Genomic DNA, 221,954 nt, shown 5'->3' with positions numbered 1-221,954 from the left:
GCACCGGCACCCGCGTCGCCTTCTCCGGCACGCCACTGCGGATCCCGGTCGGGACCGGATGGCTGGGACGGGTCTGCAACGGGCGGGGCGAAGCGGCCGACGGCGGGCCACCGGTGCTGGGCGGGTCGTACGCGGAGGTAGGCGGCGCACCGATCAACCCGGTACGCCGGGAACCGCCCACCGAGGCGGTACTCACCGGTGTGGGCGCCGTGGACGTGCTCACCACGCTGGTGCGGGGCCAGAAGCTGCCGGTGTTCTCGGCGGCCGGGCTGCCGCACCTGGAACTGGCCGTGCAGATCGCGGCCCAGGCGACGTGCGGAGGTGAGCCGTTCGCCGTTGTGTTCGCCGGCATGGGACTCACCCATGCCGACACGGCGTTCGTCCGCGAAGGACTGGCGGCCCGCTCGGCGGCGAGGGAACTGGCCCTGCTCCTCAACACCGCCGACGACCCGGTGATCGAACGGCTGCTCACCCCGCGACTCGCCCTGACCGTCGCCGAGCACCTGGCGTTCACGCGGGGCCGTCACGTCCTGGTGGTCATGACGGACATGACGGCCTACGCGGAGGCGCTGCGGGAGGTGTCCGCCGCGCGTGGCGAGATTCCGGCCCGCCGGGCCTACCCCGGATACCTCTACAGCGACCTCGCGTCCCTCTACGAACGCTGTGGCCGCATCAGAGGGCGGCCGGGGTCGGTGACCATCCTTCCCGTTCTCACCATGCCCGCGGGCGACATCACCCACCCCGTCCCGGACCTCACCGGCTACATCACGGAAGGCCAGATCGTGCTGTCCACCGAGGCGCAGGCGGCAGGTACGTATCCGCCCGTGGATCCGCTGGCCTCGCTGTCGCGGCTGATGCGCAAGGGAACCGGAGCTGGACGCACCCGCGCGGACCATCCCGCCGTCGCGGCGCAGTTGATCACCGCGCTGGCCCGGTCCCGGCAGGTGCGAGAGCTCGCCGACCTGATCGGACGCTCGGCACTCAGCCCGACCGATCTGCGTCATCTGGACCTGGAGGACGCTTTCCGGCACCGGTTCCTGGCGCAGAGCACCGACGAGAACCGATCGCTGGACCACGCCCTGGACCGGGCCTGGGAAGTGTTGCTGACCCTGCCGCGCAGCCAGCTCGGCATGCTTCCGGCCGACCTGCTCGACGCGCACGCTCCGCCGCAGGACCAGGAGGCAGGATGAGTCCGCGGGCGCGCCGGGTACCGGCCGGACGCGCCGGGCGCCTGCGGCTGCGTCGCAGCCTCGCCACGGCGGTTCGCGGAGCGGACCTCCTGGAACGCAAGCTCCGGCTCCTGCTGGACCGGGAGCGCACGGCACGACAAGCGGCTGAGGACGCGGGCCGGGTATGGCGACGGAAGCTGGCCGAGGCGGAAACCTGGCTGGTGCGAGGAGTGCTGCTCGGCGGCGAACGCGCGCTGGCCGAGGCAGCGCCGACGGAGCGGGCGCGTGTGGACGTCCAGTGGGACGCGCTGATGGGCGTGCGCCACCCGGCAGCGGTCGCCTGGACGGACCCCGTCCGCTCCCCGTGGGAACAGACACCGTCCAACACCGCCCTCGCGCACGCCGGGACGGCCTACCGTGCCGCGGCCCGTGCCGCGGCGGAACTCGCCGGCCACCATGCAGCCGCCGAGTTGCTAGCCGCCGAGGCCGTACGTACGCGGCAGCGGGTCCGCGCCCTGCGCCGGCACTGGATCCCTCGGCTGCAAGACGAACTGGCCGTGGCGGAGCTGGCGTTGGAGGAGGCGGAGCACGAGGAAGCAGTGCGGCGCCGCTGGGCCGCCGGTCACGGTGGGCCCTGAGGCCGAACAGCCCACGACTCGGGACCTGAGGTCCCTTTCGTCCTGAGCGGTCGCGGTCAGACTGGGAACCAGGGAACCAAGACACTCGGCGGCGATCACCATGTCCGACGTCACCACCACCGACCTCTATGAAGTGACCATGGCCATGTCCTACCTCCGGGAGGACATGCGGGCTCCGGCCACCTTCAGCCTCCTCGTCCGCGACCTCCCACCCGGCCGGGGCTTCCTGGTCGCCGCGGGCCTGGAGTCCGCCCTGGACTTCCTGGCGCGCTACCGCGTGGAGCGGGACGACATCGAGGGGTTCGCGGACGCGCTGCACCGTCCTGTCCAGGATGTCGAACCTCTCCTCGGTCTTTCCTTCGAGGGCGAAGTGCGCGCCGTGCCGGAGGGCCATGCGGTGTTCGCCGGTGAGCCGCTCCTTGAGGTGACCGCCCCGCTTCCACAGGCTCAGCTCGTCGAGACGTACCTGCTGAACCAGTTGTGCCACCAGACGGTGGTCGCGTCGAAGGCGGCGCGCTGTGTCCTGGCTGCGGCCGGACGGCCGGTCGTGGACTTCTCTCTGCGTCGCACGCACGGCCCGTGGGCGGGCCTGCAGGCCGCCCGCCTGGGTGCCCTGGTGGGGTTCGCGGGTACGAGCAACGTGGCCGCGGCTGCGGCCCTCGGCATCCCGGCCTCGGGCACCATGGCGCATTCCTACATCGAGGCGTTCCCCGGCGAGGAGGAGGCGTTCCGTGCGTTCGCGGACGCCCACCCCGGCCCCGTCACCTTCCTCGTCGACACCTACGACACCGAGGAAGGCGTGCGCGTCGCCGCTCGGGTTCTGGCCGAGCTCCGGCGCGGACCTGGCTGCTCGATCCGCCTGGACAGTGGTGACCTCGACGCGCTCTCGCGCCGGTCACGCGCCATTCTGGACGCTGCCGGACTGGCCGACGTACGGATCGTGGCCAGCGGCGGGCTCGACGAGTACGGCGTGGACCATCTGGTAGGCGCCGGCGCACCGATCGATGTGTACGCGGTGGGCACGAAGGTGGGTGTGGCCGCGGACGCCCCTTACCTGGACGCCGCATACAAGCTCGTCGAGTACGACGGCCGCCCCGTGATGAAACTGTCCTCGGCGAAGGTCACGGCCCCGGGCCGCAAGCAGGTCTTCCGCCGCGCCGGACGGCCCGACGTGATTGCCCTCGCCGGGGAAGGTCCTCCGGATTCTGCTCAGCCACTGTTGCGCACGGTCATGCGCGGTGGGCGGCGGACAGGGCCGCCGGACCACTGGCAGGACGCCCGCAAGCGATTCCGCGAGGACCTCGCCGCTCTCCCCGGCCCGGCACTGCGGATCAAAGACCCCGAGCCGGTCCCGCCGATATGGTCCGAGGCTCTTGCGCGGCTCACCGCCTCGGTGCGCGCCGGCATCGAAGCGCGACTGCGCCCGGAGCAGCGCGTCGCCCCCTCGGACACGCCGGTTTCCCGCTCCGTACCGCTCTCGGCGCACACACACTGACCGTCCCCGCGCAAGCGGAGGGTCGACAGGGCCGCCACGGGGACCAATGGCCCCTGGCAGGCCGGCAGCCCCGAAGACTTCCATGGAATCGGCGGCGGCATTCCCTCCACGCCACAGCAGGGAGGAGGCGAGGGCGATGTCCGCTCCCGCACCACTGAAGAAGAACGACCAGGCCGTACCGACTACGGGCATCGAGGCGACAGGCGCCTCGGTGCGCACCCGCGTCGGCGAGGGGATCGTCGTACGGGGGACCACGGCCGGAGTCATCGCACCTGACGGCGAGATCGTCGGCCTCCAGCACCCGGACGGCAGCCCGCCCTGCGACGTGCGCTGGACCGACAGCGGACGGGTGACCCTGTACTTCCCAGGACCTGACGCCTGCATCTGCCATCTGCTGACGGGAGACGGCCATGTCCGGGCCCGTTGACCGCCGGCCGATCGTGGTGGGGCTCGATCCTGATCCCGGCCATCGGATGGCGCAGGCCTGGGCGGCCGACGAGGCCGCCCGCCGGCGGTTGCCGTTGCGCCTGGTCCATGTCGAGGGCATGCCCACCGGGGGCTACCGCGGGCGGGAAGTCCCACCGTCGTGGGAGGAGTGGAACGAGGCGCTGCACAAAGCCGGCCGGCAGGCGCTGGAGGAGGCCGCGAGCTTCGTCGCGGCCCGGCACCCCCAGCTCGGGGTGGACGTTCTGCTCGCGGAGGGCGAACCGGTGTGGGTCCTGCGCGAGCAGAGTCGCGGCGCCGCCGCAGTCGTGCTGGGATCACGGCACCTGAGCCGCAGGCAGGAGGTGTTCGGCTCGCACTCGGTGGCCCTGCCGGTCATGGCCCATGCGCACTGTCCCGTGGTGGTCGTTCCCGAGCCGGAACACATCACCCAGGAGCCGGCCTACTTCGTCGTCGGCGTCGACGGCAGCGAACACTCCGCTGCCGCGGTCGACGTGGCGTTCGAGGAGGCGGCCCTGCGCGGCGCCGAGCTGCGGGCCCTGCTCGTCCGGGAGCCCGGACCGCTCCGGATCTTCGACGAGTACGAGCCGCAGCAGGAGTGCCGTCGCTTGCTCTCCGAGATCGCGGCAGGCCGCCATGCCCGCTTCCCCGAGGTCGACCTGCGTCACGAAGTGGTCCTCGGGCATCCCGTCAAAGTTCTCACCGATGCCTCGGCGCATGCACTGGGTCTCGTGGTGGGAACCCGGGGCCGTGGAGGTTTCACCGGCATGTTGCTGGGCTCGGTCAGCCAAGGCGTGTTGCACCACGCCGCCTGCCCTGTCATCGCCGTCCCGACACCGGGGTGAAACCCAGGTCCGGCACGAAGGGAAGCCGCCATGACTGCAGAACCCCTCGACGTGAACACCGTCACCGCACTCGTGGCGGACGCCGCCGCAGCCCCCTCCCTGCACAACGCACAGCCCTGGACCTTCCGCTACCTGCGGGACATCGGCGTGCTCCGCCTGTACGCCGACCTGGAACGCAGCATGCCGCGGACCGACCCCGAGAATCGGGGCCTGCACATCGGTTGCGGCGCCGCGCTGCTGAACCTGCGCGTGGCCGCCGCGGCGGCGGGCCTGGCGCCGCTGGTCCGCCTGCTGCCCGACTCGGCCTACCCGGACTTCCTCGCCGAAGTACATCTGTGCGGCACCGGACCGCCCGACGGAGCGCTCGCCCGGCTGAGCCCTGCGATCCGGCGCCGCCACTCCAGTCGGCTGCCTTTCCGGGACGAGGAGATCCCCGGCGATGTGCGGGAGGGGCTGTCCGGAGCGGCCCGCGACGAGGGGGCCCAGCTGTTGTTCCCCGGCGCATGGCATGCGCAGTCGATCCTGGAACTGGTGCGGGACGGAGAGGGCAGAGAGGCGCTCGCGCCGGACGTGCGCGAGGAAACAGCGCGCTGGACGCACACAGAACTGCCCCATGCCGCTGGGGTGGCCGACGGCATCCCGGGCGAGGCGTTCGGTCCTCGGCAGCGCGGCACCTCGGCTCCTGTGCGTGACTTCGCCGTCGGCCGTCCGATGCCCGGCCGTGGCTGGGCACCCTTCGAGAAGAACCCGACCATCGCCCTGCTGGGCACGGCCCGCGACGGGCCCGTGGACTGGCTCGTGGCCGGTCAGGCACTGGAGCGGGTGCTGCTTCGGGTCACCGCGGACGGCCTCGTCGCCTCGGTCACCTCGCAGCCCCTGGAATGGCCTGAGATCCGGTGGGCCGTCCGCGACCCCGTCTCGTCCATGGCACACGTCCAGATGGTGATCAGGCTCGGCTACGGCCCCGAAGGCCCCGCGAGCCCACGTCGGCCGGTGGCCGATCTGCTCGACATTCTCTGAACAGCCCCATCGGACAGCATCGGGCACCGAGGAGTGGTCGCATGAAGGTTTCCGGGGCGATGACCGCTCCTCCGGTATGCGTCGAACCCCATGTGTCCCTGGTCGAGGTGACCCGACGGATGGTCGAGTGCGCCGTCGGGTCCGTCCTCGTGGTCGAGGACGGAGTGCTGCGCGGCATAGTCACCGACCGCGACCTCGCCGTACGCGGCATGGGCAGGGGCCTGGATCCGAAGGCCTCGGTGAACGCGGTCATGTCGCCACGTGTCGTCACGGTGGAAGCCACCGCCGACCTGGAGGTGGCCTACCGGACGTTCCGCCGCACGGGGGTCCGCCGGCTGCCGGTTCTCGACGCAGGCCGGGTGGTGGGCGTCCTGGCGATCGACGACCTGTTCCTCGACCTCTTCCGGCGATTCGCCGACCTGCTGGGACCGGTCACCTGGAGCATTCTGCAGGAGCCGCCCGGCCCGCCTTCGGAGACCGGAGCCCCGCATGAGCCCTGACCCGGCTCGGCAGGCGACGGCCGCCCTGCGCGAGGGCGGACCGCCGACCTACGTGACGACGACGGCGCCACCGGATCGGCGAAACACCCCCACCTCGTCCCTCTCCGCAGTGCCCGTCCCCGACGTCCTCGCCGCCCTGGGGAGTTCCCCGCTCGGTCTCACGTCGGCCGAGGCAGCCACGCGCCGGGACCGTTACGGCCGCAACGAACTGCCCGGCGTGGGCCGAGGCCATGTGTGGCGTCGGCTCGTCGCATAGTTCACCGACCTCTTCGCGGTGGTGCTGCTCGTCTCCTCGGCCATCACGTTCCTCGCGTACTTGCTGGGGCAAGCCCCGGGATCCGGCCACCCTCCAACTGGCCCTGGCGATCCTCGGCGTGGTGCTGCTGAACGCCGGCATCGGTTTCGCGCAGGAGTACTCCGCAGAGCTCACCGCGGAGTCCCTCCAGGCAATGCTGCCGCGCACCTGCCGGGTGCTGCGCGCCGGAGAGCGGCAGGAGCTGTCCGCGCGGAGTCTGGTGCCGGGCGATGTGGTGATCCTTGAGGCCGGGGACGCGGTGCCTGCCGACTGCCGCTTGATCGAGGCGCAGGAAGCCGCTGTCAACAACGCCGCGCTCACCGGCGAGAGCGATCCCGTCACCCGCGTTGCCGAACCCGTACCGTCGGGGCCGCCGCTGCAGGCTCGTAACTGCGTGTTCATGGGCACCGACCTGGTCACAGGCACCTGCTCCCCGCCCACGGTGTCCTGGCCGAGCCCGGTGACCTGGTCACCTTCAGCGTCGCCGCGACGGCTCTCGCCCGGCTGAGCGGCTTCCTCGACAAGGAGCTCGGAACGTGAAGGTCCTGATCGCGGGCGCGGGCCGGCTCGGCACCCAGATCGCCCAGGTGCTGTCCGCCGCCCGAAACGACGTCACCCTCGTCGAGTACGACGACGACCGGCTGGCAGAACTCGGCGACCTGCCGCACGTGCGCGTCGTAGCGGGAGACGCCTGCGAGCCGGCACTCCTCGAGCATGCGGGGCCCTCACCTGCGACCTCGTCATCGCCGCCACCGGCCGCGACGAGGACAACCTCGTCATCAGCCTGCTGGCCAAGCGGCAGTTCGGAGTGGGACGAGTGGCCGCGCGTGTCAACGGGGAGGAGAACGCGTGGCTCTTCGACCAGCGGTGGGGCGTGGACGTGGCCGTGCCCGGGGCCACACCGCTGATCTCCCTGATCGAGGAGGCCACCGGCGCCACGGACACGGTGGCGCTCCTGCGGCTGAGCAAGGCGGGCGTCGAGGTCATCGAGACCGCGATCAGCGAGGAGTCCCGGGCAGCGGGGCACAAGCTGGGTGAGATCGAGCTGCCCGCCGGTACCGTGGTCGCCACCCTCGTACGCGAGGGCCGGCCCACGGTCCCGCGCCCCGAGGTGCTGCTGCTCCCCGGCGACGAACTCCTGCTCATGTCCCACGAGGCGACCGAGCAGGAGATTCACGCGGCGTTCCAGTGAACCGGCCCCACAGTCCCTGGCCTCGGGTCACCGCTTCTGTGAGCGCACGATCACGACCGGGCAGCTCGCATGCTGGGACACGTGCTGGCTGACGGAGCCGAGCAGGGCACGCGCGAACCCGCCCCTGCCGCGGCTGCCCACCACCAGGGCCTGGGCTCCTTCGGCGGCCCGCAGCAGGACATCGGCGGGGTTGCCGTGCACCACACGGGTCCGGACAGAGCCCACGGCCTCCTCGCCCAGCACGTCGGTCAGCTCCTGGCTCATCTTCTGCCGGGTCTCCTCCTCGTCGACGTCCATGTCCACCGCGGGCCCCGACCAGCCGTGCAGGCCCGGCAGCTCCCAAACGGCGACCGCTTCCACGGTGCCGCCGACCAGCCCGGCATAGCGTACGGCCCAGCGCAGGGCCTCGTACGAGGACTGCGACCCGTCGACACCGACCACGACCCGTGGCTCCGAGACATCCGTGTCCATGCGTCCCACCTCTGCTCAGGTGTCCGTGCCCACCGGCCGGTCCGCCCCTGTTCTCCACACTGCGGGACCCGTCGCCACACCGCCAGCGATGGGCATCCGGCCGCATGGCGGACAGCAGGGGCGAGGGTGCTGTCAGCGCTCGCAGCATGCCTGGGAGCGCCTCACTGCCGTCCGGGTACGACCGCGACAGGGCACTGCGCGTGGTGGAGGAGGGCATGGCTCACGCGGCCGAGCTGGAATCCGAGGTGCCCCGTTCTGCGCCGTGCTCCGACGATCACGAGATCCGCAGCGGCCGACCGGTCGACGAGGATCTTGCCGGCCGGTCCCTCCAGGGCCGCCGGGCGCGTCCGGACATGCGGATGCTCAGCGCTCGCCGCCTTGAGAAGAGCATCGATCACGGCGGAGGCGCTCTCCTCGGACGTGTCCGCCGGTCCGCCGGGCTCCAACCGGTCGCCGCTCCTGTCATAGGCACGCCTGCGCCAGGCCCGCACGACATCGAGGACGCACCCTCGCACCTCGGCCTCGCGGAAGGCGAAACGCACGGCCTCCGCGCTTGTGTCCGTTTCGCCCAGACCGAGCAGGAGCCGCTCGTGCGCACCCTGCAGGCCCACGCGATCACCCCGGACCACGACCACCGGACAGTGCGCCCGGGCGGACACCCCGAGACCGACCGACCCCAGCAGCAGACCCGTGAGCTCACCACGACCGCGCGAACCCGTCACCAGAGCGAACGCCTCGCCGCCCGCGCGCACGAGAGCGTCCACCGCGTCCTCCGGCACGATGGCGGTGGTGACCATCACATCCGGGTTGCGCCGTTCGGCCCGATCGGCCGCCGAGGCCACGATGTGCTCGGCCAGCACCTGCTCGGACGGCCGCCTCGGGCCCATCGAGGGAAGGCCCCCCTCGTAACGCGCCCACAAGGAGGCGTACACCAGCCTGAGCGGAACACCATGACGGGCGGCTTCGTCCACGGCCCAGTCGACCGCCAGCAGGCACGAGTCCGATCCGTCGACGCCCACCACCAGAGGAAGTGTCATTGTCCTCACCGCCTTTCACGGGGCCGCGCATGCGTGCGGCGTTGAGGTGGACCTAGTCCTCGTGGTTCGGTCCGTAGGCCTGCCGAACGGAAGCGGCGACCCGGTCGATCAGTTCGGGGAGCGCCGACCGCACCGCTTCGCTCAGGGGCGCGCCGAGTTCGACGTCCGCCACCTCCATGGCGTGCACCACGAGCATCTGCGGCAGCTGCCCGAGTACCTCCGCCAGGGCAAGGCACTCGCCCAGACCGAGCGCATGGGTGCTCGCCGTAGCTGCTGTCCGGGAGGCCGCGTCCGCCGCTGTCAGAGTGTGCAGCTCCCCCGGCCGGGCGGGCCGTGCCCGGAGGGCTTCCACCACGACCACCGTGTCCGCGCCGCGCCACAGGTCGAGCATCCGTGCGGGTTCGCCGTCGCTGACCGTCAGGACGGTTCCGTCCGGGACACGGTCCCGCAAGGCCTCCACTGTCGCCGGGCCGACCCCGTCGTCTCCGCGCAGGGTGTTGCCCACGCCGATCACCACGACCCGGCTGTTCATCGACGTTCCACGGTCAGGTCGAGGAAGTGGGCGGCGCAGGAGATGCAGGGGTCGTGGTTGCGGATGGCCCGTTCGCACAGATGGGTGAGCTCTTCGTCGTCGGCGGCGGGCCCGGCCGCTTCCAGTCGCGTTTGGACCGCCTTGCGCACGTCCTCCTCGATGGCCGTCTGGTTCTGGGCCGTGGGTGGGATGATGCGGGCCTCGGTGAGCGTGCCGTCCTCGGCGAGGGCGTAGCGGTGGTACAGCAGGCCCCGGGGCGCCTCGGTGGCTCCGGAGCCGACGCCCTGGCGCGGTGGTACCTCGACGGCCGGCAGGGGAGGTCGTTCGTATCCGTCGATGATCCGCAGGGCTTCCTCGATGGCCTGTACCACTTCCACGGCGCGTACGACGATGCTTCGGAAGGGGTTGTCGCAGACGGCGCCGGTCAGCGGGTCGCCCAGTCCGGCGTCTCGCGCCGCCTCGGCGGCCACGGGGTGCAGCCACCGGCCGTTGACCGCGTAGCGGGCCAGCGGACCTGTGAGGTAGCGGCGGCCGTCGAGAGTGGCCGTCAGGGCGGTGGAGTGGGGTACCTGCTCTTCCCGGACGTGCTGTTCGAACGCGGACAGGGGGAACTCGCCCGGCGCCCCGCCGTGGCCGTCGGCGGCCATGACCGCCGGTGTTCCGGAGTCGATGGCGTAGCGGCCGGGATCGCGCAGTGCGAACAGGTCGTGGTCACACACGGCGTCCGGAAAGTCGAACGCCGCCACCCAGCGGACGGTCTCCAGCGCGTCCTCCCGGGCTTGCCGCAGCCGTTCCGCCAGTGGACGGAGTTCATCCGGTGCCGGCGTCCGGTAGAAACCGCCGATCCGAACGTTCACGGGGTGGATGGGGCGTCCGCCCAGCTGTTCGAGGATCGCGTTGCCGGTCTGTTTGATCCGCAGGCCTCGTTCGACGGCGGCACGCTGGTCGCGGGCGAGTTCCACGACATCCGCACGCCCGACGAAGTCCGGGGCATGCAACAGGTAGATGTGCAGGGTGTGGCTCTCGATCCACTCGCCGCAGTACAGCAGACGCCGCAGTTCCGCGAGCGGGCCGTCCACCGTGACACCACACGCGTTCTCGATCGCCCGGCAAGCGCTCATCTGGTAGGCGACCGGGCAGATGCCGCAGATGCGAGCGGTGACGTCGGGAGGCTCGGTGTGGCCCCGACCGGTCAGGAAGGCCTCGAAGAAGCGCGGCGGTTCGTAGATGCGCAGCCGTGTCTCGGCGACTGCGTTCCCATCGACACGCAGGTGGAGGGAGGCCTCGCCTTCCACCCTGGCCAGCGCGTCCAGGCGCAGGACGCGGGTTTCGCGATGGTTCATGCGAGCCTTTCCGGGTGAGGGTCCGTCAGGCCGGCGGGCTCTGCTGCTCCTCGGCGGCGAGGTCGGGTACGGGGGCATATTCCGGCGACGCGGCGTTGAAGGTGCGGAAGACACGCTGGATGTCCCGCTCGCTCATCCCGTCGCGGCGCAACTGCGCGATCATGGAGCGCAGGTTGGGTTTGCCCGACGGTCCGAAGCAGCCGTAGCAGCCGCGTCCGTAAGCGGGGCAGATGGCGCCGCAGCCGGCATGCGTGACCGGGCCCAGACAGGGGGTGCCGTGGGCGACGGTGATGCAGGTGGTGCCGCGTCTCTTGCACTCGAAGCAGACGCTGTGGCTGGAGATCTGGGGCCTGCGTCCGGCCAGGAAGGCGGTGATGACTTCGAGGAGCTGGTGGCGGTCGATGGGGCAGCCGCGCAGTTCGAAGTCCACCGGCACGTGGGCCGAGATCGGTGTCGAGGTCTCCAGGGTGGCGATGTACTCCGGCTGAGCGTAGACGGCGGCGAGGAAGTCGTCGACGTCGGCGAAGTTGCGGAGAGCCTGTACGCCGCCCGCGGTGGCGCAGGCCCCGATGGTCACCAGATAGCGGGAAATGCGGCGGACGTGCTGGATCCGCTCGGCGTCCTCGGCGGTGGTGATCGACCCCTCGACCAGGGAGAGGTCGTACGGCCCGCGGCCCTCCAGCCGTGCACGTGCCCGGTCGGCGCCCTCGGCCGGGGTCATCTCCAGGAAGTGGTCGATCCGTACCCGCTCGGTGAGGCCGAGGAGTTCGTCCTCGCAGTCGAGCAGGGTCAGCTGGCAGCCGTCGCAGGAGGCGAACTTCCACACAGCGAGCGTCGGCCGTGTGCGGATGACCGGGCCGAGGTCGGTGACCATGTCACAGCTCCCTCACGAGGAGCAGGTCTGCCACGCGGTCGTAGCCGACGACCGGCCCGTCCCGGCACAGCAGGAGCGGACCGAGCTGGCAGTGGCCGCAGTGGCCGGTGGCGCAGTGCATGTTGCGTTCCAAGGACACCTGGATGCGGTGCGGGGCCAGGCCCCGTGCCACGAGGTCGCGTGCGGTGTGACGCATCATCACCTCGGGTCCGCACACCAGCGCGCAGGTCCGTTCGGGGCGCAGATCGAGGCGGTCCAGGAGCGTGGTGACCACGCCCACCGCACCCTGCCAGCCCGGGCCGGGCCGGTCGACGGTCACCTCCACCTGGACCCGACTGCGCCAGCACTCGGTCTCGTCCCGGTAGACCAGATCGGCGGGCGTACGAGCGCCGACGAGGACCGCGAGGCGACCGCGCGCGGCCGGTCGGCCCGAGAGCTCGTGTACGACCGGTCGCAGCGGAGCCAGCCCGATGCCTCCGGCGACCAGCAGCACATCCTGGCCCGCTGCCGCTTCGAGGTCCCAGCCGGTGCCGTACGGCCCGCTGAGCCCGACCGTGTCCCCCGGGCGCAGCCGGTACAGCGCGGTCGAGACAGCGCCCACCGCGCGGACGGTGTGCACGAGACCCCCGTGGCGGCCCCGCAGCGCGCTGGCGGAGACAGGCACCTCACCGATCCCGAAGGCATAGATCATCGCGAACTGCCCGGGCGAGAAGGGCGCGAGTTCTTCCCCGGCCGGTACCAGCTCGATCGACCGGGTGTCGCCGGTCTCGTCCCGGGTATCGGCGACCCGGTACGGCAGCGGGGGCGTCACGGTGCTCATGGTGGCTCCGGCACGGATGCCGGCCCCCCGGACCGCGTCCAGTCGTGCAGGGCGGCCGCTTCCTCGGTGATGTCGATACCGACCGGACACCACACGATGCAGCGTCCGCAGCCCACACAACCGGACGACCCGAACTGGTCGTACCAGGTGCCGAGTTTGTGGGTCATCCACTGCCGGTAGCGGCTGCGCGAGGAGGCGCGGACCGGACCGCCGTGCAGCTGGGAGAAGTCCAGGTCGAAGCAGGAGTCCCACAGCCGCCACCGCTCCGCGTGGTCCCCGGTGAGGTCGGTGACGTCCTCGGTGGTGGTGCAGAAGCAGGTGGGGCACACCATGGTGCAGTTGCCGCAGGTCAGGCACCGCCCTGCCACGTCGTCCCAGCGGGGGGCGTCGAGGGTTCCGGCCATCAGCTCCCGCAGGTCTGCCTCGGGCATGGTCCGGCCCATGTGGTCCGCGGCGGCCGTGACGCCTGCGCGAGCCGTCTCCCGGGTTTCCGGGTCGGCCGGGCGGCCGGGCAGTTCGGCCAGGATCTCCGCGCCTTCCCGGCTGCCGCCGCGGACCCAGAAGCGGTGACCGTCCTCGTCGACCACTTCCGTCATCACCAGGTCGTAGCCGGGACCGGCAGCGGGTCCGGTGCCCATCGAGACGCAGAAGCAGGTGGCGCCGGGCTCCGTGCACTCGACCACGATCAGCAGGGCCCCGGAGCGCCGCCCCTCGTAGCCGTGGTCGCGGTACGCCCCACCGGTCAGTACCCGGTCCTGGACGGCGATGGCCCGCAGATCGCAGGGGCGCACCCCCAAGAAGGCATACCGAGGCGGCGCGGCCTGGTCGGCCGTGAAAACCAGCTCGCCGTCCTCGCGGTCGGCGCTCCACTGACGCACCCGCGCCGGGTGCAGGAAGGACTTCCACGACTGGGGGCCCGCCGCATTCGCGAAGGCCGCTCCGTCCGACCGCTCCCGCAGCCGGTACCGACCCGCCTCCAGCTCGACTCCCCACCCGTACGGCAACTCGTCGGCCGACCGCAGCTCCGCCAGCACGACGGCGCCGTCCCGCGCGGTGGGTCCGACCACGGTGAAGCCGCGCCGGATCAGCACGTCCACGAGCGCGGCCATGCCGTCCTTGCCCATGACGAGCCCGTCGGACGCGGGCGGCCGGGAGGCGTTCACATCGGCGTCGGCACTCATGACCGGTCTCCTTCGGCACAGCGGACGGCACGTGGAGCCTCGCCGTCCCCTCAAGTCCAACGATCGCAGCATTGCCCGTGCGGCGCCGCGCCGACAGAGCCACGTGGGCAGCTGCGGGGGTCCATTGGTCCCGTTGACCCGGCAGCACCGGCGACGATCTTGCGGAGGCGGACGAGCTCGAGCTTCACCTGGTCCAGCCGGAGACCATGTGGACTCCGGCGAACGCGACGACCAGGCCCGCGCCGACCGACAGCGCGAGCAGGGACCAGCGGCCGGCGCGTCGCGGGGCGGTGATCCCGTGACGTGCGGGACGGCGGCGCAGGTCGCCGGCACCGGGTCCGGCACCGAGGGCCGCCAGGTCCTGCTTGTCCGGTCAGCACGCTAAAGGCTGCCTGCACGACGGGCCGCACGCTGCGTAACGTCAGTGCCGGTGAGAAGTTCATGGGGGTTACTCCTCAGTCTCGGAAACCTGGCGGCGGCAGTTTCGGGCATAAACATGCCATGGTCGGTTGAGCGCGGGACACGAGCGTGCACCAGCCATCCGAAGCTCTGGGTTCTCTCTGAAGTCCGCGGCCCTGCCTGACCACGGCTCATGCCGACGGAACCGAGCGCAGTCGACCAGACCGCCGTTCGGCCATGCAGGAGGGACGAACGTCCCCTGCCGCACGCCCTGGGCACCGCGATGTCATGAGGAAGGACCGATCCGGGAGCCATCGCGACGGCCGGACCGAGGTATGTCATGAACGACCGGCCCACCCTCACAGCACGGCTGTGCCGCCAGATGACGGCGTTCGTGTCCTCGCGGTTCGAACCCGCCTTCCTCACCGTCACCGCGGCGGCCCTGACCGCCGGCGGCACCGCCTGGCTCATCGGTGCCGGCCCGCTCGCCGACCTGTTCTGGACGCTGGGCACGCTGTCGGCCGTCGTCCCGGCGGTGGCATGGGTGCTCGTCTCATTGCGGCACGGGCACGCGGGCGTCGATCTGATCGCTGTCCTCGCGCTCGGCGGCACGCTGGCCGTTCACGAGTACCTGGCCGGTGCCCTGATCGCGCTGATGCTGGCCACTGGCCGCACTCTGGAGGCCGCGGCCCAGCGCCGCGCCTCCCATGACCTGCACGCCCTGCTGGAACATGCCCCGCGGTTCGCGCGCCGCCGCGCCCTCGGCGCGGTGACCACGGTGCCGCTGGCCGAGGTCGCTGTCGACGACCTGCTCGTCGTCGGCCCGGGCGAGGTGGTCCCCGTCGACGGGCGGGTGGAAAGCGTTGCCGCCGCCCTTGACGAGTCGGTGCTCACGGGCGAGCCCCTCCAGGTCGAGCGGCCCCAGGGCGACACGGTGCGCAGTGGTGCGGTCAACGCCGGCGGCGCCTTCGAGCTGCGTGCCACCGCCACCGAGCAGGACAGCACCTACGCCGGAATCGTGCGGCTGGCCCGGCAGGCCGGTGCCGAGTCCGCGCCGGTCGTGCGGCTGGCCGACCGCTACGCCGCCTGGTTCCTCCCGCTGAGCCTGGGGGTGGCGGGACTGGCGTGGCTGGCCGGCGGCTCCGAGGTGCGCGCGGTCGCCGTCCTGGTGGTCGCCACCCCGTGTCCTCTGCTGCTGGCCGCTCCCGTGGCCATCGTCTCGGGTCTCTCTCGCGCCTCTCGCCTCGGCGTCGTCATCCGTGACGGCGGCGCACTCGAAAACCTCGGCCGCGCCCGCACGCTGCTGCTCGACAAGACCGGGACCCTCACCAGCGGCCGCCCCCGCGTCCTGGACGTGACCGCCGCCCCCGAAGCCAGACCCGCGGACGTGCTTCGCCTGGCAGCCTCCCTCGACCAGTACTCGCCGCACGTTCTCGCCCAGGCCATCGTCGACGCCGCCAGGGAACGAAAGCTGGCACTGTCGGCCCCGGCGGACGTCACCGAGGAGCCCGGCCGGGGCGCCACGGGCACTGTGGACGGGCACCGGGTCTCCATCGGCCGTATCGGCACTGCGGGCGCACGGCCGGCCTGGGCCGGAGCGGTCGACGACCGTGCCCTCCTCGACGGCGCGGCCGTCGCCTGGCTCACCGTCGACGGACACCTGACCGGCGCCATCCTGCTGCGCGACCCATTGCGCCAGGACGCGCCGCGCACCCTGCGGCACCTGCGGGCGGCGGGCATGGAACGGCTCCTGATGCTCACCGGTGACCGCGCCGCGCCCGCCCGTGAAGTCGGCGCCGTGCTCGGACTGGACGACGTACGCGCCGAATTGAGCCCCGCCGACAAGGTCGCCGCTGTCCGCGCCGAGCGCCGACACGCCGTCACCGTGATGGTCGGGGACGGCGTCAACGACGCCCCCGCCCTCGCCGCCGCCGACATCGGCGTCGCCATGGGCGCGCGGGGATCCACCGCCTCCTCCGAGACCGCCGACATCGTCCTGACCACCGACCGTGTCGGCCGCCTCGCCGACGCCGTCACCATCGCCCAACGCTCCCGGCGCATCGCCGTCCAAAGCGCCCTCGGCGGCATGCTGATGTCCCTGGCCGCCATGGCCGCGGCCGCCGTCGGTCTGCTCCCACCCACCGCCGGCGCCCTGCTCCAGGAGGGAATCGACGTGGTCGTCATCCTCAACGCCCTGCGCGCCCTGCACACCGACCAGGCAGCCCGACCGGCCCTCACCCAGGAAGCCGAAGCCCTCATCCACCGCTTCGCCGCCGAACACGACGACCTCCAGGGCGTGCTCGAATCCGTACGTGACTCCGCCGACCGCCTCTCCGACTCCCCGGGCCCCCAGGCCCTGGAAGCAGTCGAGGAGACCCACCGGCTGCTCGTCGAACGGCTCCTCCCGCACGAGTACGCCGAGGAGAACGAGCTGTACCCAGCCCTCGCGCCGACGCTCGGCGGTCCCGAGGCCACCGCCACCATGAGCCGTGCCCACACCGAAATAGAACGTCTCTCCCGCCGCATCGCGACCCACCTGCAACTTGCCCAAGCAAGCGGGGGCCTCTCCCCCGAGCAACTCGACGACCTGCGCTCCTGTCTGTACGGCCTCAACACGGTCCTGCGCCTGCACTTCACCCAGGAGGAGGAGAACTACTTCTCCCTCGCTCCGTGAGCGACGGCAGCATCGGTCCCCTCATTCCGAGCCGGTTGCCGAGAAGGACGCGTGAGCGGCGTTGCGGGCGCCGAGGACGACGCGGATCTGAGCCGTCCGGCCGCGGACGGGGGCCTTCTTCCGCGCTCACTCCCGGCGCAGCACGACTTTGAGGGCGCCTGTGCTGGTGCCGTGCGCGAACGCCGCGTAGGCGTCTTCCATCCGGTCGAGGCCGATGGAGTGAGTGACCAAGGGGGAGACGGGCAGATGGCCGAACCTCAAAAGCTCCAGAAGCCACGGCGTGGAGGACGTGTCGACCTGGCCCGTGCTGATCGTCACGTTCTTGCGCCAGAGGGACTCCAGATGCAGGGGCACCGGTTTGCCGTGCGTGCCGATGTTGGCGATGTGTCCTCCCGTGCGGACGGCACGCGTGCAGAGCACGAAACCGTCCGGGTCGCCGGACGCCTCGATGACCACGTCGGCCCCCGGCCCCTCGGACAGCTCGGCGATCATGGTCCCTGGCGATTCGGCGGCGTCCGCCCCCACACGCTTGGCGTTCTCCAGCCGGGCGCCGGCCAGGTCGACGACGATGATCCTGCGGGGCGAGTAGAGCCTGGCAAGGACCACCGTGGCGAGACCGACGGGGCCGGCGCCGACCACGACGACCGTGTCTCCCGGGCCGACATGTCCGTTGCGGACCCCGATCTCGTAGGCGGCGGGGAGGAGTTCGGCGAGCAGTACCGCGTCCGCGAGCGGGAGATCCGGGGGCCGTCGGGTGGTGGAGTGATCTGCGAACGGCACACGCACCAGTTCGGCCTGGGTGCCGTTGATCAGACTCCCCAGGAGCCATCCGCCACCCCCACGGCACTGTCCGTACCTGCCGTCGCGGCACTCCGCGCAATCACCGCAGGCCGAGACGGACGACACGATCACCTGATCGCCGGGGCGCAGGTGGTGGACCTGCTCACCGACGTCGGTGATCTCGCCGACGGCCTCGTGGCCGAGGACCGTCCCCGGCTTCACCTCGGGGAAGTCGCCCCGCCGGATGTGCAGATCAGTGCCGCAGACGGTGGTGGCATCGATCCGCACGATCGCGTCGGTCGCCTCCTCGATCACCGGATCGGGGACGGCGTCCCAGGAGGTGTGTGCCGGGCCGTGGTAGACGAGCGCGCGCACCGCTTTCACTCCCTCCCTCCCCCACCTCCACGGTCACCCCCGCGCTGCACCCGGGCAACATGGCCATTCACAACACCTCGGTCCGGCTCCCCGTACGGGCCGCGGAAGACCGGTGTCTGACCGCTGCCCCACGGGCGTACGGCCGCCAGCGCCTGGCTGATCGCAAACTCCAGCGCGCCACCGGTGTCGACCGGGACTGCTTCGGCTGCGGCCGATGACGGCGAGGACGGGAAGGTCCCTGGCCGCAGCGGTATGGAAGGCGAAGTCGAGTAGGTCGTCAGACGATCCGTGCAGTTCAGGGCCACAACGACACGGCTCGCGGCCGTGACGGGTCTCTGCTCTTCCCGGGGTTCGGCGCGCACCAGCACCACGGGCCGCTCGGCACGTGCCACGACGGGCATGCTGACGTCCCCGAGGAAGTAGCTCTCGACGGGTTCCAGTGCACGGGAGCCCAGGACGACCATCTCCGACTCGGAGGCCGCTTGCAGCAGGGCGTGCTGGGCGTCGTCGGCGACCAGGCTCTTGTCGATGGCCAGGCCCGGGTGGCGGGTCCGGAGTTCCGCCTGCGCTGTGTCGACGAGGCGCTTCGCCCAGTAGTTCTGATCGACTTCCGCGGGGAGACGAGCCGGTTCCGGGGCAAGCGTCGGCCACGCGTGCAACAGCCGGAGAGCGAGCTTTCGCCTCCCGGCCTCTTCGGCGGCCCAGCGGGCGGCGGCCAGACTCTCGGGCGAGCCGTCGAGGCCCACGGTGACGACTGGTGGCATGGCGGCGGTCTCCGTCTCGTAAGAGGCTGGAGGGAACGGCGAACGAGTCCGATCGCGTGGACGGTCCGGACCACGCCTGCGTGCCGGGAGCGGCGAGATTGTCCTCTTCGAGGATCTCCTCGCCACGGCGCATGTGGATCCCCGGGGCGGGCGCGCAAGCGTGGCGTGCGGCAGGAGAGGAGACGGACGCGGTGACGATTCCCCTCGTGGTGGGCGTCGACGGATCCGAGGCGAGTCTTGAGGCCGTCGCCTGGGCCGCCGACGAGGCGGCCCGGCACGGGATCCCGCTCCATCTGCTGCATGCGGCGGCCGGTGAGCGGGAGGCGTCCGCCGTGATCAGCGCTGCCTCGGCGCGCGCCGGGGAGGGCGCTCCGGCGGTTCGGTTGTCGAGCGAGGTGTCGCACGCGGACGCGGCTTCCGCCCTGGTCGACAAGGGGCGTAATGCCTTCGCGCTGGTACTGGGGTACAGGGGGCTCGGAGACCTTTCCGGCATGCTCCTCGGCTCGGTCAGCCTCGCCGTGGCCGCACGCGCCGATTGCCCGGTGGTCGTGGTGCGCGGCGGTTCGGAGCACCGCGCCGCCCGGTTCGGAAGCGTCGTCGTGGGTGTCGAGGACGGGGAGGGCAGCCGCACGGCCGTGGACTTCGCGGTGCGCGAGGCCCAGGTGCGGCGCTGCCGACTCGAGGCCGTGCACGCCTGGAGCGCGCCGTCCGGTACATGCACGACACCACAGGCGCCCTCATGGCAGTTGGAGGCCCACCGGCGTCCCCCGGGGCAGGTGCTCGACGACGCTCTGCGCCGGCCCGCGGAAAGGTACGGCGACGCCATGGTGAGCCGGCGCTTGATCGAGCAACCGGCGCGACAGGCGCTGTTGGAGGCCGCGTCGACCGCGGATCTGCTGGTCGTGGGCGCTCGGCGACGACTTGGGCATCCGGGGCTGCAACTCGGCCTGGTCAACCACGCACTGCTGCATCACGCACCGTGTCCCGTGGCCGTCGTGCCCCAGATGTGACCGCCGCGGGGCCGGCTTCCAGGGCCGGTCGCCACTACCCCGGGGACCTTCGGCCCCGTGATCCAGGACGACTGTCGTCGGATCGTGGAGACGCGGAGGCAAGGAGAGAACGATGTCGCACACAGGACAGTGGAAGGTACGCCTCGACCTCTTCGAGGACGACGACGGGACGACGAAGGCCCATCTGGTGCTGGACACCGGCACCACGGCGCTCACCGGTCACGGAAGCGCGCGGTGTCACCCGGCGGACACGAACGTGCCGGAGATCGGCGACGAACTGGCGGCAGGCAGGGCCCTGGTGGATCTCGCCCATCAGCTGCTGGAGACCGCCGAACGCGACGTCCAGGGCATGGCCGCCACACGGCCCGGCACCCGGCGGACCGCCGGACGACCTCTGTGAATCCGGGCCGCTTCACAGGGCCTCGTCAGGCGTGTCCCGTGGGTCGTCCGTCCGGAAGCCGAGCTGCGCGCTGACCGAGACCACACCGTCGACGCCCCGGCACAACTGCTCGATGACGGGGATCAGACTCCTGTGCTCCACAGTGCCCGCAAGGATGACCCGCCCATCGCGCACCTCCGCGGTCACGTCCCGGGGATCGAGCCTCAACGTGCGCCGCAGAAGGTCTCCGGTGATCTCCTCGCGGATGGCCTCGTCACGGCGGAGGAAGACCCGCAGCAGATCACCACGGCTGACGATGCCCAGCAGCCGATCGGCTTCGTCGACCACGGGCAGGCGTTTGACATTCTGGGTTTCCATGAGGCGGGCGGCCTCGACCACCGTCCATTCGGGCCGTGCGCACACGGCGGGAGCGGACATCAGTTCCTCGGCGCGGGATCCCTCGGCCTTGGCGCGTTCCCAGGCCTCGAGATGCGGGATGGGGGTCCTGCCGGACGGGTCGGTCTGGTCGGCACTCTTGCGCAGCAGGTCGGCCTCGGACACCACGCCCATCGGGCGGCCGAGCTCGTCCACCACCGGTACGGCGGTGACCCCGTTCTCCTCCAGCAGCCTGACGAGCTCCTTGAACGGAGTGTCGGGCCGTGCCCGGACGACGGCCCGGGACATCAGCTCCTCGACTGTTCGATGATGCATGCTGCCTCCCGGGTGCGGGACGCGCACCTCGCGGACACGGGGCCGCCGCCCCGTGCGGCGGTGTGGCCCGCGTGGCAGGTTGGATACAGCACCATTCTGAGGAGAGGGCGGCGATGATGCGAGCTCACCTCGGCGACCAACTCGTCATCGAGAGCCCCGCGACCGGCGGCGCCAGGCGCGATGGCGAGATCGTCGGACTCCACCACGACGACGGAACACCCCCCTACGACGTGCGCTGGTCGGACACGGACGAAGTGACGCTCGTGTTTCCCGGGCCGGACGCCCACGTACGCCATCTCGAGCACGAGCAGCCCCCGGGGGCGGGCGTGGCGCCGCTGACGACCGGCGAGGCGGCGGCGTCCACGGTGACCAGGCCGACCGGGACGGACAATCCCGGCGACATCGGCCGGCGGGTGGCCGTCGAACGCCGAAGGCGTGGGCTCAGCCGAGAGGAGACGGCCGGCCGCGCGCGCATGTCACCCTACTATTTGGCCTACTTGGAGGAACAGCCCGCCGATCCGACCTTGGCGACGCTCATCAGGCTGGCCGACGCGCTGGGCACCTCGGTCGCCGCGCTACGTGGCGGAGGCATCGATCTCCCACCCGGTCAGGGCCACGCACTGCTTCATCCCCGGCTTCGGGACCTCGGCCCGCAGGAGTGCCGCACCCTGCTCTCCACGCACGGGGTGGGGCGCGTCGCGGTGTCGACGTCCGAAGGCCGCCCGGCGGTCGTCCCGGTCAACTACGAATTCGTCGACGACGCCATCGTCTTCCGGACCGCGCCCGACTCCGTGACGGCGGCGGCAGCGGAGACCGAGGTCGCCTTCGAGGTCGACCACGTGGACGACGCCCTGAGCCAGGGCTGGAGCGTGCTCGCCGTCGGACCGGCACGTGTGGTGACGGACCCGGAGGCGGTACGCGGGCTCGCCCAACGCGCGCACACCACGCCGTGGGCGGGCGGCGAGCGCGAGATGTGGGTGTCGATCGAGCCCACAATCCTCACGGGCCGCCGGATCACCCCTGCCGATCGGTAGACGGTCATGGCTCGGACGCAGGGCTGTCCGGTCCACGACCCTCGCCGCTCAGCCGGGATTCGACGCCCACCACTCCCTCCAAGGCGCTCACGAGGCGCTCGGCGACCCAGATGAGCGAGGTGTCGTGGACGGGCCCGCGGAGCCTGACGACGCCGTCCCGCACGGACACGTGGATGGCGTGGGCGTGCAGGGGGAACAGGTAGGACACCACCGTACGGCGGACCTCCTCCTCGATGTCCTCGTCCGACCGCAGGAAGACCTTCAGCAAGTCGCCACGGCTGACGATGCCGCGCAATCCGTACTCGGCATCGACGACGGGGAGCCGTTTGACGTGGCGCACGGCCATGAGGCGCGCTGCCCGGGCCAGGGTGTCGTCCTGGCGGACGGTGACAGCGGGCGCGCTCATCACCTCCTCAGCGGTCACGCCTACCGCCTTGGCCAGGTCCGACCGCAGTCGCTTGCGCTCGGAGCGGGTGGGCCGGCGCTCTCTGAACTCCTCCTTGGGCAGGAGGTCTGCCTCGGACACCACGCCGACGACCCGCCCTTCGCCGCTCACGACCGGCACGGCACTCACGTGCCGCTCGTCCATGACCCGCACGATCTCCTTGAACGGCGCGTCGCACCCGACGGCGACCGCGGGCGTGGTCATCACATCGCTGACGATGTGCGGAACGGTGACGGGCATGTCTCGGTCCTCAGGGGGCAGCCGGGGACCCGGCTCGGCCGATGCCTCAAGCATCACCATGACCTGACAGGTCGCAAACCGGCCGGAGAGCCACCCTGCTCCTGCCCGTGGGCGTGTCGCGGCGCCGGGCAGGCGGTGCGACGGTATTCACAGGAGAATCTCGGCTGCCGGACGAGAAGGCGGTGGACGGCTATGGAACCCCCACTCGTCGTGGGCGTCGACGGATCGGACTCCAGTCTGGCAGCGGTCGACTGGGCCGTGGACGAGGCGGCACGGCACGGTCTGCCCCTCGATCTCATCCATGCCTCCCTCTGGGAGCTGTACGAGGGAGCCTTACCGTCCTTCAGCACCGACCGTCCGGCCGAGGAGGTCATGGCCGAGCACATCGTCGCGTCGTGCGTGGAACGGGCCCGGCGACGCAATCCCGAGGTCAAGGTGGCAGGCAAGGCACTGCCGGAGGACGCCGTGTCCGCGCTGCTTCGGACGGCGCCCGAGGCGTTCGCGCTGGTCACGGGGTCACGTGGGCGCGGCGGGATCGCCGGGATGCTGCTGGGATCCGTCAGTCTCGCGGTCGCGGCCCGCGCCGTCTGCCCGGTCGTCGTGGTCCGGGGCGCGGAAGCCAACCGCCGGGGAGCCTACGGCCGCGTGGTGGTGGGGGTCGGTGACCCGTCCGCTGGCGCGGCGGCCGCACGGTTCGCCGTCAGAGAAACCGAGGTGCGCGGCTGTGCCCTGACAGCCGTACGGGCCTGGCGCGATCCGGCACAAGAACCCGTGGACCACATGCTGATCGCTGACGACGCCGCCCGGGTGCGCGAGGAACAGGCGGCGGCCGGCCTCGAAGATGCCCTGCGCCAGGCGGTACGAGAGCATCCTCAGGTCGATGTCCGTCGCAAGGCTGTCGAGGGCACCACCCACCGGATCCTCATGCAGGAAGCTGCCGAGGCCGACCTGATCGTTGTCGGCGCTCAGCGCCGGCCCGGCCACTTCGGTCTGCAGCTCGGCCGGGTCGGCCACACCCTCCTGCACCACTCGGACTGCCCGGTCGCCGTCGTCCCCCAGCCGGTCTGAGGCCCGCCGCAGGTCCCGGCCGGCACAGCCCCCGCAGGAGAGGGAAAGATGGCGGATGTCGGAGTGGACATGGGAGTGGACGGGTTACGACCCCGCCGCCGAGCAGCTGCGTGAGTCCCTCTGCACCTTGGGCAACGGCTACTTCGCCACACGCGGCGCGCTGCCGGAACGCCGGGCAGGCTTGGTGCACTACCCGGGCACCTACGCAGCGGGGTGCTACAACCGCCTGGAGTCGACCGTGGCGGGCCGGCAGGTCGTGAACGAAGACGTGGTCAACCTTCCCAACTGGCTCCTTCTCCGGTTCCGGGCCCGCCGCACGGACGGAACGTGGTGCGCGTGGTTCTCCCCCGGCACGCACACCCTCCTGGACCACCGGCACACACTGGATCTGCGCCGAGGCACACTCGCCCGGTCCTCCCGCCACCGGAACGACGAACTGGGTGTGCTCAGCGTCGAGCAGACCCGCCTGGTGCACATGGAGGACCCGCACCTGGCCGCACTGCGGACCGTACTCACGGCCGAGGACTGGTCCGGGCAGATCGAGATCGAAAGCTCTCTGGACGGCGATGTCATCAACGGCAATGTGCACCGCTATCGCGCCCTCGACCGCCACCACCTGAACCACGTGCGAACCGGTGCCCACGAGCCCCACACCATGTGGCTGAGCTGCCGCACCAGCACGTCGGACATCGCCGTCGCCCTGGCCGCCCGGACCACGGTCCGTGCGGACGAAGCTCCGAGGTCATCAGTGCTTCAGCCTGCCCGCCACCGCGCCGTCCACCGTCTGGTCGTCCCGATCACCCCCGGTAGGCCTGTCATCGTGGACAAGACGGTGGCAGTGCACACCTCACGGGACACAGCGATCAGCGATCCCCTCGGCGAAGCCGTCGACCGGGTGTCCGTGGCGGCGGACTTTCCGGTCTTGCTCGACTCCCATGCCGCAGCCTGGGAGCGGCTGTGGCGACGCACGGACGTACAGGTGCCCGGAGAGGCCGGCCGCATCCTGCGCTTCCATCTCTTCCACGTCCTGCAGACGCTGTCACCGCACACGGCGGAGCTGGATGTGGGCGTGCCTGCCCGGGGTCTGCACGGCGAGGCCTACCGGGGTCATGTGTTCTGGGACGAGCTCTTCGTCCTCCCTTATCTGAACCTGCACCTTCCGGAGGTGTCCCGGGCGCTGCTGAACTACCGCCACCGACGCCTCCCCCGGGCCTGCGCGGCGGCGAGCGCGGCAGGCCGGTCCGGGGCGATGTACCCGTGGCAGAGCGGCAGCAACGGGCGTGAGGAGTCCCAGGAGTGGCATCTCAACCCTGCCTCGGGCCGCTGGCTGCCGGACCACTCGCGCCTCCAGCACCACGTGGGTTCGGCGATCGCCTACAACGTCTGGCAGTACTGCGAGGCCACCGGTGACACGGAGTACCTGCACACGAAAGGCGCGGAGATGCTGCTGCAGATCGCCCGCTTCTGGGCGGACCTGGCAGTCTTCGACCATGACACGCGCCGCTACCGGATCCGCGGTGTCGTCGGCCCCGACGAGTACCACGACAGCTATCCCGGCGCGACGCGGCCCGGGCTGGACGACAACGCGTACACCAACGTCACGGCCGCCTGGGTCCTCACCCGCGCTCTGGAGCTCGTGCGGCGCCTTCCCGCATGGCGGCGCGAGGAACTGTTCCAACGGATCCGGCTGAGCACCGACGCGCTGCCGGAGTGGGAGGAGGTCTCCAGACGCCTGCGGGTGCCTTTCCACCAAGGCGTCATCAGCCAGTTCGAGGGCTACGACGACCTCACCGAACTCGACTGGGACGCCTACCGCGCCCGCTACGGCACCATCCGGCGGCTGGACCGCGTTCTTGAGGCCGAGGGCGACACGGTCAACCGGTACAAGGCGTCCAAGCAGGCCGATGTCCTCATGCTCGGTTACCTGTTCTCGCCCACGGAACTGCACGCTCTGTTCCGGCGTCTCGGATACCACCTGGACGACGAGATCTGGAGCAGGACCGTCGACTACTACCTCCAGCGCACCAGCCACGGCTCGACCCTCAGCGAACTCGTCCACGGCCTGGTCCTCGCCAGGGCCAGACGGGCCGACGCATGGCAGTACGTCCATGAAGCCCTGGAGGCGGACATCGCCGACATCCAGGGTGGCACCACGGGCGAGGGCATCCACCTCGGTGCCATGGCCGGAACCCTCGACCTGATCCAGCGCGGTCTGACGGGACTGGAGACACGCGAGGACGCCCTCTGGCTGGACCCGGTGCCTCTCCCGGCGCTGTCCGAGTACCGGTTCTCGCTCCGGTATCGCAATCACTGGGGTGTCGGCGTGCGCCGCCGAAGCGGGCAACTGGAGATCGCCGTACCCGACTCGGAAGAGTCGGCGATCCGCGTAGTGCTGGCCGACCGAGCAGTGACCATCGCCCCGGGGGAGACGTGCACACTCCTTCTGCCGCAGGACTGACACGGCGGTCGCCGGCATGCCGGCCGCCGGAGTTCGCCTGGAACTTGCCGGGCCGGGCGGGACGGAGACGACACTCACCGTGGACCACGTGCTCGCCGCCACCGGCTATCGCCTCGACCTGGACGCGGTCCCGTTCCTGTCGCCCGCGGTGCGCGCCACCCTGACCTGCGTCCGTGACTCGAAGGCACCCCAGCTAATCCGCATCGCTCGAGTCGTCGGTGCCGGGCCTGTACTTCACCGGTTCGCTCGCCGCCCCGACGTTCGACCCGATGATGCGGTTCGTGGCAGGGAAGGAGTTCGTCGCCAGGCGCATCGCCCGGCACGCGTCCCGGCTCTCTGTCCCCCGCTGAGCCGACGGTGCCGAGAGCGAGGCACACCCTACCGTCGGGCCGGCGAAGGGCGGGACCCCTCGTACAGTGTGCATGAGCCGGGCGTCACGACGCCTGTCGTACCGTGAGGCGCCGGCGTACCCCGTAGGCCGCCGCTCCGAGGGCGAGCACCGCCGCTCCCCACGCCACCGACGTAGCGGGCAGGGTGAAGGCCAGGACCAGGCAGCCGGCCAGCCCGAGCGCGGGGATGGTGCGCGGTGGTCGGTTCTCCTCCTGGGTCAGGGTCCAGGCGGAGGCGTTCGCCACGGCGTAGTAGGCGAGTACGCCGAAGGACGAGAAGCCGATCGCGCCGCGCACGTCCGTGGTGGCGGCAAGGATCACCACCACGGCGCCCACCACCAACTCCGCTCGATGGGGCACCTTGAACCGTGGATGCACGGCGGACAGGGCATGAGGCAGGTGATGGTCCCGGGACATGGCCAGAGTGGTCCGAGAGACGCCCAGGATCAGCGCGAGCAACGACCCGAGGGCCGCCACAGCCGCCCCGGCCCGGACCACCGGGACCAGCCCCGGCACCCCGGCCTGCCGTACTGCCTCGGCCAGCGGCGCACTCTCCCGTGCCAACCCGTCCGGGCCGAGGACGGCCAACACGGACACGGCGGCCGCCGCGTACACGACGAGCGTGATTGCCAGGGCCAGTGGAATAGCCCGAGGGATCGTCCGGGCCGGGTCCTTCACCTCTTCGCCCAGGGTGGCGATACGCGCGTACCCGGCGAAGGCGAAGAACAGAAGGCCGGCCGCCTGCAACACCCCGGTGACGGAGGCGTCCGGCCCGATGTCCAGCCGCACGGTCTGCGCTGCAGTGGACGTCAGGCAGGCCACCACCACGGCCGCCAGCACGGCCAGGACCACGGCGACGACCGCCCGAGTCAGCCACGCGGCCTTCTGCACACCCACGTAGTTGACGGCGGTCAGCGCCACCACGGCAGCCACCGCGACGGCGTGCGCCTGCTCCGGCCACACGTACGAGCCCACGGTGAGCGCCATCGCCGCGCACGAGGCGGTCTTGCCCACCACAAAGCCCCATCCGGCGAGATAGCCCCAGAACTCGCCGAGCCTCTCACGGCCGTACACGTACGTCCCACCGGACTGCGGATAGCGTGCTGCCAGCCGGGCCGAGGAGGTGGCGTTGCAGTAGGCCACGACAGCGGCGACGGCCAGCCCCACGAGCAGTCCCGAGCCCGCCGCCCGCGCGGCCGGCGCCAGGGCGGCGAAGACCCCCGCACCGATCATCGAGCCCAGCCCGATGACCACGGCATCGAAAACGCCCAGCCTCCGCTCCAGCACGGCGGCTCCACCGCCCTGCGACGCCTGACTCACCGTCCACCACCATCTGTCGACATCCGGAAGCGCGAGACGATACCTGTCGGAGATGAACAGCAGGTCGCACACGTCGTGGTCCTCGATTCCCGAAGTCCCGGTCGGAGTTGCCCTCGTCGCTCCCGGAGAATGTGGGACCCGAGTTTGTGACCGGGATGCCTGAGTTGCGGCGTGGATCGGGTCCCGGCAGTCTGTTGCTGGCGCTCGACCTCGATGACGTGAAGAGGTGATCGGGTTGCAGCACCATGCGCGCCCGGTCAGCCTTCCGAAACATTGGCGTGGGTGATGTGTGCCGCCTTATGAGCCGGTGCTTCTGCAACCGGCTGCGCGATCCCCCTCCCGCTCCGGAGCCGATGTGCGGAGTGTTTCTTTGTGACATGGGCTGCGCACTCACCGTTCGATCCGTGGTGTCCGCCGGCCATGTGGTCGGCCGTGACCCGGATGGGTGACGTGTACGGCAACGGTCGCCACGACCCGCCACCGACGACAAGGAGCCGCAGAGCATGGGTGGAAAGCAGAAGACACTCGTCATACTGGCCGGAATTGCGCTGGCGGCCGGACTCACCAGCCCCGCCTTCGGGGTCGGCGCCGCTCACTCGCCGGCCCTGCCCACCGCGGCGACGGGGACGGGCACGTCGGTCGTGGAATGGAACCGCGAGCTCATCGCCATCCTCAGTGATCCCGAGGCGCAGCCGGCCGGCGTCCAGCCCACCCGCAGCTTCGCGCTCCTCCAGGCCGCCCAGTACGACGCGGTGGTATCGATCACCCGGGCCGGCCCCGCCTACAAGTTCTCGGTGTCGGCGCCGCGAGGCGCTCGTGCCGATGCCGCGGCGGACCAGGCAGCCCACGATGTGCTGGTCGCCCTGTACCCGGCCGAACGCGCGAGCGTGGACCAGCGGCTGAGCAGCCAGTTGTCCGCGATTCCGGACGGCCCGGACAAACAGGCGGGCACGACGGTCGGAGCCGCGGTCGCCCGGCGGCTGATCAGCCTTCGGTCGAACGACGGATCATCGACGAAGCCGCCGCTGTTCCGCTCCGGCGACAAGGCCGGTGACTACCGGCGCACCCCTCCCGACTTCCCGGCACCGGTGTTCACCGACTGGGGCTCGGTCAAACCCTTCGTGCTGACCGGCAAAGACCAGTTCCGCCCGGCGGCACCGCCAGCCGTGAGCAGCGCCGCGTACGCCACCGCCTTGAACGAGGTCAAGAGCCTGGGGAGCAAGACCAGTACCACCCGCACCCCCGATCAGACCGCGTCCGCGAAGTTCTGGGCGGCGGCGCCCGTCTGGAACGTCTGGAACCAGATCGCCCAGAACCTGGTCACCTCCACGAACGCGAACCTGGAGACCGCGGCCAAGGTCTTCGCCCGCCTCGACCTGTCCCTCGCCGACACCACCATCGCCCTGTACGACGCCAAGTACGCCTATCGCATATGGCGGCCCGTCACCGCCATCCGACTCGGCGGCACACACTACAACCCCCGCATCGTCGGCGATCACCACTGGACCTCCCTGTTGACGACCGCCCCGGACCCCTCGTATCCCAGCGCTCACGCCGCCCTCAGCCAGGCGGCGGCAACGACGCTCACCGGGTTCTACGGCGCGCGGCACCATCTCGCGGTGACATCGAAGGGCGCCACCCGAACCTATGCCGGCTTCCAGGAGGCGGCCACCGAAGCGTGGCTCAGCCGCATCTGGGCCGGCCAGCACACTTCGATCGACAACGACGCGGGCCGACAACTCGGCACCCGGGTAGCCGACTTCGTGGCAGGTCACCTCTGACCGTCCGCACCGAGCGATATTCATGCGCAACACAGCGGCGGCCAGAAGCCAGTGGCAGCGGGAGCATCGGCACCACTGGCACGGCCACGCTGCAGAAAGGAACGCCTGGCCGGTCCGAATCAGTCGGGGCGGGACGCGGAGAAGGGAGCGCAACAGTGGCCAAAGGCAGTGGTCGCGCACTCCGGAGAGAACGGCGCGGCCCGCTCGCCGGCCGGTCCAGAACCCGACCTGCGAACCCCGGCGATGGTATCGACTGCGGCGCAGACCACGACGCGCGGCAGGGGCACGTGGGGACCGGTCCGGGCAGCGGAGCGCACGACAACCCGGCTGGCATCAGCAAGGTGTCGCCGGGCAGGAAGAAGTCGAAGTCCCCGCTCCGGCCGCCGTTCCAGCTCGCATGGCCCTGCCGCCCGTCGGACCGGGACAGCGACTTCCCGCTGAATCCGGCGACGATCGGGAACCCTCCACGGCAGACCCCTACCGCCGGTATGGGCTACTCACCGAGTGACGTCCAGTTCGGTGTACATCCCGGCCGTGTAGTGACCCGGGATGTTGCAGAGCAGCTCATAGCGGCCGGGCCGCAGCGTCACCGTGGTCCAGGCCGCCGCACCGGAGGCGATGCCCTCTCCGGCCCCACTGCCACAGGTGCGGGACGCCTCACCGAGACTGCCCGCCTCCGGTACCCGGCCGTCGGAACCGATGGCACGGTCTCCGGCTGCCTGGCCCGCCGCCAGCGGCAACACGATCACCTTGTGCGTGAGGCTTCCGGCGTTGACCACCCGCACTGTCACCCTTCCCGCCGGAACCGTCCTGGGGTGCGCCACCAGACGCATCATGCCCATGCCGTACCAACCGGGGTGGCCGTTGTCCGGCGCGGGCCGGTTCGGGCCTCTCATCATGCGTCCCGTGTCCCAAACGGTCACGTCGACCGCGCTGCCTTTCGCGGCCGGTGCAGTGCAGCGTGTGCTCTGCGCGCGCCAGGGCGTCGGCCCCGTCCTGTGGAAGGCGCCGGACGCGGCCATCAGACCCGTCGTGGCGACGCCCAACACCAAGGCTGCGGCGGCAACGGCGACCGCCGACCAGACTCTTCGGCGACGATGCGGGTTCATCGGTGCTCCCGAAGCACCGCGAGCCGACGTTTGTACTCGTCCTCGTCGATTTCTCCGCGCGCGTACCGCTCGGCGAGCAGGCTCTCGGCCCGTCGGTCCTGCCACCCGCCCTCGCCGGGCGGTGGTGCCGAGCCGGGCTGCTGATGGTGACGGGCACCGGCGAGGTAGCGCACGAGTGCGATGACCCCGACGATCAGGACGGCCCAGAGCAGCACCATGAACACCGTCATGACGATCCAGCCGCCCCAGCCCCATCCACCGTCGTACCACATCATGCCGATCACTTCCCTGGGCTGATTGCTCCAGCGCTACCAGCATGGATCGGTGAGACCTCAGTCGATCTGGGCCACAGTTCCCGGACGCAGGGCCGGAGGACCCAACGCCCCGTCCGGCTCCGCCGTCCCCGGTTGCGCGGAGGACCTTGCGGAGCACGACGTGCCGCCCAGGCGGTTCGAGCCGGGGCTTCGTCGTCGACGTCACCCACTCCACAGCCGCCGTCGCCGGCGGCTGGCTCTTTGGACCGGTGCTGACGTCGAAGGCCTGACGAACGGGTGGCGCCGGTCACTCCTTGCCCCGGACCACCGCGACGGAGCAGTGCGCGTGATGCAGCAGGGCCTGGCTGACCGAGCCGAGCAGCAGGCCGGTGAAACCGCCGCGTCCGCGCGCGCCCGCCACGACCAGCTGTGCGTCGTGACTCGCTTCGATCAGCGCCGGGCGGATCCGGGAGCGCACCAGGCGCCGCTCCACCGTGACCTGGGGGTAGCGCGTCTGCCACGGAGACAGCGTGTCGTCCAGCAGCCGTTGTTCCTTTCCCCGGAGCCGGTCGACGTCGACCACCATGTTCAGCGGGTCGCCCGGTCCCTCGCAGGCCCGTTCGCTCCAGGTGTGCCACACGTGCAGGGCCAGCAGGTCCGCACCGCGCATCGACGCTTCGGCAAAGGCGAACTCGACGGCTCGCTCACCTGCCGGGGAACCGTCCACCGCCAGCAGTACGGGTCCGGTCGATTTCGGACTACCCCGTACCACCAGCACCGGGCAATGGCCGTATGCGGCCAGATGCACGGCGGTGGAACCGAGGAGCAGGCTGCCGAACGCGCCCAGCCCGCGGCTGCCCACCACGACGAGCGAGGCGGTGCGCGACTCGATCTCCAGCACCATCAGTGGCTCGCCGACGGCGACCTCTCGTGTGATGTCCACACGCGGCGCGATCGCGCGTGCCCGCTGCTCGGCCTCGGCCAGCGTGCCGTCCACCAGCTCGCGCACGCCCGCCCTGGCAGGATCCCAGGGCGGGCCACCAGGCAGTGGATGGATCGAGGGCCACCCGAAGGCGTGCACCAGCCGCAGGCCGACCCCACTCAGTACCGCCTCGTGTGCCGCCGTCTCGACCGCGTCCAGGCTGGCCGGTGAGCCGTCGACTCCCACTACGACCGGTTTCGCCATGTCGCGCCTCCTCGCCAGGCCGGCTCTGCAGCGGCTTGCCCGGCCCTCGTTCATCCTCCGCCACTGTGCCGCGCAGTGCATGGGACCCGATGGGCCGTCCGGCAATTCATGTGTGAGGTCCCGCCAGTCGCCGACGGGTATGTCCCAGTGGGCCAGTCGCTGGCGTCGGCGCGCAAAGTCGATCCGAATCTCCCCTGTTCGATTTCGCGCGCGATCGCCTCCGCTGCCTCCTGGAACTGAGCCCACGCCGCGTCGGGGCAGCGGCCCCGCAGCTGCGCGAGAGACGACCGCACGACGCTTGGGGGCATATCCAGGATGTGCGGTGCGCGCCCGAACGATGCCGACGTAGGACTACGAGTGGAAGCCTCGTGTGACCAGCGCCGGGATGCCGAGGACGGCGAGCAAGTCGGTGACCATGCGGCTCAGGATGTCCTAATTGGCGTTGAAAGGGCGGTACGGAGCTCTGATGGGGCCATTGGCCCTCGAGCCTCGTGACCGAGACAGGGGGCGGCGTACAGGACCAGACGTAGCCGCTCCTCCGTGCTGTCCAGGTACAGGAGGCCGGATGTTGGCGCGGGCCAGGTAAGTGTGGATGTGCCGGCAGTTGCCTTGGCAGTCACATGCCGCCGAGCACCCGTCGGGTCTCGGCGGCGATCTGCTGCGTCTCGCCGGTTGCGACCACGAGGACCGGGACACCTCTCACCACCTGATCGATGCGCCTGTGGCCTTCCCGCATCAAATCTTGCAGTTCGGGAACGAGCAGCCCGCCTCGTACACCGAGAACAGTCAGGGCCGAGCAGATCTCCTCGCGTACCTCGGGTTGGTCTGTGCCGATCTCCCCGGTGAAGACCAGGGCGTCCAGCCGATCCAGCGAGGCGGCCATCGAAGCGACGCCCCTGCGGCAGCTGAGTGTGAACGTCGCCAGCGCCAACGCGGCCGCGGCATCACCCTCCGCGCGGGCGCGCACCAGGTCCCGGGTGTCTCCCGAGGTACCGGAGAGGCCGAGCAGACCGGAATGCCGGTGGAGTGTGTCATCCAATTCGTCCGTGCTCAGACCGTGCCGCCGCTGCAGCCACAGCAGCGCGCCGGGGTCGAGGCTGCCGCTGCGCCGACTCATCACCAGGCCTTCCAGCGGAGTGAGGCCCATGGTGGTGTCCACGCTGCGTCCGTTCCGGACGGCGCAGGCCGAGCAGCCGCCGCCCATGTGCACGAGCACGACCTGGAGGTTGTCGACGGGTCGGCCCAGGGCCTGCGCCGTCCTCTGCAGTGCCCACGAGTAGGAAAGCCCGTGGAAGCCGTACCGGCGCAGCCCGTATTCGGCTCGCCATCGCTCCGGCACGGCGTACGTGCGCGCCTGTGCCGGCAAATCCTTGTGAAAGACAGTGTCGAAGCAGGCGATATGAGGAACGTCGGGCAGGAGTTCTCGTGCGGCATCGACTACATGCAAGGCAGGGGTCACGTGCAACGGCGCGAGATCGGCGACGTCCGCCAGCAGAGCCCGTACGCGTGCGTCGATCAGCGTATGTCCAGTCAGGTGCGGGCCGCTGTGGACGATGCGGTGACCAACCGCCGCGGGAGCGGGCACCTCGCTGAGGAAGTTCCGCAGTTCCGCCGCCGCAGCAGGCCCCGGGGGCTCCGAGGCGTCTCGATCCGCCACCCGTTCACCGTCCGCCGCGAACAGAGCGATGTGAAGGCTCGAAGAGCCAGCATCGAGGACCAGTACGTGACCCTCACGGCTCTCGCGGGAGCGATCAGCACTCATCACACACCTCCAGTGCACTCGCGTCCTCCGGCACGGTGCGCCCGCCACGGAGTGCGACCCCGCGCTCAGGGTCGGCCTCGGTGCGGACCGGGTCGTGCTCCGCCCGCCTCGGCAAGTCGGTGAGGAAGACACTGACGTCCCAGTCGCCGTCCTCCAGGCGGGTGCCGACGTTCCGGCCACGTGGGACACGTCGACCTTCTCGTTCGCCGCCAGGGGCGCGGTCGGTGTCCGTCTGCCAGCGGATGCCCCTGGCGGTGCGATGGTGCGGTTCTCCCGGAGGCCGGAGGCGAGGTCCCGGGCCGGATCGGAGGGCAGACCCCGGGCCGGCGCCAGGACGGGCCGCAGGTTCCTGCCGTTCGTGTCGGGCTGCCTCATAACCCTTGTCCTGCCGCCTGGTAGGCCTCGGTGATGTCGCGCCTCGCCGCTTCCCCCAGGCTGCCACCACAGGGAGGGATCCGCTCGTCCGCCCGTTCGGCAGCACGCCGCGCCTGCGGGACAGGGCACCCCTAGCGTGCTGAATGTGCGACCCATTCTCCCGAAGATCGAGGGCGGCCGGGTACAGGGCCTCCTACAGCTCATGGAGGACGGCATCCACCTCGTCGTCGCTGCGCTCCTCGTACTGCTCGCGGGGGATGCTGACCGTCGGGGTCGTCCATGACGTCATCCGGTCGGTCCAGGGGCCGTACCGCGAGGAAACGCTCGTTCTCTCCGCCCTGGACGGCAGCTTGGTGCTGTTCATCGTGGCCGAGCTGCTCCACACCGTCCGCCTCACCATAAGGAACCAGACCCTCGACGCGGAGCCCTTCCTCGCCGTCGGCCTGATTGCCGGCATCCGCAGGGTGCTCATCGTGACGGCCGAGGCGGAGAAGTCCTTCCGGTGGAACGTCGAGGGGATCGAACTGCTCATCCTGGCGGGGCTGATCCTCGTGATGGCGACAGCGGTGTACGTGTGGCGGCGCTCGACGCGGCCGGGAGACCACTTCCCGCTCCAGGAAGCGGGGCGCTCCCCGTCGCCGACTTCGTCACCCACTCCGGTGCGCGGCTCCTGATCCGTCGCCCTCCGCCGCCGCGGCCGCCCGCACTCGCTGCTCCTCGCGAGCAGAGCCGACGTCCCGTTCCAGGGGTGTGCGGCTCACGGCCGTCGCGAGGTCCTCCAAGGCTTGCTTCTGCAGTTCCGCCTCGCGCCGCACGATCGGGCTCCCATCGCCGGCGGCGCCCTCCCACGCGTGGAGCGCCTCCTCCACGCGCCCCCAGTCGGGATTCCTGTGCTCGCGCACGTCGGCTGCCGCCTGCGCGGTGTCCGCCTCCAGGGCGTCGGCGAACCGCTCCGCCTCGGGGACGACACGGCTGTCGGCCCGCGGGACGTGGCTCTCCATGAGCATCGCCGCGCGGCCGAACCCCTTGAGCGCCTCCTGCGCCTCCTGCGCCTCGCGCGACGTCAGCCCCCTGGGGCGGACCGGTTCTTGCCTTGCCCGGTCGTATGCCTCCTGCCAGGCGGCACGTGCCTCCCTGCTCGCCAGCAGTGCCCTGCGCATGTCGGCGTGATGCTCCCGGGTCGGTTCGGCGTAGTCGCGGAGCACCGCGGCCGCATAGCGGCCGTTGGCTGCGAGCCAGTCCGCAAGCCGCCCCCGCAGCCGTGGTGTCTCCCATGCGGGGAACACCACGTACGCCAGCATCGCCAGGGCCCCGCCGAGCAGGGTGAGCACCACCCGCTCCGGGACCGTCTGCTCCCACGCCTGGCCGCCCATGCCGAGCAGGAAGACGACGTACGCGGCGGTGAAGCACTGGGAGTAGGCGTAGCCGGTACGGATCAGCGTGTACGACAGGCCCGCCGAGACCACCGCCAGCGCGCCGGACACATGGGCATCCGGGCCCAGGGCCCGCACCATGCCGGTGGCGAGCGCGACCCCCGCCAGGGTCCCGGCGAGACGGGCCACCGCACGCGCGTACGTCCGGTGGAAGTCCGGCCGCATCACCATCACCGAGGCGATGGGCGCCCAGTAGCCGTGGCCCAGGGGGAGCCGGGCGGCGATCAGATAGCCGAGCGTGGCCACCGCCGCCAGGCGGACGGCGTGCCGGAACACGGGCGAGTCCCGGCGGAGCTCACGGCGGACCGCCCGGAGGACGACCGGGACCAGCCGGAACATCGTCGGGCGCACCAGGAACTGGGCGCCCGCGGGGCCGGGCAGCGTGGGCGTCCTCCCGCGCGCGCCACCACTCCCGGCGATCTCCAACGCCTCGCCGAGCAGTTCCACGAGCCGCTCGGCGGCCTGCCTCGCGGGGCCCTCCAGTACCTCGTGCTCCTCGTCGACGCGCAGGACGTCCGTGCTCCCGGGCCGCACCTCGGCGGGAGTGCCGCGGCGGATCGAACGGGCGGCCGCATCCAGGACGTCGGCGGCCGCGTCGAGCAACTCCCGCGCGCGGTCCCGCCCGGGGCCCTCCGCCGGGGCGCCCACGTCCGGGTCGGCGAGCGCCGCGACCACCGGCCGGATGCGCTCGGCGAGTCCCCGGGGGCCGTGCAGGACGGGGGGACGGGTGCGGGCCTGTGACGGCGTCACGGCAGCCGCGTCCCGGGCCGTCATCAACGGCTCCGGGTCGAACGGGGCGGTCGGGTCGTGCCGCAACCGGCGGGCGTAGTCCGCCACGGCGGCCAGGGCGTCGGCAAGCGCGTCACGATGCGCTCCCCAACGCCGGATCGGGAACAGCAGGATCAGCACGGCCTGGGTCACGCCCCCGAGTGCGATGACCCCGGCGTGCTCCAGGGCTCGCCCGATGCTCGTGGGCAGGGTGATGGTCACCAGCATGCTGCCCACGGTCGTCGCTGCGACGATCCCAGCAGTCGATCCGACGGCCCACGCCATTCCCGCGGCAAAGGCCCATACGGCCAGCAGCGGCAGGAACGTCACGAAGCGCCCCGCCGCCAGGTAGCCCACGAAGGTGCTGAGCGCCAGACCCGCGCCCGCGCCGAGCGCGACCACCTTGCGTGGACGCCAGCTGCGCTGGAAGGTGGCCCCACCCGCGGAATAGGCACCGAGGGCGGCGGACGCGGCATACGCAGGGGAGACCAGCCACAGTGTCGGCCCGATGACGATCGCCACCCCAGCGGCCGCACGCAGCGCGAGCAGGGGCTCCAGCCGCGTCTCCTCGATCGTGAGCCCGGATCGCACGACCTCCCCGAAGGCCCGCAGCCACGTCACGGGTGTTCGCCTGGCCGGAATGCCCCGCCGGGTCGCGTCGGCCTGCTTGAGGTGCGGCAGCCGTCGGGCAAGGAAGCCTCCCACAGGGCCCGCTAACTGGCTGGCGGCCGCAGCGGCTGGACTGGGTGCTGCCCCTGCGGACACTGCCGAGCGTCCGCCGTCCGTCCTCCAGGCCGGAGCGCAGTCAATCGTCGTTGGTCCAGGTCCGGCCGGAGCGCGGCGATTGCCCCCAGCCCCGTCCGGCGGACGGGCAGATCGCCACCCGTCCCCCGGACCGGTCCAGGGGAAACAGGGGGCACGGCGGCCTTCGGGTTTCCTTACCGCTTGTGGCCGTTCCCGTGTCCGTTGGGATGCAGGACGACCTTGGTCCAGCCCTCGTCACGGGCGTCGAAGTGCTCGTAGGCGGTGGGGGCCTCGTCCAGGCTGAGCTCGTGGGAGACGACGAAGCTCGGCTTCGCCTTCCCGCCGGCGATCAGGTCCCGCAGCGCCCGGTTGTACTTTTTCACCGGAGCCTGCCCGGTCCCCATGCGCTGGCCCTTGAACCACATCATGCCGAAGTCGATCGGGACCTTGCCCTGAGCTTCCAGCTCGCCCTGGGCCTCCGCGCCGCCGGGGTCCTGTGGCAGGAAAACGCCCACCACGCCGATGTCGCCCGTGAACCTGACCGAGTCGATCAGTCCGTTGAGCGTGAGGCTGGCGTCCTCGTGTCCCTGGGGATCGTGTGCCTGGTAGCCGACACATTCGCAGCCGTTGTCGGCGCCCAGACCGAGGGTGGCCTCCTTGACGACCTCCGCCGCGTTCTGCTCGGCGGTGTTGATCGGGATGGCCCCGATCTCCTCCGCCTTGCGCAGCCGGTCGGGCTGGTGGTCGGCCGTCCAGACGCGGCCGGCGCCCTTGAGGAGGGCGGAATAGGTAGCCATCAGCCCGACGGGACCGGCCCCGAAGACGATGGTCTGGTCGCCCGGCTTGACGTGGGCCATCTCGGTGGCGTGATAGCCGGTGGGGAAGATGTCGGCGAGCATCACGTAGTCGGTCTGCCGCTCGTCGGCGTCCTCGCCCAGACGCAGCGCGTTGAAGTCGCCGTAGGGCACGCGCAGCAGCTCCGCCTGGCCGCCCTGGTAGGGGCCCATGTCGGCGAATCCGTAGGCGGCTCCGGCGAGGGCCGGTTCCGGCTGCATGGTCAGGCAGTAGTTGGTCAGACCCTGCTCGCACTGCTTGCAGAAGCCGCAGGCGATGTTGAAGGGCAGGACCACATACTCGCCCACCTGCACCTTGCGGACGGCCGAGCCGACCTCCACGACCTGGCCCATGTTCTCGTGTCCCAGGGTGCGGCCGGTCTCGAACGACGTGCGGCCCTCGTACATGTGCAGGTCCGAACCGCAGATGTTGGTGGTGGTGATCTTGACGATGATGTCGCAGGGGTGTTCGATCTTCGCGTCCGGCACGTCCTTCACTGTGACCGTTCGCGGTCCTTCGTATACCGCTGCCTTCATGATGGCTTCCCTTGATGTCGCGGCATGGCGGTGATGGAGAGGGCGCAAAGAGCCTGACTCTCGGAAGTACCGACGGGGTCCGTGGCTCCGCCCGCCTCTGCGGGCCGTTCACCTGGATCAGATGGAACGGTCATTTGCCGCCGGCCCCCGGGCGGAGCTTCGGCGCTCCGACAGCGTGCCGTGCGGGTCCCCGTCGACCCCCCGGACGAAACAACCACGCACCGGCCGATCAGCGAAATCTCCGGACCCGGACGACCACCAACCGACGGCACACCTCCGACTGAGGTCACCCGCTAGTCACCGCGGTCGTCCTGCAGCACGCTGCGACGCTCCTGTTCGCGCTTGGAGTAGGCGGCTGCCCGGATCGCCTCATCGCTCTCCAGGCCCGATCCCAGCGCGCCGCCCACCGTGGCGACCGAAGCGACGAACCAGGACAGCGTCCAGTACTCCGTGGCGTGCAGCGGCGTCCGTGTCGTGGAAGCGAACAGCCGGTCGTTGAGGATGAACAGCGCCCACACCAGGTTGATGACCACCAAACCCGCGTAGCAGACGATCACCCCGATACCCACGGTCACGACCGTCGAGGCGTTGTAGAGAGCCGCCCTCTTCCTCGCCTCCGGCGAGACCTCATCTGTTCGATGCCACAGGTTCGCGTCCACGATCAGCCAGCCTGTCATGAGAGCGACAGACCCGACCATGGCGATCACCAGACGTGGCGTGCTCAGGGAGGTGGCCAGGTTCCAGATGGTGGAGTTCACGGTGGCGACCGCTCCCGTGGCGAGTGCGGCCGCCAGGGCTTTCGACAAGCCCGGCACCAAGCGCCACGGCCGGTTGGCGCGGACCATACCACCGAGCACCCTCAGGTATCCGCGCGGCCCACTGACGACGTACCTCAGATCGGCGATCTCCTCCTCACCGATCTGGCCTGGATGGACGGTCGCGAGACGACCGATGAAGGGCCCCCACAGCGGCTGACTTCCCAAAGGCCCCTCAGGCCCAGCCTGCAGGCCCGCCAAGCTGAGCACGGCTTCTTCCACGGCCTGCCGGGCCTTGGTCTGCAGCCGGAAGCCCCCCAGCGTGGGAAGAGACAGCAGCGCCAAGCCGTGTTCGTGACTCAGATCCACCACGAGCTCGCGCCCATGTGAGTGCAGCGGAAGATCGGTGAGGGCCACGACGATGTCCCAGTTCCCCTCACTTCCGCGGTCCATGATCCGGCGCGTCAACGTGGACAGGTCCTCGGTCCCTGTGGTGAAGGGCTCACTGACCACCTCGACGTCGAACCGTCGTCCCTCGCCCGACCTGTCGGCGAGCCGAGCAGGCAGCAGCTGGGCCATGCGCTGCGCGATCTCCGTCGGCGTATCCGGATCCGCCAGAAGAGCAACGACCGTAGTGTCCTGCGATGACTCCCGCATGACCGGACCCTTCCAGTCGGCTGACCCGGCGCTCACCAGTGCCCAGGATGTCCTCCATGTAACGCCGACACCGCCTGACACGCTGGCCCCTGCCAATACCATCGGGCCTTACCTGGGAGCGGGGCCCGGTGACGGTGCCTATCGCGCGGTTCGCGGCGCGATCAGGTAATCAGGAACGGTGAACAAGGACGCGACCGACCCCTTCGTGCATGTCCGGGGCGCCGCTGAGAACAACCTGCGGAACATCGGTGTCGACGTTCCGCGGGACGCGATGGTCGCCTTCACCGGCGTCTCCGGCTCGTGGCAAGTCCTCGCTCGCGTTCGGCACGCTCTACTCGGAGGCCCAGCGGCGCTACTTCGAGTCCGTGGCACCGTACGCCCGAAGACTGTTGCAACAGGTCGGCGCACCGCACGTGCAGGAGATCACCGGACTGCCACCGGCCGTGGCCCTGCAGCAGCGACGCGGGTCGCCCAGCTCGCGCTCGACGGTCGGCACCATCACCACACTGTCCAATCTGCTGCGCATGCTGTACTCCCGCGCCGGCACCTATCCGCCCGGCGCCGCACGGCTGGAAGCCGAGTCGTTCTCACTCAACACCGCGGCCGGCGCCTGCCCGGAGTGCCACGGACTGGGCGTCGTGCACGACGTCGCCGAGCACCTGCTCGTCCCGGACCCCTCGCTGAGCATCCGCGAGGGGGCGATCGCCGCTTGGCCGGGTGCCTGGCAGGGCGCCAACCTGCGCAGTGTCGTGAGCGGCCTGGGGATCGACATCGACCGGCCGTGGCGCAGGCTCAGGAAGAAGGGCCGGGACTGGCTGCTGTACGGACGAACAGCCCTCCGTGTACATCGAGCCGGAGGAGGATCCCGTCGACAACGGCTACCAGGGCAAATTCTGGAGCGCCCGCAAGCACGTCATGCACGTCCTCGCCGACTCCAAGAGCGAGAAGATGCGCGAACGGGCGCTCCGGTTCGTCAGGAGTGTGCCCTGCCCCGCCTGTCACGGCAGCGGACTGCGGCCCGAGGCGCTCGCCGTGACCTTCGCCGGACGTTCCATCGCCGAGATCAACGCGATGCCGCTCACCGAGGTCGTGGCGCTGCTGCGGCCCGTCGCGGCGCGCTCCGAGGCCGACGCCACCACGTCGACCGCCCGATCCGGGGAGACGACCGAGGTCGCGGTCCGGATCTGCGGCGATGTGGTCGCGCGGGTCGACGTACTGCTCGACCTGGGCCTCGGATATCTCAGCCTCGGGCGCCGCTCGACGACCCTGTCGCCCGGCGAGGCGCAGCGCCTGCGGATCGCCACCCAGCTGCGCTCGGGGCTGTTCGGCGTCGTCTACGTCCTCGACGAGCCCTCCGCGGGCCTGCACCCGGCTGATGCGGAACCGCTCCTTGACGTGCTGGACCGCCTCAAGGGGGCGGGCAACTCGCTGTTCATCGTGGAGCACGACATGGACGTCGTACGGCGGGCGGACTGGGTGGTCGGCACGGCTTCGGAAATCCCTTGGTCAGCCCACTCCTTGACGCGTCGACGGATCGTTCGGTCGGAGCACCCAGGGGTGGAGATCCGCTCGTAGCCCGAGCCGTGGACCAAGGCGAGCACCATATGTTCGAAGACGGTCCGGTCGGGCACCCGGCGGCGGTGGCAGCCAAGGGGGTGGTTCGTGGCGAACTCTTCCCGGACGGGCAGGAGCGCGGCGAACTGGTCCCAGACGGGGTCGAGCAGGCAAGATGGCAGCGCGGGCACGGTTGTCCTTCGCGGTCGCAGAGCGTCGAGAACTCCATGATTACGTAGATCCGTGCCCGTTCTGCTGCCCGCCCAACTCTCCGGTTCCCATTACCGGTTGGTCTTGATAGGCGATTCACAGGAAGGCGAAACGGGCGGCCCCAGTCACAGGAAAAGCACGAGTCGTGCTACGCCCGTGGCCTTGGCACATGCGTCGCCAGGGCCGCGGACGTCACTATTGCGGCTGCGCCGGCCACCCAGAGAAGCGGCAGCCAGACCTGGATCGAGGCGATGGTCAGGTGCAGCCGGTAGACGGCCAGCATGACCAGTGCCAGTGGCATGGTGGTGCCCAGGACGTTGATGCGGGCGTACCCGAACCGGATCAGCAGCGGGAACTGGATCGCGATGTTGACGGCGAACAGGGCCCAGGACAGGGTCAGCATCGTCACCAGGGTGCGACCGCCGAACTGTACGCCCTCGGCCCGCGCGAGGAGAACGGTAAGCGCCGTACCTGCGGTAACGGTCGCGATAAAACTTGCCAGCGCCCAGGCGTAGTGCCCGAGCAGCACCGTGCGGCGGGGCAGGGGCAGGACGGCGTACAGCGTCTCCAGGCCTGCCTTGTCGGCGACCACGAAGGGGTGGACGGCGATCAACGGGGCGAGCAGCAGCGCGAGTGCCGGTACGAGACCGACGGGGCTGCGGGCGAGCACCAGGACCATCAGGCCGAACACCAGCAGGCCCTGGGTCCGGTACGGCGCGACGGTACGCAGGTGCAGCACGGCCATACGGGCGACGGCGCTCATGCAGTCGCCCCGCTTCGGCCGTTCCACGTTGCTGCCGGCTTCATCGGCGGCGATCCGATGTGGATGGCGATCTCCTCCAGGGTGGGCGCCTCGACGAGGACGCCCCTGCCGAGAAGGTCGGCTTCCTCGGTGCGAACGAGCGCTTCCGCCCCGGTTGGCGTCCGCCTGACGCCGATCAGCTCGACGCCGACGAGGTCGCTCAGATCGTCAGGGCCGCCCCGCACCACCCGATATGCCTCCAGGATCTCGTCCTTGGGGCCGGTCCGGACGATGCGGCCGCCATGGATGAGCGTCACGTAGTCGCCGATGCGGTCCAGGTCGGAGGTGATGTGTGTGGAGAACAGGACGCTGTGCCCCTCGTCGAGCAGGAAGTCCCCGATGATGCCGACGAGTTCGTCCCGGGCGACGGGGTCCAGGCCACTGGTCGGCTCGTCGAAGACGAGCAGCCGCGCCCGGTGCGACAGCGCAACGGCGATCATGAGCTTCATCGCCATGCCGCGGGACAGGTCCTTGACCTTCGCCCGCAGATCCAGGCCGAACTCCTCGAGCAACTGCCGATAACGCATGCCGTCCCAACGGTCGTAGAAGGGGCGCAGCGTCCGTTCGACCTCAGCCAGCCGCCAGTCACCCACGAGGTAGGTGTGGTCGAGCACCACCCCGACGTCCTGGCGCAGCTCGACCGGGCCGGGTACCCGGTGGCCGAGCAGCTCGATCTCGCCGGTCTCGATCCCGCGCATGCCCAGCAGGCAGCGGATCGTCGTCGTCTTGCCAGCGCCGTTCGCGCCGATGAGGCCCATGACGTAGCCGGTCGGCAGCTCGAAGCTCACATCGCGCAACGCGAAGCCGTTGCCCACCACGGAACTCACGCCCCGCAGGGCGAATGCGAGATCACTGTGCACTGACGGATCCTCCTGATCTCAGGCGTGCTCGTGCTCGGCCTGCATCAGCCCGTCCAGGATCTCGATGAGATCCTCGCGGTCGAGGCCGGCCCGCCGGGCGGCGTCCAGGGCGGTCTGCATGCCTTCCTCCACCTGGCGCAGCAGTTGCTCGCGCACAAGCGCCGAGTCCAGCGGCAGGACGTAGGCACCCTTGCCCGGGACCGTGGCGATGAACCCCTCGGCGGCCAGCTCGGCGTAGGCACGGGTGATGGTGATGATGCTGATCCGCAGATCACGAGCGAGGGCCCGGACGGAAGGCAGGGCGCTGTCCTCGGCGAGTTCCCCCGACAGGATGGCCGCGCCGATCTGCTCTTTGATCTGCTGATAGAGCGGCACACCGCTGCTGTTGGACAACACCACCCGCACGACGACCCTCCATTCCTCCCCGAGTGTACATAGGCATTATATACAGTCGGAACGGTAGTTACGCAATTGGGCCGCTAGGTGTTCCACCCCTGGGTGCTCCGACCGAACGATCCGTCGACGCGTCATGGAGTGGGCTGAACAAGGGATTTCCGAAGCCGTGCATGCCCTCGCACTTCAGACATACGACCGCGTGATCGGCCTGGAACTCTCCGAGATATCCGTGGACGGCTGTATCACCAAGGCCCCGTGCGGCGGCGAGCACGCAGGCCGGTCCCCGGTGGACCGCGGGAAGCAGGGGCTGAAGCGCTCGATCGCCGCCGACATCCACGGCGTCCCGCTCGGCCTGGTCGCGGCCGGGGCCAACGGCCACGACTCGCCCCTGCTCGGCCCGACCCTCCAGGCCGCCATGGGACAGGTCGGCCCCCTGCCCAACGACGTGAACGTCAACCTCGACCGGGGCGCTGGCCGCGGGCATGAGAACAGGGCCTCTTGGTAGCTCGGGGTTGCGAAGCCAACCGAGATCCGGGAGACCCTGTTGCCGCAGTCGTGCGTGCTCGCGCCGGTGGAGTTCAACTCGGCTGCACCGACGTGTGATTGTGTCGCTCACCGGTTCGGGAACGCGGCCGATCATCCGGAACGTGTTCGGCGGTATCCCTCGGACATGACGGACGCGGAGTGGGCCGTGGCCCGGCCGCTGCTGCCGGTGCCGGGCTGGCTGCGTGGCCGGGGCGGCCAGCCGGAGGCGTACGGCCACCGGGCAATACTCGATGCGATCCGGTATCTCGTGGACAACGGGATCAAGTGGCGGGCGATGCCCGCCGACTTCCCGCCGTGGGACCGGGTCTATGCGTTCTTCCGCCGCTGGCGTGACCATGGCCTGGTCAGGGAGTTCCACGACCGGCTGCGCGGACAGGTCCGCGAGAAGCTGGGCCGTGATGCGGAGCCGACGGCCGCGGTGATCGACTCGCAGTCCATCAAGGCGGATGCCGTCGTTGGATCGGGCAGCCGTGGCTTCGACGGCGGCAAACTCATCAACGGGCGCAAGCGGCATGTCGTGGTCGACACGCTCGGCCTTCTGCCGGGCGTGATGGTCACCGCCGCGGACACCGGCGACCGCATCGCCGCCCAGGTGCTGCTCGGGCAGGTCGCCGACATGCACCACCGGCTGGAGCTGGTCTGGGCCGACGGCGGCTACACCGACAGCCTCGTCGAGCACTGCCTGGCCGCGTTCGCGCTGGTTCTGGCGATCGTGAAACGCAGCGACGACATATGCGGCTTCGTGGTGCTGCCCAAGCGGTGGATCGTCGAGCGTCTCTTCGCCCACCTGATGCGAAGCCGCCGCCTGGTCCGCGACTTCGAGCGCCGCACCACCAGCGCCGAAGCGGTGATCTACTGGTCGATGACCGGGCTCATGACCCGCCGCCTGGCCCCGCCACACCGCGGGCGAGAGTGAACCGGCCCGGCGCCGGCTCGGCCAGCCACGCGCGACCAGGCGTTTCGCCTTCGACCGCAGCGCCTCCACCCGAGCCGGCACCACGTCCATGCCGAACCCGGCTGCCATCTCCTGGCAGGTCAGCGGCCCTTGGCCGAGCCGCCCCCGGTCCGCGAGCGCCTTCAGGATGCGCTGGTAGTCCGCCGACAGCACCGACCAGGCAAGCCCCTGTCGCCACACCGGCACCTGCGTCTTCGGCTTCGCCGCATCCCGGACCGTCGACGGCGCGACATCATTCTGCGGATCCGCGTTGTCCTCGGCCTCAGCGGTATCGGCGTCGTCCTAAGCCAGCACCGTATCGACCCGCCTGCGGGCGATCATCCACTCCTGCCACTCCTGCTCGGCCGTGGCCAGCTCGGCCTGGACACGGTCGACCTCCTCCCGCAGCTCGTCCACGCGTCGGCGAGCAGCAAGCTCATGCTGTTCCAGCAGTCCAACGACCGACGGCATCCGCGACCTCCCGGAGAGCGGCGACACGACGGGCCACAGCTCCCACGGAATCACCGGCCCTATGCCTGACCAGCTAAAACGCCGCCTTCAGGTTCGGAACGACAACGGCTTCTTAGGACGCGAGCGGTTGGAACACCCGGCGGGGCCTGTCCGCATCCCATTTTCCGGACCGGACGTGCAAGGCCCGAAGGTGCCCCGAGTGCATGGCTGCGCGCGGTCAGTAAAAGCTGCCGTCCGTCCAGCCGTCGTCGCGGGCGCCGAAATACTGGCGTCCGTGTATCCGTCCGCTGCCTTGTTGAGTACGAGTTCGTGGGAGATGATCCGGGGCGGCTCGACCTTCCCGGCCTGAGGCGAGCCGGCGCCATGCACCGGGGCGCGACTACAGCAGCCGGTCGAACACCGCTGTAACGCCCTCCCAGTGACTGGTCTGCGGGTTCTTGACATCCGGATACATGATTTTGAACGTCTCGGCGAGAGCGACGCTGAGACCGCCGATGATCTCGGGGTAGCGCTCTTCGGCCTCCTGGGTGGGTGTCCTGTCGAGGGGAGGGTGTGCGGCCAGCTGTTCCAGGATCGGCTTCAGCTCGACCTCCTCGTCGAGTCGCCGGAACCGGTGGATGCTCTCCTGGAGGCCCTTGGTGATCGGTAGATCCCACGGTTCGACGGTGTCCCTGCCGTTGGCCTTGGCCGACGCCTGGCCGACGACCAGGAGGTCGTAGAGCTTGGCGTCGACGAAATCGCCGTACCGCTTCAGGTCGTTCCTGTCCACGTCGAGGTTTGCGGCGGCGCGGAAGAACCTCTCGAACTTCGACACACCCATCACGGTCATGCCCCTCGCCTCCTCACCGGGAACGGACGGCGCCGTTCGCTCCCGCCCGCGCCGCTATCGGCTGTTACCCGGTCGAGATTCGCAGAGCCCCCTGCTGAGCGCCTCCGCACTCCAGGCCGAAAAAGGGCGCCCCCTCTTCCCCTGGCAGAGCAGCATGAAGTGCGCAGGCATCCCTCGGCCGGCCGTACGGCCGGCTAGGTGCAAAGGTCGGGCTGAAGAGCGGGCAGCGGCGGCCGTTCTTCTCCGGACTGGGAGGCGTCTCGTGAGATACCGGCGACTGAGCTGCCCCTCTGGTCCGCCAAGCCATGGACGTGTTTCCGGCGAAACGCTCTGCGCGAAGCTGGGCGAACCGCTCCCCGCATGAGCGGGCAAGGTAGGGCACGGCCTCTTGGGTGCCCTGCGAACGTGAGCGTGCGGACCTGGTGCGCCCGGGACCCAGGGCGCACAGGGCGCCACGCGCTCATGTCCGCGGAGGCCGAGGCCCTCTGCAATGCCGAATACGAGCAGGTCAGCGACGAATGCGTCAATCATCGTAACGGCTATCGCCCGCTCGAGTGGGACACGTGGGCCAGGACGATCGGGCTGGCCGTCCACAAGCCGCGCCAGAGCAGTTGCTTCCCGCACTGGCTGCTGGAGAGGCGTTGCGGGGGGGGCGGGTCACCCTGGCAACCCCTTCAAAGCATCTCCAGGGGCGTGGGCCCGTTGGGCGGCGCGAACGCCTCGTCGAGGGCGCCGAGCGCCTCGGTGGGAAGGTGGAGGTCCAGCGCGCCGCGGTTCTCCCGAACGTGGTCGGGTGATCCGGAACGCGGGATCGCGGCCACCCCCTGTTCCAGCACCCAGGCCAGTGCCACTTGGGCCGGCGTGGCTCCGAGGGCCCGGGCCACGGCACCCAAAGCGTCGCCCTTCAGTAGCCGCCCCTGCTCGATCGGGGAGTAGGCCATGACCGTCACCCCGGCAACTCCAGGTCCACGGTCTCCGGGGTGCACAGCACCAGCGCCGGGCACACGGCCATGGCGAAGCGTGAAGATCGCCTGGGCGGTGATCAGGGTGCGGGAAGCCACTCGGCGGCGGCTCCGGCGACCAGGGGCCCTGAGGCCAGGCCGCCGAGGTGTGGGGGGACCTGCCGGGGCTGATAGCGGGCAGGATCCTGAACGGCGTCGGACTGGGGCTGATGGCCTCGACCGCGACGACGTACCTGCACGACCTCCACCACGAGGCACGTCCGGAACGGACGGGTTCGGTGCTGCCCGGCATCGTGGCCACCGCCGCAAACGGGGCAGCCTGCCCAACTGCTCCTGACACCGCTCGCGCAAAAGCTCCAGTGAGGCATCAGCCGGGTCCGCCCAGCACGATCTTCCACACTCGGGTCGCCACCTGGAGGTTCAGCCGGTCCTCGACGTTCGCGAGGTCGTGGCCGCTGATGTCGCGGATGCGCTGGAGCCGATAGCGCAGCGTGCTGCGGTGGATCGCGAGGGAGTCGGCGGTCTCGTCGTAGTTGCCGCCGCAGTCGAAGTACCGGGACAGGGTCTCCACCATGGTCGCGTGATGCCGGGAGTCGTAGTCGATGAGTTGCCCGAGCCACTCCTGCACGAACGTCTCCAGTTCCCGGTGACCGCTGCCGGGTCCCAGGATGCGGTAGAGACCGAGCTCGTCGAAGAACGACGTGCCGTAGCGCTCGCGGGAGTGGCGGCGCACGTCGAGGGCGCGCTGCGCCTCCTGGTAGTGGTGGGGGATGTCGTCCACGGAGTCGCAAGGGGCGCTCACCCCGATCGTCCCGGACCGTGTCCCGTTCTCTCGGGCGAGCACCTCGTACAACGCGCGAGCGTGCGGCCGGTCGCCACTGATGAGAACGACGTGGTCGGAGCGGCGGGTCAGCAGCGAGCGCATGCCCACCGCAGCGGCCGCCCGACCCACGGTCTGCGCGAAGGAATCGTCCGCCGTCCGGTTCGACCACTGCACCACGACGATGTAGTGGCTGCCGTGAAGGTCGTGTCCGAGTGCCTCGGACCGGGCGTAGGCGCTCGGCTCGTCCGTCCCTGCCAGGAGGTCGTCGGCCAGCTCGCGGTGCAGCCTCAGCTCCACTTCGGCCAGATTGCGCAGGTGCGTCAGCTCCAGGGCGAGCGACGTGGCGGCGTGTCCAAGCGCGAGGACGGTGTGCTCGTCGGCCTCGTCCCGGGTGTCGACCAGCGCCAGCACGCCCAGGATCTCGCCGTGCGAGCGGACGAGCGTGAGCAGCCGGTCCCTTATCCGCACCGGCCCGGCCTCTTTGGCGACGGCGTGCAGCATGTCTTCCTGGCGCACGGGGTCCGGTTCGGGATAGGGGACGGGGCGGCCGGGGCCCGTCCAGGACCTCAGCCGACCGAAGCGGTCCTCGACCAGCGCGGGAAGTCCTGTGAGCCCGTTCAGTGCGCGGGTGACAGCTTCCTCGCCGCCACCCGAGGCAGCGACGTCGGCCATGAGAGCGTGAACGGCTCGCTCGTAGCCCAGCTCAGCCACCACAGAGATCAGCTTCCGCTGGAGGGCTGTGCGTTCCTCCCTCAGCCGGTGCAGCTCCAGCGCGTCCTGGCGTTGGCGGCGGTGTGCGCAGGCGACCGACAGTGCAGCAGCGGTGTGCCGGACGAGCATGGAGAGCAGGGATTGCTCGGCCTTGGTTGGCCGGGAGCGGGACGTGACCACGAGGTAGCCGTGCAGGACCCCAGGTCCGCGTAGTCCCAGGGCCCGGCCCCAGGGCCTGCCGGCTACGGTCACGCTGCCGTCCTGCCCGGCCAGCTCCCGCACCCTCCGGCCCACGGCCAAGGCATGCGCTCGCCCGTTCCACGGGCTGGGGATCAGGGCGCCGCCCACCTTGAGGTATCCGGCCTCGGCGCTGTACGGCCCCGCGGCGACTATGCGATCCATAGCAAGGCGCAGGATCTCGTCCTCGTCCGGAGCGTCGAACTGGGCGCGGGAGAGCGCGACCAGTTCGTGGAGGGCATGGGCGGCCGGGGTGCGAGCGGGCAGGCGGGGTCGCCTGGGCGCGGCCGTGGGGCGTCGCCGAGCGCTGCCCCGCGGAAGGCTTCCCTTCCGGTTGGAGCAGCGGTACAGGCTGTACGCCCGACTGCCGACCATGGGAGATCACTCCGTCCTTCGGAGGTGCGCGGCTTTCGCGTACCCGGTCCTGGGCCGGCTACCCGACACGTGTGGGTTCTTTCTCTCGTACTCGTGGGGCGACCGGACCCGTGCATTCCTGACTCGCCAGGCGCAGGCGTGGAGCCACCCGGTTCGTCACCCTGGGGAGTGCTCGAGACCCTCCGTGCGCACCGGTGGGAAACCGGCGGAGTCCCACCTCTGTCCGAACGAACGTGATCCGGAGAGTCGACGCAGGCGCTGCACCGGGAGGAGTTCCTCATGGCCAAGGCAGTGGGCATCGACCTGGGCACCACCAACTCGGTGATCGCCGTGTGGGAGGGCGGCGAGCCGTCCGTCGTGCCCAACAGCGAGGGCAACCGCACGACACCGTCCGTGGTGGCCTTCACCGACACCGGGGAACGTCTGGTGGGCCAGCTGGCCCGGCGCCAGGCGATCCTCAACCCCAAGGGCACCATCTACTCGGCCAAGCGGTTCATCGGCCGGCACTTCGACGAGATCTCCAACGAGGCCAGGGCGGTGGCCTACGACGTCGTCGAGGGCGACGGCGGGGCGGCCCGCTTCAAGGTGCGCGACAAGCTGTACGCGCCTGAGGAGATCAGCGCACAGGTGCTGCGCAAACTCGCCGACGACGCGTCCAAGCAGCTGGGGGAGCGGGTCACGGAGGCGGTCATCACGGTTCCCGCCTACTTCAACGACGCCCAGCGTACCGCCACCAAGGACGCCGGACGGATCGCCGGACTGGAGGTGCTGCGGATCATCAACGAGCCGACGGCGGCCGCCCTCGCGTACGGCATGGACAAGAAGGAGCACGAGACCGTCCTCGTCTTCGACCTGGGCGGCGGCACCTTCGACGTGAGCATCCTCGACGTCGGCGACGGCGTGGTGGAGGTGCGCTCCACCGCCGGTGACAGCCACCTGGGCGGCGACGACTTCGACCGGCGTCTGGTGGACTACCTCGCGGACGACTTCCAGAAGGAGAACGGCATCGACCTGCGCAAGGACCCGCAGGCGCTGCAACGACTGTTCGAGGCGGCGGAGAAGGCCAAGACCGAGCTCAGTTCGGTGACGCAGACGCAGGTCAGCCTGCCCTTCATCACCGCCGACGCCTCGGGCCCCAAGCACCTCACCGACTCGATCATGCGGTCCACTTTCGAGCAGATCACCGGCGACCTGGTGGAGCGTTGTCTGGGACCGGTGCAGCAGGCGATGGCCGACGCGAAGGTCGGCGAGAGCGACATCGACGAGGTCATCCTCGTCGGCGGTTCCACCCGCATTCCCGCCGTCCAGACTCTGGTCCGCCGGCTGACCGGCGGCAAGGAACCCAACATGAGCGTCAACCCCGACGAGGTCGTGGCCCTTGGCGCCGCGATCCAGGCCGGGGTGCTCAAGGGCGAGGTCAAGGACGTGCTGCTGCTCGACGTCACACCCTTGTCGCTGGGCGTGGAGACACGCGGCGGAGTGATGACGAAGATCATCGAGCGAAACACCACCATCCCGGTGCGCCGCAGCGAGACTTTCTCCACCGCCGAGGACAACCAGCCGGCCGTCGATGTGGTGGTCCTCCAGGGCGAGCGCGAGCGGGCGGCCGACAACCGGGTGCTGGGTCGGTTCCAGCTCACCGACATCCGGCCGGCGCCGCGGGGCGAACCACAGATCGAGGTCACCTTCGACATCGACGCCAACGGCATCCTCAACGTCAAGGCCCGCGACCGGGACACCGGCAAGGAACAGGGCATCACCATCAGCGAGAGCTCCAACCTGGACCGCAGTGAGGTCGAACGCATGGTCCAGGAGGCCGAGCGCAACCGGGGCCAGGACCAGACACTCCGCGAGGCCGTCGACGCCCGCAACGAACTCGACGCCGTCGCGTACCAGGTCGAGAAGCGCCTCGCCGAGCTGGGCGACGCAGCGCCCGCGCACGAGAAGGCACGCGCCGAGATGCTCGTGTCCGACGCCCGGGCGGCGGTCAAGGAAGAGGCGGGCGTGGAGCGCGTGCGGCCTCTGACCTCCGAACTCCAGCAGGTGCTCGCCGGGCTGACGGCACATCAGGGCGCCGCCACAGGCGGCGGTCCCGGCCAGGACGCCGCCACCGGCGGTCCCACGGGTGGCGGTGACGATGATGTCATCGACGCCGAGTTCGACAAGGGCTGAGGCGCGCCATGCCCACCCACCCCCAGGAACCCGGCCGGGCCGCGTCGGATCCGGGCGTACGGGTCCCGGAAGGCGCCGGACGCCCTCCTCGCGGGGATCTGCCCCAACCGGGCCCGCCCCGGCCCGAAGCGGCGAACGGCGAACCGGGACCCGATGCCGCTGGCCCCGCGCCTGCCGAGGACGAGTACACGACCGCGATCAAGGAACTGGAGGACCGCTGGCGGCGCGCGCTCGCCGACCTCGACAACCTTCGCAAGCGTCACGCCAGGGAACTGGAGCGCGAACGGGCGGCAGAGCGGTCCCGCACGGCGGCCGCCTTCCTGCCTGTCCTCGACAACCTCGAACTCGCCCTGACCCACGCCGGCGCCGATCCGGGCGCGATCGTGGAGGGCATCCGAGCCGTACGCGATCAGGCGGTGAACGTCCTCGAACTGCTCGGCTACCCCCGGCATGCGGAGACCGGCGTCGCCTTCGACCCGGCCCGGCACGAGGTGGTCGGTGTCGTCCAGGACCCCGACGCCCCACCGGGCACCGTCGTCGAGGTGCTGCGTCCCGGCTACGGGGACGGCGAACGGCAGCTCAGGCCCGCCGCCGTGACGGTCGCGAAGCGGGAGTGACCGGTCATGGCACGGGACTTCTACGAGGTGCTGGGCGTGTCGCGGACCGCGAGCCAGGACGAGATCCAGCAGGCATATCGCAAACTCGCCCGCAGGTACCACCCGGACGTCAACAAGGACCCCGGGGCGGAGGAGCGTTTCAAGGACCTCAACGAGGCATACAGCGTCCTGTCCGATCCCAAGACCCGAGCCCGATACGACCGCTTCGGCGAGGATTTCCGTAAGATCCCGGAGGACTTCGACGAACGGGTCGCGGCCGGAGCGGGCGGCGGCTTCCGCGCTCGGAGGACCGCGGGCGCGGGCGGCCCTCGCGTCCGCTCCACCACCGGCTTCGGTGACGACTTCGGCGCGGCGGGCATCGACATCGAGGACCTGCTCGGCTCCATGTTCGGAGCCGGCGCCGCCCGAGGCGGCGTCCCCGGAGCGGACCAGGAGGCCGAACTGCCGCTCACCGTCGAGGAGGCGTACCGAGGCGGCCGTCGCACCGTCACACTCGCCGGCCCCAGCGGGCAGCCGCGGCGGTACGAGGTCGATGTGCCGCCGGGCGTCACCGACGGGCAGCGCATCCGGCTGGCGGGTGAGGGTGGCCGGGGCAGTGGTGACGCGGCCGCGGGCGACCTATACCTGCGGGTGCGTATCCAGCCCCACCCCCGGTTCCGGCTGGACGGCCGTGACGTGCACGTCCAGGTCCCGGTCGCCCCGTGGGAGGCGGCCCTGGGTGCGACCGTGCCGGTGCCCACGCCCGGCGGCGGCACGGCGAAGGTCACGGTGCCCGCGGGCTCGTCCAGCGGCCGGCGGCTGCGACTGCGCGGCGAGGGCATGCCGAACCCGCGGGGCGCGAACGGCGACCTGTACGCCGAACTTCGCGTCATGGTGCCTCCCGCCCTCGGCGACCGGGAGCGCGAACTGTTCGAGGAGCTCGCCGCCACTTCCTCGTTCGACCCCAGGAGGACGCGATGAACGACCGACCGGCGGGAGCGGGAGGCATCGGCCGGGCCGGCGTGGGCGCCCGTCCGGTACGAACGGGCGCCGACATCAGCGCCTCGACGGCTGTCCGGTACGCGCTCGTGCCCGTCCCCAGGCTCTCCCTGGCCGCCGTGGCCCTCCGCTCGGGCCTCCACCCCGATCTGATCCGCCGGTTCGTCGCCCTCGGCCTGGTCGACGCGGAACGCGACTCCGCGGGGCGACTGATGTTCGACCCCACGGCTCCGGCGGTTCTCGCCCGTATCCAGCGGCTGCGCACCGGACTCTGCCTCAACTATGCATCCATCGGCCTGGTGCTCGACCTGCTCGACCGCATCAGCCTGCTCGAAGCCGCCCTGCGCGGCCGCGGCACGAGGAGTGAAACACCCCCATGGACATGAACCGTCTCACCCAGAAGTCCCAGGAAGCCCTGCAGGAGGCCCAGAGCGCGGCCGTCGGCATGGGGCACACCGAGGTCGACGGGGAACACCTGCTGCTCGCGCTTCTCGATCAGGAGGACGGTCTGATCCCACGGTTGCTGCAACAGGCCGGCACCGAGCCGAAGGAGCTGCGCGCGGCCGTGCGCGAGGAACTCTCCCGCCGCCCGAAGGTCACCGGTCCGGGCGCGGCACCCGGCCAGGTCTTCGTCACTCAGCGCCTGTCCCGCCTGCTCGATGCCGCCGAGCGGGAGGCCAAACGCCTCAAGGACGAGTATGTGTCCGTGGAGCACCTCCTGCTCGCCCTGGCCGAGGAGGGCTCGGCGACCGCCGCCGGACGGCTGCTCAAGGAGCATGGCGTGACCCGGGATTCGTTCCTGAGCGCGCTCACCCAGGTCCGCGGCAACCAGCGCGTCACCTCCGCCAACCCTGAAGTGGCCTATGAGGCTCTGGAGAAGTACGGCCGCGATCTCGTCCTCGAGGCTCGGTCCGGGCGGCTGGACCCGGTCATCGGCCGTGATGCGGAGATCCGCCGCGTCACCCAGATCCTCAGCCGCAAGTCCAAGAACAACCCCGTCCTCATCGGCGATCCCGGCGTCGGCAAGACCGCCATCGTCGAGGGCCTGGCCCAGCGCATCGTTCGCGGCGACGTTCCCGAGGGCCTGCGCGACAAGACGGTGTTCGCTCTCGACATGGGCTCCCTGGTCGCCGGCGCCAAGTACCGCGGCGAGTTCGAGGAACGACTCAAGGCTGTGCTGTCCGAGGTGAAGGCCGCCCAGGGACGCATCCTGCTCTTCGTCGACGAACTGCATACCGTCGTCGGCGCGGGCGCCGCCGAAGGGGCCATGGACGCGGGCAACATGCTCAAGCCGATGCTCGCCCGCGGTGAACTCCACATGATCGGCGCCACCACCCTCGACGAGTACCGCAAGCACATCGAGAAGGACGCCGCCCTCGAACGCCGCTTCCAGCAGGTGCTGGTCGACGAGCCGAGCGTGGAGGACACCATCTCCATCCTGCGCGGACTGCGCGAACGCCTCGAGGTCTTCCACGGCGTGAAGATCCAGGACACCGCGCTGGTCTCCGCGGCCACCCTCAGCCACCGCTACATCACCGACCGGTTCCTGCCCGACAAGGCCATCGACCTCGTGGACGAGGCGTGCGCCCGGCTGCGTACCGAGATCGACTCGATGCCCGCCGAACTCGACGAGATCACCCGCCGCGTCACCCGCCTGGAGATCGAGGAGGCGGCCCTGTCCAAGGAGACCGACGCCGCCAGCAAATCTCGCCTGGAGGAACTGCGCAAGGAACTGGCCGACCTGCGCGGCGAGGCCGACGCCAAACACGCCCAGTGGGAGGCCGAACGGCAGGCCATCCGCCGCGTGCAGGAACTACGCCAGGAACTGGAGCAGGTCCGCCACGAGGCGGAGGAGGCCGAACGCGCCTACGACCTCAACCGCGCCGCCGAACTGCGCTACGGGCGCCTCCAGGACCTGGAGCGCCGGCTGAAGGCCGAGGAGGAGCAACTGGCCGCCAAACAAGGGCAGAACCGGCTGCTGCGCGAGGTCGTCACCGAGGAGGAGATCGCCGAGATCGTCGCAGCCTGGACCGGTATCCCCGTCGCCCGTCTCCAGGAGGGCGAACGCGAGAAGCTGCTGCGCCTCGACGAGATCCTGCGCGAGCGCGTCATCGGCCAGGACGAGGCCGTCAAACTCGTCGCCGACGCCATCATCCGCGCCCGCTCCGGCATCCGCGACCCGCGCCGCCCCATCGGCTCGTTCATCTTCCTCGGCCCCACCGGCGTCGGGAAGACCGAGCTGGCCAAGACCCTCGCGGCGGCCCTGTTCGACTCCGAGGAGAACATGGTCCGCCTCGACATGAGTGAATACCAGGAGCGGCACACCGTCAGCCGGCTCATGGGCGCACCACCCGGATACGTCGGCTACGAGGAAGGCGGCCAGCTCACCGAGGCCGTACGCCGCAAGCCGTACTCGGTCGTGCTGTTCGACGAGATCGAGAAGGCGCACACCGATGTCTTCAACACCCTGCTGCAGGTCCTCGACGACGGCCGCATCACCGACTCCCAGGGCCGCACCGTCGACTTCCGCAACACCGTGATCATCATGACGTCGAACATCGGCTCGGAGCACCTCCTCGACGGCGCCACCGCCGAGGGCGAGATCAAGCCGGACGCCCGCGCCCTGGTGATGGGCGAGCTGCGCGGGCACTTCCGCCCGGAGTTCCTCAACCGCGTCGACGACATCGTGCTGTTCAAGCCGCTCGGCGAGCGGCAGATCGAGCGGATCGTGGAGCTGCAGTTCGACGAGCTGCGCCGCCGCCTCGCCGAACGCCGCATCACTGTCGAACTCACCGAAGCAGCCCGGGAGTTGATCGCCCACCAGGGCTACGACCCGGTGTACGGGGCCCGGCCGCTGCGCCGCTACATCTCCCACGAGGTCGAGACGATGGTCGGGCGCGCCTTGCTGCGCGGTGACGTCCAGGACGGCGCGACGGTCCGCGTCGACGCCGAACATGGAGAGCTGGTGGTCACCTACGGCCAGCCCGAGGACGTGAAGGGAGCGCGGGCGGCATGAACACGATGCAGGCGACGACCGTCAGTTGTCCCCACTGCGGGCGCACCAACCGGGTGCCCGTGGCCGCGGAGGGCCGCCCCAAGTGCGGCCACTGCAAGCAGCCCCTACCGTGGATGGTGGACGCGGGCGACGACGACTTCACGGAGGTCGCCGAGCGGGCCGACGTCCCCGTCGTGGTCGACCTGTGGGCCACCTGGTGCGGCCCCTGCCGCATGGTCAGCCCCGCACTGGAGAAGGTCGCCACCGATCTCGCCGGCCGAATCAAACTCGTCAAGGTCGACGTCGACAAGAACCCGCGGCTGTCGCAGCGTTTCGAGGTCCAGGCCGTACCGACACTGCTGATCCTCAACCAGGGCGAGACGGTCGCCCGGCAGGCGGGGGCGGCGCCCGCCCCCGCTCTGCGCCAGTGGGTGGAACAGTCGATCACCGCCCGGAAAGGGTGATCCGGATGACCCTGCACGCAGACCCCCACCTCGCGCTCGTCCGGCCGGTCCAGCCGCTGACCCCAGAAGGGTGTCAGGAGTGTCTGATGCTCGGCTCCCCGTGGGTCCACCTGAGGCTCTGCCTGACCTGCGGACACGTCGGCTGCTGCGACTCCTCGCCGAACAAGCACGCGCGCAGGCACGCAGCTGCCGACGCTCATCCGATCGTGCAATCGTTCCAGCCCGGCGAGGAATGGCGCTGGTGCTACGTTCACGAGGCGTTCGTCTGATGTCCGGCGACCAGTCGCTGCCGGGCGCAGAACCGGTTCCCCAGAAAGCGGACGAGGCCGCCTTCTGGGAGACCCCGGACATCTACGGTGCGTATCCGCGCCTCACGGACGACCAGATAGCACGTCTGGCGGAGCACGGGCAACGCCGGACCATGGCTCCGAACGACGTGCTGATCCGGGAGGGCGAGCGCTGCGAGACGTTCTTCGTCGTCCTCAGCGGTACCGTCGCCGTCGTCGAGGACTACGGCACTCCCGAGGAGCACGTGCTGCGTGTGCACGGTCCCGGTCGCTTCATCGGCGAACTCGGCCTGCTGTACGGACAAGTGGCCTTCTACACCGCTGTTGCCAGGGAGCCGGGCGAGGTCCTCGTCGTCTCCTTGGACCAGTTGCGCCACCTGGTGTCCCAGGACTCCACCATCGGGGACATCGTGCTGCGCGCCTGTCTGGGCCGTCGCGCGCTGCTCGTCGGACAGGGCGCCGGCTTCCGCATCATCGGCTCCCGCTACTCGCCCGACACCAGACGGCTGCGCGAGTTCGCTGTCCGCAACCGGCTGCCGCACCGCTGGATCGACCTGGAGACCGACGAGGAGGCCGAGGAACTCCTGCGCCGCTTCGGCGTCGGCCCGGCGGAGACACCACTCGTCATCTGGCGGGACACCACCCTGTTGCGCAACCCCAGCAACGCGGAACTGGCCCGGCTCATCGGCCTGCCGTCACTACCCGCCGGAAACCGTCACGGCGACGTCCTCATCGTAGGCTCCGGACCCGCCGGCCTCGCTGCCGCGGTGTACGCCGCCTCCGAGGGCCTGAGCACCACGGTGGTGGAGGCGATGGCCACAGGCGGCCAGGCCGGCACGTCGTCCCGCATCGAGAACCTGCTCGGCTTCCCCTCCGGCATCTCCGGCGCCGAACTCACCGAACGCGCTGTGCTCCAGGCCGACAAGTTCGGCGCCAGGATCAGCCTTCCACTGGAGGCGACCGGTCTGCATCCCAAGGACGAGGACCACTACGTGGTGGCGTTCGCCGACGGCAGCGAGATCGCCGCCCGCGCCGTCGTCCTGGCCATGGGTGCCCGCTACCGCCGGCTCCAGGTGCCCGGCATCGAACGCCTGGAGGGAACGGGCGTGCACTACTCGGCGACCGTCTACGAGGCCCAGCAGTGCCGCACCGACCCGGTGGCCGTCGTCGGCGGAGGCAACTCGGCGGGCCAGGCGGTGCTGTTCCTCGCCGGGTACGCGCCGAAGGTGCACCTGCTGGTCCGAGGAGCCAGCCTTGAGGCCAACATGTCCCGCTACCTGGTTGACCAGGTCGAGCGCCATCCGCGGGTGGAGGTCATGCTGCACACCGAGGTCACCGAGGTCATCGGCCAGGAGGTGCTGGAGGAGCTCGACGTGGTCGACAACCGCACGGGCGGGCACCGCCGGCTCGCGGTACGGAGCCTGTTCGTCTTCACCGGCGCCGAACCTCACACCGAGTGGCTCGCAGGCATCATCGCCCTCGACTCCCGCGGCTTCGTCCTCACCGGGCCGGAGGCCCAGGAAGCCTGCGCCTCCCCCGAGGTGTGGCGCGGCCGCGGGCGCTCGTGCATGACCCTGGAGGCCAGCCTGCCCGGGGTCTTCGCGGTAGGGGACGTGCGTAGCGGCTCGGTGAAGCGGGTGGCCTCCGCGGCCGGTGAGGGCGCGATGGCCATCCACTTCGTGCACCGGCACCTGGGGCACTCGGCCGTACCCGGCACCACGGGCACGTCAGCTGTCGCCGGCCACTCGGACGTCCCCCCACGCATACGTCACAAGGAGTCCGCATGGCTCGCATGACGCATGGCGGACGAGGAGCTCACGAGAAGGAAGAAGGAGGCGATGGCGATGGCCATGCCCGTCCGGCGCCACCGCGGTGGCGGCCTGCAGGAACGGCCCGTCTGGGCACCCACCCCTGTCAATCCCCTGGTCGAGTTCGACGAACTGCTCAACCAGATGAGCGGCCTGTTGGAGTCGACGGTGGGCGCGGCACCCGCGGTTGCGTGGACGCCTCTCGCGGACGTGTCGGAGTCCGAGGACGCGTTCCACATGGAGATCGAACTCCCCGGAGTGAAGAGCAAGGACATTGACGTAGAGGCCAATGGTCCCGAACTCGTGGTCACCGGAGAGATCAAGGAGCGGGAGCGCAAGGGTGTCCTGCGCCGCAGCACCCGCCGCGTCGGAGCCTTCGAGTACCGTTTGCGGCTGCCCGGAGAACTGGACACCCACAAGATCAAGGCTGAGATGCAGGACGGAGTGCTCAGCATCACCGTCCCCAAGACCGACGTCGCAAAGCCGCGACACGTCGAGATCACCGAGACGAGTGGAAGCACCGAGAGAAGCGGCTGAGACGCGAGCGCTGCGGTTGCGGGCACCCATCCGGCACCGCAGCCGGGCCGGCGAGGCTCGACACCCCTCACGGAGGCGGAGAAACGCGCTACGTGGCTTCACACCGCTGGCGGTTCTTCCTGCTCTCGCTGACCTTCTTCGTGGCCTACGCGGGAGCGAACTGTGCCTGTCTGACGGTGAGCGAGGTCCTGAAGAGCGCCGACCGCACCGCCCGCCGCCGGGAGTAGGAGCCCGCCGTTATCGCCCGGGCACCGGACCGGGCAGCACCCCGAACTCGCCGAGGATGGCCGGCACCGAGGGCACGGCAGGTCGTACGTCCGCCATGGCCGGACAACGCCTCGACGACGAGATCGAACAGATTGCCCACGCGCTCCAAGAAGCCGGCCCGACGAGCGGCGACCGACTCGAACAGGCGGTGGGCGGCCGTTCCTGGGGCCTCCGGCGCTTCCGCCGTGCCCTGCGTGAGTCTCGGGCCAAGGGCCTTGCGCACGGCAGCTGCGCGCCGGCGGACGGACCCGGTCGGCCCGACGGAGCACCTGGCGACCCTCATGACCAGCGGTGGCCAAGGCAGAAGGAAGTCAGCTATGAAATACGACGGATTCCTCGCCCGCGTGCGCGAGCGAGGCGAATACAACGACCAGGACGAAGCCGCGGACGTCACCAACGCCGTGCTGGAAGTACTGGCCCAACGGATCAGCCCGGGAGAGGTCAAGGACCTCGCATCCCAGCTGCCCGGCCCGCTGGGACAAGTCCTGGACCATGCCGCGCCGCAGCAGGCGCGAAGCTTCGGGATCGAAGAGTTCTACCGCCGGGTCGCCGAGCGCACCCATGCCCGGCCGCGTACGGCGCAGTGGGACGCCAGCGCGGTCCTGACCACCGTCGCCGACGCTGTCACCGGCGGAGAGCTGAATCAGATCATCAGCCAGCTCCCCTCCAGCTACGCGGTCCTGTTCGGCAAGGCCGACCTCGCGGACTGAGCCCATGAGGCACGGTGGTTGCCGAGCATGATGATCGTGATTCTGCTGCCCGAGTGTGCGACGGTCCCAAACGCTCCGTCTGGATCTTCCAGAAGGGTGCCCGTGGATGCCGTGCCGGAGCGACTCGGCACCCCGAGGCCGACCGTGATCGCCGTGATCAGGTTGTAAGGCCCGCTTTGTGACCCCGGGGAGCGCAAGGCGGGGTGAGACGGACCTTGTGTCGGTGCCGCACAGAGAGAAAGGCATGGACGGGACAGCTCTGCCCGAGCGGCGGCCGACCGTGTCGCCAGGTTCGCCTGCGTCGCCCCCGCCGCACGCACTCGGGCAAGATCAGCGGCAGCCTGCACCGGTCCAAGCGCTACAGCCGACGCCTCCAACGGGTCTTCCACACTTCCGCGTTGATCAGCATCCGTTGCTGCGACGAGTCCCGCCGTTTCTACGATCGTGAGCGAGCCGGCTCTCCTGCCTGACGGACGGTGCTACAACCCCACACCGTCCGTCACACTCGCCGCTGGACATCTCCATCAGGAATCGGGTTCCCCTTCGCTGCCTGAAACGTCCCGGTCCAGGTTGGCGCCGCACTGGCAGTAGGACTGCTTGATCAGCCCACCACCCTCGGACACCGCCATGCCCCGGCTGAACGACGGAGTGACCGGCGTGATCCGCCAGGCGCCCCGCGAACTGCGGGAGGCACTGGAGGCTGTGGGGGTTCTCAACCCGGCGCAAGGTACCGGCGCCACGGCTGCGCTTTCCGGCTCTTGCGGTTACGTATCAGGGGGCTGCCACTCGAACATCAAGATCGTGGCGTCGTCGCTGAGTTTGTTGTGCCGATGCTCGAGGATGGCGTGGATGAGCAGGCGCAGCACTTCCGGGGCGCTCTGCCCCGCTGCGGTCGACCGGATGATGTAGTCGGTGAAGCGCTCCAGGCCGAACTCTTCGCCTGCCTCGTCGCGTGACTCTACGACGCCGTCTGAGTAGAGCAGTATTCGGTCACCGGGTTCGAGGCTGACGTCGTGCACCTGACGGGCGGTCCCGGCGAGACTGGCGGGCAGACCCAAAGGAGGCTCAGGTGGCCGCTCCAAGGCGTTGTGGAGCAGGCGGTGGCGACGGATGAGCAATGGGGGCGGGTGGCCGCAGTTGCACCAGCGCAGCACACCGGTGGGCGTGTGCAACTGGGTGAAGACACCCGTGCAGAACTGCTCCGGAAGCCACTTCGCCAGCGCCTCGTCCACGGTGCCCGCGAGTTCGTTCAGGTCTGCCCCGCTGCGCCGGGCGTTACGGCAGCCTGCCATGGCGACAGAGGTGGCAAGTCCGGACGCCAGGTCGTGCCCCATGCCGTCAAGGATTGTGGCGTGCAGAACGTCCTCGGTGAACGCATGGTCGAAAGCATCGCCGCCCAGTTCGTACGCAGGCTCCAGAACCGCCGTCGAAACGACCCGCCCGGTGCCGATCGACCGGGGAGGGAGAAAGGCCCTCACCATCTCTGTGGGCAGGTGCATCGGCCTGGTGCGCATGCGCTGTGCGATGGTGTCGCTGTAGGTGCGCTTGGATGTGATGATCAGTGCGAGGAGCAGCGCCGTCGTTCGACAGCGCCGTAGCTTGAGCCCGTCCAGGGTGCTCATGTTCAGCTCTACGACACCCAGCCGCTCCGCTCCGTCGGCCAGGGGCAGCCATACGTTCAGCCCGCCGGAGGGGCCTTCTTCCACTCGGAGAGAGTCGGTGCGGTAGGCCCATCCGGCCAGCGAAGTGTCGAGCTCCAGTTCCGGCTCGCTTTCGACAAGCGACACCAGCAGTCTTTGCTGGATGTCGACCAGATAGATAACGGCCCTGCCCAGGCCCATGGCCTCGGCATACCGGTTCAGGACCACGGGCAGTTCCGCAGGTGATGCCAGCTGGGCTGCTCTGACCAGTTCCTCCAGCAGCCGCTCCCCGGATCCGACGGACATGTTCCTGTCCATGCCTTCGATGATCCCTGCGAGGTCGAGCCGCCACAATCTGAGCACTCCGACACCCAGGATGTGGCAGATCAGCCTGGGGTGCTGGGGCTCGCCCTTGCGGATTGGTCGGACTTCGGGATCGGCTTACGGCACCAGCTGGTCGGGAATCGTGCGGATCCCCGCAAGCCGCACGTCACCGCCGGGCAGCGGCACGACAGCCTGCAGTTCCTGCCGGTCCTGGCGGGGTGCGCTCCCACAGCCACTGTCCGGGGCGCACGAGGTCCCCCACTTGCCGGATGGCGGTCAGTGTGCCGCCGGCGCGACTCACGGCATCGGTCTCGTGCCCGTAGCCGATGGTGCCCTTCACGTCCATGCCGGTCGACAGGGACATGCGCTCGACGACCGCGGTCGCCTCGGGCTTGGCGGGGCCTTCGGCCCTGCCTCCATCCCGGCCGCCCAGCCAGCCCTGCTGCTGCGCGGCGAACACCATGGCGGTCACGGCCACGACAGTGACCACCGCGCCGGTGACACGCCGGGTGCGGCGCTTGCGGCGCCGGCCGTCACGACGACGGCCGGCGGCAGGCGCGTCTTCGGACTCGGTCTGTCGCACAGCCGGTCCAGCGGACCGGCCTCGGGAGTCATGCTCACTGGCCGTTCCCCCCGGGTTGACCACGCCCATGCCACCGGACATCTCCGGGGGGACGTCGGGCGTCTTCATCTGCGGAGCGCCGTTGACGACGGCTGGGTCGGCCATGTCGGGGATCCCGTTCTTGCGGGCGCAGGCGGCGAACTTCCGGGCGTCCTGCACGGCCCTTTCGTTGCGCTGGGCTTGCAGTTGCTGCATGCCGGGAACCTTCTTGTTGCACACCTGCACGGCCTTGTCGATGACCTGCGCGTCGCTCTGCCCGTCGGAGCCCTCACCGTGTTGTCTCCGGCGACGGCGTCCGGTCGCGTGCGGTGGCGCCGACAGGCCCGCGGACCCGGATCCTTTTCAGCACGGGGATGAACTGCGGGCTGTCGGCGGCCTGGCCCGCGGTCAGGAGGAGCGCCAGTGGGCGGATCTTGCCCACGCCCGCTAACCCGGCGCCAGCGTCCTGGTGAACGTGAGCAGCCGATCGACCTCGATGAAGTCGGAAGCCGCGTACGTGCGCAGGGCGGCGACCGGGTCCCGTTCCGGGTCGGCGGGGAGTTCGTCCAGGTAGACGATCGCCTCACGGGCGCCCAGGCCGGTGAGAACGTCCAGCGCGTTGCCGAGCAGGCCCAGACCCAGGCCCTGGCCGCGGGCGTACGGGGCGACGGTGACGCTGCGGATCAAGCCGACCCCGTCGATGGGACGCTCCAGGGAGGCCTGGGCCAGGACGCGACCGCGGCGACGGACCTCCAGGTGCTTGCCCGGCGGTGCGGCGGTGTCGTTCATCTGGACGCCGACGAGGTGGGGCAGCCCTGCGACGGGCAGCTCGGCACGCAGGTAACGGCACCGGCCCCAGCTCGTGAAACCCGCCGCTCGAAGAGCTTCCCCGGTGACCCGACGGTGGCGCTCCGGCAGACCGACCAGACCTCGGGTCACGGCACACGCCAGCGTGAAGGCATGCATCGGCCCGGCAGCACAGCACTGAAGCGCCTGGGCGATCAAAGCCTGCGCCGTGGAGAAGTCCTCACGACAGTGCAACCACAGCAACAACGGCGGGCCGTCGCTGGGGCGCCCGGCGCAGCAGACGACGCCCGCGATACCGCCGCCGGGCGCACACAGCACCGTGGTGACGACCGGCCCCTCCAACACGGCCCGCCCGGCGGGGTCAGCAGCCGAGCGGCCGGCCACGGCGTCGGCAAGCATCCCCGTAGAACACGCCGGCTGGCCCGGCAGCCGGTCCGTCGCGAGCAACTCCAGCACCCCCGCCTCGTCCGCCGACTCAAACGGGCGCAGCTGCGGGAATTCAGCCCCGCCCAGGAGGATCGTCATGCCGGCACCTCCCAGGCATGTGCGGCTTTTCACTCCCCCAGCCTCCTCCCTCCAGGCCGGGGATGCCAGCCCCGCCCACCGGAGCATTACCGCCCATCACCAGACCCAAAGACGCAACAACACCACGCCTATGGCATGGACCGATCAGACAGCCGCCTATGCCCGCCGACAGCCAAGAGTGGTCAAGGCCCGGGGATGCGGCTGGACGGTCATCCCTCTAGGGTCAATCGAGTCGTGATCAATCTCTGGGTTTGCCCTCGCTCTGAAGCCTGATCCGGTAGACCGTGTGGCGTGACGCGAGTGCAACTGACAGACGAAGTGTGGGAGTTCATCGGGCCGTACCTGCCGATCGGCGAGTACGGACCGCTCCCCAAGCGCCTGCGGGAGCAGTTCGAGGGCGCGATCTGGCGGTTCAAGACCGGCGGGTAGTGGCGGGAAATGCCGCAGGACTTCGGCGCCTGGTCGACCGTATCCAACCGCTTCCGCCAGTGGCGTGACGCCGACGTCTTGGAGGCCCTGCTGGAGGGCCTGATCGCGGAAGGCGCGAAGCGGGGTGCGGCAGACCTGTCTCCGGTCAGCCTCGACTCCACCACCGCGCGCGCTCACCACGGCGCTGCCGGGATGCACCCGAGCGAGGACGTGCTCACAGCCCTGGAGAACGCTGCCGCCGAGGAGGAGGAGGCATGATGTCCGGGGCGGCGGGGCTTCCTGCGCGGCTCGTCAGGGCGGCAAGCACGTTCCAGTCCTTGGTGCCGAGCTGGTGGGCGATCAGTTCGAGTGCGAGGCTGTGCGGGATCTCGATCCCCGCTGCAGCAAGGTCCTCGCGCAGGAGTCTGGCGAGTTTCTTGGCGTGGTCAGTGATAGGGGACGTCATCGCGTCGGCTTTCCACGCGACCCGTCCTGCCGATGCTCGCGTTGTCGGCCGGTGCCGCGTTCAGTGAGCCGAGGCGAGGCGAGGCGACCCACGGTGCATTCACCCAGCCTTGATAGGCGCGAGCGGCCGGCCGGTGATCACCGGTGGCCGCACCTGTTCCCTGGCCAGCCCCGACCAGCAAGATCGCGATCTACAGCTGGAGTACTAAGCTGCAGTTCAGAGCCCGTACTCCATCGCACCTCGGCGACTTCGCACCGCGAAGCTGCACATTACACCCAGTGCCAACTATCCCGCTTTTGTGCCAACTAAAAAGCTTCGTCACACACACCTAGCGCCGCACCCTCGGCATCCCCAGCCCGATCCAGGAGATGATCTCGCGCTGGATCTCGTTGTTGCCGCCACCGAAGGTGAAGATGACCGCCGAGCGGTAGCCGCGCTCCAGGTCGCCGTGCAGGACCGCGCCCGCCGAGCCGTCCTTGAGCGGTCCGGCCGCGCCGACGATCTCCATGAGCCACGCGTAGGCGTCCCGGCGGGCCTCCGAGCCGTAGACCTTCACGGCGGAGGCGTCCTGCGGGGTGAGCGTCCCCTCCTCGACGGCCGTGACCATCTGCCAGTTCATGAGCTTCATCGCGTCGAGCCGGGCGTGGGTGCGGGCGAGCAGCCGGCGCACCCAGCCCAGGTCGGCGACCCGGCGGCCGTCGGCGAGCTTGGTCCCCCTCGCCCAGCGCTGGACGTCGTACAGGGCCCGGATGGCCATCGTGCCGTGGGCGGCGAGGGTGACGCGTTCGTGGTTGAGCTGGTTGGTGATCAGCCGCCAGCCCTGGTTCTCCTCGCCCACCCGGCGGGAGACGGGGACGCGGACGTTCTCGTAGTAGCTCGCGGTGGTGTCGTGCGAGGCGAGGGTGTTGATGAGGGTGCAGGAGTAGCCGGGGTCGGAGGTCGGCACGAGCAGCATGGTGATGCCCTTGTGCGGCGGGGCGGCGGGGTCGGTGCGGGTGGCCAGCCAGACCCAGTCCGCGGTGTCGCCGTTCGTCGTCCAGATCTTCTGCCCGTTGACGACGTAGGTGTCGCCGTCCCGTACGGCCCTGGTCCTCAGGGCGGCGAGGTCGGTGCCGGCGTCGGGTTCGCTGTAGCCGATCGCGAAGTCGATCTCGCCGGACAGGACGCGCGGGAGGAAGTACGCCTTCTGTTCGTCGGTGCCGAAGCGCATCAGCGTGGGGCCGACGGTGTTCAGCGCCATCAGCGGCAGCGGTACGCCGGCCTGCGCGGCCTCGTCGAAGAAGATGAACTGCTCCATCGCCGTCATGCCACGCCCGCCGTACTCCTTCGGCCAGCCCACGCCGAGCCAGCCGTCGGCACCGAGCCGGCGGATGGTGTCGCGGTAGAACCGCTTCTGCGCGGCCGGGTCGGCGTGGCGCGCGTAGGCGCCCGCCGGGACCAGCTCGGCGAAGTAGGCGCGCAGCTCGGCGCGCAGTCGCTGCTGCTCGGGCGTGTGGTCGAGGTGCACGGCGCCTCCAGGCTCCCCAAGGGCGGTCCTGACGGCGCACACCGTAGAACGTGTTTCAGAAATTGGGAATGACCGCGTCCTGGGTGAATTCGCCGGAGGCCGCGCCGCGCGGCCCGGTCGGGGCACACCCGGCCCTGGTCGCACACATTGTCCGGTTCATCCGCTTATGGGATGGGTATCCCTGTCCTATGGATACCGCATCGACGCAGCTGGCCGCGGCGAGCGGCCTGATGGTCCTCGTGCTGTTCGTCGTGATCGGCCTGGGCCTCGTGGTGATGCTCGCCGGCGGCTTCTGGTTGAACTCCCGGGTCAAGTACCGCGAGTCCCCCCGGCCGAGGCCGGAGGAGCAGCCCACGCTGCCGGCCGAGGGGCCGGTGCGCGAGGTCCGGGAGAACAGAGAGTCCCAGGAGGTTCCCCAGACACCCAAGGGCGGCCGCCCGCTCACCCCGTACGAGCTGAGCAACATGGATTCAAGGCCGAGCGCGTCGAAGGAGCGTCCGCGCTGGAGCAAGGGGTCCAGCGGCTCGTTCGGCGGCGGTGGACTCGGCGCTCACTGACCCCCGGCCGCGCACTTCCCCTTCCGGCACTCAGCCACTCACACCCACCCCCCGATCCCCCTCTAGCAGCCCGGCCCGCGCCGAGCCGCCGTACACCCGCCCTAGGAGTCCGTCCGGGCGGCGTCCAGGCGGCCGACGCGGGCCACGTTCCGCCGGTCCTCGGCGTCCTGGCTGGGCTCGGCGGCGAACCAGGAGTCCAGGATCTCCCGCAGCACCGGTGCGGAGGTCAGGCGCAGGCTGAGGGCGAGGACGTTGGCGTCGTTCCAGCGCCGGGCGCCGTCCGCCGTCACGGCGTCCGTGCACAGAGCGGCTCGGACACCGGGCACCTTGTTGGCCGCGATGGACGCGCCGGTGCCCGTCCAGCAGCACACCACCGCCTGGTCGGCGATGCCCTCGGCCACGTCCCGGGCGGCCGCTTCGGAGCACGCCGCCCACTGCGGGTCGGCCCCGGGCCGCAGCGCGCCGTGCGCCCGCACCTCGTGGCCGCGCTTCGCCAGCTCGGCGAGGAGGAGCCGGGCGACGGGTTCGTCCATGTCGGAGGAGACGGAGATCTTCATGCGCGGCTCTCTCCCGCCCGGGTCAGGGAGCCTCGAAGGCTCGGTGACATCCTTTACGGACATCCGGTCCGTCAGCCCTCGGCAGTGCCCGGCCCTGTCCGGCGCCTCACACTGTGCCCGGAGGCCAGCGGTGAGTATAGACCGGCATCGCCGAGTCGGGACGGCTGCGCCCGGGGGCGCGCCAAGGCGACACGGGGCCGACTCACGAACCTGTGTGCGCCGCGATTCACCCGGTCTGCCCCGCTCCGCCGCGTTCACCCCGAGTGAAAGCGGGAGGCGACCCCGTTCGGGCGGGTAGGCCCTTGCTGGACGTCGCGACGACACGGAGGTGGGTGTTGGTCATCGGCACGGCCCGGCGGGTCCGGGTGGCACGGGCGGGGATCGCGTACGAGGAGGCGGGCAGCGGTGAGGCCGTCGTGTTCGTGCACGCGGGCTGCGCGGACCGGCGCATGTGGGACGCGCAGTTCACGGCCCTTGCCGGCCGGTACCGGGTGTTCCGGCACGACTGGCGGGGCCGGGGAGCCTCCGGGGACGCGGAGGGGGAGTTCGGCCACCATCTCGACCTGCTCGCCCTGCTGGACGAGTGGGGCGTCGAGCGGGCCGCGGTCGTCGGGGCGTCCGACGGCGGCCGGATCGCGCTGGACGCCGCGCTGACGGCGCCGGACCGGTTCCGGGCGTTGGCGCTCATCGCCTCGGGCCTCTCGGGACACCGATGGCCGCGGACGATGGTGCAGCGGGGCCGGCAGCACCTGCTCGCCGCGGTCCCGGCGGAGCGGCTGCGGCGCTACGAGGCGGGGGCCGCCGAGCGGATCGAGCCCGCCGACCTGGACGCCGCCGCGGTGGCGGACGTGGACTTCCTGGTGGCGGGCGAGGGCCGGGACCGTACGGCGCTGTGTCCGCAGGTGTGGCTGCGCGCGGTGGAGATGGACCGGCTGGCCCGGCAGCGGATCTGGAGCGGGCCGCCCACCAGGGAGCTGACGGCGCGGCCCGCGGCGCGGGAGCGGCTCGCCGAGGTGTCCGTCCCGACCCTGGTGATCAGCGGGCGGTGTGACGTGCCGGAGATCCTGGAGGTGTCCGCGCTGCTCGCCGGGGAGATCCCCGGCGCCCGGCACATCGAGCTGCCCGACACCGGTCATCTGCCGCCGCTGGAGCGTCCGGCGGAGGTCACGGCCGCCCTGGAGGACTTCTTCGCCTCGGTGGGTCTCGCAGCGGCCCCGGTTCCGGACTGACCTCGGCTCCCCGCCGGCCGGACGTACGACAGCGGACCCCGGGAGCCGCCGGCGCCGGGCCCCATGACACCCGGGCTCGGCCCGCCAAGACCACCGTCCGCCCGGCATCCCGCCCTCGACAAGGCCCGTCGGCCCCGGCCACGAGGCACATGGCAGGCGCATGGCAGCCGGGCTCAGCTCCGACCGGCCGCGGGGTCGCAGGCGCGTCGCGCGCGGTGTGCCCGGGCGGCGGCGCTGGCGCGGGCCCGCCGCAGCGCCTGCGGCGCGTCCGGTGCGCAGCCGACGCCCCAGACCGTCCGCGCCGCGGCCGGGCCCGCGACAGCGCACTCGGCGTAGACGACGACCTCGGGGCTGCCGTCGGGCGCCGACCGGGACTGCTCGACGTGCGAGAGGACGCGGACGTCCGCCGCGGACCGGACCGCCGGCCCCGGCCCGTCCTCCCCCTTTGGCCCCTCCTCCGCCCGGGACCGCTCCCCCGCACCGTCCGCCACCCGCAGGTACTCGGCCCGGAACAGTTCGCCCAGGCGGTCCGCGGTGATCTCGCCGCCGGCCGTGTCCGTGTGCCGCTGTACGGCGCGGGCGAATTCGATCTGGAGCCGGCGGGGGAGGTCGAAGCCGTGTTCGTGGAGCATCAGATAGGCGACGCCGCCCTTGCCGGACTGGCTGTTGACCCGGATGACGGCCTCGTAGGTGCGGCCGACGTCCGCCGGGTCGATCGGGAGGTACGGGACGTCCCAGTGGGTCCGCCGCAGCGGGACGCCCTCGGCCGCCGCCCGCTGTTCCAGTGCCTCGAAGCCTTTCTTGATGGCGTCCTGGTGGGAGCCCGAGAAGGAGGTGTAGACGAGGTCGCCGGCGTAGGGGTGGCGGGGGTGGACGGGCAGGCCGGTGCACTCCTCGACGGTGCGGCGGACCGCGTCGATGTCGGAGAAGTCGATGCCGGGGTCGATGCCCTGGGCGTGCAGGTTGAGGCCGAGGGTGACCAGGCAGACGTTGCCGGTGCGTTCGCCGCCGCCGAACAGACAGCCCTCGATGCGGTCGGCGCCGGCGAGAACGGCCAGTTCGGCGGCGGCAACGGCCGTACCGCGGTCGTTGTGGGGGTGGACGGACAGGGCGACGTGCTCGCGGCGGGTGAGGCCGCGGCTCATGCGTTCGATCTGGTCGGCGTAGACGTTGGGCGTGCTGCGCTCGACGGTCGCGGGCAGGTTGAGGACGATCTCCCGGTCGTGGCCCGGCTGCCAGACGTCCATGACGGCCTCGCAGACCTCCAGCGCGAAGTCGCCCTCGGTCTCGCTGAACAGCTCGGGTGAGTACTCGAAGCCCAGGTCGCAGTCGGCGAGGTGCTGCTCCGCGTATTTCACGACGTGCTCGGTGCCGCGCACGGCGAGGCTCTTGCACTCCTCGCGGCCGACGCCGAACACCACCCGGCGGAACAGCGGCGAGGTGGCGTTGTAGAGGTGGACGGTGGCGGCGCGGGCGCCGGCCAGGCTGCGCACGGTCTGTTCGATCAGCTCGTCCCGGGCCTGGGTGAGGACGGAGATACGGACGTCGTCGGGGACGCGGTCCTCGGTGATGAGCCGTCGTACGAACGCGTGGTCGGCGCGGCTCGCGGCGGGGAACCCGACCTCGATCTCGCGGTAGCCCATGGCGACCAGCGTCTCGAACATCCGCAGTTTGCGCCCGGGGCTCATCGGTTCGATCAGCGCCTGGTTGCCGTCCCTGAGGTCCGTGGAGAGCCAGCGGGGCGCCGCGGTGAGGGTCCGGCCCGGCCAGGTGCGGTCGGGCAGGTCGGCGGGCCGGGGCCGGGTGTAGCGGTGGGAGGGCATGGCACCGGGGCGTCCCCCCGCGAACCGGGTGTCCTTGGGCGGTCTCATGGCTGGGTGCTCCTTCCGGACGTCGCGGTCTCGGTGGCGGACGGCCCGGCCGGCCGGGCGGGGGCGGCGTCCTCGCGCCGGACCGTCAGGCAGGCGATGGCGCCGAGCACGATGACCCCGATGGGCAGCGCCATCGACGTACGCATCGCGGAGACACCGTCGCCGCCGCCCGCGGTCTGGGTCTGCACCAGGGCGCCCACCGCGGAGCTGCCGACCACCGAGCCCAGCTGCCGTACGGTGTTGAGCACACCGGAGGCCGCGCCGGCGACCGCGGGTTCGACGCCGCGCATGGCGACGGCCGCCATGGGGGCGATCAGGCAGCCGTTGCCCATGCCGACCACGACCATCGGCGCTACGAAGGCGGCCCAGGCGGTGTGCGAGCCCATGACCAGCGCGTTCCACAGCATGCCGACGGCGGTCAGCACCATGCCGGTGAGCAGCACGTACTTGCCGTCGATCCGGTCGGTGAGCCGCCCGGCGAACGGCGCGAGGACCATGGACACGACGGAGGCTGGGGCGAGCGCGAGGCCCGCCCTGAGGGCGCTGAAGTGCAGCACGTTCTGGAAGTACAGGGAGAGCAGCAGCATCAGGCCGAGCACGCCGACGGAGATCGCGGCGGAGACGACGTTCATCGCGGTGTAGTTGCGGCTGCGGAACAGCGCGAACGGGACCAGGGGTTCGCGGTCCTGGCGGCGCCGCTGCTGGGCGACGAAGGCCCCGAAGAGGACGGCGGCGGCGGCGAGCAGCGTCCAGACGACGGCGTTCCAGTGGTAGCGCTGGCCCTCGGTCAGGGCGAAGGTCAGGCAGAACACGGCGGCCGCCGACACCACGACACCGGTGACGTCGAGGCGGTGCGTGGCGCCCTGGCGGATGTCGGGCACGACGACGAAGAGGACGGCGAGCACGAGGACGCCGACGGGGACGTTGACGAAGAAGATCCAGCGCCAGCCGGGGCCGCTGACCAGCAGGCCGCCGAGGGCGGGGCCGGCCACGGCGGCGACGCCGGCGACCGCGCCCCACACGCCGAGCGCCGCGCCGCGCCGCTCGGCGGGGAACGCGCCCACGATCAGGGTCATGGTCTGCGGGACGAGCAGCGCGGCGCCCAGGCCCTGCACCACGCGGGCCGCGATGAGCTGGGCGGGGCTGTCCACCAGGGCGCAGGCGAGTGAGGCGAGCGTGAACAGTGCCACCCCGACGGCGAAGAGCTGGCGCGGGCCGCGCAGATCACCGAGGCGGCCGGCGGTGATGAGCAGCGCGGCGAGCACCAGGATGTAGCCGTTCATGGACCACAGCACCTCGTCGAAGGAGGCGTGCAGGCTGTGGATCATGCTCGGGATGGCGATGTTGACGATCGTCAGGTCCAGCAGCGTCATGAAGAAGCCGAGGGACAGGACGACCAGGATCGCCCAGGGGTTACCGCGTACCTTGCTCATGCGGGGCTTGTGCTCCTGCTCTGTGCCTCGGCGCCTGCGGCGCCGTCGTGCTGGTCGTCGCTCCGGTCGTCGTCCTGCCACAGCATCGCCGGGACCTTGTTGGTCCGTTCGATCCGGGCCAGCCGGTCCACCCGCCGGGCCTGTAGCGCGCCGGGGTACTGCCGGGCCACCGCCGCCAGGTGGTAGAACTCGCCGGTCAGCCGGGCGGAGACGGCGTCGGGGTCGGCGGTGCCGGTGAAGTCGAGGGTGAGGGCGCTGGCCGCGCGCGCCGAGTCGGTGCTCCGGGTGAGCCGCAACTGGGCCTCGACGACGCCGGGTTCACGGCGTACGACGTCGATCAGCTCGCTCACCTTGAAGAGTGCGCTGCGCAGGGTGAGGGAGTCGTCGGCGCGGCCGAGGACCGTGAGGGCGTCGGGGCGGCCGCAGCGGCAGTCGGCCGGGGCCACCCGGTCGCCGAGCCGGTAGCGGACGACGGGGATGGTCCAGCCGTCGCCGACCCGGCTCAGCAGGGCGCCGTCCTCGTCCGGTTCCATGAGCTGGCCGGGCAGCAGATGGAGCACCGTCTCGTCGCAGCCGGGCTGGTTGGCGGCCATCACCCAGGTCTCCACCGAGCCGTAGTTGCCCCACAGTCCGGCGTCGGGGAAGGCCTCGCGGACCGTCTCGCGCTTGTTGCCGGTCCAGGGCTCGGCCATCCAGATGATGGTGCGCACGGGGAGCTGCCCGCCGGCGTCGAGGACACCGCGGGCGAAGTCGGCGAGCCCGGTGGGGGTGCCCGCGAGGGCGTTGACGCCGACCTCGGTGAACATGGGCAGCCAGCGGCCGACCTCGTCGGGTTCGTAGGGGCCGGAGGGGACGACGGTGCAGCGGGACTTCTCGGCGAGGGTCTGCATGTAGTAGTGGGAGCCCCACATGCGGCCCGCGTTGAAGAGGTTGAGCAGGGTGTCGCCCGGTCGCAGGGGGCGCCAGAAGGCCAGCAGCCGCTCCAGGCCCATGCCGTGCGGCACATGAGTGAGCTTGGGGGTGCCGGTGGTGCCGCCGCTGGACATCAGGACACTGCCGGCGCCCTGGGCGGCCAGCCGGGTCTGGGCGTAGATCTCGGCGGGCCCGCTGACGGCGAGGTCGGTCAGCCCCCGCGCGGTGTCGGGGACGGCGAGACCGCCGGCGTCGGCCAGTTTCCTGGCGTGCGCGAGCAGGTCGTCGGCCGGTATGTGTCCGATCATCGTACGCTCTCCTCCCGGTCGGCCGCGTGTCCGCTGTCGCGCAGGAACTCCCGGTGCGCGGCGTGGTAGGCGTCGAAGCGGGCCGCGATGATCTGCCGCTGCTCGCGGGCGGCCTGCTTTGAGCCGGGGAAGCCGACGGCGCCGTCGGGCTCCACCTCGGACAGCCAGAACCGTGTCCCGTCGTGCAGGAAGTCGACGGCGATGTACGGCATGGGCATACGGGAGGCGACGTAGTCGACGGTGTCGGCGAGTTCGGGCGGCAGCGGTACGTGCTCCATCGAGCCGCCCGAGGAGAGGTTCGCGGTCAGCGAGGCGCCCTTGGGCATGCGGCGCAGCACCGTGTGGACCTTGCCGTCGATGACGTACACCCGGAAGTCGTTGATGCCCTCGCCGAGGTACGGCTGGCAGACCAGCGCGGTCTCCGCTCCGGCGGCGAGACCCACCACGCCCTTGAGTTCCTCGGCGCTGCGCACCAGGCACACGCCCTGGCCCATGCCCCAGTACGCGGGCTTGACGATGAGCGGGTAGCTCAGCCCGCCCAGGGCCGCCTCGTAGGCGCGGGTCGGCGAGTCCCGGCCGACACCGATCCGCACGGTCGGCACCTGGGGCAGGGGGCTGCCCGCGAGGTGCAGCATGGTCGCGGTCTTGTCGTTGGCGAGGAAGGACAGCCGGGGCGGGATGGGCAGGTAGAAGCCCGCCGCCTCCAGGATGGTGTAGAGGTAGAGCTGGTTGCAGACGTCCGTGGTGTGGTGGGCCAGGGACCACAGCGAGGTCACGAACACCGTGTCGGCGGGGGTGACTTCGGTGCCGTCCAGGTAGACCCGGGGGGCGCCGGCGCCGGTGGCGTCCACGGACACCTCTTCCGGCTTGTGCAGGGACATCTCCCAGCCGCGTTCCCGGGCCACCTCCTCGTAGATGCCCCAGACGTGCGTCCACTCCTTGGTGCGCATCCGGTCGGTGCCGCGGTCCGGGTAGATCCAGCACAGCCGGCGGCCGGGGGCCTGCTCAGCGGGTGCCGTGGTCATCAACGCTCCCCTCGTCGTGCCGTGAACGCGCGGATCGCGCGGTGGAACCGGTCGGGCTCCTCCAGGAACGGCAGGTGTCCACTGTGCTCGAACAACTCCAGCCGGGCGCCGGGCACGGTGTCGGCCAGCCAGGCGCCGACGGCGCTGGGGTAGACCTGGCTCAGTGCGCCGTGCAGGAACAGCACCGGCACCCCGAGCGAGGCCAGCCGTCCGCGCCAGTCCTGTCCGAGCACGTCCTGCCACAACTGCCGTGTGGCGTCGCTGCGGCAGCCGGCCGCGGCCTCGGTGAGTTCGTCGGCCAGCGCCTGCGCGGGGGTGGTGCCGCGGGCGAAGAAGCTGCGGACCAGCTGGGCGGTGACGGCGGGGTCGGCCGCGCCGAGCATCCGGTCGACGTCATCGGCGCCCGCGCTGTCCAGCGCGCCGAAGGCCGCGTGCTCCCAGCCGTCCTCGGTGAGCAGGTACGGGGTCTGCTCCACGGAGACCAGGCCGGTGACCCGGGCGGCGCCGTACCGCTCCAGGTAGCGGTAGGCGACGGTGGCGCCGAGGGACCAGCCGAGCAGGGTCAGTCCGCGTACGTCCAGCTTCTCGGTCAGGGCGTGCAGGTCGGCCGCGCAGCGGTCCACGGTGACCGGCTCGGTGCCCTGGGGGGTGGCGCCGTGGCCGCGCAGGTCCAGGGTGAGGACGCGGTGGTCGCGGGCCAGTTCGGCGGCGGTCCCGGCGAAGAAGGCCGAGGGTGCGCCGAGGCCGTGGACGAGGAGCAGCGGCGGGCCCTCGCCGCTGTCGTCGTAGTGGACGAACTGTCCGTCGTCCAGGGTGAGTTCAGGCATGCGGGGACTCCATGGCGGTCTCGGCCACCCAGCGCTCGCGCAGGCGCGGCTTGTCCGGCTTGCCGACCGGGGTGTGCGGGATGTCGTCGGTCAGGCGGACCGTGCCGGCCAGCCCGTGGCCGCGCAGGACGGCCTCGACGGACTTGCGGACCTCGCTCTCGGGCCGGGCCGGGTCGGGGTGCACGGCGAGCAGGACCTCGGCGCTGTAGGTGCCGGGACGGGCGGGCAGTGCCACCGACTCCAGGACGGGGCACTGGGCGGCGATCTCCTCGTCGAGGACCGGCGCGGGCAGCGGTCCGCCGGCGGCGGCGAGGATCTCGGTGACCCGGCCGAGGATGCGCAGGGATCCGTTCGCCTGCCGTTCGGCCACGTCGCCGGTCCAGAATTCCGTGCCGCGGAAGGTGCGGGCGTTCGCCTCGTCGCTGCCGACGTAGCCCTCGCTGGTGCAGTCGGACACCAGCACCAGTTCGCCGAGGTCGGGCCGGTCCGGGGCGAGCGGTTCGAGCCGGGTGTCCACACCGTGCACGGGGAACATGCCCGCGCCGGCCTGGAGCACGTCGGCCATGTTGCCGAGGGCGAGGCCGAATTCGGTCGAACCGTAGATCTGCCGGATGTGGATGCCGAGGACGTCGGCGGCGTCGCGTAGCTGGGCCGCGCTGAGGTAGGCGCCGCCGCACAGCGGCCGGCGCAGCCGGGACAGGTCCGGGCGCGGGCCGTCGGCCGCCGCCCGCACGTACTCCTCGTAGTGGCGGGGCAGCGCGCTCATGGCGGTGGTGCCGTGGTCCGCGATCTGCCGCAGCAGGGCGCCGGGTGCCGCGTGCGGGTCGGCCAGGACCAGTTCGGCGCCCGACAGCAGGGCGGCGAAGACATGCAGGTCGGTGGCGTGGGCCACGTCCAGGGTGTGGCGGCAGAAGAACACGTCGTCGGCGGTGATGCCGGTGTCCGCCAGCCAGCGCCGGCGCTCGCGCAGGAACTTGTCCTGCCGCCACACCATCTGCTTGGGAAATCCCGTCGACCCGGACGTCCACAGCGCGCGGAAGATCCCGGTGTGCTGCTCGCCGGGGGTGCGGGGCGCGGGCGGGGTGCGGCTGAGGTCGTCGAGCCGGACCCGGGGCGGGGCGTCGGCGGGCAGCGGGCGGTCCTGGTCGGCGACGATCAGGCGGGGCCGGGTCAGCCGCAGGGCCGTCGCGGTGTCGGCCGCGTCGAAGTTGCTCATCAGCGGCACATAGCGGGCGCCGGTGCGGGCGACGGCCAGGATGAGGGCCACGTAGCCGACGCTGTTGCGCAGGGCGCAGGCGACGGTGTCGCCGGCGCCGATGCCGTGGCCGGCCAGGCCGGCTGCCGTGCGGTCGACGAGGTCGACCAGCTCCGGGTAGCTGACCGACGTGCCGTCGGTGGTGGTGACGGCACGCCGGCCGGGTTGCCGCGCCGCTGTGTCACACAGGGCTTGGTAGAGCACGCTTCACCTCGGGGTGGGGGCCGGCCGCCGGCTCCCGGCCGGGCGGGACCGGCGCGGAAGCGGACGGGACGCGTACGTTTTCTGCCTCGTGCGGGGTGTCCTGGTTGTTGCCGTGGTTCTTGCGCGCGGCGTCACGCCTCGTTCCAGCCCGCGTACGTGGCGAACCGCCAGTCCTTGGCCAGGCAGTCGACGGTGCTGAAGCCGGCTTCGCGCAGCCAGCGCAGCTGGGTGTCGACGTCGATGGGGATGTCGTGCTTCATGCGCTCGCGGCCTGCGGCCCATTCCTCGGCGGGAGTTCCGGAGGCGTGCACATGGGCCTCGTGCTGCTGGTCGTACATCTTCTCCAGCGCGGTCGTCGGTGCGAGGAGTTGCTCGACATTGACGAAAATGCCGCCGGGGACAAGGACCTTGCGGATACGGCCGAACAGGTCCTGCTTCTGTTCGTGCGTCAGGTGGTGGATGGAAAGCGCCGACACCACGGCGTCGAACGGGCCGGCGGGCAGTTCGTCGAGGTGGTCGGCGACCCGCACGGAGACCTGGTCGTCCGCGGCGAACCGCTGCCGGGCCTGGCCGAGCATCGCTTCCGAGCGGTCCTGGAGCACCAGGTCGGCCCCGGGGAGGCGGTCCCTCAGCGCGGCGCTGAGCAGGCCGGTGCCCGCGCCGAGGTCCAGGACGCGGGGCGCCGGGCCCACCGTCATGGCCACCGCGGCGACCGCGCTGTCGTAGAGAAGGTCGAAGGAGGGTATGAGCTGGCGGCGCAGCGCGTCATAGGTCTTGGGATTCCACAGCTCGGTGTGCGTGGATTCCCCGGTGGCCGTTGTCTGCGGCATGGGTGAACCTTCCCCCTGATTTTTTTCCCGTTTTTTGCGGCGGGTAGTGCAGGGCAATTCCAGCGGGTTTGCGGAATTGCCGTGCCGCGCCGTTCCGTGAACCGTCACGAGGCTAACGGGGGGTCACACGACTGGCAAACTTCTGTTCGTTATCGGCCCGATCAACGAAAGTTTTCACCCTCGGCGCGACGCTCCGCGCGCCGGCACCTCCCTCAAGACGGTCGTTTTTCGGCCAGTCTCGGTTAATCCCGGGCCGGGGACCGTGACCTCATTCATGCGCTCGGCACGCCCGGTGTCTGTAGTCTGCACCAGTCCGAAAGCTGTCGCCCCACCGACAGGAATAAGGAAAACGTCGGCAAAGAAATTCCCATATGTGCGGGAAGTGGTGCAGCGAAGGCCGGTCGTACACGAAAGGGGAACCGGTGTATCGCAACCTGGACGTCGGTCAGCTCCGCACGCTCGTCACCATCATGCGCACCGGGGGCTTCCGGCGGGCGGCCCGGGCGCTGTCCCTCACCCAGCCCGCGGTCAGCCAGCACATACGACGTCTGGAGGCGGTGCTGGGCGGACCCGTTTTCGCCAGCACCGGACGCCGTCTTGAACTCACGGACGCGGGAAGGGAGTTGTACCACTACGCCTGCCGCATCGTCGCGCTCAACGACGAGGCCGCCGCCCGGATCACCGCGGGCGAGCACCCGACCGGCGTCGCCATCGGCGTGTCCCCGTACCTCGAAGGCGCCCTGCCGGAGTTCCTCACCGCCCTGGTGGGCCTCGCGCCGTGGATCCGCCCGACCGTGCACACCGGGCTGAGCGAGCCGCTGGCGGCCCGGGTGGCGGCGGGCGAACTCGACCTCGCGCTGGTGCTGCGCCCGCCGCGCGGCGCCGGCTCCCGGGCCGTGGGCGCGGTGCCACTCGCCTGGTACGGCAGCCTCCCCTCCCCCGCGCCGGGTTCCCTGCCGATCGCCCTGTGCGGCGAGCCGTGCGGTCTGCGCCGGCACGTCCTCGCCGCGCTCGGCGCCCAGGACCTCCCGTGGCACATCGCCTACGAGGGCCCCGACGTGCCCGGGCTGCGCGCCGCGGTCGCCGCCGGCCTCGGCCTGACCTGTCTGCCCGCGCACAGTCCGGACAGTGGAACCGTGCCGCGGCTGCCCACCGGGGCGCTGCCGGCGCTGCCCGCCCCGGACCCCCTGCCGCTCTCCCTCGCGCTCGCCCCGGCCACGCACACATCGCTGGCGGAGGCCGCCCTCTACGCGGCCCGGCAGGCGCTGCGCCCCTACCTCAGCGCCGACTCCCTGCGCGCCCCGGCCCGCCGGGCCGTGCCGGCGGGCCTGTGACGAGCACGGCGACGAACACGGCCGTACACCGGGTCCGGCAGGACGGAGGCGGGCCCGCCGGGGCCGAGTCCGGCGCCGGCGGAGCGGAACGCGCCCGGCTCCGCCGTGCTGCTCGGACCGGCGACCGCACCGGACGGCGGAGGCCCGGCCCGCCCGGCTGTCGCCACCGCCGTCACCCGGGGCGGCCCTGGAACGACCCTTCCCCGCTCCTCGCCGGACCGGTCACCGAGCCCGCCGCCCGCCATGCCGCCCGGCCGGCCGGCGCCGGCCCGCACGGCCGTCAGCCGGGGCCGGTCAGCGTCCGGTGCAGGTGCTCCAGCGCGTCCAGAAGGACCGAGCGTTGGTACCAGCTCAGCCAGGCCGCCGTGTCGGACGCCAGCAGGGCGAGCCGCCGGCTCTGCTCCGGGGTGGGGCGGCGCCCCGCGTCGGGCCAGTGCAGGGTGATCACGGCGACGCAGGTCCCGGACGCCGACAGCACGGGGACGCTCTCGACGGCCTGGGTGCCCGTGTCCAGCAGGACCCGCCGGGACTCCTCGGGCAGCAGCGTGTCGGCGGCCACGTCGGGCACGCTCACCCGGCGACCGCGCAGCCGCGCGACCGCGTCCGCCGTACCGTCGTCCCCGCCGCGCACCAGATGGTCGACAAACGTCTCCGCGCAGCCGTGGTGGGCCTCCAGCACCAGCTCGTGCACGGCCGGGTCGACGCAGCGTACGTATCCGGCGCAGGCGCGCCCGACGGCCAGCGCCTCGTGCAGCACGGCGTCGGTCATCCGGCGCCGGTAGCGGGGGTCCAGGCCGTCGCGGGCCAGGAGGCGCAACGGCGGTACGGGCAGGGGCCGGCGGCCGGGGAACCAGACCGGGCCGTCCGGTGGCCGGGCCGCCACCACCGCCGAGACGAGGACCCTCAGCGGCACGTTGAACCGCTGCGAGACCTCGCGCAGCGCCTGGAAGGCGCCGGCCGGGTCCGGCACGCCGTAGCGGACCATGACCACACCCTGCGCCATGCCGATGACCGGGGCGGAGCGCACCCGGGCGCGCAGGGCGCGGACCTCGGTGCGCAGGTCCTCGTAGCTGGGCCGCAGCGGGTCGGCCATCTGTGACCGCCAGCCGGGCAGATCCGCGGTGCGGGTGGCGGCCCGGGCCAGCTCGCGCAGCGCCTCGTCGAGGGTGGCGTAGAGCCGGACGCCGTCGAGGCGCGCGAGCCGCACCGCCTCGCGCACCCCGGGCCGGGCCCGGACGACGACGAGGTCCGGGCGGCCGGGGCGGGCCCGGGTCGTCTCGCTGAGCGCGCGCAGGACGGCGGCGCCGCCGAGCTGCACATGGCCCATGTCGAGGACGGGCCGCAGTCCGGCGCGGTCGGCCTGCTCCAGGTGGCCGCGCAGCTCCGCCGACCAGGCCTGGGCGCCCTCGGCGTCGAGGCTGCCGGACATGCGCAGCAGCAGTGCCGGTTCGTCGGGCAGCCCCTCGACGACGGACGACGCGATGACGAGCGGGGCCGGTGTGCCGGACGGGTCCGGCGGCCGGGGAGGGGGATTCATGGCCCCGCCCGTCGTCGCGTCGCCCGAGCGTGCCCGCCGCCTACCGGGCCTCGGGGGACCCCGGAATCCGGGGCGGTTCCCGCGGAGTCGGTCGCGGTCCCGACCGCGTTCCGCCCCGCCTGCCCGCCGCCTCGCCGCGCCTGCCCCGCGTCCGGTGCTGCCTCGATCGCGTTCAGGGCGGAGGCCATCGTGGCGTGGACGCGGATGCCCGGCAGTCCCGCGGCGCGCAGCGCGTCGCGGACGTGCGGGCGGGGCTGTACGACCGGCAGGGCGCGGCCGGAGAAGGCGAGGGCACCGGTCGCCCGGTCCAGGGAGCGCACGGCGGCGGCGCAGGCGAGGTACATCTCGGTCATGTCCAGCAGGGGGTGCTCTCCGGACTCGTCGGCGTGCGCGATGTGCTCGGCGAGGGCCTCGGAGAACTCCATGGCGTTGGAGGCGTCGACCGAGCCCCGGGCCTTCAGGACGCTGATCCCGCCGACCTCGGGGCGCTGCTCGTGCAGGGTCTGCACGAGCAGCGGGGCCGGGCCGCGGGGGCGGGCGGGGGCAGGGGACGGCTGACCGTTTTCCATGGGATCGGGCTTCCTGGGTGGGGAAGGATCAGCCAGCCGCGTCTTGACCGGGGCTTCACTGTGCTCCGCGCGTGCGCCTGATGCAACGATTTTCCCCGTGCGTGTCGCACGGTGCGCTGCCCGTCCCACTACGCAGCGTGAGATCCGGCGATCGCGGATGACCTTCGGTTCCGCAAGGCCGATACTGCCCATAGTCGAGTCAGCAGTTGAGTCAGCGACAGACCCGCCACCGTCCGCCGTCGACCTCGAGGAACCGCACCGAACCGCACCGGACCGCCGACGCTACGCTCACCAGGAGACTCCCCCATGAAAATGCTGATCAACGTGCCCGAGACCGTCGTGGCGGACGCGCTGCGCGGGATGGCGGCCGCGTATCCCGAGCTGACCGTGGACGTGGAGAACCGGGTGATCGTCCGCCGGGACGCTCCGGTGGCCGGGCAGGTCGCGCTGGTGTCGGGCGGCGGTTCCGGGCACGAGCCGCTGCACGGCGGGTTCGTGGGCCCCGGCATGCTGTCCGCCGCCTGTCCCGGAGAGGTGTTCACCTCGCCCGTGCCGGACCAGATGGCGCGTGCCGCGGCCGCCGTGGACAGCGGCGCCGGGGTGCTGTTCGTCGTGAAGAACTACACCGGCGACGTGCTGAACTTCGACATGGCGGCCGAACTGGCCGAGGACGAGGGCATCCAGGTCGCCAAGGTGCTCGTGAACGACGACGTGGCGGTCACCGACAGCCTCTACACCGCCGGCCGGCGCGGCACCGGCGCGACGCTGTTCGTGGAGAAGATCGCCGGCGCCGCCGCGGCCGAGGGACAGCCGCTGGAGCGCGTGGAGTCGATCGGCCGGCAGGTGAACGAGAACTCCCGCAGCTTCGGCGTGGCCCTCAGCGCCTGCACGACCCCGGCGAAGGGCACCCCGACCTTCGAACTCCCGGAGGGTGAGCTGGAGTTGGGTATCGGCATCCACGGTGAGCCGGGCCGGGAGCGGCGGGCGATGATGACCTCCGGGGAGATCGCCGACTTCGCGGTGAACGCGATCCTGGAAGACATGCCCCCGCGCGACCCCGTGCTGGTGCTGGTCAACGGCATGGGCGCCACCCCGCTGCTGGAGCTGTACGGCTTCAACGCCGAGGTGCAGCGGGTGCTGCGCGAGCGCGGGGTGGCCGTGGCCCGTACGCTCGTCGGCAACTACGTCACCTCCCTGGACATGGCGGGTGCCTCGGTGACGCTGTGCCAGATCGACGAGGAGTTGCTGCGGCTGTGGGACGCGCCGGTGAAGACCCCGGCGCTGCGCTGGGGCATGTGACACGGCGCCGCGGCGGTCGGCCTGGCCCGCCGCCCGCACGACGCCCCGCCGACCAAGGCACTCACCACGCAAGGAGATCCAGTGCTCGACGCCGACTTCTTCCGCCGCTGGATGGCGGTGACCGCCGCGTCCGTCGACCGTGAGGCGCAGCGGCTCACCGACCTCGACTCGGAGATCGGGGACGCGGACCACGGCATCAACATGCAGCGCGGCTTCGCGGCCGTGACGGCCGCTCTGGAGGAGGAGGCGCCCGCGACACCGGGCGCCGTCCTGACGCTCGTGGGACGCCGGCTCATCTCGACGGTCGGCGGCGCGTCCGGGCCGCTGTACGGCACGCTGCTGCGCCGGGCCGGCAAGGCGCTCGGCGAGGCCGCCGAGGTCAGCGAGGAACAGTTGGCGGCGGCGCTGCGGGACGGGGTGGAGGGGGTGAAGAAGCTCGGCGGTGCGGTGGCCGGTGACAAGACCATGATCGACGCGCTGGAGCCGGCCGTGGCCGCGCTCGGGGACGGCTTCGCCGCCGCTCGGGCTGCCGCCGAGGAGGGCGCCGAGGCCACCGTCCCGCTCCAGGCCCGCAAGGGCCGGGCGAGCTATCTGGGCGAGCGCAGCATCGGGCACCAGGATCCCGGGGCGACCTCGTCGGCCCTGCTGATCGCCGCGCTCGAACAAGCGGCGGCGACGGCGGAGGGCTGACGTGAGCGGGGAGAAACTGGTCGGGATCGTGCTGGTGTCGCACAGCGCGGCGGTGGCCGCGGCGGTCGCCGAACTGGCCAAGGGGCTCGCGGGCGGAGCCGAGGCGGTGCCCGTGGCCCCGGCGGGCGGCACCGAGGGCGGCGGGGTCGGCACCAGCGCCGCGCTGATCTGCGCCGCGGCGGACTCGGTCGACCGGGGCGCCGGCGTCGCGGTCATCCCCGACCTCGGCAGCGCCGTACTGACCGTGAAGGCCCTGCTCGCCGAGGGTGACGAACTGCCGGACGGCACCCGGCTCCTGGACGCGCCGTTCCTGGAGGGCGCGGTGGCCGCGGTGGTCACCGCCGCCACCGGAGCGGACCTGGACGCGGTGGAAGCCGCGGCCACGGAGGCGTACCGCTACCGCAAGGAGTGACGGCGGGCGGCGGGTATCGTCACACCCCTCGTACACCCCCCGCGCACCCTTCGTACCGAGGTGCCCGCAGGCGTGCCGGGCGAGGCCCCGCGGCAGCCTGGCCGCGCAGCCGTCGCACGCCCGCCCGAAGGCCGCGAACGGCGGCGCCGGCGAGCCCGGTCAGCGGTCGGCGGCGAGCAGGCGGGCCAGCCGTTCGCCCGTCGCCACCGTCGCCGCGCGGTCCTCGATGCGGTCCACGCCGGAGTTGCGGAAGACGATGTAGGTGACGCCGGAGGGCGCCCCGCCGGTGCGCGGGTCGGCGCTGATGCCGAGGGCGCGGGCGGTGGCGTAGGAGGCCTCGCCGATGATGTCGCGCGGGCCGATGTCGCCGACCACCGCGTACTGCACCCGGCCGCGGTAGACGACGGCGGCGATGGAGCCGCCCCGCACTCCGAAGGCGCGGTGGTCCCAGATCCGGCTCGGCGCGGGGATCACGACGTAGGGCAGCGTCTCGGCGTTCAGGTAGCGGCCGTCGGAGCGCGGGAAGGCGGTGGCGGGGGCGAACGCGGGGTCGGTGCGGCGGTTGCAGCGGGCGGTTCTCTGGCCGTCGCAGTCGATGTCCATGTCGGCCTTCCAGAACACGGCGTCCCGGGTGCCGCACACGGGTACGGTCGCCGGTCGGCCGGCGCCGGTGCGGTACCGGCCCCGGGAGATCTGGTGGCACCCGCCGAGCCGGGCCAGCAGGTCGGCGGCGGCGACGGCGGCCGCACCGCGGACCACGGGTCGTTCGTGCGGCGGGAGGGCGGTGGCCGGGGCGGGCAGCGCGGCCGGGGCGAGCAGGGCCGCGCAGGCCGCGGCCGGTGTCAGCGACGGGACACGCACGATGAGGGACCTCTCGTCGGGGACGGGCGGACACCCGGGCCACTGTGCGGTGGGTCCGCGCCCGGAGCCGTCCGGGCCGCTCCCGAAGGGGCCGTATGGAGCACGCTTCTGACGCCCCGTGAGGGACAGCGGACGTGACGGGGACGACAGGGGCCGGGGGATCCGGGACGAAGCGAGTCCCGGATCCCCCGGCCGCCCGCGTCGGCGCGGCTTCGGCGACGACAGCGTGTCCGCGCCATCGGCGTGAACTTCCCTGCTCTCTCGGGGAGTTCGGCCGTAGGGAGCCTCAGCATACGTAACTCCCCCGGTGGGTCACCAACGCGGGGGCGCCACCGGTCACCGCGTGCGGCCCCCTTGCCGTCCCCGCACCCGCCGGGCCATATTGGTCCGGACCTTTGCGGATGCCGATGTGCTGCCGATGCCGTATGCCGTGTGTCGTGTGCCGTCCCGGGGAGGCAGAGCCGTGCGACGTGTACCCCTGTGGCTCGTCATGGTCTGCGGAGCCCTGCTGCTGGTCGCGTCCTGCGGCCGGGGCGGGTCCGGCGAAGGGGACGACGGCCGCGCCCCCGGTGCGCCGACCGGTGTCACCGCGCAGGCGGGCAGCGCCACGAGCGTGCACGTGATGTGGAACGCGGTGACCGACAGTCCCGGCATCCGCGCTTACGAGGTGTATCGCGGCACCACGAAGGCGGCCGAAGTGCCTGGTTCGCAAACCATGGTGGACGTCGTCAGGCTCAGGCCGTCCACCTTGTACTCCTTCACCGTGCGGGCGCGGGACAGCCAGGGCCGTCTCGGGCCGCCGAGCCGGGCCGTGCGGGCGCGGACGCCGGCGCGGGCGGCGGCGGACCGCTCGGCACCGACCCGGCCGTCGTCACCCGCCGGGCGGGTCGTCGGCAGCCGCGCGGTCCAGCTGTCCTGGGGCGCGTCCAGAGACGACCACGGGGTGGTGTCGTACGACGTATGCCAGGGCGGTGTGCCGATCCACACCGTCGGCGGCGGCCGGACGGCGGCGGTGGTCACCGGGCTGCGCCCGGGCACCGCGTACGTCTTCACGGTCCGGGCCCGGGACGCGGCCGACAACCTCTCCGCCGCGAGCGCCCCGGTCCGCCTCACCACCCCGGGCTCGGACGACGGCCGCGGCACCGGCCCCACCGGTTTCACGGCCGCGGCCCACCGCTCCGACGGGGCCTTCTTCATCGACCTGTCCTGGGATCCGCCGCCCACGGACGGGATGATCACCGAGTACCGCATCCAGCTCGACGGCACGGCGACCACCTCGCTGGTGTGGGGCGGTACGCCACCGACCGGCCGGGCGAGCTACAGCTTCTACGCCGGCACCGCTCACGGCGAGGAGCACCGGGTACGGCTCCGGGCGCGGCTGCCGGACGGCACGTGGGGCGGCTGGTCGGCGGAGCGCACGGTGACCCTGTCACAGCGGTGACGGCGGACGAGCGGGCGGCTCTGCGCCGCCCGGAGGAATGCGTCACCTGACCGGCCGCCTCCCGCATGCCGGCACCCGCGCGGGCGCGTTTGCTGCTGACCAGGCGCACGGACGTACCCGATCCTCGGCGGCGCACGGGACGTACCGCCGACCGTGCGGCCGGAGGCCGGCCCATGCACATCTCGCGACTCCTCCTGCGCTCCGGCCTGACGCTGGCGTCCGCCGCCGCGCTCCCGGCCGCCCTCGCCGGTCCGTCCGCCGCGGCCTCGGGCATCTCCGTCAGCACCGCCGGCTCCACCGTCTCGGTGGTCACCAGCGCGTGTGCGCAGATCAACGGCAGCTGGGGCAGCGCGGCCCTGCTGACCAGCCGGCAGACGAACTTCTCGCAGGGGCGGCAGACGGCCCTGGCGGGCACGTCCGTCAGTCAGTCCGCGGCCTGGACGGGGGTGAGCCCCGGGACGTACACGGTGGTCGTGGTCTGCTCCAGCGGCACCACGGCGGGCACCCGGTCGGTGATCGTCTCGCCGTCCTCGGCGCCGACGGTCTCGGCGGCGCCGTCGCGGGCTGTGGTGGGCGGCCTCGGTGGCGCCGCGCGGGACTACGGCCCGCTGACGCTCGGCATCGGCGGGGCCCTGGTGGGCACCGGGGTCATCGCCACGGGCTGGTCCGTGCGCCGCCGCTCGAAGCCGCACGGGTTCTGAGCGGCGGTCAGCGGCTCAGCCGGCGTCGGGCAGGTCGGCGAACTCCGCCAGGGCGCGGGTGAGCCACTGGGTCCAGAAGGTCTCCAGGTCGATGCCGGCGCGCAGCACGAGATGGCGCAGGCGGTCCTCGGGGGCGTCCCGCTCGGGCGGGAAGTCGCGCCGCTCGATCTCCCGGTACTCCGCCAACTGCCGCCGGTGCAGCTCCAGATGGCGGCGCAGGTCCGCCTCCAGGCCCGCCGTGCCGACCACCGCCGCGGCGCGCAGCCGCAGCAGGAGCACGTCCCGCTGCGGCTTGGGGTCCTGCGCGGCGGCGGTCCAGCGGGCCAGTTCGGCGCGGCCCGCGGACAGGACCTCGTAGCTCTTCTTCTGCCCGCGGGCCGGCGCCTGGGCCGGCAGGGCGCGGATGAGCCCGTCGGCCTCCAGCCTCCCCAGCTCGCGATAGATCTGCTGGTGCGTGGCGGACCAGAAGTAGCCGATCGACTTGTCGAACCGGCGGGTCAGTTCCAGTCCCGACGACGGCTTTTCCAGCAGGGCGGTGAGGATCGCGTGCGGGAGTGACATGGGCTCATCCTAGGGAGGCGCGGCCGGCGCCCTACAGCGTCGCCGCAAGCTCGGTGCCCTGCTTGACGGCCCGTTTGGCGTCCAGCTCGGCCGCGACGTCCGCGCCGCCGATCAGGTGGACGCTGCGCCCGGCGGCGGCCAGCTCCTCGTAGAGGGCGCGGCGCGGCTCCTGGCCGGTGCACAGCACGACCGTGTCGACCTCCAGCACGGTGCTCTCCTCGCCGACGGTGATGTGCAGGCCGGCGTCGTCGATCCGGTCGTAGCGCACGCCCGGGACCATGGTCACGCCCCGGTGCTTCAGCTCGGTGCGGTGGATCCAGCCGGTGGTCTTGCCGAGCCCGGCGCCGACCTTGGTGGTCTTGCGCTGGAGCAGGTGGACCTGGCGGGGCGGGGCGGGGCGCTCGGGCGCGGCGAGGCCGCCGGGCGCGCGGTAGTCCATGTCGACGCCCCAGGCGCGGAAGTACGTCTCGGGGTCCTCGCTCGCCTTGTCGCCGCCGTCGGTGAGGTACTCGGCGACGTCGAAGCCGATGCCGCCCGCGCCGAGGATCGCGACGCGGTCGCCGACCGGGGCGCCGTCGCGCAGCACGTCCAGGTAGCCGAGGACGCGGGGGTGGTCGACGCCGGGGATGTCGGGGGTGCGCGGGGTGACGCCGGTGGCGACGACGACCTCGTCGTAGCCGGCGACGGTCTCGGCGGTGACCCAGGTGTCGAGGCGTACGTCCACGCCGTGCGCGTCGAGCTGGTGGCGGAAGTAGCGCAGCGTCTCGTCGAACTCCTGCTTGCCGGGGACCTTGCGGGCGACGTTGAGCTGGCCGCCGATCTCGCTCGCGGCGTCGAAGAGCGTGACCTCGTGGCCGCGTTCGGCGGCGCTCACCGCGCAGGCCAGGCCCGCGGGGCCGGCGCCGACGACGGCGACGCGCTTCTTCAGCCGGGTCGGGGAGAGCACCAGCTCGGTCTCGTGGCAGGCGCGCGGGTTGACCAGGCAGGAGGTGATCTTGCCGCTGAAGGTGTGGTCGAGGCAGGCCTGGTTGCACCCGATGCAGGTGTTGATGGCCTCCGGCGTGCCGGCGGCGGCCTTGGCGACGAAGTCGGGGTCGGCGAGCATCGGCCGGGCCATCGACACCATGTCGGCGACGCCGTCGGCCAGCAACTGCTCGGCGAGTTCGGGGGTGTTGATGCGGTTGGTGGTCACCAGTGGCACGGACACCGCGCCCATGAGCCTGCGGGTGACCCAGGTGTAGGCGCCGCGCGGCACGGACGTGGCGATGGTGGGGATGCGGGCCTCGTGCCAGCCGATGCCGGTGTTGATGATCGTCGCGCCGGCGGCCTCGATCTCCTTGGCGAGGGTGACGACCTCCTCCAGCGAGGAGCCGCCCGGCACCAGGTCCAGCATGGAGAGTCGGTAGATGACGATGAAGTCCTCGCCGACGGCCTCGCGCACCCGCTTGACGATCTCGACGGGAAAGCGCGTCCGGTTCTCGTACGAGCCGCCCCAGCGGTCGGTGCGCCGGTTGGTCTGCAGGGCGATGAACTCGTTGATGAGATAGCCCTCGGAGCCCATGATCTCCACGCCGTCGTAACCGGCCTGCCGGGCGAGGCGGGCGGCGCGGGCGTAGTCGTCGACGGTCCGCTCGATGTCGGCGTCGGTCATCTCGCGCGGCACGAAGGGGCTGATGGGCGCCTGCAGCGGGCTCGGCGCGACCAGGTCCCGGTGGTAGGCGTAGCGCCCGAAGTGCAGGATCTGCATCGCGATACGGCCGCCCGCGCCGTGCACGGCGTCGGTGACCACTTTGTGCCGCTCGGCCTCCGCCTCGGTGGTGAGCTTGGCGCCGCCCTCGTACGGCCGGCCCTCGTCGTTGGGCGCGATGCCGCCGGTGACGATGAGGCCCACTCCGCCGCGGGCGCGGGCCGCGTAGAAGGCCGCCATCCGCTCGAAGCCGTGCTCGGCCTCCTCCAGGCCGACGTGCATGGAGCCCATGAGCACGCGGTTGGGCAGCGTGGTGAAGCCCAGGTCGAGCGGGGTCAGCAGATGCGGGTAACGGCTCATCGGGCCCTCCGTGCGCGGTGTCGTCGCTCCTTGTTGTAGAGGACACCCGCCCCTTTGTGCAACTAGTTGCATAACTGCGGAGGGGTCACCGGCCACCCTGTACCTACCAGTATGTACACACGACGCGGAACACACCGTCGACCGGAACACGCCGCCGAAAGGACCTCCCGCCATGCCCTTCGTCCGCATCGACACGCTCGGCACCGATCCCGCCCGGCTGGACGCGCTCGGCCGGGCCGTCCAGGACGCCCTGGTGGAGACGCCGGGCGTCCCGCCCGACGACGGCTTCCAGGTCCTGACCGGCCACCACGGCCTGAGCAGCACCCTGCGCTACGACGACTACCTCGGCGTGCCCAAGGACGACTCGGCGGTGTCCGTCGCGATCACCCTGCGCGCCGGGCGCGGCGCGGAGCGCAAGCGGGCGCTGTACCTGCGGATCGCCGAGCTGGTGCACGAGCGCACCGGCACCGACCCGGGCCACGTGCTCGTCACCCTCACCGAGAACACGGCCGTCGACTGGTCCTTCGGGTACGGGGTGGCGCAGTACGCCCCGGGCGGCGAGGAGCCGTCCGGGGCGTCGGCGTAGCCCTGCGCGGCCGGTGTCAGGCGCTTTCCAGGCGCAGGTGCAGGTCCCGCTCCTGGTCGCCGGAGGCCGTGCAGGTCTCCTGGACGGTGAAGATCGAGTCCAGGGTGCGCCGGAACCGGTTCACGGCCCAGTAGCCGCCCTGGACGTCCGCCTGGACGGCCGCGCCGAGGTGGACCGGCCGGCAGTGCGGCTCGTGCTCGTCCGTGACGTCGTACGTGCCGAGCCACACCATCGGCCGCACCTCGTGGAACTGCTGCGGCACCTCCTCCGCGCCCCGGTCGGACGCGAAGCAGGACCGCAGGGCGTCGAAGACGATGCGGGCGTCCTCCTTGGAGCCGCTGATCTCCACCGTGACGGTTTCCGGATGCGACCGCTCCGTGTGTGCCATTGATCGCTCCTTTCGTGGCCGTGCCGCGGTGGAGGGGGGTACCCCGCCCAGCCGCTTCCACCCCCAGGAAAGCACCACCGGCCGCCGCGCACACCCGGAGCGGCCGGGCTCAGCCGCGGGTGAACGTGTAGGTCTTGCTGTCGGTGAGGACGCAGAAGCCCGGCGACATCACGATCACGCGCAGGATGCCCGTGCGCCGGTCGTAGTCGATGCCCTCCACCTCGAAGTTGCCCGAGCAGGCGCTGCGCAGCGGCAGCTGGCGCAGCGCGGTGACATGGCCGGTGACGTCCGAGGAGCCGTTCGGCGTGGCCGACAGGTCGATCCGGAGCAGCGGTTTGGTCATGCCGAACAGGCTGCCGTCGGGGTCGTCCGAGGAGCACAGCAGGGTGGTGGGACCGGAGAAGTCGCAGCCCTGCACGTCACGGACGGGGTGGTCGAGGTTCACCTTCGAGGCCAGCGGGAGGTTCGCCGAGGGCGAGGTGCTCGCGTTGACGCCGGGGGTCGGGAAGACCAGCAGGCGGTTCATGGTGCCCCACTCGCCGGAGAGCATCCACTGGCCGTCGGGCGAGATCGCGTCCCAGGAGTTGTTCAGGGCCTCGCCGGGGCTGAGCGTGTGCACGTACTCCGACCAGGTGCCGTCGGGCGCCTGCACGCGGTACATCTTCGCGTTGCCGGAGTCCTCCTGGTAGGGCTCGACGTAGTAGCCGCTGTACGAGGCGTCGGGGTCGCCGACGTGGTTCCAGCCCCGGACGGAGACGCTGAGCGGGATGGTGCCGATGCCGGTGTACCGGTTGGGGCTGTTCGCGGGGACCTCCACCGAGGTCAGGCCCTGGCTCTCGGTCAGGGGGTCGGCGCGGTCCGAGCCGGTCTCGGTCCAGGTGCCGGCCGCGGAGGCGGGCGCGGGTGCGGCGAAGGACACGACGGCGGCGGTGGCCAGGGTGACGAGTCCGGCGAGGACTACGTGACAACGTTGCCGGGCGGACACGGGCATGGCCGACTCCTCGGACGGGGGCGGGGGTACTCGCACGGCGGACAGTCTGGCGTGGCCTCGTGGGCATGTACAGACCAACAAGGCGACATCAGTGTGAACTCTCCCGCCCGGCGCTCGGTGCGGGCACGATGTCCGGGACGGGAGCCGGCGCGCGGGCGGGCGCCGGGTCGGGCGGTTCGGGCGGACGTGCGCCGCCGTGGTGAGGGATGGTGGAGGTAGACGGCGAAGGCGGCGGAGAGACGGGTGTGAGCGCGGTAGGACCAGGGGAGTCGGCACGGGGGACGGCATGCCGTGCGAACGGGCGAAGGCGGTGCGTGGCATGAGTGCAGCCGAGGCTCCGGCGCCGGAGGGCGGTGAGCCGGTGCGCGGGCCCGTGCCCCCGGGCGGCCTGCTGGACGTCCTGGGCGTGGCGTCGGTCGTGCTGGACACCCAGGGCCGCATCGTGCTGTGGAGCCCGCAGGCCGAGGAGCTGTTCGGCTACTCCGCGCAGGAGGCCCTCGGCCAGTACGCGGCCCGGCTCATGGTCCACGAGCGGCACATCGAGCTGGTCGGCAGGCTCTTCGCCGACGTGATGCGCACCGGGCGGAGCTGGGCGGGCGGCTTCCCCGTCAGGCACAAGGACGGCAGCACCCGCCTGGTGGAGTTCCGCAACATGCGGCTGCTGGACGACCGGGGCGACGTGTACGCGCTCGGACTCGCCGCCGACCAGTCGACCGTGCGACGGCTGGAGCAGGACGTGGCACTGTCCGAGCGGATGGTGAAGCAGTCCCCGATCGGCTACGCCGTGCTCGACACCCACCTCAGGTACGTCTCGGTCAACCCGGCCCTGGAGAAGATCAACGGGGTGCCGGCCGCCGAGCACATCGGGCGGACGCTGCGCGAGGTGCTGCCGCTGGTGGACGCCGGGCCCGTGGAGACCGGGGCCCGACGGGTGCTGGAGACGGGCCTGCCCGTGATCGACGACCTCACGATCGGCCGCACCCCCGCCGACCCCGACCACGAGCACACCTGGGCGCACTCGCTGTACCGGCTGGAGGACGCCATGGGCAATGTGCTCGGGGTGGCCGTCACGGTGATCGACATCACGGAGCAGCACCGGGCCTCCCTGGAGGCGGAGGCGGCCCGGCGCCGGCTCGCGGTCATCGCCGACGCCTCGGCCCGGATCGGTACGACGCTCGAACTGGACCGCACTTCCTGTGAGTTGGCCGAGGTCGCGGTACCGGAACTCGCCGACGTGGCCGCCGTGGACCTGCTGGACGCGGTGGTGGAGGGCCGGCGCAGCGCGCTGGGTCCGGCGGAGTCGGCGGTGATCCGGGCCCTCGCGGTCCGCCCGCAGGACGACTCGGACGCCGTACGGGCCGCGGACGCGCCCGGCAGGATCGCCCGGTACGCGCCCGACCGGCTGGTCACCGAGTGCGTGCGCTCGGGCGAGGCGGTGCTGGTGCCGCAGGTGAAGGACGCGGACCTGCCCCGCATCGCCCGCTCCGCCGAGGCGGCCGCGCTGCTGGGCCGGGCGGGCCTGCACTCGTACCTTGCGGTGCCGCTGATCGCGCGCGGCGAGGTGCTCGGCGCCCTCGACCTCAAACGGACCCGCAACCCCGCGCCGTTCGACGAGGACGACGTCCTGCTCGCCCGCGAACTGGCCGCCCGCGCGGCGGTGCAGATCGACAACGCGCGCTGGTACCAGAACGCCCGCAACACCGCCCTGACGCTCCAGCGCAGCCTGCTGCCCGGCCATCCACCGGTCACCACCGGCCTGGAGGTGGCCTCCCGCTACCAGCCGGCCGGCGCCACCAGCGAGGTCGGCGGCGACTGGTTCGACGTCATCCCGCTGCGGGACGGCAAGACGGCGCTCGTGGTGGGCGACGTGATGGGCAGCGGGATCAGCGCGGCCGCGACCATGGGCCGGCTGCGCACCGCGACCACCACGCTCGCCTCCCTCGGCCTGGACCCGGCGATGCTGCTGGAGCACCTGGACGACACGACGTCGGCCCTGGACCACTCCATCGCGACCTGTGTCTACGCTGTCCATGATCCGCATCTGCGGCAGTGCCGGATCGCCAACGCCGGCCATCTGCCGCCGGCCCGGGTCCGCCCCGGCCGGCCGCCGGAACTGCTCGACCTGCCCACCGGGGTGCCGCTGGGGGTGGGCGGGATCGGGTTCTCCACCGTCACCGTCGACTTCGAGCCCGGCGACGAACTCGTCTTCTACACCGACGGGTTGGTGGAGACCCGCTGCCATTCGCTCGACGAGCGGCTGGACTTCCTGCTGTCCCTGCTCGACGACCCCGCCCGCCCCCTGGAGGAGACCTGCGACTTCCTGCTGCGGACCCTGCACCACCCCGACAACCACGACGACGTCGCCCTGCTCATCGCCCGGGCGCAGGAACTGCCGTAGCGGCGGCGGGCGTCAGGGCCGTACCCCGATGACCACGTGAGCGTACAGCTCCCGCGACCTCGCCAGCCGGGCCGTGAGGCCGGCGTCGGCGAAGGCGCGCAGGGCGGCCGGCGCCTGGCGTTCGCTGGTCTCGGTCAGCAGCCAGCCACCCGGCGCCAGCCACGCGGGCGCCCCGGCGGCCACCCGGCGCAGGACGTCGAGACCGTCCGCGCCGCCGTCGAGGGCGGCCAGCGGTTCGTGGTCGCGGGCCTCGGCCGGCAGCAGGGGGACCTCGGCGGTGGGGACGTAGGGCACGTTGGCCACGAGGAGGTCGACGCGGCCGCGCAGTCCTCGCGGCAGGGCGTCGTAGAGGTCGCCCTCGTGCGCCCGGCCGCCGAAGGGGGCGAGGTTGCGGCGGGCGCAGCGGACAGCGGCCGGGGCGATGTCGGCGGCGTGCACCTCGACGCCGTCGAGGGCGGCGGCGAGGGCGGCGCCGAGCGCGCCGGAGCCGCAGCACAGGTCCACGACGACGGACGCGTGCGGCGCCCGCGCCAGCGCCTGGTCCACGAGGAACTCGGTACGGCGGCGGGGGACGAACACCCCCGGTTCCACCCGGACGCGCAGTCCGTGGAACGGGGCCCAGCCGAGGACCTGTTCCAGCGGGAGCCCGGCGACGCGCCGGTCCACCATCGAGGTCAGTTCCGCGGCGGTCCGGGCGGTGGCGAGGAGCAACTCCGCCTCGTCCTCGGCGAAGACGCACCCGGCGGCACGCAGGGCGGAGACGACGGCGGAAGGAAAAGCAGATGAGTACACGGAGGGCGAAAGCCTTTCAGGAGCGCTTGACCGGTGGGCGCTCCCGCGGTCACCGCCTCCGGTGCACCGCGCCGTCCTGAGGGAAGAGCACCCCGGCTGACACAGCGGTGATGGGTCCCACCTCCTCCGGCGATCGGGGCCGCGACCGATGCGCGACCGGACGGCCACCCTATCCCAACGGCCGCCCGCGGCCGCCGTACCGGGCCGCCGGGAAATGCGGGTGACACGCCGCCCGGCCGGTGGTTGCTCCCCGCGATGACGACTCGACCGACTCTGCGATGGGGGTCCCGTCCGCGCAAGGTGAGTGCTGATGCCCACCTCCGGCGCGTACGAGGATTCCCGGCTTTCCCTGTGGCAGCGCGTGCGTGCGTGCGCCGTGCCACCGTCCATGATCGAGCTGGCCACCGACCGGCGTGCCGCCGGGGACTGGGCGGGAGCCTGCGCCGCCCGCGTCGACGTCGACCTCGACTTGCGTTGCGTCGCCCGTGTCCATGGCGCGGATCTCACGGCGCGGCTGCGCACCGACCTCCGGCATCTCGCGCCCGACCTCCTGCGCTGGCACATGCCGAGGATCGCACCCGACGGGCTGCTGCGCCCCGGGCTGACCCTCACGCTGGCCCGCTACACCGTGTCCGGCCGGGCCCGACCCCTGCATCTGGTGACTGCGCTGCCCGGGGTCCCGTTGATGCCCCGGACCACCCGGAACGATCCCGGCTACCGGCCGGACACGCCGCCCGCGTGGGCACGGGTGGTGACGATCGGCTCGGCGCCAGGGTGACGGGCCGGCGGTGCGCGCCGGGGATGGGCAGCACGGGTGGCAGGGGGGCTCCGCCCGTCGCCGGGCGGTGCGCTCCCTGTCCGTGCCGGATCAGACGCCGACCGTCTCCTCGACCTCTTCCTCGATCTCGGCCTCGGCCTCGGCGGCGGTCCTGTCCGCCGGCGTTCGGGGCGCGGCGGAGACGGCGGGCGCGGCGCAGACGGCGGGCCCGGCGGCCGGCTGGTGGGCGCTACCGCCGTGACCGGCCGCGTGCCGGGCGTGCCGGGGCCGCTCGTAGAGGGCCGCGATGCCGGTCACGACGAGACCGGCCAGCAGCCAGGCCCCGAGGGTCCACATGTTGCGTGCGAGGCCGTCGTCCCCGAAGTACAGCAGGCTGCGGATGCCCTCGACGAAGCCGGCGCCGTTCCAGAAGGCGTGCAGGGTGCCGAAGAAGCCGTTCTGCAGCTCGGGGCGGAACAGGCCGCCGGAGCTGGTGAAGTTCAGCATCACGAACAGCACCATCATGGCCAGCGTGGTCCACCGCTTGAGGAAGGTGTGCAGGCCGACGCCGATGAGGAGGATGCCCGCCGAGTACAGCGAGGCCATGCCGAGGACGCTCGCGAGGTCGTGGTGCGCGAGGTGGAACACGGGCCCGGCGAGCAGCGTGCCGATACCGCCCACCACCACGGCGACGCCGAGCGCGAGCAGCGCCCGTACGCGCATCGGGAGCGCGGCGCCCGCGGCGCCGAGGGCGGCGACCGAGGCGTAGGAGCCGATGCTGATCGCGATCAGCAGGAAGAACAGGCCCTGGCCGGTGGGATCGTCGGCGACCGGCGCGGCCACGTCGGTGACCGTCAGCGGGACGCCCTCCTGCGCGGCGACCGGCGTGAAGACCTTCTCCACGGCCGTCGCACCCATGTCCGAGGCGGCGCTCGCCACCAGCAGTTCGGGCTTGTGTGCGCTCGGCACATAGGCGCCGGTCACATCACGGGACGTCAGAAGGTCGACGGCCTCGGCGCGGGTGGCGACCGTACGGACGTCGAGCTTGTCGCCCGCGGTGTCCTTGACCGTCTGGGCGAAGACCTTCGCCCGCGCAGTGGTGCCGACGACGGCGACCGGCAGGTGATGCGGCTCGGGGGTGACGAAGGCCCCCATGTACGCGAGCCCCATGCCTATGCACATCAGCAGCGGGGTGATCAGGTGCGTGAGCACATGGCGCAGTGCCGGGGACCTCATCGCGCATGACCTCCAAAGGTTGGCTAATACAACTTCCTATTCAAGTTGTACTATACAACTAGAACGCCTGAGGAGGTATTCCGTGAGCGCAGCGGAGTCGGCCGTCGAGACGATCCAGCGCGAGATGACGATCTTCGCCCGCCGGGCCCGCGCCTCGGCGGGCCGTATGCACCCCGAGCTGTCGCTGGTGTCGTACACCTTGCTCGGCCACCTGGAGGAGCGGGGCGGGTGCCGGGCCACGGACCTGGCGGCGCACTACGCCCTGGACAAGTCCACGGTGAGCCGGCAGGTGGCGGCGCTGGAGCGGGCCGGGCTGATCGAGCGCCGGCTGGACCCCGAGGACCACCGGGTCCAGGTGCTGCATCTGACGGAGGCCGGCCAGGAGATCCTCGCCCAGGTCACCCGCAGCCGCCGGGCCGCCTTCCACGAGCGGCTGGCCGACTGGCCGAAGGAGGACCTGATCCGCTTCGCCGCCTATCTGGAGCGGTACAACGCGGGACCGGGCGGCTCAGGGTCCGAGTGACGGGAGCCGAAGGGTCGGACCGGGTGACCGGGGCGCCGGGTGAACAGGGCCGAGGGGTTGCCGGCCGGGGCGCTCGGCGCCGGGCTGCTCGGCCGCCCACCCGGGCGGCGGGGGAACGGCGCGGGCAGGGCTCGGGTGTCTCGGGCCCAGGCTGCTCCGGGGCGGTGGCGGCAAGGCCGGGGGGCCGGGCACGCTCGGGACGGGTGCCGGTGACCGCGTCCCGGCCGGATCCGGGAGCCTCACCCGCGTCCGGTTCCCGCGCCCGCGCAGGGCGACCACCGCAGGCAGGCCCCACGGTGCCGCCGGCACCCACCGCCGGAACCCCCCGAACCGACACCGGCGAACTGCGACAAGCCCCGCCGCGCCGCCCGCAATCCGCGACAGAAGCCGCGGCGCTCGGCGACAACCGGCGACAGGATCCGCGGCACCGGTGACGGTTACGCCACCGGCACCGTCGTGCGGTCGTCACCGGCCAGGTGCTGCGGGGCGCGGGCGGTGCCGAAGGCGGTGTGGCGGCGCAGGCGGAAGCCCAGGCATTCGTACAGGCGGATCGCGTCGGTGTTCTGGGCACCCGTATGCAGGAACGGTGTCTCGCCGCGCTCGCGGATGCCGTGCGCGACCGCACGGATCAGCCGGGTGGCCAGGCCCTCGCCGCGGAAGCCGGGATCGGTGCAGACCGCGCTGATCTCGGTCCAGCCCGGCGGGTGCAGCCGCTCCCCCGCCATGGCGATCAGCGCGCCGTCGCGGCGGATGCCGAGATACGTGCCGAGTTCGATGGTGCGCGGCAGAAACGGTCCGGGCCTGGTGCGCGCCACGAGGTCGAGCATCTCGGGCACGTCCGCCGGACCGAGCCGGACCGCCTCGGGGTCCGGCTCGGCGGCGAGGCCCTCGTCCACCAGTTGGACGCCCTCGACCCGGAAGGTGACCTCCCAGCCCCGCGGCACCTCGCCTGCGAAGCCCAGCAACGGGACCTCGGCGCCGGGACCGGCCAGCGCCGCGAGGTCCGCCCAGTCCCGGGCGTCCGGTTCGTCCGGCAGGGCGAGCCACGGGGTGACGTCCACCGGGTACCGCAGCACCCGGCCGCGCCGCTCGGCGAAGTGGGCGTGCGGGCCGGTCAGCGCGGCCAGGGCGGGGTGGTCGAGGACGTGCGCGGCGGTGGCCGTACGGTCGTCGCCGCCCGGGCGGGCTATGAGGCTCACGCGGCCACCTCGATGACGATCTTGCCGCGGGTGTGCCCGTCCTCGACCGCGCGCAGCGCCTGGCCGGCCTGCTCCAGCGGGAAGGTGCGGGTGACGTGGGGCCGCAGCGCGCCGCGTACGGCGAGGTCCGCGACCGCGTCCAGGACGGCGGCGGTACGGGCACGCTCGACGCGCGCGCCGCCGAGCGCGGCGACCACGTCGAGCGGGGAGCCGGCGGTGACCAGCTTGCCGCGGTCCTTCAGCGACTCGGCGGCCTCGGCGAGCACCGGCCCGCCCACCAGGTCGTACACGCCGTCGATGCCGTCGGGCGCGGCGGCGCGGACCCGCTCGGGGAGGCCGGGCCCGGAGGGCACGTGTACGGCGCCGAGCGACTCGACGAAGTCCTTCTTGCCCTCGCTCGCCACGCCCACGACCCGCAGCCCGAAGGCGCGGGCGATCTGCACGGCCGCGCTGCCGACCCCGCCGCCCGCGCCCGTGACCAGCAGGGTCGTCCCGCCGGGCAGATCGAGCTGGCGGATACCGTCGTAGGCGGTGGCCGCGGCGACCGGGAGGGTGGCGGCGTCGGTGAAGGACAGCGCGGCGGGCTTGTGGGCGCTCACGCCGGCGGTCAGCAGCGCGTACTCGGCGTACCCGCCGTCGGTGGTGCTGCCGAACACCTCGTCGCCGACGGCGAAGCCGGTGACGTCCGGTCCGAGTCCGACGACGACGCCGGCGGCCTCGCTGCCGAAGACCCGCGGGAAGGGGCGCTCCTGCTCGCCGGGGCGCAGGAAGCCCTGCCGCAGCTTCCAGTCGACGGGGTTGACTCCCGCCGCACGGACCGCGATCAGGATCTCGCCGGGGCCGGGGCTCGGACGGTCCAGCTCGGTCAGTGCCTCGGTCTCCGGTCCGCCGTGCCGCGTGTAGACGTACGCCTTGGGCATGCTCTTCCTCACTTCTCTCGCGCTGCCACCGGTGTACCGGTGCCGGCATCGAGCGCCAAGGAGAAGCGCCGCAGAGCTATTCCCCGGGGCCCGAAGAGTTCATACGGACGCAATGATCCGGGCAGTGACCTGGGACGGAGCACCCGGAACAACAGCGTACGGTTGAAGCATGAACGTCACGCGAGGCTTCACGGGCCGCCCGCGCGTCGCCGATCCGGGTCTGCCGCCCGGGCAGTACGACGCGGGCGACGACTGGCCCGTCCTGTCCGCCGAGGTCACCCCCGACCTCTCCCCGGCCGACTGGTCCTTCCGCATCGACGGCCTGGTCGAGCGGCCGCACACCTGGGGCTGGGACGCGGCGCACGCGCTGCCCGCGTCGGTGTACGACGGCGACATCCACTGTGTCACCGGCTGGTCGAAGTTCGGGGTGCGCTTCGGCGGCGCCTCGCTGGACGCGTTCTTCAGTGTGGTGCGGCCCCATGTGTCCGCCACACATGCCGTCGCCTACTCCCACACGGGTTACACCACGAACCTGCCCCTCGCGGACCTCACCGGCGGGCGGGCCTGGATCGTCTGGGAGTACGGCGGCGAGCCGCTGCCGGCCGAACACGGCGGCCCGGCACGGCTGATCGTGCCGCAGCTGTACTTCTGGAAGAGCGCCAAGTGGATCGCGGGCCTCACGCTGCTCGACCATGACGAACCGGGCTTCTGGGAGGGCAACGGCTACCACGAGCGCGGCAACCCGTGGGAGGAGCAGCGGTACTCCGGTGACTGACACGGTGACGACGCATCCGGCCGGCCCGGCGGGCGGCCCCACCGTTCCGGTGACGCGGTTCGCCGTGCCGGGCCGGATCGCGGTCAGCGGCCGGGCGGCGGCTGTGTGGCAGACCGCCACGCTGACCGGGATCCGGCGGGAGACGCCGCGGACGGCGACGTTCCGGCTGGCGGTGCCGGCCTGGGCGGGGCATCTGCCCGGTCAGCATCTGATGCTGCGGCTGACCGCGCCGGACGGTTACACGGCGCAGCGCCACTACTCCCTCGCGTCGGCGCCCGACGACTCCGGGCACATCGAGCTGACCTTGGACCATGTGCCGGGCGGCGAGGTCTCCGGCTGGTTCCACACGGTGGCCCGGCCCGGTGACACGGTCGAGGTGCGCGGGCCGCTGAGCGGCTTCTTCGCCTGGCCGGGTGACCGGCCCGCGCTGCTGATGGGCGCCGGTTCCGGGGTCGTACCGCTGATGTCGATGGTGCGCCATCACCGGCTGCGCGGCCTGGACGTGCCGCTGCGCCTGCTCGTGTCGGCGCGCAGCCCCAGGGAACTGATCTACGCGTCGGAGCTGGGCGCGGAGACGACGCCGGTTTTCACCCGCAGCGCCCCACAGGGCACGCCGGTGGGACGTGTGACGGCCGCACATGTGGCGACACTCCTGGCCGAGCGGCCTGCCGGTGGATGGGAGGCCTATGTGTGCGGATCCAACGGTTTCGCCGAGCACGCCTCCCGGCTGCTGGTCGCGGCGGGGCAGCCGGTGGAGCGGATCCGGATCGAGCGCTTCGGCTGACGCGCCCGTCCGAGCCCGTCCGAGCCTGCCCGAGCCGGCCGGAAGGACACCTCCGGGTCGGGCACCGCCCGACGCACAGCCCCGCGCCCCCCCACCATGCGCCTCCTCGCGCGCCGAGCCCGCCGCCTCGGCGCGTCGGGCCGGTACCCGGATCGCGCGCGGGCCGGTCGACGCGATCGTGGGGCGCATGACTCGTTCCACGCTCCAAGCGGGCTCGAACTCACGGTTCGCGGCGTGAACGAGGGGCACCGTACGGGGTACGAGACGGATGTGGACGCTCGTGTACGTGAGCGACGGGGGGCGGCGGACCGGTGACGGCGGTCCGTTCGGCGCACCGGCCCGACGGGGCGAGGAGGTGGACATGCGGACCCGGGTGCGTGGCTGGCGCTGGCAGCGCAATCCGCTGCGGCGCCGCTCGGACGTCATGGAGGCGTGGACGGTGCTGGTGGTCTCCGTCCTGCTGTTCGTCGTGGCGCCCCTGGTGGGGGCGGCCGCGGGCCTGCACGCGCATGACCAGGCCCGCTCTCTCGCGGCGGCGGCCCGCGCCGAACGACACCCGGTGCGCGCCCAGGTGATCGGCGACCCGCCCCGGCACGTGTCCGAGGCGGGGGGCGACCGCCGGCGCCCCTACCGCGCGCACGTGCGCTGGACGGAGCCCGGCAAGGTGACCCGTACGGCCTGGGCGCGCGTGCCGGCCGGCGTCCGTACCGGCGACACGGTCCCGGTGTGGCTCGACGCGCGGGGCCGCGTGGTCGCCCCGCCTCCGGACGCCACGGCGATACTGCAGCACGCCGTCACCGTCGGCGTGTGTGCGGCGGGCGGTGCGGCGGCCGTCGTACTCTTCGGGTACGCCGTCGAACGCCGGATCGCGCTGCGTCACCGGATGGCCGAGTGGGAGCGCGCGTGGGCGGAGACCGGACCGAGGTGGAGCCAGCCGCGGATGTGACGGCGCCCCGATCAGGCTCGGCGGTGACCCGATCACCGTGTTCCGACTGTCGGTCCACCCCTTTCCGGAGCAAGCGCTTACTCACTGTCTGGCCAGGCGAGTCACGCGCAGGGAAACCCAGGGGTGCACCCCCCCGGGCCCTGGTCAGTCCTCCGATCACCCACGTACGGTGAGCTGACGCACTGTCCCTTCACAAAGGCGGTTGTTGATGGCCCTGTTCGACCTTCCCCTCGCCGAACTGCACGCGTACCGCAGCGAGTCCACGGAGCCGGAGGACTTCGACGCCTTCTGGGACAAGACCCTGGAGCAGGCGCGCGAGTACGACCTGGACGTCCGTTTCGAGCCGGTGGAGACAGGGCTGTCGACGGTCGAGGTGTACGACGTGACGTTCGCCGGGTACGGCGGCCATCCGGTCAAGGGCTGGCTGCGGCTGCCGGCCGGGGCGACGCGGCCCCTGCCGCTGGTCGTGGAGTTCATCGGCTACGGCGGCGGGCGCGGGCTCGCGCACGAGAACCTGCTGTGGGCGTCCACGGGCCGCGCGCACTTCACGATGGACACCCGCGGTCAGGGCAGCGCCTGGGGCGCCGGCGGCGGGACGGCGGACCCGGTGGGCGCGGCGCCCGCGTACCCGGGATTCATGACGCGCGGCATCGACGCGCCCGAGAACTACTACTACCGGCGGGTGTTCACGGACGCGGTCCGCGCCGTCGAGGCGGCGCGCACGCATCCACTGGCCGACGCGGCACGCACCGTCGCGCTCGGCGCCAGCCAGGGCGGCGGCATCACGCTGGCCGTCGGCGGGCTGGTACCGGACCTGGTCGCGGTCGCGCCGGACGTGCCGTTCCTGTGCGACTTCCCGCGGGCTACGACGATGACGGACCGTCACCCGTACCGGGAGATCGGGCTGTTCCTCAAGACGCACCGCGGCCGCTCGGCGGAGGTGCAGCGCACCCTGTCGTACTTCGACGGCGTGCACTTCGCGGCCCGGGGCCGGGCGCCGGCCCTGTTCTCGGCGGCGCTGGAGGACCAGACCTGCCCGCCGTCGACGGTGTTCGCGGCCTTCAACGCCTGGGCGCACGAGGACAAGGCGATCGAGGTGTACGACTTCAACGACCACGAGGGCGGCGGCCCCTTCCACGAGGCGGCGAAGGTGCGCTGGCTGCGGTCGTACGCCTGAGGGCACGGGGCGGGTTTCGGCCGAACCGGCAGGCCGCTCTTCCCTCGTGGTTTAGACCAATGCTAAGTGTGGTCGCGCAATGAGCCCGCACGGCTACGTCTTGTCACCACAGGAGGGCGCGGCATGGCCCGCACCACCCAGCACGAACCCGCGCAGAGCGACGACCGGCCCCTGTACGGGCGGATCGCGGCGCTACTGCTCGACGAACTGCGTGCCGGCACCATCCCGCCCGGCGAACGGCTGCCGGGCGAACGGCACTTGGCCGCGCACTACGGGGTCAGCCGGGAGACCGTCCGGCAGGCGCTCGAGGTGCTGCGCCGCAGCGGCCTGGTCGCGACCGACCGGCGCGGCAGCCACGCCACGCTGCCCGGCGGGCCGGTCGGTGAGCCGGGCACGCCCGTCTTCCCGCTGGGCGCCCGGTGGGGGGATCCGTGCGCCGTCGCCCGGGCCACGGTGGCCTGGGAGGCGCCACCCGCGGAGCACGCGCGGGCGCTGGATCTCGCCCCGCGGCGCCCGACGCTGGTGCACCGCTACCGGTCGGCCGCCCCGGACGGCCGGTCCCTGCGCACGGCGGTGACGTCGTTCTCGGCGGTGGCCCTGGCCGAGGTCGAGGAGCTGGCCCGCTACCGGGGCCGGGCCGACGGGGCCACGCCCGCCCAGTTGCGGCGGGCCTACGACTGGATGCGCAGGGCCGGTCTGGCCCTGCACCACCGGGACGCCATCAGCCAGGTCGGCGACTCCGTGGCGGTCCGGGTGACCCGGCGGGTGCACGACCAGTACGCGCGTCCCCTGGAGATCACCGATCTGGTGGTGCACGAACGGGACGCACTGGTCTACGAGTTCACGCTGCCCGCCGCGGGCTGAGCCCGCCGGGCCACCACCAGCCGGGCCCGGGGAGGGCCGTCGCCGCGCAGCCCGAACTCCGGCAGGGCCGTCAGCCCGGTACGGAAGCCCGCGAGTTCCAGCTCCCGCAGCACGTCGCTGAGCCGGAAGGCGCGGTAGTACATGACGAACGGCGGGCGCCACAGCGCGTTGCGCACGCGCATCACCGTGTCGAAGCCGAGCAGCGTCCAGTAGCCGGGCCGTGTGGGGCGGGGCGGGGCGAGCACCGGGAAGGCGAACCGGCCGCCGGGCCGCAGAACCGTGTGGACCCCCGCGAACAGACCGGGCAGTTCACGCGGCAGGAAGTGGCCGAACGCCCCGAAGGAGACGACGAGGTCGAAGGCGGCGGTGAACGGCAGGGCCCGGGCGTCGCCGCGGACCCAGGCGATCCCGGGCCCGCCGGCGGACGGCCGCACCCGGTGCCGGGCCACGTCCAGCATGCCCGCGCTGAAGTCGACCCCGGCGACGCTCCGGCGGCACAGCCCGGTCAGCGCCTCGACGCCCGCGCCGGTACCGCAGCACAGGTCGAGCCCGTCCTCGAAGGGGCCGAGGGGCGCGAGGGCCCGCGCGACGGAGCCGAGGACCGCGTCGGAGGTCCGGAAGGGGGTGTGGTCGAATTTCGGGGCGAGCAGGTCGTAACCCCGCTCGACGGACGACAGGGCCTGGACGGCGAGTTCGCGCAGGGTGGGGCCTTCGGGACCGAACATCGTCTCAGCCCAGGGGTGCGCGTTCGGTGAGAACCGTGAGGGCCCGCTCGCACCAGCGCAGGTTCTCCTCCTCGAAGGAGATTCCGGCCATGAGGGTGAGGTACGGGCCGACGCGCTCGGCCGTGCGCAGGTACTCCTCCTCGCTCCGCCCGTCCAGCAGGCGTTCGCGCGTCCGCCGGTAGCGGTCGAGCTTTCCGCGCGCCCAGCCCTCGCGTTCCTCGATCAGCGCCCGGGTGACCTCGGGGTCGCCGCCGTCCATCGCCTGGATCTTGATGAGGAGTTCGTCGCGGACGGCCGTGGGCCGTTTCGGCGGCTCGGCGGCGAAAGCCCTGAGTTCGGCCCGGCCGGCCGGGGTCAGCGTGAACATCCGCTTGTCGGGCCGCCGTTCCTGCCGCACGGTGCGGCCCTGGACGAGCCCGTCCTGCGCGAGGCGCTCCAGTTCCCGGTAGAGCTGCTGCGGGGTGGCCGGCCAGAAGTTCGCGAGCGAGACGTCGAACAGCTTCGACAGCTCGTAGCCGGAGGCCTCGCCTTCCAGCAGGGCGGCCAGGACGGCGTACTTGAGCGACATGTGGACAGGCTAGCAGCCATTGATTAGTCTCATCCGCACCTACTCAATTAATTGATTATGTGAGGTGATCCGATGCGCGCGTTCCGCGAGGCGGTGGAGGCCGGCGACATCGACGCCGCCGTGGCGCTGCTGGCCGACGACGTCGTCTTCACCAGTCCGGTCGTGTTCAAGCCGTACCCGGGCAAGGCGATCACCGCGGCGATCCTGCGCGCGGTGTCCCAGGTCTTCGGGGACTTCCGGTACGTGCGTGAGATCGGCGCCCCGGACGGCACCGACCACGCGCTGGTCTTCACGGCGAAGGTGGGCGAGCGCGAGGTGACCGGCTGCGACTTCATCCATGTGAACGAGGACGGTCTGATCGACGACTTCATGGTGATGGTCCGCCCGCTGTCCGGCGCCCAGGCTCTCGCCGAGGCCATGGGCGCGCGGTTCGACGACATCGTGAAGGAGGCGCAGGCACCGTCGGCGTGACGTGCCCCTCGGCTGTCAGCCCTTCAGCCGGCCCAGCGTCGCCCTGGCGTCCTTCTTCAGCCAGTCGGTGACGTTGGCGAGGGTGGGCGGGTTCTTGTCCTGGTCGTAGGTGGTGAGGTACGCGCTGTACGTCATCTCGTACGTCACCCAGCCGTCGCGGACGGCGAGCGTGGCATAGCGGGAGCCGCCGGTGGAGGAGCCGGTGGTGGTGTCCTGGCTGACCAGGTAGGCCTCGTCGCCGATGCCGCTGACCCGGGAAACGCCGTAACCGGTGTGGCTGTCACTGTAGTTCTTCCATGTGGCGGTGAACTCCGGCCCCGGATCGGTCTTCCTGTGGAGGTCCAGCTGCATGGTGAGGTAGGCGTCGGAGTACGTGGAGCCGGTCTTCTTCAGCCCGAGGCTGCAGTAACTCTCGTCCAGCGCCGGGTTCTTGAGGGAGTTCTTGGTCGGGGAGCTGTCGTCCTGCGGGTACTCGCTCCTGAAGGAGGAGTAGTCGGCGCTGGAGCACATGTCTGCGGGCGCCGAGTAGCCCCGCAGGTCCGCGCTGCCGCCCTTGTCGCCGATGAGGAAGACACCGCCCGCCCAGGCGGCCGAGGCGACCACCGCGCCGACGGCCGCCCACAGCACGGCCTTGCCGGCTCCGCCGCCGGACGGGGCGGTCGGGGGCGTCGCCGGGCCGAACTGTGGCACCTGGGCATAGGGGTTGCCCGGCTGCGGCTGCCCCGGCTGACCGAACTGCCCCGGCAGGGGGGCGGGCTGCCCGGCCACCGTGGGCTGCGCGTAGAAGTGTCCCGGCGGCGCAGACTGCGGGTTCGGGTACGGATAGGCCGTCGGCTGCGGCGGGACGACCGGCTGCTGCGGGGGCTGCCCGGGCTGCGGTAACGGCTGGTCGGCCGGCGGGGGCGGCTGCGGTGGCGTGGACATGCCCTGAAGATAGCGCTCGCTTGCCAGGCACGTCCCGTGTCGTCCGGGATCGTTATGGTCTGCGGACATGTGAGACACAACCATGACACCCCGGTCGGTGCCCGGCGGCGGGTCGGCGGCTGTCGGGCGATTCAGCCGCCGGCGGATCCGGGAGCCGGGCGCGTGACGAAGCCGGGGACGCGGCGGCAGATCGGCCTCTGCGGCGGCGAGTTCGGGGCCGGGAAGCGGGTGAACAGCCGCTCCAGCGCGATGACGGCCTCCAGCCTGGCCAGTGGCGCGCCCAGGCAGTGGTGGGCGCCGTGCCCGAGGGAGAGACGGCGTACCGCGTCGGGCCGGGCCGGGGGTGACGTCGAAGCGGTCGGCGTCGGGCCCGTGCGCCGCCGGGTCGCGGCCGGCGGCGGAGTATCCGGCGGGGACGGGGGTGCCGTGGACGGTGAGGTCCCGCACCGGGTAGCGGTACGGGAAGCAGCTGACCGGCGCGTCCCAGCGCAGGGTCTGCTCCACCGCGTCGGCCGCTCGCCCGGCCGGCGCGCACGCGGTCGAGTTGGTCGCCGTGGGCGCACAGTGCCCGTACGGCGTTGGTGACGAGATTGAGCCTGGTCTCGTGCCCGGCGACGGTCATCAGGACACGAGGGTGCCGATCAGCTCCTGGCGGCTGAGCCGGTCGCCGTCCTCGGCACGGGCGGCGAGGAGCGCGCTGGTGAGGTCGTCGGCGGGGGTGCGCGGCCTTCACCGTCGCGATCTCGCCGAGCGCGGCGAGCAGTTCGCGGTTGCCGGCGACGGCCCGGTCCGGTGCGGTGTCGGTGGCCACGACCTGGTTGCCGAGGCGTGCGGCCGCTCGCGGAAGGCGGCCGTCCACGCCCGGGGGTTCGCTGATGACGGCCATCGGCAGGGACGGGGCGAAGTGCCGCCGCAGGTCGGCGACGCCGTCCCCGGCGCCGGCGGCGCGGGCGAGTCCGTCGAGCAGGGTGGCGGTCAACTCCTGGGCGCGTGGACGCGGTCCGGCCACCCGGCGCGGCGTGAAGGACCGTCCGACGAGGGATCGCAGCCTGCCGTGGCGGCACCGTCCGCGGTGATCACGACCGGCACGGCGGCGAAGGTCGGCATCGGCCGGCCGGGAGGGATCCACCCCTCGCGCAGCACCGCGAAGTGCCGTGCGCCCTTGGCGACTTCGGGCTGCCGGAGGAACGTCTTCAGTGCCTCGTGGCCGAGTACGGCCATGCCCTCGATGCCGCCGGGCAGTTCGACCCGTGCCACGCAGCCCTGCGCCGGCAGCCGGGCGTTGACCGGGGACGGGCAGCCGCCGGCGGGGTCGAGACGGTACGGCGGCCGGGCGGGGGAGGTCTCCACGCGTTCTCCGGACGGTCGAACGGTGCCGGCACAGGCCGGGGAAGCGGACCGGATCGGCGCGGTGCGGCGGGCGGGAATGGACACGGACGCCATCATGTTGACCCGAGCGGACGCACGGGTATAGTGCGAGCAGCGGATGTGCGTGTCCCGTCGTACGGACACCGGTGCCGCTCTCCTCTCCACCAGCCCCTCGGCCGAGGTTTCCGACCGGCCCGGGCTTCTTCTCAGCACCCCTCGTGACCAGGGCTTCTCCGCCGTATCCGAGGTGTCGTTCCCGCCGCCCGCAGGCCTGTGCCCCCCTGCCACTCGCGGCCTCTCCCCCCTCCCCACGCATGTTCCGTCCGCGAAAGGACCTTCCACCATGACCACCACACTCGAACACCCTCCCGTGGTCCCGCAGACCCCGGCCGCCCGGCTCGTCTCCGGTGTCCTCGACATCGACGCGCAGGGGAAGGGGCATCTGCGGCCCAGGGACCTCCTGGCCACCGCCGCCGACCCCCAGGTCCCGGCGGCCCTGATCCGGCGCCTCGGACTGCGCAAGGGCGACCTCGTCGAGGGCGTCCGGGGCGACAAGCGGGCGCTGAGCGAGGTCACGCGCGTCGAGGGACGCGCCGCGGCGGACGCGCGCGAGCGGCGCCGCTTCCAGGACCTCACCCCGCTCCACCCGCACGACCGCATCCGCCTCGAACACCCTGCGTCCGCGCTCGCGGGCCGCGTCACCGATCTGCTGGCACCGGTCGGCAAGGGCCAGCGCGGGCTCATCGTGGCCCCGCCGAAGAGCGGCAAGACGGTGCTGCTGCAGCAGTTCGCCGCAGCCGTGGCCGGCAATCACCCCGAGTGCCGGCTGATGGTGCTGCTGCTGGACGAGCGGCCCGAGGAGGTGACCGAGATGCGCCGCTCGGTGCGCGGCGAGGTGTACGCCTCCACCTTCGACCGGCCCGCCAGGGAGCACATCGCGCTCGCCGAACTGTTCGTCGAGCGCGCCAAGCGGCTGGTCGAGGCCGGCGAGGACGTCGTCGTCCTGCTGGACTCGCTGACCCGGCTGTGCCGGGCGCACAACAACGCCTCCGCCGCCGGCGGGCGCACGCTGAGCGGCGGTGTGGACGCGGGTGCGCTGCTCGGCCCGAAGCGGTTCTTCGGCGCCGCCCGGCAGGCCGAGGAGGGCGGCTCGCTCACCGTCCTCGCCACCGTGCTCGTGGACACCGGCTCGCGTGCGGACCAGTACTACTTCGAGGAGCTGAAGAGCACCGGCAACATGGAACTGCGCCTGGACCGGGAGGCGGCCGCCCGGCGCCGCTTCCCCGCCGTGGACATCGACGCCTCCGGCACCCGCCGCGAGGAACTCCTGCTCACTGCGGCCGAGTTGACGGCCGTGCGCGGTCTGCGCCGGGTGCTGCGCGGCCGCGAGGGCGGCCCGTCCGGTCTGGAGACCCTGCTGGAGCGGTTGCGCGCCACGCCGGACAACGCCGCGTTCCTGCGGCAGGTCCGGCCGACCCTGCCCTCGGCCTGACCGTCGCGCCGGACGGGGGGCGAGGTCCGGCTTCCGGGTTGTTCGCGTGGGCCGAACGGCCCCGGACCGCGCGAAGAATCACCGATCCATTCCTACGTTGCTCATATGATCAACGGATTTTCCCCACGGACGGCTGTGACGGCCTGCTCCCTGTGTGTGGCGGGGGTGCTGGCGCTCGCGCCGGCCACCGCCACCGTCGGGTCCCGCACCGCGGCCCCGGCCCCGGCCGCCGGGCAACCCGTCCCGCCGGGGCCGCACGCGGCGACCCCCGGGCCGTCCCTGCTCTACCGCTCCGGCGTCCTGGTCCGGCCGCACCGGGGCGCACCCGACGTCCCGGAGGCGTCGGCGCTGTCCTGGCTGGTGGCCGACGCCGCCACCGGGGACGTGCTGGCCGCGGCCGACGCGCACCGCAGACTGCCGCCCGCCAGCACCCTGAAGACGCTGTTCGCCCTGACCGTGCTGCCCACGCTGCCGAGCGGGATGCGGCACACCGTGCGGGACGAGGAGCTGGCCGGTATCGGCGCGGGCAGCAGTCTCGTCGGCATCCAGGAGGGCCGGACCTACCGGGTGGCCGACCTGTGGCGCGGGGTCTTCCTCAGATCCGGCAACGACGCCGTCCACGTGCTCGCCTCGATGGCCGGCGGCTGGCACACCACGGCCGCGCGGATGCAGACCAAGGCCCGCTCGCTCGGCGCCCTGGACACCCACGTGGTCTCCCCCGACGGCTACGACGCGGACGGCCAGGTGTCCTCCGCCTACGACCTGGCCGTCTTCGGCCGGGAGGGGCTGCGCAACGCCGACTTCGCCCGCTACTGCTCCACCGCCGAGGCCATGTTCCCCGCCGAGGGCTGGTCCTTCGGGATCGCGAACACCAACCGGCTGCTGACCGGCGCGAACGGGGTCACGCCGTACCCCGGGCTGATCGGCATCAAGAACGGCTACACCAGCAACGCCGGCAACACCCTCGTGGCCGCCGCCCGCCGGGGCGGGCGCACGCTCATCGTGACCGTGATGAACCCTCAGCAGGCGGGATCGACGGTGTACGACGAGGCCCGCGAACTGCTCGACTGGGGCTTCGACGCGGCAGGGCGGGTGGATCCGGTCGGCTCGCTGGACGGGCTGCGCGCGGGGCCCCGGCCGTCGAAGCCGGCGGCCGTTCCGGTGACCGTCGCCGCGTCGCAGGCCCCGGACGACGACGGGGACTGGCCCGGCACCGCGGTCGTCGCCGGGCTCTGCGCACTCGGCGCGGGGACCGTGGCGCTGGTGCTGCGGGCCAGGCGCAGGGCCGCGCGCGGCTGAGCCGCCGGCAGCCCGAGCAGCAGGCCCAGGGTGATCCAGGTGTAGGTGTTGCCGCCGAGGAAGCCGCCGACGCCCGAGGCGTCGTCGTACCAGAGCCACACCACGCTCGTGCACAGCACCGTGTACAGGGCGCCCGCGATCCGGGGGTGTCCGGCACGCAGCAGCACGGCGAAGGACGGCAGCAGCCACACCAGGTGGTGCACCCAGGTGACCGGGCTGACCAGGCAGGCCGCCGCCCCCGTGAGGGCGAAGGCGGCCGTCCAGTCGCCGGCCGTCACCGCCCGCCGGGCCCGCCAGGCCCACACGCACAGGGTCAGCAGGACGAGCGTCGCCCACAGCGGACGGCCGTTCTCGCCGAGGCGGGACAGCACGCCCTGGAGCGACTGGTTCGACACGTAGGCGAGCCGGCCCACCCGGCCGGTGTCCCACAACGCGTCGGTCCAGTAGAAGCGGGACGCCCGCGGGTCCGCCCAGGCCGCCAGCGCGGTCGCGGCGCCGGCCACGGCCGTCGCGACGGCGGCCGCCCGGCGGCGCCCGGCGAGCAGCAGCAGTGCGATGAACAGGGCGGGCGTCAGCTTCACGGCGGCGGCGAGCCCGATCCCGACGCCCGCCCAGCGGCCGCGGCCGGTGGTCAGCAGCAGGCAGTCGGTGAGGACGAGGGCGAGGAGCACCAGGTTCACCTGGCCGAAGCTGAAGGTGTCCCGCAGCGGCTCGAACAGCGCGAGCAGACACAGCAGCAGCGCCCAGCGGTACCAGCCGTGCCGCCGCCAGCCGGGGCCGGCGAGGATCCGCAGGACGACCGCCAGCGCGGCCAGGTTGACCACGAGCGAGAGCGCGATCGCACCGGGCCGGCCCAGCGGGGCCAGCGGCAGCATGGCGAGGGCGGCGAACGGCGGATAGGTGAAGCCGTAGGAGGTGCCGGGCACGTGGTAGTCGTAGAGTCGGCCGCCGTGGTGGACCCAGGTGTGCACGGTCCCGTAGTAGACGCGCAGGTCGAAGAAGCCGCGCAGCAGCGGCACGGTCGCGGTGAAGACGGTGACCGCGGCGGCGAGGACGAGGACCAGCAGCAGCCGGCTCCGGGCGGTACGCGGCCGCCACGGGGTGGTGCGCGGCCAGGCCGGCCGGGTCAGCCCGGTCATGCGGCGCCTCCCGGGACCGGAGCCTGCGTCCGGGCCGCCTGGTGGGCCTGCCACAGGACGACCACGGCGAGTACCCCGCCGCAGACCGCGAGCACCAGCTGCCCGGGGCCGGCGGGGCCGCCGCTGGGCAGGACGGCGACGGCCAGGACGGCGGCCGACGCCGCGATCCGCTGCCGTACGGAGGTGTCGGGCGCGGCGGCGGCGATGAGGAACAGCCCCCACAGCACGTACCAGGGGCGCAGCGCCGGGCCGAACACGGCGACCGTCAGCAGGCTCAGGCCCAGCGCGTACACCGGACTCAGCCGCAGCCGCAGCCAGATCAGCGCCACGGCGACGACGGTGGCGGCGAGGCCCAGCAGATGCCAGGCCGGGACGGCGAGCGGGGCCAGGCCGCTGCCGAGACGGTCCAGCAGGGCGCCGGTGACGCGGCCGAGCAGGCTGGTCAGGGCCCAGTTCTGCGGGGAGATGGGGGTGGTGAGGGCGGCGATCCAGCCGTAGCCGGTGCCGGCGACGGCGGTGGCGGCGACCGTCGTCGCGGCGGAGGCGGCCGCGGTGGTCAGTGCGGCGGGCAGCGGGCGGTGGCCGGAGCGGATCCGGAGGGCGAGCACCGCGAGGAGTCCGAGCGCGGCCGGCGCCTTGACCAGGGCGGCCAGGGTGACGAGGACGGCCGCGACGATCCCGGCGCCCGGCCGGCGACCGCGCGCGGCGACCAGGCCGAGCCCCAGCAGGCCGAGCATGAGGGCGTCGTTGTGGGCGCCCGCCACCAGGTGCAGCAGGACCAGCGGGTTGAGCGCGCCGAGCCAGAGCGCGGCGGCCGGGTCGGCGCCGCTGTGCCGGGCGAGCCGGGGCAGCGCCAGTGCCATGAGTGCCACGCCGAGCAGGGCGACCAGGCGCATCCCGAGCAGGCCGGCGGGCAGTTCGCCGCGGGTCAGGCCGGTCAGCGCGGAGGCCAGGGCGAGGAAGGCGGGGCCGTAGGGGGCGCCGGTGTGCTGCCACATCGGCGCGACCTCGTCGGCGAGCGGGCCGCCGAGCTGGGCCGGGCCGTGGGCGTAGACGTCCATGTGCGCGTCGACCATGGCGCCCTGGGCGAGATAGCTGTAGACGTCCCGGCTGAACAGCGGCGGGGCGAGCAGCAGGGGGGCCGTCCAGAGGGCCAGGACGAGCAGCAGGGCGCGCGGGCCGGGCGGCCGGGGTCCGCGTACCAGACGGCCGAGCAGCACCCAGGCCGCGATCAGCAGTACGACACCGAAGTACACCCCGACCAGGCCGAGCGCCGCCTGGGCCGAGGCGGGGGCCGGCAGTTCCTGCACGGGCAGGGCTCCGGCGGTCTCACCGCCCAGCGCGAGGAAGGCGGTTCCGGCCAGCCCGAGCAGCCTGCAGCTGCGGAGATCGACGGGGAATGCCATGGCCAACACCGGTTCAGCTTGTCGACGGCGGGTGGCCGGAAGGCGACGGTAGCCCTTCCGGGCGGGGGCCGACGTGTGACCGCTGCGTGGTCGCCTGCGGCCGTGCGCGCGCCGCGGACCGGTCCGCTCAGAACACCGACAGGCCCGTCAGCGTCGTGAACCGGTCCAGCGCCGCCACCCCGGCCACCGAGTTGCCGCGTTCGTCCAGGCCCGGGCTCCACACGCACAGCGTGCAGCGGCCCGGTACGACCGCGATGATGCCGCCGCCGACGCCGCTCTTGCCGGGCAGGCCCACCCGGTAGGCGAAGTCGCCGGCCGCGTCGTACGTCCCGCAGGTCAGCATGACCGCGTTGACCTGCTTGGCCTGGCTGCGGGTGAGGAGCCGGCTGCCGTCGGCGCGGATGCCGTGCCGGGCGAGGAAGCCGGCGGCGAGGGCGAGGTCGGCGCAGGAGGCGGCGACGGAGCACTGCCGGAAGTACTGGTCGAGCAGGACCGGCACGTCGTTGTCGATGTTGCCGTACGACGCCATGAAGTGGGCGAGGGCGGCGTTGCGGTCGCCGTGGGCGGTCTCGGAGGCGGCGACGTCCTTGTCGAAGTCCAGCGCGGGGTTGCCGCTCTCGGCGCGCAGGAAGTCCAGGAGCTGTCCGGCAGCGTCGCCGGTACGGGTCTGCAGGCGGTCGGTGACGACGAGCGCGCCCGCGTTGATGAAGGGATTCCGCGGGATGCCGTTCTCGTACTCCAGCTGCACCAGGGAGTTGAAGGGGTTGCCGGAGGGCTCGCGGCCCACGTGCTCCCAGAGTTCGTCGCCCTCTCGGGCCAGGTCGAGGGCGAGGGTGAAGACCTTGGTGATGGACTGCGCGGAGAACGGCTCGCGCCACTGCCCCACTCCGTACACGGTGCCGTCCAGCTCCGCGACCGCCATGCCGAAGCTGCGGGGGTCGCGGGCGGCGAGGGCCGGGATGTAGTCGGCGGGGCGGCCGCGGCCGGGGGTGCGGCCTATCTCCTCGGCGATGCGCTCCAGGACGGGCAGGAAGGCGTGGGACGACGTCGCTGTCATGATCGCCATTGTGCCTCCCGCCCGTTCCGGTAGCGTAATCGAGCGCGCGTTGCCGCAGGTCAGGCAGCTGGCGCGGCACTGCCCGCGAGGACCTCGGGGCGCAGCAGTTCGGCCAGCCTCTCGGCGGGCAGGAGGCCCTTCTCCAGGACGAGTTCGGCCACGCCGCGTCCCGTGACGAGCGCCTCCTTGGCGATGTCGGTCGCCGCCGTGTAGCCGATGTGCGGGTTGAGCGCGGTGACCAGGCCTATGGAGTTCTCGACGGTCGCGCGCAGCCGCTCGGTGTTGGCGGTGATGCCGTTCACGCAGCGCTCGGCCAGCGTCAGGCAGGCGCTGCGCAGGTGCGTGATCGACTCCGACAGCGAGTGCAGGATGATCGGCTCGAAGGCGTTGAGCTGGAGCTGTCCGGCCTCGGCGGCCATGGTGATGGCGACGTCGTTGCCGATCACCTCGAAGGCGACCTGGTTGACGACCTCGGGGATCACCGGGTTGACCTTGCCCGGCATGATCGACGAACCGGCCTGGACCGGCGGCAGGTTGATCTCGCCGAGGCCCGCGCGCGGACCGGAGGACAGCAGGCGCAGGTCGTTGCAGCTCTTCGAGAGCTTGACCGCGATCCGCTTGAGCACACCGGACATCTGGACGAAGGCGCCGCAGTCCTGGGTGGCTTCGACCAGGTTGGCCGCGGTGACCAGGGGCAGCCCGGTGATGGCCGACAGGTGCCGGCGGGCGGCCTCCGCGTATCCGGCGGGCGCGTTGAGGCCGGTGCCGATCGCCGTGGCACCGAGGTTGATCTCGTGGATCAGCTCGACGGCCTCGGCGAGCCGGCTGCGGTCCTCCTCGATCATGACGGCGTAGGCGGAGAACTCCTGGCCGAGCGTCATCGGCACGGCGTCCTGCAACTGAGTGCGGCCCATCTTGAGCACGTCGCGGAACTCGACGGCCTTGCGGGCGAACGAGTCCTGCAGTACGGCCATCGCCTTGAGCAGTCCACGTACCGCGAAGACCGTCGCTATCTTGACGGCGGTCGGGTAGACGTCATTGGTCGACTGACCCAGGTTGACGTCCTCGTTGGGGTGCAGATGCGTGTACTCGCCCTTGGCGTGGCCGAGCAGCTCCAGCGCGCGGTTCGCCACGACCTCGTTGGCGTTCATGTTGGTCGACGTGCCGGCGCCGCCCTGGATGACGTCGACGACGAACTGGTCGTGCAGCCCGCCCGCGCGGATCTCCCGGCAGGCGGTGACGATCGCCTCCGCCTTGTGCGGGACCAGCAGTCCCAGTTCCTGGTTGGCGAGCGCGGCGGCCTCCTTGACGGCGGCCAGGGCGTCGATCAGATGCGGGTACGCGGAGATCGGCGTACCGGTGATGGGAAAGTTCTCGGTGGCCCGCAGGGTGTGGACACCCCAGTAGGCCTCGGCGGGTACGTCACGGTCGCCGAGCAGGTCGTGCTCGCTGCGGGTGGTGGCGGCGGTCATGAGGGAGGGTCCTTCGGTGAGGTACGGAGGTGACAGCGCCCCCTTGAGGGACGCGGGGAGCCGCTCGGCCGGGCGCGGACGAGCCGCGGCCCGGCGACGTCGGCAGTCCCCCGGGCCAGGCGGAGTTCAGCGCCGCGCTACACGCACGCGGGCTGGGCAACGGGGTCCAGTGCACGCACGGCCCGCACACACCCCACCGGCTCCCCGCCCCCGAGCAGCGGCTCGCCCGCGAACTCGGTCAGCAGCGCGGGGTCCACGCCCGCGCGCGCGAGCGCCGCCGCGGCGACCGGGATCCGCGCGCGGTTCGCACCGTCGGCGATCTTCACGGCGATGGCCCGGCCGTCGGGCAGCGCGGCGACCTGGACGCCCTCGAAGCCGTCCTTGGTGAGCAGCCCCGGCACGGCCCGCATCAGCGCGGCCACGTCACGGCCCGAGCCGGAGGCCATCTCGGCGTGCTCGCGCATGGCGTCCGCGACCTTGGCCTCGGGCGTGCCGGGCGCGGCGGAGGCGATGCGGGAGACGGCGCGGGCGAGGCCGTGCAGGGAGATGGAGAACAGCGGCGCGCCGCAGCCGTCCACGGTGACCCGGGCGACCCGCTGGCCGGTCAGGTCCTCGACGATCTCCTGGACGGCCTGCTGGAGCGGGTGCGCCGGATCGAGGTAGTCCGCCAGGGTCCAGCCGTTGAGCTTGGCGGTCCACAGCATGGCCGCGTGCTTGCCGGAGCAGTTCTGGGCGAGGCGGGAGGGCATGCGGCCCTCGCGCACCCAGGCGTCCCGCACGACCGGGTCGAACGGCATGTCGGGGACGTTGCGCAGGTCGTCCTCGGTGAGCCCGGCGAGTTCGAGGATGCGCCGGGTGCCGGCGAGGTGGCGCTCCTCGCCGGAGTGGCTCGCGGCGGCCAGCGAGAGCAGTTCGCCGTCGAGCGGCAGCCCCGCCCGCAGCATGGCCACGGCCTGGAGGGGCTTGACGGCCGAGCGCGGGTAGAAGGCGGCCTCGATGTCGCCGAGCTGGAACTCCACCCGGCCGTCGGCGCCGAGGACGACGACGGAGCCGTAGTGGATGCCCTCGACGACCCCGCCGCGGACGAGGTGGGCGACGGGGGCGTGGAGGGGTTCGCGGACGACAGGGGCGTCGGCGGGGGAACTGCTGTACATCACTGCCTGCATCGTTGGTTGAGGGGAGCCGGTTCGCGGGTCACGCGTCGGCGCCGGTGGACGAGCTCGCTATGCGGCCGCGGATGCCGTACCAGCCCGCGACCAGCACTGCGACGATCAGCGGCAGACACAGCACGGTGGTGCGTCCGGCGCCGCCGTCGGCGTACATGAGGACCAGGACGGAGACGAGGAAGGCCAGCGTCACGATCTCGGTCCAGGGGGAGCCCGGCAGCCGGTAGGACGGCCGGGTCAGTTCGCCCCTCTGGGTCTTCCGCCAGAAGAGCGCGTGACAGATCATGATCATGCCCCAGGTCGCGAGGATGCCGATCGCCGCGAAGTTGAGGACGATCTCGAACGCGTCGGCGGGGACGACGTAGTTGAGGCCCACGCCGAGGACACAGATACCGCTGGTCAGCAGGATTCCGCCGTACGGGACCTGGCTGCGGCTCATCTTCCCGGTGAACTTCGGGGCCGAGCCGCTCATGGCCATGGAGCGCAGGATGCGCCCGGTGGAGTACAGGCCGGAGTTGAGCGAGGACATGGCCGCGGTGAGGACGACGAGGTTCATCACGCCGCCGGCCGCGGGGACGCCGATGTGGGACAGGACGGTCACGAAGGGGCTCTGGCCGGCGCTGTACTTGTTCCAGGGCAGCAGCATCGAGAGCAGGACGACGGAGCCGACGTAGAACAGGCCCACACGCCACATGATCGAGTTGATCGCCTTCGGCATGATCTTCTCGGGGTTCTCGGTCTCACCGGCGGCCACACCGACCAGTTCGACGGAGGCGTAGGCGAAGACGACGCCCTGGATGATCAGCAGCATCGGCAGCAGGCCGTTGGGGAAGATGCCGCCGTTGTCGGTGATCAGGGACGGGCCGGGGTGGTGGCCGGCGACCGGGTGCTGGGTGACCAGCAGGAAGATGCCGATGCACATGAAGACGACGAGAGCCGACACCTTGACGATCGCGAACCAGAACTCCAGTTCGCCGAAGATCTTGACCGAGATCAGATTGACGGTCAACACGACGGCCAGGGCGATCAATGCGATCAACCATTGGGGGATGTCCGAGAACATGCCCCAGTAGTGGGTGTAGGTGGCGACCGCGGTGATGTCGGCGATGCCGGTGGTCGCCCAGTTCAGGAAGTACATCCAGCCCGCGGTGTAGGCGCCCTTCTCGCCCAGGAACTCCCGGGCGTACGACACGAAGGCGCCGGAGGACGGCCGGTACAGGACGAGTTCGCCGAGGGCTCGCACGACCAGGAAGGCGAAGACGCCGCAGACGGCGTACGCGATGAACAGGGAGGGACCGGCGTCGGCGAGCCGGCCGCCCGCGCCGAGGAAGAGGCCGGTGCCGATGGCGCCGCCGATGGCGATCATGTTGACGTGCCGGTGCTTCAGGCCTTTGCTGTAGCCGGCGTCTCCGGCGTCGACATGGCCGGACGAGGGGCGCGTCTCGTCTTTGAGGTGCTGTTCGCTCACGCCTCGGGTCCGCCTTCCGTGGGGAGGTCGTCCGTCCGCTGGGGACGCACGATGTCGGTGAGGGTCGTCTCGACGCGGTCCAGATGGTGGCTCATGGCCTCCACCGCGTCGTGTTCGGAACCGTCGATCAGGGCCTCGACGATCGCCCGGTGCTCGCGGTTGGACTGCTCACGGCGGCCGCCCAGTTCGTTGAGGAAGGCCGACTGACGCGCCAGTGCGTCGCGGATCTCCTCGATGACCCGGCGGAAGACCGGGTTCTGGGCGGCCTCGGCCACGGCGAGGTGGAAGAGGGTGTCCATCGCGACCCACGCGGTGGTGTCCGTCTCCCGCTCCATGCGGTCGAGCAGATGCGCCAGGTGGTCCAGGTTCTCGGCGGTGCGGCGCAGGGCCGCGTACCCGGCGACCGGGATCTCGATGTGCCGCCGCACCTCCAGCAGGTCGCTGGCCGCGTAGTCGCCGAAGGTGGGGTCCTCGACGGCGTTCGCGACGACGAAGGTGCCCTTGCCGGTCCGCGAGACCGTGAGGCCCATCGTCTGCAGCGCCCGCAGCGCCTCGCGCAGCACGGGCCGCGACACCTCGAGGGTGCGGCACAGCTCGGCCTCGGAGGGGAGCTTGTCGCCTATGGCGTACTCGCCGCGTTCGATGGCGCCGCGCAGGTGGCCGAGTACGGCTTCCATGGCGCTCACGCGCCGGGGGCCCAGACCACCTGTCTGGCTGTCTGACAGGTTCACGAGTGACGATCCTGCGGGTTGCCCGCAGATACTGTCAAGACATCCAGTAAGGAAACATTCACGGGGTGCGGCGCCTGAAAACAGGCATCCGCACCCCATGGATGATCAGCGGTGTTCTCTCAGGCGCTGAGCGCCCCCGTGGTGAGGAGGCCCAGCAGGCCCACGCCGATCAGGATCCGGTAGACCACGAACGCGTTGAAGGAGTGCTTGGCAACGAACTTCAGCAGCCAGGCGATGGAGGCGTAGGCGACGACGAAGGACACGACGGTGCCGACGGCCAGCGGGGCGGCGCCCACGCCCGCGCCGAGGGCGTCCTTCAACTCGTAGACACCGGCGCCGGTGAGGGCCGGGATGCCGAGGAAGAACGACAGCCGGGTGGCCGCCACCCGGTCCAGGTCCAGGATGAGCGCGGTGGACATGGTGGCGCCGGAGCGGGAGAAGCCGGGGAAGAGCAGCGCGAGGATCTGGGAGCAGCCGACCCACATGGCGTCCCTGAACGAGGTGTCGTCCTCACCGCGCTTGTGCCGGCCCATCTGATCGGCCGCCCACATCACACCGGAGCCGACGATCAGCGAGCCGGCCACCACCCACAGGGAGGCGAGCGGGCCGTCGATGAGCGGCTTGGCGGCCAGGCCGACGACGACGATCGGGACGGTGGCGGCGATCACCCACCAGGCGAACTTGTAGTCGTGGTGGTAACGCTCCTCGCGGTTGGCCAGACCGCGGAACCAGGCGGAGACGATCCGCTTGATGTCCTTGAAGAAGTACACGAGCACGGCGGCGATGGCACCGACCTGGATGACGGCGGAGAAGCCGACCACGGACTTGTCGTCGACGGGGATGTTCATGAGCCCCTCGGTGATCTTCAGGTGACCGGTGGAGGACACCGGGAGGAACTCGGTCACCCCCTCGACGACTCCGAGAACGACGGCCTGACCGACGGAGATGGCGCTCATGGGATCCAGTTCTGGGTAAGAGTTGGTCGACAGTGCAGTCGACAGTCTTACTATGCCGGACCGTAGAGCAAGAACTAGGCAAACAGCACGTCGGCGAACGCGGCCCCGGCGAACGCCGCCGCGAGCCCGGCCGCCACGCTCCCGAGGACGTTGACGGCGGCGTAGAGACCGGAGCCGGCCTCGGCCAGCCGCAGGGTCTCGTAGGAGAGCGTCGAGTACGTCGTCAGCGCCCCGCACAGCCCCGTACCCAGCAGAAGCTGCAGGTGGGGGCCTGCCGCGCCGGCACTGACGGCGCCCGTGAGCGTGCCGAGGACCAGGCATCCGGCGACGTTCACGACGAACGTGCCCCAGGGGAAGACCGGGTCGTGGCGGGCCTGTACGGCGCGGTCGGTGAGGTAGCGCAGTGGCGCACCGACCACGGCACCCGCGACGACCAGGAGCCAGTTCACAACGGATTCTTACCTTTCGCCCCCCTCGGGCCCTCGGCCCGGCCCACGTACCGGACGACCTCGCAGGCGTCCAGTGTCACGAGCCCCTCGTGGACGAGTTCGTCGAGCTGCGGCAGGAACGCCCGTACCCGCTCCTCGGTGTCCACGACGACCACCGCCACCGGCAGGTCCTCGCTCAGGGACAGCAGGCGGGAGGTGTGGACACGGCAGGAGGCGCCGAAGCCCTCGATGCCCCGGAAGACGCTCGCCCCGGCGAGCCCGGCCGCGTGCGCGCGGTGGACGATCTCCGAGTACAGGGGCTTGTGGTGCCAGGTGTCGTCCTCGCCGACGTAGACGGTGAGCCGGAGGGCCCGGCCGGTCAGGGACGTCATCGCCGCCTCCCGGTCAGCACACGGCGCGTGGCGAGGGAGGCGAGCCAGACCGCGGCGAGGGCCGCGCACGGCGTCGCGGCGAGGTAGGCGAGCCCGGTGCCGGGGCGGCCGGCCCCCACCAGCTTGCGGATGTCGACGGCGTAGGTCGAGAACGTGGTGAAGCCGCCGAGGACGCCGGTGCCGAAGAAGGGGCGGACCAGGCGGTGGGCGGCCCACACGTCGGTGATGAGCACCATGAACACGCCGATCACGGCGCAGCCGATGACGTTGGTCCAGAAGGTGGCCCAGGGGAAGGAGCCCGGTGGTGCGGGCAGGAGGAGGGCCAGCGCGTAGCGGCCGCACGCGCCGAGGGCGCCGCCGGCCGCGACCACCGCGACGACGGGTGCCTGGGTGCGCCACTCGGACCTGCGCCGCGGTGCGACGGGGACACGGAGGCTCTCGGTTTCCGGGGCTGTCATGCGCGTGTGTCTCCTGTTCGGCCCGCCCCGTCGGGTGATCACGACCGGGCACCAGCCTACCGCCGCACGACGGCGGCAGCCCGGGCGCGAGCCCCTCCCCCGGGCCGGCTCACCAGCCCTTCTCGAACACCCGGGCCACTTCGGCGATGCGGATCTCGTCGCGCCGGTAGCAGGTGCGGCAGCCCACGCGGGCGGCGCGCAGCAGGCCGAGGCGGGTGAGGAAGTCGAGGTGGGCGCGGGCGGTGCGGTGCGGCACGCCCAGTTTGGCGGCCACGGCCCGTGCGGTGACCCCCGTCTCGGCGAGGTCGCCGCGGCCGCGGGCCGGGAAGTGCGCCGCGGGCTCCTTGAGCCACTCCAGGATGGTGTGCCGGATCCGGCCCGAGGGTGCTCCCGTCATCCGTCCGCCCTCCGTCGCCGGCCTCGTCCTGCGCAGTGTTCCCACTGTGGACCGGGCGACGCCGGGGCGGCCGGGGACTCGGCGGTCGTTGTCCGGTAGGGAACGGGCACGCGGCCGAGGAGCGACGGGCCGGGGTCGTGTGTGCGGCAGGGGCCCGGCCGCCCCTTACTGCCGGGCCCCCTCCATGACGTGGTTCAGCGGTGGCTGAACCACGTCATGGAGGACAGCGCCTTGTCGTCGTAGCCGAACAGGGCCTGGTTCTCCCAGCCGTTGCCGGAAGTGGCGTCGGTCGGGTCCCAGCCGTTGCCCGGGACGGCGGTCCAGGTGGCCTCCCAGTAGAAGACGCCGAGGCCGCGGTGGTTCGGCACGGCCTCCACGATGCCGGCCACGTCGTTCATCCACTTGGTCTGGCCGGCCACCGTCGCCGGGTAGCCGGAGACCAGCTTGGCGGTGGTGTCGATCTGGTTCTCCAGCGAGTCGTCGTTGGCCAGCGTGAAGGGGTAGGCGGTCTCGGCGACGAAGACGGGCTTGCCGTAGCGGGCGGCCGCGTCGTCCAGGGTGGTCTGGAAGTCGGAGAGCGGGCCGTGCCAGTAGCCGTAATACGACAGGCCGATCGCGTCGAACTTCACGCCGTTCGCGACCGCGTTGTCGAACCACCACTCCGTGCCGGACTGGTCGCCGCCCTTGGCCAGGTGCAGCGCGACGACCGTGGCGGAGCTGACCGCCTTGGCGGCGTCGTGGCCCGAGTTGAGCAGACCGGCGAGCTGGCTCCAGTTGGAGGTGGATCCCTCGTTCCACAGGATGCCGGCATTGATCTCATTGCCGATCTGGACCATGTCGGCGGTGGTGCCTTGAGTCTTCAAGGCGTTCAACACGTCGTACGTGTGGTTGTACACGTCCGCCTTGAGTTGACTGTATGTATGGCCCGTCCATACGGCCGGCTTGGTCTGGGCGCCGGGGTCGGCCCAGGTGTCCGAGTAGTGGAAGTCGACCAGGAGCTTCATGCCCTGCGCCTTGATGCGCTTGGCCATGGCGAGGACGTGCGTCTTGTCGTTGAAGCCGTCCGCGGGGTTCACCCAGACCTTCAGGCGGGCGTAGTTCATGCCGTACGACTTCAGGATGGCCAGCGCGTCGCCGGTCGTGCCGGACGCTGTCTTGTAGGCGCCGCCCTTGGCCTCGCTCTTGGCGAGGGAGGAGATGTCGGCACCGTGGATGGAAGTGCCCGTGGTGCCGGACGTGAAGGTCAGGTCGTCAACGTTGATCCAGTTGCCGGCGTTCGCGTCACTGTTGATGCTGATGGTGCACTGATTGTTCGTCACCTTGATCGGAGTGACGATACGGATCCACCCACTGGACGAGATGGGCAGATCAGTGCGCTGTTCCGCGCTCCCGCAATTCTTGAGGGCTATGTAGGCGGCGTTCTGCCCACCACTTGAGCGGACCCACGCGGTCAACGTGTAGTCGCCGTTGGCCAGGCCCGACAGGTACTGGTACGTCTCCACCTTGTAGGCGGAGGCGGCGTACTGGGTGAGGCGGTAGCTGCCGCTGTGGCCGCCGGCCTCCGTGTACGAGGCGGCGGTGTCGCCGTACTCGGACCAGCCGGTGGGAGTGGCCGTGCCGGTGCCGTCGGCCTCGAAGCCGCCGTTGGTCAGCGTGCTCGCGGCCTGCGCGGCCTGCGCGGGCAGGAAGGTGAGGGCGAGCCCGGCCGTGAGCGGCAGCAGCAGGGCCCTGGTGGTGCGTCTGGGATGGAACCTCATCGTCCGTCGTCCCTTCGACGTAACTGGGGAGGGGGGCCTCCGGTGAGACCGGAGGAGGACCCCTCCGCCCACGGCTCTCGTGGCACACGCGGGCGGAGGGGAGCCGGCTCAGCCGTCGAGTCGTACGACCCGGACGGCCCCCGCCGGGACCGGGAGGCGGCCCGCGGCGCGTTCGCCCGTCAGCAGCTCGGTGCCGGGCGTGTCCAGCGGCACCTTGGTGTCGCCGGCGGTGTGGTTGATCGCGAACAGGTAGGTGCCCGACTCGCCGCTGCGGCGCACCACTTCGACGTCCCGGGGCAGGTCGGCGCGCGGGGCGATCCCGGCGTCGTCGGCCGCCCGGCCGACCAGGGCGTCCAGGCCCTGCGCGTCGAGGCGGGTGGAGACGTACCAGGCGGTGCCCCGGCCGAGCTGGTGCCGGGTGACGGCGGGACGGCCCGCGGCGAGTCCGTCGGCGTAGGTCCAGAGGGTCTCGGCGCCGCGCGGGACGACGAACTCCGTCCAGACGTCACCGGTCAGTTCCGAGCCGTCGGGGCCGGTCAGCCGCACCCGCTCGTCCCTGAGCAGCGGCGAGAACTCCTCCACGGTCAGTCCGAGCACGTCGCGCAGCGCGCCGGGGTAGGCGCCCTCGTGCACGGCGTCGTGCTCGTCGACGATGCCGGAGAAGTACGACACCACGAGCGTGCCGCCGCTCTCGACGTACTCCCGGAGGTTGTTCCCGGCCGCCTCCGTCATCAGGTACAGCGCCGGTACGACGACAAGGGGATAGGCCGACAAGTCGGCTTCCGGGTGGGCGAAGTCGACCGTCAGGTGGCGGTCGTAGAGCGTCTCGTAGAAGGAGTCGGCGCGTTCGCGCGGGTCGTGGTCCTCGCTCGGGCGCCAGGCGAGGTTCTGCGCCCACCAGGACTGCCAGTCCCACAGCATGGCCGCGTCGGCGTCGGTGCGGGTGCCACGTACGGGGCTCAACGAGTCGACGGACGCGCCGAGTTCGACCACCTCGCGCCACACGCGGGTGTCGGTGCCGCCGTGCGGCAGCATCGACGAGTGGAACTTCTCGGCGCCCCGCCGGGACTGGCGCCACTGGAAGAACATCGCGCCCTCGGAGCCGCGGGCCACGTGGGCGAGCGAGTTGCGCGCCATCTGGCCGGGCGCCTTCGCGGGGTTGCGGGGCTGCCAGTTGACGCCCGAGGTGGAGTGCTCCAGCAGCAGCCAGGGGGCGCCGCCGGCGACCGAGCGGGTGAGGTCGGCGGCCATCGCCAGGTTGACGTGGGTGCGGCGGCCGTCGGTGATCAGGTAGTGGTCGTTGGTGACGAGGTCGACCTCGCGGCCCCAGGCCCAGTAGTCGATCGAGTCGCACTGGCTGAGCGCGGTCATGAAGTTGGTGGTGACCGGCACGCCCGGCGAGAGACGGTGCAGGATGTCGCGTTCGGCGCGGAAGTTCTCCCGGATGGTGGCGTCGGCGAACCGCTTGTAGTCCAGGGCCTGGCCGGGGTTGCCGACCGTCGGGGTGGCGCGGGGCGGGTTGACCTGCTCGAAGCTCGTGTAGTGCTGGCCCCAGAAGGCCGTTCCCCAGGCCTCGTTGACGGCGTCGACGGTGCCGTGGACCTGCGCGAGCCAGCGGCGGAAGTGGGCGGCGCAGGAGTCGCAGTAGCAGGCCGAGACGGGGACGCCGTACTCGTTGTGCACGTGCCACAGGGCGAGCGCGGGGTGGTCGCCGTAGCGCTCGGCGAGCTTCGTGGTGATCGTCTGCGCGGCGGCCCGGTAGTCGGCGTTGCTGTGGCAGATCGCGCCGCGGGAGCCGAACTCATAGCGCTGTCCCTCGGCGGTGACCGGCAGGGCCTCGGGGTGTGCCCGGTAGAACCAGGCGGGTGGGGCGACGGTGGGGGTGCCGAGGTCGACGCGGACGCCGCCCGCGTGCAGCAGGCCGATGACCCGGTCCAGCCAGCCGAAGTCGTACTCCCCCTGCGCCGGTTCGAGCAGGGCCCAGGAGAAGATGCCGACGCTCACCATCGTGACGCCGGCCTCGCGCATCAGCCGGACATCCTCCTCCCAGACGCTTTCCGGCCACTGCTCGGGGTTGTAGTCGCCACCGAAGGCGAGCCTGGCGAGGCCCCTGGGGCTGGTGTCCGGCATGGATGTCTCCCGGGGAATCGATCATTTGGGAACGTGCACACACAGCGGCGGCGGTGCGAGCCCAACATAACCGCACAGCAACAACCATTGACAAGTGTCCGGGATGTTTCTCTACTGTGAACGCTCACAGAAGCATGGCAGGGGCTCCGACGAGCGAGCACCGGGTCATGTGAACGTGCACATCTGCATGGCAGGTCCCCGCAGCGGGCGGGGACCCAGGTCAGGGGAGAAACCATGCCGCACACGAAGCGCCGTCGCCTCGTGACAACCGCACTCGCCGTCGCGCTCGGCGCGACCACCCTCGCCGCCTGCGGCTCCGGGAGCGACAGCAAGTCCGATTCCGGTCCGGTCTCGCTGACGTACTGGACCTGGACGCCCGGCATGGACAAGGTCGTGGACCTGTGGAACAAGGGGCCGGGGAAGAAGGACCGGATCACCGTCACGGCGAAGAAGCAGGCCGGCGGTGACACGCTGGTCACCAAGATCCTCACCGCGCACAAGGCGCACCAGGCCCCGGACCTGGTCCAGGCCGAGTACCAGGCGCTGCCGACGCTGGTCAGCAATGACGCGCTGGCCGACATCTCCAAGCAGGTCGGCGACATCAAGGGCAAGTTCGCCGACGGCGTCTGGCAGCAGACCACCCTCGGCACGGACGCGGTCTACGCGATACCCCAGGACATCGGCCCGATGATGTTCTACTACCGCCAGGACCTGTTCAAGCAGTACGGCCTGACGGTGCCCACCACCTGGGACCAGTTCGCCGAGACCGCCCGCCGGCTGAAGAAGAAGGCGCCGGACAAGGAGCTGACCACCTTCTCCGCCAACGACTCCGGCCTCTTCGCGGGGCTCGCCCAGCAGGCCGGTGCCAAGTGGTGGACCACCTCCGGCAGCAAGTGGAAGGTCGCGATCGACGACCCGGCCACCCAGAAGGTCGCAAAATTCTGGGGCGGACTGGTCAAGGAGGGCGCCATCGACAACCAGCCGATGTACACGCCGTCGTGGAACAAGGCCCTCGACACCGGCAAGCAGATCGCCTGGGTGAGCGCCGTGTGGGCGCCGGGCACGCTGACCACGGCCGCGCCCGACACCAAGGGCAAGTGGGCCATGGCCCCGCTGCCGCAGTGGTCGGCGACCGATGACGTCACCGGCAGCTGGGGCGGCTCCTCGACGGCCGTGACCACCGACTCCGCGCACAAGGACGCCGCCGCCAAGTTCGCCGCCTGGCTGAACACCGATCACGACGCCCTCGACGCGCTGGCGAAGGACAGCGGCATCTACCCGGCGTCGACGTCCGCGCAGCTCAGCGGCGCGTTCTCGAACCCGCCGGACTACTTCTCCAACCAGGCCGACTTCTACCCGAAGGCCGCCGAGATCGCGAAGACCACCGCGCCGTCCGCCTGGGGCCCGAACGTGAACGTCGCGTACGCGACCTTCAACGACGCGTTCGGCGCCGCCGCCAAGGACAAGTCGGACTTCACCGCCGCCCTGAAGGAGATGCAGGACGCCACGGTCGCCGACATGAAGAAGCAGGGCTTCGAGGTCTCCCAGTGACAAGCCCGGCACACCGGAAGTCGTACGGGGTCAAGGGGGCCCCGTACGCCCACCCGTCTCCGACCGCCACCCTCCAACGAGCGCGAAGCGCGCCCTATGTCTTCCTCCTCCCCGCCACGCTCCTCTTCGCCCTCTTCTTCGCGCTGCCCATCGGCTACGCCGTCTTCCTCAGCTTCCGCAAGGTGCACGTGTCCGGGCTCGGACTCGGCGCGAACGCGCGCAAGGAGGTCTGGGCCGGCTTCCAGAACTACACCGGGGCCTTCAAGGACGGCGAGTTGCTGCACGGCGCGCTGCGCGTGCTCGGCTACGGCTGCATCGTCGTCCCGGTGATGCTGGGCCTCGCCCTGCTGTTCGCGCTGATGCTGGACTCGGAGAAGGTGCGGCTCGCCCCGTTCACGCGGCTCGCGATCTTCCTGCCGTACGCCATCCCCGGTGTGGTGGCCGCGCTGCTGTGGGGCTTCCTGTACCTGCCGGACGTGAGCCCCTTCTACTACGTGCTGCAGAAGCTGCACCTGCCGCAGCCGAACCTCCTGGACGGCGGACCGCTGTATCTCGCCCTGTCGAACATCGCGGTCTGGGGCGGCACCGGCTTCAACATGACCGTCATCTACACCTCGCTGAAGTCCATCCCGGCCGAGGTGTACGAGGCGGCGAAGCTGGACGGCGCCACCCCGCTGCAGATCGCCCTGCGGATCAAGATCCCGATGGTGGCACCCTCGCTGGTGCTGACCTTCTTCTTCTCGATCATCGCCACGCTCCAGGTGTTCAACGAGCCGACGACCCTCAAACCGCTCACCAACTCCGTGGACACCAGCTGGAGTCCGCTGATGAAGGTGTACCAGGACGCCTTCCACCGCAACGACATCTACTCGGCCGCCGCCGAGGCGGTACTGATCGCCCTGGTGACGCTGTTGCTGTCGTTCGGCTTCCTGCGGGCCGCGAACCGCCGCAACACGATGGAGGCGCGATGAGCACCCTCGCCGTCCGCAAGGCCGCCCCGGCCGCCGGCACCACTCCCGGTACGGCGCAGGACCCGCCGCTGCGCCGCCGGATCGCGCTGGTGTCGACGGTCACGCTGCTGATCGGCGCCCTGTACACCCTCCTGCCGGTCGCATGGGTGGTGATCGCCTCCACCAAGTCCGGGCACGAGCTGTTCTCCACCTTCACCTTCCTGCCGGGCACCGGGTTCGCGCAGAACATCAAGGACCTGAACGCCTACCGGAGCGGCATCTACTGGTCGTGGATGGGCAACTCCGCCCTGTACTCCGGTCTCGGCGCGCTGCTGTCCACGGCCGTGTCGGCGTTCAGCGGCTACGCGCTCGCGACCTACCGGTTCAAGGGCCGTGAGACGATCTTCAACGTGCTGCTGGCGGGCGTGCTGATGCCCCCGGTGATCCTCGCCGTCCCGCAGTACCTGCTGCTGGCGAAGGCGAACATGACGGACTCCTACCTGTCCGTGCTGCTGCCGCAGATCCTCTCCCCGTACGGCGTCTACCTCGCCCGGATCTACGCGTCCGCCGCCGTCCCCGCCGATGTGGTGGAGGCCGGGCGGATGGACGGGGCGAGCGAGTGGCGGATCTTCACCCGGATCGCGCTGCCGATGATGATCCCCGGCATGGTCACCGTGTTCCTGTTCCAGTTCGTCGCGATCTGGAACAACTTCCTGCTGCCGTACATCATGCTCGGCGACGACGAGAAGTTCCCGCTCACACTGGGTCTGTACACGCTGCTGGAACAGGGCTCCAACACCCCGGCGCTGTACACCCTCGTGATCACGGGCGCGTTCCTCGCGGTCCTGCCGCTGATCGCGCTGTTCCTGGTCATTCAGCGGTTCTGGAGCCTCGACCTGCTGTCCGGGGCCGTAAAGTCATGACCATGGGCAATACGGGGGGCCGGCGCAAACCGCCGACGATCCACGACGTGGCGCGCGAGGCGGGTGTCTCGCGCGGCACCGTCTCGCGCGTGCTCAACGGCGGGCACTACGTCTCTCCCGCCGCGCAGGAGGCGGTCAACGCCGCCATCCGCAGGACGGGGTACGTCGTGAACCGGCACGCCCGTTCGCTGATCACCGGGCGCTCGGACTCGGTCGGCTTTCTGCTGACCGAGCCGCAGGAGCGGTTCTTCGAGGACCCCAACTTCAATGTGCTGCTGCGCGGTTGCACGCAGGCGCTGGCCGCGCACGACGTGCCGCTGCTGCTCATGCTGGCGGGCACCGAGGACGAACGGCGGCGCATCACGCGGTACATCACCGCCGGGCACGTCGACGGGGTGCTGCTGGTCTCCAGCCACTCCGGTGATCCGGTCGCGGAGGAGCTGCGGGAGGCGGGCGTGCCGCTCGTCGCCTGCGGCAAGCCCATCGGCCTGGGTTCGAAGGTGAGTTACGTGGCCGCCGACGACCGGGACGGCGCGCGGGACATGGTCCGGCACCTGCTGTCGCTGGGCCGGCGCCGGATCGGTGTGGTCGCCGGCCCCCTGGACACACCGGGTGGTGTGGAGCGGCTCGCCGGATACAAGGAGGTGATCGCCGAGGCGGGGATCGAGGTCGACGAACGGCTCGTCGTCTCCGGCGACTACAGCCGGGCGAGCGGCGAGGCGGGCGCGGAGCGGCTGCTGGCGCAGGTCCCGGACATGGACGCGGTGTTCGTGGCCTCCGACCTGATGGCGCAGGGGGTGCTGGCGGCCCTGCACCGGGCCGGGAAGCGGGTGCCGGATGACATCGCTGTCGGCGGCTTCGACGACTCCCCCGCGGCGACCGCCGCGACGCCGGCGCTGACCACGATCCGCCAGCCGTGGGACCGGATCAGCAGCGAGATGGTGCGGGTGCTGCTCGCGCAGATCGGCGGCGAGGATCCGGCGGCGGTGATCCTGCCGACGGAGCTGGTGCGGCGCGAGTCCGCGTGAACGCTGGGCTGGGAGTGCCGGGTGCGTCAGGGGGTGCCGGGCAGGATCGTCAGGCGTCTGCGGTCATCGCGCCGCGCCCGGCGTCCTCGACGGCTCTGAGCGCGGTCGCGGCCTCGTCCGGCATCGTGCCCGGCACTTCGCGCGCGGCGCTCGCCTGGACCACCATCAGGCTGACGTTGTGGCTCACGATGTCGTGCAGCTCCCGGGCGATGCGGTCGCGTTCGGCCGCGATCGCCGCCTCGGCGGCGCTCTCCCGCTCCCGCTCCAGCAGGCAGCCGCGCTCCCCGACCGCCGCCCGCCAGCGGCGCCGGGTGCGCACCAGCGCCACCGCGAGCCCTACGACGGCCGCGCACGCCACTGCGAGCGCCGCCGCCAACGCGTCGTACTCCCCCATGGCGTTCATGGTCGCAGACGGCACTGACATCCGCACCGACCTGCGGATCCAGTCGTCTGCATCCCTGGGACGAGTCCGGCCTTCCGGGTCGCGCGGACAACCGGTCAGGATCGGAGAAGCCGGAGCGGGCCGCCCCGCCCTAGCGTGAGGTGCACCGGCGGGAGGGCCCGCCGGGCCGTGCATCGCGAAGGAGTGAGTTCCATGACCGCAGGCGTTCAGACGATCATCTACCCCGTGAAGGACCCGAAGGCCGCCAAGGCGCTGTTCACCGCTCTGCTCGGCGTCGAGCCGTACGCCGACGAGCCGTACTACGTCGGCTTCAAGGCGGCCGGCCAGGACGTCGGGCTGGACCCGAACGGGCATGCCCAGGGGCTGACCGGGCCGGTGCCGTACTGGCACGTCACCGACCTGCGGGAGCGTCTGGCAGCGCTGGTGGAGGCGGGCGCCGAGGTGCTGCAGGACGTGCGCGACGTCGGCAACGGCCGGCTGATCGCCTCTGTGAAGGACCCCGACGGCAACCTCATCGGCCTCCTCCAGGACCCGGCCGCCTGAGCCCCGGCCGTCACCCGCCCCCCAACTAGTTGCATACTCAACGATTGGCTGGATCGGTGCTACGGTGCGGGTATGGCACTCAAGACGGCCGACGCCCGGCTGGAGGAACGGTGGCGCGGCATCCTCGCGGTGCACGCGCGCACGATGTGCGAGATAGACCGGGCCCTGCACCCGCACGGGCTGGGCGCCAGCGACTTCGAGGTGCTGGACATCCTGGCCGCGGAGTCGCCCGCGCAGGGCGAGCAGTGCCGGGTGCAGAACCTGGTCGGACGGGTGCATCTCAGCCAGAGCGCGCTGTCCCGGCTGATCGGCCGGCTGGAGAAGGACGGGCTGGTCGAGCGCTCGGTGTGCGCCGAGGACCGGCGCGGGGTGTGGGTGGCGCTCACCCCCAAGGGCCGCGCCCTGCACGCTGAGGTGCTGCCACTGCAGCGTGCGGTGCTGCAGCGCATGCTGACCGAGCAGGAACGTTAGAGCGGCGGCTCAGCCGCCCTGACGCACCAGCTCGCTCCCGTCGCGCAGCGCCTCGGCCCCGTCCTGGCGGCACGCGCGCGTGCCGGTGACGACGGCCGAGCAGCGGGTCGGCGTCGCTCAGGTGGATGGCGATCCGCGTGCGACCGGATGACGGGACGGAACGGCGGGCGCCGTCCCGGTTGACCGGCTCCCGTGGCCGCCTGGCCTGCGCCGGGCCGCAACGCACCGTCCCTCCAGCTCCTCGCCCTCGCTGGCCCGGGAGTCGACCGGGTACGGCGCGGCGTGACCCATGCGCTGGCCGGCTGCGGCACCGGGTCCTCCTTCGGGACCTTCGCGCCGAGCGGGTGGCCCCTGACCACCAGCTGGTCGGACGCCTCGGAAGGCTGTGCCGTCCGATGCGTACGCCCGTGCGGCCGGGTTGCGCGTGGCGCGCGCGTCCCACGCCCCTGCTGAGCGCTTCGTCAGCGGGCCAGCAGGGTCCTCACCCCCTGGGACGTGAGCGTCAGGGCGTGTGCGGAGTTGCCGTCTATGGCCAGCGAAAGGTCATCTTCGGGCCACTGCGAGGCGAGTGCGCCGAGCGGGACCAGGCGGTAGCGCGAGACGAACGGCAGCAGCCGGGCCAGCTCGCCCTCCGTGGTGAACACGGGGACGACCGGTTCGCCTCCGGGCTGTTCCAGCACGGGCAGGGCGAGCGAGGTGGTGTCGGCGCCTTCCTGATCGGCCGCGTCGTCCGGCACCGGAACGAGTACGTCACTGTGGGCGAGGGTGTCCAGGGCGGCCTGGTCCTCGGCGTCGACGGCCAGCGCGTCCAGGGCCTGCTGGGCCGGGGTCGGCCGGGGGTCGTGTGCGGCGGATGCGTCCATGGCAAATCCCCAGGTAGCTGCGAAGGTACGGCTCCCGGACCGGTCAGTGCCCGGGCGCTCCCGGGCCGCGTACCCGGTGGGACCCGGCACATGCGTGAGGATCGCGCGGAGGTCTGGTGGCCACACCCGCACGCCCCCTCCTGTGGCCGCATGCCGATGCGACCGCGGGCCCGTGACGCCAAGCTGCGCATCTTCGTCCACTGAGGCGTCCACGCGGTGGACGGATTGCCGGAAAGGCTGGTCCCTGGGACCGGTGGGCGAAGGGCCGCCACCGGTCCCAGGAGGCACGCCAGGCGCCGCTCGGCCGCTCCGCCGCCACGACACGGGTGAGGGGCACCCTGCCGACGAAGGCGGGCGGCAGGTCGCGCATCGCGCCGCCGCGTCGGCGTACCGGGGAATGGCGCGAAGACTCGCCGGGCGGGAGAGACACCGGGGCCGCTTGTATGGCGCGGGGCCCGGGGCCGGTCCGGGACCTCGTGCGGCGCGCGCCGCACGCACGGCGGCGACCAGGCGTTCCTCGCCGGTCCCGTGAGCGGAATGATTCCTTGAATCCGCCGTCGGGCGGGGGGTACCTGATAGCGGTCCGGCGCAGCATGCGGCGCCGGCGTACCGACCGAGCATCATCTCGCCGCCTGGAGGAGCCATGGCGGGTGTCAGCCCCACGGATCTGCAGAAAGCCCTCTCGGGAGCGGAGTATCCGGCCGACCGGGAGCAGCTCAGGAAGGTCGCCGAGGACAACCACGCGTCCAAGGAGATCACCGACCGGATCTCCCACCTCGGGAAGAAGGAGTTCCAGAATCCCGCCGAAGTGAGCAAGGCCGTCTTCCGGAACGAATGATCGGCCACCGATGCGGCGGCCGGGCGGTTGTGTCCCGGCCGCCGCACACGCGTGCCAGCCGCCGGCACCGGCCGGGCCGCGGCGACCGGTCATCGGGGCGGCAGCGGGTCGTCCTGCGTCGTCGGGGCCATGGCGGGTTCGGGTCGCGGTGGCGGGTTCGGACAGAGCGCGCAGGAAGAGCCAGCTGAGTACGGGCATCAGGGCGAGGGGCGCCAGGGAGGTGGCAGGGAGGTCGCGTCGGCGAGCAGGCCGATGAGCGGGCTCGCGAGACCGCCGACGCCGACGGCCAGCCCCAGCGTGATGCCGCCGGCCGTGGCGACCCGTGAGGGCAGGTAGTCCTGGCCGAGCGTCACCTGGAGCGAGAACGGCACGTACAGTCCGGCGGAGGTGAGCGCCACGCACGCGTACAGCGCCGGTCCGGGCACGAGCACGACGCCCGCCACCGCGCAGGCCGAGACCAGGTACGACCAGCGGCACACCGTGACCCGGTCCCAGCGCTCGGCCAGCGCCCCGCCGAGCACGGAGCCGATCGCACCGCCGGCGTAGAGCACGCACAGCGCGGCGGTGCCCGCGCCCCCGCCCAGGCGCTGTTCGGCGTACAGGGACAGGAAAGTGCTCAGGCCGACGAAGACGATCGAGCGACAGCCCACGGCCAGCGACAGACGGATGAACGACGCCGTGTCGTCGGCCGTGTCCCGCCCGGCGCGGCTGGGCGCGGCGGCGGTGCCGTTCGGCGGGCGGCGGCCGGGGGCGCGCGGTACGGCCAGGCAGAGCACGGTCCCGACGAGCGCGGGACCGCACGGGCATCGACGCCCACCGGCACGACGACCACCAGATCGTCTACGCGGGCCGGGGGGTCGTCGGCGTCACCACCGACGCGGGCTCCTGGATCGCCCCGGCCACCCGGGCGCTGTGGGTGCCGGCCGGCACGGTGCACGCTCATGAGGCGCACGGCGAGCTGGAGTTGCACCTGGTGGGGCTGCCGGCGACCGAGAACCCGCTGGGCCTGGACACCCCGACCGCGCTCGCCGTGTCCCCGCTGCTGCGCGAGCTGATCATCGCTCACACCCGCGCCCCGGACGACGGCAGTCCCGAGCGGGCGCGGCTACGCGCGGTGCTGCTCGACCAGTTGCGCGCCTCGCCGCAGCGGCCGCTGCATCTGCCGACGCCGTCGTCACCGTTGCTGCGCGCGCTGTGCGGCATGCTGCTCGCGGACCCTGCGGACGGCCGCACGCTCGCCGAACTCGGCCGCGAGGTCGGGGCGAGCGACCGTACGCTCTCGCGGCTGTTCCGCCGCGAGCTGGGCGTGACGTTCCCGCAGTGGCGTACCCAGGCACGGCTGCGCCGGGCGCTGGTGCTGCTGGCCGAGCACACCCCCGTGACGGCGGTGGCGCACCGGTGCGGCTGGTCCTCGGCCAGCGCCTTCATCGACGTCTTCCGCCGCGCCTTCGGCCACACGCCGGGCACGCGTCCGGCGCAGACCGGGGGCATCACCGGGTGAGGCGGGGCACGGGGCCGCAGCCGCGCGGCCGGTGAATCGCCCGGCCCGCGTGCCCGGTGGGCGGCGCTTCGCCGGCCCGGTGGAGCCCGCGGGTGGTGCCCGGGGGTGCGGCGCGTCCGGTCGCGGCAACCGGCGGCGTGGCGCGAGCCGGGCGGCGGGGTACGCGGTGAGGATGGCGCTCGGTGAGGGCGCTTGGGGAACAGGTGCCAGGGAGGCGGAGGCGGGTATGACGGTGAACCGTGTCGGCCTGGTGGTGCACGGCGGACGGGCTGAGGCGGTGGCCGCCGCGGGGGCCGTGCGCGAGTGGTGCGCCGAGCACGCGGTGGGCTGTGCCGACATCGACGTGTGGCAGCAGGGCGCGCGGCACAGTGCCCTGGAGGAGATCGAGGCGGCGGGCGACCCGGACCTGATCGTCACGCTCGGCGGCGACGGCACCTTTCTGCGCGGTGCCCGGCTCGCGGCCGAGCACGACGCCCTGGTCCTCGGTGTCGACCTCGGCCGGGTCGGCTTTCTGACGGAGGTGCCGGCCCCGGCGGTGCGCGTCGCACTGGACGCCGTACGGGACGGGCGGATCACGGTCGAGAACCGGATGCTGCTGACCATGCGCGCTTCCTGCCGGCTGGAGGTGCCGGCACAGATGGAGGCGCTGTTGCGGTACGGGCGCGGTCCGATGCTGCCGCCGCCCCGGGTGCGCACGGAGTGCGAGACGGGGAACGAGTGGGGTGTCGCCCTGAACGTCACGGCGCTCAACGACGTCGTCGTGGAGAAGCTGGCCCGGGACCGCCAGGTGTCGGTCGGTGTCTATCTGGCGGGCCGGCTGCTCGCGTCGTACTCCGCCGACGCACTGCTCGTGGCCACGCCCACGGGGTCCACGGCGTACAGCTTCGCCGCGGGCGGACCCGTCGTGTCACCGCGCGCGGAGGCGCTCGTCTTCACGCCGGTCGCCCCGCACATGGTGTTCAACCGCTCGGTCGTGGCCGCTCCGGACGAGCCCATCGCGCTGCGGGTGCTGGAGCGTTCGGGCCAGGCCGCCGTGAGTATCGACGGCCAGTTGCGCGGGGTGCTGGGCCCCGGGGACTGGATCGGCGTGTACGCCGCTCCGCACAAGCTCAAGGCCGTACGGCTGGGCCCGACGGACTTCTACGGCCGGCTGCGCGAGCGCATGAACCTCACCGACGCACCGGCCGCACTGGCCGACGGCGAGGCCGCTCCGCTGTGGCCGGTGACCACTCCCCGGCCGGGCGACCTGGCGCACCTGGCCCTGCCCCCGGCTCCGGCCGACGAACCGCCCCCGCCCTGAGCCCAGCACCTCGCCGGGTCGCCCCTGCGCCGGCCGGGCCCGTCACAGCAGGCCGCCCTCCTGGATGGTCACTCCGTCGACGGTGACGACATCCGTCCGCTCGGAGCCTCCGACGATGCGGATCCAGCTGTCCACGGTCAGTTCGCGGCCGCTCAGGCGGATCTTGAAGCCGCCGTACATGCCGGGGACGGGGAACCAGCACACCGGATGGGCCAGTTCGGTCAGCACCTCCACCTCCGGCAGCCGCATCATCTGCTGGGTGGCGAGGTCGGAGCCGTCCTCCAGTCCCGCCCTGTGCCGGATGAGCCGGTGCAGGTGGTACTGGAGGCGGCCGGTCACGTCGGCGGGCAGGGGGTGCCGGATGTCCGGGCGCAGCCGAGCGGTGATGTGGTGGTGGCCGCGCCGTGCGGCGATGTCCACGGCCCGCGCCCCGTCGCCGGTGCGCGGGGTCCGCCACGCGCCGGCCTCCAGCAGCCGCCCGACCGTCTCGGCGGAGGCGCCGTGCCACGCGGCCTGGTGCAGCGGTGTGAAGCCGCTCCGGCCTTCCAGTCGCGCGGTGTTGACCCAGTCCGGGTGCTTCTCGAGGAGCGCGAACACATCGCGCCAGTGGCCGTCCCGCGCGGCGTCGGCGAGTTGGTCGCGCAGTGCCGCGTACGTGTCCTTGAGGCTCGACCGGCGGGTGACGCCGTCCCAGTGCGCGACTTTCTCGTGATCCACGCGGGCGAGTGTAGGAACCTCCGGTCGCACCGCGCCACTTCGGGCTCGCCTCCGCTCGGGCCACTGGACGGTGTGACCGGCCGGCTCCCGCACATGGAGCCACGCCACACGCTCCCGAACCTCACATGCCCGTACCGAGCCCTCCGGATCGCGCATCACCACGGAAGGACCCGTAGTCCGGGCACCTGCCGGAACCACATCCACGGGCCGGCCACGCGCGGGTCGACCACGGAGTCACCGCAGTCGCCCGTGCCCGGCGCCGCCTCCGGCACGCCCTGGTCCAGCCAGTACGCACGCCGGGTGCCCAACGGCGCGGGCGGCGGCTCGACCTCGTACCCCGGGGCAGCGGCCCAGGACGCCGCGAGCCGCTCGGGCTCGGCGCAGTCGCCGGTAAGCCGGGCCTTCGGACGGGTGACCATCACACAACTTCAAGCAGCGGCATGGGCCTTGGCACCTCGAAACAGCCGGTCGGCCGGTCGCCCGGCAGGGGCCCGGCCCCGCGATAAAGAGGATGCGGGTGTCCGAACCGGCGAGGTACGTTCCTGCCTGTTCGAAGGGGGACCCGAAGTGGCGAAGCTGAACCAGATCATCGCCGTCGAGAAGGGTGTCAAGAGCAAGTCGCTCCAGGACATCACCGCGGCACACCACAAGGTGCAGAAGCCGGCACTGCTGGCCGGTATCTCACGGACGTACCAGCCGAAGGACGAGGAGGGCGAGCAGCTGCCGCCCGAGTCCACACGGGTGCAGGTGCAGGCCGAGGACGTGCTGCGCGAGATGTCCGTGTCGCTCACCCGGCTCTTCGACGTGACCGCCACCAAGGACTGGGCGAACTGCGCGGCCCGCGCGGACGTCACCGTCGACGGCCGGACGATCCTCACCGACGTCCCGGTCAGCTACCTCCTCTTCCTGGAGAAGCAGCTCACCGACCTGCACACGTTCGTCAGGAAGCTCCCCACCCTCGACGCCGCCGAGTCCTGGTCGCACGACCCGTCCACGGACTGGTGGAAGACGGACCCGGTGCGCACCATCCGCACCCGGAAGGTCCCGCGCAACCACGTCAAGGCGGAGGCGACCGACAAGCACCCGGCACAGGTCGAGGTGTACTACGAGGACGTGCCCATCGGGTACTGGACGACCGTGAAGTTCTCCGGCGCGCTTCCGGCGCGGCGGGTGAACGAGCTGGTGGAGCGGGTCGAGAAGCTCCAGCAGGCGGTGAAGTTCGCCCGTGAGGAGGCCAACGGCGCCGAGGTCACCGACCAGCGGGTCGGTGACGCGGTGTTCGGCTACCTGCTCGGCTGACGCCGGTCGCGGGTAGCATCCACGATCGCCCCCGCGTGCGAGCGCGGGGGTGCGCCACAGGCGCGGACCGGATCGAGGACCGGTGCGCGCGATGAGCGCAAGCTGACACTGAAGTTCAGCCTGAAGAAGCGGCGACAGTGCCGCGGTCAATCTCAGACTCTCGCTCCAGTCTCAGCATCGCCGCCGATCGCCGGACCGACCGAGGCCGGACGAACGCCGTCGGATGCGAGTTCGACTCTCGCCTGCACCTCTCGCACGGTGCGGTAGTTCAAAGGCAGAACACGACGGCATGATGACTGATCCGTCCTCTCACGCCGCCGGCGTGCGCAATTGGGTGGCATCCCCAGGGGCCCGGGAGCTGGATACGACTCCCGGGTCCCGCCACGTCCGTGGCCCGTGATCAGGCTCTGGTCGATGCCGCCAACCGGTGCAGTCTCAGCGCGAGTTGGATCTCCAGGGCGCGGGCCGGTGCCTGCCAGTCCGCGCCGAGCAGCCGGCCCACGCGCTCCAGCCGCTGGGCGACCGTGTTGACGTGGACGTGGAGGGCGTCCTTGGTACGGGCCGGGCTCATGCCGCAGGCGAAGTAGGCGTCCAGGGTGCGCAGCAGCTCCGTACCGCGCCGCTCGTCGTACGCCACGACCGGGCCCACGGTGCGCTCGACGAAGCCGGCGATGTCGCGGTCACCGGCGAGGAGCAGGCCGAGGAAGCCGAAGTCCTCGGCCGCCGCGCCGTCCCCGGCCCGGCCCAGCAGACGCAGCGCGTCCAGGCAGCGGCGGCCCTCGGCGTAGGCGGCGGCCACGGTCTCGGGCCGGGCGGCGAGGCCGGTGACGGGTGCGGAGGCACCGACCGTGACGGGTTGGCGCACGGCCGTGCCCAGCTGGCGGGCGGTGCGGCGGGCCACGTCGGTGGCGCTGTCGTCGGCGCCGAGCGGCAGCAGCAGGACGGTGCCGCCGTCACGCGCGGCGCCGAGGCCGTGGCGGGTGGCGGCGAGGTGCGAGGCGGCCGACCACAGGCGGCGGCGGGCCGCGGCCTCCTCGTCGGCGTCGGCCGCGGGTCCGTCGAGCCGGGCGGCGAGGACGACATGGGTCGCGTCCAGGTCGGCGTGCAGCCGGGTGGCGCGCTCGCGCAGCAGGCGGGGGTCCCGGTCGCGGGCGTCCAGCAGGTCGTCCAACAGCTCGCCGCGTACGCGCTGTTCGGCCTCGGCGGCGGAGCGGCGGGCGAGCAGCAGCAGTGAGGTGACCATCGCCGCCCGCTCCAGTGTGCGCTGGTCCACGGGGTCGAGGCCGCGGTGCCCGCGCAGGACCAGCGCGCCGAGGAGTTCGCCGCCGGCGGCCACCGGCGCGATCCAGTCCCCGCCGTGCCGTACGGCGTGTCCCTCGGCGCGGGAGGCTCGCAGCGCCTCGGCCGGGGCCGCTCCGGACTCGGTGAACTCCACGGTTCCGTCGAGGACTTGGGAGACGGCGGCGGCCACGTCGTGCACCCCGCCGCCGCGCAGGACGAGTTCGGTGAGCCGGTCGTGGACGTCGGAGGCCCGCTCGATGGCGGCGCTGCGGTCCCGGATGATCTCGTTGGCGTGTTCCAGGCCTGCCACTGCCGCGCGGGTCTCGGTGAGCAGGTTGGCGGTGTCGATCGCGGCGGCGGCGAGGGCGGCGAAGGAGCCCAGGAGGGCGATCTGCGCGCGTTCGAAGACGCGTGCCCGGCGGTCGGCGGCGAACAGGACCCCGATGACGTGCGGGCCGAGCATCAGGGGGACGCCGAGGATGGCGACCAGGCCCTCGTCGCGGACGCCCGCGTCGATGGTGAGGGTGTGCTGGAAGCGGGCGTCCTGGAAGTAGTCGTCGGTGACGTACGGCCGTGTGGTCTGCGCGACCAGTCCGCCGAGCCCCTCCCCCAGTCCGAGCCGCAGCTGCTGGAAGCGGGCGGAGACGGAGCCCTCCGTCACCCGCATGTAGGTATCGCCGCGCTCCCGGTCGTGAAGGGTGAGGTAGGCGACGTCCGTGCCCAGCAGGGAGCGGGCGCGCTGCACGATGGCCTGGAGGACGGCGTCCACGTCGCGCAGGCCCGCGAGGTCGTGGGCGGTCTCGAACAGCGCGGACAGCTCCGCCTCACGGCGCCGGCGCCCCTCCAGCTCGGCCCGGACGCGCAGGGCGAGCGCTCTGGCCTGCTCCAGCTCGGCGATCCGGTCGGCCGGCCGGCCCTCGGCGCGGGCGAGCAGCACCGGCTGCTCGTACGCCTCCACGGAGGCGTCGCGGGCCAGCAGCTCCAGGTACGGGGCTTCGGGGCTGCGGCTGGGTGCCGACTGGGCGTGATCGCGAGACATGGTCACAGGATCGCGCATCGGCGGCCCGGCCTGCCGTGCCTGTGGACAACTCCGGTGGGTGGGCTCCGTCCAGGGTTGTCCAAGGCCCTCAGTGGGCCGTCCACCCGCCGTCGAGGACGAGCGAGGTGCCGGTGACGAAGGACGCCTGGGGGCTGCAGAGGTACGCCACGGCCTCGGCGACCTCCTCCGGTTCGATGAGCCGCTGCACGGCGGTGTCCTTCAGCAGGATCTCGGACAGCACGCGCTCTTCGGGGATGCCGTGCGCCCGCGCCTGGTCGGTGATCTGCTTCTCGACCAGGGGTGTGCGCACATAGGCGGGGTTCACACAGTTGGAGGTCACTCCGTGGGCGGCGCCTTCGAGAGCGGCCGCTTTGGACAGACCCTCCAGACCGTGTTTGGCGGTCACATAGGCCGACTTGAAGGCAGAGGCGCGCAGACCATGCACGGAGGACACATTCACGATGCGGCCCCAGCCTTGTGCGTACATGTGCGGCAGCGCACCGCGGATGAGGTGGAAGGGTGCCTCCAGCATCACGGTCAGCACCGTGTGGAAGACGTCGGGCGGGAAGTCCTCGATGGGGCGCACCAATTGCAGACCCGCGTTGTTGACCAGTACGTCGGTGCCGGCGGCGGCTTGTTCGGCGGCCTGGAGGTCGGTGAGGTCAAGGACGTGCGGTACGACGCCCCCGGGGAGGTCGGGGATCCGCTCCGCCTGTCCGGCGAGTTCCGCCAGACCGGCCGCGTCGCGGTCGACAGCCCGTACCTCGGCCCCGGCGGCGGCGAGCCGCAGCGCGCAGGCGCGGCCGATGCCGCTCGCGGCACCGGTGACGAGGGCGGTGCGGCCGCGGAGGTCCAGGGCGAGGGGCTGCGGGTGCGGGTGCGGGCCGGGCGGGGGGCTGGAGGCGGTCATGTGCCGACCTTAAGCAGAACCTGCCCCTCACCACATATGGTCTGCGCCCATACTTCAGCCCAGAGTCGTAGGTTCGAACCATGTGGGCGCGTCGGACATGGCCTGCTTGATACGGAAGAGGCCGAACTCGTTGAGGTCGGGCAGCGCATCGACCGCGAACCAGCCCACCTCCACAGACTCGTCGTCGTTGACCCGGGCCTCACCGCCCACGGCACGGCAGCGGATGGTGATGTCCATGTACTGGCAGGTGTCGCCGTTGGGATAGGTGACCGGCTCCAGGGCCTGCACCAGGACGATCCGCTCGGCGACGCAGCGCACCGCGGTCTCCTCGAAGACCTCCCGCACGGCGCAGGCCGCTGGCTGCTCGCCGGGGTCCGCGATGCCGCCGATCACCGACCACTTGCCGTTGTCGGCCCGTCGGCCCAGCAGCACTCTGCCCTCGTCGTCGAAGACGATCGCGGTGACGCCGGGCAGCCAGAGCAGCTGCTGCCCCGCCGAGGCCCGCAGCGTGCGGATGAAGTCAGGAGTAGCCATGGCCCGACCATAACGGGCAAGGCCGCACGTCCACCTGCCGGTTCAGGGCTCGCAGGCCGGTCGTACGGTCACGCCTCACCGGTGCGGCGGCCGCGCAGCCCGGACCCGACGGCCCAGCCGACGCCGCCCGCGGCGACCAGCACCAGGGCGATCTCCGGCAGGATGCCCAGCTGGGTAGCCGGGGTCCTGGAGGTGCGCAGCGGCACCTTCTGCACGAGGTAGGCGGGCACGAACATGCCCGTCTTCTGCGTGATCCTCCCGTCCGGCATGATGATCGCGCTGACCCCGCTGGTCACCGGCACGGTGACGGTGCGGCTGTGCTCGACGGCGCGGATCCGGGACATGGCGAGCTGCTGGTAGGTCATCTCGCTGCGGTCGAAGGTGGCGTTGTTGCTCGGCACGGAGATCATCTCCGCGCCGTGCGTGACCGTGTCCCGTACCGCCCAGTCGAACGCGGCCTCATAGCAGGTGGCCAGGCCCACCTTGGCGCTGTCGAGGTCGAACACGCCGGGCTTGCCGCCCCGGCTGAAGTCCTGGCGGACCATGCTGGTCCAGTTCTTGTTGACCGCGCCGACGAGCCCGCGCAGCGGGAGGTACTCGCCGAACGGCTGGATCTGCCGCTTGTCGTAGGTCTGCGTCGGCCCCTTGACCGGGTCCCACAGGATCTGCTCGTTGAGCAGCTTGCCGCCCCGTTCCACGACGCCGCCGACCGACATGGGCACACCGACCGCCTTGGCCGCTTCGTCGATGACCATCGCCGCGTCGGGGTTGGCGAAGGGGTCGATGTCCGAGGAGTTCTCGGGCCACAGCACATAGTCGGGCCGCGCGACCTTGCCGGCCTTGATGTCGGCGGCGAGTCTGAGTGTCTCGCGCACGTGGTAGTCGAGCACGGCCCGCCGCTGGGCGCTGAACTCCAGCCCGGAGCGCGGCACATTGCCCTGGATGACCGCTACGGTCCGGGTGCCGTCCTCGGCCTTGTCGCTCACGAGCGTCCGGGCGGCGGCGGCGCCCGCCACCGGTACGGCGACGCTCAGCAGCGCGGCGGCCGCGGCACCGCGCCGCAGGACCCTGCTCCGGCGCTGCTCGGCGATCAGCCGCCCGGCCTCGTACAGGCCGAAGCCGCACAGGACGACCGCGAAGCCCAGCACGGGCGTACCGCCCACCGCGGCGAGCGGCAGGAAGACGCCGTCCGCCTGGCCGAAGGCGATCTTGCCCCAGGGGAAGCCGTGGAAGGGTACACGCGCGCGCACCGCCTCACCCGCGGTCCACAAGGCGGCCGCCCACACCGGCCAGGCGGGCAGTCGGGAGACGGCGGCGACACCGACACCGACCAGGGCGATGAAGACCGCCTCGATGGCGGCCAGGGCCAGCCAGGGTCCGGGACCCACCTCCACGCCGGTCCACACCAGCAGCGGCAGCAGGAAACCCAGGCCGAAGAGGTAGCCGAGGCCGAGGGCCGCCTTCCAGCTGCGGCCGCGCAGCACCCAGCCGAAGCCGGCGAAGGCGGGCAGCGCCAGCCACCACACGGTGCGCGGCGGGAAGCTGACGTAGAGGAGCACCCCGCTGAGCACGGAGGCGACGGCCGGGACCAGGCGCAGCAGCCGGGCGGCGCGCGCGCCGGAGGCGGGCGGCTGGAGCTGGTCCGGCTGGTCCACGGAAGTTGCGGTGACGGTCACCCGGGTGAGTGTACGGCGGCATCCCTGACCACGGACAGCACGGTTCGGGAGCCGGCACCGGCACGGCTGCCGGTGGTCTTCGCTGGTCACCGCCGTGTGGCGGGCCGCCGGGGAACGCGGTCGCACAGCGCAGGCGCTCCCGGCCGCGCCTGCGTCCTGCCCCCTCTCATCCGTTCTCACCCGGCTCCTCATCGCGACGATCCGCCGCATCTCGTGCTCAACCCGGTCATCAGCCGCTACGGTGTGCCCAGCCTCGGCAGTGCGGCCGGACTCGGCGCCGTGCCCTGCCGCGGCAGGGCACGGGCGGCGGGGGCGGACGAGGGGCGGCGGTGGGCGCGACGAGGATGAGGCCTGCGACCGGTGCGGGCACGGTGGGCGCGGTGGACGCGGAACGCGTCAGAGGAAACGCTTCCGACGGCGCGGGCATGATCGTGTTGGGCGCCTGCGCGGGATGGGCACTGCTCACCGCGGCGGCCCACGGCGGACGGCCGGAGGGCGTGCTGCTGGCGGTGCTCGCCGCGACCGCCGGTCATGCCGTCGGCCGCGTCTCCGGAGCCCTGCTGCCGGTGGCCGCGCCCTGCGCCGGCGCGCTGGCCGCCCTCGCCCTCGCCGTGGCACGGCCCGATCTTGCGCCGGACCCCTGGTACGCCACCCCGCTCGGCCACGCCGGCGGCACGGCCGCCCTGCTGGCGCTGGCCACGGGTGCCGTGTGCTGTGCCGCCTGGGCCGCGCCCGCACCGGCACCGCGGATCGGGCTGTGGATCCTGGCCGCCGCGACGGCGCCGACCGGGGCCGCCCTGGGCTCGGCGGCCGGGTGCGCGGCGAGTACCGCTGTACTGCTGTGTGCGCTGGCCGCGGGGTGGGTGACGCGACGGGGCCTGGCGCTGCTGGGGCTCGCGCTTGCCGCGGCGCTGGTCGCGGTCACGACGTGGGCGCTGGCCGCCGACGTGGTGCCCGCCGGGCTCACGGGTGTGCTCGAAGGGCGGCTCACCGCGCACCGGGTGGGGTTGTGGCAGGACGCTCTGCGGATGGCGGACGGACATCCGGGTCTCGGGGTAGGGCCCGACCGGTTCGGCGAACTGAGCCCGGCAGCGTCCCAGACGGTGCCATCCGACGGCAAGCCGCACTCGGCCCTGCTGCAGACGGCGGCGGAGCAGGGCCTGGTCGGGGTGGGGCTGGGCGGTGCCGCGTTCTGCTGGGTGCTGTACGCGCTGTGGCGTACACCCCGTGCCACCCCGGTCGCCCTCACCGCGGGCGCCGCTCTGACGGCACTGGCCGTGCTGGCCTCGGTGGGCAACGCCCTGAGCTTCACCTCGGTGACGGCGAGCGCCGGGCTGCTGGCCGGGTGGGCGACGGCACGGCCCTGGGCGCGCGATGACGCGGAGCCCCGGCTCTGACGGAACGACCCGGGCGCCGCGGTGCGCCGGCGTCAGGTGGCCGGGCCGGGCCGGACGGTCCGCAGCCGGGCCCGGATGACCCGGACCGCCGACTCGGCGTTGTCCACCGTGATCGTGAAGGTGTGGCCGTCCCACAGACTGAGCACGATGCCCTCACCCCGGCGGACGACGACGGCGGTGCCCTTCTCGGGCCGCCACCGGTAGCCCCAGCCGCCCCAGTGCCGTGGCGTGACCAGGGCGGTGAAGTCGGCGCCGGCCACATGGGAGAGCGGGATACGGCGGCGCGGCAGCCCCATGTGGCCACAGCGCACTTCCAGGGACTCCTTGTCCAGCGTGAGATCGACGTGCACGAAGGCGAGCGTGCCGAACAGGACCAGGAGGCCTGCGGCGATGCAGCCGACGACCGACATCGCCAGCGGGGCGATGCCGGCGGTCCACGCCGAGTCCACGGCGAGCTCGATGCCGAGCGCCAGGCAGGCAGCGCCGACCAGTGCAAGCAGCCACTGGATCCGATTGGTGGCACGCCCGGTCCAGACGTCGGGGTGCGCGGTGTCCTCGGCGTGGGGGTGGTCCCTCATGTTTATGAGGTTACTCAGGTTTCGCTGCGCGGGTACCCGCGCAGCGAACGGTGACCGGCCCGGGCAGGGCACGGCCGGCCCATCCGCCGGCCGGTCAGCGGACCGGGCTGACGGCCCGCAGGAAGCGGCCTTCCGGATACGACAGCGCGGTGTCGGGGAGTGTGGCCTCGCGGCCGCTGAGCAGCACCGTGAGGGTGGGGTCGGGGACGGCCTCCGGGGCCGGCGGCGCGCCGATGCGGCGCAGGGCCTGGGCGGCCACGGCACCGGCCGACCCGTGCAGGACCAGCGGCGGGGCGTCCGGGCGCTGGACGGCCGCGCGGATCCGCTCGCCGACCAGTTCGTAGTTGGTGCAGCCGAGGACGACGGTGGTGACGTCCTCGGGGGTGCGGGCGGCGGCCGAGGCGATGGCGGCCTCGATCGCGGCCTCGTCGGCGTGGTGCACCGCGTCCGCGAGGCCGGGGCACGCCACCTCGGTGACGGCGACACCGGCGGCGAACTGCTCGATCAGCCCACGCTGGTAGGCACTGCCGGTGGTGGCGGGGGTGGCCCAGATGGCGACGTGCCCGCCGCCCGCGGCGGCCGGCTTGATCGCGGGGACGGTCCCGATGACCGGCAGGTCCGGCTCGAAGCGGGCCCGCATCTGCGGCAGGGAGTGCACGGAGGCGGTGTTGCAGGCGACGATCAGGACGTCGGGCGCGTGTGCGGCGGCGGCCTCGGCCACGGCGATCGCCCGCTGCGTGATGTCCTGCGGGGTGCGCGGCCCCCAGGGCATCCCGTCCGGGTCCCAGGAGAGCACGAGATCCGCGTCGGGCCGCAGCCGGCGTACCGCGGCCGCGGCGGGGAGCAGGCCGATTCCGGAGTCCATGAGCGCGATCTTCACCCGGCCACGATAGACGATGCACCCGCATGGACCGCTGCGGTGGGGCAGACTGCGGCCGTGAGCGCCCTGATGTGGATCACCGTCGTATCCCTGGCCGCCTGGTGCTGGCTGCTGCTGTGCCAGGGCTTCTTCTGGCGCACGGACGTCCGGCTGCCGCCGCGCGGGGAACCGGACGCGTGGCCGTCCGTGTGCGTGGTCGTACCGGCCCGGGACGAGGCCGCCGTACTGCCCGCGAGCCTGCCGTCGCTGCTGGCGCAGGACTATCCGGGCCGGGCGGAGGTCTTCCTGGTGGACGACGGCAGCACGGACGGCACCGGCACGCTGGCCCGTGAACTGTCGCGGCGGCACGGTGGGCTGCCGCTGACGGTGGGCTCGCCCGGGGAGCCGCCGACGGGCTGGACGGGCAAGCTGTGGGCGGTCCGGCACGGGATCGGCCTGGCACGCGCGCGTGATCCCGCATACCTGCTGCTGACGGACGCGGACATCGCGCACGCCCCGGACAGCCTGCGCGCGCTGGTCGCGGCGGCCGGGGCCGGGGGCTTCGACGTCGTGTCGCAGATGGCGCGGCTGCGGGTGGAGAGCATGTGGGAGCGGCTGGTGGTGCCGGCGTTCGTCTACTTCTTCGCTCAGTTGTATCCCTTCCGGTGGATCGGCCGCAGGGGATCGCGTACGGCCGCGGCGGCGGGTGGCTGCGTCCTGCTGCGCGCGGACACGGCCGAACGGGCGCGGATCCCGGACGCCATCCGGCACGCCGTCATCGACGACGTGGCGCTCGCGCGCGCGGTGAAGGGCGCGGGCGGCCATGTCTGGCTGGGGCTGGCCGAGCGGGTGGACAGTGTGCGGCCCTATCCGCGGCTGCGCGACCTGTGGCGGATGGTCTCGCGCAGTGCCTACGCACAGTTGCGGCACAACCCGCTGCTGCTGCTCGGCACGGTCGCCGGACTCGCCCTGGTGTACCTGGTGCCGCCCGCCGCGCTGGCCGCGGGCGCGGCCGGCGGGAGTATGGCGACGGCGGCACTCGGGGCTCTGGCGTGGGCGGTGATGGCGGGCACGTACGTACCGATGCTGCGTTATTACGGGCAGCCGCTGTGGCTCGCTCCGCTGCTGCCGTTCACCGCGCTGCTGTACCTGCTGATGACGGTCGACTCGGCCGTGCAGCACTACCGGGGGCGCGGAGCCGCGTGGAAGGGCCGGACGTACGCGCGTCCCGGTGCCGTCCCCGACGAGGGCTGAGCCCGGTCACTTGCGGCCGGGCGTCCAGTTCATACCCCAGCCGTAGGCGCGGTCCACGGTCCGCTGCGGGCTCACTCCGCGCTCCGGCACCAGATAGCGCGCCTCGCGGCGGACGAGGAGGTCGCCGCCGGTGTTGGTGAGCAGGGCGAGGGCGCACACCGTCGAGGGCACCGTGCACTCGTCGAGCGAGAAGTCGATCGGGGCGCCGTGCTGCGGCCGGAGGGTGACGGTGGCGTGCAGATCGGCGAAGGAGCTGGCGCCTTCGTAGATGGTGACGAAGACGAGGATGCGCCGGAAGTCCTGCCGGTGGTCCAGGTTGATGGTGAGGTTCTCGCCGGCGGCCACGGCACCGGTGCGGTCGTCGCCGTCGAGATGGATGTACGGCGGCCGGTGGAGCGATCCGAAGGCGTTGCCGAGGGCCTGGACGACTCCCTTGCGGCCGTCGGCCAGCTCGTACAGCGCGCACAGGTCGAGGTCGAGATCCCCCTGGCCCCCTCCTCCCCAGCGGCCGCCCCAGCCCGAGAAGTGTTTGCGCACCTGCCAGTTGAGGTTCACCCGCATGGCACCTGAGGTTCCGCCCTGTTTGGCGAGCGATACGGAGGGGGCGGCCTTGGTGAGGGTGAGCTTGGACAGCCGGACCGGCGCGGGCGGGACCACGGCCGGGGGCGCCACGGTCGGGGGCGGGGGCGGTACGGGAGTCGTCGCGGGCGCCGTCGGGTCGGGGGTCGGGGCCGCGGCGGGCGGTGCGGCGTGCTGGGGCTCGTCCACGGTGATCCCGAAGTCCGTTGCCAGGCCTTCGAGTCCGCTGCTGTAGCCCTGGGCGACGGCGCGGAACTTCCAGCCGCCCTGGCGGCGGTAGAACTCGCCGAGCAGGAAGGCGGTCTCCGTGGTCGCGCCGGGGCTGTCGAAGCGGACGACGACCGATCCGGTCGCGGCGTCGGTCACCTCGATGTAGAGGCCGGGGAGCTGTCCGAACGTGCCGCCGTCGGCGGAGGCGGCGAGGACGATCCGCTCGATCGCGCCCTCCACGCGCGCGAGGTCGACGAAAAGCGTGTCGGCGACCCGACCGCCGGCCGACCGTTTGCCCTCGTGGCGCACCGCGCCGGAGGGGTGCGCGGGCTGGTTGTAGAAGACGAAGTCCCCGTCGGAGCGCACCTTTCCGGTGGCCAGCAGCAGCACCGAGGCGTCCGCGTCGGGCACGCCGGGGCCGGAGCGCCAGCCCAATTCGACGCGCAGGGCCGTGGTCGGCACCGGTGCGTTCGACCCTTTCGTCATTGGCATGTCCGCCCCCATTCGTTCGGCGTCCGGGCAACCCGGCCGTCCGGTCATCCCTATCCCACAACTCATTGCCGGGGCAGGAGAACCCCTTGGTCGGCACGGGAAGATCGCCGGTCGACCGCCGGTAACCCCGCAGAAAGTCGCCCTTTACATGATTCAAACCCAGGCCGACGCCCTATTTTGGCAAGTTCGCTCGCATTGGGGATCCCACGTCACTGCCGACACGGAAAAGAACCCTCTTATCGGTCTCCCCAACGAGCACATCGTGGGCTTAACTTATGTGCCATGACCTCCCCCCGCTCCACTTATGGTGGCGGCTACTACTCCGCCTCCTTCCCGGACACCCCGATCTACGACTCCCTCGTCGCCGAGCGGGGTACCCCGCAGATCGCCCCGATCCGGGTCCCCGCCGCCTACGACACGGGCAGCAGCCTGCCCGCTCTGCCGTCGGCCCTGCCCGCCCTCCCGGCGGCTCCCTCCCCGCAGGCCCCCGCCTACGGCTACCCCCAGACGCCGCAGCCCGCGCCGTTCCAGCAGGCGCCGACGGCGTACATCCCGCAGCAGGCGAGCGCCCCCCGGGCTTATCCCGGTCAGCAGGCCCCGCAGCCCCAGCGCCCGATGCCGGGCGGCATGGGGTACGAGGCGATGCGCCCGGCCGCGCCGCGTCCGGCGCCGGCTCCCTACCAGGACCCGTACAACAACCAGCAGTACCGCGGCTACTGACCTGCGCCCCGGCGCTGTCGGTGCCTCCTGGCACGATGGCGTCATGGGACACGCCGCATTGCAGTCGATCCACGTCCATCCGGTCAAGGCGTTGCGGGGACACGCGCCCCGGGAAGCTGTGGTGGAGCCCTGGGGCCTGACCGGAGACCGGCGCTGGACGCTGATCGACGACGGGGGAAAGGTCGTCACCCAGCGCGAGCAGCCGTGCCTCGCGCTGGCCGCCGCCGAGCCGCTGGCCGGCGGCGGAATCCGGCTGTCCGCGCCGGGGCAGGCGCCGTTGACGGTGACGGTGCCCGAGCCGGGCGAGACCCTTCCGGTCAGCGTCTTCGGCACGAAGGTGGAGGCGGTCCCGGCCGCGGCGGCCGCGCACGCGTGGTGCAGCTCCTACCTCAAGGCGGACATCCGCCTGGTCCACATGGACGACCCGGCCGTCCGCCGCCCGGTCGACCCCGCCTACGCCCTGCCCGGCGAGACGGTCAGCTTCGCCGACGGCTATCCCCTGCTGGTCACCACGGCCGCCTCCCTCGACGACCTCAACTCCCGGATCGCCGAGGGCGCTCACGCCCACGAGGGCCCCCTGCCGATGAACCGCTTCCGGCCCAATATCGTCGTGTCGGGCACCGCGGCCTGGGCGGAGGACCGCTGGTCGCGCATCGCGGTCGGCGAGGTGGTCCTGCGCGTCGCGAAGCCGAGCGGACGGTGTGTCGTCACCACCGTCGACCAGGACACCGCCGTACGCGGCCGCGAGCCGCTGCGCACCCTGGCCCGGCATCGCAGGACCGGTTCGCGCCTGCTCTTCGGGCAGAACCTGGTGCCCCTCACGACCGGCACGATCAGGATCGGGGACCCGGTCCGGGTGCTGGAGTGACCCGCGACCGCGTCCGGTCGGGGTGGGAACCGATGCCGGTGTCCGGTCGTTGACAGTGCGTGAGAAACGCGTGAGAAGCCGTGGCCGGGGCCGTCTGCGGCTGACGTGACGTCGCTCTCTCTTGGTCCGGGATACGCACGCGCGCCAGGCCGGGGAGTTATGACGGAGCGGAAGGGGGTGGGGAGATGCGGGCCATCAGTGGGCTGTGGCGCTGGCGGCGCAATCCGCTGCGCCGGCCGACCGATCTCGCCGAGGCCTGGGTGGCGCTGCTCGCGTTGGTGCTGATCGCCGTGGCCGCGCCCGTCACGGGCGCTCTGGCCGGTGCCGTCGCCCAGGACTCGCTGCAGCGGGCCGTTCGCGAGCAGCAGCACACACGCCATCTGGTGAGGGCCACCGTGGTGCGCGAGCTGGGCGACGCCCCGCTGGAGACCGACCCCGACGCCACCGCTGTGCACGAGCCGCGCCACCGCGTCCTCGCCGACTGGTCCGCCCCCGACGGCTCTCCGCGGCACGGCGCCGCCCTCGCGGACCTCAAGTCGCCGCACACGGGCGACCACTTCGGCCTCTGGACGGACCCCCAGGGGCGAATAACGACCCGCCCGCTGGACTCCGCCACCGCGACGACCCACGCGGTGCTGGCCGGATTCGGCGCGGCCCTGCTCGTCGCCGGCCTGGTCGAGGGTGTCCGCCGGCTGACCGTGGGGCACATGATCCGCCGGCGGTACGCACGCTGGGACCAGGCCTGGGACCGGGCCGGCCCGGACTGGGGCAAGGCAGGCACCGGCAGCTGACGGCCTGACGGCTCTGGTCAACCCACGCTGCACGCACACGCTACGGTGGACCGGCCGAAACGCTTTCGGCGACAACCCGCGGACGAACGAACCGCAGGGACGTGCAGATATCAGGTATGTCGGGAGCGCACACGCGCACCGGTCCCGGACCGGGCACGGCCGCACTCCCGGCCCGGGCGGCACGGTCCCGCGCGGGAGCGAGCCGTCAGTACGACGAGGTGGGGGCACAGCAACGCCATGGCACAGGGCACGGTCCAGGTGACGCACACCGGTACGTCGCGGTGGCGGCGCCGCACGGGTGAGTACGCATCTCTCGCCGCCGCCCTGGAGGCCGCCGCCGACGGCGACGTCCTCACCATCGCCCCGGGCACCTACCGGGAGAACCTCGTCGTGCAGCGGGCGGTGACGCTCCGCGGCCCCGAGGGCTCGCCCGGCTCGGTGCGGATCGCGCCGGAGGCGGGGGTGCCGCTCACCGTGCGGGCCTCGGCCGTCGTGCAGGACCTCCATGTCGAGGGCCAGGACGCGGCCGCGCCCGCTCTGCTGGTCGAGGAGGGCACGCCCGAGCTGATGGACATGCGGATCGTCACCCGGTCCGCCACCGGCATCGAGGTGCGCGGCGCCGCCCGCCCCACCGTGCGCCGCTGCACGGTGGACAACCCCGCGGGCATCGGCATCGCCGTGCTCGACGGCGGCGGCGGAGTGTTCGAGGAGTGCGAGATCGTCGCGGCCGGCCAGGCGGGTGTGGCCGTCCGTGGCGGCGCCCATCCGCGCCTGGAGCGCTGCCGCGTGCACCACGCCTCCGGCACCGGACTGACCGCCACCGGGGAGAACTCCTCACTGGAGGCCGTGGGTTGCGAGATCTACGAGGTGCGCGGTTCCGGCGTGCAGATCGCCCAGCGCGCCAGCGCCCACCTGACCGACTGCGACGTGCACCGCACCACCGGCGACGGCGTCACGCTCGACACGGACGCGGTGCTCACGCTCGCCGACTGCCGCATCCACGACATCCCGGAGAACGCGGTCGACCTGCGCTCCCGCTCGGTGCTGACGCTGACCCGGACGACGGTGCGTCAGTTCGGGCGCAACGGCCTGTCGGTGTGGGACCCCGGCACCCGGGTGGACGCCAACCAGTGCGAGATCTTCGACAGCACCGGCGACTATCCGGCGGTGTGGGTGAGCGACGGAGCCACCGCCGTGCTCGACTCGTGCCGGGTGCACGACGTGCCGGACGCGTTGTTCGTGCTGGACCGCGGCTCGCGCGCGGACGTCGTGGACAGTGATCTGACCCAGGTGCGCAACACGGCGGTGTCGGTGAGCGACGGGGCGACCGCACAGCTCGACGACTGCCGCATCCGCGAGGCGGCGACCGGCGCCTGGTTCCGTGACCACGGCAGCGGCGGCACGCTGAACAACTGCACGCTGGACGGCACACAGACCGGCGTGATCGTCACCAAGGGCGCCGACCCCACCATCGAGCGCTGCACGGTCGACTCCCCCGCCGAGGCCGGCTTCTACGTCTCCGCGGGCGGCCGCGGCAGCTTCCTGGGCTGCCGGGTCAGCGGCAGCGCCGGCTACGGCTTCCACGTGATCGACGGCTGCCGGGCGACGCTGCGCAAGTGCCGTACGGAGCGCTGCGCGCGCGGCGGTTACGAGTTCGCCGAGGCCGGCCCGGACGCCGGTGCCGGCACGGGCCCGGTGGTGGAGGACTGCACCAGCGACGAGAGCGGGGGCCTGCGGCCGCCGGCGGCGCGCGAGACCGCCGTACAGACCGTGACGCACTCCGCCGGCCTGCTCGGCTCGATCCCTGGGCAGCGCACCACGGAGCAGGAGCCGCTCGTCGCCGCCGCGGAGCCGGCCACGCCGGTGCGCACCGCCAAGGACGTGCTCGGAGAGCTGGACGCGCTGGTCGGCCTGGAGAGCGTCAAGCGGGAGGTGCGGGCGCTGACCGACATGATCGAGGTGGGCCGGCGCCGGCAGCGGGCCGGTCTGAAGGCTGCCTCGGTCAAACGGCACCTGGTCTTCACCGGCTCCCCCGGCACCGGCAAGACCACGGTCGCCCGGCTCTACGGCGAGATCCTCGCCTCGCTCGGTGTGCTGGAGAAGGGACACCTGGTGGAGGTGTCCCGCGTCGACCTCGTGGGAGAGCACATCGGCTCCACGGCGATCCGCACCCAGGAGGCCTTCCAACGGGCGCACGGCGGCGTGCTGTTCATCGACGAGGCGTACGCGCTGTCGCCGGAGGACGCCGGGCGGGACTTCGGCAAGGAGGCCATCGACACGCTGGTGAAGCTGATGGAGGACCACCGGGACGCGGTGGTGGTGATCGTCGCCGGCTACACGGCCGAGATGGAGCGCTTCCTGTCGGTCAACCCGGGTGTCGCCTCGCGCTTCTCCCGCACCATCACCTTCGGCGACTACGGCCCCGAGGAACTGCTGCGGATCGTCGAGCAGCAGGCCGACGAGCACGAGTACCGGCTGGCGGCGGGCACCGCGCAGGCGCTGCTGACCTACTTCACGGCACTGCCGAAGGGCCCGGCGTTCGGCAACGGCCGCACCGCCCGGCAGACGTTCGAGGCGATGGTGGAGCGCCACGCGAGCCGGGTCGCCCAGCTCGCGGACCCGAGCACCGACGATCTGACCCTGCTGTACGCCGAGGACCTGCCGGAGCTGCCGTGAGCAGGCACCGCAGGCCGCACCCGCGTGGAGGTTCCGCATGAAAGCACTGACGACGCTCGCCCGGCTCTATGTGGCCGACCTGGACGAGGCGCTGCCCGCACTGCGCGCGCTGACCGGCCAGGACGTGCGTACGCGGTTCTCCCACGGCGAGGTGGAGGTCGCGAGCATCGGCGGCTTCCTGCTCGTCGCGGGCGACGAGCGGGCCCTCGCCCCGTTCCGGGGCGTGCAGAGCACGGTGCTCGTGGACGACGTGGACGGGGTGCACGCGCTGGTGACCGACCACGGCGGTGAGATCCTCGACGGCCCGCGAGAGGTGCCCACCGGCCGCAACGCGACCGTGCGGCACCCGGGCGGGGCCGTCATCGAATACGTCGAGCACACGGTCTAGTGCCCCGGCAGGCAACGTTTGCCCGTCAAAAAGCGGCGTCCGGTGCGTGCTGTCGGCGTGCCGGCCGGAAGTCCTCGTACTGGGCGTACGTGGGCTTTCGGCCGGTGCGGCGAGTGGGGGCACCTCCCGCGCAGCGGGGGAGCGTGCCGGGCGTCGCGACGGGGCGAACGCTGCCTGCCCGGGCACTAGCCGCCGGCTGTCCCGGCTCGGCCCGGTCGCGGCCCCGGCATGTCCGGGCGCAGCCTGCTGAGGAGGCGGGCGCGTTCCCGGGCGAACTCGGGGTCCGCCTGGTAGTCGGAGTGGGCGAGGATGGGTGCCGGCAGAGGGTGGTCCGGGGTGCGGCCGTAGGCGAGGGGATCCCGCAGGGGGGCGTGGTCGACCTCGGGGGCGGTGTCGTCGGAGACCCGGACCGGGCCGCCGATGGGGTCGGTGCGGCGGTAGAGGTTGCGCCAGCAGGCGACGTCACGGTGCAGGGCGGCGAGCGCGGGCGGGCCGAAGTGGGCCGGGAACCAGCGGCCGTAGAGGCGCTCCAGCGGGGAGCCGTAGGTCAGCAGGGCGATCCGCCGGCGGGTGGACGGGGGCAGCTGCCAGGCGGCGGCCGCGGCCAGGACGCTGCCCTGGGAGTGGCCGGACAGGACCAGCCGGCCTTGGGTGCGCTGGGTCCAGGTCGCCATCCGCCAGGTCAGGTCGGGCACGGCGCGCTCGGCGTAGCACGGGGGCGCGAAGGGATGGGCGGCGCGCGGCCAGAAGGTGCCGACGTCCCACAGAATGCCGATGGTGCGGCGCGCCGAGGCGTCCCTGTAGGCGCGCCGGCCCCAGGTCACGAACAGCAGGAAGGCGAAGCCGACCAGCCAGGAGCCCAGCGCCTGGGAGGTCTCGGCCGCCACACGCAGGACGTCGACGGTGCGGCGGGCCGCTCCGTCGGGTGTCCTGCCGGTGGCCATGGCGCCGGCCAGGGCCACCGCGCCGAGCACGAAGGTGGCGGCGGTGAGCACGGCGACGACCTGGGGCGCGCGGTCGGTGAGGGCGGCCATGGCCCGGGCCCCGGCGATGGCACGGGTGCGGCCGGGGTCCTCGGGTTCGCCGGGGTGTTCGTGGCGGACACGGGCGCGTTCGGCGCGGGCGAGCCGGGCGGTGCCGGTCGCGAGCCGGACGCCGAGCAGCAGCAGCACCGCGAGCACCGGCGGGATGGTGGACGCCTGCCAGGTCAGGAGCACGGGCGGCCCCGCGGGCAGGCCGCGGGTGCCGTCCAGCCAGCCGGCGACGCGCTGGGCGACCCCGCCGGACATCACACCGCCCAGGGCGCACGCGAGCAGCGCGACGGCGGGGCCGCCGAGGCCGCGCATCCCGGCGCGCCGGTCGGGAGCGCGGCGGTGCAGGTACCGGGCCACGACGGCGAGGGCGATCACGAGCAGTCCCTGGGCCAGCATCAGGGCGCCGAAGGCCGGGTCGCCGGGCAGCCGTCCGGTGGAGTGCCAGCCGGGCCGGGACCAGCCGGCGTAGACCACGGTGAGCAGCAGCAGGCCGAGCGCGCCGAGCGGAAGATGGCGTACGAGGCGCCGGTCGAGCCGCTGGTCGAGGGTGTTCTCGCTGCGGCCACGGCGGCAGACCACGCCCACCGCCGCCGTCGCCGCGGCCACCAGTGCCGCGGTCAGCAGCCAGCTGAGCGTGTCGAGGACGGCGGGGCCGCCCGGCCGGTGGTCGAAGCGGGTCGCCGGGGTCGCGACGGCGGCGGCCACCGTCAGCAGGCCGGCCGCGGTGTGCGCGGCGCGCAGCCGTGCGACGAGGCGGCGCCCGTACCAGAAGCCGGGCCTGGCCAGCGCGCCGTGGTCGGGCTCCGGCTCGTGGGCGTGGTCCAGCGGCCGGTGCGACTCGTACGCGCTCCAGGTGCGGCGCGAGAGGTACCAGAGCAGGAAGGTCAGCGCGCCCGGCACCAGCGCGGCGAGGGCGAGCCGGCGGCCGGGCGGGCTCCACCAGCCGCCGGCCGCACCGGACGTCGCGGCGGCGCAGAAGGCGAGCCAGGAGTGGCGGCGGGCGCAGTCGTGGGCGCCCGCGCACTGCCAGGCGACCAGGTCCAGGGCCACCTCGCAGGCGGCGGCCACCAGCAGCACCGTCAGGGTGAGGGCGGTGAGCCGGACGAGGACGCCGTACAGGCGCACGGCGCGCGGCCGGCCGGTGGCGGCGGGGCGCATCCAGTGCACGAGGTTGACCACCATGAACGGCAGCAGCAACAGCCACAGGACGCGGCTGCTGTCGCCGGAGGTCAGGTTGCACCAGACGTACGCCTCCTGCACCGGTTCGGGGCGTGGTCCCTTGCCCGGCTCGGTGTCCGCCGCGCGCCGGAAGACGGCGGCGGTGTCGTCACCGGTGACGCGGACCGTGCGCGCGTCGTCGAGCATCTTCTCGGGCGTGGTGCCGCCGACCCCGTGCACGAGCAGTTCCAGTTCGGCCTCCGGCCCGGTGTGCTGGAGCGTGTCGGTCTGCCGCCCCGTGCCGCGGTCCTGCGCCCGTTCCACCGTCGTCGCACCCCCGTGACGCGCCCGAAAGGCCTGAGTCGATGCGGGCCTCAGGATCTCCGCTGCGCGGGTGCCGTGCACCGGTCGTCACGGAATCTCCCCGATCCGAGTGACGTCGGGCGGAACAGCGGTGGCAGGAGTGGCATGTGCGCGTCGTGACGGGCGGGTGGCGCGACCGGTACCGACCCGTGAAAAGATAGGACGCCCGCGCACCTTCAGGTCGTACGGAAGCTCCTGGTCGGAGCCGGTGTGCCGGGCGTGTCGGACGGTTGGCGGCGAAAGGACCGGTGCGGGCGTGAGTGAGAATCAGAACCTCCTCGCGGAGCAGCGCCGCGCCCTGATCCTGGACGAGGTCCGGCGCCGGGGCGGTGTGCGGGTCAACGAGCTGACCCGCAAGCTCGGGGTGTCGGACATGACCGTGCGCCGCGATCTGGACTCCCTCGCCCGGCAGGGAATGCTGGAGAAGGTGCACGGCGGCGCGGTGCCGGTGGTCGAGGCCAGCACCCATGAGCCGGGGTTCGAGGCCAAGTCGGGGCTGGAGCTGACCGCCAAGGAGGACATCGCGCGGGCGGCGGCGGTGCTCGTCGCGCCGGGCGCGGCGATCGCCCTGTCCGGCGGTACGACGACGTACGCGCTCGCGCAGCATCTGCTGGAGGTGCCCGACCTGACCGTGGTGACGAACTCGGTGCGGGTCGCGGACGTCTTCCACTCGGCGCAGCGCACCTCGGGTCAGCGTCAGGGCGCGGCCACGGTGGTGCTGACGGGTGGGGTACGCACCCCGTCGGACTCACTGGTGGGGCCGGTCGCCGACCAGGCCATCGCCGCCCTCCACTTCGATCTGCTCTTCCTCGGCGTGCACGGCATATCGGTCGAGGCGGGGCTGTCGACGCCGAACCTCGCGGAGGCCGAGACGAACCGGCGGCTGGTGCACTCCGCGCGCCGGGTGGTGGTGGTCGCCGACCACACCAAGTGGGGCACGGTGGGCCTCAGTTCGTTCGCCACGCTGGAGCAGGTGGACACGCTCGTCACCGACGCGGGGCTGCCGGCCGAGGCGCGTACGGAGATCTCGGAGCACCTGCCGCGGCTGATCGTGGCGGGCGAGACGGAAGTCTCGGCGGACGAGGATTTCTGACGGCTTGTCAGTTAGTCTGACCCCCTCAACGCCTTGTCCGGGACGGGACTTCACCGAGGGGGTGGGCGTCATGCCGCACCGACTGCGCCCGGTCGGGCCGGAGTTCGTCGACAGCGCGCCGGTACGGCTCGTCTTCACGCACGCGATGGCGGCCGCTCCAAAGACGGTCTTCCGCGCCCTCGCCGAGGACGTGCCCGGCTGGCCGGCGTGGTTCCCGGCGGTGGCCTCCGCCCGGCCCACCGAGGGCGGGCGCGAGGTTCGGCTGCGCGGCGGCGTCCGCTTCCGGGAGACGGTGCTCGTGGCGACGGCGCCCGAGGTGTACGCCTACCGGGTCGACGTGACGAACACGCCGGGCGCCCGCGCCTGGGTCGAGGAGTGGCGGCTGGCTCCGGCCGGGGGCGGGACCCGGGTGCGGATGACCTTCGCCCTCGACGGCACGGCCGCCTTCCGGCTGGTGTGCGGCCTCGCCCGCCCGGGGGTCGGCCGGTCCTTGCGCACGGCGGTCGCGGCACTGGACCGGCGCCTGCGCTGAACCACCCGCGCCGCCGCCCGCCGGTCCGCCCCGCGCGAGCTCAGTCCGGCCAGGCGCCCGTGGTCAGCAGGGTCTCGATCGCGGCTGTGTACGGCGTGATGTCCAGTCCCTGTTCCGTGAGCCAGGCGTCGGAGTAGTACTTGTCGAGGTAGCGGTCGCCGGGGTCGCACAGGAGGGTGACGACGCTGCCGGTGCGGCCCTCGGCCACCATCTCGGAGACGATCTTCAGCGCGCTCCACAGCCCGGTGCCCGTGGAGCCGCCGGCCTTGCGGCCGATGGCCCGCTCCAGGGCGCGTACGGCGGCGACGCTGGCCGCGTCCGGCACCTTCATCATCCGGTCGATCGCGCCGGGCACGAAGCTCGGCTCCATGCGCGGCCGGCCGATGCCCTCGATCCGGGAGCCGCAGTCGCAGGTGACGTCCGGATCGCCGGTCGTCCAGCCCTCGAAGAAACAGGAGTTCTCCGGGTCGGCGACGCAGATCCGGGTGTCGTACTGCATGTAGTGGACGTAGCGGGCGAGGGTCGCGGAGGTGCCGCCGGTGCCCGCCGTGGCGACGATCCACGCCGGCTCCGGAAACCGCTCCAGGCGCAGCTGGCGGAAGGTGGATTCGGCGATGTTGTTGTTGCCGCGCCAGTCGGTGGCCCGCTCGGCGTAGGTGAACTGGTCCATGTAGTGGCCGCCGGTCTCCATCGCGAGGCGGGCGGACTCCTCGTACATCTTCCGGGAGTCGTCCACGAAGTGGCACCGCCCGCCGTGGAACTCGATCAGGCGGCACTTCTCGGCGCTGGTCGTGCGCGGCATGACCGCGATGAAGGGCACTCCGATCAGCTTGGCGAAGTAGGCCTCGGAGACGGCGGTCGAGCCGCTGGAGGCCTCGATGACCGGGCGGCCGGGACGGATCCAGCCATTGCAGAGGCCGTAGAGGAACAGCGAGCGGGCGAGGCGGTGCTTGAGGCTGCCGGTCGGGTGGGTCGACTCGTCCTTGAGGTACAGGTCGATGCCCCACCGCTCGGGCAGCGGGAAGCGCAGCAGGTGCGTGTCCGCCGAGCGGTTGGCGTCGGCCTGTACCTTGCGCACGGCGTCTTTCAGCCAGTCGCGGTAGGCGGAGTCGCTGCGGTCCACATCGAGGGTGGCGCCGGTACGGATCCGGGGGGTGGTGGTCACGGCGGTGCTCCTTACGCTGCGCGCCGACGGCGCCCGACGCGGCCGGCACTTCGAGCATAGGCATCTTTCGCACCGCTTCCCACCTGCATAAACGCATCTTTGGGTGGCCCCAAGCGGCCCTGGGGCACAGGCGTGCGAGGCGGCCGGGGGCGCATTGGCGGGAGTGCTCCGGGCGGTCGTCGCACGCGCCCCGCGTGCACTGGTGCTCGCGGCCGCCTCGCGGCAGACTGCACGCGACGGGACCGATCGTCCCGAACGGGGGCGCACACTGGGATCGCGGAAGCACACGCGCAAGGGGGCGGCAAGCGATGGCGGAGCCGGAGTTCACGGCCACGGGCGTGCGGATCGGCAAGCGGCTGCGTTCGCTCACGCGGGCCGGGCAGGTCCGGATCAACGACGGCAGGCTGGAGTTGCTCAACAGCTACGGCAGCGAGATCGACAGCGCGCCGGTGCAGGCGGTCCGGGCCTCCAAGCCGTGGTTCGCGCCGGACGACCGGGCGCTGGCCGATCTGAACGGCCAGCGGTACCTGCTGACGCTGGGTGAGCACGACCCGGCTCCGGGCGAGTCGGGACCGCCCGCGGCACGGCGGTTCATCGAGGCGGTGCGCCGGGCCGCCGGGCGCGGCGGCTGAGGAACGGCGCCCGGCGCGGACGCCGAGGAACCGGCGCCACTTCGCGCCGCAGCGTTCCGTCGCGGCGAGTTGCGAGAGCGCATCCGCTGCGTCACGCTGTTCTCACGTCACTCTGGGTTTACCGGCGATAACGCTGCGAACCAGCCCGCCGACCACGACAGCAGGCGGACGTTTGGACGCAAGCACCCTGCTGGATCCGTTGTTCTCCGTGTTCTTCCGGTCCGTCGGACCTCTACATCGGGGAGTCGCAGCCGTGACCAGTCATCCGAGCAGGCACTGCACGGTGGAGCTCCAGGCCCTGCCGTCGCGGATCGGCCAGGTCCGCAGAATCGTATCTGCACAGTTGCGCTACTGGCGTATGGACCCGTTGATCGACCGGGCCGCGCTCGGTGTGACGGAGCTGCTCAGCAACGTCCACCGGCACGCCAGGCCCGACAAGACGTGCACCGTCGAGCTGGAGTTGCTGCCGGACCGGCTCACCGTCTCGGTGCGCGACAGCGATCCCCGGCTGCCGGTGCCTGTCGTCCAGGCCGGGGACGCACCGGAGGCGAGTCCGCTGGCCACGTGCGGGCGGGGTTTGGCGATGGTGGCCGCGGTGAGCGAGAGCTGGGGGGCGCGGCCGGACGGCGAGCACGGCAAGGTCGTGTGGTTCACGCTGCCCGCGCCCCAGACGGCGCGCTCCCACCCGGCGGGCGGGCCGCGCCGTACCGCTCGCACGGCACGGCCGACGCCGGAACCCGCGCCCATGGCGCCCCCGGTGCCGGTCGCGGGGGCTCCCGTCACCGCCGCTGCGGTACTGGACGCGGCCGCTGCCCCCGCGGTGGCGCACGCCTCCACCGTGTCCGGGGCATAGGCTCCCGCCCGGCCGGCCGTTCCCGGCCGGCCGGGCGGTGAGACCCGGCTCCGGGCCACGCCCCTCGCGCCGGCTCCGACAGGACCGCGCGCCGCAGCCGCACGTGCGGCGCCGTCCGTTGTTTCCCCGGCCCGGGGGCCGGGGACCCCGAGCGCGGCGGTGGCCGCGATCGAGCACACGCCCCGCGAGCGTTCAGCCCGCCGCGACAGCACCCGGACGCGCCGCCCACCGGCAAACACCCCGCCCCCGACAGGACACCCGGGACCCCATCACGGCACACCCACACATCAGGCACCCCCCCACACACACCACAACCCACGGTGACATCCCCAGCACCTCCAGTCCCACCGCCCACCGGCAAACACCCCGCCCCCGACAGGACACCCGGCACCCCATCACGGCACACACACATCAGGTACAGCCCCGCGCCCACACGCGCGTTCAGTCCGCCGTGACGGCCCGCAGCACGTCCAGGTGTGCCGCACGCCGGGCCGGGCGCAGGCTCGCAAGGGCGCCTGCGGTCAGGCCGACGAGGGCCACCACGGCGAGCCGCGCCGACGGCAGCGCGAAGGCGAACGCGGTGTCGCTCGCGCCGTCGGAGGCCTTCACCAGCGCCCAGCCGAGGAAGCCGCCGAGGCCGAGTCCGCCGACCGTGCCGAACGCCGCGACCAGGACCGACTCCCAGCGGACCATGGCCCGCAGCTGGGCGCGGGTCTGGCCGACGGCCCGCAACAGCCCGATTTCCCTGGTGCGTTCGTGCAGCGCGAGGGTCAGGGTGTTGGCGAGGCCGAGCAGGGCGATGACCACGGCGAGGGCGAGCAGGGCGTAGACGAGGGTCAGCATCATGTCGATGCCGCCCGCCGACGACCGGGCCTACTCGTCGCGGGTCTGCACCGGGGGGTTGCCGTAGCGCGCCGCGGCCCGCTGCACCGCCGCCTTGCCGGCGTCGGCGGACACCCCGGGCCTGAACGTGACGGCGATCAGGGTGTCGGAGTCCTGAGTGCGGTGCGGCGCCCAGGCGGCCCGGGTGATGACGTAGTCGCCGGCGGTTCCGACCGGCCGTAGACGGCCCGGACGGTGAAGTTCGCGCTCGTGCCGTCGGTGAACGTCAGCCGGGCGGTGTCCCCGGCGCGCAGATGCCGCCGGGCGGCCTCCGTCCGGGTGACGGCGATGCCGTCGGAGCCGAGGGCGCGCAGCGTGCCGGAGCCGGAGGGGCCCGTGATCGCCGTGAAGCGTCCGGTGGGGAAGTCGACGGTGACGCCGTCGAGCGCGTGCACGGCGGTGTCGCCGCCGCCGTACACCTTCACCGCGTCGGTCACACCGGCCGCGGGCCGCAGTGCGGTCGTCGGGGTCATGCGGTGCCGCCCTTGCCCGTGCGGCCGAAGTGCTCCTCCAGGACCGACAGGCGGCGCCAGTACTCCTCCTCGTCGATCTCGCCGGAGGCGAAGCGGCGGCCGAGGACCGCGAGCGGCGAGTCACCGGCCGGGCGCCCGCCGTCGAAGGACCTCCAGGGACCGCCGCGCCCGCGCCAGACGGTGCGGCGCAGCAGCGTGACGGCGCCGATCGCGACGGCTGCCCAGATCAGCGGGAAGAACAGGATCCACGGGCCGGGCCCGCCGTGCCAGCTCGCCAGGGTCTGCATCTCGGGTCGTCTCCCTTGTCGTCGTGTCGTCCCCGGCGTCCGGGGATGCCACGAGACTCCCTCCGGCAGGGGGCCCGGGTCGTCGTGCGGCCGGCGGCACCCGGCGTACCTCGCGGGGAGTACGGCGGGGGCGGCCCGCTGCTCCGCGCGGAGCGACGCGGCGGGCGCGGGGGCGGAGCAGCGGGCCGCGCGATGGGCTGGCGCGTTGTAACTACTAGTATGTACAGTGGGTGCATGAGCACCTCGGAACGTCTGATCGAGTCCACACGCGAGCTGCTGTGGGAGCGCGGTTACGTGGGTACGAGCCCGAAGGCGATCCTGGAGCGCGCGGGCGCCGGCCAGGGCAGCATGTACCACCACTTCAAGGGCAAGCCGGATCTCGCCCTGGCGGCGATCAGGCGGACCGCCGAGGAGCTGCGCGGCACCGCCGAGCGCGTCCTCGGCGGTCCGGGCACGCCGTACGAGCGCATCGAGGCCTATCTGCTGCGCGAGCGCGACGTGCTGCGCGGCTGCCCGATCGGCCGGCTGACGATGGACCCCGACGTGATCGCCAGCGACGAGTTGCGCGCGCCGGTGGACGAGACGATCGCCTGGATCCGGCGGCGGATCGCGGACCTCGTCGAAGAGGGCAAGCGGCAGGGGCAGTTCGCGCCCGGACTGGACGGCGCGGAGATCGGCGCCGCCGTCCTCGCGACGGTCCAGGGCGGCTACGTGCTCGCCCGCGCCTGTGGCTCCCCCGCCGCCTTCGACGCCGGCGTACGCGGCCTGCTCTCCCTGCTGACCCCGCTCTCCGACGGAAAGGACCGCTGAGCCCCATGCACGCGATGCAGTACGAGTTGACCCTCCCCGCCGACTACGACACGGGCATCATCCGCACCCGGGCCGCCCGCGTCGGGCATCTGCTCGACGACTGGGACGGGCTCGGCTTCAAGACCTACCTGCTGCGCGAACGCGGGCGGTACGGCTCGCCGGTGAACCAGTACGCGCCGTTCTACCTGTGGAACACCGTCGAGGGCATGAACCGCTTCCTGTGGGGTGGCGCCTTCCAGGGGCTGGTGAACGACTTCGGCAGACCCGCGGTACGGCAGTGGACCGGACTGTGTTACGCCCAAGGCACCGCCGAGCGCGCCACGTTCGCAGTGCGGCACCGCCAACCTGTCCCGGAGGGGGTCGAGTTGGCCCTGACGATGGAGGCCGCCGTCGCCGAGGCGGAGCGACTGGCCGCGGCGGACGGGGCGGTGCTGGCGGCGGCCGCCGTGGACACGCGCGCGTGGGAGCTGGTGCACTTCTCGCTCTGGGAGCACGACGCCCCGAAGGCCGCGGGTGACGTCTTCCAGGTGCTGCACCTGTCGGCGCCCGGCCGGGACATGCTCCCGCGGGGCCGGCAGTGGTGAGCCGGGTCCGCACGGTCCTCGGCGACGTCGCGCCCGAGGAGCTGGGCGTGTGCGACGCGCACGACCACCTCTTCCTGAGCAGCCCGAGGTTCCCCGGCCAGGAGCTGAAGGACGTGGCCCTGGCCCGGGCCGAGCTGGAGGCGTTCCGGGCGGCGGGCGGTGCGTCCGTCGTGCAGTGGACGCCGTACGGCATGGGACGGCGGGCGGCGGACCTGGCGGAGTTGTCCCGGATCACGGGCGTGACGCTGGTGTGCGCCACGGGACTGCACCAAGCCGCCCACTACACACCGGAGTCGCTCACCGGGCTGCGCGGTCGGCTGGCCGAGGTGTTCGTGTCCGAGCTGACCGAGGGCATCGCCTCGACCGGGGTGCGGGCGGGGTTGATCAAGGTGGCGGGCGGCTTCCACGCTCTCGACGCGCACGCCCGCTGGACGATGGCCGCGGCGGCCGAGGCGCACCACGCCACCGGTGCGCCCATCGCCGTGCACCTGGAGATGGGCACCGGCGCGCTGGACGTACTCGACCTGCTGTGCGGCGAGTTCGGCGTGCCGGGCGACCGGGTGATCCTCGGCCACCTCAATCGCTCCCCCGACCCCGTGGCGCACCGGGAGGCCGCCGGATCGGGCTGCTGGCTGGCCTTCGACGGGCCCTCGCGCGCCCATCACGCCACCGACTGGCGGATGCCGGATGCGGTCCGGGCCCTGGCGGAGGCGGGCTTCGGCGACCGGCTGCTGCTCGGCTGCGACACGGTGCTCGCCGGCAGCCGGTCGGTCGACGGCGGGCCCGGTATGCCGTATCTGCTGCGCAGGGCCCGGCCGAGGCTGGTGGCCGAGCTGGGTGCGGAGCTGGTGGAGCGGGTGCTGACCGAGCATCCGGGGCGGGCGTTCGCGGTGGACTGGCGGTAGTCGCCCGCCCCTCGGGCCGCGGCTACGCCACGGAGATGTCCACCGACGGGCGGAGTTTCGCCGCCGCCGCCAGGGCCTCGTGCACGGGGTGTTCGACGAAGGCCGTCACCAGGCCGCGGTCCGCCGCGCCCTCGGCCGCCGGACAGGCGATCTGCTCGTACGCGGCCTGGAAGCGCGGGCCCCAGCGGCGGGCGCCGAGGCGGGCCGTGCGGGAGCAGTTGTCGACCATGTAGGCCACGTCCCGGGCGTGCATGTACGGCAGGAGGGAGTCGACGGCTTCGATGACCGACTCGTTGACGATCTCGGACCAGGGGTGTCCGCGCTCGGCGAACTCGTCGATCTGGGCGGTCATGGTGGCGATGAAGACACCGGCGGTGAACGGGTCGACGGACAGGGTGCGTTCGGCCCTGCGGGCCCGCACGCGGTCGCCCGCCGCCCACATCGGGGAGCCGCCGATGCGGCTCATCGGCCGTCGGCCGAACCGGTGTTCGGCGAGGATCACACTGCGCAGCTCGGTGCCGTCGGCGACCTCGTCGTAGATCTCGGCGACGAGTTCGCGGGCCGGTGCGTACGCCGCCGCGTAGGCCCGGTCGAAGACCTCCCGTCCGGCGCGGTCGAGTTCGTCGCGCACCGCGCGCAGGCCGGCGCGGGAGATGGTGCGGGCGATGGGCCCGGTGATGTTCTCGCAGGAGCGCTCGTACGCGGTCACCTCGTCGTCCCCGGCGAGCCGGCAGCGGGTGTACAGGCTCTCCACGATGCCGTGCACCGCGCCGAGCAGGATGGCGCGCTCGCCGACGATGTCGGAGCGGTACTCGCTCTCCAGGGTGGTGCGGAAGGTGTACGGCGAGCCCAGCGCGACCGACCACCCGAGGGCCAGGTCGGTGGCCCGGCCGTCGGGGTCGGCGTGGACCGCGAAGCTGCTGTTGATGCCGGCACCGTTGATCTGCGCGCCCTGCTCGTACAGGCGGCGCACGGAGTCGCCCATGCCCTTGGGGCAGACGGCGATCACGCCGTGCCCGGGCGGGAAGTCGCCGCCGGTCGCGCGCAGGTGGCCGAGCAGGAAGCCGTGCGAGAGTCCGACGACCGCACCCGGCCTGAGCGCGGCGAAGATCTCCTGGTGGTGGGCGGCGAGCGCGGAGTCGGCGATGAGCAGCAGCACGAGGTCGCTGTCGGCGGCCACGGCGAGCCAGTCGCCGAGGGTGCCGTCCTCCTCGGTGAAGCCGTGGGCGCGGGCGTCGGCGGCCGAAGCCGAGCCGGGGCGCAGGCCGACCGCGACCGTGATGCCGCTGCCGGCGAGGGAGTCGCGCAGGTTGCGGGCCTGGGCGCGGCCCTGCGGGCCCCAGCCGAGCACGCCGACGCGGCGGACGCCGGCGAAGGCCTGCGGCAGCAGCGGGAAGAGGTGCCGGCCGCCGCGCAGGACGGTCTCGGTGCCGCCCGGCACGTACATGCTCTCCAGGGGGAAGACGCGTGAGGTGTATGTGGTCGAGGTCATGGTCGAGTTGTAGGCTCCGGCCTTGTGTTGCGGCAAGCGCAAGATGTGCAGCGGGGCGTTGCGTGAGGTGAAAGACGGAGGTCGGCCGTGCGGGACGATCACCAGGAGCTGCGGCTGTTCCTCCATCTCGCGCAGTCGCTCAACTTCGGGCGCACGAGTCTGGAGTGCCATGTCAGCCCGTCGACGCTCACCCGGACCGTGCAGCGCCTGGAGTCAGAGCTGGGCCACCGGCTGTTCGACCGGGGGCCGCGCGGGGTGTCGCTGACGGCGGAGGGGCACCGGTTCCGCGCCTACGCCGTCCAGGCCCTGGAGTTGTGGCGCGCCTATCGTGAGGAGCATCCGGATCCCGCCGAACTCAGCGGCAGGCTGGGTGTGTTCGCGACGGTGACCGCCTGCCAGGCGCTGCTGCCCGAGCTGCTGGGGCCGTTCCGTGCCGCGCATCCCCAGGTGCGGCTGGACCTGCGCACCGGTGACGCGGCGGCGGCGCTGGCCCGGCTGGACGAGGGCGAGGTGGACGTGACCGTGGCGGGGCTTCCGGCGCGGTTGCCGGATCCGCTGGTGAGCCGCACGGTGGCGGTGACCGACCTGGTGCCGGTGACCGCGCGCGACCGCCCGGACCCCGGTCTCGACGGGCCGTTCGTGCTGCCGCACCGGGGGCTGGTGCGGGAGGCGGCCGATCGCTGGTTCCGGTCCCGGGGCAGGGTGCCGGACGTGGCCTGTGAACCGGACGGACACGAAGGCCTGTTGTCCCTGGTCGCCCTCGGCTGCGGCACGGGTGTCGTCCCCCGGCTCGTGCTGGAGCACAGCGCGGTCCGCGACCGGCTGACCGTGGTTCCGGCGGATCCGGCGCCGGAGCGGTTCCCGATCGGGCTGTGCGTGCGCCGGGCCGATCTGCGCAGGCCCCTGGTGGCGGCGCTGTGGAGCCTGACGGCTCACATGGCCGCGTAGGGCGGGCCGCAGGGGTGCTCAGCCGCGGGCGTAGCGCCGTACGACCGGGCGCATGTAGTCGACGTGCGGGCCGCCGAGCCGGTCCAGGTCCGCGGCCGAGCCGACCAACTCGATCCGGTCGAACTCGGGTTCCTCGCCACGGCCGGTCTGGGTCCGCGCCAGCTCCGCGTACCGGTCGTGCAACTCCCGCGCGGGGCGCGGGGGCGCGATGAACATCACGCCGACGCTGCCGCGTGCTCCCCGGGTGGTCAGCCACCGGGAGAGGGCGTCGGCCGGGGTGTCGGAGCCCGTCTCCTCGGCAAGTTCGCGGGCCGCGTGGCCGGCCAGCGCGGTGAGGTCCAACGCCTCTCCGGCGTCCGGGGGTTCGACGGTTCCGCCGGGAAGCTGCCAGCGGCCGGGCGTGGAGGTCGAGGCGGACATCCGGCCGACCAGCAGCCGGCCGTCGTCGGCGGGCTGGACCACCGATACGAACAGCGACGAGAGCGCGGGCGAGCCGGGCACGTGCCGCAGCGTGCGGTAGCGGTAGCTCGCCCGTGCCCAGGAGAGCACCAGGCCGTCCGGCCCGTCCCGGTCCAGCCCGGTGAGGGCGGCCACCGGGCCGTCGAAGAGGGCGGGGTTCGCCCGTACCCACTGCTGCCAGGCCCGGTCCATCGCCACACGGTGGCGCTCCCGTAACTCCGGCAGGGCCGTCTCGACCAGGCGGATGCGTACGGCGGTCAGGATCTCCACGGGCGCGACGGTCACCGCAGGGCCGCCAGCGGGTCGTCCAGGACCGGCTGCCAGGCCAGTTCGGCCGCGCCGACGAGGCTGTTGTGGTCCAGGGTGCACGGCAGGATCGGCACGCCGCCGCTCTGGCCCCACAGGCTGCGGTCGGCGACGACCGCGCGCAGCCGGCCGGGGTCGGCGCGCAGCAGGGTGCGGTGCAGTCCGCCGAGGATGATGCGGTCGGGGTTGAGGATGTTGACCAGCCCGGCGAGGCCGAGGCCCAGGCGGTCGATCAGCGCCTCGGCGGCCCTGCGGACGGCCGGGTCGTCGTACTGCGTGCCCAGCAGGTCGTTGGCCTGCTGCAGCAGGGAGACCTCGGGGCCGGGCTCACGGCCCGCCTCGACCAGCAGCGCCAGCGGGTCCGCCTCGACGTCCAGGCACCCCCGGCTGCCGCAGTGGCAGGGGCGGCCCTCGGGGTTGACGGTGAGGTGACCGACCTCCAGGGCGAGGCCCGAACTGCCGGTGTGCAGACGGCCGTCGAGGACGAGGGCGCCGCCGACACCGCGGTGTCCGGTGGCCACGCACAGCAGGTCGCGGGCGCCCTGGCCGGCGCCGTGCCGGTGTTCGGCGAGCGCGGCGAGGTTGACGTCGTTGCCGGCGAAGGCCGGGCCGGTGAGCCCGGCGGCGCGCACGCACTGCGCGAAGATCCGCCGGACGGGTGCGCCGACCGGCCAGGCCAGGTGGAGGGGGTTGAGGGCCAGTCCGTCGGGTTCGGCGACGGCGGACGGTACGGCCAGTCCGGCGCCCACGCAGCGGCGGCCGGTCGTGCGCAGCAGTTCGGCGCCCGCCTCCACCACCGAGCCGAGCACCTTCGCCGGGTCGGCGTCGATGGTCTCGCAGCCGGGTGCCGTCGCCACGATCCGCCCGCCGAGGCCGACCAACGCGGCCCGGAAGCCGTCGGCGTGGACCTGGGCCGCGAGCGCCACCGGCCCGTCCTCGGCCACCTCCAGCCGGTGCGAGGGGCGCCCCTGGGAGCCGGCCGCCGCGCCGGGGCGGGCGTCCACCCGGATCAGGCCGAGCGCCTCCAGCTCTGCGGCCACGGCGCCCGCCGTGGCCCGGGTGACCCCGAGTTCGGCGGTGAGCACGGCCCGGGTCGGTGCCCGCCCGGTGTGCACGAGCTCCAGCGCGGGCCCGAGCGCACCGCGCCCCCGGTCCAGCCGCGCCCTCGGGGTCGTTCTCTCCCCCGCCGTCCGGGGGTCCGCCTTGCCGCTCATGAGGGCGAGTCTCCCATGATCCGCATTCGTGGTGCCGCTGGGCGCCCGCTACAGGCCGCTCACCCGCAGGGTGATGTTCAGCCGTCCGGCCAGGCCCAGCCAGTGCGGTGCCGTACCGGGGCGCACGCGCGGCACCCCGTGGTAGGCGAGCCGGGAGGGTCCGCCGAAGACGAACAGGTCGCCGCTGCGCAGCTCCACGTCCGTGTACGGCCTGCCGCGCGTCTCGGTGTTGCCGAAGCGGAACACACAGGTGTCGCCGAGGCTCAGCGAGACCACCGGGGCGTCCGCGCGCTCGTCGGCGTCGCGGTGCATGCCCATGCGGGCGTCGCCGTCGTAGAAGTTGATCAGCGCGATGTCGTACGGCGCCGTCGGGACCGCCGCCGGGCCGAGCGCGTCGGCCACCGCGCGGCGGCCCAGTTCGTCGAGCCAGGCCGGGAACGGCTTCACCGGGGCGCCGTCGCCGTCGGCGACCGTGCGGGTGTAGGCGTACGGGTACGCGTGCAGGCCGGGGCACTCGGGGTTGTCCCGTGCGGGCCGCCCGCAGTGCGGGCAGCCTCGGACGGGACCCCAGTGCAGGCCCAGGCACACCTGTCTGGCGGTCATGGTGCCGCCGCCCGGGGTGCGCACCGTGCGCAGCCCGGCCGGGGGCCGCGCCCAGGCCCGGCAGGCGGTGAGCAGCTCGCGCTGCCGGTCGGCGCCCAGCCAGTCCGGGGCGTGCACGGCGCCCCGCGCGACCCGCGCGCGCTCCCTGGGAAACAGCTCCGCGTCCACGCGCTCCATCATCCCGCAAGGCGGCCGCACCGCCCCTGATCTGCGGCTCGGCTAGCCTGGGAGGCACGATGAGCGACCGCATGACGACACCGTGGGGCGAGGTCGAGCTGACCCGCTTCCCCGAGGACCCCCGCGACCGGCTGCGTGCCTGGGACGCCTCCGACACGTACCTGCTGCGCCACCTGGCCGAGGAGAGAGTGCCGCTGACCGGCGCGGTCGTGGTGCTCGGGGACCGCTGGGGCGCCCTGGCCACGGCGCTCGCCGCCCACCACCCGACGCAGATCACCGACTCCTTCCTGAGCCAGGAGGCGACCCGGGCGAACCTGGGCCGGGCCGGGGTCGAGCCCGGTGCCGTCCAGCTGCTCACCACCCAGGACCCGCCGCCGCAGCGGGTGGACGTGCTGCTGGTACGGGTGCCGAAGAGCCTGGCGCTGCTGGAGGACCAGCTGCTGCGGCTGGCGCCCGCCGTGCACGCGGGCACGGTCGTCGTCGGCACCGGCATGGTGAAGGAGATCCACACCTCCACGCTCGGGCTGTTCGAGCGGATCCTCGGCCCGACCCGCACCTCTCTGGCACGCCAGAAGGCCCGGCTGATCTTCTGCACCCCGGACCCGGCGCTGGAGCGCCCCGCGAACCCGTGGCCGTACCGCTACGCCCTCCCGCAGGACGTCGGGCCGGTCTCCGGACGCACGGTCGTCAACCACGCCGGCGTGTTCTGTGCCGACCGGCTCGACATCGGCACCCGTTTCCTCCTGGCCCACCTGCCGGGGCCGGGCGCTGCCCGGGTGGTGGACCTCGGCTGCGGCAACGGTGTCGTCGGTACGGCGGTGGCGCTGGCGGATCCGTCGGCCGAGGTGCTGTTCGTGGACGAGTCGTTCCAGGCGGTGGCCTCGGCGGAGGCGACGTACAAGGCCAACGGGGTGCCCGGGCACGCGGAGTTCCGGGTCGGCGACGGACTGGCCGGGGTGGCGCCGGGCAGCGTGGACCTCGTCCTGAACAACCCGCCGTTCCACTCCCACCAGGCGACGACCGACGCGACGGCGTGGCGCATGTTCACCGGCGCGAAGCGAGCCCTTCGGCCGGGCGGCGAACTGTGGGTGATCGGCAACCGGCATCTGGGGTACCACGTGAAGCTGCGGCGGCTGTTCGGGAACAGCGAGCTGGTCGCCTCGGACCCCAAGTTCGTGGTGCTCAGGGCCGTGAAGAAGGACTGAAGGGAAGTGGACCGACGACCGGCCCGTCGGGGACCGTCCGGTGGACGGGTTCGGGGCCCGCGGCGGCTCAGGACCGGTCCAGCACCCCGATGATCCGGCGCACCTCGCCGGCCATCGCCTCCCGGCCCACGCTGAGGTACGTGCGGGAGTCGACTGCCTCGGGGCGCGCGGCGAGGAACTCCCTGATCGCTCCCGTCATGGCCGCGTTGAGCGCCGTACCGACGTTGACCTTGGCGATGCCGCCCGCGACCGCCTCGACCAGCCCGTCGTCCGGTACGCCGGAGGAGCCGTGCAGGACGAGGGGGACGGCGACGGCCGTGGACAGCCGCTTGAGCAGGGCGTGGTCGAGGGTGGCGGTGCGCGTGGTCATGGCGTGTGCGCTGCCGATGGCGACGGCGAGCGCGTCGACGCCGGTGCCGGAGACGAAGTCGCCGGCCTGGTCGGGGTCGGTGCGCGCACCGGGTGCGTGGGCGTCCAGCGGAGGCCTGCCGTCCTTTCCGCCGATCTGCCCCAACTCCGCCTCGATCCAGAGGCCTTGGGCATGCGCCCAGTCGGCGGCGGCCCGGGTGGCGCAGAGGTTGTCGGCATAGGGCAGGCGGGCCGCGTCGTACATCACGGAGCTGAACCCCGCGCCGGGCGCCTGCCGCAGCAGGTCGTCGCTCTGCACGTGGTCCAGGTGCAATGCGACGGGTACGGCGGCCCGTTCGGCGGCGGCGACGGCCGCGCGGGCCAGCGGCAGCAGCCGTCCGTAGCGGAACTTGACGGCGTTCTCGCTGACCTGGAGGACGACGGGCGCACCGGCCGACTCCGCGCCGGCGATGACGGCCTCGACGTGTTCCAGGGTGATGATGTTGAAGGCGGCGACGGCGGAACGGGCCGCGGAGGCGGCGGTGATCAGCTCACCGGTGGACGCGAGGGGCACTTCGGGTGTCCTTCCGGAACGCGGGCCGTGGAGGGCCGGGGATCGGCGGGCGTCGGACGGGGGCGGCCGCAAGGCCGTCACGGACAGGGGCAGCGACCGGGTACGGCCGAGGGTGACCAGGGCCGCCGCGCGGTGATCGGGCGCGGCCGGGGTTTCAGGGGCTGAGGATCACGGAGCGGGCGAGGTGGCGCGGCCGGTCGGGGTCGAGGCCGCGCGCGGCGGCGACGGCGACGGCGAGCCGCTGGACGCGGACGAGTTCGGCGAGCGGGTCGAGTCCGCCCTCGATCCACCATCCGCCCGTGGCGGCGACCTGCCGGGCGAGCCCCTCGGGTGCCTCGCCGAGCATCCAGGTGGCCGTGCCCTCGGTGGTGATGCTGATCGGCCCGTGCCGGTACTCCATCGCCGGGTAGGCCTCGGTCCAGGACAGGGAGGCCTCGCGCATCTTCAGCCCCGCCTCGTTCGCGAGTCCGACGGTCCAGCCGCGCCCCAGGAACGTGAACTGGGTGCAGGCGACGAGCTGTTCGGGAAGAGGAGTGCCGAGGGCCGTGCGCGCGTCGGCGACAACGGAGTCGGCGTGCAGGCCGAGATGGGCGCGCAGGAGAGTGAGGGCCGTGGTCGCGAACCGGGTCTGGACGACGGAGCGTTCGTCGGCGAAGTCCAGGACGACGAGGTCGTCGGCGGCGGACATGACGGGGGTGTCGGGGTCGGCCGTGACGGCGGTGGTCCGCGTCCGCCCCTTCAACTCGCCGAGTACGTCCAGCACTTCCGTCGTCGTGCCGGAGCGGGTGAGGGCGACGACCCGGTCGTACGACCGCCCGTACGGGAACTCGGAGGCGGCGAACGCGTCGGTCTCGCCCTGCCCTGCGCCCTCCCGCAGGCCGGCCACCGCCTGCGCCATGAAGTACGAGGTCCCGCACCCCACGACGGCGACTCGTTCCCCGCGCTCCGGCAGCGCGGCCTTGTGCCGCTCCGCCCTCTCGGCGGCCCGCGCCCAGCACTCCGGCTGGCTGTTCAGCTCGTCCTCGACATGGGTCATGCCCACACCCTCCTCGCTGATTGTTCCTGCAAGATATAGCGTGATTTCGAGCAGAATCAAGCATCCACGCGCAGAGATTCGTGCGCTAGGGTCGCCGGGAAACACTTCGGAACGGAGGCTGCGGATGTCCCGGGACGCCCGCTGGAAGGCGCTGCTGGAACTGCTCGTGGAGCGCGGCCGGCTGGAGGTCGAGGAGGCGGCGGCCGAGCTGGCGGTGTCGGCGGCGACGATCCGCCGGGACTTCGACCAGCTCGCCGAGCAGCAGATGCTGGTGCGCACCCGGGGCGGAGCGGTGGTGCACGGGGTGTCGTACGAGCTGCCGCTGCGCTACAAGACGGCCCGCCGCGCCTCCGAGAAGCAGCGCATCGCCAAAGCCGTGGCCGGCCTGCTGGCCCCGGGCGAGGCGGTGGGGCTGACCGGCGGCACGACCACCACGGAGGTGGCCCGCGCGTTGGCCGTGCGCGGCGACCTGTCCAGCGGCGCACCGGCGTTGACCGTCGTCACCAACGCGCTCAACATCGCCAACGAGCTGGCCGTACGGCCCCAGTTCAAGATCGTGGTGACGGGCGGGGTCGCGCGCCCGCAGTCCTACGAACTCATCGGCCCGCTCGCCGACGGCGTGCTCGGGCAGATCACGCTCGACGTGGCCGTGCTCGGCGTCGTCGCCTTCGACGTGGCGCACGGCGCGGCGGCGCACGACGAGGCGGAGGCCGCGATCAACCGCCTGTTGTGCGAACGCGCCGAGCGGGTGGTGGTCGCCGCCGACTCCAGCAAGCTGGGCCAGCGCGCCTTCGCCCGTATCTGCGGAACGGAGCTGGTCAACACGCTGGTGACGGACACGGCGGCACCTTCGGAGACGGTACGCCGCTTCGAGGAGGCGGGGCTCCGGGTCCTGACGGTCTGACCACCCGCCGTCCCGGCCGGGGCAGGGCCGCGCGGAGGCGGTACGCGGCTCCACCCTGCCGAAGGCGGGGTCGTACAAGGCCGGGCTGGTGCGGGGGCCCCGTGTCGGCTGACCACGGCCGCCGACACGGAGGGGCCGCGCCCCACTGACGAGACCGGCCGGCGCGGAGGGCGCCGCGTCGTTCGGACGGGGCGGCGGCGCTCCGGCCGCCCTCGACAGGCCCGTACGAAGAGGGCCGCGCCTGGGCCGCACCGCCGTGACCGGCCCGCGCGGAAGAGGAACATGAGGCGCCGACGCGACCACGACCGGCCCGTGCGGAGCGGGACGCAGCGCACCGGCCCGACGACGACCGGCCTGTACGGAGGGATGCGCAGCGCGCTCGCCACCGCCGCACGAATCCGTACGCCACCCCGACCGCACGGAACCACCGCTCGTCACGGGCCCGCACACGATCACCGGCCCACGCCGACCCGCACACGATCACCGGCCCATGCCGACCCGCACTGCAACCACCGGTCCACACCTGCCCGCACGCAAACACCGGTCCGCACGGCACCACCGGTCCACACCGGTCCGCACAGAACCGGCGCGCCCCCGCCCGGTTCAGGCGCGGCTGAAATCCGCCTTGACGAATCCCGCGCCCCGTTGGTCGTTGCAGCCGGTCGATGACCGGTCGACCGGGTCGGGCCAGGTCTGCTGGGCCTGGAGCGCCACGCTCACCAGGGTCAGCAGCAGGTCGACGTCGCTCGCCGCGTCGAGACGCAGGGTCACCCACTGGGAGCCGGGCACGATTCTGATCGCACCGGAGTCCTTCATGTCCTTGGCGAAGCGCCGGATCGCCCGGTCGGTCAGCCGGAGATCCACATCGCGGTCCGAGTGGAAGTGGGCGATCTCGCCCTGGGCCGAACTCACCGCCTGTCCCAGGCCGCAGCTCGGGACCGCCTGACTCAGGTCGGGCCAGGTCGCCAGTTGCGCGAGAGCGCGCGAGGCCAACGTCATGGGCCCATCATGGCCCGCTCACCCCTCGGCAACCAGGTCGTGAGCAAGCATTAACCGACCTGTATCCACCCGGGGACCGCGCGCGGAACCGCTCAGGCGGCCCCGAACCCGCCTCGCCCCACCCGGTGTTGACGGCACGGCCGATGCGAGGCCAGACAAGTCGGCGCAGGTCAAGGCCACATCGCCCGCTTCACCGGCGTCAGGCGCCTACCCCCGCAGTCGCGGCGATCCGCTCCGCACGTCAGGCCGCCACCGCCGTAACGGATATGGACGCACCGCCCGGCCGTCTCGCGATGTGAACACTCTCGGCCAACGCTCCTGGGCGAGCCGCCCCGGAAGCCGCTTGCCCCACCCTCCACCTGACCCTAACCTGGGTTTGTGCCGCAAATAAACAAAACCCGATCGCACAACGTCGTGCCGGGCAGCAGTCACGATCTCTCCCGGCTCCGGATCGCCCTGACCGCCTTCTTCGCCCTGGACGGCTTCATCTTCGCGGGGTGGGTCGTCCGGATCCCCGCCATCAAGGAGCAGACCGACGCCTCTGCCAGTGATCTGGGGCTGGCCCTCCTCGGGGTCTCCGCCGGGGCCGTGATCACGATGACCCTCACCGGGCGGCTGTGCCGGCGGTACGGCAGCCATCCGGTCACCGTCGTCTGTGCCGTCCTGCTCTCCCTCAGCGTCGCCCTGCCCCCGCTCACCCACTCCGCGCCCGCACTCGGTGCCGTGCTCCTGGTCTTCGGCGCCGCGTACGGCGGCATCAACGTCGCTTTCAACAGCGCCGCCGTCGACCTGGTGGCCGCGCTGCGGCGGCCCGTCATGCCCACCTTCCATGCCGCGTTCAGCCTCGGCGGCATGATCGGGGCCGGCCTCGGCGGGCTGGTCGCCGGCGCGCTCTCCCCCACCCGGCATCTGCTCGGCCTCACCGCCACCGGCCTCCTCGTCACGGCCGTCGCCGGACGTACCCTGCTCCGGCTGGAGCCTCCCGCACCGCCGGAATGCAGCCCGCCACCGCAGCCGAGGACCCCACAACCCAGGACCACAGCCCCGACCACCACACACCCGGAAACCCCGCACCCAGGCGGCGCGCACGGCGACGCCTCTCGGGGCGGCCGCCGCGGGCTGGTCCTCGTCTTCGGGCTGGTCGCACTGTGCACGGCCTACGGGGAGGGTGCCATGGCCGACTGGGGCGCGCTCCACCTCCAGCAGGACCTGGCGGCCTCGTCGGGTGTGGCGGCGGCCGGGTACTCGTGTTTCGCGCTGGCCATGACCATCGGCCGGGCGACCGGGACGACGCTGCTGGAACGCCTCGGCCGGGCGCGCACCGTGATCGCGGGCGGCACCGTCGCGACGGCCGGCATGCTGCTCGGTTCCCTCGCGCCCTCCGTGGGGGCGGCCCTGATCGGCTTCGCCGTCACCGGGGTCGGACTGGCCAACCTCTTCCCGGTCGCCGTGGAGCGCGCGGGCGCGCTGACCGGGCCGTCCGGAGTCGCCGTCGCCTCGACCCTGGGCTACGGCGGCATGCTCCTCGGGCCGCCCTCGATCGGCTTCATGGCCGACTGGTTCTCCCTGCCGGCCGCGCTGACGAGCGTGGCCGCCCTGGCCGCCGTCGCCGCACTCATCGGAGTCACGACACGGCGGACCATGGGACGCTGACCGGGCCAGGCCCAGCCGCAGCCGCAGCCGCAGCCGCAGCCGCCCGGCGGAACGAGGGTGGTCCGGAAAGGGCGGAACGATCGGCGGGAGCAACGCGGGGTCCGGCCTCACCGGCTCCCCGGCCGCTGCGGCGCCGTCACTCGGCGCCGGGCAGCATCCTCGCCAGCACCGCACGCTGCACGGGCCGCACCCGGCCGTGCAGCGTGCGGCCCTTGGCCGTCAGCGCCACCCTGACTCCGCGCCGGTCCTCGGCGCACATGGCGCGATCGACGAGGCCGTCCTTCTCCAGACGGCCGATCAGCCGGGACAGCGCGCTCTGGCTGAGATGGACCCGTTCGGAGATCTCCTGCACGCGGTAGGCGCAGCCGCCGTCGGCCGCCGCTCCCTCGGCCAGCAGGTCGAGCACTTCGAAGTCGCTGGCGCACAGGCCGTGTTCGTGCAGCGCCCGGTCCAGCTCGCACTGGGTGCGGGCATGCAGGGCCAGTATCTCCCGCCACTGCTCCACGAGGGCCTGCTCGGCCTTCTTCGCCGCCATGAGCGCACCGTAGCAGAGAACCAAGATTGTTGCATCGTAATTAAATGCATTTGCATCTCATGCGCATGCATGTACTGTCTGCGGCATGACTTCTCCGCTCGCCTCCCCCGCGGCCCCGTCCCCGGCCGTCCGCTGGACTCCTCGCCTGTGGGGCACCCTGCTGGTGCTCTGCGCGGCGATGTTCCTCGACGCGCTGGACGTGTCGATGGTCGGCGTCGCGCTGCCCTCCATCGGCTCCGACCTGCATCTGTCCACCTCGACGCTGCAGTGGATCGTCAGCGGCTACATCCTGGGCTACGGCGGCCTGCTCCTCCTCGGCGGACGCACCGCCGATCTGCTCGGCCGGCGCCAGGTGTTCCTCGTCGCCCTGGGCGTCTTCGCGCTCGCCTCGCTGCTGGGCGGACTCGTGGACTCCGGTCCGCTGCTGATCGCCAGCCGCTTCATCAAGGGACTGAGCGCGGCCTTCACCGCGCCGGCCGGCCTGTCGATCATCACCACGACGTTCCCGGAGGGCCCGCTGCGCAACCGTGCCCTGTCCATCTACACCACCTGCGCCGCCACCGGCTTCTCCATGGGCCTGGTGCTCTCCGGCCTGCTCACCGAGGCCAGTTGGCGCTTCACCATGCTGCTGCCCGCGCCGATCGCCCTCATCGCGCTGGCCGCGGGCCTCCGGCTGCTGCCGCGCAGCGCCCGCGAGGAGAACCACGCCGGCTACGACATTCCGGGTGCCGTCCTCGGCACCGCGTCGATGCTGCTGCTGGTGTACACCGTCGTCCAGGCCCCCGGGGCCGGCTGGGCCTCGGCCCGCACGCTGCTGTCCTTCCTCGCCGTCGCGGTGCTGCTGACCGCGTTCGTACTGGTCGAGCGGCGCTCGCCGAGCCCGCTGATCCGGCTGGGCGTGCTGCGCTCGGGCAGCCAGGTCCGCGCCCAGCTCGGCGCGATCGCCTTCTTCGGCTCCTACGTCGGCTTCCAGTTCCTCACGACGCTGTACATGCAGTCCCTGCTCGGCTGGTCCGCGCTGCACACGGCGCTCGCGTTCCTGCCGGCCGGCGCGCTGGTGGCGGTGTCGTCCACGAAGGTCGGCGCGATCGTCGACCGGTTCGGCACGCCCCGGCTGATCGCGCTCGGCTTCGCCTTCATGGCCCTCGGGTACGCGCTGTTCCTGCGCGTCGACCTCGACCCGGTGTACGCCGCCGTCGTCCTGCCCTCCATGCTGCTGATCGGCGCGGCCTGCGCGCTGGTCTTCCCCTCGCTCAACATCCAGGCCACCAACGGGGTCGAGGACCACGAGCAGGGCATGGTCTCCGGGCTGCTCAACACCTCGGTGCAGGTGGGCGGCGCGCTGTTCCTGGCCGTGGTGACGGCCGTGGTCACCGCGGGGGCTCCCGCGCACGCCACGCCGCGGGCCGTGCTCGACAGTTACCGGCCCGGCTTCGTCGTCGTGACCGGCATCGCGCTCGCCGGCCTGCTGATCACCCTCACGGGACTGCGCAGCCGTCGTGGCCGACCGTCCGTCGTGGTCGCCCAGTCCGTGGTGCGCGAGGCGGAGACGGAGCGTGTCGCGGTGCGTGACTGAGCGCCCGGCGGCGGTGCGCGTCGCGGGGTGCCGGGACGGACCGGCCGGCGCCTGCCGCGCCGTACCGTCGATCGCACCAGCGCGGCGGCGCCGCACTTCGACGTAGGCCCGCGTCCTTTCAGAGTCCCTTCGCCCGGCCGGAGTTGGCTTGCCCGGCCGGGCGCACGTCTGTGAGGCTGGACGGATGGACAGCCACGGGGGACGCCGCACCAAGGCCCAACAGGACGCCGCCACGGTCGAGATCGGGTACGCGCTGGTCAGCGCCGCGTTCGCGGCGGCGGTGCTGTTCGGGGCAGTGGCCGGGCCCGCGCTGCTCTTCGAGCTCCCCGGCGTGGTGTCCACGGCCTTGAAATGGCTCGCCCTGACGGTCACGCCGGTCGTCTTCGCGGCCCGCGTGGTCACCGTCCTGGTGCGCTTCCGGCGCGGCGGCCCTCAGCCCAGCCAGCCGGGGCGCACCAGCCCCGACTCGTAGGCAAGTACGACGAGTTGGGCGCGGTCGCGGGCGCCCAGTTTCACCATCGCGCGGCTCACATGGGTCTTGGCCGTGAGCGGGCTGACCACCAGGCGGCGGGCGATCTCCTCGTTGGACAGGCCGATGCCGACCAGCGCCATCACCTCCCGCTCCCGCTCGGTGAGGCGGGCGAGGGCGCCGACCGCGGCGGGTTCCTTCGAGCGGGCCGCGAACTCGGCGATCAGGCGGCGGGTGACGCCCGGGGACAGCAGCGCGTCCCCCTCGACCACCGCCCGTACGGCGCGCACGAGTTCCTCGGGCTCGGTGTCCTTCACCAGGAAGCCGGAGGCGCCGGAGCGGATCGCCTCGAAGACGTACTCGTCGAGTTCGAAGGTGGTGAGCATGACCACCTTCACGTCCTTCAGGTCCGCGTCGCCGGTGATGCGCCGGGTCGCGGCCAGGCCGTCCAGCAGGGGCATGCGGATGTCCATCAGGACGACGTCCGGGGCCAGTTCGCGCACCCGGCGCAGCGCCTCCTCGCCGTCGGCGGCCTCACCGGCCACCTCGATGTCCGGCTGCGCGTCGAGCAGCGCCCGGAAGCCGGCCCGGACGAGGGACTGGTCGTCGGCGAGCAGTACCCGGATCACTGGTCCTCCCTGAGACGCGACGGCAGTACGGCGAGCACCCGGAAGCCGCCGTCGGGGCGCGGGCCCGCCTCGATGGTGCCACCCAGCGCGGCCGCCCGCTCCCGCATCCCGGCCAGCCCGTTGCCGCCGCCGCCGGCGTCGGCGCCGGTCGCGGGCCCGTCGTCGTCGACGCGCAGCCGCAGCGCGTTCCCGTCGTGGGCGAACGCCACGCGCGCGTGCCGCGATCCCGAGTGCCGTACGACGTTGGTGAGGGCCTCCTGGACGATGCGGAAGGCAGCCAGGTCGGCGCCCGGCGGCAACTGCGGCGGCGTGCCCTCGACCTCGACGGTCAGACCGGCCGCGGCCGCCTGCTCCACCAGCTCGGCCAGCCGGTCGAGGCCCGGGGCCGGGGCACGCGGGGCGGCACCGGAGGCGCGCAGGGTGTCGAGCACCTGGCGCACCTCGCCGAGGGCCTCCTTGCTGGCGGCCTTGATGGTGGTGAGCGCGGTCCGCGCCTGCTCCGGGTCGCTGTCGAGCAGTGCGAGGCCCATGCCCGCCTGGACGTTGATGACGGAGATGCTGTGCGCGAGGACGTCGTGCAGCTCCCGGGCGATCCGCAGCCGTTCCTCGTCCGCGCGCCGCCGGGCCGCCTGCGCCCGGTCCGCGCGCTCCCGGGCCCACTGCTCACGCCGTACCCGGGCCAGCTCGGACACCGCGACGACGGCCAGCACCCAGGTGCCGACGACGATCTCCTGGGTGACGCCCGCGCCCTTGTCCCCGGCGGGCGGCAGCCAGCGGTACAGCCAGAGAGCGACCAGGGCGTGCCCGGCCCACAGCAGCCCCACGGAGGCCCAGGCGGCCCGCCGGTGCCCGGCGACGACGGCGCTGAAGCAGCCCACCGCGACCGTCAGGTAGACCGGCCCGTACGGGTAGCCCGCGGCCAGATAGCCGAGGGTCACCGCGGCCGTGCCGAACGCGACGGCCACCGGGTGGCGGTGCCGCCACAGCAGCAGGAGCGAGGCGACGAGCAGCAGCGCGCGCCCGTAGGGGTCGAGCGGCACCCGGTGCTGCTGGGCGTGCGCGGCGAAATTGCTGCCGACGAGCACGAACACGGTGAGCAGCACGGTGGAGCGCCAGGGCCGGCGGGGACCGTGGTCCGGGACCGCCCCGTCCGGACCGCGCGGCCCCACGGGCCCGTACCGCGCCCACGGAGGCCCGTACCGCCACCGCGACGAGGGGGCGTGCTGCTCTTCCATGCCGCCACGCTAGACGCCGCCGGCGCGGCGGGGCGTCAGCCGGGCGAGGTGATCACTCGTACTCCCGGGGAAGTACGGCGCCCCTCCCCTGCCGGCACCGGCCCGCCCGCGCCTAGTGCCCGGGCAGGCGACGTTCGCCCCGTCGCGACGCCCGGCACGCTCCCCCGCTGCGCGGGAGGTGCCCCCACTCGCCGCACCGGCCGAAAGCCCACGTACGCCCAGTACGAGGACTTCCGGCCGGCACGCCGACAGCACGCACCGGACGCCGCTCCTTGACGGGCAAACGTCGCCTGCCGGGGCACTAGCGCAGGCCCACGCCCTGCGCCAGCCGCGTCACCGCGTGCCGGAAGAACGTCTCCCGGTCCTCCACCACGTTGTTGAACTGCCCGAACAGCTCGAAGCCGACCAGCCCGAACAACTGCGCCCAGGCTGCCACCATCGCCGCCGCGACCTCGGGGGGCAGCTCGGGGGCGAGGTCGGCGGCCAGGCGTTCGGCCTCGGGGCGCAGGGCGGCGGGCAGGGGCAGATCGGCGAGGCCTGGGCCCTCGTGGGCGTCGCGGATGATGCCGATGAGGACCAGGCCGACGCGCGAGGCGGCCGGGACGGTGGTCTGGGGGGCGGAGTAACCGGGCACGGGCGAGCCGTAGATCAGCGCGTACTCGTGCGGGTGCGCGAGCGCCCAGCCGCGCACCGCCTCGCACACGGCGGTCCACCGCTCGACGGGGGCGGCACCGGACACCTCGTCGCGCGCCCGCTCCGCGGTCTCGCCGACGGAGTCGTAGGCGTCGATGATGAGGGCGGTCAGCAAGTCGTCACGACTGGGGAAGTAGCGGTACAGCGCCGAGGAGACCATGCCCAGCTCACGGGCGATCGCCCGCAACGACAGCCTCGCCGCGCCCTCCTCCGCCAGCTGTCTGCGGGCCGCTTCTTTGATGGCGGCGGTGATTTCGATCCTGGCCCGTGCGCGGGCGCCCTGTGGGGTGCTCATACGAGCAGTCTGCCACGGACGAGAGCGGTGCACACAAAAGAGAGCACTGCTCTTGCTTTCTGGCATCCGTCTGCCCCACACTGGAGCCAGCCGAGAGCGCCGCTCTCTCAAACCGTGGGAGTCACCATGCCGTCGTCCTCTTCGCCCTACTACCTCAAGGGCAGCCCGATGAACGACCGGATGAACAGCGTCATCGGCTGGCTGGCCCGGCACGGCGTCAGCCTCGCGGGAAGCGCCGAACTGTCCGTGGCGGGCCGCAAAAGCGGCCAGATGCAGCGCATCCCGGTCAACCCGCACAGCTACGAGGGCGGTCAGTACCTGGTTTCGGCGCGCGGCCACTCGCAGTGGGTGCGGAACATGCGCGTCGCCGGCGCCGGCGAACTGCGCGTCGGCCGCAAGGTGCGCACCTTCACGGCGGTGGAGCTTCCCGACAGCGAGAAGCTCCCGGTCCTGCGAACCTATCTGGAGAAGTGGGGCTGGCAGGTCAACCAGTTCTTCAACGGGGTGACCGCCGCGTCCACCGACGAGGAGATCCTCGCCTGCGCCGGCGACCACCCGGTCTTCCGCATCACCGTCACGGACTGAACGGCCGCGGGCCGGACGGCGCCGATCGACCGGGCCCGGCCAGAGCGCTCGAACCGAACGGGCCGCCGCCGAACAGCCGTGGACCGAACGGAACCGTCGTGGGCCGGATCGCCGTGGGCCGGACCGCCACCGCCGTCGCCGTCCGAACCGCCATGCACCGATCGGCACGGCCCGTACGGCCACGGCCTCGATGGCCGCCGACCAACCAGCAGCGACAGAGAAGGCGAACCGAGCCGGAGCCGGCAGGGCCCCCACGCCGGGGCGCCCCAGACCGGGAAGGGCCGCCGAACCGGGCCGGGAGACCGTACCGGGAGGGGCCGCCGAGCCGCACCGGACCGAACCAGGGCGGACCAAGCCCGGTCAGCCCCTCAGGGACCGAGCACGGTCAGACCACGAGACCGGCCCGGGACTGGACCACCGAACGAGCCCCGAGCACTGCGGGCCGACTCGGACCAGGCTGCACAGGAACGCGCCGCACCCGGCCGAACAGGGACAGGCCTGGTCGGGCCAGACCGGGAGACCGGGCCGGACGCGCCGAGGAGCGCTTGCTCGGACCGCACGTGGCGGCAGCGAGCCCGCGCGGGCCGGGCTGAACGAGGCGGACCAGACCGGGCCGGGACGAGCCGGACCCGACCGGCCCGGACGGGATGGGGCGGAGCAGACCGAGCCTCGTCGGAACCGGCCGTCAGGAACCGGTCGGTTCCTCCGTCAAAGCCTCCGCCTGGCTCCGGTCCAGCGTGGTCAGGGCGCGCTGGGCGAGGGGGCGGGTGCGGACGATCTCGCCCAGTGAGGTCTTGCCCTGGGTGATCTCCCGGAACGCCCGCCAGGCGGGGCGAAAGCCCGTGAGGGCCGCGTGGAAGAGGCCTGGGCGTTTCTCGAACGCCGTCAGCAGCCGCTTGCCGATGCTCATCTCGACGCCGAGCCCGGCCTTGACCGCGAACGCGTAGTTCAGGGCCTGGCGCCGGGTGTCCACCGCGTCGTGCGCCTCGGCGATGCGTACCGCCCACTCCCCCGCGAGGCGGCCCGAGCGCAGCGCGAAAGAGATGCCCTCGCGGGTCCACGGCTCCAGCAGACCGGCCGCGTCACCGCAGACCAGCACCCGCCCGCGGGACAGCGGCGAGTCGTCGGCGCGGCAGCGGGTCAGATGCCCGGAGGAGATCGACGGCTCGAAGCCGGCCAGGCCCAGCCGGGCGATGAAGTCCTCCAAGTACCGCTTCGTGGCGGCGCCTTCACCGCGCCGGGAGATCACGCCGACCGTCAGGGTGTCGCCCTTGGGGAACACCCAGCCGTAACTGCCCGGCATCGGGCCCCAGTCGATCAGGACCCGGCCCTTCCAGTCCTCGGCGACCGGCTCCGGGACCGGGATCTCCGCCTCCAGGCCGAGGTCCACCTGGTCCAGCTTGACCCCGACGTGGGCTCCTATGCGGCTGGCGCTGCCGTCCGCGCCGACGACCGCGCGGGCCAGCACCGTCTCCCCGCCCTGCAGGACGACGGCGACCGTGCGCCGGTCGGGGACCGCCGAGCCGTGCTGCTCCACGCGCTGCACCGTGACGCCCGTACGCAGCTCGGTGCCCGCCTTCCGGGCGTGCTCGACCAGCTGCTGGTCGAACTCGGGGCGGTTGATCAGACCGAACAGCATCTGCTTGGAGCGGCGGGTGCGGGTGAAGCGGCCGTTGTTCGAGAAGGTGACCGCGTGCACCCGGTCGCGGAAGGGCAGCTCGAAGCCCGGGGGCAGCGCGTCGCGCGAGGGGCCGATGATGCCGCCTCCGCAGGTCTTGTACCGCGGCAGTTCGGCCTTCTCCAGCAACAGCACGCGCCGTCCCGCGACCGCCGCCGCGTAGGCGGCCGAGGCCCCCGCGGGTCCCGCGCCCACCACGACGACGTCCCACACCCGCTGAACGCCGTCCGCCGAAGAGTTCTCGCCGCTCACGATGGTCTACTGCTCCGATCCAGCCGCTGCCGTAGTGTCCCTCGCATCCTACGGCGGACATCGCCGCAGGCCGCTGTGGGAGTATCGGGAGGACTCACCCCGTTCAACATCGCACCCACGAGGAGCGTGCCCATGTCGTCGAATCCGGTCGCCCAGACCGTCGCCTCCCTGATGCCCCGGGCGAAGGCGGAGCTGGCCGAGCTGGTCGCCTTCAAGTCGGTGGCGGACTTCACGCAGTTCCCGCGCAGCGAGAGCGAGGCCGCCGCGAACTGGGTCGCCGACGCGCTGCGCGCCGAGGGCTTCACCGACGTGGCACTGCTCGACACCCCGGACGGCACCCAGTCCGTCTACGGCTACCTGCCGGGCCCGGAGGGCGCGAAAACGGTTCTGCTCTACGCGCACTACGACGTGCAGCCGCCTCTGGACGAGGCGGCCTGGACCACTCCGCCGTTCGAGCTGACCGAGCGCGACGGCCGCTGGTACGGCCGCGGGGCCGCCGACTGCAAGGGCGGCGTGATCATGCATCTGCTCGCGCTGCGCGCCCTGAAGGCGAACGGCGGCGTGCCGGTGAACGTGAAGGTGATCGCCGAGGGCTCCGAGGAGCAGGGCACGGGCGGCCTGGAGCGGTACGCCGAGGAGCACCCGGAGCTGCTGGCCGCCGACACGATCGTCATCGGCGACGCGGGCAACTTCCGCGTGGGCCTGCCGACCGTGACCACCACCCTGCGCGGCATGACCCTGGTGCGGGTGCGGATCGACACCCTCGCGGGCAACCTCCACTCGGGCCAGTTCGGCGGCGCCGCCCCGGACGCGCTGGCCGCGCTGATCCGGGTCATGGACTCGCTGCGCGCGGAGGACGGCTCGACCACGGTCGACGGTCTGGACGCCACGGGGACGTGGGAGGGCCTGGAGTACACCGAGGAGCAGTTCCGCGCGGACGCCAAGGTGCTGGACGGCGTGGAGCTGATCGGCGAGGGCACGGTCGCCGACCGGCTGTGGGCCCGCCCGGCCGTCACCGTCCTCGGCATCGACTGCCCGCCGGTCGTCGGCGCCACGCCGTCGGTGCACTCCAGCGCCCGCGCGCTGATCAGCCTGCGGGTGCCGCCGGGCGTGGACGCGGCCGAGGCGACCAAGCTGCTCCAGGCGCACCTGGAGGCGCACACCCCGTGGGGCGCCCGGGCCACCACCGAGCAGATCGGCCAGGGCCAGGCCTTCCGCGCCGACGCCACCAGCCCGGCGTACCAGGCGATGGCCGACGCGATGGCTGTCGCCTACCCGGGCGAGACGATGCAGTACGCGGGCGAGGGCGGCTCCATCCCGCTGTGCAACACCCTCGCCGCGCTGTACCCGCAGGCGGAGATCCTGCTGATCGGCCTGAGCGAGCCGGAGGCGCAGATCCACGCCGTCAACGAGAGCGTCTCCCCGCAGGAGCTGGAGCGGCTGTCGGTCGCCGAGGCGCTGTTCCTGAGCAACTACGCGGGCTGACCGCCCGCCGAACCGCCTTCTGCCCACGGCAGAGCGCTCTCGTCCACGGGCGGGGACGCCGCCTACGGTCGGGACATGGACGTCATCGAACTGCTCCCCCGGCTGCACCTGCTGCGCTTCCCCGTCGGCCAGGCCTATCTCTGGCGCGACGACGACGAGTTGACCCTCGTCGACGCGGGTGCGCTGGGCGCCGGCCGTACGATCGCCGACGCGATCAGGTCACTGGGCCGCGCGCCCGGGGACGTCCGGCGGATCGTGCTGACCCATTTCCACGAGGACCACGCGGGCGGGGCGGGCGAGTTCGCGGCGCTGAGCGGTGCCGAGGTGCTGGCGCACCGCCTGGACGCCCCGTTCGTCCGCGGTGAACTGCCCGGCCCCGCACCGCGGTTCGAGGAATGGGAGCTGCCGATCCACGCGACGGCGGCCGAACGCCTGCCCCAGGGGACGCCGGTGCCGCCCGCCTCGGTCACCGGCGTCTCGGACGGCGACGTCCTCGGCTTCGGCGGCGGGGCACAGGTCATCCACGTCCCCGGGCACACGGACGGCAGCATCGCGCTGTTCCTGCCCGCCGAAGGCGTGCTGTTCACCGGCGACACGGTGGCGGCCTCACCGGTCGACGGCTCCGTGATGCCGGGGGTGTTCAACCTCGACCGCCCCCGACTCCTCGCCTCGCTGCGGCGGTTGGCGGAGCTGGAGGCGGATGTGGCGTGCTTCGGGCATGGTGACGCGGTGCTGAAGGACGCGGCGGCGGCGCTGCGCGAGGTGGCGCAGGGCGCCTGAGCGCCGCGCCCGCGGGTCACCCGACCGGCACCCCGCCCTCCAGGTACAGCACGGTTCCGCGCTCGCGGGCCCGCAGGGCCCAGCGCAGCCGCTCGTAGCGGACGGGCGGGAGCATCCCCGCGGCCTCCTGCTCGCCGGCGAAGCGCCAGGCGCGCAACTCCGGGCCGGGCAGCAGGACCCGGGAGGCCTCGCCGGGCTCCAGTCTGCCGCCGTCGAACAGCAGCCGGAGCCCGCCGAAGCCCGGCGGCGCGGGCCGCTCCCAGTCCACGACCAGCAGCCGGGGCACCTCCCGCAGCGCTATCCCGGTCTCCTCGGCGACCTCCCGCATCCCGGCGCGGGCCGGTGCCTCACCGCGCTCGACGACCCCGCCGGGGAACTCCCAGCCGGGCTTGTAGGTGGGGTCGACGAGCAGCACCCGGTCGTCCTCGTCGAAGAGCAGCACCCCGGCGGCGAGTGTCTCGGCGGTCGGCTCGGGAGTCTGCACGATGTCGCAGGGCGGTACGGCACCGCCGGAGACGGCGTCGGCGATGCGGACGGCGGTCTCGTACGGGGTGAGGGCACTGGTGTCCACGAAATGGGCGTCGGCGGTGAGCCACGAGGCGAGCGCCGCGCGGTAGGGCTCGATGTGGTCGTACGACCACTGCCGTATCCGTATCTCGCCGTCGGGCAGCTCGGGCGGGATCTCCCGGCCGGCTATCCGCTCGCGCAGGATCGTTTCGGCCGGGGCGAGGAGCAGATGGTGCACCGGGATCCTGCGGGCGGCGAGCCCGCCGAAGATCTCGTCGCGGTACTCCTGGCGGAGCAGGGTCATGGGCACCACGAGCGTCCCGCCCAGCTCGGCCAGCATCGCGGCGGCCGTGTCGACGACCAGCCGGCGCCAGATCGGCAGGTCCTGGACGTCGCCGGCCTCGGCGAGGCGCTTGGGCGGCAGCAGGTGCGTGAGTGATCCGCCGACCACCTCGGGGTCGAAGAGCGTGCTGTTCGGGATCAGCTCGATCAGTTCCCGTGCGGTCGTGGTCTTCCCCGCACCGAACGCGCCGTTGATCCAGACGACGGTCACGGACTCCCCCTCTTGTGTCGGCCCCCTGTGGCTTGCCCGCAACACCCTGCCACGGAAACCCCGCCCCGGTGAGGGTGCCCGCACAGGAGTGCCGGCGCCCCCTGCGGCGGGGACACCGGCACGCGCGCCCGAGCCGCCGGGCTACTGCTGCCCGAAGGCCTGGTCGTCGGCGGGGGCCAGGCTGTCCTGGCCGATGAGGTCACCGACCGCGTGAAGGGTGTCCGGGACCCACAGCTCTCCGAGGGGCCCGTTGTCCGCGGCGTGGGACGGGGTGACGGCGGCCACGACGAATCCGGTGGCCAGTGTGGCGAGGGCGAGGATGCTGCGCTTCTTCATGCGCTGATCAACTGCCGAGGCGTCCGGGGGTCACGCGCGGGCCGCGGTTTGCCCTCGTCGAGCCGATCCGCTCGCTGCCCCGCACGCGGGCGCGGGGTGCGGGGTGCGGGTACGGGGTGCGGGGTGCGGGCGGGGGAGTCGGGGCGGGGCAGTCGGGGGCCTGGGCGGGGAAGCCGGCGGCCGGGTAGTCAGGAGCCGGGGATCCGCGAGCGGGAAGCGCGGACCGGGAAACGGGAGCGGCCAAAGCGGCGGCAGGACAGGCCGCCGCCGGCAAGGGCGGCGTGAACACGCCGTGGCCCGGAGATCACGCGGCCGATATCGTCCGGTCCCGGGACATCGGACGACGCCTGCTTCTCCGCAGACGGCACCCCAGGATCGAGGCCGTATGCGCGTTCAGATGAGCGGTTTCCCGGTCGCCGGCTCCGAGGGCGACGCCGTCGGCCTCGTGGTGCGCTCGGCCGGCCGGCTCGTCGAGGCCGCCGCCGGACTGTCCGAGGCCGAACTGCGCGCATCGTCGGGGCTGACCGGCTGGTCCCGCGGTCACGTGCTCGCCCATGTCGCCCACAGCGCCGACGCCTACGTGTGGCTGCTGGGGCTCGCGCGCACCGGCTGCCCACCGGGACCGCGCGCGGACCGGGCGGCGCTGGCCGCCGCGCTGGAGCGGGACGCGGCGCTGCCCGCCGACCGGCTCACGACCCTGCTGCGCGAGAGCCTCGACCGGTTCACGGGCCGGGCGAGCGCGCTGCCCGGTCCCGCCTGGGACCGGCTGGTCCCGGCACTGGCCGGCTGGCGGCACCCGGCCCGGTACCTGCTGCTGCGCTGCCTGCGGGAGCTGGAGACGCACCATCTGGACCTCGGCACGGGTTACGGAACCGAGCGGTGGCCCGAGGCGTACGTCTCCTGGGCGTTGGACGACACCCTCACCACGCTGCGGGCCCAGGGCTTCGCGCTCGCCTCGGTGGAGGCGGTGGACCTGGGCCTGCGCTGGTCCCTGACGGCGCGGGGTCCCTCGGTCTCCGGGGCCGGTCACCGGATCCTCGGCTGGCTCAGCGGACGGCTCCCCGCCGACGCCCTGGCCTCCGGCCGCCCGGCGCGGACCCTGCCCCGTCCGCCCGCCTGGCCCCAGCCCCCGCTGCCCGGCTGGGGCCGGGTCGGCGACGAGGCATGAGCCGAGGGAAGCCAACACATCCGAACACGCGGCGGACGCACCGGTCCAAATTCCGTGGGCGTCAAGGCCTTTGACAGCCTGTCGAACAACCAGGCGTACCTCTTCCAACACACTCCGACAGGTCCTACCGTAAACGCGCAACAGCTGACACACACCTGGCACTCAGGCCCCACCCTGCCGTCAGTCACCTTTCGCGAGTCGGAGGAACGTCAACGATGCGTCGCCCTCACACCCGCACGACCAGCACCGCCCGCCGAAGACTGCTCGGAGCGCTCACCGCCGGGCTGCTGTGTACGGCGGGCCTCGCCACCCCCGCCGTCGCCGCCCCCGCCGCCGCGGACCCCGCTCAGGCACCTGCGGCTCCCGCCCTCGCCGACGGGCTCGCCCTCACCCCACCCATGGGGTTCAACAACTGGAACTCCACACACTGCAGACCCGACTTCAACGAGGCCATGGTCGAGGGGATCGCGGACCTCTTCGTGGCCAAGGGCCTCAAGGACGCGGGCTACCGGTACGTCAATCTGGACGACTGCTGGGCCCTGCCGAACCGCGACGCGAACGGCAAGCTGGTCCCCGACCCGGCCCGCTTCCCCCACGGCATCAAGGCCGTCGCCGACTACGTCCACTCCAAAGGCCTCAAGCTCGGCATCTACACCAGCGCCGGCGTCAAGACCTGCAACAGCGCGGGCTTCCCCGGCGCGCTCGGCCACGAGTACAGCGACGCGCGGCAGTTCGCCGACTGGGGCGTGGACTACCTGAAGTACGACAACTGCAACAACCTCGGTGTCGACGCCCAGTCGCGCTACCGGACCATGCGTGACGCGCTCAGGGCGACCGGCCGGCCCATCGTCTACAGCATCTGCGAATGGGGCCAGAACCAGCCCTGGGAGTGGGCCGCCGGCGTCGGCCACCTCTGGCGGACCACCGGTGACATCAGCGACAGCTGGGGCTCGATGGTCTCGATCCTCAAGCAGAACCTGCCGCTCGCCCCCTACGCGGGTCCCGGGCACTGGAACGACCCCGACATGCTGGAGGTCGGCAACGGCGGCATGACGGACACCGAGTACCGCTCGCACTTCTCCCTGTGGTCGGTCATGGCCGCGCCGCTGCTCATCGGCACCGATCTGCGCACCGCCTCCCGGGCGACCTTCGACATCCTGGACAACAAGGACGTCATCGCCGTCGACCAGGACCCGCTGGGCAAGCAGGGCACGGTCGTCTCCTCGGCGGACGGGCGCTGGGTGATCGCGAAGCGGATGCGGGACGGCAGCCGCGCGGTGGCCCTCTTCAACGAGTCCGGCTCCGCCCAGCGGATCGCCACCACCGCGAGCGCCGTCGGCCTGTCCGCCGCGCCCGCCTACACCCTGCGGGACCTGTGGCAGCACCGCGACTACAACACCGCGGGCACCATCGCGGCGACCGTACCGGCCCACGGCACGGTGCTGCTGCGCGTGACGGCCGACCCGCGCTGGGCGGCCCACCCCCCGGCGACCGAACTCGGCCTGGACGGTGGCCCGTTGCTGGAGGCGGCCGCCCCGGTCACCCTGACCGGCACCGTCACCGACCTCGGCCGTACGCCCGCGCGCCGGGTCTCCATGTCCCTCACCGGCCCCGCGGGCTGGACCGTACGGCCCACTTCGGCGACCACGGCCACCGCCCTCGCCACCGGACAGACCCTGCGCACCGGCTGGCGCGTGACCGCGCCGGCCGGGACCCCCACCGGCACCTACGACCTGACCCTGCGGACCCGATACCGCGCACCGTCCGGTCAGCGGGTCACCAGCGCCCTTCCGCTCACCGCCTCGGTGGTGGTCCGGCCGCCCGCCGGGACGTCGTACCTCAGCGATCTGCCCTGGCTGTCCGCCGCCAACGGCTGGGGGCCGGTGGAGCGAGACACCAGCAACGGGGAGAGCGCAGCGGGCGACGGGCACCCGATCACCATCGGCGGCACGGTGTACGCCAAGGGCCTCGGCGCGCACGCGCCGAGCGACATCTCCTTCTACGTGGGCCGGGCCTGTACGAAGGTCAGCGCGGACGTCGGCGTGGACGACGAGAAGGGCACCAAGGGCACGGTCGCCTTCGAGATCTGGGCGGACGGCAGGAAAGCCGCCGCGACGGGCGTCCTGACCAACGCGATGCCCGCCCAGCCGCTCACCGCCGACGTCACCGGCGCCCAGGTGGTCCGCCTCGTCGTCACAGACGGCGGCGACGGCAACGACTCGGACCACGCGGACTGGGCGAACGCCACGGTGAGCTGCTGACCGGTCCTCCACTCCCCGTGGCGCTCCGACCGACCATGCCCGGCTCCGGCCCGAAGGCGCCTGGTCGTCCCCAGACGCGTCGGGAGCCGGTGACGGCTCGCGGGCCGGCGAGGACTCGCGGACCGTCAACCCGTCGCGAACCGTCAAGGCCTCGCGGACCGCTCCGGCGTCATGGGCCGCTCCGGCGTGGCGGGCCGCCCCGGCGTGGCGTCGTGGGCGCCTCGGCTCCCTTATGCCGCTTCGGCTCGCTGGTGTGCGAGCCGAAGCGCGCCCCCCTCAGACCCCGGCGACGTCCGGCCGCCGGGCCAGCGCCGCCGCGGCGGCACCGACCAGGCCCGCGTCGGTGCCCATCTGGGCGGGCACGACCGTCAGGCGCTGCACGAAGGAGAGGGTCGCGTAGTCGGTGAGCGCCTTGCGCAGCGGGGTGAAGAGGATGTCACCCGCCTTGCCGACGCCGCCGCCGATCACGGCGATGTCGATCTCGACCAGGGTCGCGGTGGCCGCGATGCCGGCGGCCAGCGCCTGTGCCGCCCGCTCGAAGGAGGCGACGGCGACCGGGTCGCCCTCGCGGGCGGCGGCGGCCACCGCGGCGGCCGAGGTGTCGCCGTCCGGGCCCGGCCGCCAGCCCTGCTCCAGGGCGCGCCGGGCGATGTGGGGCCCGCTGGCGATGCGCTCCACACAGCCGCGCGAGCCGCACGGGCACGGGTCGCCGTCGAGGTCGACGCTGATGTGGCCGATGTGCCCGGCGTTGCCGGTCGGGCCGGGGTGCAACTGCCCGTTCAGCACCAGGCCGCCGCCGACGCCCGTCGAGACCACCATGCACAGCGCGTTGTCGTGGCCGCGCGCCGCGCCCTGCCAGTGCTCGGCGGCGGTGATCGCGACGCCGTCGCCGATCAGTTCGACCGGCAGGCCCCCGGTCGCCGCGCGCACCCGCTCGACCAGCGGGAAGCCGCGCCAGCCGGGCACGTTGACCGGGCTGACGGTGCCCGCCGAGGCGTCCACGGGACCGGCGCTGCCGATGCCGAGGGCGTCGGCGCGGTCCCACAGCGGTGACCCGGAGAGGTCGCCGAGGACCTCCTCGACGGCCCGCATGACCGTTTCGCCGTCCTGCTGCGCCGGCGTGGCGCGCTGGGCGCGTGCCAGGATGCGGCCGTCGCCGTCCACCAGCGCGCCGGCGATCTTGGTGCCCCCGATGTCCAGGGCCGCCACGAGATCGGTGTGCATGAGAGTCAGATCTCCCCGTCGAAGCTTGAGAACCAAACAGAGGTAGGCCGGTCAAGCGGTGGGGGCGCAGGCCGACAGACAGCGGTGGACAGTCTCTCTCGCATCTGACAACGTTGTCCAGGCTCTATGCTCGACGCCACATCCTCATACGAACGCCGGATCGCCTAAGGCGCCTCTTTTCACGGCCTCCCGAGGACCACCGAGGACGCCCGGCCATCCGGACCGGACGGACGAATCCAGACGGACGACAGGACAGGACGCCGCATCGTGCCCGACACCACCCGCCCCGCAGACCGCCTGCCCGGCACCCGCTACGGCAACCGCCCGACGATGAAGGACGTGGCGGCGCGGGCCGGGGTCGGACTGAAGACGGTCTCCCGGGTGGTCAACGGCGAGCCCGGCGTCACCGCGGACACCGAGCGCCGGGTGCAGGAGGCCATCGAGGCGCTGGGCTTCCGGCGCAACGACAGCGCCCGCGTGCTGCGCAAGGGCCGTACGGCGAGCATCGGCCTGGTGCTGGAGGATCTCGCCGACCCGTTCTACGGGCCGCTCAGCCGCGCCGTCGAGGAGGTGGCCCGGGCCCATGGCGCCCTCCTCATCAACGGCTCCAGCGCCGAGGACCCCGAGCGTGAGCAGGAGCTGGCACTGGCCCTGTGCGCGCGGCGGGTGGACGGGCTGGTGGTGATCCCGGCCGGGGACGACCACCGGTATCTGGAGCCGGAGATCCGGGCCGGGGTGGCGACCGTGTTCGTGGACCGGCCCGCCGGACGGATCGACGCCGACGTGGTCCTGTCCGACAACTTCGGCGGCGCCCGCGCCGGCGTGGCCCATCTGATCGCGCACGGCCACCGCCGGATCGGGTTCATCGGCGACATGCCGCGCATCCACACCGCCGCCGAGCGACTGCGCGGCTACCGGGCGGCCATGGAGGACGCGGGGATACCCGTCGCGGACGCCTGGATGTCGCTCGGGCAGACGAACCCGGAGCGGGTGCGCCGGGCGGCGGAGGAGATGCTGAGCGGCCCGGAGCCCGTCACCGCGGTCTTCGCGGGCAACAACCGGGTGACGGTGACGGTGATCCGGGTCCTGGCCGAGCACGCCCGGCGGGTCGCCCTGGTCGGCTTCGACGATTTCGAACTGGCCGATCTGCTCCAGCCGGGCGTCACGGTCGTCGCCCAGGACGCGGCCGCCCTGGGCCGTACGGCGGCCGAGCGGCTCTTCCGTCAGCTGGACGGCGGACTCGTGGCCCCGGAGCGCGTCGAACTGCCCACCCGGCTGATCACGCGCGGCTCGGGCGAGCTGCCGCCGGCGGGCTGAGCCGCGCATGGCCGGACACACGCTGGCGGAGCTGGGCCTCGCCGACGCCCCGCGCGACCATCCGCTGACCTATCCCGGCGCCTGGCCCGCCGACTCAGGGCTGCTGCGCGGCGACCGGATGCTGCCGCTGGAGTGCCTGGTGCACGAGGACCGGGTGCCGGTGCTCGCGGTGGGCTCCAACGCCTGCCCCGGCCAACTTCGGCAGAAGATGGCCGAGTTCGAGATCGACTCGCCCCTGCCGATGGTGCGCTCGCGGGTCACCGGACTCGACGTGGGTGTCTCGGCGCATGTCAGCCGGCTGGGGTACGTCTCGGCCTCTCCCGTCAAGTCCCCTGGTTCCTCGAGGGAGTTATTCGTCCTCTGGCTGGACCGGCGCCAGTTGAACGTGATCGACGCGAGCGAGGGCGTGCCGCTGCCCGACGGCAACTTCGCGCGGGCGTGGCTGCCCGCGTCGCAGGTGCGGATCGCGTTCCCGGACGGGTCCGTACTCCCCGGGGTGTACGCGTACGTCAACCGGCACGGGGTGCTGCGCGACGGCGGCGGTGCGCCACGGCCGCACCCCGGCGACCAGCACGTGCTGATCGGTGAACTCCTCGCCGGATCAGCCGCCTTGCGGGAGCTGTTCGGGGTCACCCCGCAGGAGTTCTGCGCACGCGCCCGCCAGGACCCCGCCCTGTGCGCGCGGGGCACCCGGTTGTTCGCCGAGCAGCGGTGGGTGACGCGCTCGGGCTTCGAGCCGTACACCGCCGTCCGGCGGACCGGACGCCCCGGCACCGATCCGTCACGGTTGCCGCCCTCGGACGGGACACCGCCGCCGTAGACGCCGCTGTCACCGTCGGGTTTCGCCCGCCACACGCGCGTCCGGCGGTCGGGATCCCGCTGCGTCGGGCCAGGTCGCCCGGCAGGAGCAGCGGTCGGTACCCGCGTGCGGCCGTCGAACCGGAGCGCGCCTCGCGGGACTCCTCGGCGTCGGGCGGGCCTCCGGGTGCTGCCGGCGGACACCCGCAGGACCGGCGCCGGCGGTCCGGCCCCGGGCGAGGATCCGCTCCACCGCCCGCCCGGCCACGCCCGTGCCAGCCGGTGGCGGGCCGCTATTTCGCGGAGGCGGTGAGGTCGCCGCGCCGGGGGGCGGCGAAGGCCTCCAGGTCGGCGCGGGTCAGGCCGCTGAGGCGGGCGACCTCGGCGGTGTCGAGCGCGCCGCAGTCCAGGCCGCGCAGCAGGTAGCCGCTGAGCGCCTTGGCGGTGGCGGGCTCGTCCATGACGTCGCCGCCGGCGTGGTTGGCGTAGCGGGCGAGGCGGCCGGCGGCCTGCTCGAAGCCCTCGCGGTAGAAGGCGAAGACGGCGGCGTAGCGGGTCGGGATGTGGGCCGGGTGCATGTCCCAGCCCTGGTAGTAGGCGCGGGCGAGGGCGCGGCGGGTGAGGCCGTAGTGCAGCCGCCAGGCGTCGTGGACCTTGGCGGTCGGGCCGACGGGCAGGACGTTGGTGGAGCCGTCGGACACGCGGACGCCGGTGCCCGCGGCGGCCACCTGCATGACGGCCTTGGCGTGGTCGGCGGCCGGGTGGTCGCTGGCCTGGTAGGCGGCGGAGACACCGAGGCAGGCGCTGTAGTCGAAGGTGCCGTAGTGCAGACCGGTGGCGCGGCCTTCGGCGGCCTGGATCATCCGGGCCACGGTCGCGGTGCCGTCGGTGGCGAGGATGGACTGGCTGGTCTCGATCTGGATCTCGAAGCCGAGCCGGCCGGTGTCCAGGCCGTGCGCCTTCTCGAAGGCCTCCAGGAGGCGCACGAAGGCGCTCACCTGCTCGGGATAGGTGACCTTCGGCAGGGTGAGGACCAGGCCCTCGGGCAGGCCGCCCGCCTGGATCAGGCCGGTGAGGAAGACGTCGAGGGTGCGGATGCCCCGGTCGCGGACGGCCGCCTCCATGCACTTCATGCGGATGCCCATGTACGGCGCCGCGGTGCCGTCCCGGTAGGCCTCCGTGATGAGCCGGGCGGCGCGGGCCGCCGTGGTGTCCTCCTCGGCGTCGGGGCGGGGGCCGTAGCCGTCCTCGAAGTCGACGCGCAGGTCCTCGACGGGCTCGCGCTCCAGCTTGGCGCGCACGCGCGAGTAGACGGGCTCGGCCAGTTCGTCGGACAGGCCGAGGACGGCCGCGAAGGAGGCGGCGTCCGGAGCGTGCTCGTCGAGGGCGGCGAGGGCCTGGTCGCCCCAGGAGCGGATGGTGTCGGCGGCGAAGGCGTCACCGGGGACGTAGACCGTGTGGACGGGCTGCCGGGTGCCGGGGTCCCCGGGGTAGCGGCGCTCCAGCTCCGCGTCGACCGGTGCGAGGGATGCGCTGATCTCCTCGCTCACGGCGCCCGCGAGGCTCGTCGCCACCTTCTCCTGCTGACCCATCCCACACCCTCCAATTTTCCGCTTTACGGAATCAATAATCCGTAGGATGAAGTTATCTGGGTCGTTCCCGCTGGTCAACACCCCGTCCGGAGCGTGGGCGGGTGGGTGCCGGGAGATCGGGGGATCCGCCCTCAGGATGCACGAAGGCCCCGGCGACCGCAGGGGTCACCGGGGCCTCGGGCGGCGCCTGGCGGGGCTCAGCCCTTGCGGGCCTTGATCTCCTCGGTCAGCTGCGGGACGACGTCGAAGAGGTCGCCGACGACGCCGTAGTCGACCAGCTCGAAGATCGGGGCCTCGGCGTCCTTGTTGACGGCCACGATCGTCTTCGAGGTCTGCATGCCGGCACGGTGCTGGATCGCGCCGGAGATGCCGTTGGCGATGTACAGCTGCGGCGAGACCGACTTGCCGGTCTGGCCGACCTGGTTGGTGTGCGGGTACCAGCCGGCGTCGACGGCGGCGCGCGAGGCACCGACGGCCGCGCCGAGGGAGTCGGCCAGCGCCTCGATGATCGCGAAGTTCTCGGCGCCGTTGACGCCACGGCCGCCGGAGACCACGATCGCGGCCTCGGTCAGCTCCGGACGGCCCGTCGACTCACGCGGCGTGCGGGCGGTGACCTTGGTGCCGGTCGCCTTGTCGGAGAAGGTCACGGCCAGGGCCTCGACGGCACCGGCGGCCGGGGCGGCCTCCACGGCGGCCGAGTTCGGCTTGACCGTGATGACCGGGGTGCCCTTGGTGACGCGGGACTTGGTGGTGAAGGACGCGGCGAACACCGACTGGGTGGCCACCGGGCCCTCGTCGCCGGCCTCCAGGTCGACGGCGTCGGTGATGATGCCGGCGCCGATGCGCAGCGCCAGGCGGGCGGCGATCTCCTTGCCCTCGGCGGAGGACGGGACCAGCACGGCGGCCGGGGAGACGGCCTCGTAGGCGGCCTGCAGGGCGTCGACCTTCGGCACGACCAGGTAGTCGGCGTACTCGGACGCGTCGTGGGTGAGGACCTTCACCGCGCCGTGCTCGGCGAGCGTGGCGGCGGTGTCGGCGGCGCCGGCACCGAGCGCGACGGCGACCGGCTCGCCGAGGCGGCGGGCCAGCGTCAGCAGCTCCAGGGTGGGCTTGCGGACGGCGCCGTCCACGTGGTCGACGTAGACGAGGACTTCAGCCATGGGATTGCTCTCCTGCGAAACGAAGTTGAGGGGCGGTCAGCGGGGGCGGGCCCTTAGATGAACTTCTGGCCCGCGAGGAACTCAGCGAGCTGCTTGCCGCCCTCGCCCTCGTCCTTGACGATGGTGCCGGCCGTGCGCGCCGGACGCGCGTTGGCGGTCTCGACCGCGGTGAACGCGCCGTCCAGGCCGACCTCTTCGGCCTCGATGTCCAGGTCGGACAGGTCCCAGGACTCCACCGGCTTCTTCTTCGCCGCCATGATGCCCTTGAAGGAGGGGTAACGCGCCTCGCCGGACTGGTCCGTCACGGAGACGACCGCGGGGAGGGACGCCTGGAGCTGCTCGGAAGCCGCGTCGCCGTCACGGCGGCCCTTGACCACGCCGTCCTCGACCGAGACCTCGGACAGCAGGGTGACCTGCGGGACACCCAGACGCTCGGCGACCAGGGCCGGTACGACACCCATGGTGCCGTCGGTGGAGGCCATGCCGGAGACGACCAGGTCGAAGCCGGCCTTCTCGATGGCCTTGGCCAGCACCAGGGAGGTGCCGATGGCGTCCGTGCCGTGCAGGTCGTCGTCCTCGACGTGGATGGCCTTGTCCGCGCCCATCGACAGGGCCTTGCGCAGGGCGTCCTTGGCGTCCTCCGGGCCGACCGTCAGCACGGTGACCTCGGCGTCGTCCGCGTCCTCCGCGATCTGGAGGGCCTGCTCGACCGCGTACTCGTCCAGTTCGGAGAGCAGACCGTCCACGTCGTCGCGGTCGACGGTCAGGTCATCGGCGAAGTGCCGGTCGCCAGTGGCGTCGGGCACGTACTTCACAGTGACAACGATCCTCAAGCTCACGCCGGCTCTCCTACTGCATCGTCATTTCCGGGCTGCCTCTTGCAGGCAGCATAGGCGCCTGAAGCGGCCGATCCCGATCGGGGCGTCCGCGCGCTCCGACCGAAATATTACTCATCAGTACACTCAGTTCATGCCCGCTAAGCAAGCGCTTTGAACTGTGACCTTCGCAACGCAGCGTAACCGGAACTCGACGGGCGCGCAGAAGCTGCCGGCGTGATCAATCCCGCAGGCCGTTGAACCGCCCCTGGTGGTACAGGAGCGGCCGGCCGGAGCCGGACGGGTCCCCGAGGACGACCTCGGCGAGCACGATGCGGTGATCACCGGCCGGGACACGGCCGACGACCCGGCAGACCAGCCAGGCGAGGACGTCGCCGAGCACCGGTACGCCTTCCGGGCCCTCGCGCCAGGAGGTGGGCGCGCCGAAGCGGTCGGCGCCGCTGCGGGCGAAGGTGGCGGCCAGCTCGCTCTGGTGCTCACCGAGTATGTGGACGCCGACATGGTCCGTCTCGGCGATCGCGGGCCAGCTGGAGGCGCCCGTGCCGATGCCGAAGGAGATCAGCGGGGGCTCGGCGGAGACCGAGGTGAGGGAGGTGGCGGTGAAGCCGACCGGGCCGGAGGAACCGCGCGCTGTGATCACCGCGACACCGGCGGCGTGCCGGCGGAAGGTCGAGCGGAGCAGGTCGGGGGAGGCGAGCCGGGCGGTGCCGAGTTCGGGCGAGGCCGTCATGGAAGTGTCCTTCTGCCGAGGGGGACGAGCCGATGCGTAGCCGCTCAACAGCCCGGACAGCACGCGCTCGCGGTGCGGGCGAGGTCGACATGGACCCGCCCGTGGAGAAGGAGTTCGATCGGCATACGGTCAGGCTGACGATAGGTGGTCCGCGCAGTCAAGTGCGGTCCGGGATCCGGAAGCCGCGCCACCGCGTCCTGAGGCACCCTCACACCGCCTTCCCCAGCGCCGCGATGACGTCGGCCTTGCGGGGCTGTCCCGTGGCGCGCCGCACTTCGCGGCCGTCGGCGTCGAGGACGAGCACGGTGGGTGTCTTGAGGATCCCCAGCGCGCATACGAGACCCAGGTGGGCCTCGGCGTCGACCTCGACGTGCGTCACACCGGGGACCATCGCGGCCACCTCGCCGAGTACGCGCCGGGTGGCCCGGCAGGGCGCGCAGAAGGCACTGGAGAACTGGACGAGGGTGGCCCGCTCCCCCAGTTGCCCGCCCAGTTCGGCCGCTCCCAGCCGCATGCCGTCGCCCCCCCGCCGCATGTCGTACCGCATCTCGTCCCGCATGGCGTCCCGTATGTCCTCGTCCTGACCGCGCACCGCGCCCTCCGCTCCGCCGCTTCCGGCCGGCATCCCCACCAGCGCGGAACAGCCCGCGAAGATTCCCGCCTGACAGGACGGAAGCCCCGCGTCGCACAAAAGGCATTCAAAGAACAGAGGCGGGGTGTAGGCCGACGTGACGAGGATCTCGCCGCGGCGGGGCACCAGGACTGGCTACCCGTGCGTTCTTCGGGCACGATCTGCGAGACGCCGTAAACCTACGGCTCCGTAACTTTCCCGCCGGGATCCCCTTTCCCGAGCAGAGCAGAAAGGGTCCACCCCGCCCATGGCAGAGCTGGTCTACCGCCCCGTCATCGGTTTCGCCAAGACGTTGTTCAAGGTCTGGGACCTGAAGATCGACTGCCAGGGTTCGGAGAACATCCCGCGCTCGGGCGGTGCCGTGCTGGTGAGCAATCACATCAGCTATCTGGACTTCATCTTCAACGGCCTGGCGGCCCTGCCGCAGAAGCGCCTGGTGCGTTTCATGGCGAAGGAGTCGGTCTTCCGGCACAAGGTCTCCGGTCCGTTGATGCGCGGGATGAAGCACATCCCGGTGGACCGCGAGCAGGGCGAGGCGGCCTACGCCCACGCGCTGGACTCGCTGCGCTCCGGTGAGGTCATCGGGGTCTTCCCTGAGGCCACGATCTCCCAGTCGTTCACCCTGAAGGGCTTCAAGTCCGGCGCCGCGCGCCTGGCCCAGGAAGCGGGCGTCCCGCTGGTCCCCATGGCCGTGTGGGGCACGCAGCGGCTGTGGACCAAGGGCCAGCCCCGCAACTTCAGGCGCAGCCACCTGCCCGTCACGATCCGCGTCGGCGAGGCGGTCGAGGCCCCCCGCGACCAGTACGCGGGCGCCATCACCCGCCGCCTGCGCGACCGCGTCCAGGAACTCCTGGAAGCCGCCCAGCGCGCCTACCCCGGCCGCTCCAAGGGCCCGGAGGACTCCTGGTGGCTCCCGGCCCATCTGGGCGGCACCGCCCCGACGGCGGAGGCACTCCGGGCGGCGGAGGTGCACTGAGAAACCCGGAGCCGACGGGCGCGGGGCGAAGGGGCTGCGCCCAGTGCCCCTGCCCCAGGCGCGGGCAACTCACCCTCCTGGCACACGCGGCGACAGGGGATGACGGCGCCCTCCACGACCGGAAGGCTCCCCGAGCACCGGCGCCGGGTGCCGCGCTGCCGTGGGCGGCCTTGCGCTTCGCTGCCTCCTCCAGGCCCGGCCTCGTCGGACTCGCCGGACGCCGCTCCGGCGCTCTCCGCCCCGCGGCCGTACCCTGCCCACCGCTCGGTGGCCGCCCGATCGCCGACGGCCCCCGGGACCGGGGGCTCGGCCCGCCCCGGCGACCGGCCGCCGAGAACCCCGCGGCCGACGCGTCCGCCCCCGTCCACCGGCCGGCACCGCACCCGTCGTCACCGCGCACGCCGGGCGCTGCGCCCTACCGGGCCACCCTGCGACGCATGACGCGGTGCGCGCCGACCCGGCAGTGACCGCCCGGCGCGGCCTCGTGCGGCACCTTCAGGGCCGGCATCGCGGCCACAGTCGTGCAGTTCGGGTTGGCGATGATGTCCTGGGGACGGTCGGCGATCGCGTGCGGGTTCACCTCGGAGACGACCAGCGGGACCTCGGGGTCCATGCGCCAGGCCGAGAAGTCGCCGATCACGACGGCGCCCCTGGGCGGCGACCTTCGGCGCCGGCGCCCTGGAGGTCGCGCCGCCCGCGGAGAAGAATACGATGTCGAGGCCGGTGTGGTCGGCGGTCGCCGCGTGGCTCCCGCTTCCCGCTCGACACACCATGGGAGCCGGCTCAGAGCGCGTCCGGCAGTGCCTTCCACAGGTGCGGCCGGTCCGGTGCGCCCTTCAGGGCGGCGAGGACGAGCGGATGCGGTGCGGCGTACAGGAGCGGATAGTCCACCTCCCCCGCGGCCGGGTCGGGGATCCACGCCAGCTGTTCGCCGTCCAGCGAGAACCGCGCGTCCACACCCGGCTTGTTGCCACGGGGGTCCTGCCGGTGCCAGGCGCCGCGGAAGCGTACGGCCACCAGACCGTGCACGGCGTGACCACCGCCGTCGTCGTGCGCGAGCCGCTGGTAGCACAGGGCCGTCGGGATGTCCTCGGCCCGCAGCAGCGCGGCCAGCGCGTGAGCCTTGGCGCAGCAGATGCCGGTGCGCTGCTCCAGGACGTCCGAGGCACGCCAGGTGACGCGCGGGTCGTCGACGTCGGCGGAGTGCGGGATGGTGTCGCGCACGAACTCGTACGCGGCACGCGCATAGGCATACGAGTCCGAGGCGCCCTCGGCCAGTCGGGCGGCCGTCTCCCGGACCACGGGATGGTGATGGTCGATGACCTCGTCGGCGGCCAAGTAGGCAGAGAGGTCCGCGGTGTTCTGGATCAGCTCCATGGGCGCCGAGCATAGGAATGCGATCACCCGAGAGTCAATTACTTTTCGGGTGACCACATATCTATGCATCAATGCCCGTGCGCCTGCTAGCGCGCCATCTCCTCCTTGAGCGCCGCCACGAAGGTGTCGACGTCCTCCTCGGTGGTGTCGAAGGAGCACATCCAGCGCACCACCCCGGCGGACTCGTCCCAGAAGTAGAACCGGAACCGCTTCTGCAACCGCTCGCTCACGTCGTGCGGAAGCTTCGCGAAGACGCCGTTGGCCTGGACGGGGTAGAGCAGCTCCACCCCGTGCACCGCGCGCACACCCTCGGCGAGGCGCTGGGCCATCTCGTTGGCGTGCCGGGCGTTGCGCAGCCACAGGTCCTTCGCCAGCAGCGCCTCCAACTGCACCGAGACGAAGCGCATCTTGGAGGCGAGCTGCATCGACATCTTCCGCAGGTGCTTCATCTGCCGCACCGCGTCCTGGTTGATGACGACGACCGCCTCGCCGAAGACGGCGCCGTTCTTCGTGCCGCCGAGGGAGAGGATGTCGACGCCGACCGCGTTGGTGAACGTCCGCATGGGCACGTTCAGGGACGCCGCCGCGTTGGCTATCCGGGAGCCGTCCAGGTGCACCTTCATGCCGCGCGCGTGGGCGTGCTCGCAGATCGCCCGGATCTCCTCGGGCGTGTACAGCGTGCCCAGCTCGGTCGACTGGGTGATCGAGACGACCTGCGGCATCGCGCGGTGCTCGTCCTCCCAGCCGTACGCCTGCCGGTCGATCAGCTCGGGCGTGAGCTTGCCGTCGGGGGTGGGCACGGTGAGCAGCTTCAGGCCGCCCATGCGCTCCGGGGCCCCGCCCTCGTCGACGTTGATGTGCGCGCTCTCGGCGCAGATCACCGCGCCCCAGCGGTCGGTGACCGCCTGGAGCGCGACGACGTTCGCGCCGGTGCCGTTGAAGACCGGGAAGGCCTCGGCCGTGGACCCGAAATGGCCGCGGATGATCCGCTGGAGGTTCTCGGTGTACTCGTCCTCGCCGTACGCCACTTGGTGGCCGCCGTTGGCCAGGGCCAGGGCGGCCAGCACCTCCGGGTGGGCTCCGGCGTAGTTGTCACTGGCGAAACCGCGGACCTGCGGGTCGTGATGGCGCCGCGCGTCGGTCCTGGGTGGGTTCACGGCTTCTCGGTCAGCCACAGACGGTTTCCGTTCACTTCGGCGGCGGGCTTGGCCCAGACGCCCTCGATGGCCTCGGCGAGGTCCTTGACGTCCGTGAAACCCGCGAACTTCGCGCTGGGGCGTTCGGCGCGCATCGCGTCGTGCACCAGCGCCTTCACCACCAGGATCGTAGCCGCCGACCGCGGTCCGGCCTCGCCGGCCGCCTTGCGGATGCCGTCGGCCATGGCGAGCGTCCAGGCCTCGGCGGCGGCCTTGGCCGCGGAGTACGCCGCGTTGCCCGCGGTGGGCTTCGACGCCCCGGCGGCGCTGATCAGCACGTAGCGGCCGCGGTCGCTGCGCTGGAGGCCGTCGTAGAAGGCGAGGGAGGTGTGCTGGACGGTGCGGATCAGCAGCTTCTCCAGCAGATCCCAGTCGGCGAGGCCGGTCTCCGCGAAGGTCGCGCTGCCGCGCCAGCCGCCTACGAGGTGGACCAGGCCGTCGATCCGGCCGAACTCCTTCTCGGTGCGATCGGCCCAGGCACGGGTCGAGTCGAGGTCGAGCAGGTCCACCGTCTCGCCGGTGACGGTGGCGCCGCCGTTCGCGTAGCGGGCCGCGTCCACGCTCTCCGCCAGGCGCTCGGGATTGTTGTCGGCACCGACCACGACCGCGCCGGCCTCGGCGAGCCGGACCAGCGTCGCGTGCCCGGCGGGTCCGCCCGCACCGGCCACCGCGATCACCGCACCACTGAGAGACCCGTTCCCCACCATGTTCTTCCCCTCTTGAGCAGTGTTCTTCAGGCGGTCGCTCACGCGGCGATCCGCTCGGCGCCGGCCGCCGTGATGCCCTTGGTCGAGGCGATCACGCTCTTCAGCTTCTTGGACAGCGCCTCATAGAACATGCTCAGCGGAAACTCGTCCGGAAGCACCTCGTCCACGAGCTTGCGCGGCGGCTGGGTCAGGTCCAGGGCGTCCGGGCCCTTGGCCCACGCGGAGCCGGGGTGCGGCGCCAGGTAGGTGGCGACCAGCTCGTACCCGGCGAACCAGTGCACCAGTTTCGGGCGGTCGATACCGTCCCGGTACAGCTGCTCGATCTCGGCGCACAGCTGGTTGGTGACCTGCGGGGCGCGCTCCCAGTCGATGGAGAGCTTGTTGTCGCTCCAGCGGACGACGTCGTGCTTGTGCAGGTAGGCGAAGAGCAGCTGGCCCCCGAGACCGTCGTAGTTGCGGACGCGGTCGCCGGTGACCGGGAATCGGAACATCCGGTCGAAGAGCACCGCGTACTGCACGTCACGGGCCTGCGGGACGCCGTCCGCCTGGAGCTTCACGGCCTCCTTGAAGGCGGTGAGGTCGCAGCGCAGCTCCTCCAGGCCGTACATCCAGAACGGCTGGCGCTGCTTGATCATGAACGGGTCGAACGGCAGGTCACCGTGGCTGTGGGTGCGGTCGTGGACCATGTCCCAGAGCACGAAGGCCTCTTCGCAGCGCTTCTGGTCGTGGACCATCGCGGCGATGTCCTCGGGCAGTTCGAGGCCCAGGATGTCGACGGCGGCCTCGGTGACGCGGCGGAAGCGGGCCGCCTCGCGGTCACAGAAGATGCCACCCCAGGAGAAACGTTCCGGCGCTTCGCGCACGGCGATGGTCTCCGGGAAGAGGACGGCCGAGTTGGTGTCGTAGCCGGAGGTGAAGTCCTCGAAGGTGATGCCGCAGAACAGCGGGTTGTCGTAGCGGGTGCGCTCCAGCTCGGCCAGCCAGTCCGGCCAGACCATGCGCAGCACGACCGCCTCCAGATTGCGGTCCAGGTTGCCGTTCTGCGTGTACATCGGGAAGACGACCAGGTGCTGCAGGCCGTCCGCGCGGTTTGCGGCCGGCTGGAACTCCAGCAGCGAGTCCAGGAAGTCGGGCACCGCGAAACCGTCCTGGGCCCAGCGGCGCAGGTCCCGCGCCACGGCCCGGTGGTAGGCCGCGTCGTGCGGCAGCAGCGGGGAGAGCCGCTCGATCGCGTCCACGACCCGCCGTACGGCCGCCTCGGCGTCCGCCCTGGCCGGGGCGCCCTCAGCAGCGAAGTCGATCGACCCGTCCTTGGACTGCCATGGCCGGATCTGCTCCACGGCATCCTTGAGCACGGGCCAGGCCGGGTGCTCGATCACCCTGGTCGACGGAGGAATCCGCTCCTCCGTAGCCGCCTGCACAAGAATTTCCGTCATTGTCCCATCCTCCACAGGAGAACCTCGCGTATGGACACCGTATGCGTACCCCGTTTCCGCCATCAAGAGGCTACTCGGGAAATTTTCCCGTCGGATCGCATGGTCACCGATGAATTTCCTGCCCCAAACCGTGACGGCGGTCACTTCCGTCGTCTGCGAGAGGGCAGACGACGGCGTCGGTCCGGCCGGTCAAAGACGCGGGGACTCGCCCACGAGCGGGTGACGGCGGGGGCGCATACCGGCCAGTTGAGGCGCGCGGCACGCACCCGTACGGCGTGCACGTGCGGGTTCATCGCGGGCCCCGGCGATTAGGCTGCGAGCCTGCCCGCGCGGACGACGGCGTCCGTCCGTCCCGCGTGCGCCGAGCCGCCGTCGACGGAAGCGAGTCGAACCTTGAACTTCCTTACCATCGGTCACCGCGGGGTCATGGGTGTCGAACCCGAGAACACCCTTCGTTCCTTCGTCGCCGCGCAGGACGCCGGCCTCGATCTCATCGAACTCGATCTGCATCTGAGCAAGGACGGTGCCCTCGTCGTCATGCACGACGCCGAGGTGGACCGCACGACCGACGGCACCGGGCCGATCGCTGAGAAGACCCTGGCCGAGCTGCGTTCCCTGGACGCGGGGCGCGGGGAGCGGGTGCCGGTGTTCGAGGAGGTGCTGGACGCGGTGCACGCACCGATCCAGGCCGAGATCAAGGATGCCGCGGCGGCCCGGGCGCTGGCGAAGGTGATGCACGAACGGGATCTGGTCGGGCGGGTGGAGGTGTCCTCGTTCCACGACGAGGCGGTCGCCGAGATCGCCCGGCTGGTGCCGGGGGTGCGCACGGCGCTCGTCGCGGAGCGCTACGGCCCCGAGGTGGTGGAACGGGCCGTCGCCGTCGGGGCCCCGACCCTGTGTCTCGACATCCGCAGGATCACCCTGGAGGTCGTCGAGCACGCGCGCGCATCCGGCCTGCGGGTCATCGGCTGGGTGGTCAACACGCAGGAACATCTGCGGCTGGTGCGCGCGCTGGAGCTGGACGGCGCGACGACGGACTTCCCGGAGATCAAGCGCACGGCCCGCTTCACGGCGTGACGCGGGGCACGCGCACCGGGGCGAGAGTCAAGCCAGTGGCTTGACCAGCAGCTCGAACCGCAGGTCGGCGCGCTGCGGTATGCCGAAGCGCTCGTCGCCGTACGGGAACGGGCTCATCTGTCCCGTACGGCGGTAGCCGCGCCGCTCGTACCAGGCGATGAGGTCGTCGCGCACCGATATCACCGTCATGTGCATCGCGGTGACACCCCAGTCCTCGCGCACCCGGCGCTCGGCCTCGGCCATGACGGCCTTGCCGAGGCCGGCGCCCTGGAGCGTGGGGCTGACGGCGAACATGCCGAAGTAGGCGTGGTCGCCGCGGTCTTCGAGCTGGCAGCAGGCGATGATCCGGCCGTCGCGCTCCACGGTCAGCAGCCGGCTGTCCGGCGACTTGATCACTTCCAGCACGCCCTCGGGGTCGGTGCGCTGCCCGTCCAGGATGTCCGCCTCGGTGGTCCACCCCGCCCGGCTGGCCTCGCCGCGGTACGCCGACTCGATCAGCGCCACCAGGGCGTCGACGTCGGCCTCCGTGGCGTCGCGGAAGGTGACGGGGGTGGCGGGGGTGTCCATGGGGCGCCCTTTCGGTCTCGGCGTGGCTGAGCCAGGGACGAGGGTAACCCTGCCAGTAGGCTCCGCCTGCATGGTGCACGTACTCAGCAGCCGGACACTGCTCACCCCCACCGACCCCGAGCGTTCCCGTGCCTTCTACGGCGAGCGGCTGGGGCTCGGCGTCTACCGGGAGTTCGGTACTGGCCCCGAACACGGGACGGTCTACTTCCTCGGCGGCGGCTTCCTGGAACTCTCCGGCCGTTCCGAGACCCCGTCCCCTCCCACGGTACGGCTGTGGCTGCAGGTCGACGACGTGACGGCCGCGCACGAGGAACTCCGGGCGAAGGGCGTCGACATCGCCCGGCCCCCGGTGAGGGAACCCTGGGGCCTGATCGAGATGTGGATCAACGACCCGGACGGCATCCCCATCGCCCTGGTGGAGGTCCCGGCGGACCATCCGATGCGGTATCGGCCGGGGATCTGAGGGGCGGCCGATGCGGTATCGGCGGCGGAGCGATCGGCCGGTGTCGCAGGCCCGAAGGATGGACAAGAGCCCGACGGGCGGAGCGATCGGCCGGGAATCGGGAGAGGGACTGATCGGCCGTGACCGGTGGGGCGCGCCGCTCGGCCCGGATCGCGGGGCGGGCGGAACGGCCACGGCCCGAAGGGGGACCGATCCACCGGGATCCGACAGACGGACCGTCACTCCTCGCCACCGCGCACGCGTGCGTGCCCGGCCCCGCCCCGCCCCGCCAGGACGCGCCCCCATACCCCGGTCCGATCGAGCACCACACACCGACGCCCCGGCACAACCGCCCACGCCCCCGTCCAGGCCGGCATCACACGCCGACCACCCCGCCCGCCCCGGCGCGGCCGCCCGAGCCCCGCCTCATGCACCACAGTGGACCTCCCCAGTCTCCGCCCACCACACGCCCGAGCGGCCGCCCGCGCGCCGATCCCACCCGACACCGCGCGCCCCGCATCACGCGGCCGCCGTCTCCACCGGCTCACGCCGGGACCATGCGCGCCCTCGCCGGTCCAGCCGGGGGACCCCGCGCCGCCCGGTCCACCCCGGCGCGACGAGCCGGCCCCCGGCCTCACGCCATGGGCCCCTCGCCGGCCCGTCCCGGCGGGACCGCCCACGCGCTGGAGGGACCCCGTAGCCGCCGCCTCGCCCGTCCCCGACCGGGACCGGGCCCGGACGGCGAGCAGGGGGCCGGGTGGCCGGGGCGGGTTCGGATGGCCGGGGGTGCGAGGCCGGGTTAGCGTGCCGGAGAGGGGCTGTGAGGCGTGGGAGGGCCCGTCGTCCGACCGCCTGTCCGGAAGGAACCGCGATGGAGTTCGACAAGCCCGTGACCGGCGGCCCGTGCTGGACCGAGCTGGGGACCACGGACGTGGAGGGGGCCATGCGGTTCTACGCCGAGTTGTTCGGATGGCGCCCGGAGACGGATACCCGCCCGGGGGCGGGCGGGTACACGGTGGCCCACATGGGCGACGCGCCCGTCGCCGCGCTCACCCCGCTGTACCGGGACACCCAGCCGGTGGCCTGGAACGTCACCTTCGCCGTCCTCGACGCGGACGCCACCGGGCGGCGGGTGGAGGAGGCCGGAGGCACGGTGGCCGTCGGCCCGATGGACGTGTTCGACGCGGGCCGGTTCGCGGTCGCCGTCGATCCGACGGGCGCGGCCTTCCATCTGTGGCAGGCCCGGACGTTTCCGGGCGCCGGACTGCTCAACGCGCCCGGCACGCTCGGCTGGGTCGAGCTGGCCACCCGGGACACCGGCCGGGCCCGGGAGTTCTACACCACGGTCTTCGGCTGGGGCGCCGACGCCTCCGACTGGTACACGGAGTGGTCCCTCGGCGGCGCGGAGTTCGGCGGCATGGCCGACATGGGCGACCGGTTCCCGCCCGAGGTTCCCGCGCACTGGATGCCGTACTTCGCGGTGGCCGACGTCGACGCGATGGCCGAGGTCGCCGACCTGGCGGGCGGATCCGTCGCCCATCCGCCGGTGACCGTGCCGGACGGGCCGCGCATCGCGGTGCTGCGGGACCCCCAGGGCGCGGCGTTCGGTGTGCACATGGTCGGCTCGGAGGTCTGAGGGACGGCTCGGCCTCCGGCATCCCCCGGCGGCTAGGCTCGCAGCGCCCCCATACGGCCCTCCAAACGGCTGAGCAACTCCCCCAGCAGACCGGCGAGTTCGCCTTGCCCCTCGGGCGGCAGGACCGAGAGTACGGCGGTCTCGTAGGCGAGTTGCTCGGGGAGGATGCCGTCGACCAGGTCCCGGCCGGCGGTGGTGAGCCGGACATGGGCGACACGGCGGTCGCGCGTGTCGCCGCGCCGCTCGACGAGCCCCCGTTCGGTCAGCTGCTTGAGCCGCTTGGTGACGGCGGCCCCGGAGGAGAAGGTCTCGCGGGCCAGCTCGCCCGGGGTCAGCTCGTGGCCGGTGCGGCGCAGCGCACCGAGCAGGTCGAACTCGGGGCGGCTGAGTCCGGCGCGGCGCAGCGGTGCGTCCTCGGCCTGCTGGAGCAGGGCGGCGCAGCGGTTGATCCGGCCGATGACCTCCATGGGCCCGGTGTCCAGCTCCGGGTGCACGGCCCGCCACTGCCGGACCACGGCGGCGACGGTGTCCCCGGGCGAGGCACCCGCGGCCCCGGTTCCCGCGACCTTTCCGGTGCCGGTACCGGAGCCGGCCCGCTGTCCCTCGCCTTCCGCCCCCGCCTCCGTACCCGTCGTACCCGCGCCCGCGCCCGCCGTGTCGTCCGCCGGTGTCGGTCCGCCGTTGCTCGCCGTCATGGCCGTATGTCCTCCGTCGCCCGGCCCGGGTCCTGCCGCCGGTGCCGGGGCTGCTCATCGTCCTGCCTCGGCACGAACCCCTGGCGTCGTACCGTCGCCGCGAGCGTACGGTGTCCGGCCTGCTCGACGAGCACGACCCGCTCCTCGGGCAGGGCGCGCTGCCACCACTCGCCGGCGGCGGCGTCGGCCGTGGCGCGCAGGTCGGCGAGGGCGGCGGCGAGGGCACGGCGGGCGGATTCCAGGGCGCGGGGCGCCGGGTGCGGCTCGCCCAGCAGCCGGGCGGCGTTCTCGCGGGCGCGTTCCGCCGTGGTGAGGGCATGCTCGAGGCGGTCGCCCGCGCGGCGGTTGGTGACGGCGACGGCGGCGGCGAAGCCGACGAGCGCGCCGACGAGGGTGTCCACGGCCCGCTCCGTCATCAGCCGCCCCGCGTCCTGGGCGTGGGCGAACTCGGTGATGAGCAGGGCCATCGGGGTCACGCACACGCTGCCGAGCCAGTAGTTGCGGCCCATCAGCGCCTCGGCGCCGAAGTTGAGGGCGAGGCAGCACAGCACGAGGGCGGCCGGGTGGAGATGGGCGAGCGGGGCGAGGACGGCGAAGGCGAGTACGCCGACGAGGTTGCCGACGACGCGCTGGACGCCGCGGCTCCAGGTGAGGGTGACGTTGGCCTGGTACAGGGAGGCCGCCGTGACCAGGGCCCAGTACGGGCGGCCGACGCCGAGCGCGAGGGAGGCGTAGCCGGCGAGGGCGCAGCCGATCGCGGTGCGCGCGGCGATCGGCGCGAGCGGGGCGAGCCGGTGCCGCAACGACGGGCGGGGCAGGGCGAGTTCGGTGTCCGCACCGAGCAGTTCGTCGACACCCTCGCGGGGCGGCTCGACCCTCGGTATCCGGCCGGTGCCGCGCAGTTCGCGGGCCCAGGCGCGCAGCCGGTCGGGGTCGCTGTCTGCGGGGGCGGCGAGGGCGACCTCGGCGCGCACCAGGAGCTGTTCGAGGGCGCGCCGGGCGCGGTCGGGGCGGGTGCCGGCGGCGAGCAGCGACTGCCAGGCGGCGTGGATCGCGGCGGCGCTCGCCGCGCGGGCCCGCGGGTGTCCGTCGCCGGTGCCGCGCGTCGCGGCGTACGCGGCGGCGGCGTGCAGGGCCTGGGCGGTGGCGCGCCGTTCCGGGCCGTGCGGTCGCAGCAGCCCGGGCGCCATGCCGACCAGCCAGGCCCAGGCGCCCGCTGCCAGGGCCAGGCCGATGTGCGCCGGGACCTGGTCGAGGGTCTGGGGGGCGAACAGCGAGGCGGAGCTGATGAAGGTCAGGACCACGTTGGCGGGCGGTCCGAGCCGGGTGGCGTCGCACACGGCCTTCTGTACGGCCGCCATGACGGCGCCGACGGTGACCAGGACGACGGCGTCGGTGGTGAGCGAGGCGGCCAGCAGCGAGACGGCCAGGCCTGCGACCATGCCGAGCACCACCCAGGCGAGGACGCGGGCGCGGGTGACGTAGGGCCGGTTGTGGCCGTAGAGGGCGCAGAGGGATCCGGCCATCGTGTACATGGCGAGGTCCAGGCGGCCGAGCGCCAGCAGGATCAGGTTGGGCGGGGCGACGGCGGCGACCGCGCTCAGCGCGGGCTTGAACCAGATGTCGGAGGGCCGCCCGAGGCGGAGCACTCCGGAGAGGGGAAGTCGGCTGCGGGTCGCACTGCTCATACCCATTAATTTAGCATGTGTTTTATTAGTAAAACGTCACGCAGGCGTCCCCGCTCACCTGGCGTGCTCCGCCGAGTGCTCCCCGTGTACACCCTTGCGCTCGCGTGCGCGCCGCATGGCGTGGGCATCGCAACCTCGACGTCCTTCGACCGACCGTCGAGCGGGGGGTGCGTGTGCACGGACCGGTACCGGCGGCTTGGCTGCTGGTCGCGCTGTGCGCGGCGACCGGGGCCTACTGCCTGCTGCGGATGCGCAGCGCAGTCGAGGAGCAGCGCCGCTCGGCGGGCGGCGAGGCGCTGATGGGTTTCGGCATGGCCGTGATGGCCGTACCGGCGGCCGTCTTCACGCCGCCGAGGTGGGCGTGGCCGGTGTACGCGGCGGTGTTCGGGGCGGCGGCCCTGCGCGCGCTGTGGGCCGCCCGGGGCGGCCGGCACCATCTGCACCATCTGGTGGGCGCGGCGGCGATGGCCTACATGGCGGCGGCGATGGCCGCGGCCCCGCCCACCGGGCACCACGTGCACGGCGGCTCCGGAGTGCCGCTGCTGACCGGCGCGCTCCTTGTGTACTTCACGGGGTACGTGCTCCTCGCCGGCGCCCGCCTGGTGCCCGCCGCGGTCGCGGTGCCCGAGTCCGGGTTCGGCTCCGGGCCCGCGCGCTGGGGGGACCGTCCGGAGCTGGCGCGGGCGTGCCGGCTGTCGATGGGGATCGGGATGGTGGCGATGCTGCTCACGATGTGAGCGGCGCCCGTGGCACGGCCGGCCGCGTTGCCTGCGTCACTTCGGCGTCATGGGCCCTACGGTGAGCGGCACCGCGCTCATAGGGTGCTGCCCATGATGGTCCCCGTGGCACTGCTGCTGCTCGGCGCGTTGACCGCCGTCGTCGGTCCCCGGCTGCTCGCGCGGGCCGACTGGGCGGAGCGCGAACCGGTCGTCGCCCTGTGGGCGTGGCAGTGCGTCGTGGTGGCCGTGCTGCTGTGCTGCGCGCTGTCGATGACGCTCAGCGCCGCGGCCGCCTGGGCGGCGGTGCGCGGGAACGTGTTCGCGCCGGCTCCCCGCGCGGTCGTGGACGCCTACGCGCTCGGCGCCGCCGGCCCGTGGGCCGCGGTCACCGCGGTGCTGCTCGCCTCGGGGGGCCTGTGGAGCCTCGCGATGCTGGTGCGCGAGGTCGCGCGGTCCCGGGCGCGCCGGCGTGCGCGGCGGGCCGAACTCCTCGTGCGGGCACCGCTGTTGCCGGGCGAGCAGGTGGCCGGCGGCCGGCTGGTGGTGCTGGAGGGCGAGCGCCCCGACGCCTGGTGGCTGCCCGGTGCCGCGCCCCAGCTGGTCATCACCACAGCCGCGCTGCGCCGACTGAGGGGGCGTCAGCTGGACGCGCTGCTCGCGCACGAACAGGGTCACGCGCAGGCGCGGCACGACTGGCTGCTGCACAGCTCGGCCGCGCTGGCGGGCGGCTTCCCGCAGGTGCCGGTCTTCGCCGCGTTCCGCGACGAGATGCACCGGCTGGTCGAGCTGGCGGCCGACGACATGGCCTCCCGGCGCTTCGGCCGGCTGACGACCGCGCTGGCCCTGGTCGAACTCAACGAAGAACGGGGCGTGTTCGGCCCCTCCCCCACCCCGCAGGCGCATGTGCCGCAGCGCGTGCACCGGCTGCTCACCGCACCGGACCGACTGCCCGCCCTGCACCGGCTGCGTCTGACGGCCCTGGCCGCGCTGGTGCCCGTGATCCCGGTGCTGGTGGCCCTGGTACCGGGGCTGCGGGCACTCGGCTGAGCCGCCCGGATGCCCGCCAGGCACCCGCCGACCCGCGAGGACGACGGTGTGCTCCCCGGCCCCGTCCGCCCCCGCTCCCGTGCACCGCGCGCCGCGGCCCTGCTCGCCGCCTGCTGCGGGGTGCTGCTCGCGCCCGTCGTGGCCCGCTGGAGTCCGCTGTCCGGCCTGGACGGCGCCGCCTCCCGGACGACGCACCACTGGGCGGTGCGAGAGCGCGGCCTCACCCGGGTCTTCCGGATCCTGACGGACTGGGTCTGGGATCCGCTCACCATGCACCTGGTGGGCGTGGCCGCCGCGGTGTGGCTGGTGTGGCGGTACGCGGCCTGGCGGACGGCGGTGTGGCTGCCGGCCGTCGGCGGTGCGGCCGCACTCGTGCAGCAGTCGGTGAAGGCGGTCGTGGCCGGCCCCGCCCGGTCTGGCCGGATCCGGTCGACTCCGCGCACTACGCGTCGTTCCTCTCGGGGCACGCGATGACGGCGACCGTGGTCTGCGGCCTGTTGCTGTGGCTGCTGCGCCGCCGCGGGGCGGGTCCGCGGCTGTGGCGTACGGCCGTGGCGGTGGCGCTGGTGTCGGGGGTGGGCGTGGGCGTGAGCCGGGTGTGGCTGGGCGTGCACTGGCCCTCGGACGTGCTCGGCGGCTGGCTGTTCGGGGCGTTGCCGGTGGCGCTGGCCGTCACGGGATACGACCGGGCGGGCCCTCGCCAGCCCCACTCGCCTGCCCGGCGGCCCCGATAGGGTCGAGGCGTGACTGCCGTGTTGTTCGACTTCTCCGGGACGCTGTTCCGGATCGAGTCCGCCGAGTCCTGGCTGCGCGCGACGCTGGACGCGTCGGGGCATGCCCTGCCGGAGCCCCGACTCATCGAGACGGCGCGGGCGTTGGAGGCGGCCGGGGCGCTGCCCGGCGGCGCCGCACCGGTCGAGCCGCCGGCGCATCTCGCCGCGGTCTGGGCCGCGCGCGACGAGAGCGCGGCACTGCACCGCGCCGCCTACACCGGCGTCGCCCGGCAAGTCCCGCTGCCCGCACCGGAGTTGTACGACGCCCTGTACGAGCGGCACATGGCCCCGGCCGCCTGGACCCCGTACCCCGACGCGGCCGAGGTGTTGCGGACGCTGCGCGAGCGCGGGATCGGGGTCGGCGTGGTCAGCAACATCGGCTGGGACCTGCGTCCGGTCTTCTGCCACCACGGGCTCGACCCGTACGTGGACGCGTACGTGCTGTCGTACGAACACGGGATGCAGAAGCCGGACCCCCGGCTTTTCTCGGTGGCCTGCGAGGCGTTGGGGGCCGATCCGCGGCAGGTGACGATGGTCGGCGACAGCGAGGAGGCGGACGGCGGCGCGCTCGCGCTCGGCTGCCGGGTGCACTTCGTGGACCATCTGCCGGTGACGCGGCGACCCTCCGCGCTGCTGCCGGTGCTGGACCTGGTGGGCCCAGCAGGCGCGTGAGGCGGCACCGCGCATGCCATGACTCGCTTGCGCGCCGTCCGTCTGAGACGATCCCCCGCGTCGCCCCAGACGGACGGCAGTCCTGGACCGGCTCCGCACGCGGCGGCGCCTCCTGCGGTGAGTATAGTTGGCTGGCAGCCAGTCAACGCAGGAGTTACAGGATGTCCCCGCGCAGCGCCTCGGTCAATGAAGAGTTGCGACGGCGTTCCCGCGAACGGCTCTTGCAGGCGGCGGTGGAGCTGGTCGGCGAGCACGGCTTCGAGGCCACCACACTGGGCGACATCGCCGACCGGGCCGGTTCGGCGCGCGGACTGGTGTCGTACTACTTCCCCGGCAAACGCCACCTGGTGCAGTCCGCCGTGCACCGGCTGATGCACCGCACGCTGGAGGAGGCCCTGGAGCGCGAGCCGTGCACCGAGGACGGCCGCGAGCGGCTGGCCCGGGCCATCGACGCCATCCTGGGCCTGGCCCGCGACCAACCGGTGCTCATGCGACAGCACATGGCAGGGCTGCTCCAGGCGGAGGGCTTCGTGCAGTGCCCGGAGCAGCAGCGGCTGTCGGAGCTGCTCGGGGACACCGTCGCCCGGTACGGCTCCCAGAACGTCTCGGCCGACTATCCGGTGCTGCGGGCGCTGCTCATGGGGGCGGTGTACGCGGCGTTGATCCCGGGCGCGCTGATGCCCCTTCCGGCCCTGCGGGCCGAGTTGTTCCAGCGCTACGGGCTCGACTGGACGCTGGGCAGACCGCCGGAGAGCGAGACGCCCGCCGGGGCCCGTGAGCAGGACCTCTCCCGCTTCTTCGCCACGGAGGCCCGCCCGGAGCGCTCCTGACGCCAACTGCCGTACGCCCGGGCACATGTGACGCATCATCAAGGGGTCCGCATGCCGCGTCCGCGCGACGGGCGCGGAGCAGCGATGGCGATCGCGCCGGTGCGCACGCCGCGTAATCACATGATCACAGTACGGTCACCCCTGTGCACACGACACGCCTTCCCCGTCACCCCGCCGGACCCTGCCGTCACGGGCCGGGCGGTGCCATGCTGGAGGTGTCCGCACACCCTCCTTCCGTCAAGGAGCCTCGCTGTGCTGCGTGTCGCCGTCGTCGGTTCGGGCCCGAGCGGGTGCTACACCGCCCAGAGTCTGATCCAGCGGGATCCCGAGGTCCGCGTGGACGTCCTGGACCGGCTGCCGTGCCCGTACGGCCTGGTCCGTTATGGCGTCGCCCCGGACCACGAGAAGATCAAGTCCCTCCAGGGCAGCCTCGCCGAGGTGCTGGAGCACGAGCGGGTGCGCTTCCTCGGCGGGGTCCGCGTGGGCGGCCCTGGCGGGCTGCCCACCCGGCGGCTGCGGGAGCTGTACCACGCGGTGGTGTACTGCGTGGGCGCCGCCGGTGACCGCCGGCTCGGGGTTCCCGGCGAGGAGCTTGCGGGCAGCTGGTCGGCGACCGACTTCGTGGCCTGGTACAGCGCGCATCCCGACGCGGCCGACGCGGGTCGGCTGCGCGCGGTGCGCTCGGCCGTGGTCATCGGGATGGGCAATGTGGCGGTGGACGTCGCGCGCATGCTGGTCCGGGGCGCCGCCGAGCTGCAGCCGACGGACATCCCGCAGGCCGCTCTGGACGCGCTCACGGCGAGCGGTGTCACCGAGGTCCACATGGTGGGCCGGCGCGGTCCGGCGCAGGCCCGCTTCACCACCAAGGAACTGCGCGAGCTCGGCGGCCTGCCCGGCACCGAAGTGACCGTGCGGGAAGACGAGTTGACGCTGGACCCGACCGACCCCGGCACGCTGCCCGGGGTGTCGCGGCGCAACCTGGAGGTGCTGCGCGGCTGGGCGGGGCGCCCGGCGGAGCCGGCCGGCCGGCGCATCTCCCTGCGGTTCTTCCTGCGGCCGGTGGAACTGCTCGCGGCCGAGGACGGCGAGGCCGGGAGCGGAGAACGCCGGGTGGGTGCCGTGCGCTTCGAGCGGACGGCACCGGACGGAGCCGGCGGGGTGACGGGCACCGGCCGGTACGAGGTGGTGCCGGCCCAGTTGGTGCTGCGGTCGGTGGGCTATCGCGGAGTGCCGCTGGACGGGCTGCCGTTCGACACGGCGAGCGGCACCGTGCCGCACCGGGAGGGCCGGGTCGTGCGCGGCGCCGAGCCCTGTCCCGGCGAGTATGTCGCGGGGTGGATCAAGCGCGGGCCGACGGGTGTCATCGGCACCAACCGGCCCTGCGCGAAGGAGACGGCGGCCTCACTGCTCTCCGACGCGCCCGCGCTGCTCGCCCGGCAGGTGCCCGAGGACCCGCTGCCGGCGCTGCGGGCGGCCGGGATGGAGCCCGTGCCGTGGTCGGGCTGGCTGGCGATCCGACGGGCCGAGGCCGCGCTCGGCGCGCGCCTCGGACGGAGCGTGGTCAAGCTGGCCGACTGGGAGGCACTGCGCACGGCGGCCCGCTCGGCGCACCCCGACCGGGTCTGACGCGCACCGGCGACAGACCGGGCGGCGCGGCCATCGTCGCGGGCCTGGCCGACATCCCGCCGGTGCCGGCCCGAGGGGTTTCGAGGAGCCGGAGAACCTGGCACCGGCAGCCTGCGGGCCGGGCCGGCGACAGCACGCCGCTCCCCTTCGGGACTCCGGCGTTGCACATGCCCGCTATCGCGTCGATGCCGGTGGAGGCGTTGGCGAGCACGACCGAGACGACCGGTGATCCGATCGCGGACACGACGTACGCGCAGCACATGGGGCCGGTCGGCAGGGCACGGGTGCGCAGCCGCTCGGTGGTCGCGGCGGCCGGCGCGATCCTGATGCCGCCGGCTCTGCCGCCCAAGCCGGGCGCGGTGGTCGCGGTGATTCCGGCGCCGGTGCCGGTCGGCCCGGTCGCGGCGAGCGGGCGGCGGACGCCGGCCCGGGTGGACCTGCGGGCGACGACAAGCTGACGGTGGTGGCGGTCCCGGTGGCGATCGATGCCGAACCAGCCTGCCTGCCACCACCTTCCGGGGACGTTCCGCTTCAGTCACCCAGACGGACGGCCTGCCGGGCGGCGGCGGCGAGCAGAGCGTCGAGCAGGCCGGGGAAGAGGTCCTCCAGGTCGTCCCGGCGCAGGCCGTTCATCTTCGCCGTACCCCGGTAGCTCTGCCGGATCACGCCCGCCTCGCGCAGCACCCGGAAGTGGTGCGTGGAGGTGGACTTGGTCACCGGCAGGGCGAAGTGCGAGCAGGTCAACTCGGCTGTGTCGGCGGCGAGTTCGCGGACGATCCGCAGCCGCATCGGGTCGGAGAGCGCGTGCAGCACGGCTTCCAGCCGGATCTCGTCACACGCGGGGTGCGGCAGGTCGCGGCCACTGGGGGCGGGGTCGGCGGTCCTCACACGACCATCGTACGAGAGTCATCGTATTTTGACATCTCTCGTAATACGAGAGTTATCGTACGAGTCGACCAACGGTCCCGTGACGAATGGAGTCCGTCGTGAGCGCGCTCTTCGAGCCCTTCACCCTGCGCGAAGTGACCATCCCGAACCGGGTGTGGATGCCCCCGATGTGCCAGTACTCGGCCGAGCCGGACGGGCCGCTCGCCGGCACCCCGAACGACTGGCACCTCGCGCACTACGGGGCGCGCGCCACGGGCGGCGCCGGCCTGATCATCGTCGAGGCCACCGCGGTCGTGCCGGAGGGCCGGATCTCCCCGTACGACCTCGGTCTGTGGAGCGACGCCCAGGTGGCGGCGTTCCGCCGGCTCACCGGCTTCCTGGCCGCGCAGGGCACGGTGCCGGGCGTCCAGCTCGCGCACGGCGGCCGCAAGGCATCCACCGACCGGCCGTGGACCGGCGGCGCGCCGCTCGGGCCGGACGCGGGCGGCTGGCGGACGCTGGCGCCCAGCGCGGTGCCCTTCGACGAACGACACCCCGTCCCCGCCGAGTTGACGACCGACCAGATCGACGGGATCGTCGGCCGGTTCGCCGCCGCCGCGCGCCGCGCGCTCGACGCGGGCTTCGAGGTCGTCGAGATCCACGGCGCCCACGGCTATCTCGTCAACGAGTTCCTCTCGCCGCACTCCAACCACCGCACCGACGCCTACGGCGGCTCCTACGAGAACCGCACCCGCTTCGCCCTCGCGGTCGTGGACGCCGTCCGCGAGGTGTGGCCCGAGGACAAGCCGGTGTTCTTCCGGATCTCGGCCACCGACTGGCTCCAGGACGGCGGCTGGACCACGCAGGACACGGTCCGCTTCGCCCGCGATCTGCACGCGCACGGTGTGGACCTCCTCGACGTCTCCACCGGCGGCAACGCCTCCGGCGTGACCATCCCGGTCGAGCCGGGCTACCAGGTGCCGTTCGCCGCCCGGGTGAAGGCCGAGACGCCGCTGCCCGTCGCCGCCGTCGGGCTGATCACGGAGGCGGAGCAGGCCGAGCAGATCCTGAAGAACGGCGAGGCGGACGCCGTCCTGCTCGGCCGCGAGCTGCTGCGCAACCCGTCCTGGGCCCGGCAGGCCGCCCGCGAGGCGGGCGCCGGGGTCCGGGTGCCGGAGCAGTACCTCCGCTCCGTCTGAGTCACCTCGGCACGATCCGCCGCACCGTCTCCTCCAGGCGGGGCAGCGCGCGCTGCCCCGCCAGGGCCAGGCAGATCGCCGTCAGGACCCCGGCCCAGGCGAACGGGCCCAGCGGGGTGCACCCGACGAGGTGGCTGACGCCCGGGGTCTCCACCACGACGACCAGCGCGGCGGCCGAGGCCAGGCAGGTCAGCCGCACCAGACCGCTGTCGCGCCGGTCCAGCCAGGTCTGCGCGAGCTGGGTGCCGACCACCCCGCACAGCGCCATCGTGCTGGAGCGGCGCGCCGTACCGGGAGTGAACCGGCCGATCAGCCAGGCCGTCACCGCGCCCAGACAGGTGGTGAGCGCCCGATGCCGGATCTGCCGCAGCAGGGGCTCCCCCAGCACGCCGGCCGGATCCTCCACATGGGCCAGGTCCGCCTCGCCCTCCTTCTCGGTCACCGCCACCGCCATCGACGGGAACAGGTCGGTGAAGAGGTTCACCATGAGCATCTGCCGGGTGGACAGCGGCGCCCGGCCGGACAGCAGCGTGCCCAGCAGCCCGAAGCCGACCTCGCCGGCGTTGCCGCCGATCAGGATGGCGATGGCGTCGGCAACGCTGTGCCACAGCGCCCGGCCCTCGCCGATCGCGGCGATCAGGACGGTCAGATCGTCGTCGGTCAGGACGATGTCGGCGGCGTTGCGGGCGGCGGCCGAGCCGCGCGCGTTGATGCCCACACCGATGTCGGCGGCGCGGATGGCGGCCGCGTCGTTGGCGCCGTCGCCCACCATGCCGACGACCCGGCCCGCGTCCCGCAGCGCCTCCACGACCTGGAGCTTCTGCTCGGGCGCCACCCGCGCGACCACGCCCGCGTCCCGCAGCATCCGGGCCCGGGCCGCCCGGTCCGCGGCCGCCAGTTCGTCGCCGGTGACCACCACGGTGTCCTCGGGCCAGCCCAGTTCCGCCGCGATGGCCCGCGCGGTCTGCGGGTGGTCGCCGGTGAGCATGACCGGCCGTACGCCCTCCTCATGCAGCCCCGCGACGAGCGCCGTGGAGGTCTCGCGCGGTACGTCGGACAGGGCGAGCAGGCCGATGAACTCCAGTTCCTCCAGGGGCCGTTCGAGGGCGTCAGCCGCCTCCTCGGCCGCGTCGAGGCGCCGCTGCGCCACCGCCAGCACCCGCAGGCCGTCCCGGGCGAGGCTGTGCGCCGCCCCGGAGGCGTGGGCGGGACGGTCGGGGCAGGCGGGCAGCACGGTCTCCGGGGCCCCCTTGACCACGAGCGTGAGCGGTCCGTCCCCGGCGCGGCCGACAGCTGCGGCATATCCGCGCGCGGCCTCGAAGGGCAGATCCTCGGCCTCCGTCCAGTCCGGGTCGGGGCCTGCCGCCGCCAGCACGGCCTCGTCGGTGGCGTGCACCGGCTGCTGCTCGGCCCCGCCGTCGGGGTGGGGGCAGGCACGGGCGGCGGCGCGGACGGTGCCTGCGGACCCGGGGTCGTCCACCGCGCGCACGGTGCCGTCGGCGGCGCAGGTGCGCACCACGCGCAGCCGGTTCTCGGTGAGCGTGCCGGTCTTGTCGAAGCAGAGGGTGTCCATGCGGCCCAGCGCCTCCAGGGTGCGCGGGGTGCGGACCAGGACACCGCCGCGGCTCAGCCTCCGGGCCGCCGCCAGCTGGGCGACCGTTGCCACCAGGGGCAGGCCCTCCGGCACCGCCGCCACGGCCACGGCGACACCGCCGCTGACCGCCTCCCTGATCGGGGCGCCGCGCAGCAGCGCGAGTCCGGTCACCGCGGCGCCGCCCGCCAGTGTCAACGGCAGTGCCTTGCGGGTGAGTTGCTGCAGCCGGGCCTGGACGCCGCCGGCCGGGGGCGTACGGGCGGCCAGGTGGACGGCGCGGGCTGCCTCGGTGTGCTCACCGGTGTCGACCACGACGGCCAGCGCCTGGCCCGCGACCACGGTCGTCCCCTCGAAGACCATGCAGTGCCGCTCGGCCACGGCCGCGTGCGGGGTCGGGTCGGTCTGCTTCTGCACCGGCAGCGATTCGCCGGTCAGCGCGGACTCGTCGACCTCCAGGTCCTCCTGCCACAGCAGCCGGGCGTCGGCGGGCACCACGTCGTCCGTGTTCAGCCGGATCTCGTCCCCGGGGCGCAGCTCGCCCGCGTCCACCGTGCGCGTGCCGCCGGCCGGCGCCTCCTCCCCGGGCGGCACGAGCCGCGCCTTGCGCTGCTGTTCCGCGACGAGGCCGGAGAGCGCCTGTTCCGCACGCAGCCGCTGC

General features: G+C 72.5%; 203 protein-coding genes and 20 pseudogenes (2 of these 223 running past the window's edge). 106 read left to right on the top strand and 117 right to left on the bottom strand.

The window, feature by feature from the left end:
- The 12 genes and pseudogenes from ACZ60X_RS12830 to ACZ60X_RS12775 all read left to right on the top strand — a co-directional run.
- Positions 1-1,190 carry the 3' portion of a V-type ATP synthase subunit B gene (locus ACZ60X_RS12830; protein ID WP_469597034.1) on the top strand. 205 nt of this gene lie to the left of the window's left edge, so 1,190 of the gene's 1,395 nt are visible here — the last part of the coding sequence; the start codon falls outside the window, past its left edge; its stop codon occupies positions 1,188-1,190.
- Entirely contained in the window at positions 1,187-1,807 is a 621-nt protein-coding gene (locus ACZ60X_RS12825) for a V-type ATP synthase subunit D (protein WP_469597031.1), read from the top strand. The genes ACZ60X_RS12830 and ACZ60X_RS12825 overlap by 4 nt, the downstream gene beginning before the upstream one ends.
- 100 nt (positions 1,808-1,907) lie before the next feature.
- Positions 1,908-3,302, top strand: coding sequence for a nicotinate phosphoribosyltransferase (locus tag ACZ60X_RS12820; protein ID WP_469597028.1), 1,395 nt, complete (start codon positions 1,908-1,910; stop codon positions 3,300-3,302).
- Positions 3,303-3,438: 136 nt separating this feature from the next.
- Positions 3,439-3,729, top strand: coding sequence for a DUF1918 domain-containing protein (locus ACZ60X_RS12815; RefSeq protein WP_469597026.1), 291 nt, complete (start codon positions 3,439-3,441; stop codon positions 3,727-3,729).
- Positions 3,713-4,591, top strand: coding sequence for a universal stress protein (locus tag ACZ60X_RS12810; RefSeq protein WP_469597023.1), 879 nt, complete (start codon positions 3,713-3,715; stop codon positions 4,589-4,591). The genes ACZ60X_RS12815 and ACZ60X_RS12810 overlap by 17 nt, the downstream gene beginning before the upstream one ends.
- 30 nt (positions 4,592-4,621) lie before the next feature.
- Entirely contained in the window at positions 4,622-5,611 is a 990-nt protein-coding gene (locus ACZ60X_RS12805; protein ID WP_469597021.1) for an Acg family FMN-binding oxidoreductase, read from the top strand.
- A 41-nt stretch (positions 5,612-5,652) separates the two neighbouring features.
- Entirely contained in the window at positions 5,653-6,111 is a 459-nt protein-coding gene (locus ACZ60X_RS12800) for a CBS domain-containing protein (protein WP_469597019.1), read from the top strand.
- Entirely contained in the window at positions 6,101-6,367 is a 267-nt protein-coding gene (locus ACZ60X_RS12795; protein WP_469597016.1) for a cation-transporting P-type ATPase, read from the top strand. The genes ACZ60X_RS12800 and ACZ60X_RS12795 overlap by 11 nt, the downstream gene beginning before the upstream one ends.
- A pseudogene (locus ACZ60X_RS12790) lies at positions 6,342-6,776 on the top strand (HAD-IC family P-type ATPase); the annotation flags it as partial. The gene ACZ60X_RS12795 and the pseudogene ACZ60X_RS12790, both read left to right, overlap by 26 nt.
- A 44-nt stretch (positions 6,777-6,820) precedes the next feature.
- A pseudogene (locus ACZ60X_RS12785) lies at positions 6,821-6,946 on the top strand (TrkA family potassium uptake protein); the annotation flags it as partial.
- Positions 6,943-7,235: pseudogene (locus ACZ60X_RS12780) on the top strand (NAD-binding protein); the annotation flags it as partial. The pseudogenes ACZ60X_RS12785 and ACZ60X_RS12780, both read left to right, overlap by 4 nt.
- Complete coding sequence (locus tag ACZ60X_RS12775) at positions 7,215-7,598, top strand: TrkA C-terminal domain-containing protein (RefSeq protein WP_469597440.1); 384 nt, start codon at positions 7,215-7,217, stop codon at positions 7,596-7,598. The pseudogene ACZ60X_RS12780 and the gene ACZ60X_RS12775, both read left to right, overlap by 21 nt.
- A 27-nt stretch (positions 7,599-7,625) precedes the next feature.
- Here ACZ60X_RS12775 and ACZ60X_RS12770 read toward each other — a convergent pair whose 3' ends face one another.
- The 7 genes from ACZ60X_RS12770 to ACZ60X_RS12740 form a co-directional block, all read right to left on the bottom strand.
- Positions 7,626-8,069: a universal stress protein gene (locus ACZ60X_RS12770; protein WP_469597012.1), complete on the bottom strand. Its 444-nt coding sequence runs from the start codon at positions 8,067-8,069 to the stop codon at positions 7,626-7,628.
- A 161-nt stretch (positions 8,070-8,230) separates the two neighbouring features.
- Positions 8,231-9,106, bottom strand: coding sequence for a universal stress protein (locus ACZ60X_RS12765; protein WP_469597009.1), 876 nt, complete (start codon positions 9,104-9,106; stop codon positions 8,231-8,233).
- A 52-nt stretch (positions 9,107-9,158) separates the two neighbouring features.
- Complete coding sequence (locus ACZ60X_RS12760) at positions 9,159-9,638, bottom strand: hydrogenase maturation protease (protein ID WP_469597006.1); 480 nt, start codon at positions 9,636-9,638, stop codon at positions 9,159-9,161.
- A complete protein-coding gene (locus ACZ60X_RS12755; RefSeq protein ID WP_469597001.1) occupies positions 9,635-10,981 on the bottom strand; it encodes a Ni/Fe hydrogenase subunit alpha in 1,347 nt (448 codons plus the stop codon). The genes ACZ60X_RS12760 and ACZ60X_RS12755 overlap by 4 nt, the downstream gene beginning before the upstream one ends.
- A 25-nt stretch (positions 10,982-11,006) precedes the next feature.
- Positions 11,007-11,855 carry an NADH-quinone oxidoreductase subunit B family protein gene (locus ACZ60X_RS12750; RefSeq protein ID WP_469596998.1) on the bottom strand — a complete coding sequence of 283 codons (849 nt, stop codon included), beginning with the start codon at positions 11,853-11,855 and terminating at the stop codon, positions 11,007-11,009.
- Between the two features lies 1 nt (position 11,856).
- Entirely contained in the window at positions 11,857-12,675 is an 819-nt protein-coding gene (locus ACZ60X_RS12745) for an FAD/NAD(P)-binding protein (protein ID WP_469596995.1), read from the bottom strand.
- The gene (locus tag ACZ60X_RS12740; RefSeq protein WP_469596992.1) at positions 12,672-13,856 is read right to left on the bottom strand and encodes a 4Fe-4S dicluster domain-containing protein; all 1,185 of its coding nucleotides are present in this window, start codon (positions 13,854-13,856) and stop codon (positions 12,672-12,674) included. Before ACZ60X_RS12740 ends, ACZ60X_RS12745 begins: the two co-directional genes overlap by 4 nt.
- Positions 13,857-14,595: 739 nt before the next feature.
- Here ACZ60X_RS12740 and ACZ60X_RS12735 point away from each other — a divergent pair.
- Entirely contained in the window at positions 14,596-16,929 is a 2,334-nt protein-coding gene (locus tag ACZ60X_RS12735) for a heavy metal translocating P-type ATPase (protein WP_469596989.1), read from the top strand.
- Between the two features lie 126 nt (positions 16,930-17,055).
- Here ACZ60X_RS12735 and ACZ60X_RS12730 read toward each other — a convergent pair whose 3' ends face one another.
- Positions 17,056-18,084, bottom strand: coding sequence for an alcohol dehydrogenase catalytic domain-containing protein (locus ACZ60X_RS12730; RefSeq protein WP_469596986.1), 1,029 nt, complete (start codon positions 18,082-18,084; stop codon positions 17,056-17,058).
- Positions 18,085-18,261: 177 nt separating this feature from the next.
- Positions 18,262-18,848 (bottom strand): annotated as a pseudogene (locus ACZ60X_RS12725) (universal stress protein); the annotation flags it as partial.
- Between the two features lie 191 nt (positions 18,849-19,039).
- Between ACZ60X_RS12725 and ACZ60X_RS12720 the strand changes: the two are divergent.
- Together ACZ60X_RS12720 and ACZ60X_RS12715 are read left to right on the top strand one after the other, a co-directional pair.
- Positions 19,040-19,858 (top strand): universal stress protein, encoded by an 819-nt coding sequence (locus ACZ60X_RS12720; protein WP_469596983.1) that lies wholly within the window; start codon positions 19,040-19,042, stop codon positions 19,856-19,858.
- Positions 19,859-19,970: 112 nt separating this feature from the next.
- Positions 19,971-20,258: a DUF1876 domain-containing protein gene (locus ACZ60X_RS12715; RefSeq protein WP_469596980.1), complete on the top strand. Its 288-nt coding sequence runs from the start codon at positions 19,971-19,973 to the stop codon at positions 20,256-20,258.
- A 12-nt stretch (positions 20,259-20,270) separates the two neighbouring features.
- Here the strand turns inward: ACZ60X_RS12715 and ACZ60X_RS12710 are convergent, their stop codons facing one another.
- Entirely contained in the window at positions 20,271-20,948 is a 678-nt protein-coding gene (locus ACZ60X_RS12710; protein ID WP_469596978.1) for a CBS domain-containing protein, read from the bottom strand.
- A 116-nt stretch (positions 20,949-21,064) separates the two neighbouring features.
- Here ACZ60X_RS12710 and ACZ60X_RS12705 point away from each other — a divergent pair, with 116 nt between their 5' ends.
- Positions 21,065-21,982, top strand: a complete 918-nt coding sequence (locus ACZ60X_RS12705) for a pyridoxamine 5'-phosphate oxidase family protein (RefSeq protein ID WP_469597437.1) — start codon at positions 21,065-21,067, stop codon at positions 21,980-21,982.
- Positions 21,983-21,986: 4 nt separating this feature from the next.
- Here ACZ60X_RS12705 and ACZ60X_RS12700 read toward each other — a convergent pair whose 3' ends face one another.
- On the bottom strand, positions 21,987-22,667 hold the full coding sequence (locus ACZ60X_RS12700; protein WP_469596970.1) for a CBS domain-containing protein: 681 nt from the start codon (positions 22,665-22,667) through the stop codon (positions 21,987-21,989).
- A gap of 192 nt (positions 22,668-22,859) precedes the next feature.
- Here ACZ60X_RS12700 and ACZ60X_RS12695 point away from each other — a divergent pair, with 192 nt between their 5' ends.
- Positions 22,860-23,735 carry a universal stress protein gene (locus tag ACZ60X_RS12695; protein WP_469596968.1) on the top strand — a complete coding sequence of 292 codons (876 nt, stop codon included), beginning with the start codon at positions 22,860-22,862 and terminating at the stop codon, positions 23,733-23,735.
- A gap of 55 nt (positions 23,736-23,790) precedes the next feature.
- Positions 23,791-26,193 carry a glycoside hydrolase family 65 protein gene (locus ACZ60X_RS12690; RefSeq protein WP_469596966.1) on the top strand — a complete coding sequence of 801 codons (2,403 nt, stop codon included), beginning with the start codon at positions 23,791-23,793 and terminating at the stop codon, positions 26,191-26,193.
- A 434-nt stretch (positions 26,194-26,627) separates the two neighbouring features.
- Here ACZ60X_RS12690 and ACZ60X_RS12685 read toward each other — a convergent pair whose 3' ends face one another.
- The gene (locus ACZ60X_RS12685; RefSeq protein WP_469596963.1) at positions 26,628-27,902 is read right to left on the bottom strand and encodes an APC family permease; all 1,275 of its coding nucleotides are present in this window, start codon (positions 27,900-27,902) and stop codon (positions 26,628-26,630) included.
- A gap of 503 nt (positions 27,903-28,405) precedes the next feature.
- On the opposite strand from ACZ60X_RS12685, the gene ACZ60X_RS12680 reads away from it, so the two are divergent.
- Positions 28,406-29,683 carry a vanadium-dependent haloperoxidase gene (locus ACZ60X_RS12680; protein ID WP_469596961.1) on the top strand — a complete coding sequence of 426 codons (1,278 nt, stop codon included), beginning with the start codon at positions 28,406-28,408 and terminating at the stop codon, positions 29,681-29,683.
- Positions 29,684-30,180: 497 nt separating this feature from the next.
- On the opposite strand, the gene ACZ60X_RS12675 is transcribed toward ACZ60X_RS12680, so the two are convergent.
- The 4 genes from ACZ60X_RS12675 to ACZ60X_RS12660 all read right to left on the bottom strand — a co-directional run bounded on the left by ACZ60X_RS12675 (position 30,181) and on the right by ACZ60X_RS12660 (position 33,994).
- On the bottom strand, positions 30,181-30,705 hold the full coding sequence (locus ACZ60X_RS12675) for a sulfocyanin-like copper-binding protein (RefSeq protein WP_469596957.1): 525 nt from the start codon (positions 30,703-30,705) through the stop codon (positions 30,181-30,183).
- A gap of 83 nt (positions 30,706-30,788) precedes the next feature.
- Entirely contained in the window at positions 30,789-31,067 is a 279-nt protein-coding gene (locus ACZ60X_RS12670) for an SHOCT domain-containing protein (protein WP_469596954.1), read from the bottom strand.
- A 286-nt stretch (positions 31,068-31,353) separates the two neighbouring features.
- On the bottom strand, positions 31,354-32,232 hold the full coding sequence (locus ACZ60X_RS12665) for a universal stress protein (RefSeq protein WP_469596951.1): 879 nt from the start codon (positions 32,230-32,232) through the stop codon (positions 31,354-31,356).
- A 616-nt stretch (positions 32,233-32,848) separates the two neighbouring features.
- The gene (locus ACZ60X_RS12660; RefSeq protein WP_469596948.1) at positions 32,849-33,994 is read right to left on the bottom strand and encodes an acetate/propionate family kinase; all 1,146 of its coding nucleotides are present in this window, start codon (positions 33,992-33,994) and stop codon (positions 32,849-32,851) included.
- A 632-nt stretch (positions 33,995-34,626) separates the two neighbouring features.
- Between ACZ60X_RS12660 and ACZ60X_RS12655 the strand changes: the two genes are divergently transcribed.
- On the top strand, positions 34,627-35,043 hold the full coding sequence (locus ACZ60X_RS12655; RefSeq protein ID WP_469596945.1) for a phosphate-starvation-inducible PsiE family protein: 417 nt from the start codon (positions 34,627-34,629) through the stop codon (positions 35,041-35,043).
- On the opposite strand, the gene ACZ60X_RS12650 is transcribed toward ACZ60X_RS12655, so the two are convergent.
- The 3 genes from ACZ60X_RS12650 to ACZ60X_RS12640 form a co-directional block, all read right to left on the bottom strand.
- Positions 35,017-37,191 (bottom strand): FUSC family protein, encoded by a 2,175-nt coding sequence (locus ACZ60X_RS12650; RefSeq protein WP_469596942.1) that lies wholly within the window; start codon positions 37,189-37,191, stop codon positions 35,017-35,019. The two genes, ACZ60X_RS12655 and ACZ60X_RS12650, sit on opposite strands and share 27 nt — an antisense overlap.
- A 317-nt stretch (positions 37,192-37,508) precedes the next feature.
- Positions 37,509-38,684, bottom strand: coding sequence for a glutathione-independent formaldehyde dehydrogenase (locus tag ACZ60X_RS12645; protein ID WP_469596939.1), 1,176 nt, complete (start codon positions 38,682-38,684; stop codon positions 37,509-37,511).
- Between the two features lie 293 nt (positions 38,685-38,977).
- Positions 38,978-40,096: a hypothetical protein gene (locus ACZ60X_RS12640; protein ID WP_469596936.1), complete on the bottom strand. Its 1,119-nt coding sequence runs from the start codon at positions 40,094-40,096 to the stop codon at positions 38,978-38,980.
- Positions 40,097-40,274: 178 nt separating this feature from the next.
- Here ACZ60X_RS12640 and ACZ60X_RS12635 point away from each other — a divergent pair.
- Positions 40,275-41,578: pseudogene (locus ACZ60X_RS12635) on the top strand (excinuclease ABC subunit UvrA); the annotation flags it as partial.
- A gap of 8 nt (positions 41,579-41,586) precedes the next feature.
- Here the strand turns inward: ACZ60X_RS12635 and ACZ60X_RS12630 are convergent.
- The 4 genes and pseudogenes from ACZ60X_RS12630 to ACZ60X_RS12615 form a co-directional block, all read right to left on the bottom strand.
- Positions 41,587-41,841: pseudogene (locus ACZ60X_RS12630) on the bottom strand (transposase); the annotation flags it as partial.
- A gap of 167 nt (positions 41,842-42,008) precedes the next feature.
- On the bottom strand, positions 42,009-42,623 hold the full coding sequence (locus ACZ60X_RS12625) for an ABC-2 transporter permease (protein ID WP_469596933.1): 615 nt from the start codon (positions 42,621-42,623) through the stop codon (positions 42,009-42,011).
- Positions 42,620-43,522 carry an ABC transporter ATP-binding protein gene (locus tag ACZ60X_RS12620; RefSeq protein ID WP_469596931.1) on the bottom strand — a complete coding sequence of 301 codons (903 nt, stop codon included), beginning with the start codon at positions 43,520-43,522 and terminating at the stop codon, positions 42,620-42,622. The genes ACZ60X_RS12625 and ACZ60X_RS12620 overlap by 4 nt, the downstream gene beginning before the upstream one ends.
- Before the next feature lie 18 nt (positions 43,523-43,540).
- Positions 43,541-43,927: a GntR family transcriptional regulator gene (locus ACZ60X_RS12615; RefSeq protein WP_469596928.1), complete on the bottom strand. Its 387-nt coding sequence runs from the start codon at positions 43,925-43,927 to the stop codon at positions 43,541-43,543.
- 76 nt (positions 43,928-44,003) lie between these two features.
- Here ACZ60X_RS12615 and ACZ60X_RS12610 point away from each other — a divergent pair.
- Both ACZ60X_RS12610 and ACZ60X_RS12605 read left to right on the top strand, forming a co-directional pair.
- A pseudogene (locus ACZ60X_RS12610) lies at positions 44,004-44,387 on the top strand (IS5/IS1182 family transposase); the annotation flags it as partial.
- Between the two features lie 201 nt (positions 44,388-44,588).
- Positions 44,589-45,380, top strand: coding sequence for an IS5 family transposase (locus ACZ60X_RS12605; protein WP_469596926.1), 792 nt, complete (start codon positions 44,589-44,591; stop codon positions 45,378-45,380).
- On the opposite strand, the pseudogene ACZ60X_RS12600 reads toward ACZ60X_RS12605, so the two are convergent.
- A pseudogene (locus tag ACZ60X_RS12600) lies at positions 45,337-45,869 on the bottom strand (hypothetical protein). The gene ACZ60X_RS12605 and the pseudogene ACZ60X_RS12600 sit on opposite strands and share 44 nt — an antisense overlap.
- Positions 45,870-46,248: 379 nt before the next feature.
- On the bottom strand, positions 46,249-46,698 hold the full coding sequence (locus ACZ60X_RS12595) for a DUF1931 family protein (protein ID WP_469596923.1): 450 nt from the start codon (positions 46,696-46,698) through the stop codon (positions 46,249-46,251).
- A 441-nt stretch (positions 46,699-47,139) separates the two neighbouring features.
- On the opposite strand from ACZ60X_RS12595, the pseudogene ACZ60X_RS12590 reads away from it, so the two are divergent.
- Positions 47,140-47,340 (top strand): annotated as a pseudogene (locus ACZ60X_RS12590) (transposase); the annotation flags it as partial.
- Positions 47,341-47,372: 32 nt separating this feature from the next.
- On the opposite strand, the pseudogene ACZ60X_RS12585 reads toward ACZ60X_RS12590, so the two are convergent.
- Positions 47,373-47,648: pseudogene (locus ACZ60X_RS12585) on the bottom strand (aldo/keto reductase); the annotation flags it as partial.
- 379 nt (positions 47,649-48,027) lie between these two features.
- Complete coding sequence (locus ACZ60X_RS12580) at positions 48,028-49,806, bottom strand: PucR family transcriptional regulator (protein WP_469596921.1); 1,779 nt, start codon at positions 49,804-49,806, stop codon at positions 48,028-48,030.
- A gap of 279 nt (positions 49,807-50,085) precedes the next feature.
- Between ACZ60X_RS12580 and dnaK the strand changes: the two genes are divergently transcribed.
- From dnaK to ACZ60X_RS12520, 12 genes are all read left to right on the top strand, one after another.
- The gene (gene dnaK, locus ACZ60X_RS12575) at positions 50,086-51,978 is read left to right on the top strand and encodes a molecular chaperone DnaK (protein WP_469596918.1); all 1,893 of its coding nucleotides are present in this window, start codon (positions 50,086-50,088) and stop codon (positions 51,976-51,978) included.
- Between the two features lie 8 nt (positions 51,979-51,986).
- Positions 51,987-52,595 carry a nucleotide exchange factor GrpE gene (locus ACZ60X_RS12570; protein ID WP_469596915.1) on the top strand — a complete coding sequence of 203 codons (609 nt, stop codon included), beginning with the start codon at positions 51,987-51,989 and terminating at the stop codon, positions 52,593-52,595.
- Positions 52,596-52,601: 6 nt separating this feature from the next.
- A complete protein-coding gene (locus tag ACZ60X_RS12565; protein WP_469596913.1) occupies positions 52,602-53,555 on the top strand; it encodes a DnaJ C-terminal domain-containing protein in 954 nt (317 codons plus the stop codon).
- Positions 53,552-53,959 (top strand): chaperone modulator CbpM, encoded by a 408-nt coding sequence (locus tag ACZ60X_RS12560; RefSeq protein WP_469596910.1) that lies wholly within the window; start codon positions 53,552-53,554, stop codon positions 53,957-53,959. Before ACZ60X_RS12565 ends, ACZ60X_RS12560 begins: the two co-directional genes overlap by 4 nt.
- Complete coding sequence (gene clpB / locus ACZ60X_RS12555) at positions 53,950-56,589, top strand: ATP-dependent chaperone ClpB (protein WP_469596907.1); 2,640 nt, start codon at positions 53,950-53,952, stop codon at positions 56,587-56,589. Before ACZ60X_RS12560 ends, clpB begins: the two co-directional genes overlap by 10 nt.
- Entirely contained in the window at positions 56,586-57,032 is a 447-nt protein-coding gene (gene trxA, locus ACZ60X_RS12550) for a thioredoxin (protein ID WP_469596904.1), read from the top strand. The genes clpB and trxA overlap by 4 nt, the downstream gene beginning before the upstream one ends.
- Before the next feature lie 5 nt (positions 57,033-57,037).
- Complete coding sequence (locus ACZ60X_RS12545) at positions 57,038-57,301, top strand: UBP-type zinc finger domain-containing protein (protein ID WP_112467949.1); 264 nt, start codon at positions 57,038-57,040, stop codon at positions 57,299-57,301.
- Positions 57,301-59,115, top strand: a complete 1,815-nt coding sequence (locus ACZ60X_RS12540) for an FAD-dependent oxidoreductase (protein WP_469596901.1) — start codon at positions 57,301-57,303, stop codon at positions 59,113-59,115. The genes ACZ60X_RS12545 and ACZ60X_RS12540 overlap by 1 nt, the downstream gene beginning before the upstream one ends.
- Positions 59,116-59,163: 48 nt before the next feature.
- The gene (locus ACZ60X_RS12535) at positions 59,164-59,664 is read left to right on the top strand and encodes an Hsp20/alpha crystallin family protein (RefSeq protein WP_469597435.1); all 501 of its coding nucleotides are present in this window, start codon (positions 59,164-59,166) and stop codon (positions 59,662-59,664) included.
- 92 nt (positions 59,665-59,756) lie between these two features.
- Positions 59,757-59,891, top strand: coding sequence for a hypothetical protein (locus ACZ60X_RS12530; protein ID WP_469596897.1), 135 nt, complete (start codon positions 59,757-59,759; stop codon positions 59,889-59,891).
- A 357-nt stretch (positions 59,892-60,248) separates the two neighbouring features.
- Entirely contained in the window at positions 60,249-60,641 is a 393-nt protein-coding gene (locus ACZ60X_RS12525) for a DUF2267 domain-containing protein (protein WP_067043084.1), read from the top strand.
- A 203-nt stretch (positions 60,642-60,844) separates the two neighbouring features.
- On the top strand, positions 60,845-61,111 hold the full coding sequence (locus tag ACZ60X_RS12520) for a transposase (RefSeq protein WP_469596894.1): 267 nt from the start codon (positions 60,845-60,847) through the stop codon (positions 61,109-61,111).
- Between the two features lie 294 nt (positions 61,112-61,405).
- On the opposite strand, the gene ACZ60X_RS12515 is transcribed toward ACZ60X_RS12520, so the two are convergent.
- From ACZ60X_RS12515 to ACZ60X_RS12505, 3 genes are all read right to left on the bottom strand, one after another.
- Complete coding sequence (locus ACZ60X_RS12515; RefSeq protein ID WP_469596891.1) at positions 61,406-62,599, bottom strand: PP2C family protein-serine/threonine phosphatase; 1,194 nt, start codon at positions 62,597-62,599, stop codon at positions 61,406-61,408.
- A 172-nt stretch (positions 62,600-62,771) separates the two neighbouring features.
- Entirely contained in the window at positions 62,772-63,422 is a 651-nt protein-coding gene (locus ACZ60X_RS12510) for a hypothetical protein (protein WP_469596888.1), read from the bottom strand.
- 231 nt (positions 63,423-63,653) lie between these two features.
- A complete protein-coding gene (locus ACZ60X_RS12505; protein WP_469596886.1) occupies positions 63,654-64,538 on the bottom strand; it encodes a GNAT family N-acetyltransferase in 885 nt (294 codons plus the stop codon).
- Positions 64,539-64,829: 291 nt separating this feature from the next.
- Here ACZ60X_RS12505 and ACZ60X_RS12500 point away from each other — a divergent pair.
- Positions 64,830-65,222 (top strand): annotated as a pseudogene (locus ACZ60X_RS12500) (transposase); the annotation flags it as partial.
- Here ACZ60X_RS12500 and ACZ60X_RS12495 read toward each other — a convergent pair.
- Both ACZ60X_RS12495 and ACZ60X_RS12490 read right to left on the bottom strand, forming a co-directional pair.
- Positions 65,182-65,412: a glyoxalase superfamily protein gene (locus ACZ60X_RS12495; protein WP_469596884.1), complete on the bottom strand. Its 231-nt coding sequence runs from the start codon at positions 65,410-65,412 to the stop codon at positions 65,182-65,184. The pseudogene ACZ60X_RS12500 and the gene ACZ60X_RS12495 overlap by 41 nt on opposite strands.
- A 328-nt stretch (positions 65,413-65,740) precedes the next feature.
- Positions 65,741-66,919, bottom strand: a complete 1,179-nt coding sequence (locus tag ACZ60X_RS12490) for an acyl-CoA dehydrogenase family protein (protein WP_469596882.1) — start codon at positions 66,917-66,919, stop codon at positions 65,741-65,743.
- Positions 66,920-67,107: 188 nt separating this feature from the next.
- Here ACZ60X_RS12490 and ACZ60X_RS12485 point away from each other — a divergent pair, with 188 nt between their 5' ends.
- Positions 67,108-67,476, top strand: coding sequence for a DUF6479 family protein (locus tag ACZ60X_RS12485; protein WP_469596880.1), 369 nt, complete (start codon positions 67,108-67,110; stop codon positions 67,474-67,476).
- 101 nt (positions 67,477-67,577) lie between these two features.
- Here ACZ60X_RS12485 and ACZ60X_RS12480 read toward each other — a convergent pair whose 3' ends face one another.
- A complete protein-coding gene (locus ACZ60X_RS12480; RefSeq protein WP_469596877.1) occupies positions 67,578-68,033 on the bottom strand; it encodes an RpiB/LacA/LacB family sugar-phosphate isomerase in 456 nt (151 codons plus the stop codon).
- A 335-nt stretch (positions 68,034-68,368) separates the two neighbouring features.
- On the opposite strand from ACZ60X_RS12480, the gene ACZ60X_RS12475 reads away from it, so the two are divergent.
- Entirely contained in the window at positions 68,369-69,262 is an 894-nt protein-coding gene (locus ACZ60X_RS12475) for an alpha/beta fold hydrolase (protein WP_469596875.1), read from the top strand.
- A gap of 173 nt (positions 69,263-69,435) precedes the next feature.
- Here the strand turns inward: ACZ60X_RS12475 and ACZ60X_RS12470 are convergent, their stop codons facing one another.
- The 7 genes from ACZ60X_RS12470 to ACZ60X_RS12440 all read right to left on the bottom strand — a co-directional run bounded on the left by ACZ60X_RS12470 (position 69,436) and on the right by ACZ60X_RS12440 (position 77,927).
- Positions 69,436-71,133 carry a 2-isopropylmalate synthase gene (locus ACZ60X_RS12470; RefSeq protein ID WP_469596872.1) on the bottom strand — a complete coding sequence of 566 codons (1,698 nt, stop codon included), beginning with the start codon at positions 71,131-71,133 and terminating at the stop codon, positions 69,436-69,438.
- Entirely contained in the window at positions 71,130-72,566 is a 1,437-nt protein-coding gene (locus tag ACZ60X_RS12465; protein WP_469596868.1) for a DHA2 family efflux MFS transporter permease subunit, read from the bottom strand. The genes ACZ60X_RS12470 and ACZ60X_RS12465 overlap by 4 nt, the downstream gene beginning before the upstream one ends.
- A complete protein-coding gene (locus tag ACZ60X_RS12460) occupies positions 72,563-73,786 on the bottom strand; it encodes an AMP-binding protein (RefSeq protein WP_469596865.1) in 1,224 nt (407 codons plus the stop codon). The genes ACZ60X_RS12465 and ACZ60X_RS12460 overlap by 4 nt, the downstream gene beginning before the upstream one ends.
- Positions 73,783-74,811, bottom strand: coding sequence for an ATP-grasp domain-containing protein (locus ACZ60X_RS12455; RefSeq protein WP_469596862.1), 1,029 nt, complete (start codon positions 74,809-74,811; stop codon positions 73,783-73,785). The genes ACZ60X_RS12460 and ACZ60X_RS12455 overlap by 4 nt, the downstream gene beginning before the upstream one ends.
- Positions 74,811-75,638 (bottom strand): alpha/beta fold hydrolase, encoded by an 828-nt coding sequence (locus ACZ60X_RS12450; protein WP_469596860.1) that lies wholly within the window; start codon positions 75,636-75,638, stop codon positions 74,811-74,813. Before ACZ60X_RS12450 ends, ACZ60X_RS12455 begins: the two co-directional genes overlap by 1 nt.
- A complete protein-coding gene (locus ACZ60X_RS12445; RefSeq protein WP_469596857.1) occupies positions 75,631-77,097 on the bottom strand; it encodes a class I adenylate-forming enzyme family protein in 1,467 nt (488 codons plus the stop codon). The genes ACZ60X_RS12450 and ACZ60X_RS12445 overlap by 8 nt, the downstream gene beginning before the upstream one ends.
- Before the next feature lie 131 nt (positions 77,098-77,228).
- Complete coding sequence (locus tag ACZ60X_RS12440) at positions 77,229-77,927, bottom strand: class I SAM-dependent methyltransferase (RefSeq protein WP_469596855.1); 699 nt, start codon at positions 77,925-77,927, stop codon at positions 77,229-77,231.
- A gap of 422 nt (positions 77,928-78,349) precedes the next feature.
- Between ACZ60X_RS12440 and ACZ60X_RS12435 the strand changes: the two genes are divergently transcribed.
- Complete coding sequence (locus ACZ60X_RS12435) at positions 78,350-79,261, top strand: LysR family transcriptional regulator (RefSeq protein ID WP_469596853.1); 912 nt, start codon at positions 78,350-78,352, stop codon at positions 79,259-79,261.
- A gap of 280 nt (positions 79,262-79,541) precedes the next feature.
- Here ACZ60X_RS12435 and ACZ60X_RS12430 read toward each other — a convergent pair whose 3' ends face one another.
- Positions 79,542-80,798 carry an ANTAR domain-containing protein gene (locus ACZ60X_RS12430; RefSeq protein WP_469596850.1) on the bottom strand — a complete coding sequence of 419 codons (1,257 nt, stop codon included), beginning with the start codon at positions 80,796-80,798 and terminating at the stop codon, positions 79,542-79,544.
- A complete protein-coding gene (locus ACZ60X_RS12425) occupies positions 80,795-81,367 on the bottom strand; it encodes an STAS domain-containing protein (protein ID WP_469596848.1) in 573 nt (190 codons plus the stop codon). Before ACZ60X_RS12425 ends, ACZ60X_RS12430 begins: the two co-directional genes overlap by 4 nt.
- Before the next feature lie 306 nt (positions 81,368-81,673).
- On the opposite strand from ACZ60X_RS12425, the gene dhaK reads away from it, so the two are divergent.
- The 3 genes from dhaK to ACZ60X_RS12410 all read left to right on the top strand — a co-directional run bounded on the left by dhaK (position 81,674) and on the right by ACZ60X_RS12410 (position 83,768).
- A complete protein-coding gene (dhaK, locus tag ACZ60X_RS12420) occupies positions 81,674-82,666 on the top strand; it encodes a dihydroxyacetone kinase subunit DhaK (protein ID WP_469596846.1) in 993 nt (330 codons plus the stop codon).
- An 81-nt stretch (positions 82,667-82,747) separates the two neighbouring features.
- Positions 82,748-83,356, top strand: coding sequence for a dihydroxyacetone kinase subunit DhaL (gene dhaL / locus ACZ60X_RS12415; protein WP_469596844.1), 609 nt, complete (start codon positions 82,748-82,750; stop codon positions 83,354-83,356).
- Position 83,357: 1 nt separating this feature from the next.
- A complete protein-coding gene (locus tag ACZ60X_RS12410; protein WP_469596842.1) occupies positions 83,358-83,768 on the top strand; it encodes a PTS-dependent dihydroxyacetone kinase phosphotransferase subunit DhaM in 411 nt (136 codons plus the stop codon).
- Positions 83,769-83,927: 159 nt separating this feature from the next.
- On the opposite strand, the gene ACZ60X_RS12405 is transcribed toward ACZ60X_RS12410, so the two are convergent.
- On the bottom strand, positions 83,928-84,629 hold the full coding sequence (locus tag ACZ60X_RS12405; RefSeq protein WP_469596839.1) for a glycoside hydrolase family 75 protein: 702 nt from the start codon (positions 84,627-84,629) through the stop codon (positions 83,928-83,930).
- Positions 84,630-85,092: 463 nt separating this feature from the next.
- Between ACZ60X_RS12405 and ACZ60X_RS12400 the strand changes: the two genes are divergently transcribed.
- Both ACZ60X_RS12400 and ACZ60X_RS12395 read left to right on the top strand, forming a co-directional pair.
- The gene (locus tag ACZ60X_RS12400) at positions 85,093-86,070 is read left to right on the top strand and encodes a fibronectin type III domain-containing protein (RefSeq protein WP_469596837.1); all 978 of its coding nucleotides are present in this window, start codon (positions 85,093-85,095) and stop codon (positions 86,068-86,070) included.
- Positions 86,071-86,243: 173 nt separating this feature from the next.
- Positions 86,244-86,771 carry a hypothetical protein gene (locus ACZ60X_RS12395; RefSeq protein ID WP_469596834.1) on the top strand — a complete coding sequence of 176 codons (528 nt, stop codon included), beginning with the start codon at positions 86,244-86,246 and terminating at the stop codon, positions 86,769-86,771.
- A 15-nt stretch (positions 86,772-86,786) separates the two neighbouring features.
- On the opposite strand, the gene ACZ60X_RS12390 is transcribed toward ACZ60X_RS12395, so the two are convergent.
- Together ACZ60X_RS12390 and ACZ60X_RS12385 are read right to left on the bottom strand one after the other, a co-directional pair.
- Entirely contained in the window at positions 86,787-87,332 is a 546-nt protein-coding gene (locus tag ACZ60X_RS12390) for a PadR family transcriptional regulator (protein ID WP_469596831.1), read from the bottom strand.
- A gap of 31 nt (positions 87,333-87,363) precedes the next feature.
- Entirely contained in the window at positions 87,364-89,379 is a 2,016-nt protein-coding gene (locus tag ACZ60X_RS12385; protein WP_469596828.1) for an FAD-dependent oxidoreductase, read from the bottom strand.
- A gap of 172 nt (positions 89,380-89,551) precedes the next feature.
- Between ACZ60X_RS12385 and ACZ60X_RS12380 the strand changes: the two genes are divergently transcribed.
- On the top strand, positions 89,552-89,965 hold the full coding sequence (locus ACZ60X_RS12380) for a tautomerase family protein (protein WP_469596825.1): 414 nt from the start codon (positions 89,552-89,554) through the stop codon (positions 89,963-89,965).
- A gap of 16 nt (positions 89,966-89,981) precedes the next feature.
- On the opposite strand, the gene ACZ60X_RS12375 is transcribed toward ACZ60X_RS12380, so the two are convergent.
- Both ACZ60X_RS12375 and ACZ60X_RS12370 read right to left on the bottom strand, forming a co-directional pair.
- On the bottom strand, positions 89,982-90,353 hold the full coding sequence (locus ACZ60X_RS12375) for a hypothetical protein (RefSeq protein ID WP_469596821.1): 372 nt from the start codon (positions 90,351-90,353) through the stop codon (positions 89,982-89,984).
- Between the two features lie 109 nt (positions 90,354-90,462).
- Positions 90,463-91,344 (bottom strand): hypothetical protein, encoded by an 882-nt coding sequence (locus tag ACZ60X_RS12370; RefSeq protein ID WP_469596819.1) that lies wholly within the window; start codon positions 91,342-91,344, stop codon positions 90,463-90,465.
- Between the two features lie 319 nt (positions 91,345-91,663).
- Between ACZ60X_RS12370 and ACZ60X_RS12365 the strand changes: the two genes are divergently transcribed.
- Positions 91,664-93,742, top strand: coding sequence for a SpoIIE family protein phosphatase (locus ACZ60X_RS12365; protein ID WP_469596816.1), 2,079 nt, complete (start codon positions 91,664-91,666; stop codon positions 93,740-93,742).
- Positions 93,743-93,754: 12 nt separating this feature from the next.
- Here ACZ60X_RS12365 and ACZ60X_RS12360 read toward each other — a convergent pair whose 3' ends face one another.
- The gene (locus tag ACZ60X_RS12360; RefSeq protein ID WP_469596814.1) at positions 93,755-94,534 is read right to left on the bottom strand and encodes a putative protein N(5)-glutamine methyltransferase; all 780 of its coding nucleotides are present in this window, start codon (positions 94,532-94,534) and stop codon (positions 93,755-93,757) included.
- 310 nt (positions 94,535-94,844) lie between these two features.
- Here ACZ60X_RS12360 and ACZ60X_RS12355 point away from each other — a divergent pair.
- Positions 94,845-95,207, top strand: a pseudogene (locus tag ACZ60X_RS12355) (hypothetical protein); the annotation flags it as partial.
- Between the two features lie 195 nt (positions 95,208-95,402).
- Here ACZ60X_RS12355 and ACZ60X_RS12350 read toward each other — a convergent pair.
- Entirely contained in the window at positions 95,403-96,527 is a 1,125-nt protein-coding gene (locus ACZ60X_RS12350) for a hypothetical protein (RefSeq protein WP_469596811.1), read from the bottom strand.
- Positions 96,528-96,651: 124 nt separating this feature from the next.
- Between ACZ60X_RS12350 and ACZ60X_RS12345 the strand changes: the two genes are divergently transcribed.
- Positions 96,652-97,050, top strand: coding sequence for a MarR family winged helix-turn-helix transcriptional regulator (locus tag ACZ60X_RS12345; RefSeq protein ID WP_469597432.1), 399 nt, complete (start codon positions 96,652-96,654; stop codon positions 97,048-97,050).
- Between the two features lie 437 nt (positions 97,051-97,487).
- On the opposite strand, the gene ACZ60X_RS12340 is transcribed toward ACZ60X_RS12345, so the two are convergent.
- Together ACZ60X_RS12340 and ACZ60X_RS12335 are read right to left on the bottom strand one after the other, a co-directional pair.
- Positions 97,488-98,249 (bottom strand): GNAT family N-acetyltransferase, encoded by a 762-nt coding sequence (locus ACZ60X_RS12340; RefSeq protein WP_469596809.1) that lies wholly within the window; start codon positions 98,247-98,249, stop codon positions 97,488-97,490.
- Entirely contained in the window at positions 98,246-99,169 is a 924-nt protein-coding gene (locus tag ACZ60X_RS12335; protein ID WP_469596807.1) for an NADP-dependent oxidoreductase, read from the bottom strand. Before ACZ60X_RS12335 ends, ACZ60X_RS12340 begins: the two co-directional genes overlap by 4 nt.
- A 169-nt stretch (positions 99,170-99,338) precedes the next feature.
- Between ACZ60X_RS12335 and ACZ60X_RS12330 the strand changes: the two genes are divergently transcribed.
- From ACZ60X_RS12330 to ACZ60X_RS12310, 5 genes are all read left to right on the top strand, one after another.
- A complete protein-coding gene (locus tag ACZ60X_RS12330; protein ID WP_469596805.1) occupies positions 99,339-99,944 on the top strand; it encodes a sulfite oxidase-like oxidoreductase in 606 nt (201 codons plus the stop codon).
- A gap of 64 nt (positions 99,945-100,008) precedes the next feature.
- Positions 100,009-100,728 carry a ferredoxin reductase gene (locus tag ACZ60X_RS12325; protein ID WP_469597430.1) on the top strand — a complete coding sequence of 240 codons (720 nt, stop codon included), beginning with the start codon at positions 100,009-100,011 and terminating at the stop codon, positions 100,726-100,728.
- Positions 100,729-101,014: 286 nt separating this feature from the next.
- A complete protein-coding gene (locus ACZ60X_RS12320; RefSeq protein WP_469596803.1) occupies positions 101,015-101,674 on the top strand; it encodes an Rv1733c family protein in 660 nt (219 codons plus the stop codon).
- A 208-nt stretch (positions 101,675-101,882) separates the two neighbouring features.
- Positions 101,883-102,851 (top strand): acetylxylan esterase, encoded by a 969-nt coding sequence (locus ACZ60X_RS12315; protein ID WP_469596800.1) that lies wholly within the window; start codon positions 101,883-101,885, stop codon positions 102,849-102,851.
- A gap of 123 nt (positions 102,852-102,974) precedes the next feature.
- Positions 102,975-103,715: a winged helix-turn-helix domain-containing protein gene (locus tag ACZ60X_RS12310; RefSeq protein ID WP_469596797.1), complete on the top strand. Its 741-nt coding sequence runs from the start codon at positions 102,975-102,977 to the stop codon at positions 103,713-103,715.
- Here ACZ60X_RS12310 and ACZ60X_RS12305 read toward each other — a convergent pair.
- Positions 103,685-104,440 (bottom strand): class I SAM-dependent methyltransferase, encoded by a 756-nt coding sequence (locus tag ACZ60X_RS12305; protein ID WP_469596795.1) that lies wholly within the window; start codon positions 104,438-104,440, stop codon positions 103,685-103,687. The two genes, ACZ60X_RS12310 and ACZ60X_RS12305, sit on opposite strands and share 31 nt — an antisense overlap.
- Positions 104,441-104,444: 4 nt before the next feature.
- The gene (locus ACZ60X_RS12300; protein WP_469596792.1) at positions 104,445-105,008 is read right to left on the bottom strand and encodes a PadR family transcriptional regulator; all 564 of its coding nucleotides are present in this window, start codon (positions 105,006-105,008) and stop codon (positions 104,445-104,447) included.
- 72 nt (positions 105,009-105,080) lie between these two features.
- On the opposite strand from ACZ60X_RS12300, the gene ACZ60X_RS12295 reads away from it, so the two are divergent.
- Positions 105,081-105,479: a nuclear transport factor 2 family protein gene (locus ACZ60X_RS12295; protein WP_469596790.1), complete on the top strand. Its 399-nt coding sequence runs from the start codon at positions 105,081-105,083 to the stop codon at positions 105,477-105,479.
- A gap of 15 nt (positions 105,480-105,494) precedes the next feature.
- Here ACZ60X_RS12295 and ACZ60X_RS12290 read toward each other — a convergent pair whose 3' ends face one another.
- Positions 105,495-106,403, bottom strand: coding sequence for a hypothetical protein (locus ACZ60X_RS12290; RefSeq protein ID WP_469597428.1), 909 nt, complete (start codon positions 106,401-106,403; stop codon positions 105,495-105,497).
- 126 nt (positions 106,404-106,529) lie between these two features.
- Positions 106,530-107,753: pseudogene (locus ACZ60X_RS12285) on the bottom strand (cytochrome P450 family protein); the annotation flags it as partial.
- Between the two features lie 361 nt (positions 107,754-108,114).
- On the opposite strand from ACZ60X_RS12285, the gene rho reads away from it, so the two are divergent.
- Positions 108,115-109,263, top strand: a complete 1,149-nt coding sequence (gene rho, locus ACZ60X_RS12280) for a transcription termination factor Rho (protein ID WP_469596788.1) — start codon at positions 108,115-108,117, stop codon at positions 109,261-109,263.
- Positions 109,264-109,368: 105 nt separating this feature from the next.
- Positions 109,369-110,223: pseudogene (locus ACZ60X_RS12275) on the top strand (D-alanyl-D-alanine carboxypeptidase family protein); the annotation flags it as partial.
- A 59-nt stretch (positions 110,224-110,282) separates the two neighbouring features.
- Here ACZ60X_RS12275 and ACZ60X_RS12270 read toward each other — a convergent pair.
- The 14 genes from ACZ60X_RS12270 to ACZ60X_RS12205 all read right to left on the bottom strand — a co-directional run bounded on the left by ACZ60X_RS12270 (position 110,283) and on the right by ACZ60X_RS12205 (position 125,519).
- The gene (locus tag ACZ60X_RS12270; RefSeq protein WP_469596786.1) at positions 110,283-111,701 is read right to left on the bottom strand and encodes a glycosyltransferase family 87 protein; all 1,419 of its coding nucleotides are present in this window, start codon (positions 111,699-111,701) and stop codon (positions 110,283-110,285) included.
- Positions 111,698-113,107 (bottom strand): polyprenol phosphomannose-dependent alpha 1,6 mannosyltransferase MptB, encoded by a 1,410-nt coding sequence (gene mptB / locus ACZ60X_RS12265; RefSeq protein WP_469596784.1) that lies wholly within the window; start codon positions 113,105-113,107, stop codon positions 111,698-111,700. The genes ACZ60X_RS12270 and mptB overlap by 4 nt, the downstream gene beginning before the upstream one ends.
- Before the next feature lie 127 nt (positions 113,108-113,234).
- A complete protein-coding gene (locus ACZ60X_RS12260) occupies positions 113,235-114,173 on the bottom strand; it encodes a glutaminase (protein ID WP_469596781.1) in 939 nt (312 codons plus the stop codon).
- A gap of 50 nt (positions 114,174-114,223) precedes the next feature.
- Positions 114,224-115,636, bottom strand: a complete 1,413-nt coding sequence (aspA, locus tag ACZ60X_RS12255; RefSeq protein WP_469596779.1) for an aspartate ammonia-lyase — start codon at positions 115,634-115,636, stop codon at positions 114,224-114,226.
- Positions 115,637-115,773: 137 nt separating this feature from the next.
- Positions 115,774-116,790 (bottom strand): asparaginase, encoded by a 1,017-nt coding sequence (locus ACZ60X_RS12250; RefSeq protein ID WP_469596778.1) that lies wholly within the window; start codon positions 116,788-116,790, stop codon positions 115,774-115,776.
- A gap of 40 nt (positions 116,791-116,830) precedes the next feature.
- On the bottom strand, positions 116,831-118,270 hold the full coding sequence (locus ACZ60X_RS12245) for an amino acid permease (protein ID WP_469596777.1): 1,440 nt from the start codon (positions 118,268-118,270) through the stop codon (positions 116,831-116,833).
- On the bottom strand, positions 118,267-118,947 hold the full coding sequence (locus ACZ60X_RS12240) for a FadR/GntR family transcriptional regulator (protein ID WP_469597426.1): 681 nt from the start codon (positions 118,945-118,947) through the stop codon (positions 118,267-118,269). Before ACZ60X_RS12240 ends, ACZ60X_RS12245 begins: the two co-directional genes overlap by 4 nt.
- Positions 118,948-119,120: 173 nt before the next feature.
- Entirely contained in the window at positions 119,121-119,957 is an 837-nt protein-coding gene (locus ACZ60X_RS12235; protein ID WP_469596776.1) for an undecaprenyl-diphosphate phosphatase, read from the bottom strand.
- Between the two features lie 74 nt (positions 119,958-120,031).
- Positions 120,032-120,406 (bottom strand): fluoride efflux transporter CrcB, encoded by a 375-nt coding sequence (crcB, locus tag ACZ60X_RS12230; RefSeq protein ID WP_469596774.1) that lies wholly within the window; start codon positions 120,404-120,406, stop codon positions 120,032-120,034.
- Complete coding sequence (locus ACZ60X_RS12225) at positions 120,403-120,777, bottom strand: DUF190 domain-containing protein (RefSeq protein ID WP_469596772.1); 375 nt, start codon at positions 120,775-120,777, stop codon at positions 120,403-120,405. The genes crcB (ACZ60X_RS12230) and ACZ60X_RS12225 overlap by 4 nt, the downstream gene beginning before the upstream one ends.
- Positions 120,774-121,235, bottom strand: a complete 462-nt coding sequence (gene crcB, locus ACZ60X_RS12220) for a fluoride efflux transporter CrcB (protein ID WP_469596769.1) — start codon at positions 121,233-121,235, stop codon at positions 120,774-120,776. The genes ACZ60X_RS12225 and crcB (ACZ60X_RS12220) overlap by 4 nt, the downstream gene beginning before the upstream one ends.
- A 109-nt stretch (positions 121,236-121,344) precedes the next feature.
- The gene (locus ACZ60X_RS12215; protein ID WP_469596766.1) at positions 121,345-121,632 is read right to left on the bottom strand and encodes an ArsR family transcriptional regulator; all 288 of its coding nucleotides are present in this window, start codon (positions 121,630-121,632) and stop codon (positions 121,345-121,347) included.
- A gap of 194 nt (positions 121,633-121,826) precedes the next feature.
- The gene (locus ACZ60X_RS12210; RefSeq protein ID WP_469596763.1) at positions 121,827-123,389 is read right to left on the bottom strand and encodes a glycosyl hydrolase 53 family protein; all 1,563 of its coding nucleotides are present in this window, start codon (positions 123,387-123,389) and stop codon (positions 121,827-121,829) included.
- Between the two features lie 108 nt (positions 123,390-123,497).
- Complete coding sequence (locus ACZ60X_RS12205; RefSeq protein WP_469596760.1) at positions 123,498-125,519, bottom strand: beta-galactosidase; 2,022 nt, start codon at positions 125,517-125,519, stop codon at positions 123,498-123,500.
- A 234-nt stretch (positions 125,520-125,753) separates the two neighbouring features.
- Between ACZ60X_RS12205 and ACZ60X_RS12200 the strand changes: the two genes are divergently transcribed.
- From ACZ60X_RS12200 to ACZ60X_RS12185, 4 genes are read left to right on the top strand one after another with little or no spacing between them, the layout of a single operon-like run.
- Positions 125,754-127,070, top strand: coding sequence for an extracellular solute-binding protein (locus tag ACZ60X_RS12200; protein ID WP_469596757.1), 1,317 nt, complete (start codon positions 125,754-125,756; stop codon positions 127,068-127,070).
- The gene (locus ACZ60X_RS12195) at positions 127,067-128,041 is read left to right on the top strand and encodes a carbohydrate ABC transporter permease (protein ID WP_469596754.1); all 975 of its coding nucleotides are present in this window, start codon (positions 127,067-127,069) and stop codon (positions 128,039-128,041) included. The genes ACZ60X_RS12200 and ACZ60X_RS12195 overlap by 4 nt, the downstream gene beginning before the upstream one ends.
- Complete coding sequence (locus ACZ60X_RS12190; RefSeq protein ID WP_469596751.1) at positions 128,038-128,943, top strand: carbohydrate ABC transporter permease; 906 nt, start codon at positions 128,038-128,040, stop codon at positions 128,941-128,943. The genes ACZ60X_RS12195 and ACZ60X_RS12190 overlap by 4 nt, the downstream gene beginning before the upstream one ends.
- Complete coding sequence (locus ACZ60X_RS12185; protein ID WP_469596748.1) at positions 128,940-129,971, top strand: LacI family DNA-binding transcriptional regulator; 1,032 nt, start codon at positions 128,940-128,942, stop codon at positions 129,969-129,971. Before ACZ60X_RS12190 ends, ACZ60X_RS12185 begins: the two co-directional genes overlap by 4 nt.
- Before the next feature lie 49 nt (positions 129,972-130,020).
- On the opposite strand, the gene ACZ60X_RS12180 is transcribed toward ACZ60X_RS12185, so the two are convergent.
- Positions 130,021-130,365, bottom strand: a complete 345-nt coding sequence (locus tag ACZ60X_RS12180; RefSeq protein WP_469596745.1) for a histidine kinase dimerization/phosphoacceptor domain-containing protein — start codon at positions 130,363-130,365, stop codon at positions 130,021-130,023.
- 201 nt (positions 130,366-130,566) lie between these two features.
- Between ACZ60X_RS12180 and ACZ60X_RS12175 the strand changes: the two genes are divergently transcribed.
- Positions 130,567-130,917 carry a VOC family protein gene (locus ACZ60X_RS12175; protein ID WP_469596742.1) on the top strand — a complete coding sequence of 117 codons (351 nt, stop codon included), beginning with the start codon at positions 130,567-130,569 and terminating at the stop codon, positions 130,915-130,917.
- Between the two features lie 72 nt (positions 130,918-130,989).
- On the top strand, positions 130,990-131,388 hold the full coding sequence (locus ACZ60X_RS12170) for a MarR family winged helix-turn-helix transcriptional regulator (RefSeq protein ID WP_469596739.1): 399 nt from the start codon (positions 130,990-130,992) through the stop codon (positions 131,386-131,388).
- A gap of 461 nt (positions 131,389-131,849) precedes the next feature.
- Here the strand turns inward: ACZ60X_RS12170 and ACZ60X_RS12165 are convergent, their stop codons facing one another.
- On the bottom strand, positions 131,850-132,251 hold the full coding sequence (locus ACZ60X_RS12165) for an SseB family protein (RefSeq protein WP_469596735.1): 402 nt from the start codon (positions 132,249-132,251) through the stop codon (positions 131,850-131,852).
- Between the two features lie 643 nt (positions 132,252-132,894).
- Between ACZ60X_RS12165 and ACZ60X_RS12160 the strand changes: the two genes are divergently transcribed.
- A complete protein-coding gene (locus ACZ60X_RS12160) occupies positions 132,895-133,089 on the top strand; it encodes a DUF2795 domain-containing protein (protein ID WP_450795575.1) in 195 nt (64 codons plus the stop codon).
- Between the two features lie 153 nt (positions 133,090-133,242).
- Here the strand turns inward: ACZ60X_RS12160 and ACZ60X_RS12155 are convergent.
- A pseudogene (locus tag ACZ60X_RS12155) lies at positions 133,243-133,883 on the bottom strand (MFS transporter); the annotation flags it as partial.
- 11 nt (positions 133,884-133,894) lie between these two features.
- Here ACZ60X_RS12155 and ACZ60X_RS12150 point away from each other — a divergent pair.
- Both ACZ60X_RS12150 and ACZ60X_RS12145 read left to right on the top strand, forming a co-directional pair.
- A complete protein-coding gene (locus ACZ60X_RS12150) occupies positions 133,895-134,590 on the top strand; it encodes a helix-turn-helix transcriptional regulator (protein ID WP_469597423.1) in 696 nt (231 codons plus the stop codon).
- Between the two features lie 226 nt (positions 134,591-134,816).
- A complete protein-coding gene (locus tag ACZ60X_RS12145) occupies positions 134,817-135,890 on the top strand; it encodes an NAD(+)/NADH kinase (RefSeq protein WP_469596733.1) in 1,074 nt (357 codons plus the stop codon).
- A 42-nt stretch (positions 135,891-135,932) separates the two neighbouring features.
- Here the strand turns inward: ACZ60X_RS12145 and ACZ60X_RS12140 are convergent, their stop codons facing one another.
- Together ACZ60X_RS12140 and ACZ60X_RS12135 are read right to left on the bottom strand one after the other, a co-directional pair.
- Positions 135,933-136,607, bottom strand: a complete 675-nt coding sequence (locus ACZ60X_RS12140; RefSeq protein ID WP_469596730.1) for an ankyrin repeat domain-containing protein — start codon at positions 136,605-136,607, stop codon at positions 135,933-135,935.
- Between the two features lie 155 nt (positions 136,608-136,762).
- Positions 136,763-137,026, bottom strand: a complete 264-nt coding sequence (locus ACZ60X_RS12135) for a VOC family protein (RefSeq protein ID WP_469596725.1) — start codon at positions 137,024-137,026, stop codon at positions 136,763-136,765.
- A gap of 148 nt (positions 137,027-137,174) precedes the next feature.
- Between ACZ60X_RS12135 and ACZ60X_RS12130 the strand changes: the two genes are divergently transcribed.
- Positions 137,175-137,906, top strand: a complete 732-nt coding sequence (locus ACZ60X_RS12130) for a DUF7873 family protein (RefSeq protein WP_469596722.1) — start codon at positions 137,175-137,177, stop codon at positions 137,904-137,906.
- A 400-nt stretch (positions 137,907-138,306) separates the two neighbouring features.
- On the opposite strand, the gene ACZ60X_RS12125 is transcribed toward ACZ60X_RS12130, so the two are convergent.
- The 4 genes from ACZ60X_RS12125 to lnt form a co-directional block, all read right to left on the bottom strand.
- Positions 138,307-140,226: a helix-turn-helix domain-containing protein gene (locus ACZ60X_RS12125; RefSeq protein WP_469596720.1), complete on the bottom strand. Its 1,920-nt coding sequence runs from the start codon at positions 140,224-140,226 to the stop codon at positions 138,307-138,309.
- Positions 140,227-140,314: 88 nt separating this feature from the next.
- The gene (locus ACZ60X_RS12120) at positions 140,315-141,136 is read right to left on the bottom strand and encodes a 3-hydroxybutyrate dehydrogenase (protein WP_469596717.1); all 822 of its coding nucleotides are present in this window, start codon (positions 141,134-141,136) and stop codon (positions 140,315-140,317) included.
- 54 nt (positions 141,137-141,190) lie between these two features.
- Positions 141,191-141,670, bottom strand: a complete 480-nt coding sequence (locus ACZ60X_RS12115; protein WP_469596714.1) for an NUDIX hydrolase — start codon at positions 141,668-141,670, stop codon at positions 141,191-141,193.
- Positions 141,671-141,738: 68 nt separating this feature from the next.
- Positions 141,739-143,346 (bottom strand): apolipoprotein N-acyltransferase, encoded by a 1,608-nt coding sequence (lnt, locus tag ACZ60X_RS12110; RefSeq protein ID WP_469596711.1) that lies wholly within the window; start codon positions 143,344-143,346, stop codon positions 141,739-141,741.
- Between the two features lie 425 nt (positions 143,347-143,771).
- Here lnt and ACZ60X_RS12105 point away from each other — a divergent pair, with 425 nt between their 5' ends.
- Positions 143,772-144,743, top strand: coding sequence for an O-antigen ligase family protein (locus ACZ60X_RS12105; protein WP_469596709.1), 972 nt, complete (start codon positions 143,772-143,774; stop codon positions 144,741-144,743).
- Positions 144,744-144,775: 32 nt separating this feature from the next.
- Here the strand turns inward: ACZ60X_RS12105 and ACZ60X_RS12100 are convergent, their stop codons facing one another.
- Together ACZ60X_RS12100 and ACZ60X_RS12095 are read right to left on the bottom strand one after the other, a co-directional pair.
- On the bottom strand, positions 144,776-145,321 hold the full coding sequence (locus tag ACZ60X_RS12100) for a hypothetical protein (RefSeq protein ID WP_469596707.1): 546 nt from the start codon (positions 145,319-145,321) through the stop codon (positions 144,776-144,778).
- A 94-nt stretch (positions 145,322-145,415) separates the two neighbouring features.
- Positions 145,416-146,201: a glutamate racemase gene (locus tag ACZ60X_RS12095; RefSeq protein ID WP_469596705.1), complete on the bottom strand. Its 786-nt coding sequence runs from the start codon at positions 146,199-146,201 to the stop codon at positions 145,416-145,418.
- A 69-nt stretch (positions 146,202-146,270) separates the two neighbouring features.
- Here ACZ60X_RS12095 and ACZ60X_RS12090 point away from each other — a divergent pair, with 69 nt between their 5' ends.
- On the top strand, positions 146,271-147,434 hold the full coding sequence (locus ACZ60X_RS12090; RefSeq protein ID WP_469597421.1) for a glycosyltransferase: 1,164 nt from the start codon (positions 146,271-146,273) through the stop codon (positions 147,432-147,434).
- A 6-nt stretch (positions 147,435-147,440) separates the two neighbouring features.
- Here ACZ60X_RS12090 and ACZ60X_RS12085 read toward each other — a convergent pair whose 3' ends face one another.
- Positions 147,441-148,727: a TerD family protein gene (locus ACZ60X_RS12085; protein ID WP_469596703.1), complete on the bottom strand. Its 1,287-nt coding sequence runs from the start codon at positions 148,725-148,727 to the stop codon at positions 147,441-147,443.
- 270 nt (positions 148,728-148,997) lie between these two features.
- Here ACZ60X_RS12085 and ACZ60X_RS12080 point away from each other — a divergent pair, with 270 nt between their 5' ends.
- From ACZ60X_RS12080 to ACZ60X_RS12060, 5 genes are all read left to right on the top strand, one after another.
- Entirely contained in the window at positions 148,998-149,435 is a 438-nt protein-coding gene (locus tag ACZ60X_RS12080; protein WP_469596700.1) for a DUF6643 family protein, read from the top strand.
- 43 nt (positions 149,436-149,478) lie between these two features.
- Positions 149,479-150,303 carry an MOSC domain-containing protein gene (locus ACZ60X_RS12075; RefSeq protein WP_469596698.1) on the top strand — a complete coding sequence of 275 codons (825 nt, stop codon included), beginning with the start codon at positions 149,479-149,481 and terminating at the stop codon, positions 150,301-150,303.
- A 185-nt stretch (positions 150,304-150,488) separates the two neighbouring features.
- Entirely contained in the window at positions 150,489-151,094 is a 606-nt protein-coding gene (locus ACZ60X_RS12070; protein ID WP_469596695.1) for an Rv1733c family protein, read from the top strand.
- Between the two features lie 237 nt (positions 151,095-151,331).
- Positions 151,332-153,770 carry a right-handed parallel beta-helix repeat-containing protein gene (locus ACZ60X_RS12065; RefSeq protein ID WP_469596692.1) on the top strand — a complete coding sequence of 813 codons (2,439 nt, stop codon included), beginning with the start codon at positions 151,332-151,334 and terminating at the stop codon, positions 153,768-153,770.
- Positions 153,771-153,807: 37 nt separating this feature from the next.
- Complete coding sequence (locus ACZ60X_RS12060) at positions 153,808-154,158, top strand: VOC family protein (protein ID WP_469596689.1); 351 nt, start codon at positions 153,808-153,810, stop codon at positions 154,156-154,158.
- A gap of 203 nt (positions 154,159-154,361) precedes the next feature.
- On the opposite strand, the pseudogene ACZ60X_RS12055 reads toward ACZ60X_RS12060, so the two are convergent.
- Positions 154,362-156,674, bottom strand: a pseudogene (locus tag ACZ60X_RS12055) (hypothetical protein); the annotation flags it as partial.
- Between the two features lie 295 nt (positions 156,675-156,969).
- Between ACZ60X_RS12055 and ACZ60X_RS12050 the strand changes: the two are divergent.
- A complete protein-coding gene (locus ACZ60X_RS12050; protein WP_469596686.1) occupies positions 156,970-157,806 on the top strand; it encodes a DeoR/GlpR family DNA-binding transcription regulator in 837 nt (278 codons plus the stop codon).
- 70 nt (positions 157,807-157,876) lie between these two features.
- A complete protein-coding gene (locus ACZ60X_RS12045) occupies positions 157,877-158,338 on the top strand; it encodes an SRPBCC family protein (RefSeq protein ID WP_469596684.1) in 462 nt (153 codons plus the stop codon).
- 40 nt (positions 158,339-158,378) lie between these two features.
- Here ACZ60X_RS12045 and cds1 read toward each other — a convergent pair whose 3' ends face one another.
- Positions 158,379-159,503, bottom strand: a complete 1,125-nt coding sequence (gene cds1, locus ACZ60X_RS12040) for an L-cysteine desulfhydrase Cds1 (protein WP_469596681.1) — start codon at positions 159,501-159,503, stop codon at positions 158,379-158,381.
- A gap of 308 nt (positions 159,504-159,811) precedes the next feature.
- Between cds1 and ACZ60X_RS12035 the strand changes: the two genes are divergently transcribed.
- Both ACZ60X_RS12035 and ACZ60X_RS12030 read left to right on the top strand, forming a co-directional pair.
- Positions 159,812-160,135 carry a hypothetical protein gene (locus tag ACZ60X_RS12035; protein ID WP_469596678.1) on the top strand — a complete coding sequence of 108 codons (324 nt, stop codon included), beginning with the start codon at positions 159,812-159,814 and terminating at the stop codon, positions 160,133-160,135.
- Positions 160,136-160,388: 253 nt separating this feature from the next.
- Positions 160,389-160,988: an ATP-binding protein gene (locus ACZ60X_RS12030; RefSeq protein WP_469596676.1), complete on the top strand. Its 600-nt coding sequence runs from the start codon at positions 160,389-160,391 to the stop codon at positions 160,986-160,988.
- Positions 160,989-161,429: 441 nt separating this feature from the next.
- Here ACZ60X_RS12030 and ACZ60X_RS12025 read toward each other — a convergent pair.
- The 3 genes and pseudogenes from ACZ60X_RS12025 to ACZ60X_RS12015 form a co-directional block, all read right to left on the bottom strand.
- Positions 161,430-162,190, bottom strand: a pseudogene (locus ACZ60X_RS12025) (ABC transporter permease); the annotation flags it as partial.
- Positions 162,181-162,343, bottom strand: a pseudogene (locus ACZ60X_RS12020) (ABC transporter ATP-binding protein); the annotation flags it as partial. The pseudogenes ACZ60X_RS12025 and ACZ60X_RS12020, both read right to left, overlap by 10 nt.
- Entirely contained in the window at positions 162,340-162,630 is a 291-nt protein-coding gene (locus tag ACZ60X_RS12015) for an SHOCT domain-containing protein (RefSeq protein ID WP_469596673.1), read from the bottom strand. The gene ACZ60X_RS12015 and the pseudogene ACZ60X_RS12020, both read right to left, overlap by 4 nt.
- 219 nt (positions 162,631-162,849) lie before the next feature.
- Between ACZ60X_RS12015 and ACZ60X_RS12010 the strand changes: the two genes are divergently transcribed.
- Genes ACZ60X_RS12010 through ACZ60X_RS12000 form a run of 3 tightly spaced genes read left to right on the top strand, consistent with a single transcriptional unit; the run spans position 162,850 to position 164,929 of the window.
- Positions 162,850-163,440 (top strand): TetR/AcrR family transcriptional regulator, encoded by a 591-nt coding sequence (locus tag ACZ60X_RS12010; RefSeq protein WP_469596670.1) that lies wholly within the window; start codon positions 162,850-162,852, stop codon positions 163,438-163,440.
- A gap of 5 nt (positions 163,441-163,445) precedes the next feature.
- Positions 163,446-164,024, top strand: a complete 579-nt coding sequence (locus ACZ60X_RS12005) for a DUF4865 family protein (protein ID WP_469596667.1) — start codon at positions 163,446-163,448, stop codon at positions 164,022-164,024.
- Entirely contained in the window at positions 164,021-164,929 is a 909-nt protein-coding gene (locus ACZ60X_RS12000; protein ID WP_469596664.1) for a phosphotriesterase family protein, read from the top strand. The genes ACZ60X_RS12005 and ACZ60X_RS12000 overlap by 4 nt, the downstream gene beginning before the upstream one ends.
- A gap of 22 nt (positions 164,930-164,951) precedes the next feature.
- On the opposite strand, the gene ACZ60X_RS11995 is transcribed toward ACZ60X_RS12000, so the two are convergent.
- On the bottom strand, positions 164,952-166,421 hold the full coding sequence (locus tag ACZ60X_RS11995) for a ketol-acid reductoisomerase (RefSeq protein WP_469596662.1): 1,470 nt from the start codon (positions 166,419-166,421) through the stop codon (positions 164,952-164,954).
- 87 nt (positions 166,422-166,508) lie between these two features.
- On the opposite strand from ACZ60X_RS11995, the gene ilvY reads away from it, so the two are divergent.
- Entirely contained in the window at positions 166,509-167,369 is an 861-nt protein-coding gene (ilvY, locus tag ACZ60X_RS11990) for an HTH-type transcriptional activator IlvY (RefSeq protein ID WP_469596659.1), read from the top strand.
- 18 nt (positions 167,370-167,387) lie between these two features.
- Here the strand turns inward: ilvY and ACZ60X_RS11985 are convergent, their stop codons facing one another.
- From ACZ60X_RS11985 to ACZ60X_RS11975, 3 genes are read right to left on the bottom strand one after another with little or no spacing between them, the layout of a single operon-like run.
- The gene (locus tag ACZ60X_RS11985) at positions 167,388-168,098 is read right to left on the bottom strand and encodes an NUDIX hydrolase (protein ID WP_469596657.1); all 711 of its coding nucleotides are present in this window, start codon (positions 168,096-168,098) and stop codon (positions 167,388-167,390) included.
- Positions 168,099-168,109: 11 nt separating this feature from the next.
- Positions 168,110-169,348, bottom strand: coding sequence for an ROK family protein (locus ACZ60X_RS11980; RefSeq protein ID WP_469596655.1), 1,239 nt, complete (start codon positions 169,346-169,348; stop codon positions 168,110-168,112).
- Positions 169,349-169,396: 48 nt separating this feature from the next.
- Complete coding sequence (locus tag ACZ60X_RS11975) at positions 169,397-170,119, bottom strand: alpha-ketoglutarate-dependent dioxygenase AlkB family protein (protein ID WP_469596653.1); 723 nt, start codon at positions 170,117-170,119, stop codon at positions 169,397-169,399.
- An 80-nt stretch (positions 170,120-170,199) separates the two neighbouring features.
- Between ACZ60X_RS11975 and ACZ60X_RS11970 the strand changes: the two genes are divergently transcribed.
- Positions 170,200-171,333 (top strand): methyltransferase, encoded by a 1,134-nt coding sequence (locus ACZ60X_RS11970; protein WP_469596650.1) that lies wholly within the window; start codon positions 170,200-170,202, stop codon positions 171,331-171,333.
- A gap of 67 nt (positions 171,334-171,400) precedes the next feature.
- Here the strand turns inward: ACZ60X_RS11970 and ACZ60X_RS11965 are convergent, their stop codons facing one another.
- Together ACZ60X_RS11965 and ACZ60X_RS11960 are read right to left on the bottom strand one after the other, a co-directional pair.
- Positions 171,401-172,255, bottom strand: a complete 855-nt coding sequence (locus ACZ60X_RS11965; protein WP_469596647.1) for a class II fructose-bisphosphate aldolase — start codon at positions 172,253-172,255, stop codon at positions 171,401-171,403.
- Positions 172,256-172,409: 154 nt separating this feature from the next.
- On the bottom strand, positions 172,410-173,291 hold the full coding sequence (locus tag ACZ60X_RS11960; RefSeq protein WP_469596644.1) for an SIS domain-containing protein: 882 nt from the start codon (positions 173,289-173,291) through the stop codon (positions 172,410-172,412).
- A 124-nt stretch (positions 173,292-173,415) separates the two neighbouring features.
- On the opposite strand from ACZ60X_RS11960, the gene ACZ60X_RS11955 reads away from it, so the two are divergent.
- Positions 173,416-174,195, top strand: coding sequence for a DeoR/GlpR family DNA-binding transcription regulator (locus tag ACZ60X_RS11955; RefSeq protein WP_469596642.1), 780 nt, complete (start codon positions 173,416-173,418; stop codon positions 174,193-174,195).
- A 603-nt stretch (positions 174,196-174,798) separates the two neighbouring features.
- On the opposite strand, the gene ACZ60X_RS11950 is transcribed toward ACZ60X_RS11955, so the two are convergent.
- Entirely contained in the window at positions 174,799-175,194 is a 396-nt protein-coding gene (locus ACZ60X_RS11950; protein WP_469596639.1) for a luciferase domain-containing protein, read from the bottom strand.
- Between the two features lie 414 nt (positions 175,195-175,608).
- Between ACZ60X_RS11950 and ACZ60X_RS11945 the strand changes: the two genes are divergently transcribed.
- Positions 175,609-176,847 (top strand): MFS transporter, encoded by a 1,239-nt coding sequence (locus ACZ60X_RS11945; RefSeq protein ID WP_469596636.1) that lies wholly within the window; start codon positions 175,609-175,611, stop codon positions 176,845-176,847.
- 136 nt (positions 176,848-176,983) lie between these two features.
- Here ACZ60X_RS11945 and ACZ60X_RS11940 read toward each other — a convergent pair whose 3' ends face one another.
- Entirely contained in the window at positions 176,984-177,382 is a 399-nt protein-coding gene (locus tag ACZ60X_RS11940) for a MarR family winged helix-turn-helix transcriptional regulator (RefSeq protein ID WP_469596633.1), read from the bottom strand.
- Positions 177,383-177,467: 85 nt separating this feature from the next.
- On the opposite strand from ACZ60X_RS11940, the gene ACZ60X_RS11935 reads away from it, so the two are divergent.
- Both ACZ60X_RS11935 and ACZ60X_RS11930 read left to right on the top strand, forming a co-directional pair.
- Entirely contained in the window at positions 177,468-178,958 is a 1,491-nt protein-coding gene (locus tag ACZ60X_RS11935; protein WP_469596630.1) for an MFS transporter, read from the top strand.
- A gap of 184 nt (positions 178,959-179,142) precedes the next feature.
- Positions 179,143-179,430 carry a DUF6332 family protein gene (locus ACZ60X_RS11930; RefSeq protein WP_469596628.1) on the top strand — a complete coding sequence of 96 codons (288 nt, stop codon included), beginning with the start codon at positions 179,143-179,145 and terminating at the stop codon, positions 179,428-179,430.
- Here ACZ60X_RS11930 and ACZ60X_RS11925 read toward each other — a convergent pair.
- The 3 genes from ACZ60X_RS11925 to ACZ60X_RS11915 form a co-directional block, all read right to left on the bottom strand.
- A complete protein-coding gene (locus ACZ60X_RS11925; protein WP_469596625.1) occupies positions 179,391-180,056 on the bottom strand; it encodes a response regulator transcription factor in 666 nt (221 codons plus the stop codon). The two genes, ACZ60X_RS11930 and ACZ60X_RS11925, sit on opposite strands and share 40 nt — an antisense overlap.
- Positions 180,053-181,291, bottom strand: coding sequence for a sensor histidine kinase (locus ACZ60X_RS11920; RefSeq protein ID WP_469596621.1), 1,239 nt, complete (start codon positions 181,289-181,291; stop codon positions 180,053-180,055). The genes ACZ60X_RS11925 and ACZ60X_RS11920 overlap by 4 nt, the downstream gene beginning before the upstream one ends.
- Positions 181,292-181,592: 301 nt before the next feature.
- Entirely contained in the window at positions 181,593-182,279 is a 687-nt protein-coding gene (locus ACZ60X_RS11915; RefSeq protein WP_469596619.1) for a TetR/AcrR family transcriptional regulator, read from the bottom strand.
- Positions 182,280-182,405: 126 nt separating this feature from the next.
- On the opposite strand from ACZ60X_RS11915, the gene ACZ60X_RS11910 reads away from it, so the two are divergent.
- On the top strand, positions 182,406-182,864 hold the full coding sequence (locus ACZ60X_RS11910; protein ID WP_469596617.1) for a nitroreductase/quinone reductase family protein: 459 nt from the start codon (positions 182,406-182,408) through the stop codon (positions 182,862-182,864).
- A gap of 685 nt (positions 182,865-183,549) precedes the next feature.
- On the opposite strand, the gene ACZ60X_RS11905 is transcribed toward ACZ60X_RS11910, so the two are convergent.
- Positions 183,550-184,794, bottom strand: a complete 1,245-nt coding sequence (locus ACZ60X_RS11905) for a geranylgeranyl reductase family protein (protein ID WP_469596614.1) — start codon at positions 184,792-184,794, stop codon at positions 183,550-183,552.
- Between the two features lie 132 nt (positions 184,795-184,926).
- On the opposite strand from ACZ60X_RS11905, the gene ACZ60X_RS11900 reads away from it, so the two are divergent.
- Both ACZ60X_RS11900 and ACZ60X_RS11895 read left to right on the top strand, forming a co-directional pair.
- Positions 184,927-186,279: a M20/M25/M40 family metallo-hydrolase gene (locus ACZ60X_RS11900; RefSeq protein WP_469596611.1), complete on the top strand. Its 1,353-nt coding sequence runs from the start codon at positions 184,927-184,929 to the stop codon at positions 186,277-186,279.
- Between the two features lie 75 nt (positions 186,280-186,354).
- On the top strand, positions 186,355-187,059 hold the full coding sequence (locus ACZ60X_RS11895; RefSeq protein WP_469596609.1) for an MBL fold metallo-hydrolase: 705 nt from the start codon (positions 186,355-186,357) through the stop codon (positions 187,057-187,059).
- A 16-nt stretch (positions 187,060-187,075) separates the two neighbouring features.
- Here ACZ60X_RS11895 and ACZ60X_RS11890 read toward each other — a convergent pair whose 3' ends face one another.
- Positions 187,076-188,119 carry an NUDIX hydrolase gene (locus ACZ60X_RS11890; protein WP_469596606.1) on the bottom strand — a complete coding sequence of 348 codons (1,044 nt, stop codon included), beginning with the start codon at positions 188,117-188,119 and terminating at the stop codon, positions 187,076-187,078.
- A gap of 141 nt (positions 188,120-188,260) precedes the next feature.
- On the bottom strand, positions 188,261-188,455 hold the full coding sequence (locus ACZ60X_RS11885) for a hypothetical protein (protein WP_469596603.1): 195 nt from the start codon (positions 188,453-188,455) through the stop codon (positions 188,261-188,263).
- A 385-nt stretch (positions 188,456-188,840) separates the two neighbouring features.
- Here ACZ60X_RS11885 and ACZ60X_RS11880 point away from each other — a divergent pair, with 385 nt between their 5' ends.
- Together ACZ60X_RS11880 and ACZ60X_RS11875 are read left to right on the top strand one after the other, a co-directional pair.
- Positions 188,841-189,623: a maleylpyruvate isomerase family mycothiol-dependent enzyme gene (locus ACZ60X_RS11880; protein ID WP_469596600.1), complete on the top strand. Its 783-nt coding sequence runs from the start codon at positions 188,841-188,843 to the stop codon at positions 189,621-189,623.
- A gap of 215 nt (positions 189,624-189,838) precedes the next feature.
- Positions 189,839-191,884 (top strand): NPCBM/NEW2 domain-containing protein, encoded by a 2,046-nt coding sequence (locus ACZ60X_RS11875; protein WP_469596597.1) that lies wholly within the window; start codon positions 189,839-189,841, stop codon positions 191,882-191,884.
- Positions 191,885-192,160: 276 nt separating this feature from the next.
- On the opposite strand, the gene ACZ60X_RS11870 is transcribed toward ACZ60X_RS11875, so the two are convergent.
- On the bottom strand, positions 192,161-193,108 hold the full coding sequence (locus tag ACZ60X_RS11870; RefSeq protein ID WP_469596594.1) for an ROK family protein: 948 nt from the start codon (positions 193,106-193,108) through the stop codon (positions 192,161-192,163).
- A gap of 267 nt (positions 193,109-193,375) precedes the next feature.
- Here ACZ60X_RS11870 and ACZ60X_RS11865 point away from each other — a divergent pair, with 267 nt between their 5' ends.
- On the top strand, positions 193,376-194,425 hold the full coding sequence (locus tag ACZ60X_RS11865) for a LacI family DNA-binding transcriptional regulator (RefSeq protein WP_469596590.1): 1,050 nt from the start codon (positions 193,376-193,378) through the stop codon (positions 194,423-194,425).
- A 7-nt stretch (positions 194,426-194,432) separates the two neighbouring features.
- Complete coding sequence (locus tag ACZ60X_RS11860; RefSeq protein WP_469596587.1) at positions 194,433-195,245, top strand: hypothetical protein; 813 nt, start codon at positions 194,433-194,435, stop codon at positions 195,243-195,245.
- 271 nt (positions 195,246-195,516) lie between these two features.
- Here the strand turns inward: ACZ60X_RS11860 and ACZ60X_RS11855 are convergent, their stop codons facing one another.
- The 6 genes from ACZ60X_RS11855 to ACZ60X_RS11830 form a co-directional block, all read right to left on the bottom strand.
- Complete coding sequence (locus tag ACZ60X_RS11855; RefSeq protein WP_469596585.1) at positions 195,517-196,815, bottom strand: DUF6986 family protein; 1,299 nt, start codon at positions 196,813-196,815, stop codon at positions 195,517-195,519.
- A gap of 197 nt (positions 196,816-197,012) precedes the next feature.
- Positions 197,013-197,975, bottom strand: a complete 963-nt coding sequence (locus ACZ60X_RS11850; RefSeq protein ID WP_469596583.1) for an electron transfer flavoprotein subunit alpha/FixB family protein — start codon at positions 197,973-197,975, stop codon at positions 197,013-197,015.
- A gap of 53 nt (positions 197,976-198,028) precedes the next feature.
- Positions 198,029-198,814 carry an electron transfer flavoprotein subunit beta/FixA family protein gene (locus ACZ60X_RS11845; protein ID WP_469596580.1) on the bottom strand — a complete coding sequence of 262 codons (786 nt, stop codon included), beginning with the start codon at positions 198,812-198,814 and terminating at the stop codon, positions 198,029-198,031.
- 217 nt (positions 198,815-199,031) lie between these two features.
- The gene (locus ACZ60X_RS11840; RefSeq protein WP_469596577.1) at positions 199,032-199,541 is read right to left on the bottom strand and encodes a flavin reductase family protein; all 510 of its coding nucleotides are present in this window, start codon (positions 199,539-199,541) and stop codon (positions 199,032-199,034) included.
- A 44-nt stretch (positions 199,542-199,585) separates the two neighbouring features.
- Positions 199,586-199,666, bottom strand: coding sequence for a putative leader peptide (locus ACZ60X_RS11835; protein ID WP_399079228.1), 81 nt, complete (start codon positions 199,664-199,666; stop codon positions 199,586-199,588).
- 83 nt (positions 199,667-199,749) lie between these two features.
- The gene (locus ACZ60X_RS11830) at positions 199,750-200,100 is read right to left on the bottom strand and encodes a thioredoxin family protein (RefSeq protein ID WP_469597419.1); all 351 of its coding nucleotides are present in this window, start codon (positions 200,098-200,100) and stop codon (positions 199,750-199,752) included.
- A 319-nt stretch (positions 200,101-200,419) separates the two neighbouring features.
- Here ACZ60X_RS11830 and ACZ60X_RS11825 point away from each other — a divergent pair, with 319 nt between their 5' ends.
- Positions 200,420-201,148 carry a lysophospholipid acyltransferase family protein gene (locus ACZ60X_RS11825; RefSeq protein WP_469596575.1) on the top strand — a complete coding sequence of 243 codons (729 nt, stop codon included), beginning with the start codon at positions 200,420-200,422 and terminating at the stop codon, positions 201,146-201,148.
- A gap of 475 nt (positions 201,149-201,623) precedes the next feature.
- Here the strand turns inward: ACZ60X_RS11825 and ACZ60X_RS11820 are convergent.
- From ACZ60X_RS11820 to ACZ60X_RS11800, 5 genes and pseudogenes are all read right to left on the bottom strand, one after another.
- Positions 201,624-201,891: pseudogene (locus tag ACZ60X_RS11820) on the bottom strand (aspartate-semialdehyde dehydrogenase); the annotation flags it as partial.
- A gap of 40 nt (positions 201,892-201,931) precedes the next feature.
- Entirely contained in the window at positions 201,932-202,525 is a 594-nt protein-coding gene (locus ACZ60X_RS11815; RefSeq protein WP_469596571.1) for a transglutaminase domain-containing protein, read from the bottom strand.
- Positions 202,526-202,611: 86 nt separating this feature from the next.
- On the bottom strand, positions 202,612-203,682 hold the full coding sequence (locus ACZ60X_RS11810) for a threonine aldolase family protein (protein WP_469596568.1): 1,071 nt from the start codon (positions 203,680-203,682) through the stop codon (positions 202,612-202,614).
- A complete protein-coding gene (locus tag ACZ60X_RS11805) occupies positions 203,679-204,425 on the bottom strand; it encodes an SDR family NAD(P)-dependent oxidoreductase (protein ID WP_469597417.1) in 747 nt (248 codons plus the stop codon). The genes ACZ60X_RS11810 and ACZ60X_RS11805 overlap by 4 nt, the downstream gene beginning before the upstream one ends.
- A 41-nt stretch (positions 204,426-204,466) precedes the next feature.
- Positions 204,467-205,864, bottom strand: coding sequence for a DUF6421 family protein (locus ACZ60X_RS11800; RefSeq protein WP_469596565.1), 1,398 nt, complete (start codon positions 205,862-205,864; stop codon positions 204,467-204,469).
- 393 nt (positions 205,865-206,257) lie between these two features.
- Here ACZ60X_RS11800 and ACZ60X_RS11795 point away from each other — a divergent pair, with 393 nt between their 5' ends.
- A complete protein-coding gene (locus ACZ60X_RS11795) occupies positions 206,258-206,941 on the top strand; it encodes a glycerophosphodiester phosphodiesterase (protein ID WP_469596562.1) in 684 nt (227 codons plus the stop codon).
- A 27-nt stretch (positions 206,942-206,968) separates the two neighbouring features.
- Here ACZ60X_RS11795 and ACZ60X_RS11790 read toward each other — a convergent pair whose 3' ends face one another.
- Positions 206,969-207,508: a GNAT family N-acetyltransferase gene (locus tag ACZ60X_RS11790; RefSeq protein ID WP_469596559.1), complete on the bottom strand. Its 540-nt coding sequence runs from the start codon at positions 207,506-207,508 to the stop codon at positions 206,969-206,971.
- Between the two features lie 70 nt (positions 207,509-207,578).
- Here ACZ60X_RS11790 and ACZ60X_RS11785 point away from each other — a divergent pair, with 70 nt between their 5' ends.
- Both ACZ60X_RS11785 and ACZ60X_RS11780 read left to right on the top strand, forming a co-directional pair.
- Positions 207,579-207,971, top strand: coding sequence for a VOC family protein (locus tag ACZ60X_RS11785; protein ID WP_469596556.1), 393 nt, complete (start codon positions 207,579-207,581; stop codon positions 207,969-207,971).
- A gap of 850 nt (positions 207,972-208,821) precedes the next feature.
- The gene (locus tag ACZ60X_RS11780) at positions 208,822-209,586 is read left to right on the top strand and encodes a VOC family protein (protein WP_469596553.1); all 765 of its coding nucleotides are present in this window, start codon (positions 208,822-208,824) and stop codon (positions 209,584-209,586) included.
- A 32-nt stretch (positions 209,587-209,618) separates the two neighbouring features.
- Here ACZ60X_RS11780 and ACZ60X_RS11775 read toward each other — a convergent pair whose 3' ends face one another.
- Complete coding sequence (locus ACZ60X_RS11775) at positions 209,619-210,281, bottom strand: MarR family winged helix-turn-helix transcriptional regulator (protein WP_469596550.1); 663 nt, start codon at positions 210,279-210,281, stop codon at positions 209,619-209,621.
- Positions 210,278-211,969: an FUSC family protein gene (locus tag ACZ60X_RS11770; protein WP_469596547.1), complete on the bottom strand. Its 1,692-nt coding sequence runs from the start codon at positions 211,967-211,969 to the stop codon at positions 210,278-210,280. Before ACZ60X_RS11770 ends, ACZ60X_RS11775 begins: the two co-directional genes overlap by 4 nt.
- A 173-nt stretch (positions 211,970-212,142) precedes the next feature.
- On the opposite strand from ACZ60X_RS11770, the gene ACZ60X_RS11765 reads away from it, so the two are divergent.
- The 7 genes and pseudogenes from ACZ60X_RS11765 (at position 212,143) to ACZ60X_RS11735 (ending at position 218,094) form a co-directional block, all read left to right on the top strand.
- Positions 212,143-212,706 carry a DUF5134 domain-containing protein gene (locus ACZ60X_RS11765; protein WP_469596545.1) on the top strand — a complete coding sequence of 188 codons (564 nt, stop codon included), beginning with the start codon at positions 212,143-212,145 and terminating at the stop codon, positions 212,704-212,706.
- A gap of 93 nt (positions 212,707-212,799) precedes the next feature.
- Positions 212,800-213,735 carry a M56 family metallopeptidase gene (locus ACZ60X_RS11760; RefSeq protein ID WP_469596542.1) on the top strand — a complete coding sequence of 312 codons (936 nt, stop codon included), beginning with the start codon at positions 212,800-212,802 and terminating at the stop codon, positions 213,733-213,735.
- A gap of 9 nt (positions 213,736-213,744) precedes the next feature.
- Positions 213,745-214,469 (top strand): annotated as a pseudogene (locus ACZ60X_RS11755) (phosphatase PAP2 family protein).
- 9 nt (positions 214,470-214,478) lie between these two features.
- On the top strand, positions 214,479-215,180 hold the full coding sequence (locus ACZ60X_RS11750) for an HAD family hydrolase (RefSeq protein WP_469596539.1): 702 nt from the start codon (positions 214,479-214,481) through the stop codon (positions 215,178-215,180).
- A 161-nt stretch (positions 215,181-215,341) separates the two neighbouring features.
- Complete coding sequence (locus ACZ60X_RS11745) at positions 215,342-216,010, top strand: TetR/AcrR family transcriptional regulator (protein ID WP_469596536.1); 669 nt, start codon at positions 215,342-215,344, stop codon at positions 216,008-216,010.
- Between the two features lie 252 nt (positions 216,011-216,262).
- Positions 216,263-217,636 carry an FAD-dependent oxidoreductase gene (locus ACZ60X_RS11740; RefSeq protein WP_469596532.1) on the top strand — a complete coding sequence of 458 codons (1,374 nt, stop codon included), beginning with the start codon at positions 216,263-216,265 and terminating at the stop codon, positions 217,634-217,636.
- 167 nt (positions 217,637-217,803) lie between these two features.
- Positions 217,804-218,094, top strand: coding sequence for a hypothetical protein (locus ACZ60X_RS11735; protein WP_469596529.1), 291 nt, complete (start codon positions 217,804-217,806; stop codon positions 218,092-218,094).
- A 73-nt stretch (positions 218,095-218,167) separates the two neighbouring features.
- Here the strand turns inward: ACZ60X_RS11735 and ACZ60X_RS11730 are convergent, their stop codons facing one another.
- On the bottom strand, positions 218,168-218,524 hold the full coding sequence (locus ACZ60X_RS11730) for an ArsR/SmtB family transcription factor (protein ID WP_469596526.1): 357 nt from the start codon (positions 218,522-218,524) through the stop codon (positions 218,168-218,170).
- A 98-nt stretch (positions 218,525-218,622) separates the two neighbouring features.
- Here ACZ60X_RS11730 and ACZ60X_RS11725 point away from each other — a divergent pair, with 98 nt between their 5' ends.
- Positions 218,623-219,702, top strand: coding sequence for an NADH:flavin oxidoreductase/NADH oxidase (locus ACZ60X_RS11725; protein ID WP_469596524.1), 1,080 nt, complete (start codon positions 218,623-218,625; stop codon positions 219,700-219,702).
- Position 219,703: 1 nt separating this feature from the next.
- Here the strand turns inward: ACZ60X_RS11725 and ACZ60X_RS11720 are convergent, their stop codons facing one another.
- Positions 219,704-221,954: the 3' portion of an HAD-IC family P-type ATPase gene (locus tag ACZ60X_RS11720; protein WP_469596521.1), read on the bottom strand. It continues 2,033 nt past the right edge of the window; 2,251 of the gene's 4,284 nt are visible here — the last part of the coding sequence; its start codon lies beyond the right edge, outside the window — the gene reads right to left on this strand; its stop codon occupies positions 219,704-219,706.

Source organism: Streptomyces sp. NPDC104106 (assembly GCF_055584345.1).
The sequence above is the reverse complement of the archived record's forward strand: the minus strand, read 5'-3'. Positions and strand labels throughout refer to the sequence as shown.

What these genes read in the sequence shown, in the direction of transcription:
- ACZ60X_RS12825 (WP_469597031.1), top strand. Translation starts at nt 1,187, where the DNA reads ATGAGTCCGCGGGCGCGCCGGGTACCGGCCGGACGCGCCGGGCGCCTG.
- ACZ60X_RS12820 (WP_469597028.1), top strand. Translation starts at nt 1,908, where the DNA reads ATGTCCGACGTCACCACCACCGACCTCTATGAAGTGACCATGGCCATG.
- ACZ60X_RS12815 (WP_469597026.1), top strand. Translation starts at nt 3,439, where the DNA reads ATGTCCGCTCCCGCACCACTGAAGAAGAACGACCAGGCCGTACCGACT.
- ACZ60X_RS12810 (WP_469597023.1), top strand. Translation starts at nt 3,713, where the DNA reads ATGTCCGGGCCCGTTGACCGCCGGCCGATCGTGGTGGGGCTCGATCCT.
- ACZ60X_RS12805 (WP_469597021.1), top strand. Translation starts at nt 4,622, where the DNA reads ATGACTGCAGAACCCCTCGACGTGAACACCGTCACCGCACTCGTGGCG.
- ACZ60X_RS12800 (WP_469597019.1), top strand. Translation starts at nt 5,653, where the DNA reads ATGAAGGTTTCCGGGGCGATGACCGCTCCTCCGGTATGCGTCGAACCC.
- ACZ60X_RS12795 (WP_469597016.1), top strand. Translation starts at nt 6,101, where the DNA reads ATGAGCCCTGACCCGGCTCGGCAGGCGACGGCCGCCCTGCGCGAGGGC.
- ACZ60X_RS12770 (WP_469597012.1), bottom strand. Translation starts at nt 8,069, where the DNA reads ATGGACACGGATGTCTCGGAGCCACGGGTCGTGGTCGGTGTCGACGGG.
- ACZ60X_RS12765 (WP_469597009.1), bottom strand. Translation starts at nt 9,106, where the DNA reads ATGACACTTCCTCTGGTGGTGGGCGTCGACGGATCGGACTCGTGCCTG.
- ACZ60X_RS12760 (WP_469597006.1), bottom strand. Translation starts at nt 9,638, where the DNA reads ATGAACAGCCGGGTCGTGGTGATCGGCGTGGGCAACACCCTGCGCGGA.
- ACZ60X_RS12755 (WP_469597001.1), bottom strand. Translation starts at nt 10,981, where the DNA reads ATGAACCATCGCGAAACCCGCGTCCTGCGCCTGGACGCGCTGGCCAGG.
- ACZ60X_RS12750 (WP_469596998.1), bottom strand. Translation starts at nt 11,855, where the DNA reads ATGGTCACCGACCTCGGCCCGGTCATCCGCACACGGCCGACGCTCGCT.
- ACZ60X_RS12745 (WP_469596995.1), bottom strand. Translation starts at nt 12,675, where the DNA reads ATGAGCACCGTGACGCCCCCGCTGCCGTACCGGGTCGCCGATACCCGG.
- ACZ60X_RS12740 (WP_469596992.1), bottom strand. Translation starts at nt 13,856, where the DNA reads ATGAGTGCCGACGCCGATGTGAACGCCTCCCGGCCGCCCGCGTCCGAC.
- ACZ60X_RS12735 (WP_469596989.1), top strand. Translation starts at nt 14,596, where the DNA reads ATGAACGACCGGCCCACCCTCACAGCACGGCTGTGCCGCCAGATGACG.
- ACZ60X_RS12715 (WP_469596980.1), top strand. Translation starts at nt 19,971, where the DNA reads ATGTCGCACACAGGACAGTGGAAGGTACGCCTCGACCTCTTCGAGGAC.
- ACZ60X_RS12710 (WP_469596978.1), bottom strand. Translation starts at nt 20,948, where the DNA reads ATGCATCATCGAACAGTCGAGGAGCTGATGTCCCGGGCCGTCGTCCGG.
- ACZ60X_RS12705 (WP_469597437.1), top strand. Translation starts at nt 21,065, where the DNA reads ATGCGAGCTCACCTCGGCGACCAACTCGTCATCGAGAGCCCCGCGACC.
- ACZ60X_RS12700 (WP_469596970.1), bottom strand. Translation starts at nt 22,667, where the DNA reads ATGCCCGTCACCGTTCCGCACATCGTCAGCGATGTGATGACCACGCCC.
- ACZ60X_RS12695 (WP_469596968.1), top strand. Translation starts at nt 22,860, where the DNA reads ATGGAACCCCCACTCGTCGTGGGCGTCGACGGATCGGACTCCAGTCTG.
- ACZ60X_RS12690 (WP_469596966.1), top strand. Translation starts at nt 23,791, where the DNA reads ATGTCGGAGTGGACATGGGAGTGGACGGGTTACGACCCCGCCGCCGAG.
- ACZ60X_RS12680 (WP_469596961.1), top strand. Translation starts at nt 28,406, where the DNA reads ATGGGTGGAAAGCAGAAGACACTCGTCATACTGGCCGGAATTGCGCTG.
- ACZ60X_RS12675 (WP_469596957.1), bottom strand. Translation starts at nt 30,705, where the DNA reads ATGGCCGCGTCCGGCGCCTTCCACAGGACGGGGCCGACGCCCTGGCGC.
- ACZ60X_RS12670 (WP_469596954.1), bottom strand. Translation starts at nt 31,067, where the DNA reads ATGATGTGGTACGACGGTGGATGGGGCTGGGGCGGCTGGATCGTCATG.
- ACZ60X_RS12665 (WP_469596951.1), bottom strand. Translation starts at nt 32,232, where the DNA reads ATGGCGAAACCGGTCGTAGTGGGAGTCGACGGCTCACCGGCCAGCCTG.
- ACZ60X_RS12660 (WP_469596948.1), bottom strand. Translation starts at nt 33,994, where the DNA reads ATGAGTGCTGATCGCTCCCGCGAGAGCCGTGAGGGTCACGTACTGGTC.
- ACZ60X_RS12655 (WP_469596945.1), top strand. Translation starts at nt 34,627, where the DNA reads ATGCTGACCGTCGGGGTCGTCCATGACGTCATCCGGTCGGTCCAGGGG.
- ACZ60X_RS12645 (WP_469596939.1), bottom strand. Translation starts at nt 38,684, where the DNA reads ATGAAGGCAGCGGTATACGAAGGACCGCGAACGGTCACAGTGAAGGAC.
- ACZ60X_RS12640 (WP_469596936.1), bottom strand. Translation starts at nt 40,096, where the DNA reads ATGCGGGAGTCATCGCAGGACACTACGGTCGTTGCTCTTCTGGCGGAT.
- ACZ60X_RS12625 (WP_469596933.1), bottom strand. Translation starts at nt 42,623, where the DNA reads ATGAGCGCCGTCGCCCGTATGGCCGTGCTGCACCTGCGTACCGTCGCG.
- ACZ60X_RS12605 (WP_469596926.1), top strand. Translation starts at nt 44,589, where the DNA reads ATGACGGACGCGGAGTGGGCCGTGGCCCGGCCGCTGCTGCCGGTGCCG.
- ACZ60X_RS12595 (WP_469596923.1), bottom strand. Translation starts at nt 46,698, where the DNA reads ATGACCGTGATGGGTGTGTCGAAGTTCGAGAGGTTCTTCCGCGCCGCC.
- ACZ60X_RS12580 (WP_469596921.1), bottom strand. Translation starts at nt 49,806, where the DNA reads ATGGTCGGCAGTCGGGCGTACAGCCTGTACCGCTGCTCCAACCGGAAG.
- dnaK (WP_469596918.1), top strand. Translation starts at nt 50,086, where the DNA reads ATGGCCAAGGCAGTGGGCATCGACCTGGGCACCACCAACTCGGTGATC.
- ACZ60X_RS12570 (WP_469596915.1), top strand. Translation starts at nt 51,987, where the DNA reads ATGCCCACCCACCCCCAGGAACCCGGCCGGGCCGCGTCGGATCCGGGC.
- ACZ60X_RS12565 (WP_469596913.1), top strand. Translation starts at nt 52,602, where the DNA reads ATGGCACGGGACTTCTACGAGGTGCTGGGCGTGTCGCGGACCGCGAGC.
- ACZ60X_RS12560 (WP_469596910.1), top strand. Translation starts at nt 53,552, where the DNA reads ATGAACGACCGACCGGCGGGAGCGGGAGGCATCGGCCGGGCCGGCGTG.
- clpB (WP_469596907.1), top strand. Translation starts at nt 53,950, where the DNA reads ATGGACATGAACCGTCTCACCCAGAAGTCCCAGGAAGCCCTGCAGGAG.
- trxA (WP_469596904.1), top strand. Translation starts at nt 56,586, where the DNA reads ATGAACACGATGCAGGCGACGACCGTCAGTTGTCCCCACTGCGGGCGC.
- ACZ60X_RS12545 (WP_112467949.1), top strand. Translation starts at nt 57,038, where the DNA reads ATGACCCTGCACGCAGACCCCCACCTCGCGCTCGTCCGGCCGGTCCAG.
- ACZ60X_RS12540 (WP_469596901.1), top strand. Translation starts at nt 57,301, where the DNA reads ATGTCCGGCGACCAGTCGCTGCCGGGCGCAGAACCGGTTCCCCAGAAA.
- ACZ60X_RS12535 (WP_469597435.1), top strand. Translation starts at nt 59,164, where the DNA reads ATGGCCATGCCCGTCCGGCGCCACCGCGGTGGCGGCCTGCAGGAACGG.
- ACZ60X_RS12525 (WP_067043084.1), top strand. Translation starts at nt 60,249, where the DNA reads ATGAAATACGACGGATTCCTCGCCCGCGTGCGCGAGCGAGGCGAATAC.
- ACZ60X_RS12515 (WP_469596891.1), bottom strand. Translation starts at nt 62,599, where the DNA reads ATGGACAGGAACATGTCCGTCGGATCCGGGGAGCGGCTGCTGGAGGAA.
- ACZ60X_RS12510 (WP_469596888.1), bottom strand. Translation starts at nt 63,422, where the DNA reads ATGCAGCAACTGCAAGCCCAGCGCAACGAAAGGGCCGTGCAGGACGCC.
- ACZ60X_RS12505 (WP_469596886.1), bottom strand. Translation starts at nt 64,538, where the DNA reads ATGACGATCCTCCTGGGCGGGGCTGAATTCCCGCAGCTGCGCCCGTTT.
- ACZ60X_RS12495 (WP_469596884.1), bottom strand. Translation starts at nt 65,412, where the DNA reads ATGACGTCCCCTATCACTGACCACGCCAAGAAACTCGCCAGACTCCTG.
- ACZ60X_RS12485 (WP_469596880.1), top strand. Translation starts at nt 67,108, where the DNA reads ATGGATACCGCATCGACGCAGCTGGCCGCGGCGAGCGGCCTGATGGTC.
- ACZ60X_RS12480 (WP_469596877.1), bottom strand. Translation starts at nt 68,033, where the DNA reads ATGAAGATCTCCGTCTCCTCCGACATGGACGAACCCGTCGCCCGGCTC.
- ACZ60X_RS12470 (WP_469596872.1), bottom strand. Translation starts at nt 71,133, where the DNA reads ATGAGACCGCCCAAGGACACCCGGTTCGCGGGGGGACGCCCCGGTGCC.
- ACZ60X_RS12465 (WP_469596868.1), bottom strand. Translation starts at nt 72,566, where the DNA reads ATGAGCAAGGTACGCGGTAACCCCTGGGCGATCCTGGTCGTCCTGTCC.
- ACZ60X_RS12460 (WP_469596865.1), bottom strand. Translation starts at nt 73,786, where the DNA reads ATGATCGGACACATACCGGCCGACGACCTGCTCGCGCACGCCAGGAAA.
- ACZ60X_RS12455 (WP_469596862.1), bottom strand. Translation starts at nt 74,811, where the DNA reads ATGACCACGGCACCCGCTGAGCAGGCCCCCGGCCGCCGGCTGTGCTGG.
- ACZ60X_RS12450 (WP_469596860.1), bottom strand. Translation starts at nt 75,638, where the DNA reads ATGCCTGAACTCACCCTGGACGACGGACAGTTCGTCCACTACGACGAC.
- ACZ60X_RS12440 (WP_469596855.1), bottom strand. Translation starts at nt 77,927, where the DNA reads ATGCCGCAGACAACGGCCACCGGGGAATCCACGCACACCGAGCTGTGG.
- ACZ60X_RS12430 (WP_469596850.1), bottom strand. Translation starts at nt 80,798, where the DNA reads ATGAATCCCCCTCCCCGGCCGCCGGACCCGTCCGGCACACCGGCCCCG.
- ACZ60X_RS12425 (WP_469596848.1), bottom strand. Translation starts at nt 81,367, where the DNA reads ATGGAAAACGGTCAGCCGTCCCCTGCCCCCGCCCGCCCCCGCGGCCCG.
- dhaK (WP_469596846.1), top strand. Translation starts at nt 81,674, where the DNA reads ATGAAAATGCTGATCAACGTGCCCGAGACCGTCGTGGCGGACGCGCTG.
- ACZ60X_RS12395 (WP_469596834.1), top strand. Translation starts at nt 86,244, where the DNA reads ATGCACATCTCGCGACTCCTCCTGCGCTCCGGCCTGACGCTGGCGTCC.
- ACZ60X_RS12390 (WP_469596831.1), bottom strand. Translation starts at nt 87,332, where the DNA reads ATGTCACTCCCGCACGCGATCCTCACCGCCCTGCTGGAAAAGCCGTCG.
- ACZ60X_RS12385 (WP_469596828.1), bottom strand. Translation starts at nt 89,379, where the DNA reads ATGAGCCGTTACCCGCATCTGCTGACCCCGCTCGACCTGGGCTTCACC.
- ACZ60X_RS12380 (WP_469596825.1), top strand. Translation starts at nt 89,552, where the DNA reads ATGCCCTTCGTCCGCATCGACACGCTCGGCACCGATCCCGCCCGGCTG.
- ACZ60X_RS12375 (WP_469596821.1), bottom strand. Translation starts at nt 90,353, where the DNA reads ATGGCACACACGGAGCGGTCGCATCCGGAAACCGTCACGGTGGAGATC.
- ACZ60X_RS12370 (WP_469596819.1), bottom strand. Translation starts at nt 91,344, where the DNA reads ATGCCCGTGTCCGCCCGGCAACGTTGTCACGTAGTCCTCGCCGGACTC.
- ACZ60X_RS12365 (WP_469596816.1), top strand. Translation starts at nt 91,664, where the DNA reads ATGAGTGCAGCCGAGGCTCCGGCGCCGGAGGGCGGTGAGCCGGTGCGC.
- ACZ60X_RS12350 (WP_469596811.1), bottom strand. Translation starts at nt 96,527, where the DNA reads ATGAGGTCCCCGGCACTGCGCCATGTGCTCACGCACCTGATCACCCCG.
- ACZ60X_RS12345 (WP_469597432.1), top strand. Translation starts at nt 96,652, where the DNA reads ATGACGATCTTCGCCCGCCGGGCCCGCGCCTCGGCGGGCCGTATGCAC.
- ACZ60X_RS12335 (WP_469596807.1), bottom strand. Translation starts at nt 99,169, where the DNA reads ATGCCCAAGGCGTACGTCTACACGCGGCACGGCGGACCGGAGACCGAG.
- ACZ60X_RS12330 (WP_469596805.1), top strand. Translation starts at nt 99,339, where the DNA reads ATGAACGTCACGCGAGGCTTCACGGGCCGCCCGCGCGTCGCCGATCCG.
- ACZ60X_RS12315 (WP_469596800.1), top strand. Translation starts at nt 101,883, where the DNA reads ATGGCCCTGTTCGACCTTCCCCTCGCCGAACTGCACGCGTACCGCAGC.
- ACZ60X_RS12310 (WP_469596797.1), top strand. Translation starts at nt 102,975, where the DNA reads ATGGCCCGCACCACCCAGCACGAACCCGCGCAGAGCGACGACCGGCCC.
- ACZ60X_RS12305 (WP_469596795.1), bottom strand. Translation starts at nt 104,440, where the DNA reads ATGTTCGGTCCCGAAGGCCCCACCCTGCGCGAACTCGCCGTCCAGGCC.
- ACZ60X_RS12300 (WP_469596792.1), bottom strand. Translation starts at nt 105,008, where the DNA reads ATGTCGCTCAAGTACGCCGTCCTGGCCGCCCTGCTGGAAGGCGAGGCC.
- ACZ60X_RS12295 (WP_469596790.1), top strand. Translation starts at nt 105,081, where the DNA reads ATGCGCGCGTTCCGCGAGGCGGTGGAGGCCGGCGACATCGACGCCGCC.
- ACZ60X_RS12290 (WP_469597428.1), bottom strand. Translation starts at nt 106,403, where the DNA reads ATGTCCACGCCACCGCAGCCGCCCCCGCCGGCCGACCAGCCGTTACCG.
- rho (WP_469596788.1), top strand. Translation starts at nt 108,115, where the DNA reads ATGACCACCACACTCGAACACCCTCCCGTGGTCCCGCAGACCCCGGCC.
- ACZ60X_RS12270 (WP_469596786.1), bottom strand. Translation starts at nt 111,701, where the DNA reads ATGACCGGGCTGACCCGGCCGGCCTGGCCGCGCACCACCCCGTGGCGG.
- mptB (WP_469596784.1), bottom strand. Translation starts at nt 113,107, where the DNA reads ATGGCATTCCCCGTCGATCTCCGCAGCTGCAGGCTGCTCGGGCTGGCC.
- ACZ60X_RS12260 (WP_469596781.1), bottom strand. Translation starts at nt 114,173, where the DNA reads ATGGCGATCATGACAGCGACGTCGTCCCACGCCTTCCTGCCCGTCCTG.
- aspA (WP_469596779.1), bottom strand. Translation starts at nt 115,636, where the DNA reads ATGACCGCCGCCACCACCCGCAGCGAGCACGACCTGCTCGGCGACCGT.
- ACZ60X_RS12250 (WP_469596778.1), bottom strand. Translation starts at nt 116,790, where the DNA reads ATGTACAGCAGTTCCCCCGCCGACGCCCCTGTCGTCCGCGAACCCCTC.
- ACZ60X_RS12240 (WP_469597426.1), bottom strand. Translation starts at nt 118,947, where the DNA reads ATGGAAGCCGTACTCGGCCACCTGCGCGGCGCCATCGAACGCGGCGAG.
- ACZ60X_RS12235 (WP_469596776.1), bottom strand. Translation starts at nt 119,957, where the DNA reads ATGAGCGCCATCTCCGTCGGTCAGGCCGTCGTTCTCGGAGTCGTCGAG.
- ACZ60X_RS12225 (WP_469596772.1), bottom strand. Translation starts at nt 120,777, where the DNA reads ATGACGTCCCTGACCGGCCGGGCCCTCCGGCTCACCGTCTACGTCGGC.
- crcB (WP_469596769.1), bottom strand. Translation starts at nt 121,235, where the DNA reads ATGACAGCCCCGGAAACCGAGAGCCTCCGTGTCCCCGTCGCACCGCGG.
- ACZ60X_RS12215 (WP_469596766.1), bottom strand. Translation starts at nt 121,632, where the DNA reads ATGACGGGAGCACCCTCGGGCCGGATCCGGCACACCATCCTGGAGTGG.
- ACZ60X_RS12210 (WP_469596763.1), bottom strand. Translation starts at nt 123,389, where the DNA reads ATGAGGTTCCATCCCAGACGCACCACCAGGGCCCTGCTGCTGCCGCTC.
- ACZ60X_RS12205 (WP_469596760.1), bottom strand. Translation starts at nt 125,519, where the DNA reads ATGCCGGACACCAGCCCCAGGGGCCTCGCCAGGCTCGCCTTCGGTGGC.
- ACZ60X_RS12200 (WP_469596757.1), top strand. Translation starts at nt 125,754, where the DNA reads ATGCCGCACACGAAGCGCCGTCGCCTCGTGACAACCGCACTCGCCGTC.
- ACZ60X_RS12190 (WP_469596751.1), top strand. Translation starts at nt 128,038, where the DNA reads ATGAGCACCCTCGCCGTCCGCAAGGCCGCCCCGGCCGCCGGCACCACT.
- ACZ60X_RS12185 (WP_469596748.1), top strand. Translation starts at nt 128,940, where the DNA reads ATGACCATGGGCAATACGGGGGGCCGGCGCAAACCGCCGACGATCCAC.
- ACZ60X_RS12180 (WP_469596745.1), bottom strand. Translation starts at nt 130,365, where the DNA reads ATGGGGGAGTACGACGCGTTGGCGGCGGCGCTCGCAGTGGCGTGCGCG.
- ACZ60X_RS12175 (WP_469596742.1), top strand. Translation starts at nt 130,567, where the DNA reads ATGACCGCAGGCGTTCAGACGATCATCTACCCCGTGAAGGACCCGAAG.
- ACZ60X_RS12170 (WP_469596739.1), top strand. Translation starts at nt 130,990, where the DNA reads ATGGCACTCAAGACGGCCGACGCCCGGCTGGAGGAACGGTGGCGCGGC.
- ACZ60X_RS12165 (WP_469596735.1), bottom strand. Translation starts at nt 132,251, where the DNA reads ATGGACGCATCCGCCGCACACGACCCCCGGCCGACCCCGGCCCAGCAG.
- ACZ60X_RS12160 (WP_450795575.1), top strand. Translation starts at nt 132,895, where the DNA reads ATGGCGGGTGTCAGCCCCACGGATCTGCAGAAAGCCCTCTCGGGAGCG.
- ACZ60X_RS12145 (WP_469596733.1), top strand. Translation starts at nt 134,817, where the DNA reads ATGACGGTGAACCGTGTCGGCCTGGTGGTGCACGGCGGACGGGCTGAG.
- ACZ60X_RS12135 (WP_469596725.1), bottom strand. Translation starts at nt 137,026, where the DNA reads ATGGTCACCCGTCCGAAGGCCCGGCTTACCGGCGACTGCGCCGAGCCC.
- ACZ60X_RS12125 (WP_469596720.1), bottom strand. Translation starts at nt 140,226, where the DNA reads ATGTCTCGCGATCACGCCCAGTCGGCACCCAGCCGCAGCCCCGAAGCC.
- ACZ60X_RS12120 (WP_469596717.1), bottom strand. Translation starts at nt 141,136, where the DNA reads ATGACCGCCTCCAGCCCCCCGCCCGGCCCGCACCCGCACCCGCAGCCC.
- ACZ60X_RS12115 (WP_469596714.1), bottom strand. Translation starts at nt 141,670, where the DNA reads ATGGCTACTCCTGACTTCATCCGCACGCTGCGGGCCTCGGCGGGGCAG.
- ACZ60X_RS12105 (WP_469596709.1), top strand. Translation starts at nt 143,772, where the DNA reads ATGATCGTGTTGGGCGCCTGCGCGGGATGGGCACTGCTCACCGCGGCG.
- ACZ60X_RS12100 (WP_469596707.1), bottom strand. Translation starts at nt 145,321, where the DNA reads ATGAGGGACCACCCCCACGCCGAGGACACCGCGCACCCCGACGTCTGG.
- ACZ60X_RS12090 (WP_469597421.1), top strand. Translation starts at nt 146,271, where the DNA reads ATGTGGATCACCGTCGTATCCCTGGCCGCCTGGTGCTGGCTGCTGCTG.
- ACZ60X_RS12085 (WP_469596703.1), bottom strand. Translation starts at nt 148,727, where the DNA reads ATGGGGGCGGACATGCCAATGACGAAAGGGTCGAACGCACCGGTGCCG.
- ACZ60X_RS12080 (WP_469596700.1), top strand. Translation starts at nt 148,998, where the DNA reads ATGACCTCCCCCCGCTCCACTTATGGTGGCGGCTACTACTCCGCCTCC.
- ACZ60X_RS12075 (WP_469596698.1), top strand. Translation starts at nt 149,479, where the DNA reads ATGGGACACGCCGCATTGCAGTCGATCCACGTCCATCCGGTCAAGGCG.
- ACZ60X_RS12070 (WP_469596695.1), top strand. Translation starts at nt 150,489, where the DNA reads ATGCGGGCCATCAGTGGGCTGTGGCGCTGGCGGCGCAATCCGCTGCGC.
- ACZ60X_RS12065 (WP_469596692.1), top strand. Translation starts at nt 151,332, where the DNA reads ATGGCACAGGGCACGGTCCAGGTGACGCACACCGGTACGTCGCGGTGG.
- ACZ60X_RS12060 (WP_469596689.1), top strand. Translation starts at nt 153,808, where the DNA reads ATGAAAGCACTGACGACGCTCGCCCGGCTCTATGTGGCCGACCTGGAC.
- ACZ60X_RS12045 (WP_469596684.1), top strand. Translation starts at nt 157,877, where the DNA reads ATGCCGCACCGACTGCGCCCGGTCGGGCCGGAGTTCGTCGACAGCGCG.
- ACZ60X_RS12035 (WP_469596678.1), top strand. Translation starts at nt 159,812, where the DNA reads ATGGCGGAGCCGGAGTTCACGGCCACGGGCGTGCGGATCGGCAAGCGG.
- ACZ60X_RS12015 (WP_469596673.1), bottom strand. Translation starts at nt 162,630, where the DNA reads ATGCAGACCCTGGCGAGCTGGCACGGCGGGCCCGGCCCGTGGATCCTG.
- ACZ60X_RS12010 (WP_469596670.1), top strand. Translation starts at nt 162,850, where the DNA reads ATGTACAGTGGGTGCATGAGCACCTCGGAACGTCTGATCGAGTCCACA.
- ACZ60X_RS12005 (WP_469596667.1), top strand. Translation starts at nt 163,446, where the DNA reads ATGCACGCGATGCAGTACGAGTTGACCCTCCCCGCCGACTACGACACG.
- ACZ60X_RS11995 (WP_469596662.1), bottom strand. Translation starts at nt 166,421, where the DNA reads ATGACCTCGACCACATACACCTCACGCGTCTTCCCCCTGGAGAGCATG.
- ACZ60X_RS11980 (WP_469596655.1), bottom strand. Translation starts at nt 169,348, where the DNA reads ATGAGCGGCAAGGCGGACCCCCGGACGGCGGGGGAGAGAACGACCCCG.
- ACZ60X_RS11970 (WP_469596650.1), top strand. Translation starts at nt 170,200, where the DNA reads ATGACGACACCGTGGGGCGAGGTCGAGCTGACCCGCTTCCCCGAGGAC.
- ACZ60X_RS11960 (WP_469596644.1), bottom strand. Translation starts at nt 173,291, where the DNA reads ATGACCCATGTCGAGGACGAGCTGAACAGCCAGCCGGAGTGCTGGGCG.
- ACZ60X_RS11955 (WP_469596642.1), top strand. Translation starts at nt 173,416, where the DNA reads ATGTCCCGGGACGCCCGCTGGAAGGCGCTGCTGGAACTGCTCGTGGAG.
- ACZ60X_RS11950 (WP_469596639.1), bottom strand. Translation starts at nt 175,194, where the DNA reads ATGACGTTGGCCTCGCGCGCTCTCGCGCAACTGGCGACCTGGCCCGAC.
- ACZ60X_RS11940 (WP_469596633.1), bottom strand. Translation starts at nt 177,382, where the DNA reads ATGGCGGCGAAGAAGGCCGAGCAGGCCCTCGTGGAGCAGTGGCGGGAG.
- ACZ60X_RS11935 (WP_469596630.1), top strand. Translation starts at nt 177,468, where the DNA reads ATGACTTCTCCGCTCGCCTCCCCCGCGGCCCCGTCCCCGGCCGTCCGC.
- ACZ60X_RS11930 (WP_469596628.1), top strand. Translation starts at nt 179,143, where the DNA reads ATGGACAGCCACGGGGGACGCCGCACCAAGGCCCAACAGGACGCCGCC.
- ACZ60X_RS11920 (WP_469596621.1), bottom strand. Translation starts at nt 181,291, where the DNA reads ATGGAAGAGCAGCACGCCCCCTCGTCGCGGTGGCGGTACGGGCCTCCG.
- ACZ60X_RS11915 (WP_469596619.1), bottom strand. Translation starts at nt 182,279, where the DNA reads ATGAGCACCCCACAGGGCGCCCGCGCACGGGCCAGGATCGAAATCACC.
- ACZ60X_RS11910 (WP_469596617.1), top strand. Translation starts at nt 182,406, where the DNA reads ATGCCGTCGTCCTCTTCGCCCTACTACCTCAAGGGCAGCCCGATGAAC.
- ACZ60X_RS11900 (WP_469596611.1), top strand. Translation starts at nt 184,927, where the DNA reads ATGTCGTCGAATCCGGTCGCCCAGACCGTCGCCTCCCTGATGCCCCGG.
- ACZ60X_RS11895 (WP_469596609.1), top strand. Translation starts at nt 186,355, where the DNA reads ATGGACGTCATCGAACTGCTCCCCCGGCTGCACCTGCTGCGCTTCCCC.
- ACZ60X_RS11885 (WP_469596603.1), bottom strand. Translation starts at nt 188,455, where the DNA reads ATGAAGAAGCGCAGCATCCTCGCCCTCGCCACACTGGCCACCGGATTC.
- ACZ60X_RS11880 (WP_469596600.1), top strand. Translation starts at nt 188,841, where the DNA reads ATGCGCGTTCAGATGAGCGGTTTCCCGGTCGCCGGCTCCGAGGGCGAC.
- ACZ60X_RS11875 (WP_469596597.1), top strand. Translation starts at nt 189,839, where the DNA reads ATGCGTCGCCCTCACACCCGCACGACCAGCACCGCCCGCCGAAGACTG.
- ACZ60X_RS11870 (WP_469596594.1), bottom strand. Translation starts at nt 193,108, where the DNA reads ATGCACACCGATCTCGTGGCGGCCCTGGACATCGGGGGCACCAAGATC.
- ACZ60X_RS11860 (WP_469596587.1), top strand. Translation starts at nt 194,433, where the DNA reads ATGGCCGGACACACGCTGGCGGAGCTGGGCCTCGCCGACGCCCCGCGC.
- ACZ60X_RS11855 (WP_469596585.1), bottom strand. Translation starts at nt 196,815, where the DNA reads ATGGGTCAGCAGGAGAAGGTGGCGACGAGCCTCGCGGGCGCCGTGAGC.
- ACZ60X_RS11850 (WP_469596583.1), bottom strand. Translation starts at nt 197,975, where the DNA reads ATGGCTGAAGTCCTCGTCTACGTCGACCACGTGGACGGCGCCGTCCGC.
- ACZ60X_RS11840 (WP_469596577.1), bottom strand. Translation starts at nt 199,541, where the DNA reads ATGACGGCCTCGCCCGAACTCGGCACCGCCCGGCTCGCCTCCCCCGAC.
- ACZ60X_RS11835 (WP_399079228.1), bottom strand. Translation starts at nt 199,666, where the DNA reads ATGCCGATCGAACTCCTTCTCCACGGGCGGGTCCATGTCGACCTCGCC.
- ACZ60X_RS11830 (WP_469597419.1), bottom strand. Translation starts at nt 200,100, where the DNA reads ATGCGGGACGAGATGCGGTACGACATGCGGCGGGGGGGCGACGGCATG.
- ACZ60X_RS11825 (WP_469596575.1), top strand. Translation starts at nt 200,420, where the DNA reads ATGGCAGAGCTGGTCTACCGCCCCGTCATCGGTTTCGCCAAGACGTTG.
- ACZ60X_RS11815 (WP_469596571.1), bottom strand. Translation starts at nt 202,525, where the DNA reads ATGGAGCTGATCCAGAACACCGCGGACCTCTCTGCCTACTTGGCCGCC.
- ACZ60X_RS11800 (WP_469596565.1), bottom strand. Translation starts at nt 205,864, where the DNA reads ATGACGGAAATTCTTGTGCAGGCGGCTACGGAGGAGCGGATTCCTCCG.
- ACZ60X_RS11790 (WP_469596559.1), bottom strand. Translation starts at nt 207,508, where the DNA reads ATGGACACCCCCGCCACCCCCGTCACCTTCCGCGACGCCACGGAGGCC.
- ACZ60X_RS11785 (WP_469596556.1), top strand. Translation starts at nt 207,579, where the DNA reads ATGGTGCACGTACTCAGCAGCCGGACACTGCTCACCCCCACCGACCCC.
- ACZ60X_RS11780 (WP_469596553.1), top strand. Translation starts at nt 208,822, where the DNA reads ATGGAGTTCGACAAGCCCGTGACCGGCGGCCCGTGCTGGACCGAGCTG.
- ACZ60X_RS11775 (WP_469596550.1), bottom strand. Translation starts at nt 210,281, where the DNA reads ATGACGGCGAGCAACGGCGGACCGACACCGGCGGACGACACGGCGGGC.
- ACZ60X_RS11770 (WP_469596547.1), bottom strand. Translation starts at nt 211,969, where the DNA reads ATGAGCAGTGCGACCCGCAGCCGACTTCCCCTCTCCGGAGTGCTCCGC.
- ACZ60X_RS11760 (WP_469596542.1), top strand. Translation starts at nt 212,800, where the DNA reads ATGATGGTCCCCGTGGCACTGCTGCTGCTCGGCGCGTTGACCGCCGTC.
- ACZ60X_RS11745 (WP_469596536.1), top strand. Translation starts at nt 215,342, where the DNA reads ATGTCCCCGCGCAGCGCCTCGGTCAATGAAGAGTTGCGACGGCGTTCC.
- ACZ60X_RS11735 (WP_469596529.1), top strand. Translation starts at nt 217,804, where the DNA reads ATGCCCGCTATCGCGTCGATGCCGGTGGAGGCGTTGGCGAGCACGACC.